The sequence below is a fragment of the Paractinoplanes polyasparticus genome (assembly GCF_019710575.1).
In the GTDB taxonomy this organism is placed as follows: domain Bacteria; phylum Actinomycetota; class Actinomycetes; order Mycobacteriales; family Micromonosporaceae; genus Actinoplanes; species Actinoplanes polyasparticus.
This window is the reverse complement of the sequence record NZ_JAHWFK010000030.1, coordinates 54,864-224,846: the sequence shown is the minus strand read 5'-3', so window position 1 is coordinate 224,846 and position 169,983 is coordinate 54,864. Positions and strand designations below refer to the sequence as shown.

At 70.4% G+C, this 169,983-nt stretch carries 157 protein-coding genes, 6 tRNA genes and 4 pseudogenes (1 of these 167 cut by a window edge); 75 read left to right on the top strand and 92 right to left on the bottom strand.

What is annotated here, in order from left to right; genetic code table 11:
• Positions 1-159 precede the first annotated feature (159 nt).
• Positions 160-558 (top strand): DUF1801 domain-containing protein, encoded by a 399-nt coding sequence (locus KXC43_RS26980; protein ID WP_308129268.1) that lies wholly within the window; start codon positions 160-162, stop codon positions 556-558.
• Positions 559-569: 11 nt separating this feature from the next.
• On the opposite strand, the gene KXC43_RS26975 is transcribed toward KXC43_RS26980, so the two are convergent.
• From KXC43_RS26975 to KXC43_RS26955, 5 genes are all read right to left on the bottom strand, one after another.
• Positions 570-3,782 carry an NACHT domain-containing protein gene (locus KXC43_RS26975; RefSeq protein ID WP_221378942.1) on the bottom strand — a complete coding sequence of 1,071 codons (3,213 nt, stop codon included), beginning with the start codon at positions 3,780-3,782 and terminating at the stop codon, positions 570-572.
• A 105-nt stretch (positions 3,783-3,887) separates the two neighbouring features.
• Positions 3,888-4,649: an ABC transporter permease gene (locus KXC43_RS26970; RefSeq protein ID WP_221378941.1), complete on the bottom strand. Its 762-nt coding sequence runs from the start codon at positions 4,647-4,649 to the stop codon at positions 3,888-3,890.
• Entirely contained in the window at positions 4,646-5,413 is a 768-nt protein-coding gene (locus tag KXC43_RS26965) for an ABC transporter ATP-binding protein (protein ID WP_221378940.1), read from the bottom strand. The genes KXC43_RS26970 and KXC43_RS26965 overlap by 4 nt, the downstream gene beginning before the upstream one ends.
• Before the next feature lie 21 nt (positions 5,414-5,434).
• Positions 5,435-6,277: a DUF4097 family beta strand repeat-containing protein gene (locus KXC43_RS26960; RefSeq protein ID WP_221378939.1), complete on the bottom strand. Its 843-nt coding sequence runs from the start codon at positions 6,275-6,277 to the stop codon at positions 5,435-5,437.
• 30 nt (positions 6,278-6,307) lie between these two features.
• Positions 6,308-6,817, bottom strand: coding sequence for a YlcI/YnfO family protein (locus KXC43_RS26955; protein ID WP_221378938.1), 510 nt, complete (start codon positions 6,815-6,817; stop codon positions 6,308-6,310).
• A 130-nt stretch (positions 6,818-6,947) separates the two neighbouring features.
• On the opposite strand from KXC43_RS26955, the gene KXC43_RS26950 reads away from it, so the two are divergent.
• Both KXC43_RS26950 and KXC43_RS26945 read left to right on the top strand, forming a co-directional pair.
• A complete protein-coding gene (locus tag KXC43_RS26950; protein ID WP_221378937.1) occupies positions 6,948-7,277 on the top strand; it encodes a YciI family protein in 330 nt (109 codons plus the stop codon).
• Positions 7,278-7,279: 2 nt separating this feature from the next.
• On the top strand, positions 7,280-8,506 hold the full coding sequence (locus KXC43_RS26945) for an RNA polymerase sigma factor (protein WP_221378936.1): 1,227 nt from the start codon (positions 7,280-7,282) through the stop codon (positions 8,504-8,506).
• Between the two features lie 20 nt (positions 8,507-8,526).
• On the opposite strand, the gene KXC43_RS26940 is transcribed toward KXC43_RS26945, so the two are convergent.
• From KXC43_RS26940 to KXC43_RS26930, 3 genes are all read right to left on the bottom strand, one after another.
• Positions 8,527-9,990, bottom strand: coding sequence for a benzaldehyde dehydrogenase (locus tag KXC43_RS26940; protein ID WP_221378935.1), 1,464 nt, complete (start codon positions 9,988-9,990; stop codon positions 8,527-8,529).
• 180 nt (positions 9,991-10,170) lie between these two features.
• Complete coding sequence (gene argG / locus KXC43_RS26935; RefSeq protein ID WP_221378934.1) at positions 10,171-11,583, bottom strand: argininosuccinate synthase; 1,413 nt, start codon at positions 11,581-11,583, stop codon at positions 10,171-10,173.
• Positions 11,584-11,726: 143 nt separating this feature from the next.
• Complete coding sequence (locus KXC43_RS26930; protein WP_221378933.1) at positions 11,727-11,960, bottom strand: TM2 domain-containing protein; 234 nt, start codon at positions 11,958-11,960, stop codon at positions 11,727-11,729.
• A 116-nt stretch (positions 11,961-12,076) separates the two neighbouring features.
• On the opposite strand from KXC43_RS26930, the gene KXC43_RS26925 reads away from it, so the two are divergent.
• A complete protein-coding gene (locus KXC43_RS26925) occupies positions 12,077-13,345 on the top strand; it encodes a sensor histidine kinase (RefSeq protein WP_308129267.1) in 1,269 nt (422 codons plus the stop codon).
• Positions 13,346-13,481: 136 nt separating this feature from the next.
• Here KXC43_RS26925 and KXC43_RS51290 read toward each other — a convergent pair whose 3' ends face one another.
• Together KXC43_RS51290 and KXC43_RS51285 are read right to left on the bottom strand one after the other, a co-directional pair.
• Positions 13,482-14,216 (bottom strand): MFS transporter, encoded by a 735-nt coding sequence (locus KXC43_RS51290; protein WP_255644859.1) that lies wholly within the window; start codon positions 14,214-14,216, stop codon positions 13,482-13,484.
• A complete protein-coding gene (locus tag KXC43_RS51285) occupies positions 14,171-14,656 on the bottom strand; it encodes an MFS transporter (RefSeq protein WP_255644858.1) in 486 nt (161 codons plus the stop codon). The genes KXC43_RS51290 and KXC43_RS51285 overlap by 46 nt, the downstream gene beginning before the upstream one ends.
• Before the next feature lie 58 nt (positions 14,657-14,714).
• Here KXC43_RS51285 and KXC43_RS26915 point away from each other — a divergent pair, with 58 nt between their 5' ends.
• Positions 14,715-15,695 (top strand): ArsR/SmtB family transcription factor, encoded by a 981-nt coding sequence (locus KXC43_RS26915; RefSeq protein WP_221378931.1) that lies wholly within the window; start codon positions 14,715-14,717, stop codon positions 15,693-15,695.
• A gap of 72 nt (positions 15,696-15,767) precedes the next feature.
• On the top strand, positions 15,768-16,100 hold the full coding sequence (locus tag KXC43_RS26910; protein WP_221378930.1) for an immunity protein CdiI family protein: 333 nt from the start codon (positions 15,768-15,770) through the stop codon (positions 16,098-16,100).
• Positions 16,101-16,180: 80 nt separating this feature from the next.
• Here the strand turns inward: KXC43_RS26910 and KXC43_RS26905 are convergent, their stop codons facing one another.
• The 4 genes from KXC43_RS26905 to KXC43_RS26890 are packed head-to-tail and all read right to left on the bottom strand — an operon-like array spanning position 16,181 to position 17,919.
• A complete protein-coding gene (locus KXC43_RS26905) occupies positions 16,181-16,471 on the bottom strand; it encodes a hypothetical protein (protein WP_221378929.1) in 291 nt (96 codons plus the stop codon).
• Between the two features lie 7 nt (positions 16,472-16,478).
• On the bottom strand, positions 16,479-17,225 hold the full coding sequence (locus KXC43_RS26900; protein ID WP_221378928.1) for a hypothetical protein: 747 nt from the start codon (positions 17,223-17,225) through the stop codon (positions 16,479-16,481).
• Positions 17,226-17,227: 2 nt separating this feature from the next.
• On the bottom strand, positions 17,228-17,566 hold the full coding sequence (locus KXC43_RS26895; protein ID WP_221378927.1) for a type VII secretion target: 339 nt from the start codon (positions 17,564-17,566) through the stop codon (positions 17,228-17,230).
• Between the two features lie 32 nt (positions 17,567-17,598).
• Positions 17,599-17,919 carry a hypothetical protein gene (locus KXC43_RS26890; protein WP_221378926.1) on the bottom strand — a complete coding sequence of 107 codons (321 nt, stop codon included), beginning with the start codon at positions 17,917-17,919 and terminating at the stop codon, positions 17,599-17,601.
• Positions 17,920-18,071: 152 nt separating this feature from the next.
• Here KXC43_RS26890 and KXC43_RS26885 point away from each other — a divergent pair, with 152 nt between their 5' ends.
• From KXC43_RS26885 to KXC43_RS26875, 3 genes are read left to right on the top strand one after another with little or no spacing between them, the layout of a single operon-like run.
• A complete protein-coding gene (locus KXC43_RS26885; protein WP_255644857.1) occupies positions 18,072-18,413 on the top strand; it encodes a PadR family transcriptional regulator in 342 nt (113 codons plus the stop codon).
• Positions 18,414-18,454: 41 nt separating this feature from the next.
• Complete coding sequence (locus KXC43_RS26880; RefSeq protein ID WP_221378925.1) at positions 18,455-19,516, top strand: hypothetical protein; 1,062 nt, start codon at positions 18,455-18,457, stop codon at positions 19,514-19,516.
• Positions 19,517-19,523: 7 nt separating this feature from the next.
• Complete coding sequence (locus tag KXC43_RS26875) at positions 19,524-19,691, top strand: hypothetical protein (protein ID WP_221378924.1); 168 nt, start codon at positions 19,524-19,526, stop codon at positions 19,689-19,691.
• Positions 19,692-19,931: 240 nt separating this feature from the next.
• Here the strand turns inward: KXC43_RS26875 and KXC43_RS26870 are convergent, their stop codons facing one another.
• A complete protein-coding gene (locus KXC43_RS26870; protein ID WP_221378923.1) occupies positions 19,932-20,648 on the bottom strand; it encodes a hypothetical protein in 717 nt (238 codons plus the stop codon).
• Positions 20,649-21,196: 548 nt separating this feature from the next.
• Positions 21,197-22,162 (bottom strand): zinc-binding dehydrogenase, encoded by a 966-nt coding sequence (locus tag KXC43_RS26865; RefSeq protein ID WP_308129266.1) that lies wholly within the window; start codon positions 22,160-22,162, stop codon positions 21,197-21,199.
• Positions 22,163-22,317: 155 nt separating this feature from the next.
• Here KXC43_RS26865 and KXC43_RS26860 point away from each other — a divergent pair, with 155 nt between their 5' ends.
• The gene (locus KXC43_RS26860; RefSeq protein WP_221378921.1) at positions 22,318-23,094 is read left to right on the top strand and encodes a helix-turn-helix transcriptional regulator; all 777 of its coding nucleotides are present in this window, start codon (positions 22,318-22,320) and stop codon (positions 23,092-23,094) included.
• 73 nt (positions 23,095-23,167) lie between these two features.
• On the opposite strand, the gene KXC43_RS26855 is transcribed toward KXC43_RS26860, so the two are convergent.
• The 3 genes from KXC43_RS26855 to KXC43_RS52825 form a co-directional block, all read right to left on the bottom strand.
• Entirely contained in the window at positions 23,168-23,989 is an 822-nt protein-coding gene (locus tag KXC43_RS26855; protein WP_221378920.1) for a hypothetical protein, read from the bottom strand.
• A 106-nt stretch (positions 23,990-24,095) separates the two neighbouring features.
• Complete coding sequence (locus KXC43_RS26850; RefSeq protein WP_221378919.1) at positions 24,096-24,791, bottom strand: response regulator; 696 nt, start codon at positions 24,789-24,791, stop codon at positions 24,096-24,098.
• A complete protein-coding gene (locus KXC43_RS52825) occupies positions 24,788-26,002 on the bottom strand; it encodes a sensor histidine kinase (RefSeq protein WP_221378918.1) in 1,215 nt (404 codons plus the stop codon). Before KXC43_RS52825 ends, KXC43_RS26850 begins: the two co-directional genes overlap by 4 nt.
• A gap of 338 nt (positions 26,003-26,340) precedes the next feature.
• On the opposite strand from KXC43_RS52825, the gene KXC43_RS26840 reads away from it, so the two are divergent.
• From KXC43_RS26840 to KXC43_RS26830, 3 genes are all read left to right on the top strand, one after another.
• Positions 26,341-28,542: an MMPL family transporter gene (locus KXC43_RS26840; protein ID WP_221378917.1), complete on the top strand. Its 2,202-nt coding sequence runs from the start codon at positions 26,341-26,343 to the stop codon at positions 28,540-28,542.
• Between the two features lie 16 nt (positions 28,543-28,558).
• Positions 28,559-29,215, top strand: coding sequence for a hypothetical protein (locus KXC43_RS26835; protein WP_221378916.1), 657 nt, complete (start codon positions 28,559-28,561; stop codon positions 29,213-29,215).
• Positions 29,216-29,364: 149 nt separating this feature from the next.
• Complete coding sequence (locus KXC43_RS26830) at positions 29,365-29,982, top strand: TetR/AcrR family transcriptional regulator (RefSeq protein ID WP_221378915.1); 618 nt, start codon at positions 29,365-29,367, stop codon at positions 29,980-29,982.
• A 142-nt stretch (positions 29,983-30,124) separates the two neighbouring features.
• On the opposite strand, the gene KXC43_RS26825 is transcribed toward KXC43_RS26830, so the two are convergent.
• Positions 30,125-32,626 carry an ABC transporter permease gene (locus KXC43_RS26825; protein WP_221378914.1) on the bottom strand — a complete coding sequence of 834 codons (2,502 nt, stop codon included), beginning with the start codon at positions 32,624-32,626 and terminating at the stop codon, positions 30,125-30,127.
• Entirely contained in the window at positions 32,623-33,372 is a 750-nt protein-coding gene (locus KXC43_RS26820) for an ABC transporter ATP-binding protein (protein ID WP_308129265.1), read from the bottom strand. The genes KXC43_RS26825 and KXC43_RS26820 overlap by 4 nt, the downstream gene beginning before the upstream one ends.
• 310 nt (positions 33,373-33,682) lie before the next feature.
• Between KXC43_RS26820 and KXC43_RS26815 the strand changes: the two genes are divergently transcribed.
• The 8 genes and pseudogenes from KXC43_RS26815 to KXC43_RS26785 all read left to right on the top strand — a co-directional run bounded on the left by KXC43_RS26815 (position 33,683) and on the right by KXC43_RS26785 (position 41,954).
• A complete protein-coding gene (locus KXC43_RS26815; RefSeq protein WP_221378912.1) occupies positions 33,683-34,342 on the top strand; it encodes an RraA family protein in 660 nt (219 codons plus the stop codon).
• A gap of 95 nt (positions 34,343-34,437) precedes the next feature.
• A complete protein-coding gene (locus tag KXC43_RS26810) occupies positions 34,438-35,487 on the top strand; it encodes a pyridoxal phosphate-dependent aminotransferase (protein ID WP_221378911.1) in 1,050 nt (349 codons plus the stop codon).
• Positions 35,488-35,572: 85 nt separating this feature from the next.
• Positions 35,573-36,700, top strand: a complete 1,128-nt coding sequence (locus tag KXC43_RS26805) for a DUF3500 domain-containing protein (RefSeq protein ID WP_255644856.1) — start codon at positions 35,573-35,575, stop codon at positions 36,698-36,700.
• Positions 36,701-36,719: 19 nt separating this feature from the next.
• Positions 36,720-37,280 (top strand): annotated as a pseudogene (locus KXC43_RS51275) (gamma-glutamyltransferase); the annotation flags it as partial.
• Between the two features lie 127 nt (positions 37,281-37,407).
• Positions 37,408-38,511 carry a gamma-glutamyltransferase gene (locus KXC43_RS51270; RefSeq protein ID WP_308129264.1) on the top strand — a complete coding sequence of 368 codons (1,104 nt, stop codon included), beginning with the start codon at positions 37,408-37,410 and terminating at the stop codon, positions 38,509-38,511.
• Positions 38,508-39,341: a YoaK family protein gene (locus KXC43_RS26795; protein WP_221378910.1), complete on the top strand. Its 834-nt coding sequence runs from the start codon at positions 38,508-38,510 to the stop codon at positions 39,339-39,341. Before KXC43_RS51270 ends, KXC43_RS26795 begins: the two co-directional genes overlap by 4 nt.
• An 8-nt stretch (positions 39,342-39,349) precedes the next feature.
• The gene (locus KXC43_RS26790) at positions 39,350-40,753 is read left to right on the top strand and encodes an MFS transporter (protein ID WP_221378909.1); all 1,404 of its coding nucleotides are present in this window, start codon (positions 39,350-39,352) and stop codon (positions 40,751-40,753) included.
• Positions 40,740-41,954 carry an FAD-dependent monooxygenase gene (locus KXC43_RS26785; protein WP_221378908.1) on the top strand — a complete coding sequence of 405 codons (1,215 nt, stop codon included), beginning with the start codon at positions 40,740-40,742 and terminating at the stop codon, positions 41,952-41,954. The genes KXC43_RS26790 and KXC43_RS26785 overlap by 14 nt, the downstream gene beginning before the upstream one ends.
• A 628-nt stretch (positions 41,955-42,582) precedes the next feature.
• On the opposite strand, the gene KXC43_RS26780 is transcribed toward KXC43_RS26785, so the two are convergent.
• The 3 genes from KXC43_RS26780 to KXC43_RS26770 form a co-directional block, all read right to left on the bottom strand.
• Positions 42,583-42,654: transfer RNA gene (locus tag KXC43_RS26780), tRNA-Val, on the bottom strand.
• Between the two features lie 22 nt (positions 42,655-42,676).
• Positions 42,677-42,747 (bottom strand) — tRNA-Cys (locus KXC43_RS26775).
• Positions 42,748-42,781: 34 nt separating this feature from the next.
• Positions 42,782-42,854: transfer RNA gene (locus tag KXC43_RS26770), tRNA-Gly, on the bottom strand.
• A gap of 189 nt (positions 42,855-43,043) precedes the next feature.
• Between KXC43_RS26770 and KXC43_RS26765 the strand changes: the two genes are divergently transcribed.
• Together KXC43_RS26765 and KXC43_RS26760 are read left to right on the top strand one after the other, a co-directional pair.
• Positions 43,044-44,225, top strand: a complete 1,182-nt coding sequence (locus KXC43_RS26765; RefSeq protein ID WP_221378907.1) for a GNAT family N-acetyltransferase — start codon at positions 43,044-43,046, stop codon at positions 44,223-44,225.
• Positions 44,226-44,273: 48 nt separating this feature from the next.
• Positions 44,274-44,501: pseudogene (locus KXC43_RS26760) on the top strand (hypothetical protein); the annotation flags it as partial.
• A gap of 80 nt (positions 44,502-44,581) precedes the next feature.
• Here KXC43_RS26760 and KXC43_RS26755 read toward each other — a convergent pair.
• Entirely contained in the window at positions 44,582-46,204 is a 1,623-nt protein-coding gene (locus tag KXC43_RS26755; protein ID WP_221378905.1) for a CocE/NonD family hydrolase, read from the bottom strand.
• A gap of 264 nt (positions 46,205-46,468) precedes the next feature.
• On the opposite strand from KXC43_RS26755, the gene KXC43_RS26750 reads away from it, so the two are divergent.
• Positions 46,469-47,038, top strand: a complete 570-nt coding sequence (locus KXC43_RS26750; protein WP_221378904.1) for a TetR/AcrR family transcriptional regulator — start codon at positions 46,469-46,471, stop codon at positions 47,036-47,038.
• 30 nt (positions 47,039-47,068) lie between these two features.
• On the opposite strand, the gene KXC43_RS26745 is transcribed toward KXC43_RS26750, so the two are convergent.
• From KXC43_RS26745 to KXC43_RS26725, 5 genes are all read right to left on the bottom strand, one after another.
• A complete protein-coding gene (locus tag KXC43_RS26745) occupies positions 47,069-48,781 on the bottom strand; it encodes an ABC transporter ATP-binding protein (protein WP_221378903.1) in 1,713 nt (570 codons plus the stop codon).
• Positions 48,778-50,367, bottom strand: coding sequence for an ABC transporter transmembrane domain-containing protein (locus tag KXC43_RS26740; protein ID WP_221378960.1), 1,590 nt, complete (start codon positions 50,365-50,367; stop codon positions 48,778-48,780). The genes KXC43_RS26745 and KXC43_RS26740 overlap by 4 nt, the downstream gene beginning before the upstream one ends.
• A 172-nt stretch (positions 50,368-50,539) precedes the next feature.
• Entirely contained in the window at positions 50,540-51,268 is a 729-nt protein-coding gene (locus KXC43_RS26735) for an FAD:protein FMN transferase (protein ID WP_221378959.1), read from the bottom strand.
• Between the two features lie 32 nt (positions 51,269-51,300).
• Positions 51,301-51,804: an FMN-binding protein gene (locus tag KXC43_RS26730; protein ID WP_221378902.1), complete on the bottom strand. Its 504-nt coding sequence runs from the start codon at positions 51,802-51,804 to the stop codon at positions 51,301-51,303.
• A gap of 14 nt (positions 51,805-51,818) precedes the next feature.
• Entirely contained in the window at positions 51,819-53,396 is a 1,578-nt protein-coding gene (locus tag KXC43_RS26725) for a ferredoxin reductase family protein (protein WP_221378901.1), read from the bottom strand.
• A gap of 164 nt (positions 53,397-53,560) precedes the next feature.
• Between KXC43_RS26725 and cbiE the strand changes: the two genes are divergently transcribed.
• The 3 genes from cbiE to KXC43_RS26710 all read left to right on the top strand — a co-directional run bounded on the left by cbiE (position 53,561) and on the right by KXC43_RS26710 (position 56,591).
• A complete protein-coding gene (cbiE, locus tag KXC43_RS26720) occupies positions 53,561-54,775 on the top strand; it encodes a precorrin-6y C5,15-methyltransferase (decarboxylating) subunit CbiE (protein ID WP_221378900.1) in 1,215 nt (404 codons plus the stop codon).
• A 114-nt stretch (positions 54,776-54,889) separates the two neighbouring features.
• Complete coding sequence (cobM, locus tag KXC43_RS26715) at positions 54,890-55,645, top strand: precorrin-4 C(11)-methyltransferase (RefSeq protein ID WP_221378899.1); 756 nt, start codon at positions 54,890-54,892, stop codon at positions 55,643-55,645.
• 136 nt (positions 55,646-55,781) lie between these two features.
• Positions 55,782-56,591 (top strand): cobalt-precorrin-6A reductase, encoded by an 810-nt coding sequence (locus KXC43_RS26710; RefSeq protein WP_308129263.1) that lies wholly within the window; start codon positions 55,782-55,784, stop codon positions 56,589-56,591.
• 2 nt (positions 56,592-56,593) lie between these two features.
• Here the strand turns inward: KXC43_RS26710 and KXC43_RS26705 are convergent, their stop codons facing one another.
• Together KXC43_RS26705 and KXC43_RS26700 are read right to left on the bottom strand one after the other, a co-directional pair.
• Positions 56,594-57,994: a glucose-6-phosphate dehydrogenase gene (locus KXC43_RS26705; RefSeq protein ID WP_221378897.1), complete on the bottom strand. Its 1,401-nt coding sequence runs from the start codon at positions 57,992-57,994 to the stop codon at positions 56,594-56,596.
• Positions 57,995-58,023: 29 nt separating this feature from the next.
• On the bottom strand, positions 58,024-58,983 hold the full coding sequence (locus KXC43_RS26700; RefSeq protein WP_221378896.1) for a GlxA family transcriptional regulator: 960 nt from the start codon (positions 58,981-58,983) through the stop codon (positions 58,024-58,026).
• 93 nt (positions 58,984-59,076) lie between these two features.
• Here KXC43_RS26700 and KXC43_RS51265 point away from each other — a divergent pair, with 93 nt between their 5' ends.
• Entirely contained in the window at positions 59,077-59,199 is a 123-nt protein-coding gene (locus tag KXC43_RS51265; RefSeq protein ID WP_255644855.1) for a hypothetical protein, read from the top strand.
• A gap of 75 nt (positions 59,200-59,274) precedes the next feature.
• Here KXC43_RS51265 and KXC43_RS26695 read toward each other — a convergent pair whose 3' ends face one another.
• Positions 59,275-59,982 carry a SemiSWEET transporter gene (locus KXC43_RS26695; RefSeq protein ID WP_221378895.1) on the bottom strand — a complete coding sequence of 236 codons (708 nt, stop codon included), beginning with the start codon at positions 59,980-59,982 and terminating at the stop codon, positions 59,275-59,277.
• A 194-nt stretch (positions 59,983-60,176) separates the two neighbouring features.
• Here KXC43_RS26695 and KXC43_RS26690 point away from each other — a divergent pair, with 194 nt between their 5' ends.
• Positions 60,177-61,391, top strand: a complete 1,215-nt coding sequence (locus KXC43_RS26690; protein WP_221378894.1) for a hypothetical protein — start codon at positions 60,177-60,179, stop codon at positions 61,389-61,391.
• A 149-nt stretch (positions 61,392-61,540) separates the two neighbouring features.
• On the opposite strand, the gene KXC43_RS26685 is transcribed toward KXC43_RS26690, so the two are convergent.
• Positions 61,541-62,599, bottom strand: a complete 1,059-nt coding sequence (locus KXC43_RS26685; RefSeq protein WP_221378893.1) for an aldo/keto reductase — start codon at positions 62,597-62,599, stop codon at positions 61,541-61,543.
• Between the two features lie 93 nt (positions 62,600-62,692).
• Here KXC43_RS26685 and KXC43_RS26680 point away from each other — a divergent pair, with 93 nt between their 5' ends.
• From KXC43_RS26680 to KXC43_RS26670, 3 genes are all read left to right on the top strand, one after another.
• Positions 62,693-63,304, top strand: coding sequence for a TetR-like C-terminal domain-containing protein (locus tag KXC43_RS26680; RefSeq protein WP_221378892.1), 612 nt, complete (start codon positions 62,693-62,695; stop codon positions 63,302-63,304).
• Between the two features lie 111 nt (positions 63,305-63,415).
• Entirely contained in the window at positions 63,416-64,306 is an 891-nt protein-coding gene (locus tag KXC43_RS26675; protein WP_255644892.1) for an aminoglycoside phosphotransferase family protein, read from the top strand.
• 45 nt (positions 64,307-64,351) lie between these two features.
• Positions 64,352-66,160, top strand: coding sequence for a penicillin acylase family protein (locus KXC43_RS26670; RefSeq protein ID WP_221378890.1), 1,809 nt, complete (start codon positions 64,352-64,354; stop codon positions 66,158-66,160).
• A gap of 71 nt (positions 66,161-66,231) precedes the next feature.
• On the opposite strand, the gene KXC43_RS26665 is transcribed toward KXC43_RS26670, so the two are convergent.
• Complete coding sequence (locus tag KXC43_RS26665; protein WP_221378889.1) at positions 66,232-67,524, bottom strand: MFS transporter; 1,293 nt, start codon at positions 67,522-67,524, stop codon at positions 66,232-66,234.
• A gap of 149 nt (positions 67,525-67,673) precedes the next feature.
• On the opposite strand from KXC43_RS26665, the gene KXC43_RS26660 reads away from it, so the two are divergent.
• Entirely contained in the window at positions 67,674-68,123 is a 450-nt protein-coding gene (locus KXC43_RS26660) for a YdeI/OmpD-associated family protein (protein ID WP_221378888.1), read from the top strand.
• Positions 68,124-68,156: 33 nt separating this feature from the next.
• Here KXC43_RS26660 and KXC43_RS26655 read toward each other — a convergent pair whose 3' ends face one another.
• Complete coding sequence (locus KXC43_RS26655) at positions 68,157-68,849, bottom strand: class I SAM-dependent methyltransferase (protein ID WP_221378887.1); 693 nt, start codon at positions 68,847-68,849, stop codon at positions 68,157-68,159.
• Between the two features lie 248 nt (positions 68,850-69,097).
• Positions 69,098-69,982, bottom strand: coding sequence for an AraC family transcriptional regulator (locus KXC43_RS26650; RefSeq protein WP_221378886.1), 885 nt, complete (start codon positions 69,980-69,982; stop codon positions 69,098-69,100).
• Positions 69,983-70,072: 90 nt separating this feature from the next.
• On the opposite strand from KXC43_RS26650, the gene KXC43_RS26645 reads away from it, so the two are divergent.
• Both KXC43_RS26645 and KXC43_RS26640 read left to right on the top strand, forming a co-directional pair.
• A complete protein-coding gene (locus KXC43_RS26645) occupies positions 70,073-71,152 on the top strand; it encodes an aldo/keto reductase (RefSeq protein WP_221378885.1) in 1,080 nt (359 codons plus the stop codon).
• Between the two features lie 21 nt (positions 71,153-71,173).
• Positions 71,174-72,010 (top strand): MBL fold metallo-hydrolase, encoded by an 837-nt coding sequence (locus KXC43_RS26640; RefSeq protein ID WP_221378884.1) that lies wholly within the window; start codon positions 71,174-71,176, stop codon positions 72,008-72,010.
• A gap of 194 nt (positions 72,011-72,204) precedes the next feature.
• Here KXC43_RS26640 and KXC43_RS26635 read toward each other — a convergent pair whose 3' ends face one another.
• Entirely contained in the window at positions 72,205-73,902 is a 1,698-nt protein-coding gene (locus tag KXC43_RS26635; protein WP_221378883.1) for an alpha/beta hydrolase, read from the bottom strand.
• A gap of 71 nt (positions 73,903-73,973) precedes the next feature.
• Between KXC43_RS26635 and KXC43_RS26630 the strand changes: the two genes are divergently transcribed.
• The 6 genes from KXC43_RS26630 (at position 73,974) to KXC43_RS26605 (ending at position 81,885) form a co-directional block, all read left to right on the top strand.
• Positions 73,974-75,899: an alpha-amylase family protein gene (locus KXC43_RS26630; protein ID WP_221378882.1), complete on the top strand. Its 1,926-nt coding sequence runs from the start codon at positions 73,974-73,976 to the stop codon at positions 75,897-75,899.
• Between the two features lie 40 nt (positions 75,900-75,939).
• Positions 75,940-77,727 carry a sensor domain-containing diguanylate cyclase gene (locus KXC43_RS26625; RefSeq protein ID WP_221378881.1) on the top strand — a complete coding sequence of 596 codons (1,788 nt, stop codon included), beginning with the start codon at positions 75,940-75,942 and terminating at the stop codon, positions 77,725-77,727.
• A gap of 37 nt (positions 77,728-77,764) precedes the next feature.
• The gene (locus tag KXC43_RS26620) at positions 77,765-79,492 is read left to right on the top strand and encodes an acyl-CoA dehydrogenase (protein WP_221378880.1); all 1,728 of its coding nucleotides are present in this window, start codon (positions 77,765-77,767) and stop codon (positions 79,490-79,492) included.
• Positions 79,493-79,549: 57 nt separating this feature from the next.
• Positions 79,550-80,518 carry a non-homologous end-joining DNA ligase gene (ligD, locus tag KXC43_RS26615; protein WP_221378879.1) on the top strand — a complete coding sequence of 323 codons (969 nt, stop codon included), beginning with the start codon at positions 79,550-79,552 and terminating at the stop codon, positions 80,516-80,518.
• Between the two features lie 34 nt (positions 80,519-80,552).
• Entirely contained in the window at positions 80,553-81,116 is a 564-nt protein-coding gene (locus KXC43_RS26610; RefSeq protein WP_221378878.1) for a hypothetical protein, read from the top strand.
• Positions 81,117-81,396: 280 nt separating this feature from the next.
• Positions 81,397-81,885 carry a hypothetical protein gene (locus KXC43_RS26605; RefSeq protein WP_221378877.1) on the top strand — a complete coding sequence of 163 codons (489 nt, stop codon included), beginning with the start codon at positions 81,397-81,399 and terminating at the stop codon, positions 81,883-81,885.
• 74 nt (positions 81,886-81,959) lie between these two features.
• Here KXC43_RS26605 and KXC43_RS26600 read toward each other — a convergent pair whose 3' ends face one another.
• The 6 genes from KXC43_RS26600 to KXC43_RS26575 all read right to left on the bottom strand — a co-directional run bounded on the left by KXC43_RS26600 (position 81,960) and on the right by KXC43_RS26575 (position 89,487).
• Positions 81,960-82,421 carry a hypothetical protein gene (locus tag KXC43_RS26600; RefSeq protein ID WP_221378876.1) on the bottom strand — a complete coding sequence of 154 codons (462 nt, stop codon included), beginning with the start codon at positions 82,419-82,421 and terminating at the stop codon, positions 81,960-81,962.
• Positions 82,422-82,748: 327 nt separating this feature from the next.
• Positions 82,749-85,358, bottom strand: a complete 2,610-nt coding sequence (locus KXC43_RS26595; protein ID WP_221378875.1) for an ATP-binding protein — start codon at positions 85,356-85,358, stop codon at positions 82,749-82,751.
• A complete protein-coding gene (locus KXC43_RS26590; RefSeq protein WP_221378874.1) occupies positions 85,349-85,987 on the bottom strand; it encodes a TetR/AcrR family transcriptional regulator in 639 nt (212 codons plus the stop codon). Before KXC43_RS26590 ends, KXC43_RS26595 begins: the two co-directional genes overlap by 10 nt.
• 33 nt (positions 85,988-86,020) lie before the next feature.
• Positions 86,021-87,052: a zinc-binding dehydrogenase gene (locus tag KXC43_RS26585; RefSeq protein WP_221378873.1), complete on the bottom strand. Its 1,032-nt coding sequence runs from the start codon at positions 87,050-87,052 to the stop codon at positions 86,021-86,023.
• A 13-nt stretch (positions 87,053-87,065) separates the two neighbouring features.
• Positions 87,066-88,874 carry a multicopper oxidase family protein gene (locus KXC43_RS26580; protein WP_221378872.1) on the bottom strand — a complete coding sequence of 603 codons (1,809 nt, stop codon included), beginning with the start codon at positions 88,872-88,874 and terminating at the stop codon, positions 87,066-87,068.
• A 58-nt stretch (positions 88,875-88,932) separates the two neighbouring features.
• The gene (locus KXC43_RS26575; protein WP_221378871.1) at positions 88,933-89,487 is read right to left on the bottom strand and encodes an antibiotic biosynthesis monooxygenase; all 555 of its coding nucleotides are present in this window, start codon (positions 89,485-89,487) and stop codon (positions 88,933-88,935) included.
• A gap of 83 nt (positions 89,488-89,570) precedes the next feature.
• On the opposite strand from KXC43_RS26575, the gene KXC43_RS26570 reads away from it, so the two are divergent.
• On the top strand, positions 89,571-90,620 hold the full coding sequence (locus KXC43_RS26570) for a beta propeller repeat protein (protein WP_221378870.1): 1,050 nt from the start codon (positions 89,571-89,573) through the stop codon (positions 90,618-90,620).
• Positions 90,621-90,660: 40 nt separating this feature from the next.
• On the opposite strand, the pseudogene KXC43_RS51260 reads toward KXC43_RS26570, so the two are convergent.
• From KXC43_RS51260 to KXC43_RS26545, 5 genes and pseudogenes are all read right to left on the bottom strand, one after another.
• Positions 90,661-90,915 (bottom strand): annotated as a pseudogene (locus tag KXC43_RS51260) (tetratricopeptide repeat protein); the annotation flags it as partial.
• A gap of 17 nt (positions 90,916-90,932) precedes the next feature.
• A pseudogene (locus KXC43_RS53250) lies at positions 90,933-91,289 on the bottom strand (tetratricopeptide repeat protein); the annotation flags it as partial.
• A 102-nt stretch (positions 91,290-91,391) separates the two neighbouring features.
• Entirely contained in the window at positions 91,392-92,381 is a 990-nt protein-coding gene (locus KXC43_RS26555) for a toll/interleukin-1 receptor domain-containing protein (RefSeq protein WP_221378867.1), read from the bottom strand.
• Positions 92,382-92,487: 106 nt separating this feature from the next.
• Positions 92,488-93,279: an ABC transporter permease gene (locus tag KXC43_RS51255; RefSeq protein WP_308129262.1), complete on the bottom strand. Its 792-nt coding sequence runs from the start codon at positions 93,277-93,279 to the stop codon at positions 92,488-92,490.
• A 99-nt stretch (positions 93,280-93,378) separates the two neighbouring features.
• Entirely contained in the window at positions 93,379-94,359 is a 981-nt protein-coding gene (locus tag KXC43_RS26545) for an ABC transporter substrate-binding protein (RefSeq protein WP_221378958.1), read from the bottom strand.
• Positions 94,360-94,646: 287 nt separating this feature from the next.
• Here KXC43_RS26545 and KXC43_RS26540 point away from each other — a divergent pair, with 287 nt between their 5' ends.
• Complete coding sequence (locus KXC43_RS26540; RefSeq protein ID WP_221378957.1) at positions 94,647-95,579, top strand: LLM class F420-dependent oxidoreductase; 933 nt, start codon at positions 94,647-94,649, stop codon at positions 95,577-95,579.
• On the opposite strand, the gene KXC43_RS26535 is transcribed toward KXC43_RS26540, so the two are convergent.
• Both KXC43_RS26535 and KXC43_RS26530 read right to left on the bottom strand, forming a co-directional pair.
• On the bottom strand, positions 95,564-96,199 hold the full coding sequence (locus KXC43_RS26535; RefSeq protein ID WP_221378865.1) for a response regulator transcription factor: 636 nt from the start codon (positions 96,197-96,199) through the stop codon (positions 95,564-95,566). The genes KXC43_RS26540 and KXC43_RS26535 overlap by 16 nt on opposite strands.
• On the bottom strand, positions 96,151-97,446 hold the full coding sequence (locus KXC43_RS26530) for a sensor histidine kinase (RefSeq protein ID WP_221378864.1): 1,296 nt from the start codon (positions 97,444-97,446) through the stop codon (positions 96,151-96,153). Before KXC43_RS26530 ends, KXC43_RS26535 begins: the two co-directional genes overlap by 49 nt.
• A gap of 102 nt (positions 97,447-97,548) precedes the next feature.
• Between KXC43_RS26530 and KXC43_RS26525 the strand changes: the two genes are divergently transcribed.
• The gene (locus KXC43_RS26525; protein WP_221378863.1) at positions 97,549-98,550 is read left to right on the top strand and encodes a fatty acid desaturase family protein; all 1,002 of its coding nucleotides are present in this window, start codon (positions 97,549-97,551) and stop codon (positions 98,548-98,550) included.
• Here the strand turns inward: KXC43_RS26525 and KXC43_RS26520 are convergent.
• Entirely contained in the window at positions 98,547-100,286 is a 1,740-nt protein-coding gene (locus KXC43_RS26520) for a pyruvate dehydrogenase (protein WP_221378862.1), read from the bottom strand. The genes KXC43_RS26525 and KXC43_RS26520 overlap by 4 nt on opposite strands.
• 69 nt (positions 100,287-100,355) lie before the next feature.
• Here KXC43_RS26520 and KXC43_RS26515 point away from each other — a divergent pair, with 69 nt between their 5' ends.
• The gene (locus KXC43_RS26515) at positions 100,356-101,141 is read left to right on the top strand and encodes an SDR family NAD(P)-dependent oxidoreductase (RefSeq protein WP_221378861.1); all 786 of its coding nucleotides are present in this window, start codon (positions 100,356-100,358) and stop codon (positions 101,139-101,141) included.
• Here KXC43_RS26515 and KXC43_RS26510 read toward each other — a convergent pair.
• Positions 101,125-101,946 carry an alpha/beta fold hydrolase gene (locus KXC43_RS26510; protein ID WP_221378860.1) on the bottom strand — a complete coding sequence of 274 codons (822 nt, stop codon included), beginning with the start codon at positions 101,944-101,946 and terminating at the stop codon, positions 101,125-101,127. The two genes, KXC43_RS26515 and KXC43_RS26510, sit on opposite strands and share 17 nt — an antisense overlap.
• A gap of 27 nt (positions 101,947-101,973) precedes the next feature.
• Between KXC43_RS26510 and KXC43_RS26505 the strand changes: the two genes are divergently transcribed.
• Both KXC43_RS26505 and KXC43_RS53245 read left to right on the top strand, forming a co-directional pair.
• Positions 101,974-102,669 carry a TetR/AcrR family transcriptional regulator gene (locus KXC43_RS26505; RefSeq protein WP_221378859.1) on the top strand — a complete coding sequence of 232 codons (696 nt, stop codon included), beginning with the start codon at positions 101,974-101,976 and terminating at the stop codon, positions 102,667-102,669.
• On the top strand, positions 102,591-102,887 hold the full coding sequence (locus tag KXC43_RS53245) for an SbtR family transcriptional regulator (protein WP_369076959.1): 297 nt from the start codon (positions 102,591-102,593) through the stop codon (positions 102,885-102,887). Before KXC43_RS26505 ends, KXC43_RS53245 begins: the two co-directional genes overlap by 79 nt.
• A 61-nt stretch (positions 102,888-102,948) precedes the next feature.
• Here the strand turns inward: KXC43_RS53245 and KXC43_RS26495 are convergent, their stop codons facing one another.
• From KXC43_RS26495 to KXC43_RS26475, 5 genes are all read right to left on the bottom strand, one after another.
• The gene (locus KXC43_RS26495; RefSeq protein ID WP_255644853.1) at positions 102,949-103,389 is read right to left on the bottom strand and encodes a DUF6069 family protein; all 441 of its coding nucleotides are present in this window, start codon (positions 103,387-103,389) and stop codon (positions 102,949-102,951) included.
• Positions 103,382-103,837 carry an SRPBCC family protein gene (locus KXC43_RS26490; protein ID WP_221378858.1) on the bottom strand — a complete coding sequence of 152 codons (456 nt, stop codon included), beginning with the start codon at positions 103,835-103,837 and terminating at the stop codon, positions 103,382-103,384. The genes KXC43_RS26495 and KXC43_RS26490 overlap by 8 nt, the downstream gene beginning before the upstream one ends.
• Positions 103,834-104,199: an ArsR/SmtB family transcription factor gene (locus tag KXC43_RS26485; RefSeq protein WP_221378857.1), complete on the bottom strand. Its 366-nt coding sequence runs from the start codon at positions 104,197-104,199 to the stop codon at positions 103,834-103,836. Before KXC43_RS26485 ends, KXC43_RS26490 begins: the two co-directional genes overlap by 4 nt.
• A gap of 42 nt (positions 104,200-104,241) precedes the next feature.
• Positions 104,242-104,315: transfer RNA gene (locus KXC43_RS26480), tRNA-Arg, on the bottom strand.
• Between the two features lie 4 nt (positions 104,316-104,319).
• A tRNA-Met gene (locus KXC43_RS26475) sits at positions 104,320-104,391 on the bottom strand.
• A gap of 22 nt (positions 104,392-104,413) precedes the next feature.
• Here KXC43_RS26475 and KXC43_RS26470 point away from each other — a divergent pair.
• Positions 104,414-104,800, top strand: a complete 387-nt coding sequence (locus tag KXC43_RS26470) for a VOC family protein (RefSeq protein ID WP_221378856.1) — start codon at positions 104,414-104,416, stop codon at positions 104,798-104,800.
• 165 nt (positions 104,801-104,965) lie between these two features.
• Here the strand turns inward: KXC43_RS26470 and KXC43_RS26465 are convergent.
• The 4 genes from KXC43_RS26465 to KXC43_RS26450 form a co-directional block, all read right to left on the bottom strand.
• Positions 104,966-105,038 (bottom strand) — tRNA-Trp (locus KXC43_RS26465).
• 398 nt (positions 105,039-105,436) lie between these two features.
• Positions 105,437-106,174, bottom strand: coding sequence for a DUF6745 domain-containing protein (locus KXC43_RS26460; protein ID WP_221378855.1), 738 nt, complete (start codon positions 106,172-106,174; stop codon positions 105,437-105,439).
• Positions 106,175-106,339: 165 nt separating this feature from the next.
• Complete coding sequence (locus tag KXC43_RS26455) at positions 106,340-107,344, bottom strand: TAXI family TRAP transporter solute-binding subunit (protein WP_221378854.1); 1,005 nt, start codon at positions 107,342-107,344, stop codon at positions 106,340-106,342.
• A gap of 1 nt (position 107,345) precedes the next feature.
• The gene (locus KXC43_RS26450; RefSeq protein WP_255644851.1) at positions 107,346-109,544 is read right to left on the bottom strand and encodes a TRAP transporter permease; all 2,199 of its coding nucleotides are present in this window, start codon (positions 109,542-109,544) and stop codon (positions 107,346-107,348) included.
• Between the two features lie 153 nt (positions 109,545-109,697).
• Here KXC43_RS26450 and KXC43_RS26445 point away from each other — a divergent pair, with 153 nt between their 5' ends.
• The 3 genes from KXC43_RS26445 to KXC43_RS26435 are packed head-to-tail and all read left to right on the top strand — an operon-like array spanning position 109,698 to position 113,665.
• The gene (locus KXC43_RS26445) at positions 109,698-110,348 is read left to right on the top strand and encodes a dioxygenase family protein (RefSeq protein WP_221378853.1); all 651 of its coding nucleotides are present in this window, start codon (positions 109,698-109,700) and stop codon (positions 110,346-110,348) included.
• Positions 110,349-110,362: 14 nt separating this feature from the next.
• Positions 110,363-112,039 (top strand): AMP-binding protein, encoded by a 1,677-nt coding sequence (locus KXC43_RS26440; RefSeq protein ID WP_221378852.1) that lies wholly within the window; start codon positions 110,363-110,365, stop codon positions 112,037-112,039.
• Positions 112,040-112,048: 9 nt separating this feature from the next.
• Positions 112,049-113,665 (top strand): glycosyltransferase family 39 protein, encoded by a 1,617-nt coding sequence (locus KXC43_RS26435; protein WP_221378851.1) that lies wholly within the window; start codon positions 112,049-112,051, stop codon positions 113,663-113,665.
• A gap of 62 nt (positions 113,666-113,727) precedes the next feature.
• Here the strand turns inward: KXC43_RS26435 and KXC43_RS26430 are convergent, their stop codons facing one another.
• Positions 113,728-115,332, bottom strand: a complete 1,605-nt coding sequence (locus KXC43_RS26430; RefSeq protein ID WP_221378850.1) for an AMP-binding protein — start codon at positions 115,330-115,332, stop codon at positions 113,728-113,730.
• 52 nt (positions 115,333-115,384) lie between these two features.
• Here KXC43_RS26430 and KXC43_RS26425 point away from each other — a divergent pair, with 52 nt between their 5' ends.
• From KXC43_RS26425 to KXC43_RS26410, 4 genes are all read left to right on the top strand, one after another.
• Entirely contained in the window at positions 115,385-116,395 is a 1,011-nt protein-coding gene (locus KXC43_RS26425) for a zinc-dependent alcohol dehydrogenase (RefSeq protein WP_221378955.1), read from the top strand.
• A gap of 110 nt (positions 116,396-116,505) precedes the next feature.
• The gene (locus KXC43_RS26420; protein ID WP_221378849.1) at positions 116,506-118,146 is read left to right on the top strand and encodes a GMC oxidoreductase; all 1,641 of its coding nucleotides are present in this window, start codon (positions 116,506-116,508) and stop codon (positions 118,144-118,146) included.
• Positions 118,147-118,221: 75 nt separating this feature from the next.
• Entirely contained in the window at positions 118,222-118,725 is a 504-nt protein-coding gene (locus tag KXC43_RS26415; protein WP_221378848.1) for a pyridoxamine 5'-phosphate oxidase family protein, read from the top strand.
• A 341-nt stretch (positions 118,726-119,066) separates the two neighbouring features.
• Positions 119,067-120,089 (top strand): GNAT family N-acetyltransferase, encoded by a 1,023-nt coding sequence (locus KXC43_RS26410; RefSeq protein ID WP_221378847.1) that lies wholly within the window; start codon positions 119,067-119,069, stop codon positions 120,087-120,089.
• Between the two features lie 477 nt (positions 120,090-120,566).
• Here KXC43_RS26410 and KXC43_RS26405 read toward each other — a convergent pair whose 3' ends face one another.
• The gene (locus KXC43_RS26405; RefSeq protein ID WP_221378846.1) at positions 120,567-121,706 is read right to left on the bottom strand and encodes a glycoside hydrolase family 12 protein; all 1,140 of its coding nucleotides are present in this window, start codon (positions 121,704-121,706) and stop codon (positions 120,567-120,569) included.
• A 268-nt stretch (positions 121,707-121,974) separates the two neighbouring features.
• Between KXC43_RS26405 and KXC43_RS26400 the strand changes: the two genes are divergently transcribed.
• The gene (locus KXC43_RS26400) at positions 121,975-122,319 is read left to right on the top strand and encodes a histone-like nucleoid-structuring protein Lsr2 (RefSeq protein ID WP_221378845.1); all 345 of its coding nucleotides are present in this window, start codon (positions 121,975-121,977) and stop codon (positions 122,317-122,319) included.
• Between the two features lie 67 nt (positions 122,320-122,386).
• Positions 122,387-123,127: an SDR family NAD(P)-dependent oxidoreductase gene (locus tag KXC43_RS26395; protein WP_221378844.1), complete on the top strand. Its 741-nt coding sequence runs from the start codon at positions 122,387-122,389 to the stop codon at positions 123,125-123,127.
• Positions 123,128-123,285: 158 nt separating this feature from the next.
• Here KXC43_RS26395 and KXC43_RS26390 read toward each other — a convergent pair whose 3' ends face one another.
• Positions 123,286-124,329, bottom strand: coding sequence for an NAD(P)-dependent alcohol dehydrogenase (locus tag KXC43_RS26390; protein ID WP_221378843.1), 1,044 nt, complete (start codon positions 124,327-124,329; stop codon positions 123,286-123,288).
• 94 nt (positions 124,330-124,423) lie between these two features.
• Between KXC43_RS26390 and KXC43_RS26385 the strand changes: the two genes are divergently transcribed.
• The gene (locus KXC43_RS26385; protein WP_221378842.1) at positions 124,424-125,002 is read left to right on the top strand and encodes a TetR/AcrR family transcriptional regulator; all 579 of its coding nucleotides are present in this window, start codon (positions 124,424-124,426) and stop codon (positions 125,000-125,002) included.
• 3 nt (positions 125,003-125,005) lie between these two features.
• Here KXC43_RS26385 and KXC43_RS26380 read toward each other — a convergent pair whose 3' ends face one another.
• Genes KXC43_RS26380 through KXC43_RS26370 form a run of 3 tightly spaced genes read right to left on the bottom strand, consistent with a single transcriptional unit; the run spans position 125,006 to position 128,495 of the window.
• A complete protein-coding gene (locus KXC43_RS26380) occupies positions 125,006-127,075 on the bottom strand; it encodes a xanthine dehydrogenase family protein molybdopterin-binding subunit (protein WP_221378841.1) in 2,070 nt (689 codons plus the stop codon).
• A complete protein-coding gene (locus tag KXC43_RS52415; protein WP_221378840.1) occupies positions 127,072-128,034 on the bottom strand; it encodes an FAD binding domain-containing protein in 963 nt (320 codons plus the stop codon). Before KXC43_RS52415 ends, KXC43_RS26380 begins: the two co-directional genes overlap by 4 nt.
• Positions 128,031-128,495 carry a 2Fe-2S iron-sulfur cluster-binding protein gene (locus KXC43_RS26370; protein ID WP_221378839.1) on the bottom strand — a complete coding sequence of 155 codons (465 nt, stop codon included), beginning with the start codon at positions 128,493-128,495 and terminating at the stop codon, positions 128,031-128,033. The genes KXC43_RS52415 and KXC43_RS26370 overlap by 4 nt, the downstream gene beginning before the upstream one ends.
• A gap of 59 nt (positions 128,496-128,554) precedes the next feature.
• Between KXC43_RS26370 and KXC43_RS26365 the strand changes: the two genes are divergently transcribed.
• Together KXC43_RS26365 and KXC43_RS26360 are read left to right on the top strand one after the other, a co-directional pair.
• Positions 128,555-129,634 carry an NAD-dependent epimerase/dehydratase family protein gene (locus tag KXC43_RS26365; RefSeq protein ID WP_221378838.1) on the top strand — a complete coding sequence of 360 codons (1,080 nt, stop codon included), beginning with the start codon at positions 128,555-128,557 and terminating at the stop codon, positions 129,632-129,634.
• A gap of 9 nt (positions 129,635-129,643) precedes the next feature.
• Complete coding sequence (locus KXC43_RS26360) at positions 129,644-130,819, top strand: cysteine desulfurase-like protein (protein ID WP_221378837.1); 1,176 nt, start codon at positions 129,644-129,646, stop codon at positions 130,817-130,819.
• Positions 130,820-130,839: 20 nt separating this feature from the next.
• On the opposite strand, the gene KXC43_RS26355 is transcribed toward KXC43_RS26360, so the two are convergent.
• Complete coding sequence (locus tag KXC43_RS26355) at positions 130,840-133,881, bottom strand: putative bifunctional diguanylate cyclase/phosphodiesterase (protein WP_221378836.1); 3,042 nt, start codon at positions 133,879-133,881, stop codon at positions 130,840-130,842.
• Positions 133,882-133,962: 81 nt separating this feature from the next.
• Here KXC43_RS26355 and KXC43_RS26350 point away from each other — a divergent pair, with 81 nt between their 5' ends.
• Positions 133,963-134,598 carry a class I SAM-dependent methyltransferase gene (locus KXC43_RS26350; RefSeq protein ID WP_221378835.1) on the top strand — a complete coding sequence of 212 codons (636 nt, stop codon included), beginning with the start codon at positions 133,963-133,965 and terminating at the stop codon, positions 134,596-134,598.
• A 2-nt stretch (positions 134,599-134,600) separates the two neighbouring features.
• On the opposite strand, the gene KXC43_RS26345 is transcribed toward KXC43_RS26350, so the two are convergent.
• Complete coding sequence (locus tag KXC43_RS26345; protein ID WP_221378834.1) at positions 134,601-135,326, bottom strand: HAD family hydrolase; 726 nt, start codon at positions 135,324-135,326, stop codon at positions 134,601-134,603.
• Position 135,327: 1 nt separating this feature from the next.
• Positions 135,328-136,083, bottom strand: coding sequence for an ROK family protein (locus KXC43_RS26340; protein ID WP_221378833.1), 756 nt, complete (start codon positions 136,081-136,083; stop codon positions 135,328-135,330).
• Between the two features lie 63 nt (positions 136,084-136,146).
• Between KXC43_RS26340 and KXC43_RS26335 the strand changes: the two genes are divergently transcribed.
• Positions 136,147-136,947, top strand: a complete 801-nt coding sequence (locus tag KXC43_RS26335) for a TrmH family RNA methyltransferase (protein WP_221378832.1) — start codon at positions 136,147-136,149, stop codon at positions 136,945-136,947.
• A gap of 81 nt (positions 136,948-137,028) precedes the next feature.
• Here KXC43_RS26335 and KXC43_RS26330 read toward each other — a convergent pair whose 3' ends face one another.
• The 9 genes from KXC43_RS26330 to KXC43_RS26290 all read right to left on the bottom strand — a co-directional run bounded on the left by KXC43_RS26330 (position 137,029) and on the right by KXC43_RS26290 (position 145,317).
• The gene (locus tag KXC43_RS26330; protein ID WP_255644882.1) at positions 137,029-137,913 is read right to left on the bottom strand and encodes a DNA-3-methyladenine glycosylase family protein; all 885 of its coding nucleotides are present in this window, start codon (positions 137,911-137,913) and stop codon (positions 137,029-137,031) included.
• 286 nt (positions 137,914-138,199) lie between these two features.
• Entirely contained in the window at positions 138,200-139,432 is a 1,233-nt protein-coding gene (locus KXC43_RS26325) for a Pecanex-like protein 1 (protein ID WP_221378830.1), read from the bottom strand.
• Between the two features lie 41 nt (positions 139,433-139,473).
• Complete coding sequence (locus tag KXC43_RS26320; RefSeq protein ID WP_308129261.1) at positions 139,474-140,226, bottom strand: DUF4142 domain-containing protein; 753 nt, start codon at positions 140,224-140,226, stop codon at positions 139,474-139,476.
• Between the two features lie 87 nt (positions 140,227-140,313).
• On the bottom strand, positions 140,314-141,018 hold the full coding sequence (locus KXC43_RS26315) for a COG4315 family predicted lipoprotein (RefSeq protein WP_221378828.1): 705 nt from the start codon (positions 141,016-141,018) through the stop codon (positions 140,314-140,316).
• Positions 141,019-141,227: 209 nt separating this feature from the next.
• A complete protein-coding gene (locus KXC43_RS26310; protein WP_221378827.1) occupies positions 141,228-142,007 on the bottom strand; it encodes an anti-sigma factor family protein in 780 nt (259 codons plus the stop codon).
• The gene (locus tag KXC43_RS26305; protein ID WP_221378826.1) at positions 142,004-142,687 is read right to left on the bottom strand and encodes a sigma-70 family RNA polymerase sigma factor; all 684 of its coding nucleotides are present in this window, start codon (positions 142,685-142,687) and stop codon (positions 142,004-142,006) included. The genes KXC43_RS26310 and KXC43_RS26305 overlap by 4 nt, the downstream gene beginning before the upstream one ends.
• A 905-nt stretch (positions 142,688-143,592) precedes the next feature.
• The gene (locus KXC43_RS26300; RefSeq protein WP_221378825.1) at positions 143,593-144,237 is read right to left on the bottom strand and encodes a class I SAM-dependent methyltransferase; all 645 of its coding nucleotides are present in this window, start codon (positions 144,235-144,237) and stop codon (positions 143,593-143,595) included.
• Positions 144,238-144,247: 10 nt separating this feature from the next.
• Positions 144,248-144,526, bottom strand: coding sequence for a hypothetical protein (locus KXC43_RS26295; RefSeq protein ID WP_221378824.1), 279 nt, complete (start codon positions 144,524-144,526; stop codon positions 144,248-144,250).
• Between the two features lie 185 nt (positions 144,527-144,711).
• On the bottom strand, positions 144,712-145,317 hold the full coding sequence (locus KXC43_RS26290) for a class I SAM-dependent methyltransferase (RefSeq protein WP_221378823.1): 606 nt from the start codon (positions 145,315-145,317) through the stop codon (positions 144,712-144,714).
• Between the two features lie 64 nt (positions 145,318-145,381).
• Here KXC43_RS26290 and KXC43_RS26285 point away from each other — a divergent pair, with 64 nt between their 5' ends.
• Positions 145,382-146,167, top strand: a complete 786-nt coding sequence (locus KXC43_RS26285; RefSeq protein ID WP_308129260.1) for a TetR/AcrR family transcriptional regulator — start codon at positions 145,382-145,384, stop codon at positions 146,165-146,167.
• 121 nt (positions 146,168-146,288) lie between these two features.
• On the opposite strand, the gene KXC43_RS26280 is transcribed toward KXC43_RS26285, so the two are convergent.
• The 4 genes from KXC43_RS26280 to KXC43_RS26265 are packed head-to-tail and all read right to left on the bottom strand — an operon-like array spanning position 146,289 to position 152,689.
• Complete coding sequence (locus KXC43_RS26280) at positions 146,289-147,269, bottom strand: hypothetical protein (protein ID WP_221378821.1); 981 nt, start codon at positions 147,267-147,269, stop codon at positions 146,289-146,291.
• Positions 147,266-149,752, bottom strand: a complete 2,487-nt coding sequence (locus KXC43_RS26275) for an AAA family ATPase (protein WP_221378820.1) — start codon at positions 149,750-149,752, stop codon at positions 147,266-147,268. The genes KXC43_RS26280 and KXC43_RS26275 overlap by 4 nt, the downstream gene beginning before the upstream one ends.
• Positions 149,749-150,930: an exonuclease SbcCD subunit D gene (locus KXC43_RS26270; RefSeq protein ID WP_221378819.1), complete on the bottom strand. Its 1,182-nt coding sequence runs from the start codon at positions 150,928-150,930 to the stop codon at positions 149,749-149,751. The genes KXC43_RS26275 and KXC43_RS26270 overlap by 4 nt, the downstream gene beginning before the upstream one ends.
• 10 nt (positions 150,931-150,940) lie before the next feature.
• The gene (locus tag KXC43_RS26265) at positions 150,941-152,689 is read right to left on the bottom strand and encodes an ATP-binding protein (protein WP_221378818.1); all 1,749 of its coding nucleotides are present in this window, start codon (positions 152,687-152,689) and stop codon (positions 150,941-150,943) included.
• Between the two features lie 194 nt (positions 152,690-152,883).
• Between KXC43_RS26265 and KXC43_RS26260 the strand changes: the two genes are divergently transcribed.
• On the top strand, positions 152,884-153,483 hold the full coding sequence (locus KXC43_RS26260; protein ID WP_221378817.1) for an RNA polymerase sigma factor: 600 nt from the start codon (positions 152,884-152,886) through the stop codon (positions 153,481-153,483).
• Entirely contained in the window at positions 153,476-154,447 is a 972-nt protein-coding gene (locus KXC43_RS26255) for a CU044_5270 family protein (RefSeq protein WP_221378816.1), read from the top strand. The genes KXC43_RS26260 and KXC43_RS26255 overlap by 8 nt, the downstream gene beginning before the upstream one ends.
• Here KXC43_RS26255 and KXC43_RS26250 read toward each other — a convergent pair.
• Positions 154,435-155,211, bottom strand: a complete 777-nt coding sequence (locus KXC43_RS26250; protein ID WP_438870916.1) for a pyrimidine reductase family protein — start codon at positions 155,209-155,211, stop codon at positions 154,435-154,437. The two genes, KXC43_RS26255 and KXC43_RS26250, sit on opposite strands and share 13 nt — an antisense overlap.
• Positions 155,212-155,480: 269 nt before the next feature.
• Here KXC43_RS26250 and KXC43_RS26245 point away from each other — a divergent pair, with 269 nt between their 5' ends.
• Positions 155,481-156,188 (top strand): ACT domain-containing protein, encoded by a 708-nt coding sequence (locus tag KXC43_RS26245; RefSeq protein WP_221378814.1) that lies wholly within the window; start codon positions 155,481-155,483, stop codon positions 156,186-156,188.
• Positions 156,189-156,293: 105 nt separating this feature from the next.
• Positions 156,294-157,337 (top strand): GNAT family N-acetyltransferase, encoded by a 1,044-nt coding sequence (locus KXC43_RS26240; RefSeq protein WP_221378813.1) that lies wholly within the window; start codon positions 156,294-156,296, stop codon positions 157,335-157,337.
• Between the two features lie 52 nt (positions 157,338-157,389).
• On the opposite strand, the gene bsaP is transcribed toward KXC43_RS26240, so the two are convergent.
• Both bsaP and bioB read right to left on the bottom strand, forming a co-directional pair.
• Entirely contained in the window at positions 157,390-157,566 is a 177-nt protein-coding gene (bsaP, locus tag KXC43_RS53580) for a biotin synthase auxiliary protein BsaP (RefSeq protein WP_438870915.1), read from the bottom strand.
• Positions 157,566-158,561, bottom strand: a complete 996-nt coding sequence (gene bioB / locus KXC43_RS26235) for a biotin synthase BioB (protein WP_221378812.1) — start codon at positions 158,559-158,561, stop codon at positions 157,566-157,568. Before bioB ends, bsaP begins: the two co-directional genes overlap by 1 nt.
• A 132-nt stretch (positions 158,562-158,693) precedes the next feature.
• Between bioB and KXC43_RS26230 the strand changes: the two genes are divergently transcribed.
• Together KXC43_RS26230 and bioD are read left to right on the top strand one after the other, a co-directional pair.
• Positions 158,694-159,863 (top strand): 8-amino-7-oxononanoate synthase, encoded by a 1,170-nt coding sequence (locus KXC43_RS26230; protein WP_221378811.1) that lies wholly within the window; start codon positions 158,694-158,696, stop codon positions 159,861-159,863.
• A 797-nt stretch (positions 159,864-160,660) separates the two neighbouring features.
• Positions 160,661-161,437, top strand: coding sequence for a dethiobiotin synthase (gene bioD, locus KXC43_RS26225; protein WP_221378954.1), 777 nt, complete (start codon positions 160,661-160,663; stop codon positions 161,435-161,437).
• A gap of 34 nt (positions 161,438-161,471) precedes the next feature.
• Here the strand turns inward: bioD and KXC43_RS26220 are convergent, their stop codons facing one another.
• Complete coding sequence (locus KXC43_RS26220) at positions 161,472-162,362, bottom strand: helix-turn-helix domain-containing protein (protein ID WP_221378810.1); 891 nt, start codon at positions 162,360-162,362, stop codon at positions 161,472-161,474.
• Positions 162,363-162,398: 36 nt separating this feature from the next.
• Complete coding sequence (locus KXC43_RS26215; RefSeq protein ID WP_308129259.1) at positions 162,399-162,548, bottom strand: hypothetical protein; 150 nt, start codon at positions 162,546-162,548, stop codon at positions 162,399-162,401.
• A 507-nt stretch (positions 162,549-163,055) separates the two neighbouring features.
• Between KXC43_RS26215 and KXC43_RS26210 the strand changes: the two genes are divergently transcribed.
• Positions 163,056-163,211, top strand: a complete 156-nt coding sequence (locus tag KXC43_RS26210) for a hypothetical protein (protein ID WP_221378809.1) — start codon at positions 163,056-163,058, stop codon at positions 163,209-163,211.
• Positions 163,212-163,238: 27 nt separating this feature from the next.
• On the opposite strand, the gene KXC43_RS26205 is transcribed toward KXC43_RS26210, so the two are convergent.
• Both KXC43_RS26205 and KXC43_RS26200 read right to left on the bottom strand, forming a co-directional pair.
• The gene (locus KXC43_RS26205; RefSeq protein WP_221378808.1) at positions 163,239-165,464 is read right to left on the bottom strand and encodes a glycoside hydrolase family 65 protein; all 2,226 of its coding nucleotides are present in this window, start codon (positions 165,462-165,464) and stop codon (positions 163,239-163,241) included.
• Complete coding sequence (locus KXC43_RS26200) at positions 165,457-166,293, bottom strand: PfkB family carbohydrate kinase (protein WP_221378807.1); 837 nt, start codon at positions 166,291-166,293, stop codon at positions 165,457-165,459. The genes KXC43_RS26205 and KXC43_RS26200 overlap by 8 nt, the downstream gene beginning before the upstream one ends.
• Positions 166,294-166,446: 153 nt before the next feature.
• Here KXC43_RS26200 and KXC43_RS26195 point away from each other — a divergent pair, with 153 nt between their 5' ends.
• The 5 genes from KXC43_RS26195 (at position 166,447) to KXC43_RS26175 (ending at position 169,305) form a co-directional block, all read left to right on the top strand.
• Positions 166,447-167,025, top strand: coding sequence for a GAF domain-containing protein (locus KXC43_RS26195; RefSeq protein WP_221378806.1), 579 nt, complete (start codon positions 166,447-166,449; stop codon positions 167,023-167,025).
• 34 nt (positions 167,026-167,059) lie between these two features.
• Positions 167,060-167,968 (top strand): diacylglycerol/lipid kinase family protein, encoded by a 909-nt coding sequence (locus KXC43_RS26190; RefSeq protein ID WP_221378805.1) that lies wholly within the window; start codon positions 167,060-167,062, stop codon positions 167,966-167,968.
• Between the two features lie 244 nt (positions 167,969-168,212).
• Positions 168,213-168,581 carry an MFS transporter gene (locus KXC43_RS26185; RefSeq protein WP_221378804.1) on the top strand — a complete coding sequence of 123 codons (369 nt, stop codon included), beginning with the start codon at positions 168,213-168,215 and terminating at the stop codon, positions 168,579-168,581.
• Positions 168,572-168,946 carry an MFS transporter gene (locus KXC43_RS26180; RefSeq protein WP_221378803.1) on the top strand — a complete coding sequence of 125 codons (375 nt, stop codon included), beginning with the start codon at positions 168,572-168,574 and terminating at the stop codon, positions 168,944-168,946. Before KXC43_RS26185 ends, KXC43_RS26180 begins: the two co-directional genes overlap by 10 nt.
• A 134-nt stretch (positions 168,947-169,080) precedes the next feature.
• Entirely contained in the window at positions 169,081-169,305 is a 225-nt protein-coding gene (locus KXC43_RS26175) for a hypothetical protein (protein WP_221378802.1), read from the top strand.
• 13 nt (positions 169,306-169,318) lie between these two features.
• On the opposite strand, the gene KXC43_RS26170 is transcribed toward KXC43_RS26175, so the two are convergent.
• Positions 169,319-169,983, bottom strand: partial view of a glycosyltransferase family 2 protein gene (locus tag KXC43_RS26170; protein ID WP_221378801.1) — the 3' portion only. Its footprint extends 4 nt past the window's final position; 665 of the gene's 669 nt are visible here — the last part of the coding sequence; its start codon lies beyond the right edge, outside the window; it ends in the stop codon at positions 169,319-169,321.

Sequence of the window (169,983 nt, the reverse complement as noted above, 5' to 3'; positions counted from 1 at the left end):
ACGTCGCCCGCGAGATCTACCAACTCATCACCTCAGAGCACCCAAAACCCGCCACTTGAAATCCATAGGAGCATCCCGGGGCAGTCTTTATTTTATTCGAGCCAACTGGGAGCGGATCGGGTTATCCACAGCGGGGCGCGGCTGTGCGAGGCTGCGGTTGTGGACGACGACGTCACCAAGTTTCTGGACAGTGTCGCCGATGAGCAGCGGCAGCGGGACGCTCGACTGCTTGTCGCGCTGATGGGCGAGGTCACCGGGGAACCGGCGGCGATGTGGGGCAGCAGCATCATCGGCTTCGGGTCGCGGCACTACAAATACGAGTCGGGGCGCGAGGGGGACGTGGCTGCGATCGGGTTCTCGCCCCGCAAGGCGCAGACCGTTCTGTACCTGACGGGCTATCTCGAGGCGTACGCGGATCTGCTCGAACGCCTCGGGCCGCACACCCACGGCAAGGGCTGCCTCTATCTCAAACGGGTCGACCAGGCCGACCAGCCGGCGCTGCGCGAGATCATCGCCCGCTCCTTCGCCACCGCGAACAGTCTGCGGCAAGGCGAGTAGGCCCGGACGGGTCAGCGGAAGACCGACAGACGTACGGCCAGCACGGGATCGAGCTGTTCGAGGGCGGCAACCCGGCGACCGCCGTCGAGGGCGTCCAACTGCCGTATCAGATCGCGGATCTTGTTGTCTCCGGCATCGATGGCGTTGAGGACGGCGTGGAAGGCCCGGACGAGCAGGTCGTCGTCGAGGGTTTCCAGGTGGTCACTGAGCAGCATCCAGAGCGGCGCGACCGAGGAGCCCACCGCCATCACGGCCGGGGTCAGCAGGGAACGCAGAGCCAGCTCAGCGCCGCGGGGTGACGCCACCCGGCCGTGCGCGACCAGGATGCGGGTGACCTCCACGACCCGGTCGGGCGGCAGGCGCTCGGCGTCGGATCGGACCGCCTGCATCAGCAGGGTGACCGCGGGCGTGATTCCGGAGCCGACGGCGATGATCGCTGACGTCACCCGCTCGTAGCGGGCAGCCAGCGCGGCCGGCTCCTCCTCGAAGGCGGAGGCCAGCCACAGCTCGACCAGGCTGCGGGCGAGCGATTCGTCGGCGCCGTCGTCCAGCCGGACCCAGGTCGTCAGCGACTCCGGCAACTGGTCGATCAACGGCTCCAGCGCGTGCAGGAACGTGTCATCGCTGAGGCTGTTGCTCAGGTGCATCGACTTGAGCGCCGGCGGCAGCTGGAAGCGCGCTCGCCAGACCGGCGCGGGCTCGCTGCCGGGCGGGAATTCGTTGACCCAGCCGGCGTCCAGGGGCTCCGGTCGGGTGCCCGTTCGGTAGGTCAGCTCGACGTCGCGGCGGCCGCGGCGCCACACCCGGGTGACCGCCACGGCCTCCATGGCGTCCATGTACATGTCGCTGGGCACAGCCGCCCGCCACTGCAGAGCCGAGCCCCGCAGCCAGTAGGCCGGATCGTCGGTCCGGGTGAACAGGTCGGACGCGTAAAGCGAACCGCCCGCAGCCAGGGTCAGCAGAAGCAGATTGAACGAGTACGTGGACATCCAGTGGTCGGCGCGCTTGTCGACCGGGCGATAAGGGCTTTCGGCGTACGTCGGACGCGTCACCGCCTGACTCGTGCGCCCGGTCAGCCAGGTCCGCAACCGATCGCGATCGGGGCCGTCGAGCAGGTCGGCGATGAAGGGCAGCACCGTCGCCCGAGCGGTCAGTGCGGTGAACCCGAGCAACGAGCGCAGCAGGTCGTCGTCGCCGGCCGGGCCCAGGCGCAGCGCCAGCGTGCTCGCCGCCTCGCGCGCCTCCGTGTCGCGGACGGCCTGCACAATGAACCGGGCCACGAGGTATTCGCCGAACGTGGCGTGCAAGAACTCGTACGTCTGCAGGGTCTGATCGTCGCGGACGGCTTGGGCCCGCTGAATGAAGAAGAAACGCCCCACCATCTCCTGTCCCGCCGTGAGCGGGGTGCGGAAGGCCTCGGTACGCCCCGGACGCGACGGGCTGAGGCCGAGGCCGGCCAGATCGTCGTCCAGCTCCCGTTCCGTCACCCACAGCCGTAGCCGGTGGAACATGGCGAAGGCGACTACCGACAGCCGCAGCAACTCCTGCTCGACCAGAGCCGGGATCGCCGAGTCGGGCTGTCCGGCGTGCACCCGCCGCACCTCCCGCGCGGCGAACGAGGCGAGCAGACGTTCGTAGAGCTGCCCGCCGTCCAGGCTTCCACTGTGGAGCACGTTGCCGGCGGAGTGGTAGAGCGCAAGCATGAGAAGCAGCAACGGCTGTTCGGCGAGGTGGTGCAGCCGGCGCAGCACGGTCAGGGAGAGCGGGTCCGGCGCGGGGTTGGTCTCGTTCCACACCTCGAGCCAGCGTTCGATCTGCGCGTCGTCGAAAGGCTCCAGCCGTACGGCGAGGGCGCCGGCGGGCAGGCGGGCGCGATCGGCCACGGCGACACGGCTGGTGACCACCACCGCGACCGGCCGGCCGAGCGCAGCCTCGCGCTGCTGGAACAGTGCTACCCGCTGCAGATAATCGGACTGGTGCAGCCCGGTGGCCTGGAGCAACTCGTCGAAGCCGTCGAGCAGCACGACCGGCAGCGCACCCTCGGCATCCCGGGACAGCTCGGCCCACGACACCGTCTCGCCGATCGTGGCGCGCAGGGCCAGCTCGATCTGGTCCTGGATCTCCGCCTCGGCCGGGACGTCGCGCAGAGCCACCCGGCTGACGAAGAAGTCGCCGGCGGGCAGGCGCGCGGCGAGGATGCGGGTCAGCGACGACTTGCCCGCGCCCGGCTGGCCGAGCAGCAGCATCGGCGCCTCGGTCGCCTGCGGGGTGGTCAGGTACGAAGCGAGGAACGCGGCCAGGTCGGCGCGCGGGGCGGCGCCGGTCCACCAGTGGTCGTCGGCCGGGCGGGCGCCCGGTCCCGCCGCCCGCACGCGGAAGATCGGGTCGAGGTACGCGGCACCCAGCGCGGGCAGCAGCAGTTCGCCGTTGTCGCCGCCGAGAACGGGACGGTCGAGCTGGGCGCGGTAGGCCCGGGCCAGGGCGGCACGGTGGCGACTCGGATCGCGTCCCGAGGCAACCTGCAGCAGCACGGATTCGAGGCGTTCGAGGCCGCGGGTGGTGGCACGGGCCTCGAGGCGGCCGGCCCAGAGGGCGAACTCGGGAATCTCTTCGGCCAACCGGCGGTGGGCCTCGTCGTACCTGGTGGCGGCTCGGGCCGGAAGGGGCTGGTTGAGCAGGGCGGCCCGGGACCGATCGCTCGCAGTGTCCCAGACGGCGAGGCCGGTGAGGTGGGCCCACATCCGGTCGGCCGACTCCGCGAACCAGGAGTCGAGCCGGCGCAGAAGCTTCTCGCACGGCTCGTCGGGGGCGGGCAGCGGGATCGAGCTCGAGAGCAGGCGTTCGACCAGGGAGCCGTCGGCCGTGGTGAGGAGCAGCAACTGCTCTTCGCGGCCGAACCGCGGGTCGTCGAGCGCGGCCTCGGCCAGACACTCGTCGAGCGCCTCGAAGAACGCGGTGACGACCAGGACGGCGTGCGCGGCTTGTAGCCGACGGCTGCGATCGTGGCGACCCAGCCCTCGTACGGAATCATTGATCCGGACCGTGACCAGCTGCCCCAGCCGGACCACCTCGGTCTTGGCGTCGAACAAGCTGATCGCGAGATCGCTGCCGCCCGCCGTCGCCACGCTGAGCGCCCCGCCGAGCAGATTGTCGACGGCCTTGGCCAGCGGCCCCGTCCCGCCGAGGATCCGAACGGCATCGGCGTACGAGAGGCGCTGCGGCATCACACCATCATCGCTCAGCGTGTCATCGACGCGCGGCTGCCGGCCGCCTCCGTCGGCTGACGGATTCGACCGGAAGCCCGCACCACGTCATCGACGTGGCGCGACTCAGGCGATCTTGCGACGGTAGGCCGCCATCGCGAAGAGGTACGCCACCAGCAGGATGCCGGCGCACCAGCCGAGGGCGATCCAGATGTCGTTGCCGACCGGTTGCTGGTCCCACAGGGCGCGGATCGAGTTGACGATCGAGGTGACCGGCTGGTTCTCGGCGAAGGCCCGCACCGGGCCGGGCATCGTCTCGGTGGGGACGAAGGCCGAGCTGATGAAGGGCAGGAAGACGATCGGGTACGAGAAGGCGGCAGCACCGTCCGATGTGGACGCTGAGAGACCGGAGATCACCGCGACCCAGGTCAGCGCAAGGGTGAACATGGCCAGGATTCCGGCCACGGCGAGCCAGGCGAGGATTCCGGCCGAGGTGCGGAAGCCGATGGCCAGGCCGACCAGAATGATGACGACGACCGAGATCGCGTTGGACACGAGCGACGTCAGCACGTGGCCCCACAGCACGGACGACCGGGAGATCGGCATGGAGTGGAAGCGTTCGAAGATGCCGCCCTGCAGGTCGTTGAAGAGGCGGAAGGCGGTGTACGAGATGCCGCTGGCGATGGCGATGAGCAGCACACCGGGCATCAGGTAGTTGGTGTAGTTGTCCGTGCCGGTCTGTATCGCCCCGCCGAACACGTATCTGAACAACAGCAGGAACGCTATGGGCATGATCGTGACCGTGATGATCGTGTCGACGCTGCGGGTCACGTGTCGTACGGAACGCCCGAGCATCACGCCGGTGTCGTTGAGGACGTGGGTTGTCATCGCTGCTTCTCCTTGCCGACGATCGCCAGGAAGATCTCTTCGAGGGTGGGCTGCCGTTCGACGTACTCGACCTTGGCCGGCGGCAGCAGCTGCCTGAGCTCGGCCAGCGTGCCGGAGACGATGATCGTGCCCTGGTGCAGGATCGAGATCCGATCGGCCAGCTTCTCGGCCTCGTCCAGATACTGGGTCGTGAGGAAGACCGTCGTCCCGCCGCCGGCGAGCTTCTGGATCTCCTGCCAGACCTCGATGCGCGCCTCGGGGTCGAGCCCGGTGGTCGGCTCGTCGAGGAAGATGACCGGCGGGTCGCCGATCAGGCTCATGGCGATGTCGAGGCGGCGGCGCATGCCTCCGGAATAGGTGGCCACCCGGCGCCCGCCGGCATCGGTCAGGCTGAAGCGTTCGAGCAGGTCGTCCGCGACCCCGGCCGGATTCTTCACCCGTCGCAGCTTCGCGATCATGATGAGGTTCTCGCGACCCGAGAGGATCTCGTCAACCGCGGCGAACTGCCCGGTCAGGCTGATCGACTCGCGCACCGCGGCCGGCGCCGACGCCACGTCGAAGCCGTTGACGGTGGCGGTGCCGCTGTCGGACTTGAGCAGGGTGGCCAGGATCCGCACGATCGTCGTCTTGCCGGCGCCGTTGGAGCCGAGCAGGGCGAAGATGCTGCCGCCGGCCACCGTGAAGTCGACGCCCTTGAGCACGTGCAGGTCCTGGTAGGACTTCGTCAGTCCGGCGACTTGGATCGCCGGGTTCCGCGTTTCCATTCGGGGGAATCCCTCTCCGTCTCAGGAACGGTGGATGGTGATGTCGCCGTACGAGGTGCGACCGCGGACCTCGACGGTCTCGGCCGCGCCCTCGGGCTTGGTGGTGTTGTCGAGCTGGTTGCGTACGTGCCCGAAGCTGGTGTTGAGCTCGAGCCAGGCCGCGGTGCCCTCGGCGATGCCGACGTCGAGGTCGCCCATGGCGGTGCCCAGCACGACCGAGCCGCGGACCACCTCGCCGACGTGGATGGCCCCGTTGGCGGTCTTCGCGTCGACGCCGGCGCCGGCCCGCTCGATGTGGATGTCGCCGTTGGCCGCCCGCACCCGGAGGTCGCCCTCGACCGCGTCGATGGTGGTCTCGCCGTTGGAGTTCTTCACCACCGCGGTGCCCGCGACCTCGCCGATCTGCACCCTGCCGGAGCCGGTGGAGATGTCGGCGGATCCGGTGACGCGACCGGCGGTGACCCGGCCGGCCGACGTGCTCATGCGCAGCGGGCCGGTGTGCTCGGCGCTGACGTCGCCGGCCGCGCTCTTGAGCCGGCACTCCCCCAGCCGTCCGGAGCAGCGGAGGTCGCCCGCCGCCGTCTGGGCTGTCACGCGGGAGCCGGCCGGCAGCTCGATGGTGACGTCGACCGACCGGGTCTTGCGGGAGAAGTCGAAGAGGCGCTTGGGGCCGATGACCCTCAGCGTGCCGTCGGTGAAGTCGACGCGGACCTGGCCGGCGGCTTCCACGTCGGACTCGTCGGATTCCTCGCTCGGGCGAACCTCGACGGCAGTGTCCGTGCGCTCGCTCGCGGCGATCCGCACGTTGCCGACGCTCAGCTCGACAACGACGGAGATCGATGCGGGAGTGTCGAAAATGGGCATGGTTGTCCCCTCTTTTTGGGTCAGGGTGGGTTAGCGGACCCAGCCGGTGAAGCTCTGCACGCTTTTCTTGCGGGTGGGGGTCTCGGCCGGGGGCTCGGAGTCGGAGCGCTGAAGCCCAGCCGCGGCCGCCCGCACCAGCCAGGCGTTGACCGACCGGCCCTCCTTGGCCGCCGCCTCTTCGATGGCCGCCTTGAGCTGCTCCGGCATGCGGACGTTGATGCGGGTGGCCGGCCCGTCCTCGGCGATCACCGGATCGGCCTCGGGGGCGGCGGCGGGCGCCGCAGGAGCAGCCTCGGTGGAAGGCACCGTCACGACGAAGTTCGGGTCGCGGCCGCGCAGCCGCAGTTCGACCGAGCCCGGCGCCAGGTCCCGGGTGATCTCGTCGGCGGCTGCCGACAGCGCGTCGAGCAGCGTCATCCGGATCGCCGACTCGAGCGAGCCGGTGAGGCGTTCGACCAGCGCCCGCGATTCCTCACCACCGGCTTCGGCCAGCGTGGCGAACTCGCGGCCGAGGCTGCTCACATAGGTCGTCAAGTCCATGGCATCACTATGGCACCGTCGTGGCACCACCGCAAGACATTTTGGCACCACGATGGCACCGCGGCGATTCTGTCGGATCGGGGCGGCGTCGTTCGTAGTACACACATCAGTGAGACGACAGGAGAGAGCCATGCAGTATCTGGTTTCCGTGATCGACGACAAGTCCGGCTCCGCCACCGAGGACGAGATGACCGCCATCGACGCGTTCAACGCCGACGTCCAGGCGGCGGGTCACTGGGTCTTCGCCGGCGGCCTCAACGCGCCCAGCACGGCCACCGTGATCGACAACCGCGGCGCCGAGACGCTGTTCACCGACGGGCCGTTCCTGGAGTCGAAGGAGTACATCGCCGGCTTCTGGATCTTCGAGGCGCCCGACCTCGACGTGGCGCTCAAGCTCGCCGCCGGCGGATCGAAGGCCTGCAACCGCCGGGTCGAGGTCCGGCCGTTCTTCGGGGAATGAGCGTGACCGATGCGCACGAAGCGGCGACCCGGGCCCACCACCAGGAGTGGGCCCGGGTGGTCGCCGCCCTGACCAGGCGCTTCGGCGACCTCGACATCGCCGAGGAGGCGGCGGCCGAGGCGTTCGCGACCGCGGTCGAACGGTGGCCGGCCGACGGCGTGCCCCCGAACCCGGGCGCTTGGCTCACCACCACCGCCAACCGCAAGGCCATCGACCGGATCCGGCGCGAGAGCAAACGCGACGACAAGCAGCGGGAGGCGCAGATGTTGCGCGACGACGACCCGCCCCAGCCACCCGGCGCCATCGAGGACGACCGGCTGCGGCTGATCTTCACCTGCTGCCACCCGGCGCTCGCCCTGGAGGCCCGGGTGGCGCTGACGCTGCGCCTGGTCGGCGGCCTGACCGTGGCCGAGATCGCCCGCGCCTTCCTGGTGCGGGAGACGGCCATGGAACAGCGGATCACCCGGGCCAAGGCCAAGATCAAGGCGAACCGCGTCCCCTACCGGGTGCCCTCGGCCGAGGATCTGCCGGTGCGCGTGTCCGGCGTGCTGGCCGCGCTCTTCCTCGTTTTCAACGAGGGCTACCTGGCGACCGGGTCCGGCACTGATCCCGTACGCCGGGAATTGACCGCCGAGGCGATCCGGCTGACCCGCCTGATCCGGGCCCTGATGCCCCGCGACGGCGAGGTGACCGGGCTGCTGGCGCTGATGCTGCTCACCGAGGCCCGCCGCACCGCCCGGATCTCGGCCGACGGCGAACTGGTCACGCTGGGCGAGCAGGACCGCGGCGCGTGGGACACGGCGCTGATCGCCGAGGGCCACCATCTGGTCCGCGAACGCCTGGCCACCGGCGAACGGCCCGGCCGCTACCAGATCCTGGCCGCGATCAACGCCGTGCACACCGATGCCCGCGACGTCCGCGACACCGACTGGTCGCAGGTGGTCGCCCTCTACGACCAACTGGCGCGGATCGACCCCTCACCGATCGTCGTCCTCAACCGGGCCATCGCGGTCGCCGAACTGGACGGCCCCGACGTGGCCCTGGCCGCGATCGACCGCCTCGACCACAAGCTGGCCGGGTACCACGCCTTCCACGCGACCCGGGCCGACCTGCTGCGCCGCCTCGGGCGCAGCGGCCAGTCGCGCGCGGCCTACGACAGGGCCATCGAGCTGGCCGGAAACACCGCCGAGACCGCCTACCTGACCCGCCGCCGCGACCAGCTCGGGTAGACGCCCACACCGGCGGCGTTTCAGAACGGGTAGGTCGCCGGTTCGCCGCGCACGGTGATCCAGCGGGTCTCGGTGAAGGCGTCGATGTTGGCCGCGGCGCCGCCGAAGCGGGCGCCCGTACCGGAGGCGCCGACGCCGCCGAACGGGGCGTTGGCCTCGTCGTTGACGGTCTGGTCGTTGATGTGCACGATGCCGGTCGGGATCCGGTCGGCGACGGCGAGACCGCGCATCACATCGCGGGTGACGATGCCGAGCGACAGGCCGTACTCGCTCGCACCGGCCAGTTCCACCGCCTCATCCACCGTCGAGACGCGGGTGACCGGGGCGACCGGGCCGAACACCTCTTCGGCGAAGGCGGGCGCGGTCAGCGGCGCGTCGGCCAGCACGGTCGGGCGGTAGAACAGTTCCTCGTACGTTCCGCCCGCAGCGATCTTGGCGCCCTGACCGGCCGTGGCCGTGACCATGCCGTGGATCTTGTCGCGCTGGCCGGCGTCGATGATCGGGCCCAGGGCGACCTGGTCGGTGGCCGGGTTGCCGACGGGCAGGTGCGCCGCCTTGTCGGCCAGCCGTTCCACGAAGTCGTCGTAGACCCGGGCGGCGACCAGATGCCGGCCGGTGGTCATGCAGATCTGCCCCTGGTGGAAGAAGGATCCCCAGGCGGCCAGGTTGACCGCGGCGTCCACGTCGGCGTCGTCGAGCACCAGCAGGGCCGAGTTGCCGCCGAGTTCCAGGTGGGCCCGCTTGAGATGCTTCCCGGCGAGTTCGCCGATGCGGCGGCCGACCGGGGTCGACCCGGTGAACGAGATGACCCGGACGTGGGGGTCGGTCACCATCGCCTCGCCCACGTCGGCGCCGCCGGGCAGCATGTGCAGCAGGCCGGCGGGCAGGCCGGCCTCCTCGAAGATCCGGGCCATCAGGGTGCCGCCGGTGACCGCGGTGCGCGGGTCCGGCTTGAGGATCACCGCGTTGCCCAGGGCGAGGGCGGGCGCGACCGAGCGGATGCCCAGAATGATCGGCACGTTGAACGGCGCGATGACGCCGACCACGCCGGCCGGCACGCGGCGAACCATCGAGAGCCGCGGTTGCTCGGAGGGCAGCAGCTCACCGATGGCCCGGCTGGGCAGGCTCGCCGCCTCGTAGCATTCCTCGGCTGCGACGTGCAGAGCGAACCCGGCCATGCCGGGGACAGCGCCGACCTCGCGCACGTTCCAGTCGGAGATCTCGGCAGCGTGCTCCTGCCAGAGACTGCCGGCCTTGCGCAACACTGCCGCCCGGGCCGGATGCGGCAGCGCGGCCCACTCCTTCTGAGCCTCGGCGGCGTGGACCGCGGCATCGGCGACGTCCTGCGGGTCGGCCCGTCCCATCCGGCCGAGCGTCGCTCCCGTGGCCGGTTCGACGACGGGATAGTCGCCGCCCCCGCCAGGCACCCAGGAGCCGTTCTTGAAGATCTTCCCCTGCCAGTCGACGCTGTCGAGCAGTCCCACAGCGCACCTCCCCTTGTCAGAATCGAGCCGAGGGTTCCCGTGCCTGTTCTTTATCCCCGAGATCGTTGATCTGCACCAGCGGGCCGAGCAAACCGGCCCGCCTCTCGGATCGAGGCGGGCCGGTGTGTCGGATCCGTGTGGGACCGGTGTGGGACCGGTGTGGGACCGGTGTGGGACCGGTCAGTCGGTGCCGGATTCCATGGCAGCCTGGTCGAGCAGGTCGTCCTCGACGGGGACTGAGCCGCGCGAGGCGATCTCTTCGGCGCCGCCGGCGGGCAGCGCGCCGACCAGGCCCTGCGGGCTGCCGACCATGCCGAGCCGGGCGTACTGCTCGAGCTTGGCCCGGCTGTCGGCGATGTCGAGGTTGCGCATTGTCAGCTGGCCGATCCGGTCGGCCGGGGCGAACGCCGGCGTCTCGGTGCGCTCCATCGACAGTTTGTCGGGGTGGTAGCTGAACGCGGGGCCGGTGGTGTTGAGCACCGAGTAGTCGTCGCCGCGGCGCAGCCGGAGCGTGACCTCGCCGGTGACCGCGTTGCCGACCCACCGCTGCAGGGACTCGCGCAGCATCAGCGCCTGCGGGTCGAGCCACCGGCCCTCGTACATGAGCCGGCCCAGCTTGCGGCCGTCGTTGTGGTAGCTGGTGACCGTGTCCTCGTTGTGGATCGCGTTGACCAGCCGCTCGTACGCGATGTGCAGCAGCGCCATGCCGGGCGCCTCGTAGATGCCGCGGCTCTTGGCCTCGATGATCCGGTTCTCGATCTGGTCGGACATGCCCAGGCCGTGCCGGCCGCCGATCGCGTTGACCTCGAGCACCAGGTCGACCGCGGAGCCGAACTCCTTGCCGTTGACCGTCACCGGGCGGCCCTCGACGAAGCCGACGGTCACGTCTTCGGTGGCGATCGCCACCGCGGGATCCCAGAAACGGACGCCCATGATCGGGTCGACCAGCTCGATGCCCGCGTCGAGGTGTTCCAGCGACTTGGCCTCGTGGGTGGCGCCCCAGATGTTGGCGTCGGTCGAGTACGCCTTCTCGGTCGAGTCGCGGTAGGGCAGATCGTGAGCGAGCAGCCACTCGCTCATCTCTTTGCGGCCGCCGAGCTCGGTGACGAAATCCTTGTCGAGCCACGGCTTGTAGATGCGCAGCGACGGGTTGGCCAGCAGACCGTACCGGTAGAAGCGCTCGATGTCGTTGCCCTTGAATGTCGAGCCGTCGCCCCAGATCTGCACCTGGTCTTCGAGCATGGCCCGCACGAGCAGCGTGCCGGTGACGGCCCGCCCCAGCGGCGTGGTGTTGAAGTAGGTGCGCCCGCCCGAGCGGATGTGGAACGCGCCGCAGGCCAGGGCGGCCAGCCCCTCTTCGACGAGGGCCGAGCGGCAGTCGACGAGGCGGGCCAGCTCGGCGCCGTAGGCGATGGCGCGATCGGGCACGGACGTCACATCGGGCTCGTCGTACTGGCCGATCTCGGCCGTGTATGCGCAGGGCACAGCACCCTTCTCACGCATCCACGCAACCGCCACCGACGTGTCGAGGCCACCGGAGAACGCGATGCCGACCCGCTCACCGACCGGAAGAGAAGACAGAACCTTGGTCACATGAGGATTATGCACCATCCCGCATTTTCATGCGAGCCGACACTCCCGGGCGCCGGTCACCCGATCAGTAGTTGCCCGGTGGAAGAACGACGCCGGCCCGGGCCCGCATGTCGTCATGCGAGCCCGGGCCGGCCAAACTGTGGTCAGCGTGCGAGCGGAAGGCCCTGCTTGTCGGAGAACTTGCCGATCGCGATCATGATGAAGTCGATCAGCGCCCAGACGCCGAACCCGCCGATGGTGATCAGCATGAGGACGCCGGTGCCGATCTTCCCCACGTAGAAGCGGTGCACACCGAGCGCACCGAGGAAAAAGCTGAGCAGCAGCGCGACAATCCAGGACTTCTGGCCGGTCGCAGCAGCAGTGGTGGTGGCAGTCATATCGAATTCCGTTCCTAGATCAGCATGAAAAGCCGCCGCACCATAGCGAACGCCGATGTCCGCACACAACACTCGACAGGACGCGCAACCGCGCGATGAGTCCGCTGGGAGCAGTCGTGGGCATCGAGGCCGAGTTACGGGCAGAATTCGACAGCTGGGACCGCAAGGAGGCGGCGGCCCTGCGCGCCGTGCCGTACATCCTCCTGGGGGCCTGCACCGCCGTCACGTTGCTACTGCCACTCTGGACGGAGTCGCCGCACCTGCCGGCAACGCTCGGGCTCTCCCTCGCGGCCGCGGTGTGGCTGCTGTGGCTCGGAAACACCCGGCTGACAGCCCTGTACTACGCGGTGCTCATGCTGCTGGCCGCCGCCCTGGTCACGCTCGCCCCCTGGTACGGCCTGTTCGCCTTCGTCGGCTACCCCCAGGCGTTCCAGTACCTGAAAGGCCGCTGGCGCTACGCCGGCGCGGCCGCCACCTCCATGATCATGGCGGTGTCCTACCTGGGTGGAATCGACACCCTCACCGGGGGCTTCTGGTGGGCGTGGCTCGCCATCAGCCTGATCAGCACGGTGCTGGCCGGCGGTTCCTCGTACCTCATCGAGATGGCCGACCAGCGCAATCTGCGGCAGAAACGGGCGCTCACCGAGTTGCACGAGGCGAACGCGAAGATCGAAGCCGCCCTGGAGGAGAACGCCGGCCTGCACGCCCAGCTGCTGATCCAGGCCCGCGAGGCCGGGGTGCTCGACGAGCGGCAACGGATGGCCCGCGAGATCCACGACACCCTGGCGCAGGGCCTGACCGGAATCGTCACCCAGCTACAGGCCGCGCAGCAGGCGATGGACGATCCCTCGACGCTCGACCGCCGCGTGAACAACGCGATCAACCTGGCCCGCGAAAGCCTCACCGAGGCCCGCCGGACGGTCCATGCCATGGGCCCGGAGATACTCGCCGAAGCCCAACTGCCCGACGCCATCGGCGACGTGGCCCGGCGCTGGTCAGAGGTCTACGACATAGAGGCGGTGCTGACCGTCACCGGCGACCCGCGGCCGATGCGCCCCGACCTCGAGGTGACCCTCCTCCGGGTTGCCCAGGAAGCGCTGGCCAACGTGGCCAAGCACGCGCGCGCCGGCCGAGTTGGCCTGACCCTGTCCTACATGGACGAAACGGTGAACCTGGACGTCCGGGACGACGGGACAGGTTTCGACCCCGGCGCCGATCGCCCCCGAAACACCGCTGACGGTGGTTTCGGCCTGACCGGCATGCGACAGCGACTGCAACGCCTGGCAGGCCACCTGACCATCGAGTCCCAGCCCGGCGCCGGCACGGCGCTCTCAGCCTCCATACCCGCGATTCCCACCTCAGATCGCCGGTGTGCACGACCTTGACGTCCACCTCGGTGTCGAGAAGGACGCTCGCCTGTCTTCCTGCCGTGGTGTTCGCCTTCGGAGCGTCCGTGCGCTACCGGGCCATCGCCCGCCGACAACGTCCCGGGCCGGTGCGACTGCAGTCAGCATCCCACCGCTAACGTCCAACTGTTTGGCTGGACAGGCGTAGACCCGGACCAAGCACAGCCGTCACGATCAGGGACGCGATCGCCATCACGGTGATCGCCGCGCCGGCTGTCAGAAACTCCGCGATCAGGCCGGCTGCCACTGCGCCGACTGCTTGCATCGCCATCATGCCGGCCGAGGCCAGTCCCAGCGCTTGTCCGCGCACGTCGTCGCCGGTCAGGGCGATCAATCGCTCCTGCAGCAGCAGCGATGCGGCGTATCCAACTGATGCCACCGCGACGGCGACGGCTGCTATCGGCAGAGGCAGCGGTATGACGAACAGCAGGTACGGCGCTGCGAGCAGGTACCGGAGTGGGCGGACAGAGCGAGTGCGGGAGGCCGGCGCGAGGAACCGTCCAGCGGCGACGTCGCCGCAGAGCATCCCGGCCGCGGCGGCCACGAAAAGCACCGCCGCCCGGTCTCGCGCGTACGGCACGAACAGCGCCTCGCAACCCACTACCAGGCCGTTGGGCACCCACATGGCCAGGTAAACGGCACGGCGGGACGGGTCTTTCAGCAGGTTCCGGTTGACGCGCCAGGTCGTTACGACCGACGCCGGCCCGGAAGCTCGAGCGGGCCGGGCCCGTAGACCTAACCGCACGATGAGCGCTGCTGCGAACATGAGTGCCGCGCCGGTCACCAGAGCACCGCGCGGCGAGATCAGCACGACAAGGACACCGCCGGCCGCGAACCCAGCGATCTGCATGACCCGACCGCCATGTTCAGCATCGACCGGCCGAGAAGGTACCCCTGCGGTGACAAGATCTCGGTGACCAGAGCGAACCGGGCGCCGCCGCTGATCGAGGCGGGCAGGCTGAGCGCGAACACGATGACGAACATCGCCGCGAGCGGCATGCCGGGTATGGCCAGGATGAGCCCGGCCATGCCCGCGATGGTGGCCATCGTCGTGAGGGCGGCTCGCGGCGGCACCCGATCAGCGATTGACAGCAAGGTGTTCGCGCCGATCAGCTGAGCGATCGAGGGCCCGAACATAGCCAGCGCGGACAGCAGCGGCGACTCGGTGCGGGCATACACCAGCGTGCCCAGCGACAGCGAGGTCAGCGTCGAAGCGGCCACCTGCGCGCAGGAAGCAACGAATAACGGTGTGAACTCCGCGGTACGGAAAAGCTGACGATAGCTGCGCATGGGCGCAGTCTGCGTAGCCGTCACCATCGATCGGTAAAGTTTCGCAGGGAGGCGAAACGTGGGGGTCTGGCTCGTAGATGTCGACGTGCTGGCGCGCAGCCGCTTCCGGATATCGCCCCTGGCCGAGACCGTCGCGACACTCGCCGTCCTGCACGGGCAGCCGAACCGTCCCGGGCAGCTTCCGCGGCCGACGTCCTTACGGGCCGCGTTCCGCCGCCGTGTCGCAGCCGACCCGGTCGCTGCCGCGTTCCTGGCCGGCGCCTTGCTGCCGTTCTGGGTCGCGGACTTCCTCTGCACGCCGCCCGACCGCGACGGCATGACCTTCGAGCAGGAGCTTCGCCGCATCAGCACTGCGCCAGCCGCTGCACTTCGCGCCGACCTGGCCGACGGCGACCCCGTACTCGATGGGACGGACCTGCCGGCACGGATAGCCGATCTGCTGCGCTGGGTGTGGAGCGCGGCCGTCGAGCCGGACTGGCAGCGACGGCGGCGCGCCTTCGAGGCCGACGTCGTCGCCCGCACCCGCCGACTGAGCACCGGCGGCTGGGCCAACGCGATCAACGATCTGCGTCCCAATCTGCGGTGGCTCGGGGACGGCCGGCTGCAGATCAACACCCGCGAATACCCGCCGCGCGACCTGACCGGAGCCGAGTTGGTCTTCATCCCCACCACCGGCGGTGGTTGGTCGGGGTGGGATCGCCCTCACCGCTATTCGCTCGTCTACCCCTGCACAGCGCTGCTGGCGCAAGACCCTGCACCGGCGCCGGACAGTCTGCGACGGCTCATCGGGACGACCCGGGCAACGCTCCTGTACCTGCTCGACGGCCCGATGAGCCCGACGCACCTGGTCGCTGTCACCGGATTCACGCTGGGCGCAGTCGGCAACCACCTGAAACTACTCATGCAGGCCGGGCTGATCAGCCGGCGACGGGCCGGGCGATCAGTCCTCTACTACCGCACCGAGCTGGGAGAGCTGATGACCGCCGGTTCCAACGGCACCGGAGGAAGATCCGGCCGCAAACCGCCGAACAGGATGTAAGAGCGATCTCTCCTGCGCGAGGCCCTGGTCTGATCCGACATGGGGCGATCGCGGCCCTGCCATCATCGCTACATGGACGAGCCATACCAACCATCCGCTCTACGCGTTATGGCCGAGCATGGCGGCGACGGGGTATGGGATGACGACTCGGATCATTACGGGCCGGTCGAGCTGGGCGCCCTGGGCGTGAGTGCGGGACTCGTCCAGCGGCTGCGGGTGTGGAACGGGCAGTACCAAGCAACCGCCTTGAGCGATTTCAAGTTTCCCAGCCCGGAGGACGAGCGGCGCTGGATCGACGAGGGGCTACAACTCGCCTATGAACTCCAGAACGCGCTGCCCGACATTGATATCCGCTACTCCCATGATGACGACGGCAGGCCGGTTCGCGAAAGGCGCGGCCCGTAGCCTGCGGGCGGGCGCGCGTCGCTCGGAGTTGGACCGCTGGATCGTTCCTTGATCCGATCGGCCAACTGCTTTTTCGAGCCTCAGGGAGCGGGGCGGTCGTCCAGCTGCGCTTCGAACTCATCCAGCTTGGCCGCGAAGTCGGAGGCTTCCCTGTCACGCTCGTCGTTGCTGAGGGTGTCGTACCACTGGGTGAAGCCTTCCAGTTCGGGCTCGAGTGCTTCGGCGTACGAGCCGAAGCTGAGGCCTTCCGCCAGGCTGATATTGCCTGCCAGGACTTGGCCCGCCAGTTCTCGTACGATTTCGCTGTCGCTGGCTTGCGCAAGATGCCGCAGGATTCCGTCGGTGATTTCGCGTTCTGCGTTCTCTCTCATGGTCTTCCTACGACGACGTGAGGTTGGCTGGATGCTGGTAGGCCGCGGGCAGCGGATATCGGGACACCGCGCCCGTGTCGGCAGACAGGGATTGAATCTCACCGGCGAGCAAGTTGATGACGTTGTACGCAGTGGAGATGACCAGCTTCGCCTTGGCGCCAAGCTCGTAGATCTTGTAGGCCTCGTAGGCGGCGACGGAGTAGCCGGCTACCGCACCGACGCCGGTCTCGATGGCAGCGGTTCCAGCGGAAGCGGCGATGACGCCGATCATGGCGGCGTCACCGATGTCCTTGAGGATGCCGGAGAAGGCTTCGGCAACGCGGTATGCGCCTTCGGCTGCCTTCAGGTACGAGTCCGCCAGGGCGGTCAGGCTCTCCTTCTGTGAGCTCAGGGTGGAGCCCAGATTCATGAAGTAGATGTACGCGGATTCTCCCGCATTGCCGTCCCACTGCGGGTCCAGATCGAGGTTGCCACTCGTGACATTGATTCCGATGTCCTGAATGGCATCCCCGAGATTGGCGATGGCGCCGGCCGCCTGCCAGATGGTCTCCCAGTCACCGCCGAACACCTTGGCCGCCTCACCCACGACGTCGTAGCCGGCGGCCTGCTTGATGAACTCGTTGATGATGTGGGTCGGGCTGAACCAGTCGAAGACGGTGCCCGGGTTCGAGAACGGCTGACCCCAGATGGATTCGCTGCGCTCCGCCGGTGCGGTCAGGTGGACGGTGGGGTCTCTCGAGTCGGTGAAACCCATGGTCAGCTGACCCCGGGGATCGGGCGTTGCACGGCCGGGTAGCTCTGGTCCAGACGCTGAGCTGAGTCTTCGTCGGTACGCTCGTAGTGTTTGGCCGTTTCGAAGAGGGCTTTGTGGGATGCGTCCAAGAGGCTGACCATCTGGTCCAACATCGCCCCGAGTTCCCGCCGAACTCCGGTGTGGGCGTACCCGATGGGGTTGAAGAGGCCACCTTCGATCCCCATGGCGACCTCGGGCACCTGAGCTGAGAAGTAGTCCTTGCAGTCCTGCGCGTCGTCGCGGGCGCGACTGAGCATGAAGCCGTAGTTGCGGACCGCTTCCGGTTCGACGTTCAGACTCATTGGTGAACCTCCTCCGCAGTGGCGGGCAAGCTTTATACGAGTCCGGCGCGAATGCCGAAGATCAGCAGATCGCCGAGAACGATCAGCACGGCTCCGATACCAACTCGTCGGGCCGACCGCTTGGGATCTTTGGCAGCGATGCCGAGGACGGTCACCACGACGCCGGCCACGATGAACGGAGCGGCGACGAAGATCGGCAACGCAGGGAAGTCGGGTTCCCCGACCTTGCTGGCCAGCCCTGAGAACATCAGCAGGGGCGCAACACCACAGAAGATCAGGAAGACGCCGATGTATCGGCGCAGTTCCCCCGACGGGTCGTCGCTCAGCCTGTCGTGTCTCTTCGGGGCCGACATGTCGTGGACAGTAGCGAATGGATGCGCAGGTCGTCGTCCCTGCATCAGGTGGAACGAACTCTGGCCCACCTTGCCGACCGTATTCGCCCCACAGTCGCCAACGCATCGATGCCGGCTTCACCTATAGAACGATCAACTGTATATTGACGGCCATGGCAAGCATGCGGCGACCGAGCGTTCTGATCCTGTCGGCGCTCGCTCCGGCCCCGCTGCATGGGTATGCGGTGATCAAGGAAGTGGCGCGGCTGTCGGACAACAAGACCCGCCTCGCCGCCGGCACGTTGTATGCCGCACTCGACCGGCTCAACGACGAGGGCCTGGTCGAGGTCGACCGTGAGGAGACTGTCGACGGCAGGCTCCGCCGCTACTACCGGCTGACCGATCCGGGCATCGCCGCACTGGCCGCCGAGGCCGAGCAGATGCGCCGCGACGCACAGATGGTCACCCAACGATTGAGCGGAGCCCGCCCCGCCGGTGCTCCCCGCACTGCCTGAATCGACCCCCGGTGCCATCGCCGACCCCGGAAGGGATCAACATGCCCGACGACACCCGCACCATGCGTCTGGCCCGCAGGTATCGGCGGTGGCTGTTGGCCTACCCCCGAACGTATCGACACGAGCGCGGTCCGGAGATCCTCGCGACGCTGCTCGACGCCGCTGATCCCGGCCGATCGCGGCCGGCCGCGCGCGAGGCCGCGCTGCTGCTGCGGTACGGCCTCGGCCGACGTCTCGCGGAATTCGGGCGCAGGGCGTTCGTGATCGCGGCATTGGCGGCCGTGCTCGGTGGGCTGAGCGGGATCGCGCTCGGCTCGTGGCTGGCCTGGCAGGACGTAGACCCGATGGCACCCGACAAGACCACAGCAATAGGACTCGCGCCCACGGTCCTGCCGGTCCCCTTCGACGACAGGGTCGACCAGTTCGGGCGGCACACCTTCTGGAACCCGTACAGCAAGAACACTTTGCTCGGCGGAACCGGCGTACGTGTCGGCCGGACCAGTGTGACCGGCATGATGCCCCCGCAAACCGGCGCGGAGCAGGTCGCCGCCGCCGTCACCCGGCAGATGCGCGCACACGGCTGGCAGGACGTGCAAACCACAGTCCGCCGCAATGGTCCGCAGGCTGCGCCCGCCGAGTTCGCCGAGGTGACCGGCACGCGCACCGGCTATCTCGCCGCAGTGCAAATCACCCACAACCCGTCCGGCCTGAATCTCGACCTGATGCGGGCCGAGCCGCCCGGCCACCTGCGCGACACCATCCTCGGCGGCCTGGCCGGCGCTCTGCTCGGCGCCCTGTTCGGGCTCTACACTTCGAAGCGCATGCGCCGCTACGGGCCTGGCAGGCAGCGGGCGTACTCAAGACTCTGCGTTGCCACGCTGCTGATGCTCGCCCCGGCCTGCCTGGGCAACATTCCCACCTCGACCGGCTCCCTGCTGGCCAACACCGACCGCAACGGCGCCGGTCCCTCGGTGTACTGGGGCGGTTTCGTGTTCTTAGGGGCCGAGCCGCTCGCCATCCTGTCGCTGATCCCTATCCTCGCGATCGTCGTCTGCTGCGTCTGGCCACAGCGGGCATCCGTCCGCACGCCCACCACAGCCTGAGCGCAAGGTGGCCGCCGTCGATGGAGCGCACCAGCTCAATGACCACGACGTGCTCCGCGCGGTCCACCCCAAGCAGGTCGACATGGCGACGGGCGTCGGCGAAGGCGCCGACTCCCCTGAGACGGCCAGCACGTCGTCAGCGATCGTGTCGAGCTTCGCCCGAAGCAGCCGTTGAGGATCAACGCACGGTCGTGAGCAAACCAGGTGCTGCCGTCACCGTACGTCACTATGGCGAATTGGCTTGCCGAGCGCCGCCGTCAACCAGTCAACGCCTGGCCGCGAGCCCGCGCGCCTTGTCCGCGGCATGACAGTTCACTCGAACCGCATGCGCGAAACCTCCGCAATACCCTATATAGGTTCAATCTCCAGCGGTATTTGAATATCGCACTTTAAAAACCCAATGACTCTCAGGGGATTAATTTTCGCGGAGCGTTGACACCTTCCAGGCCCTGGACGGGCCTTGGGCAGCCACGTCGTTGAGAACGCGAGCTTTTTCAAGCAGGTCAACGACCTTGCTCATCTCGGTCACCCAGCCGAACAAGGCGATCGCGTGCTTCAGCAATTCGAGCATGGCGATCGCGGCGGCGCCGGCGATCAGATCTGTGAAGTATCCAGGCTCGACAGCGACCGCGAAGCGTTCGTGTTCGGCGTCCAGTCCTTGACTGTGCCAGGCCGCTGCTGCATACGGCGCGTCGTTGATGACTTGGGCCATGGTCATCTCCGCACCGGGGCTCGCGTATACGTAGGTCGTCTGCGGCTCCGCCAGGACGTCGGGAACCGTGATGCCGCGTTCCTGGACCTGGGTGATCACAGAGTCGATACCGGTACTGACCGCCTCCATCTCGACACCGGGATTCAGCGGGATGGATTCGGCAGCGTCGCGAAACATGCGGACGGCGATACCGAGGCCTGGGCCAGTGGTGGTGTTCATCTGCTCGAAGCGGGCTGCGAGAACCACCAAGGCACGCAGGGCCGGCATTGCCTCCGTGGGCTGGTGCACGTCGATCAAGACCGTGATGCTTTTGAAGAACGCGACGGCTTGGCCGAACAGGTTGAACGCGAATTTCGATGCCTGGTGGTGTTCGAAGTCTTCGCTGACCCCGGCAGATGATCCGCCCTTTTGTAACGACATCGTCCACGCTGCCGACTACAGGGCGAGCGTTACCGGCCACCAGCAGACCTTCCAAGACCACCCGATGTGTCGTAAGCGTTCGGGGCCCACCGACAGCGGCCCCATGAGTGCGTCTGAACTTCACCGCCCCCCGCACGCGACACCTGAGCCTGCAGCGCCGCGGTGGATGTCGCGTCCGGCTGAAGGTTGCGAATGATCATGGCGCCGACAAGCAGCTCGCAAGGTAGATCCGGACGGTTTGGGCGTGATGCGTTCGGAACTACCTTGCGGAATACTCGATCCTTGGTTTGCGCCGGACCCGAGTCGCTGGCTCTTTGCCGGAACGTGCTGTGCTAATCGCCGCGTGTCGGATCGGCTGACGGATTCCGTTGACTGGCCGCCCGGGAACTGCTCGACGGTTCTGTGACGCCCGAACACGACGTGGCGGAACCTCGGCAGCGCGAGAACGACGTCCTGCGGCCGGCCACCCTCATTTCGGCGCGACCGCGACGGTCCTTTCCTGATCGCTCGCGACCGGAATTGATCGCGACCGGAATTGAAAGGAGCGGTCAGGGGACGAGGGCTACGAAGCCGAGGCCCGTCGTACGCTCCGCCAGGTCGAGGGCGCCCGCCGGGTCGTCCAGACCGACCGTGAGCAGCTCGATCGCGGAGAGGTCCAGCGCCCCGGAACGGACCAGGTTCCACACCGTGGTCACCGTTTCGTCGTCGCTCATCCAGGAGCCGCGCAGGGTGAGCCTGCGGTGCATCAGGTCGCCGTACGGGACGGTGAGGTCCTGGCGTACGCCCCCGATGAGCACAAGGGTGCCGCGCCCCCGCAAGCTGTCGTAGGCGGCCATGGTCGCGTCCGCCGTCGGCGTGGCACCAAGGGCGTCCAGAGCCACATCCACCGGGCCGATTCCTGCCGCGTCCGTCGCGCGGTCGCCGGTCAGCCGGTGGGTGCGCACGCGGGGGCCGAGCTCGGCCAGCCGCTCGAGCGCGTCGGTGTTGCGGCCCACCGCCGTCACCGTCGCCGCGCCTTCCGCCAGCGCCACCAGTACCGCCGCCCCGCCCAACTGGCCCGTCGCACCGATCACCGCGACATCGCGGCCGGCCAGCGGGCCCGCCGCATGCAGGCCCGCGGCGGCGATGCAGAGCCACGGCAGGAACGCCAGGCGGGCCGGGTCCGGATAATTCTCCGCACCGGGCAGCTTGACCATCGTCTCCTTGGCGCACAGCGCGCGCTCGGCGAAGACGCCATCATGCCAAACCGTACGCATGCGATCCGTGCGCTCGTTGCCGGTGCCAGAACCGCCCAGGCCGACCCAGCCCACCAGGATTTCGTCGCCGCCACCCGCGTCGAGCAGCGCCGTGTCCAGCACGATGTCGCCTGGGGCGACGTGGAACACGTCGGGCGCGACGTCGGTCACCCGGGCGATGCAGGAGGGACCCAAGGTGAGTGGCACGGGCAGGCCGCCGCGATTCCCCTTCACCACCGTTTTCGTATACGCCGGGAGATGCGCGGCGAGCACCTCCACGAGCACGCCACCGCCCTGCAGCGTCGGAGAGGAAACCTCAGAGAGGCGTACGTCATCGTCTGGTGAAGTAACGGTCCAAGCTCGCATAAGACAAGCTTCGCGCGACGGTAAGGTGGTATCCAGAATCGCTTTATTCTGGTACTGGGGGTTCTACCGTGAGCGTCGAACTGGGCACGTTCCTGCGCAGCCGCCGAGAGCGGATAACCCCAGCCGACACGGGCCTGCCGGTCACCGGGCGCCGCCGCACGCCCGGGCTGCGCCGCGAGGAACTGGCCCTGCTGGCCGGCATCAGCGCCACCTGGCTCACCTATCTCGAGCAGGGCCGCGACGTACGCCCCTCGGGCCAGGTGCTCGACGCTCTGGCCCGGGCATTGCGCCTGACCGCCGCCGAACAGGAGCACCTGCGCCGTCTCGCCGGTGGGGACGCGACCCCCGAGAGGGACACCCCCGAGGAGGCCGCGCCCGAGATCGCGGGCGTCCCGGCACTGCTCGGCGACAATCCCGCGTACGTCACCGGCATCTGTTACGACGTGCTCGCGATCAACGACGCCGCGGCGGAGCTGTTCGGTGGCATCGAGCCGGGTGGCAACGTCGTGCACTGGATGTTCACCGAGCGCACCGCTCGTGAGGTCCTGATCGACTGGGAGCGGGAGGCGCGCAGCATCCTGGCCCGGCTACGGGCGATCGCCGGACGCCATCCCGACCACCCACGCGTGACCCGGCTCGTGGCCGAGCTGAGCGAGGCCAGCCCCGAGGTACGCGAGTGGTGGCCGCAGTACGACATCCAGTTCAGCCACGCCGGCCGCAAGCGTTTCCGGCACCCCCGGCTAGGCGTGATCACCGTGCCGCACGCCGCATTCCACGTCGCCGAGCGACCCGAGCAGACACTGGTGGTCTACCACCTGCCGGGCACGGCATCTCGCGTTCCCTGAGCCGAACGACGCACTCTGTTCGGCATGACAGTGTGCCCGCCGGGCGTCATCACGGCGAGCGGCATCGTCCGAGTCAGTTGTCTGAGGCGGCTTCGTAGTCGTAGCCGTCCGTAGGCGCCAGGGTCAGGAGCCGGTCGAGGACGGGTTCGGTGTTGGTGCCCCACATCTTCGAGACCACCCAGGTCTTACCGTTGTCGTGCAGGGGTGTGTCGATGAACCATCGGCCGAGCCGCTTGCGGGATCCGGGGTAGGCGCTCATGAAGGCTTCCGCCAGCGCCTCGCCGGCCAGCGTTCCGTCGACCGACAGAAACCGGGACCGAGGAACGACCGTCGCAAGGTCCGCGGCAGATACACCGGCTTGGTGCAGTGCCGTGATCATCGCCAGCACTGCCCGCCGCTTGCGGAGGGGCTCGCTGCGTCCGGCCGGCGTGATGATCTCGTACGGAGTCCAGTCCCTGTTGTCGGAGCCGGCTGCCCGGGCCTGGGTTTGCCGGCGCCGTAGCTGAACGGTGAGCTGACTCGCCTCCGGCAGCGGGATGACCTGTTGCACATCGAGCAACAAGCGGTTGTCGACCTTGTACGGGGTCAGCCGGACGCATCGCACGTCGAGGCCATAGACGTCGTTGAGCCACAGCACTGTCGTGGTGATCTCTCTATCGAAGCCGGCAGCGACGAGCACCACCCGAACTTCCCTTCTCGGGACCGCTTCTTCACCGCCGACGTCTTCGAGGAATTCGGCGAGACGGCCTCGGGCTTCTTCGACCGCGTCCGGTTCCACCTTTGCGAGGAAGAGTTCGTAGTGTTCGACGAGGTCGTCGAAGGTCATGACCGAGACCATCGCCGCGTATCGCAACGCCTGCAGTTCGAGGTGGCCGCCATCGGTGGTGCGCTTCAACTCGATGACCACGATGTGACCCGCGCGGTCCACCCCCAGTAGGTCGATACGCCGTCGGGCGTCGGCGAAGGCTCCGAACTGTGATGGTCTGGGCGCTTGGTCTGGGTCAGCCGCTCGGACGGGGATGCCTCTCCTGGACCGGACCGCGAATGCCGGCCTGGTAGGCGATGACGACGAGTTGGGCGCGGTCGCGGGCGTCGAGTTTTGTCATGGCGTGGTTGACGTGGGTCTTGACGGTCAGCGGGCTGAGGGTGAGGCGCTCGGCGATCTCGGTGTTCGACAGCCCGGTGGCCACCAAGGCGACGATTTCGCGTTCGCGTTCGGTCAGGTTGTCGAGAAGGCTGGGTGTGGACGGCATGCGGTGGTCGTCGACCGCCAGGTAACGGGCGATGAGCCCGCGGGTGGCGGTGGGCGAGAGCAGGGCTTCGCCGCGGGCGATGGTGCGGATGGCGTCGATCAGGGCGTCCGGGCGGACGCTTTTGCCGAGGAATCCGCTGGCGCCGGCGCGTAGCGCTTCGAAGACGTACTCGTCGACTTCGAAGGTGGTCAGGATCAGCACTTTGACGCCGGCGAGCTCGGGGTCGGAGGAGATCCAGCGGGTGGCGGCGAGACCGTCGAGTTCCGGCATCCGGATGTCCATGAGGATGACGTCGGCACGGGCTTGACGGGCGATTCGCACGGCTTCGGTGCCGGTTGCGGCTTCGCCGACGACTGTCAGGTCGGGGGCGTTGTCGACCATCAGGCGGAGGCCGCCGCGGACGATGTCCTGGTCGTCGGCCAGCACCACTCGGACGGGGGTCATGCCGTGACTCCGGTGAGGGTGGGCAGCTCGGCGGTGACGCGGAAGCCGCCGTCGGGACGGGGGCCGGCGGAGAACCGGCCACCGAGTGCGGCGGCTCGTTCCTGCATGCCGATGAGGCCGTGCCCGGTCGTGCTGTCGGCGGCGGCTGGTCCGGCGCCGGAAGCCGACGGTCCGTCGTCGTCCACCGTCAATGTGAGGGTGCCTGGCCGGAAGTCGAGGCGGATCGATGCGGTGGTGCTCACGGCGTGCTTGGCGGTGTTGGTGAGGGATTCCTGGATGAGCCGGTAGGCGGTGAGGTCGACGGCGTCGGGGAGGGGCCTGGATGTGCCGGTGACCTCGCAGACGACCTGTAGCCCGGTCGCGGTGAAGGAGCCGATCAGTTCGTCGAGCCGGCTGAGCCGTCCGGCGGGTTCGACCGTTTCCTGGTCGCCGGGCTGGCGCAGCAGGCCGACGGTCAGTTTGAGCTCGGCGAGCGCGGCTTCGCTGGCGTTCTGGATGTGTTCCAAGGATTGACGTGCCTGCGTCAGATCGTGCCTGTCCAGCAGGAGGGTCATGGCGCCGGCTTGAACGTTGATGAGCGCGACCTGTTGGCCGACCGCGTCGTGCAACTCGCGCGCGATGCGCAACCGTTCCGCTTGGACGCGCTGGCGTGCCTCGTTCTCTCGGCCCAGGACCGCGCGACGGGTCCGCTCCTCGAGCATGGCTCGCCGCGCCCGGTTGGCCCGGATGGCCTGCCCGAGCGCGGCGGTGGCGACGACCCAGGGCAGCACCTCGACGTCGTTCAACTCGATCCTGTCGTACGCGGTGGCCACCAAGCTGCCGGCCACCAGCAGGACGACGCTCACGGTGATTGTCGCGACGGTGACCACGAGTTTGTCGCTGCGCAGGGAGAACAGGAACATCGCGACGACGAGGGCGGTGCGGGCGGGTGAGTCGGCGGCCCCGGACGGCATCGCGGCGACCACGCCCGCAGTCGCAATGGCGGGGATGAGCCAGGCCGGCCATCGCAGGGCGGGGATGACGACGAAGCCGGCCGTGACGACGACGGCGGTGATCAACGCGGTGGGCGTGAACATGGACCGGTCCGGCTCGGTGGTGATCATGACGGTGAGGAGAAGGAGGACACCGGCACCGGCCACCCGGGTGGCCGTGGGATGCGCGGCGGCCAGCCCGCGCAGCCGGTCAGCCACCTGTTCCCAGTAGGCGATCACGCGATGTCTGCCGGCCTCCGCAAGGCCTCTGGCCTGCTTGTCAGCTCCCACATGGCGACCCTAGCCAGCCCGTGCTCGCCGGAACAAACGATCTACTGCGCTCGCAGTAGGGCGCCGTCCGGAGCCACTGCGATAGCGGCGAGTGAGGTCACTGCCGCAGGCCGATGCCGGGGGCGGGCTCCGAGCGAACCATTCAGGGGTCCGTTTTTCCGGTGAGCCGGCGCGGCGAACGACCTTCTGGCCGTGCGCGCCGACATGCGCCGGCGTCGTATCCGCCACCCGTCCGCTGTCGATGCGGACAGGTGGCTCGAAAAATCCCTGAACAGGAGAAATGTCTCATGGCCTCGTTCCTTTACCGGTTGGGTCGGTTCGGCTTCCGCCGCCGGTGGTGGGTCGCCGTTGCCTGGCTGGTGGTCCTGGCCGCGACGCTGGTCGGTGCAGCCGTACTGTCCGAGCCGACGCAGGGTTCGTTCAGCATTCCCGGTACGCAGTCGCAGAAGGCGATCGATCTGCTCGCCGAGCGGTTCCCGCAGGCGTCGGCCGGCGGCGCCACCGCCCGCGTGGTGTTCGCCGCCCCCGACGGGCGAACCTTGCGCGAGCCGACGTACCGGGAGGCCGTCGAGTCCGCGATCGCCGAGTTGGAGCGGGCGCCGCAGGTTGCGTCGGTGGACGACCCGTTCCGGTCCGGCGCCGTGAACAAGCCGGGCACGATCGGGTTTGCCGAGGTCACCTACCAGGTTCCGGGCGACGACGTGTCCAAGGCCGCGCATGCCGCGCTCACGAGCGTCATCGACCGGGCTCGGGCCGGCGGGCTGACCGTCGAGGCCGGGGGTGACGCGGTGGCCGCCGAGGAGGAGCAAGGCTTCGGCGAGATCATCGGCGTGGTGGTCGCGGCGGTGGTGCTGGTGATCACGTTCGGATCGCTGATTGCGGCGGGGCTGCCGCTGCTGACCGCGATCCTCGGCATTGCCATCGGCCTCGGTGTGATCTCCGCGGTCTCCGGCTTTGTCGACCTGTCCTCCGAGACCCCGACCCTGGCGCTGATGCTCGGTCTGGCTGTCGCGATCGACTACGCGCTGTTCATCGTGTCCCGGTACCGGCACGAACTGGCCGCGGGCCGGGAACCACAGGAGGCGGCCGGCCGGGCCGTCGGTACTGCCGGCTCGGCGGTCGTGTTCGCCGGTCTCACCGTGATCATCGCCCTGGCCGCGCTGTCGGTTGTCGGCATCCCGTTCCTGACGCAGATGGGCCTGGCCGCAGCGTTCACCGTTGCTGTGTCCGTCGTGATCGCGCTGACGCTGCTGCCGGCCATGCTCGGCTTCGCCGGCCGGCGTATCGGCGGCGGACGCAAACGCGCGCTGCACAGCCGCAACGGCCACGACGGCCGCGCCACCTTCGGCGTACGGTGGGCGCGGTTGATCGCCCGTCGGCCGGTGGCGGTGCTGGTGCTCGCGATCGTCGGTCTCGGTGTGGTGGCCCTGCCCACGCTGGACATGCGGCTGGGGTTGTCGGATGACAGCACAGCGGCGAAGGACACCACTCAGGGCAAGGCGTACGGGCTACTTTCGAAGGCGTTCGGCCCGGGATTCAACGGACCGCTGATCGTCGTCGTCGACGCGCGAAGCGGTGCTGCGCCACAGGCGGCCAAGCAGGTGGCAACGCGGATCCGCGGCCTCGACGACGTCAGCGCCGTAACGGATCCGGTGTCGAACCGGGCCGGCGACACCGCGATTCTCACCGTGATCCCCGACAGCGGACCCAGCACTGAGGCGACCAAGGGTTTGGTCCAGGCGATCCGCGATCAGGACGGCGTGGCGCCGGGCGCCACCATCGCCGTCACCGGCTTCACCGCCATCAACATCGACATCTCGGCCAAGCTCGGTGACGCGCTCATCCCGTACCTTGCGGTGGTGGTCGGCTTGGCCTTCGTCCTGCTCATGCTGGTGTTCCGGTCCGTTCTGGTGCCCGTGAAGGCAACCGCCGGGTTCCTGCTCAGCATCGCGGCCACCTTCGGCGCGGTGGTGGCGGTCTTCCAGAAGGGTTGGTTCGCCGGCGCGCTGGGGGTCGATCGGGTGGGACCGATCACCAGCTTCCTGCCGATCGTCCTGATCGGCATCGTGTTCGGCCTCGCCATGGACTACCAGGTATTCCTGGTCACCCGCATGCGGGAGGAGTACGTGCACGGCGTGGCACCCCGTGAGGCGGTGATCTCCGGGTTCGGCCACGGCGCCCGGGTCGTCACCGCCGCCGCGATCATCATGATCAGCGTCTTCTCGGGGTTCATTCTCGCTCCGGACGCCATCATCAAGTCGATCGGGTTCGCCCTCGGTGTGGCGGTGCTCTTCGACGCGCTGATCATTCGCATGACCGTCGTGCCGGCGGCCATGATCCTGTTGGGCAAATTGGCCTGGTGGCTGCCGCGCTGGCTCGACAGGCTCCTGCCGGACGTGGACGTCGAGGGCGAGAAGCTGCGCCACCAGCTCGACGACGCGGCCGGATCCGACCGGTCCGCCCCCGTACCCGTGCGGGAACTCGTCTGAGCATCCCCTCGCCGGAGTGCCGCCGATCGGGGACGGCGGCACTCCGGCTTTCCTGATGAAAGACGTCGCGGTGGGCGTGCACCTGATCGCAGCCCTGGCTATGATACGTCTCTCTCATATGAGAGATACTTATGGACTCAGTGCAGCTGCTGACCCGATCCGGAGGAACACCTTGCTGTCCGAGACCCACCCCAACGCGTTGTGGCTGGCCGGCCTGTATCGAGGCGGCGCGGAGATCACGGCCGATCAGAGCCTCAGTGAAGACGAACGGCTCCAGCGCCAGCGCCAGCACATCGGCGAGGTGATGAAGCGGATGTCACCGGACTTCGTGATCCACACGGGCGGCGTGCGTCTGGCAGCGACCGGAGGATTGGATTTCCTGCGCCGCTACACCAAACGGCGCGCCGGTCTCGCCGACGCCAACGTCGAACCCGTCGGGTTCGACCAGATTCTCGCCGACGACCATTACGGCATCGTCCACGGCACGTTCCGGACGTCGCGTGGTGACTGGACCTGGACCCGTGTCGGTATGGGCGCGTGGCGCTTCCGGGACGGCGTGGCCGTCGAGCACTGGGAGCTCTCCGACGGGCCGACGTGGGACGAGTTCTTCCTCGCCGGCGACCCGGCGGCCTTCACGGGGTCGGCGGAGGAGTTCTGGACCCACGGCGCCTGACTGTCACGAGTTCACCGGGCGGCCGCTCGCCCAGGCAGGGTGCACTCGGAGCGCGGCCGCATCGTGCCTCGTGCGGACCGAGCGGTCGGACCCGCCGCGAGTCGAGGCGCTACCCTTTGCCTGCACTTTCTATGAGGCGGAGGAGGCCCGTGTCCGATCTGCAGCCCGCACTGGGCGGGGAGCGCAAGTTTCGCAGCGACACCCGCCGCAATCGTCGGCGGCTGCTCGAGGCCGTCGGTGAGCTCGCCCGTGAGGCGCCCGACGAGCTCACCATGCCGGCGATCGCTTCCCGTGCTGAGATCGGTCCTGCCACGGCATACCGTTACTTCTCCTCGATGGAGGAGGTGCTCGCCGCGTATGTGCTCAGCGTCGTCGAGGAGCTCAGGGCTTTCACCGCGACGTCGACCGCGCAGGGACGACCGCTCTTCGATGCCGTCGTGGACAAGTGGGCGGACCTTCTGGTGGCGCACGGCCCGGCGCTGGTCCAGCTTCGTTCCCGGCGGGGTTACCTGGAGCGTCTCCATGCCGGCAACGAGATCATCGTGGTCACGCGGGACGCTTGGGCCGAGCCTGTCCGCGGGCTGCTCCACGACTTGGGGCTGCCGGAGGAGATGCTCGAGTACGCGCTGTTCCTCGGCAACATGATCTTCGATCCGCGCGAGGTTCTCGACCTCCTGCAGGAGGGCGACCTGACCCGCCGGCAGGTCATCAGCCGGCTGACCGAGGCCTACGGCGGCGCGTTGCGTGGGTGGGCCCGGGCGGGCTGACCGCTGCCTCCGGAAACGTTCGCCGACGCCGTACGGCGCCGAGGCCGCGAGACGTAATTCTCACTTTATCTTCCACTCTCATGTGCTGAGGCCCGCGTCCGGGTGGTGGCCGTGGCGTACGGGCCACCACCCGAGACGGACATCAGGGTCGGTGGCGCAGGACCGCTCGTGCGGGAAGGGTGACCGCGAGCAGGGCCAGGCCGACGGCGGCCAGCGCGAACAAGCCGTACGTCAGCGGCGGGACGTAAGGCGCTTGGCCGGTCGTCCCCTGCATCATCGGGATCAGCGTCAGTGCGGCGATCCCGGAGCCGAGGATGATGCCCGCGACGGATACGAGCAGACTTTCCCAGCGGAGCATCGCGAGGACCTGGCGCCGGGTGGAGCCGACCAGGCGCAGCGTGTGCAGCTCGCGACGGCGGCCCAGGACCATCATGACCAGTGTGTTGACCGCGGCGATGGCGGCGAAGCCGCCGAGGAGCGCGGCCATGGTGTTGTTCGTCCAGGCGCCCAGCCTCGCCTCGTCGATCTGCGCGGTGGCGTAGCCGGCGGCGTCGGTGACCTCTCCCAGGGTGGCGAGCGACTCCGCCGAACCACCCCGGACCAGCAGCACACTGTCGAAGCTGGAGGTGACGTGCCCGGCCAGCGTCGACCGGTCCATGGTCATCGTGGACAGTCCGAGGCCGCGGCCGTACACCGCGATGATCTGAGGACTGGCTTCGGTTCCGTCCGGCAGGAAGAGCGGGAGCCGGTCGCCGACGTTCCGGTCCGCGGCGGTGGCCAGGGTGATGTCGATGGCGATCTGATCGCTGCCGAGCCGGTCGAGGCTGCCCTGCCGGACGTCCAGATCCTGCACCCGGGCGAGCTGGGCGCTGGAGCCGGTGACGCCCTGAACCGTCGCGCCCTGCAGCGACTTGAATTCACCGGTCCCGATCGGCACGAGCACCTGGGTGTTCACCATGGCGACCGCGGCTGTGACGCCGGGCATGCGGATGGCATCGGTGGCCGCGTTCGCCGGGAGTCCCGCCGGGTCCGTGATGACGTGGTCCGCCGTGACGCCCGCGCGACGCTGTTCGTCGGCTGCGTTGATCTCGCTGGTGTGCATGAACACGAGGGTTGAGGCGAACGCCATGGCAAGAACGATGGGCGTGATGGCCGAAGCGAGGCGGCGTGCGTTGGTACGCGAGTTGGCGACCGCGAGTCCGGCGGCCGGGCCGGCACCGCGCAAGGGCAGGCCGAAGAGGCTTGCGCCCAGTCGCGCCACGGTCGGGCCCAGCAGAGCCATGGCGAACATGAACAGCATCACGACCCCGAGCGCGGCGCCGGCCGCGTCGCTCCCGGCGGAGCGAGCCGAGACACCGGCGAGCACGATCCCGCCGGCGAGAGCGGCGAGGCCGACTGCGGTACGGATCCGGCCGGGTCGTAGCCGTTCCGCCGACGCTTCCGCGAGCGCCTGCCCAGGCTTCATCCGCGCCGGCCCGCGCCCGGCCGTCCAACCGGCGGCCAGAGCCGTCAGCAGCCCAACGGCGACCGCGGCGAGCAACGGCAACGCCGAGACGTGCAGTTGTACCGCCGCGGGTATGGCGCCGCGGTCCTGCAACTGCCCGAACCACCAGTGGGCGAGCCCGAGACCGGGAAGGAGGCCGGCAATCCCGGCGAGCGGCGCGATCAGCAGAGCCTCGGCGGCGACGGCGCGGCGAATCTGCCGGGGGGTGGCCCCGATGGCGCGCAGCAGCGCGAACTCTCGGGCCCGTTGGGACACCGACAAGGCCACCGTTGCCGCGGCGGTGAAGATGGCCACGATGGTGGCGATGCCGCCGAACGAGCCGCCGATGCCGAAGAGCATGTCTTTGGCGTACCCGAGTCCGGGATCCTCGACGGCGCCGCGGTCGTCGCCCGCATGCACCAGCACTCCGGTGCCGGCCAGGACCTCGGTCACCGAGCGGGCAAGCTCAGCGGCATCGGTGCCCGGCGTCGCCAGCACCGCGATGGCGTCGGCTTTGCCCGGATGACCGCCGAGGGTGGCGGCCTGGGTGTCGGCGAACCAGGCAACTGCCTCCCCAGCGCCTGCGGCACCGGCGATGTCGGCGATCCCGGACACCCGGAATTGTTGCCGTCCGGCGGCTGTCTCGAGCTGAACGGATTCACCGGAGGCGGCCCGCACGGCGTGAGCGGCACCGCGGCTGAGCACGACCTCACCGGCGCCAGGCGCGGCGCCGGTAGCCAAGGTCGTGCTGGTGAAACGGTGCGAGCCCCACCCGTGCCCAGTGAGCACGCCGCCGGGCACGGACCTTCCGGCCGTGCGTACGGGAAAGGTGTAGTCGGCGACCGCCATGGCCGCGCCCGTTGCGGTTTCGGCCTTCGCGGTGAGGGCGGCATCCAGCCGCGCCGTGTCCGGCAGCGGCACCGCTTCCCTCTCCAGGTCCTCGCCGCTGCCGGTGACGACGTACTCGTACTGGTCCGCGGCCACGATGACAGGTGCGCCCGCGTAGCGCTGCGGCGGCACCGACGCGCGCAGGCTGGTCTCGAGAAGAACGCCACAGGCGGAGACGATCAGCGCGGACATCAGCAGGGCGAGGAAGGTTCCGGCGAACGACACCGGCTTGAACCGGACGACGGCACGCGCGAGTCCGTTGGGACGCATCATGACGCCGCGCTCGCCATCGCACTCGAGCGGATGCTGGAACTCAGGGCGGTCATCCGTACTGCGATCTGTTCCGCCGAACCACGCTCCAGGTGGCTCGCGAAAGCGCCGTTCACGAGGAACAACACACGGTCCGCCCACGACGCGGCGACCGGGTCGTGGGTGACCATGACGACGGTGGCGCCGATGTCGTCCACCGCGTGCCGGAGCAGGCCCAGCACCTCGGCGGCGGTGCCGGTGTCCAGGGCGCCGGTGGGCTCGTCCGCGAAAATCACGTCCGGGCCGGTGATCAGGGCGCGAGCCACGGCCACCCGCTGTTGCTGGCCGCCGGACAGCTCGGCGGGCCGGCGCCCTGCCTTGTCGGCCAGCCCGACCTGGGCGAGCACCTCGGCCGCCCGGCGGTGGTCCTGACGCTGCCCGGCCAGCCGCATGGGCAACAGGACATTTTGTTCCGCGGTGAGCGACGGCAACAGATTGAACGCCTGGAACACGAAGCCCAGCCGGCTGCGGCGAAGCTCGGTCAGCTCGTTCTCGTTCATGCCGGTGATCTCCGTGCCGCCGAGTCGCACGGAACCCTCCGACGGCCGGTCCAACCCCGCCGCACATTGCAGAAAGGTGGACTTGCCGGACCCCGAGGGGCCCATGACCGCCGTGAAGGAGCCGCGCGGCAGGGCCAGGTCGATTCCCGCGAGAGCGTGCACCGTGGTCGCGCCGCGGCCATAGCGCCGCCGGACTCCGCGCAACTCCACCGCGAGACCGGAATCAGCGGCCGGAGCGACTGGAGCGGCCGGAGTCGCGGCCGTGCTTCGCCGCTTCTTTCTGCGTAGCTTCATTGCCGCCCTTTCATGGCACTTCTTGCGTACGGGAGGCAGGTTGCCGGATCGGGAGCGTGCCTCGCATCGTCCCTGGGGAGCGGCTGGACTACTGCGTCCGCAGTAGGCGAAGCACACGCCCGGACGGTCGCGCCGGGCCCACCGTCCCGGACCGTTGTGGTCGACGACTCCGTACGTTATGGTCGCCTCATATGAGACAGATCTCTTACTTTAGGTGGCAGCCATCGTGTTTATCGTCGCGGCGACGGACAGCGTGGTCATCGCTCCGGAATGGGACCGGGCGGCAGCGGAGGAGATACGCCGGCTGGGCGAGGTGCCGGCGGCAAACGTCGGCGACGCCTTGCAGCGGATGACCGTCATGGACGGCGGTATCCGGCTCCTCACCGAGCGCGCCGCGCTGCTCGGGACCGCGCTGACCGTGGACGTGCGGTCGGGCGACAACCTCGCCATCCATCGGGCCCTCGACGAGGCCCGGCCGGGTGACGTCCTGGTCGTCAACGGTCACGGCGACATGACCCGGGCGCTCATCGGCGACCTCATCGGCGAGATCATGGTGAACGCCGGGGTTGTCGGCGCCGTGATCGACGGGGCCGTTCGCGACGTCCGGGCGCTGTCCGAGATGGGCCTGGCCGTGTATGCGCGGGCGGTCACCCCCGCCGGGCCCTTCAAGGACGGTCCCGGCCTCATCGGAGTTCCGGTCGCGGTCGGCGGCATGGTCGTGGCGGCAGGTGACGTGCTCGTCGGTGACGCCGACGGCGTGGTCGTCGTTCCACGGGACCGCGTGCCGGACGTCGTAGCCGCCGTCGACGGGATAGGCGGGAAGGAGGAGGCGCTCCGGCAGCGCATCCTCGCCGCACGCGGCGACCGTACGCAGGCAGCCCGATGACTCGCGTGCGGCCGGCCAGGCGGATCGAGGATCTGCGTCGCTGCTCGCGACGCCCGGCCCTCGCCCCGGCACCGCCGGGGTCGGTTTCGCTGGCGATGGGGGAGCCGGACCACGCCACGCCGCTTCCGGTCGTCGAGGCCGCCATGGCGGCCTTGCGCAAGGGCGAGACCCACTATGCCGACCAGCAGGGTCTGCGGATACTGCGCGCGGAGCTCGCGTCCCGGTTGCCGGCCGGTCCGGGCCGGAGCTGGACCGCGGACGACGTCCTGGTCACCCATGGCGCCACGGCTGCGCTGACGGCCGTCGTGCTCGCGATGATCGGTCCTGGTGATCGCGTGGTGATCCCGGAGCCCGCCTATTCGCTGTATGCCGACCTCGTCGTTCTCGCCGGAGGGACCGTGGATTTCGTCCCGCTGGCACCCGACCTGCACTGGGATCTCGACGCGCTGGCCCGGGCGCTGCCCGGCGCCGCGATGATGCTCTTCTCGAATCCGTCGAACCCCACCGGGATCGTGCACAGCAGGCAAGAGCTCGAAGTGCTCGGCGCGCTCCTCGAGGGCACCGACGTGCTGGTCGTCAGCGACGAGGCGTACCACCGGCTGGTCTATCCGGGGCATGTGCTGACCTCGGCCCTGCAAGTCCAGTCGTTGTCGGACCGCACCGTGTACGTGCAGACGTTCTCCAAGACGTACGCGATGACCGGCTGGCGGGTGGGGTATCTGGCGGGTCCGCGCGAGGTCGTCGACGCGGCGGCGCAGACGCACCGAACCAGCAACGGCTCGGTGAACACGGCGGTCCAGTACGCGGCCCTCGCTGCTCTCGACCTACCGGACGGTGTCGTCGACGACATGGCCGACACGTACCGGCGACGCCGCGAGATCGTGATGGCGTACCTGTCCGGCGTTCCCGGCCTGCACCTGACCCCGCCGGAAGGGGCGTTCTACGGGTTCCTCCGCTATGACGCCGACCGGCCCTCCGAGGTGATCGCCCGAGAACTCGCCGAGCGGCAGGTGATGGTCCGGGCGGGAGCGGAGTACGGACCCTCCGGTGAGAGGCACGTCCGGATCTCGTTCGCGGCCTCGGCCGACGACCTGCGGACCGGGCTGGAGCGCATCGTCGCTCACCTCGGCGACCCGGGAACGTAGGCCGATGCCGTTCAGCACGCATATTAAATGATAGACCAGTCTCATATGAGAGTTAACGTATTCACCTGGACCGAGGAGGTCACCATTGACACGGCACCACGGGCCGGGAAGCGCCGGCGAGGTCGCGACCCGGATGGCCGGGGCGGCCCAGGACTGGCTGTACTCCCTGGACGCGGATCAGCTCCTGGCTGCCGTCGGACCGCCACCCGGCATCGGCGGCGTCGCCGGGGCCGAACGCACCCACTGGTACTACACACCCACCGACCATGGCGGCCTTACCTTCCACCGGCAACGCCCCGCCCAGCACCGGCTGGTGATGCGGCTGCTGGCGAGCGGGCTGTCCGAAGCCGGCTACACCACCGTCGCCACCGTGCTCGGCCTGGAGAACGTGCTGGACCGCGTCGAGGGCTTCTCGGTGAACTGGAGCCGGGAACGCACCCGCGACCCCGGCCTGTACTACCTGCGCGTCTTCGGTGAGCCGGGCGGGGCGCAGCCGTGGGGATGGCGGTTCGGCGGCCATCACGTCTCGCTCAACTACCTCGTGATGGACGGTCGCGTCGTCGCCACCACGCCAAGTTTCCTCGGCGCCGATCCGGCCGCGTCACCGTTTCTCGGTGGCGCGTCGCTGAGACCACTGGGCGCCGCGGAGGACCTTGCCCGCGAGCTGGTCCGCTCCCTGCATCCCGAGCTCGCTGCTCGCGCCGTGCTACTGCCACGCGCCCCGAACGACATCGTGTCAGGCAACAGCGCCGCGATCGACGACCGGATCCTGAAGCGCCGCGAACTCTGGCGTCCCGGCCACCACATCCCCGACCGTCCCGAGGAACCGGCCACCGGGCTCGACGGAACGGACCGGCAGACCCTGTCCCTCGCCCCGCCGCCCAAGGGCGTGCCGGGCGCCGAATTCGACGCCGCGCAACGCGAACTGCTGCGCGCACTGCTCGCCACCTACCTCGACCGCGTCCCGGACGGTATCTCCCCGTCGCCCCGCTACGCCGACCCGGCCGCGCTGGACGCCGTGCATCTCGCCTGGGCCGGCTCCACCACCGCGGGCGAGCCGCACTACTACCGCCTGCACGGCCCGCGGCTGCTGGTCGAGTGGACCAACGTCCACCGCGGCGGCAACCACGCCCACGCTGTGTGGCGCGACCCCGAGACCGACTTCGGCGGCGACGTCCTGGCTGCCCACCACGCCGCCCACCACGCGCGATGAGGAAACGGACGTGACTGCCATGGCTGGGCAAGAGCCCCACACGACACGCCCCACGCTGCGGGGGTCCTTCGGCATGTGCGCATCTACCCACTGGCTGGCCTCCGCGACGGCCCAGTCCGTGCTGGAGCGCGGCGGCAACGCGTTCGATGCGGCGACGGCCGGCGCGTTCGTGCTGCATGTCGCCGAACCCCATCTCAACGGGCCGGGCGGAGATCTCGTCGCCATCCTCGCGACCGCGGCCGGAACGTCGCCGGTCGTGCTGGCGGGCCAGGGGCACGCTCCGCGCGGGGCCACGATCGAACACTTCCGGGCCGAAGGCTTGGACCACGTGCCCGGCGCGGGTGCCCTGGCCGCTGCCGTTCCCGGAGCCGTCGACTCCTGGCTCTGGCTGCTCGCCGAGTTCGGCACGTGGGAGCTGGCCGACGTGCTGGCATACGCGATCCACTACGCGGAGGAGGGTGTGCCAGTCGTACCCCAGTTGGCACGCGTCCTGGCCACGGTCGAGGACCTGTTCCGCTTGCACTGGCCGACGTCGTACGCGCTGTGGATGCCCGGAGGACGAGTCCCGCAACCACACACGACTCTGACCAACTCGGTCTACGGCTGGACGCTGCGCCGATTGAGCAGCTCCGGTGCCGGCCAGACCAGGACCGCCCGGATCACGTCCGCCCGGCGCGCCTGGCGAACCGGGTTTCGTGGCGTCCGCAGTGGCGAAGTTCGCAGCCACGCCGCATCGGCACTCCTCGGGCACCGACCACGCCGGCGTGATCACTGCCGCCGACTTCGCCGACTTCTCGCCCTCGGTCGAGCCCACCGTCACCGCAGACTTTCGGGGAACCACGGTGGCGAAGGCGGGCTTGTGGTCCCAGGGCCCCGTACTGCTTCAGGCGCTCACCATCCTCGACCACTTCGACGACCGGCAGATCGATCCGTCGACCACCCTCGGAATCCACACGATCACCGAGGCGCTGAAGCTGGCCCTGGCCGACCGGGAAGCGTTCTATGGGCATCGGGATCCGGCGGATAGGCGGACGGTGCTGCGCCGTCTGCTGTCTCCCCCGTACAGCGAGGAACGGGCCGGCCTCATCGGCCCGCTCGCCTCCACCGCGTTCCGGCCCGGTGACATCGGCGTCACACCGTACCCACCACCGCTGGTCACCAGGCAGCTCGCCGGTCAGGCCGACGGCGTGGGCGAGCCCACCGTGCAGCAGACCGGAGAGACCCGGGGCGACACCTGCCACATCGACGTCGTCGACCGCTGGGGAAACATCATCTCGGCCACACCGTCGGGCGGATGGCTCCAGTCCTCACCGGCCGTGCCGGACCTGGGTTTCGCCCTGGGCACACGGCTGCAGATGACGTGGTTGGACCCGGCCGCCCCGTCGCGCCTGGAACCGGGGCGGCGGCCCCGGACGACCTTGTCTCCGACCCTGTTGCTGCGCCACGGCAAGCCGGTGGCGGCGCTCGGCACCCCGGGAGGCGACCAACAGGACCAATGGCAACTGATCTATCTGGTACGCACGCTGGCCCTCGGATTCGATCCGCAGGAGGCGATCGACGCCCCCACGTTCCACACCACCGCGGTGCCGAGCTCCTTCTGGCCGCGGGCCTGGACGCCCGCCGGACTGGTGGTCGAGGAACGAACGGACGGGGCGATCATCGACGAGCTGCGCGAACGCGGCCACGCCGTCACCGTCTCCGGGGCATGGAGTCAGGGCCGGTTGTCAGTCGTCACCCGGAACCCGGACACCGGTGTACTCCAGGCGGCTGCGAATTCGCGCGGTGCCCAGGGTTACGCGGCGGGGCGATGAGCGGCGTCGCAGCCGGTTCCTGTACCGGCAGCCGGTTGCGGCGACGGTTCGGCACGCCGCCGGCTCTGATGCTCGCCCTCACCTTCGCGACCGGAATCGTCGATGCCGTCGGATACCTGCACCTGGACAAGGTGTTCGCCGGCAACATGACGGGCAACGTGGTCATCCTCGGCATGGCAGCCAGTGGCCGGACGGATCTGCCCGTACTCGGCCCGCTGCTGGCCTTGGCGTTCTTTCTCGTCGGCGCTGCTACTGGCGGGCGGGTCCTGCGCGCCGCCCTCCCGAACTGGAACCGCCGGTGCACGGGCCTGCTGGGCGGCGTCGGACTGGTCCTGGCCGCAACAGCTCTCGGCCTGGCTCTGATCGGGGTGGGAACTCTCGCCGCCCGCGCGGCGATGGCGTCGGCACTCGCCCTGGCGATGGGAATGCAGGCGGCGACGGCCCGCCACCTGGCCGTGAGGGATGTCTCCACCGTGGTCGTCACCTCCACGCTGACCAGCCTCGCGGCCGACTCCCGGCTGGGAGCGGCCCGCGGTCAGCCGGCGCTGCGTCGAGCCTCCGCGGTCGTGCTCATTGCCGTCGGCGCGATCACCGGTGCGGCACTGTGCCAGATGTACGAGAGCGTCGCGGTGGCGGTCGCCGCGCTCGTCGTGCTGGCAGTGACCGGCCTGGGCCACGCGGCCGCTCGCTGCGCCGGCCATGCGGCCGCAGCCACGACCGGATCGACCTCCGTCTCACCCCACGACGGCTACACGACTCCGCCCACCGACCCGACCCGACCGCCGCGGGCCTCGGCGCCCCAACCGCGTTCAGCCCTGGAAGGAAGGTAGGGACGTCCATGGCCGCACCTGCGAGTCCTGCGCTTCGCCTCGGAACACCCAGCATCGGCGCCATCAGTGTCCTGGCCGGCGCCACCGGAACCCTGGAATCGGTGGTGTCACCGACTCTCCCGCTGTTGCAGCGCGAACTTTCGCTCGATCCCGCCCAAGGCGCACTGCTGAGCATCGCGATGCTCATCACCGGCGCTCTGACCGCGCCGATCGCCGGTGTCCTCGGTGACCGCCACGGTGGCAAACGGGTTCTGATCTGGCTGATGGCCGTGGTCTCGGCCGGAGGCCTGGTGTCCGCGCTGGCGCCGAACCTGCCGGTGCTGCTGGCCGGGCAGGTGTTGGAGGGCGCCATGGTGGGCGCGATGCCGCTGTCCTTCATCCTGGTCCGCAAGCTGTGCCCGGAAGACAAGTCACCAGTGGCCATCGGCGTGATCAGCGGATTCTTCGTCGGCGGCGGGATGCTCGGGACGTTGGTCGCGGGACCCATCGCCGAAGGCCTGTCACGGCACTGGATGTTCGCGTTACCGACGTTCGCGATCATCTTGGCGTCCCTGCTGGTGTACAAGCTGGTTCCGGACGATGAGCCGAGCCGGAACGACGCCAAGATCGACTGGCCGGGCGTCGTCCTCCTGAGCGGTATCGTGCTGACGTTCATGGCGGGGCTCGCAGCGGCGCCGGACATGGGCTCACAGCCGCTCCTGCTCATCGGCATAGTGGGGTGCTTGGCCGCCTTCGTCACGGGTTGGATAGTCGTCGAGCGTCGTGCCGCCTCGCCGATGTTCGACCTGCGCATGCTGGCGAAGCCCGCGGTCTGGCGGTCCTACGCGATCACGTTCGCCGTCTGCATCGGCGCCGCGTTGTCCATCTTCCTCGTTCCGCAGCTGTTCGCGGTGTCCGGCGACGGATACGGCTTCGACGCCGGCCCCACCGACATCGGGCGGTATCTGCTGCCCGCGGCAGCGATGGCGGCGATCAGTGGGCCGCTGAGCGGTCTCGGAGTGCGTCGTTTCGGCTCGACCGCAGTGGTCGCCGCCGGCGTGGTCATCATGACGACCTCGTTGGTCGGCATGGCGTTCTTCCACACCGAGATCTGGCATCTCGTCGTCGGCAAGGCGCTGATCAGCCTGGCCAACGGAGCCTGCATCACAGCGCTGGTCATCAAGACCGCCACCGCGGTCGACCAGGGCACCACCGGCACCGCGACGAGCCTGGTGCTGGTCATCCGGGTACTCGGCTTCGCGACGGGCGCACAGCTCGGCGGCGCCGTTCTCACCGCGGGGACCCCCGACGGATCGGACATCCCGGCCGAGTCCGCCTACGTCACCGCTTTGGTCATCGCGGCGGTCGTCACGACGCTGTCCCTGCTTGCCGTCCGCAATATGAACAAAGGAGCCACAAATGAGTCGCGCTGACTCGACGCCTCGTGTCCGTGTCCCGTCCGGGCGCAGGGTTCTGATATCGGGCGCCAGTGTTGCGGGCCCCGCCCTCGCCTTCTGGCTGAACCGGTACGGATACGCGGTCACGGTGGTGGAGAAGGCGAGCACGATCCGTAGCGGCGGGTACCCCATCGACGTTCGTGGCACGGCGCTCGAGGTGGTCCAGCGGATGGGCATCCTTCCGCGTCTACGAGAGGCGCACATCGACCTGCGCCAGTTGACCTTCCTCGACGAGGACGGCAGCGAGGTCGTGTCTCTCCACCCGCATGCCGTCACCGGCGGTTTCGAGGGACAAGACCTGGAGGTACGGCGCGGGGACCTCACCGACGTGCTCTTCGCCGCGGTGCGTGACGATGTGGAGTTCCTGTTCGACGACTCCATCGACACCCTCGACCAGTCCGGCCCCGAGGTCGACGTCACGTTTCGCCGAGGCGGCCCGCGGGCGTTCGACATGGTGCTCGGCGCAGACGGCGTGCACTCGCGGACCCGGGAGCTGATTCTCGGCCCCGAACAGGGATTCCACCGCTACCTGGGTTACTGCTTCGCTGTCTTCAGCATGCGAAACACGTTCCAGCTTTCCCGAGAAACGGTCATGTGGAACAGCCCGGGCCGGGCCGCGGCGCTGTACGCCACCGGAGACGACGATGACGTGCACGCCTTCCTGAACTTCGCACAGCCGGACCTGCCGTACGACGTCTTCTCGAACCCACAGGCCCAACGCGACTTGATCGCTTCGGTCTTCGCCGGCGCGGGATGGGAGGTCCCCGGAATGCTGGCCGCCATGCGCGACGCCAACGACGTCTTCTTCGACGCGGTCAGCCAGATCCACCTGCCCCGGTGGTCCAGCGGCCGGGTCGCGCTGGTGGGCGATGCCGCGTACGCGCCGTCGTTCCTCACCGGACAGGGCACCAGCCTTGCGCTGGTCGGCGCGTACATGCTCGCCGGTTCGCTGGCCGACCGGGACCACGCCGCCGGCTTCGACGCCTACGAACGCGACACGCGTGAGTTCGTGAGCGTGAATCAAGGGCTGGCCGGAAAGGGCAGCGCCACCCTCTTCCCGACCACGGCCCTGGAATTGGAGCAGCGCAACAACCGGCTACGAAACCTCGGCTCCATACCTCGATCGGGGGGCCGACCGGCCCATTCGGCCCTCGCCCTGCCTGAATTCCGGCCCTGAGCTGCGGTGTCCGCCAACCTCAGCCGGCACCGGGCTGAGTCCCGGACCCGCCGGCTCTGCTCTCAACATGTTCTGACCTGGTGCGCACGCCTGGGGGTCGGCGGGCGCGGGAGTGCACTCACCGGCTCGCACTTAATTGTGTCGTTGCATCGATCGGGTGTGGGCTGTGCGCAAGCCTCGACGACGGCGCGGCCCAGCCCTCGGGGCGTGGTCGTGGTGTGTGGGCACCGGGCGACCAAGCGGAATGCCGAACGGGCCGGTCCGCGTCTGGCGGATGTCGCTCGCCAGCCTGGGGTCGCCATCGACACCGCGTCGGCCGTGCTGACGGGTAAGCCGGTGGTTGCGGACGTACACGAGGCCGCGGGCCGGCCGCGGTGGAGAATCTCGGCTACTTTCGCGGCTTCCACCCGGCAACGACCAAGCCGCCGGGCCCACACGGCCAACCGACGGTAGTCACCCAGTTAGTCACCCGACGCGATACCAGCTCGAAACTCCGGTTCGCACGCCGGCACCGGACCGCGCAGCGTGACCATCGCACCGTGGGGTTTCAGGGGGCTCGGCCCCCTGAGCAGACATGACGAGAGGCCGCGGTTCGCGCTTTCCGCGAACACACGGCCCCTGCATCTCGTGGGCGATACTGGGATCGAACCAGTGACCTCTTCCGTGTCAAGGAAGCGCGCTCCCGCTGCGCCAATCGCCCTCAGGACTTGCAACCTCTTGCGAGGTGGAGACGGGATTTGAACCCGTGTAGACGGCTTTGCAGGCCGTTGCCTCGCCTCTCGGCCACTCCACCGAGCCGGCCCAGCACGACTGTGAAGGCCTCTCCGAGCGGACGACGGGATTCGAACCCGCGACCCTCACCTTGGCAAGGTGATGCGCTACCAGCTGCGCTACGTCCGCATGTCGTTCGACCTGACCGGCGTTCCGGCTTGCCTGGCGACGGAAGAAACATTAGCCGGTCACCTGGCGCCTTGCCAAACCGGGGTCCCCCGGCGCGTCGCGCAGTCGGGTTCACCTGGGCGTTCCGGGTTATCCACAGGTTGGAAATCGGGCGGGCGGCCACGAGCCTCCGCGGTGTTGGATGAGTCCATGGAGTTCCGAGAGATCAGCGCGGCTGAGCGTACGGCGACGATGTTTCCCCTCCAGTCCTACGCGTTCATGCCCTCGCCCTGGCCGGCGGACGATGAGGCTGCCTACGAGCGGCGCATGGCGTACTTCCAAACTGCTATCAACCTGATCGCCGAAGAGGGTGGCGAGACGCTGGCCTGCGCGGCCTCGTTGCGGATGCGGCAGAACGTGCGTGGGCGGGTGCTCGACATGGCGGGGGTGGCGTCGGTGGCGTCGCATCCTTCCGCGCGGCGGCGTGGGCTCGTGCGGGGTGTGCTCGAGCGGCTGCTGCGCCGGGCCCGTGACGAGGGGGCCGTGGTCAGCGCGCTTTATCCGTTCCGGCCGAGCTTCTATGCCCGGTTCGGCTACGTCGGCACTCCGCGCCACCGCATTGCGACGTTTGCGCCCGACGGGCTGTCGCACCTGACGCGGGCCGAGTTGCCGGGTGAGGTCGAGCTGTTGTCCATGCGTGACGGCTTCGCTGCCTGGCAGGCTCTCCAGCAGCGTCTGCTGGGCGAGCGGCACGGGTTCGCGGTGTACGACGAGACTCGCACCGCCGGATTCCGGGAGGACAAGCGCTGGGTTGCGGTCGCCCGCTCCGGCGGCGAGGTGGTCGGCGTGGTGGACTACCGCATTGGTGCGTACGGCGGTGATCTGTACGCTTCCGACCTGCTGACCACCGGGCCGATGGGGCGGGCGCTGCTGCTCCAGTTCTTCGGGCGTCACGTCGACCAGGTGGCGCGCGTGCACGTCCGGGTCAGCAGCGACGAGGTGCCCGAGCTGTGGGGCACCGACTTCACCGTCACCACCGAGGCCAAGGTCGACCAGCCCCGGCACGGCGGCGCGATGGTGCGCGTTCTCGACATGCCGGCCCTGACCGGCACGGCCGCCGGCGACGGCGACATCACCGTCGAGATCGCTGACGACCCGCTGGTAAGCGGCCTGTGGCGGCTGACCGGGGAGGGTGGCCGGCTCACCGTGTCCAAGGGCGCGGCCGCCCCGGCGGCGACTCTCACGGTGGGCGGCTTCAGCGCTCTGCTGTACGGCGTACTCGATCCCGTCGAGGTTGTGATCCGCGGGCTGGGTCAGGTCGACGGCGCCGCGGTGACCACACTCAGCGGCATGTTCCCGCGCCAGATGCCCTACATCTGCGCCGACTTCTGAGCGTTCGGGGGGCACACGAGGTAGTGGCGGGCGGGTGATAATCACGGGATGAAGGGCTCGATCCTGTCGTACAAGTCCGAGGATTCCGTGCTGAGCATCTACTCCAAAGGATCCGTGCTGTCGATCGGGTCCGTCGGGTCGTCGCTCTCCATCGGGTCGGTCGGATCCAATCTGTCGATCCTGTCGATCGGGTCGTGGCTGTCGATCGGGTCGATCATGTCGGCCGTCTCGATCGGCTCGGTCATGGCCTGGCGGTCCCGCTGGGGAATCCTGTCGGCGCCGCCCGAAGACCTCAAGCGCGTGCAAGCCAACCTCCGGAAGCGCAAGCGCTGAGTCGTCCCGCCCTTGAAGGGCGGTCAGCGGGTGGGTAGGTCGAGGTACGAGCCGCCTCCGATGGTGATGCTCCGACCCGGGTCGTTGGAGTCGTAGTAGAGCGGGTCCACCGTGTCGACGACCAGGGTCAGCGCGTGGCCGGCGGGGACGTCGTAGGCGGCCGCCGAGAGGGCCACGTCCACGTCGCCCGCGCCGGTCCACGTGACCGGGGCGTGGGTGATCAGCCGGGCGGTGCCCAGGGTGTCCAGGTCGTAGAGGTAGGCGACCAGGGAACCCGCGGCGGGGCTTCCGGCCAGATTCAGGTGTACGCGGGGAATTCCCCGGATCTTGAGCGGTGTGCCGGGACGGGCGGCGGCCCAGACGCCGGCCCGGGTGCGGCTGACCGTGGGGAGCCAGACCGACGGGCGCTGGTTGGTGAAGGCGGCCACCCCGTTGGTCAGCAGCACCACGCCGCCGTTGGCGGTGGTGTCCAGGTCGGTGAACACGTTCTTGGTCCAGCCCGTGGTGGGCGCCCCGCCCAGCAGGCCGGTGCCGTCCAGGGTGCGGATGCGGCCGAGTCCGTAACGGGTGGTCGAGGCGCTCAGGGCCGACCAGTCGGCGTACGACTCCGTGCCGGCGTTGTCGGGGCGGATCAGCACGGGCGGGCGGGCCTCAGCGGGGCTGCCGGCCAGGTACTGGTCGAACCAGTCCCGTACGCCGGACCAGACGTCGTTCTCGAAGCCGAAGATGCCGCCCAGCTCGGCGATCGCGTGGTCGCCGGGGCGGAGCTCCAGCCGCTTGGGGCCGGTGAGCCCGCGATAGAAGTCGACCACCTGGTTGGGCGGGAAGAACGAGTCGCCCCAGGCGTTCGCGATCAGCACGGCCGGGCCGTTCGCGTTGATCTGGGGCAGGTACGTGGCGGGCGAGCGCACACGCGCCCACGCCATCACGTCGGCCACGTCGCGGTTGGCCTTGAAGTCGGCCAGCTTGCCGCTGAGTTCGGGGCCGGAGTTGCCGAGCAGGGCGGCCGCCAGTTCGAGCAGGCCGGCCGACTGGCGGTGACGGGTCCGGTCGCTGTAGAGCGAATACACCAGGTCGGTCCAGCCGCTCATCATGGCCACGACGCGGATCCGCTTGTCGAACGCCGCGCCGAGAAGGCTGAGACCGGCGCCGTACGAGATCCCGGCCGCCCCGATGCGGGCCGGATCGGCGGCCGTGCCGGCCAGCGTCCAGTCGATCACCTTGGACAGGTCTGCCATGTCCTTCGGCCCGGCCGTGTCGATCTCACCGCCGGAGGCCCACCAACCGCGCGGCGTGTACGAGACGACGACGTAGCCGCCCTCGGCCAGCTTCCGGGCCTGCGCCAGATACTCGAGGTCGTTGAGCCCCCAACTCGCCGGCAGAATGACGGCGGGATAGCGCCCGGCGGCGGCCGGAGCGATGACGTTGGCCTTGAGCACCACGCCCGCCCCAGCGATGTCCACGAATGTGAACCCGGTTGTGGCGACGGCCGCACGAGATGCTTCGGAGGCAGCCGCGAGACGAGACGTCTCGTACTGGGCGGGCCGCGATGAGAGGGATCCGGCGGCTGGGGTGGGTACGGCGCCGGAGAGGACGAGGCCGGCGGTCAGAGCGACGCTGAGCAGGATCTTGCGGCGGTGCTCCATGCGCACTCCTCGGGCAGAGCAAGGACGACGAGCCCGAGCCGGCGGACGCGGTGGCACGTCCGTGCGGTTCGGGGTCGCGTATGGGAGGGGCTGGAGCGCTCCGGTTTCGGCAGCGTAGGAGCCGGTTCCGAGAAATTGAACTTCATGACATTATCGCTACCAGCCAGTAACGTAGGTCACTTCGAGGCGTGAATACGCAGGCCACGGCATCGCGCTCAGCTACGGCCGGGCAAGGCAAGGCCGTGCGGCGGAGGGAGGCGGGCCATGCTGTACGGGGTGCAGGCGCCGCGCCGACGGGACGCGCAGCGCAACCGGGAAGCGATCGTGCTGGCCGCTTGCGACCTGATGACCAGCGGCCGCGACGCCGTGGGCATGCCGGAGATCGCCCGCAAGGCCGGAGTTGGGCAGGCCACCCTCTACCGGCACTTCCCCGACCGGTACGCCATGACCGCAGCCGTCATCGCCCACCAGGTCGAACGCCTCGAAGCTTGCGTGGCCGCCGCCGGACAGCAGCCCGCCGCCTTCCGCCCGATGCTCGACGCCGTACTGCGCGCGCAGGTGACGATGCGCCCGCTGGTGCACCTGGCCCGTCGCCTGGAACCGGCGGTGCAGGGCCGCTACCTGCGCCGGATCGTCGCCCTGCTGGCCGAGCCGTTGCGACGGGCTCAGGAGCACGGCCACGTACGCCGCGACCTGGAACCCGGCGACCTGATCCTGATCTTCACCATGGTCGAGGGTGTGCTGGAAGGAACCCTCGACGGCGAGCTCAACGCCCAGGCCGCCGCCGGCCGCACGATCGACCTCGCCTTGGACGGCGTGTTCCGCACGAGGTGAGAATCACCGGAAGGGGACCGGCCGGCGCCGTCATGAGTTCTGGTTGCTGTGCCAGGAGTGCCACAGGGCGGCGTACGGGCCTTCCGCTGCTACCAGTTCGTCGTGGGTGCCGACCTCGATGATGCGGCCGTCCTCCATGACCACCACGCGGTCGGCGTCGTGGGCTGTCTGCAGGCGGTGGGCGATGGCGATGACCGTGCGTTCGTGCAGGACCGCGGCCAGGGCGCGTTCGGCGGTGCGGGCCGCGGTGGGGTCGAGCAGGGCCGTGGCCTCGTCGAGGATGACCGTGTGGGGGTCGGCCAGCACGACCCGGGCCAGGGCCAGCTGTTGGGCCTGGGCGCCGTCGGGGGGCTGCTCGCCGAGGTCGCGGTCGAGGTCGTCGGCCCAGTCGGCGCCGACCATTTTCAGGGCGCGGCGCAGGTCGTCGTCGGGGGCGGCGATCATCAGGTTGTCGCGCAGGGACTCGCGGAAGACGTGGTGTTCCTGCGTCACCAGGACGACCTGGCGGCGCAGCACGTCCGGTGGCAGGTCGGCGACCGGCACGCCGCCCACCGTGAGCGAGCCCGAGCCGGGGCGGTCGACGCCGGCGATCAGGCGGCCCAGTGTCGACTTGCCGGCGCCGGAGAGGCCGACGATCGCCAGCCGCTCCCCCGGGCGCACGGTCAGGTTCACGTCGTGCAGCACGTCGGGGCCCTGGTCGTACGCGTACCGGACGCCGGTTATCTCGATGCGGTCGTCGGTCGGCAGGGTCGTCGCCGACGGGGGCGCGGCCGGGACCGCGGCCAGGCCCTCGATGCGGGCGAACGACGCGCTGCTGCTCTGCAACGACTCGATCCAGATCAGGATCATGTCGAGCGGGCCGACCAGCTGCCGCAGGTAGAGCACCGCGGCGCTCACCGTGCCCAGGGTGACGCGGCCCTCGAAGAACAGCCAGCCGCCGAGCAACAGCACCAGCACGCTCGGCACCGCGTACGAGATCTCGACCGACGGGAAGAAGACGCTGCGCAGTCGCAAGGTGCCCAGGCGGGTACGCCGGGTCTCGGCGATCACCTCGCGGCCGACCTCGAGGCGGCGGCCGGACAGGTCGAAGGCCTCGATCGTGCGGGCGCCCGCGGTGGTCGCGGCCAGTTCGTCGGCGAGCCGGGAGTTGGCCTCGCCCTCGGTCAGGTAGGCCGAGCGGGCCCGGCGCAGGTACCACCGCGTCGAGAACCAGATGCCGGACAGGCCGAGCACACCGACGATGCCGAGCAGCGGGTCGAGCACCAGCACGGCGATGATGATGAAGACGATCTGGACGACGCCGATGAAGATGTTGGGCAGGATGTCGCGCAGCGTGTTGGCCACCGCGTCGACGTCGGTGGTGCCGCGGGCGGCCAGGTCGCCGGCCGGCACCCGTTCGATCACCGCCGCGGGCAGGGCGAGCGCGCGGCGCAGGAAGTTCTCGCGGATGCGGGCGGCGGTGCGCTCGCCGAAGCGGTAGGCGATCGACAGCGACTGCCGGGACAGCAGCGTCTGCACGACCGCGCAGGCCAGCACGCCGGCCGCCAGCTTGTCGACCGCCTCGGCCCCGCCGCCGGTGGCGACCTCGTCGATGATCCGGCCGAGCAGCCACGGCCCGCCCAGGGCGGCCAGCGCGGCCAGGCCGTTGAGCGTCATCATCACGGCGACCGAGCGGCGGTCGGCCTTGACCAGGCGCAGCGCGGCCCGGCCGACTTGGCGCTGGTCGGCGACGGGGAGATTCACGCGCCCTCCTCGGAGTCGAAGGCGCGAGTCACCAGGTCGCGGTAGCCCGGCGTGGCGGCCAGCAGCGAGCGGTGGGTGCCGGACGCGGCGACCCGGCCGTCGACCAGATAGTGCACCACGTCGGCCCGGTCGAGCAGCACCGGCGACGTAGTGGCGACCACCGTGCCGCGGCCGCGGCGGGTCTCGCTGAGCCGCTCGGCGATGGCCGCCTCGGTGTGGGCGTCGACGGCCGAGGTGGGCTCGGCCGCCAGCAGCAGTTCGGGGTCGGCGTGCACGGCCCGGGCCAGCCGCACCCGCTGGCGCTGGCCGCCCGAGATGTTGCGGCCGGACCACTCGATCGGACGGTCGAGTCCGGAGGCGACGTCGTGGGCGACGGCGGCCGTGATCGCGGCACGGACGCGGTCGTCGTCGGGGTCGTCGCGGCCGGCGATCACGTCGCGCAGGTCGCCCGCGAACAGGGCCGCGTCGGGCTCGGCGACCAGGATGCGGGCGCGGACCTCGGACTGGGCGATGCCGGCGAGCGGGCGGCCGCCCCAGGTGGCGTCGGTCGGCCCGTACGCGCCGAGCCGGTCGATCACCGCGGCGGCGTCGGACGGGCGGGCCCCGGCCAGCGCGGTCAGCCGCCCGGGCTCGACGGTGACCCCGGACGCCGGGTCGTGCAGCGGGGCCGGGCCGTCGGGAGCGGGCGCGCCGGACGGGTCGTCGGCGGGCAGCCGCAGGAAATCGACCACGCGCCGGGCCGAGACCAGGCCCCGGGTGACGTCGAACGAGCAGAAGATCAGCACGTTGACCGGGATGACCAGCATGGCCGTGTAGCCGTAGACCGCCACCAGCTCGCCCACCGTGAGCTCGCCGGACGCGGCCAGCCGGGCGGCCAGCCAGACGACCACGGCCAGGAACACGACCGGCAGCCCGTCACCGAGGGCGCCGATCCAGCTGAACGGCCCGCCGACCTGGTAGCCCTGGTCGCGCAGCCGCGCGGACTCCCGGTCGTACCGCTCGAGGTGGGTCTGCTTGCCGCCCAGTCCGTTGAGGATGCGCAGGCCGCCGAGCACGTCGACGAGGCGGGTGTTGAGTTCGCCCTGCTGCTCGCGGTAGCCCAGGCCGGCCCGCTGGCCGCGCTGCAGCAGCGGTCCGACGAAAAGCGCGAGCACGGGCACACCGACCAGCACGACGACAGCGAGCATGTAGGACGTGCGGAAGAGCACCACGGCCACCACGGAGATCGCCAGGGCCGAGGCGACGCCGACGCCGCCGACGTTCATGGCCCGGCCGATCGTCCACACGTCGGAGATGCCGATGGTCACGACCTCGCCCGCGGTGATGCGGCGCGGCAGCGCCGATCCGAGCCGGGTCGCATGACCCATCACCAGTTCGGCCGTCTGCAGGGCGGCCGCCATGCGCATCTTGGTCATGCTGCGGTGCCGCATGATGCCGAGACCCGCGCTGGCCGCGCCGACGACCAGCACGGCCGCGGCCCAGCCGATCAGCGCGCCCGGCTCACGCGCCGCGAGGCCGTGGTCGATGGCCCGGGAAAGCAACCAGGGCGCGGACGCCAGGCTGAGAAACCACAGCGACCCGAACATCGCGCCGAGAGCCACCCGGCCCTTGTTGCTGACACCCAACCACCAGAGAAATCTTGCCGGTCCCCGTATGTCCACGCCGTCATGCTGCCTCAAGACGGTCGATGAACGCCGCCCAGTTTCACCCGGTTGTGGATAACAGCACGTCCATCCCGAGGGACGCGCGGGACAGCCGTCAGACAGCGGCCGGCAGGTTGGCCGAGCTGAACGCCCGGCCGTCGTCGGTCACCACGGCCGAGTCGTAACCGTCGGCCGCCCGCTTCGCGAGCCAGGCGATGCCGGACTCCCCCATCGCCAGCGCCGCCGTGGCGTAGGCATCGGCGACCGACAGATCCGGCCCCACCACCGTCACCGACCGCAGCCCCTGCGCCGGGCGGCCCGTACGCGGGTTGAAGATGTGATCGCCGCGCTCGTACGTCCCCGAGGTCGCCACCGCCCCGTCGTGCAGCGCGAGCACCCAACTGACCTTGTCGGCCTCCCACGGATGCCGGATGCCGACCCGCCAGGGCCCGCCGTCGGGGTGGTTGCCGCGCATGCGGATGTCGCCGCCGGCGTTGATGTAGTGGTCGTGCGACCCGGCGGCCAGCAGCCGGGCCGCGGCCACCTCGACCGACCAGCCCTTCACGTAGCCCGACGGGTCGAGCGGCCCCGATGCGTACGCGTCGAAGTAACCGTCCGTATCGCGCCAGAGATCAGCACACGCGTCCAGGACGTGCCGCAGATCGGCCGAGGCGTCCTCCAGCCGCAGTTCGCCGCGGCCGAACCGGGACACCTCGCTATCCGCCTTGTACGTGCTGAACCGGGCATCCACTTCGTGCAACCAGTCGCACACGCTCGTGATGAGCCCGCGCAGCTCAAAATCGGGCCGGTCCTCGCCCAACTCGATGCTGACCGTCGTACCCATCACATGCTCGACATGGCGCACAGAGCGTGACCCTACGCCTTTGCCGCGTCCAGCGCCGCCTGGAGTGACTTGACGTAGGACTCGCTGGTGTAGGTGGCGCCCGAGACGGCCGAGACGTCCGCATTCTGCGCCTGCAGCGTGGACTCCTTGAGCGCGGCGATGGCGGGCGGGTTGATCGTGGCGCTGTCGTTCGCGGTCGGGAAGGTCGCGGCCGCGTCGGTGATCTCGCCGCCCTCGACCTTGATGGTGACCTGGATCTTCCCGTACGGGTTGGCCGCCGCGTCGCCCTTGAAGACGCCGTCCTTGAGGCCGCTCTTGGGCTTGGCGGCCTCCTTCTGCTTCGCCGGCGCCTTCTCCTTGGAGCCGGAGGCGGCCGGCTTCTTGGATGACGGCTTGGGCGCCGGCGTGCCTTCGGCCAGGTTGCCGACCGGCGCGGCCACGACGGGGGCCTCGGGCGGCGTCACGCTCAGTCGCACCCCGATGATCAGGGCGGCGCCGGTGAGGGTGCCTACGGCGGCTGCGGTACTGCGTCGCATCGGGAGACTCCTAATCAGAACTCGAACGGGTCGAGGTGCAGCTGGCTGTCCGGGACATCGAGGTCACGCAGCGTGCCGACAGCGGCCTCCACCAGCCCGGGCGGGCCGCACAGGTAGACGTCGCGCCGGCTCACGTCCGGCACCAGGCCGAGCAGGCCGTCCGGGGTGAACAGCCGGCGCGGACCGGGGTCGTTGCGCCCGCCGACGATGTAGCGGACCCAGGCGTCGCGCTGCTCGGCGAGCTCCTCGAGCTCACCGCGGAAGACCAGCTCGTCGGGGCGGCTGGCCCGGTAGATCACGATCGTGTCCGGCGGCATGTCCTCGAGCAGGGCGCGGATCGGCGCGATGCCGCTGCCGCCGGCGATCAGGAGCGCACGACGGCGCGTACGCCGCTGGGCCGTGAACACCCCGAACGGGCCCTCGGCCCAGACCGGCGTGCCCGGCTTCATGGCGCCCAGGCGCGAGGTGTGGCCGCCGACCGCGGTCACGGTGAGCCGCAGCCACTGCGAGTTGGGCGCGGCCGACAGCGAGAACGGGTGCGACTGCCACCAGCCGTTGCGGGTCAGGAACCGCCAGCGCATGAACTGACCGGCCTGGGCGGGCAGCTTCTCGAGCTTCTTGCCGTCGATGTAGATCGAGAACGTGTTGCCGCCCTCGGAGACGACCTCGGCCACCTCGAACTTGTGCCGCAGGTTGAGCCAGAGCGGCTCGACCAGGCGGCCCCAGACCAGGGCCGAGATCACCAGGGCGGTCAGGGCGGGCCAGAAGATCGACGCGAACGGGCCGCTGAGGTTGGCCCCGGTGGCGACCTGGTGGCCGTAGCCGAGCAGCAGGACCAGGTAGCCCGTGAGGTGGATCAGGTGCCACAGCTCGTACGGAAGCTTGGCCCGGGCCCCGCGGATCGAGATCAGGCTGATGACCACCAGGATGATGGTGGCGGCCGTGGCGCTCAGCATCTCGGGCAGCGTCGTGATGATCGTCCAGCCCTGCTCGACGACGCCGGTCTCGGCCGTGAGCGCGTAGCCGTACACGATGAAGACGACGTGGGCGAGCACGAAGACGGTCAGTGAGGTGCCGAGCCAGCGGTGCCAGCGCAGCAGGTCCCGCGCGCCCACCCACTCCTCGAGCCAGCTGACGCGGCTCATCATCAGCAACTGGACGAAGAGCAGGTAGCCGCCGATCAGGCCGGTGATGCGGCCGGCCGCGAGCATCAGGCTGGCGGTGTCGCTGATCTCGCCGGACTGCGTCTCGAACAGCCACAGGGCGACGCTGGTGGCCAGGCCCGCGAAGAACAGCAGGACGGTCAGCAGGCGGTTGCCCGAGATGGCCTCGGCCGGCGGGCGGTCGTCCGGAATGGGGGGTTGCGCCGGGCCGGACGCCTTCCAGCCGGTCGGGTCGGTCTGCGACTCGATCAGGATGTCACTGCGACGGTACGGGTCGTCCCGGTTCGGGTCCTCGGGCCAGGGCTCCTGAGCCGCCCAGCGGTCGTCCTCGTCGGGCATGGCCCGCAGGTCGGCGAAGAACTGCGAATCGTCGTCCGGTTCGTAGCGCTGATCCTGGAACGTCTGGAACGTCGGCGGTCCCTGCGCCATGTTCGTCACCCGTTCAGCGGTCGGTCTGGGCGTCTGCCACCCCCTGCGGCCGACGTGACGACCCGGTCTCGGGGAGCCGTCTGGCTGTTGTACGCACCCGGCGCGGCCTTCGCTCAAACGGATGCGGAAATTCTCGGCCCCGCGCGGTTCGATAGGTTCGGCGCATGAGCGCCGACCACCCCCACCTGGTCACGGTGGTCGGCATCGGCGCCGGCGGCTGGTCAGAGCTTTCTCGTACGGGCCATGACACCCTCCGGTCGACCGGTGTGATCATGGGTAGCAGCAGGCAGCTCGCGTTGCTACCGCCCTCGGTCCCGGCGCAGCGGGTGCTGCTGCCATCGCCGCTGCTCCCCACTCTGGGCGAGCTGGTCGAGGAGCACGCCGCCGCGGGCCTGGCCGTGCTGGCCAGCGGCGACCCGATGTTCCACGGCATCGGGGTCACGCTGGTGCGACTGCTCGGGCCCGATCGCGTACGGGTGATCGCGCACCCGTCCTCGGCCGCGCTCGCGGCCGCCCGGATGGGCTGGCCGCTCGCCACGACCGAGGTGCTGAGCCTGGTGACCGCCGACCCGGCCACCGTGCGGCGGGCGCTCAACCCGGGCCGGCGGCTGCTCGTGCTGTCACGCGACGCCTCGACGCCCGCGACAGTGGCCGGCCTGGTCGCAGCGGCCGGCTTCGGATCGGCCACGATCACCGTGCTGTCGCAGCTGGGCGGCCCTTCGGAGCAGGTAGTCACGGGCACGGCCGGTTCCTGGGAGCACGCCCCCGGCGATCCGCTCAACGTGATCGCGATCGACTGCGGCCCCGACGGCCCGGCGACCTCGGTGGTGCCCGGCCTCGCTGACTCGGCCTACGAGACGGACGGGCAGCTCACGAAGCGCGAGGTCCGCGCGGTGACGCTGTCGGTGCTGGCCCCGGTGCCCGGTGCGTTGCTGTGGGACGTCGGCGCCGGCTCCGGCAGCATCGGCATCGAGTGGATGCGCACCCACCCGTCGTGCCGCGCCATCGCCATCGAGTCGTCCGCGCCCCGGGCCGCAACAATCGCGACGAACGCCGCAATGCTGGGCGTACCCGCCCTCCAACTCATCACCGGCCGAGCCCCCGAAGCCCTCGACGGCCTCCCCACCCCCGACGCCATCTTCATCGGCGGCGGCCTGACCCGCGACGGCGTGCTCGACGCCTGCCTGACCGCCCTGCGCCCCGGCGGCCGCCTGGTCGCCAACGCGGTGACTGTCGAATCCGAGGCCGCCCTGGCCGCGGCCCACGCCGAACTGGGCGGCGAGCTGATCAGACTCTCGGTGAGCCGAGGCTCCCCGGTAGGCAACTTCACGGGTTGGAGAACGATGATGCCCGTAACAATCTGGTCGGTGACCAGGTGAAAGCCGCCAAGACACAGACAGAACCGGTCACGGCCGCACCGCCTGGATCGCAGCCGGCATGCAGCTCCCAGCGCAGCCGGGCCGTGCCGCCGACCGGACGCAGGTGGTGACGCGATGACTGTGCACTTCATCGGGGCCGGCCCAGGGGCCGCCGACCTGATCACCGTGCGGGGGCAGCGGCTGATCGCGGCGGCGCCGGTCTGCTTGTACGCGGGCAGTCTCGTGCCGCCGGAGCTGCTCGAATGGTGCCCGCCGGGCTGCCGCGTGGTCGACACCGCCGACCTGAACCTCGACGAGATCATCGCCGAGCTGGTGGCCGCCCACGAGGCCGGCCACGACGTCGCCCGCCTGCACTCCGGCGACCCGTCGGTCTTCAGCGCGGTGGCCGAACAGATGCGCCGCCTCGACGCCGCCGGAGTCCCCTACGACGTGGTCCCCGGCGTCCCCGCCTTCGCCGCGGCGGCCGCCTCCCTGCATCGCGAGTTCACCGTCCCCGGAGTGGCCCAGACGGTAATCCTCACCCGAACCGCCGAGCGTGCCACCGCCATGCCCCCCGGCGAGGACCTGCCCACCCTGTCAGCGAGCCGAGCCACGATGGTGCTGCACCTGTCTGTGCACCGCATCGAGGCGGTGGCCGCCGAGCTGATCCCCAGCTACGGCGCCGACTGCCCGGTAGCCGTCGTGGCCCGAGCGAGCCGGACCGACGAGCTGATCGTCCGAGGCACGCTGGCCGACATCGCCCCGCTGGTCAAAGAGGCCGGCATCCGCCGCACAGCAATCATCGTCGTCGGCGCCGCCCTCACCGCCTCCCAGTTCCCCGACAGCCACCTCTACTCCACAAACCGCTGCCGCACCGACCCCCATGCCTGACCCAGCCACCAACCACCAGCACGCCGAGGCCGCTGAGCACGCAGCCACTGAACAAGCGCTCACAAAACACGGCAGCGCAGACAACGCAACCGCTGAACGCCCGCTCACAGAACGCGGCAACGCGGGAAGGTCTGCCGTGATCGACCGTCTGAATGCGCTCGCGGCCGATTGGTCGCCGATACCGAGCGATTCGCGGCCGCGCGTGCTGATCCTGGGCGGCACGAGCGGGGCCCGGGCCCTGGCGGGCTCACTGCCGGGATTCGCGGTGATCACGTCGCTGGCCGGCCGGACCTCCTCCCCGCTGTTGCCCGCCGGGGACGTGCGAATCGGCGGGTTCGGTGGCGTCGAAGGGCTGACCGGCTACCTGCGGGCACACCGAATCGACGCGCTGGTGGACGCGACCCACCCCTTCGCGGCCACGATCAGCGCCAACGCGGCACAGGCGGCGAGCCGGGCCGGGGTGCCGTTGGTCGTGCTCCGGCGCCCGGGCTGGGTCGAGCAGCCGGGCGACGCGTGGCATCACGTACGCGACCTCGAAGAAGCAGCCGCCCTGCTCGACGGCCGCCGGGGATCAACGGCTCGGGTATTCCTGACGACCGGACGCCAGGGCATCGCCGCGTTCGCCGACGTCGACGCCTGGTTCCTGGCGCGCTCGGTGGAACCCCCGGAACCGCCCATGCCGCACCGGCTCGAGGTGGTGCTCGACCGCGGTCCCTTCACGCTCGAGGGCGAGCGCCGGCTGCTCGACGAGCACCGCATCGACGTGCTGATCAGCAAGGACAGCGGCGGCCCCGACGCCAAGCTGGTTGCCGCCCGGGAGCGCGGTCTGCCGGTGGTCATGGTGGACCGGCCGCCCGCGGCGGCGACGGCCCACACCGTGGCATCTGTCGCCGAGGCGGTCGAGCAGGTGCACCGCCTGTTCCGCGCCGGCCCGAACGATAGATGAAGTTACTGGCCGAGCAGCCAGCGATGCGGGGCGGCGAGCTTGCGGGCGGCGGTCGGCCCCCACGAACCCTGCGCGTACGGCACGGGCTTCGGCCGGTTGTCGAGCAGCGGCCCGACCGCCTTCCAGGTCGCGCTGAGGCCGTCCGGGCGGGTGAAGAGCGACCGGTCCCCCAGCAGCACGTCGTGGATCAGGCGCGAGTACGGCGGTAGCGGCTCGGCGTCCGGCACCTCCTCGAGCGGCAGCCGCACCGAGCCGCCCTCGACGTCGAGGGCTACCCCGGGCCGCTTCACCAGCAGCGACAGGTCGATCTTGCCGTTGCCGGCGAGGTCGAACGACAGGACGTTGCCCTGCGGGGGCAGGTCCGGCAGGGGCTTCGGCGGCGTCTTGAGCACGAGGCTGACGACCTGCCTGCCGGCGGCCATTCTTTTTCCCGTACGCAGCAGGAAGGGCACACCCCGCCAGCGCGCGTTGTCGATCCAGAGCTTCGCGGCGACGTACGTGTCGGTCGTGGATCCCCGCTTGATGCCCTTGATCGATTTGTAGCCCGTGTACTGCCCCAGCACCACCTCGGCCGGGTCGAGCGGGCGGAACGAGCGGATCACCCGCTCCCGGGCGGACTGCAGGTCGGCCGCCCCGAGGCTGGCCGGCGGCTCCATGGCGACCTCGGCGGCCACCTGGAACAGGTGCGTGACGAGCATGTCGAGCACCGCGCCGGTGGCGTCGTAGAACCCGGCCCGATCATCGACCCCGAGCGTCTCGGGCACGTCGATCTGCACGCTCTCGAGGTGCTCACGGGTCCACAGGGCGGCGAACGCCTCGTTGGCGAACCGGGTCACGTGCAGGTTCTGCGTCGCCTCCTTGCCCAGGAAGTGGTCGATCCGATAGACCTGATCCTCGCCGAAGACCCGGTGCACGAGCCGGTTCAGCGAGCGGAACGACGACGGCGACGTGCCGAACGGCTTCTCGTAGACAGCCCGCGCGCCCTCGGCCAGGCCGTGCTGGCCGAGCGCCTTCGTCGTCTCCTCGAAGGCGACCGGCGGGATGGCCAGGTAGTGCACGAGTTGCGGCGAGCCGCCCAGTTCGGCCCGGGCCGAAGCGATCACGTCGAGCAGGCTGCCGGGATCGTCGGAGCGGAACCCGCCGCCGGCGAAGCGCAGCCGGTCGGCGAACGTCTTCCACGGCCCGTCGCCGGGGGCCGGGCCGAACTCCTCGAGCGCCTTACGCACGTGGTCCCGAAAATCCTCGTGCGAGACGTCGCCGCGGCCGTTGCCGACCAGGAGCCACTGGTCGGGCAGCAGGCCCTCGATCGCGAGCGTGTAGAAGGCCGGCAGCACCATCCGCCGGGCCAGGTCGCCGGTCGCGCCGAACAGCACGAACACCGTGGGGCCGGGAGTCTTCGCCATGACCAGCCTTTGCCCGGCCGATCGGGGGCTCACACCGGCTGTGACGACCGGAACGTCCCGCGGTAGGCCTGGGGCGTCGTCGACAGCCGCTGGGCGAAGTGGTGCCGCAGCGTGGCGGCGCTGCCGAAGCCCGTACGGTCGGCGATCGCGTCGACGCCGAGGCCGGTCTCCTCCAGCAGGTTGCGGGCGAGCAGCATGCGCTGGCTGATGAGCCAGTCGTGCGGGGTGGCGCCCGTTTCGTCGCGGAACTTGCGGGCGAAGGTGCGCGGCGCCATGTGAGCCAGTTCGGCCATGGTGTCGACGGTGTGCGCCTGGTCGAGGGTGGCCAGCACGGCCGTCAGCACGGGCTGGAGCGTCTCGCACTGCACGGACTTGAGCGGCGTCTCGATGTACTGCGCCTGGCCGCCCTCGCGGTGGGGCGGCACGACCATGCGCCGGGCCAGCATCCGGGCCACCTCGGTGCTGTGTTCCTGGCGGATCAGGTGCAGCCCGGCGTCGATGCTGGCGGCGGTGCCGGCGCTCGTCAGGATGCGCCCGTCCTGCACGTAGAGCACGTCGGGGTCGACGATGGCGGCCGGGTAGAGGCGGGCCAGGCGGGCCGTGTGCAGCCAGTGCGTGGTGCAGCGGCGGCCGTCGAGCAGGCCGGCCGCGCCCAGAGCGAACGCGCCCGTGCACACGCTCATCACCCAGGCGCCGCGCTCGTGGGCCCGGCGCAGGGCCTCGAGGACGGGCGCGGGCGGCTCGAAGGCCGGGTTGTCGAAGGGGGCGATCACGACCAGGTCGGCGTCCTCAGCCCGGCTCAGGTCGTGGCGTACGGCGATGTCGAACCCGGCCCGGCTGGGCACCGGCCCGCCGTCGAGGGAGCACACGGCGAAGTCGTAGGCCGGGAGCCCGTCGGCCGTGCGGTCGTAGCCGAACAGCTCGCAGAGCACGCCGAGCTCGAAGACAGCCACCTCGGGCAGGGCGATCACAGCCACGTTACGGAGCATGTGACGGAGCATACGGCGGGTTGGCAGGATTTTGAAGGTGTATGGCATCTCTGCCACTGTCGAGCATCCACGGCCACGACGAAGCTCTATGTCATGGCTATCGCAATCGCAATCTTCTTCCTGGTCATCCTCGCCTTCGCCGTCGCCGGCCGCACTGTGGACTCACGCGACAGCGCCGACTGGAAGCCTTCGGACGGCGGCTTCCGACACCCCTGAAAAGTGGGGGCGGCCCGGCGGCCGCCCCCACTTCCGCTCAGCCCAGAATCGAGACCGGGCGCCGAGGAAGGCCGGTCAGACGCCGGCCATCGCCGGGGTGCGAGTGGTGACGGAGTCGCGCCAGACCGGGCGGATGATCCGCGTGACCGGCACGACCGCACGCTCACGGCGCCGGTGCAGCACGGTGCAGACGATGGCGGCGCTGATCAGGCCCACGCCCGACGAGGCGAAGAGCGCCGGCTGGCCGGTCACGATCCCGTACGTCATCCAGGACGCGCACGCCCCGGCCGCCATCCGCCAGCGCAGCGGCGAGAGGCCCGACAGATCGAGGTGGCGGTCGCGCAGCAGGGCGAGCGGCTGCGGAATCGCTGAGACGAATGAGATACCGGCCAGCAGCGTGCCCAGCACGGAGGCCGCCGCGTGGCCGCTCACGCCGGGCAGAGCGGCCGCACCGAGGCTGATCAGCGCGGCCGCCACGACTGCGCCGGCGCTGGTGGCGGCGACCCGCAGCGCTGCCCGGGAACGCAGCCGGGGCTGGGTGATCAGCAGCGCGGCCATGATCGCCAGCCCGGTCAGGCCGGTCGCCGCGTTCGTCATCACCTGGAGCCACTGACCGGCCAGCAGGCCGTAGCTGATCCACCCGATCGGCATCGCCACCCCGAGCGCGCAGGCCGTGGCGGACAGGCCGCTCGTGCGCCGCTGAACGCACGACTTGTAGACCTGGGGCCAGGAGAGTGACACGGACAGCACGGCGGCGACGAGGCCGAGGGCGTAGGTAAGCATGATCCATTTCTCGGGTCGGGAGCAGGGCAACAGGTGTCCCTTCGCCGGGAAACCGGAGCTCCTGACCGGCTGCCACCGGCCCGCAACCAGGTGCTCCCCGACGGCAACCGCCCGGTCCGGGAGTTTTCGCCGAGGTAAGGCGCAAAGCCGCCAGGGGGTGACATCCGGCGGCGGCCGTTTGGCACAGTGGACGGATGCTCACCGACGTTGATCTGCCGGCGCCCGGACTGCTCTGGACGCGCTGGGCGACGCTCTCCGCGGCGCTGACCGGCATCGGCTACGCCGACGTGTGGTTCGTCGACGAGCGCGGCGCGCACCACGACGACCACGGCGGCAGCTGGGCCCGGCTGGCGCTGGTCGACGGCGCGCGGGCGGTGCTGTTCGGCTACGACCGCGACCACAGCGCCACGGTCGACGCCGACCCGCCGATCGACGTGCTCACCGGCGCGCCCGAGTGGCTGCCCTGGGACGACCTGACCGCGCTGGCCGAGGCCGACCGCCTCGGCTTCGTCGTGTGGCACGCCGAGGGCCGCTGGTCACGCACCCGCTACCGCGACGGTTTGAGCGACGGGCTGACCCACACCGTGGCGCCGGTGCTCAGCACCGAGGCCACCCTGCAGGAGCTGGCCGAGGTCGTCCACGAGTGGGGCCGGCACGAGCTGCGCACCCCGGCCGCCCGCGACGAGGTACGCAGCGCCGGCGAGGACCTACTGACCGCCGCGGTGCGCGGCGAGATCACCGGGTCGTCGTTCGAGCGGCTGCTCGGCCGGCTCACCGAGCCCGCGCTCGACCTGCGGGCGGCGCTGTTCGCCGCCGGCCGGGGCGGCCTCACGGCCGGCACCCGGCCGCCGCGCATCGCGCCGGGTGAGCGCCCGCCGATGCGCCGGGTGCGGCGGCTCAGCCAGGGCGAGCACGACCGCCTGGTCTGGGCGGCCATGCAGGACGCGGCCGAGCTGAACCGCCCCGAGCCGCCCGGCACGGCCGAACTCGAGGCGCTGGCCGCGTGGATGCGCGAGCGCTCACCCCAGCAGGACGGCCGGTGCACGGTGCTCGCCTACGCCGACGCGACCAGCCTGAGCGTGCAGGGCGGCAAGCACCCGCCCGCCGAATCCCCCGACGGGCCCCGCTTCGGCACCTTCCAGCAGATCAGCGCGCTGGTACGCAATCTGCGCCGGGCCGAGTCCGACCCCCGGTACGGGCGGTGGCTGTTCCTGCGCGTGCAGACCACCCCGACCGCGATCCTGGTCGAGCGCCGCTACGACTCGTGGCCCAAGTGGTGGGCCGACGACGGCGTCTCGGGTCCGTGGCGCACCAACCTGCACGAAGAGATGGCAGGCCGGTCCCCCCAGTGGCGCCCGGCCTGGGTCCGCCTGCTCGACCCGGAGGTCGCCTACCGCCCGGCGGGCTAGCTGTCCAGCTGGCGAGCGCGACCCAGCCGATGCCTGTCTGAAACTGTCCTTGCTTGATCCGGACGCAGGACCGACAGCCACGGCGCACTGTTGCTGCAAGGCGCGCCGGCCCGGCTCGACGCCGTGTGCCCACTGGTGAGGTAGCGCCGTCAGCTGGCGCTGCTCTGGACCGGGACGACAGGGGAAGGGTTGAGTCTGGTGAAGGCCTCCTGTCGTTGGTAAGGGAAGTACGGGTACGGCGCGGTGCGGGAGCTTGCGGCGTCGAGTCGTGCAACCTGGTCGGGGGTGAGGGACCAACCAACCGCGCCGATGTTCTGCCGCAGTTGCTCCTCGTTGCGGGCGCCGATGATGACGGTGGCCACGGTGGGTCGTTGCAGCAGCCAGTTCACGGCGATCTGGGGTACCGCTCGGCCGGTTTCGCGGGACAGTTCGTCGAGAACGTCCACGACGCGAAACAGGTGTTCGTCGTCGACCGGAGGGCCGTAGTCGGCGGTGGCGTGCAGGCGGCTCGCGGGCGGCAGCGGCGTGTCGCGGCGGATCTTGCCGGTGAGCCGGCCCCAGCCCAGCGGACTCCACACGACGGCTCCGACGCCCTGGTCGAGGCTGAGTGGCATCAGCTCCCATTCGTAGTCCCGGCCGATCAGGGAGTAGTAGATCTGGTGGGCCACATATCGGGTGCGGTGGTCGCGGTCGGCGATGGCGAGGGATTTCATGAGCTGCCAGCCTGCGAAGTTCGAGGCGCCGACGTAGCGGATCTTGCCCTGGCGTACCAGGTCGTCCAGGGCCGATACGACTTCCTCGATGGGCGTTCCTGCGTCGAAGGCGTGCAGTTGAAACAGGTCGATGTAGTCGGTGCCGAGGCGCCGTAGCGCGGCCTCGACCGACCGGATGAGCCGGGCGCGCGACGTTCCCAGGTCGGCGGGTCCGTCTCCGGTCGGCAGGCCGCTCTTGGTCGACAACAGCACGGTGTCGCGCCGGCCTCTGATCGCCTGGCCCAGCACCTGTTCGGATGCGCCGTCGGAGTAGACGTCGGCGGTATCGAACATGGTGATCCCGGCGTCGAGGCAGATGTCCACAAGCCGTCGCGCCTCTTGTGCGTCGGTGGTGCCCCAGGCGCTGAAGAGAGGCCCCGAGCCGCCGAAGGTGCCGGCTCCGAAGCTCAGAGCGGGCACAGTGAGTCCGGAGGTTCCGAGTCGTCGGTATTCCATGGCGGCATCTCCTCATGCTAACGGTACACGGTTCCCATTAAGGTGTGGCTTAAGCTAGCAGCCTGGACTGCTTAATGGAACTGGAGAACCGTTATGACCGTCGGCACAATCCGGCCCGGCGGACGGACCGCCCGAGTGCGCGCCGCCGTGCTGGGCGCTGCCGCTGACGCGCTGGTCGAGCATGGCTTCGCCCACCTCGACCTTGCCGATGTGGCAAGCCGCGCCGAGGTTGGCAGAACCACGGTCTACCGTCGATGGGGAACAGCCGCCGGCCTCGTCGCCGATCTACTCACGGACATGGCCGAGCAATCGTCGCCGCGCGTCGAAACCGGCTCACTGCTCGAGGATCTGCGCGCCAACGCCCGACTCGTGCAGCGCACCTTGGCCGACCCGCGTCAAGGGCCGTTGTTCCGGGCGGTCATCGTCGCGGCGACCTGCGACCCCCGAGCCGCTGAAGCGCTGCATCGCTTCTACGCCGTCCGCATCGCCGAGTGGGCCCCATGCGTGGAGCAGGCCGTACAACGGGCCGAGCTGCCCGTGGGCATCGACGCCGAGGAAGTCATCCGTGCAGTATCAGCACCGCTCTACTATCGGCTGCTGATCAGCGGGGACTCCGTCGATACGGACGCGGCGGACCGCGCCGCCGAGGCGGCAGTGGCAGCCGCCAAGGCGGGCGCTTACACCGCCGACAGTGATCCAGCCTGACGAAGGGGCATCGCATCTGCCGCAGTCAGCGCTTCGGCGAAGTAGGCGACGGCGTCGCTGCTAAACCGTTGGTGCGGCTCGGCTGGGGCGGGTTAGCGTGCCGCCGTGGCGATGCATGCGGATGAGGTTCGGGCTACCGGTGAGCTGGTGCGGCGGCTGGTGGCGGCCCAATGCCCGCAGTGGGCCGGCCTGCCCGTCACCGAGCTGCCGGGTGAGGTCGAGGGCACCGATCACGTGCTGTTCCGCCTGGGTGACGAGCTGGTCGCGCGGATGCCGAAGATCGGGTGGGCGGTGGGCCAGGCCGAGTCGGACGCGCGGTGGCTGCCTCTGCTTGCGCCACTTCTTCCGGTACGGATACCCGTTCCGGTTTTTGTCGGTGAGCCCGGCGATGGCTATCCGTGGCGTTGGAGCGTCGTGCCCTGGCTGCCGGGGAACACGCCGCCGCGGCTGGGTAGCGACGACGCCGTGCTTGCGCGCGACCTCGCGAGTTTCGTCCACGCCCTGCACGCCGTGGATCCGGTCGGTGGGCCGGTTGCCAAGGCCGGGGGGCGTGGGGCTCCGCTGCGCGACATCGACGCGAGCGTGCGGCGGGGGATGACCCTGCTGTCCGAAGAGGACGGACTCGACCGGCCGGCTGTCGAGGCCGCGTGGGAGAAAGCGCTGGCCGCGCCCGAGTGGCACGGGGCTCCGGTGTGGGTCCACGGCGATCTGCAGCCCGGCAACCTGATCACCGAGGGCGGGCGGCTGACCGCGGTGGTCGACTTCGGCACGCTCGGTGTGGGTGATCCGGCGGTGGATGTGGCTGCGGCGCTGTGGACGTTCACCGGGAGCGCCCGGCGGGAATTTCGGCAGGCTGCCGGCTACGACGACGCGACCTGGCGGCGGGCCTGCGGCTGGGCTCTGGCGTCGCTGAACGGCATCGACTACTACCGGCACACCTTTCCGCGGATGGCCGAACACGGCCGCCGCATGGTCCGGGCGGCGATCACCGAGCTGGGTTGAGGGAACGGGGTCGCCCGGTCGGCGAGGGCCGGGTAAGGATGGGGGATGCGGGTTTTCCGGGACGGGTACGGCGTTCCCCATCTTCGGGCGGACACGGTTGACGAGCTGGCGTTTCTGCAGGGGCGGGTGACGGCGCGCGACCGGCGCGAGCAGATCGATGTCGAGCGGCGGAGGTCCGAGGGGCTGCTCTCCGAGTTGATCGGGCCGGACGGGCTGGGGTGGGACAGGTTCGCCCGGCGGTCCCGGATCGATGACACGGCGCGACGGTGTTTCGCGAACCTTGATCCGCGTACGCGGCAGTGGCTCCGGGCGTACGCCGAAGGGGTGCGGGCCGAGGGGCTGGTGTGGCATCCGTGGTCGTCGCTCGGGGTGTTCCTCGCGCGGCACATCATGTTCGCCAGCTTTCCCAGCAAGATGTGGAACTCGCACGTCGAGCGCACCCTCGGGCCGCAGGCCGTCGCGTGGTTCTCGGCCGAGGCCGCGGCCAGTTCGGGCAGCAACGCCTGGGCCGTGCCGGGGATCGTCGCCGGCGACCCGCACCGGCTGATCGAGCTGCCCGGCGTCTATCAGCAGATCCGGCTGTCGTGCCCGGAGTTCGACGTAGCCGGGCTGACCTTCGCGGGGGTGCCGGGCGTGCAGCATTTCGGGCACGCCGGCGGAGTGGCGTGGGCGGTCACGAACGCGATGGCCGACTATCAGGACCTGTTCGTCGAGGAGCTCCGGCGCACGGTCTCGGGGGTCGAGGCCCGCGGTCCCCAGGGCTGGGAGCCGGCTGAGGCGCATACCGAGACCATTCCCGTACGCGGTGGAGGCAGCGAACTGGTCGAGGTCGTCGAAACCGCCCGCGGGCCGATCGTCGACGGCAGCCTCAGCCTGCGCACGCCCACCCGGGCCGGGTTCGACCTCGGCTTCGGCGCGCTGCTGCCGCTGCTGCACGCGTCCACCGTGGACGATGTCGCGGCCGCCCTCGAACGCTGGGTCGAGCCGGTCAACAGCATCCTCACGGCCGACACCACCGGGCGGGTCCTGCAGCTCACGGTGGGGCGGGTCCCGGTGCGCGACGACCGTAACGGTCGTGTCCCGGTGCCGGCCTGGGACCAGACCTACGCGTGGCAGCCGGGCTATGTGCCAATGACCCGCACCGAGGTCACGGGCATCGCCGTGAACGCCAACGATCGCCGGCCGGACACCGAGGCTTACGGGAACGCCTTCTCCTCGAAGGCGCGCGCCGACCGCATCCGTGAGCTGATCGATGAGGGCGTGCCTTCGCAGCGCATCCACATGGACACTCCGATGCGCGCGGAGAGCGTCGAGGCCGGTCGGCGGGCGGCCTGGCGCTCCGCGGTCGCGCGACGCCTGTACGAGCATCCGGCCCTGAAGCCTCTGATGGAGCCGCCCGGCTTCGACCCGCTCTTCGACAGCTGGACGAACCCGCGCGTCCGCATCGGCTCGGTGCTCGACGGTGTGCTGGCCGGGCTGGGGCTCACGGCGGCCGAGGTGGTCGATCCGGCGACCGTCGAATCGGGGCCCTGGGGCGAGCGGCACCTGCTTGATCCCGTACGGCTGCCGGGGTCGCGAACCGTCATCCCGCGCACCCAACTCTCGGGGGAACGCGACTCGGTGCTCTGCCTCAGCAGCATCCCGGGTGTGACCGACCTGTGCTCGCGCGGCCCCGTCGCCCGCTACGTGTGGGACCTCGCCGACCGGCAGCGCAGCCGCTGGGTCGTGCCGTTCGGCGCCGCGGGCGACCCGGACTCGCCACACTTTCTCGACCAGCTGCCGCTGTGGGCCGTCGGCGAGCTGATTCCGCTGGTCACGGACTGGTCCGCGTTGATCGAGGAGCCGCTGGGCTGAGGCCTGTGAGACTTTGGGCGGAGCAACGGATCCGTGACACGATCTTCAGCTGTCTCGACGGTTGGTACCGGCTACGTCACGGCATCCGACGGCTTGTTGCGGACCAGTACGCCGATGAGGGTCAACAAGGCGACCGCCTGCACGAGCGCCACGGCGGCCACCAGGCTCGTCACCGACTGCTCGTAGAGCAGGCCCGCCGCGGCGCCGCCGGCCAGTGCGCCGGCGCCCTGCACCGCGGCGAAGATCCCGTACGCGGTGGCTCGGCTGTCCCGGGGCACCAACTCGGCGACGAGGGCCTTGACGGTGGAGTCCTGCACTCCGACGGCGGCTCCCCACACCAGGATCCCGGCAACCGGCGCCGGCAGGCCGCCGCCGAAGACCAGCGCGGGAACGCCGGCGATCATCGCCGGCAGCACCACCAGCATCCACGGACCGGCCCGGTCGTACGACATACCCGTCGCCAAGGCCGCGACCGCGCCCGCGGCCATGGCGGCCGCGTACATCAGCGGCACCGCGGCGGTGGCGACCACCCCTGCGCGAACCAGGTGAAAGCCGATCAGCCCGAAGGTGACCAGGCCGGCTGTGCACAACGCCATCGCCACCGCGAACCAGTGGAACCGGGCAGGCAACGACTTCCGTCCGGCCGCCGGCGATGCCTGCGGGGCTGGACCACCAGCAGCAGCGCGGGACGGTTGTGCTCGGCTCCGGATCGCGAACAGCAGCAGCATCGCCACCACTGCCGGCGCGGCGAGCGCCGCCAGCGCCGGCCACAGCAGCCCGGCCGACGATGCGATGATCGCAGCGACGATCAGCGGTCCAGCGAAAGCGCCGACCTGGTCGAGAGCCTTGTGCACGCCCAAGCCGCGGCCCATGCCGACCCGGCTTGCGGCGTCGGCGAGCAGCGCCGACTTGGCCGGGCTGCGGACGGCCTTGCCCAGGCGTTCGGCGAGGATCAGCACGGCGGCGACCGCCAGGCCGGCGCCGCCCAACGCCGGCGTCACCGCCAGCAGCGGTACGCACACCGCGGTCAACCCGTAGCCGAAGATCGTCAGCGTCCAGTACCGGCGTGTCCGATCCGCCAGTGGCCCGGACACCAGCCGCAGTAGGAGAGCCACGGCCTCCCCGGCACCCGTGGTCAGGCCGACAACGACCGCCGACGCGCCCAGCGAGGCCAGCAGCGGCCCATACACGGATCGGGCGCCCTCGTAGACCATGTCCGCGGCCAGACTGACCACACCAAATCCGAGGACCACCCGCCAGGCTCGTTTGCCTGTCCCGGAGGCAGTCGCCGCCCGGCCGGCCGAGGCATCGACTGGTCGTCCGGCTTCGACAGCGTCGTCAACGCGTTCCACACCGGCAGGCATACCGGAATTATCCGCAGCGGTGCCCGGAGGCCGGCCATCGCCCCGCACGTCCGGACCGGACCGGGCCGGTGCCGGGGCGGCCCTCGTTCGCCAGGCCGAGCCCGCGACCGCCGTTGGGTGCTCCTGGCGCCCGCCAGTAGCCTGAGCCCATGAGACTTCGTGCGGAGCTGCAGCGCACGGGCGCCACGACCACCGGTTTCCAGGTGCCCGACGAGTTCGTCGGCGAACTCGGCGGCGGTGGCCGCCCCAGGGTCGTGGTCGTGTTGAACGGCTTCACCTTCCGCTCGTCGATCGCCAAGATGGGCGGCAGCTACTGGCTCGGCGTGAGCGCCGAGCGCCGCGAGGCGGCCGGGGTGAGCGGCGGCGAGACGTACGACGTCGAGCTCGAGCTCGACGCGGCCCCGCGCGAGGTCGAGGTGCCGGACGATCTGCGCGCCGCGCTGGCGGCCGAACCGGCCGCGCGCGACTTCTGGGCGACGCTCTCGTTCTCGAACCAGCGCTATCACGTCGACCAACTCACCGCAGCGAAGACGGCTGAGACCCGGGCCCGGCGCCTGGCCAAGTCGATCGCGCTGCTCAGCGCGGGCAAGGCTCGCTAGCTAGGGCGCGCCCTACCGCCTCCCAGGTAGCTGTCAGGGTCGGCTGACCCAGACCACCGACATCTCGACGTCCGGATGGGCGTGGGGTCGACGGACCTCCCGGATCCCTGTCCAACCCCATGAACGCAGGCTGTCGGCGACTTGCGACTCTCCACGGTTCTCGTTGGTCTTACCGATGATCAGGCGCCCAACCGGTGCCACGACGTGGTCGAGAAGGTGGTGCACAAAGCCTTCACGGCGACGGCGAGGCACGTACTCCAGGCCCGTCCGCACAAAATCGAAGCGCATCGGCGGTTGCCAGCCGTCAGCATTCGCGGTCCAGATACGGTCATGCCGCTGCGGATAGCGGGCACGAGCCCGATCGGCCAGCGACGGTGAGATCTCGACTCCGTAGGGCGTCACAGCCAGGCCGCGTTGATGCGACCAGCGCTCGACCGAGGCCATCAGCAGTCCATTGGCGCATCCGACGTCGAGGAACGTTCCCGGTCGGTCGACGGCCTGCATGATCAAACCGCGCGAGACATCCCACTCCCGCTCTGTGCCCGAGTGTCCGGAGCCCAGCTGGTCAGAGTTGGCCGAGAGGTAGACCGGCTCGATGAGAGCTTGAACCCGCCGATGCCATTCGGACTGGGAGATCTCGCCGCGCTCGTAGGCTTCGTCGATCGGCCTCATGAGGTCATAGCCTCGCTCCTTCGCGAGCTCACGCTCGCGATGGGCATCCGACATGACGATCACCGTACGGTGCCGGCACGACGCTGATGCACCGCCGCAAGCCCGGCACGTCCCTCCACGAGGCGCGCCCGAACCGCGGCAGATCCGGTCACTTCTGGTCGGATGTCAGCAAGGCCGCAAACCTCGATTCCGCCGGTCAAGGTATGAGGCGGTTGCCGGGCCGGACCGCGCGCCTCGTCATTCACCGGGGAACTCTGGTCGTGGTCGTTTGACCTCGATGTCTTCAATGCCGACGGCGCTGCTCACAGGCTGGCGGGCCGGCTGTCGCCGGTTTCGGCGAGGCGGGCGGCGTGCCGGCCCGGTGGGAGGCCGAACAGGCGCCGGTATTCGCGGCTGAACTGGGAAGCACTCTCGTAGCCGACCGCGAACCCGACCGCCGCCACGTCGCCCGGCTCGGCCAGCAGGCGGCTGCGGGCTTCATGCAGGCGGATCAGTTTCTGGAACTGCAGCGGCGTCATCGTCGTGACGGTGCGGAAGTGGCGGTGCAGGGACGTCACGCTCATGCCCGCCACGCGGGCCACGTCCTCGACGCGGAACAGGTCGGCGTGGTGCTCGCGGATCCAGTGGATGGCCCGCCCGATCTGGGCCACGTTGGGGTCGCCGAGGCCGATCTGGCGGACCGTGCCGCCCTGCGGGCTGGTCAGCAGCCGCCAGACGACCTCACGCTCCAGGCCGGCCCAGAGCACCCGCTGGTCGTCGGGGCGGTCGAGCAGGCGCAGCAGCCGCAGCACCGCGTCGAGCAGCTCCTCGCCGGCCGTGCTGACCGCGAAGCCGGGCGCCGGCTCGCGACGGGTTGCCGACGGCGCCTCCAACATCAGCTCCGCGACCAGCGGTGGCCGCAGGTGCAGGCCGAACACCAGGTACGGCTCGGCCGGCGTGGCCCGGGAGACGTGGGCGATCACCGGCAGCTCGACCGAGGAGACGACGAACTGGCCCGCCCCGTAAGAGAAAGCACGCTCGCCGACCGCGGCGTTTTTCGCGCCCTGCGCGACCAGGGCGAAGACCGGTGCGGACTGGCTCGGCATCGGCTCGGTGGGGTGGTCGCTGCGGTGCAGCACGAGGCCGGCCGGTGCCGGGCGACCGGCGTGGCGGTCCACCAGCTCCCGGATCCGGGCCAGCGCGCTCATGCCGCCATCCTGCCGACTTTGGCAGGATCAGGCAACGCGCTGGCAGCATCGATCTACCCGGTGCCCGGGCCGGAGGTGTGGACTCGGGGCATGCCACTCGACAGTTTCGTCACACTGGGCCGCTCCGGCCTGCGGATCAGCCCGTACACGCTGGGTGCGATGACCTTCGGTGAGGACCACGGCTGGGGAGCCCCGGTCGCCGAGTCCGAGGCGATGATCTCCGAGTACCTGGAACGTGGCGGCAATTCGATCGACACCGCCAACATCTACACCAACGGACACTCCGAGAAGATCATCGGTGACTTCCTGGCCGCACGGCCCGGGCTGCGGGACCGCATCGTCCTCGGCTCGAAGTTCTTCGGCAACCTGTTCCCCGGCGACCCGAACGGCGGCGGCGCCGGGCGCAAGGCCGTGGTCGCCCAGGCCGAGGAGTCGCTGCGCCGGCTGGGCACCGACTACCTGGACATCTACTGGTTGCACAACTGGGACCGCGGGGTCCCGATCGACGAGACGCTGCGCGCTCTCGACGACCTGGTCACGGCCGGCAAGATCCGGTACGTGGGGTTGTCCGACCTGCCCGCTTGGAAGGCGGCCGAGGCGCAGGTCGTCGCGCACTTCCGTGGGTGGACGCCGGCGATCGGGATGCAGCTCGAGTACTCGCTGCTGGAACGCACCAGCGAGGGCGAACTGATCCCGATGGCGGCCGAGCACGGGTTGGGCGTGCTGCCGTGGAGCCCGCTCAAGAGCGGCTGGCTCTCCGGGAAGTTCGCCCGCGGCACCGACACCGTCGACACGCGGCGCGGCGGCCTGATCGGTGGTCCCGGGGAACAGGACTGGCGGGTCATCGACGTCCTGCACGAGGTCGCTGCGGAGGCGGCGGTGACTCCCGCCGCCGCGGCGCTCGCCTGGGTCGCGGGCCGCCCCGGCGTGACCTCCGTGCTGATCGGGGCGCGGCGCCTGGACCAGCTCAAGGCCAATCTCGACGCGGTCGACGTGGAGCTGCCTCCGGAGCTGAGGGCCCGGCTCGACGCGGTCTCCGAGCCGGCCCTGAACTTCCCGGCCGTCAACAACCGCGACCTCGCGCCGGCCCTCGCCTTCGCCGGCGCGACAGTCGACGGTCGGCGTACCACCGTGCCGCTGCGGCGCGACGCCGGCAACGTTCGCTACTGACCCCCGATCAGGAAGAAGACCATGCAGCACGCCGTTCACCACATGCGCAGGCCGGGCCTGACCCGGGACCTGCCGTTCGGCCCGGAGGACCTGTTCTGGGTCGTCAACACGGCCACCCTGATCTACGGGGAACGCGACGCCGTGCTCGTCGACACCTACGCCACCGTGGATCAGAACCGTGCACTGGTGGACTGGGTGCGGTCCTTCGAGCGCCGGCTCACGCACGTCTTCATCACCCACCCGCACGGCGACCACCAATTCGGCGTCGGGCAGATCACCGAGGCATTCCCCGGCGTACGGGCAGTGGCCACCAAGGAGACAGCAGCCGGATCGGTGGGACAGGCCGGACCGGAGTCGCTCGAATCGTTTTGGGACCGGCTGTTCCCCGGTCAGATCCCGCGGCCGCTGCCGACTCCCGAACCGCTGGACGGCACCAGCATCAACCTGGAGGGCCACGAACTCCGGGCGATCGAGACCGGTTTCACCGACACCGCCGGTTCCGCCGTCCTCTGGGTGGCCGACCTCCGGCTGCTGGTCGCCGGGGACGTCGCGTACAACGACACTCACCAGTACATGGCGGAGACCACCACGGCGACCCGGGCCGAATGGGCGGCGACCGCCGACGGGCTGCGCGGGCTGAACCCGGCCGCGGTGGTCGCCGGCCACAAGAACCCGGACCGAAGTGATGATCCGGCCATCCTCGCCGAGACCGCGGCGTACCTGCGCGACTTCAACGCCCTCGACGCCACCACCGACACGGCCGAGGAGTTGTACGGCGCGATGCTCGAACGGTATCCGCGGCGGGCCAACCCCGGCTCGCTCTGGGGTGGCGCGAAGCGGGCGAAGCAGCGTTCCTGAACGCGGTTCAGCCGACGCATGCTCAGACGGCCGCCCGCCGCCCTTCGGTGGCGGGCGGTGCCGCGCTCGCTGGCGTCATTGAGGACACCGAGCAGGTCGGCCATGTGCAGTGCACTCAATTCGGCAGAAGCGGATAGCTGATCGCGGCCTCGGCGCGCTATCGGAGAGTAGTCGGCGGTTGACGGGTCGGTGCGTCAGTTGTCGAGCAGGGTTCGTAGGCGCAGGGTGTCGCCGACTGTCCAGCCCGGCGGGGGCGCCAGGGCGGCCCAGCCGTCGACCGCTCCGGACTTGTAGACGTGGCCGTGGCCGATCGGGGCCTTGTTGGCGAAGAGCAGGTCGACAGTGGTCTGCCAGAACGTGATGACCGGGTACCAGTGCATGTCGGGGGTGACGTCGGGGCCACGCTGGTTGTTCAGCCACTCGGGCTTGTGCCAGAGGAGGCTGGGGCTCCACCAGACGACCGGGTCCGAGGAGTTTTGCATGTAGACGACCTTGCGGGGCAGGCCGGCCAGGTCTCGGAGCTCGTGGGACTCGGAGGAGAACTCGACGGGCAGCTGGGGGTAGGTGGGGTCCCAGACCGGAGAACCGGGGGCGCGGGCGGCGGTCAGCTCGCGGTGGATCGGGTTGGCGAACATGGGGCCCTCGAGCAGGATGCCGTCGGCTCCGTTGACCATGGCGTCGGCGGTGCCGAAGGTCTTCTCGGTGCCGTACGTGCCCAGGCTCTCGCCGAAGATGAGGAGCTTGGGGCGGTCGGTGGCCGGCATCGCGGCCCAGCGCTGGCGGACGGCGCCGATCAGGGCCGAGGCCGCGTCGACGACCTTGGTGCGGTCGACCGCGAACGAGATCCAGCTCGGCAGGTAGCTGTACTGCATCGACACCAGGGCCGTGTTGCCGCCGTACATGTATTCGAGGGAGCTCGGCACGTCGTTGTCGACCCAGCCGGTGCCGGTGGGGGTGAAGACGGCGACGACCGCGCGGTCCCAGGCGTGGGTGCGGTCCATCTCCCGGACGACGAGGGCCGCTCTCTCCTCGACCGTGTCGGCCGAGGACAGGCCGGCGTAGATGCGCACCGGGTCGAGCGCGGTGCGGTCGCTGAACGCGCTGAGCTGGTCGGCTCCGGGTGCCTTGGTCACGAAGTTGCGGCCCTGGCGGCCCAGCGAGTCCCAGCTGATCAGCGAGCTCCGGCTGCCCGAGCGCAGGGCGGAGGCTGGTTGCACGACCCCGTTTCCGGTGCCGCTGTCGGTGAGCGCGGCCGAGCGGTCGGCGCTGGTGAACAGGTTGCTGACCAGGATGCCGTCGAACGCGGTGTAGCTGAGCAGGGTCACCACCACGAAGCCGGCGCAGTAGGCGGCCGATTCGGGGACCAGGCGGCCGAAGAGCCGGGCGAATCCGTGCGCGGCCAGCCGCAGGCAGCGGGCCAGCAACAGCAGCGCGCCGAAGGTGATCAGGCTGATTCCCACCGTACGGATGAGGTCGTACTCCTGCTGGGGCGGCATGCCGAGGCGTACGCGCAGGTCGCGCTGCCACCGCACGCCGAGCCACAGGAAGAGCAGGATCAGGGGCGGGACCAGCACGAACAGCACCCGCCAGGCGATCCGCTCGACCCGGCGCGACGGCCACCAGCGCAGGCGGACCACCGCCCCGATGGCTGTTCCCCCGGCGTACCCGAAGGAAGCAGTGAGCCCGGCCACGACCCCTTGCAGAAACCAGGGCCTCGGCAGCAGGGACGGCGTGTAGGTGAGGCAGTAGAAGATCGCGCAGAGGCCCATGCCGGTGATGCTCAGCCCGCAGCGGACGAGCCGGCGGCGAGGTACGACGGTCGGCGCCGTGGCCGACGAGATGACCCTGCGCTGCACGGGAATCAGGGGCGCCGGTATCACCACTCTGCGCATCGGCTCCCCCGCCCCTTGCCGCCGCCGTCGATATGCGTGACCCGCGCGCCACCGAAGGTTACGTTGACCCGATGGCAGGATCTTCCGTTCGCACCCGGGCCGCAAGCGCGTTCGAGGCCCTGCTTCCATCTTTGACCCCCGGCGCCACCGAGCGGCTGGGCCGCTCGGAGGCACTTGCGTTCCTTGCCCGATTGGCCACCTCGCTCCTCGACATCTACGAGCCGCTGGAGGTTGTCTACGGCAAAGTCGAGTTGAACGACCTGGTTGAGGTGCTCTTGGAGGCGGCCGGCGATCGTCCGGTCGCTCTGCGTGACCTCGATCGGCGGCGGGAGATCGACCCGCGCTGGTATCAACGGGCGCGGCAGGTCGGGTACGTCTGTTATGCCGACCGATTCGCCGGGTCGCTTCGTGCGGTGGCCGACAACTTGGACTATCTGGACGAGCTGGGTGTTACCTACCTGCACCTGATGCCGCTGCTCGAGCCGCGGCCCGGCGAGAACGACGGCGGCTACGCGGTGCGCGACTACCGGGCGGTCGATCCGCGGCTGGGCACGATGGACGACCTGAGCGAACTGGCCGGCCGGTTGCGCGAGCGCAGCATGAGCCTCTGCGTCGACCTGGTGCTCAACCACACGGCCAAGGAGCACCCGTGGGCGGAGTCCTGGCGGGCGGGCGACCCGGCGTACGCGGACTTCTACATGTCCTTTCCCGACCGCGAGATGCCCGACGCGTACGAGCGCACGATCGTCCCCGTCTTTCCGGACCGCGCCCCGGGCTCGTTCACGGAATTCGACGGCAAGTGGGTCTGGACCACGTTCTGGAGCTACCAGTGGGATCTCAACTGGGCCAGTCCGAACGTGTTCCGGGCGATGCTCGAGACGATCCTGTGGCTGGCCAACCGGGGCGTAGACGTCTTCCGCCTCGACGCCGTGCCGTTCCTCTGGAAGCGGCTCGGCACGACCTGCCTCAACGAGCCCGAGGTGCACCGGATCGTGCAGGCGCTGCACGCGCTGGTCCGGGTGGCCGCGCCCGGGGTGATCTTCAAGGCCGAGGCGATCGTGGCGCCCGACGACCTGGTGCCCTATCTCGGCGGGCACGACCGCTACCGGCCGGAGTGCGAGCTGGCCTACCACAACCAGCTCATGGTCATGCTCTGGAGCAGCCTGGCCACCAGGGACGCGCGGCTGATGGCCCAGTCGCTGGCCCGGATGAAGCCGATCCCGGCCGAGGCGAGCTGGGTGAGCTACGTGCGCGGGCACGACGACATCGGGTGGGCGGTCAGCGCGGAGGACGCGGCGGCGGTCGGCTGGGACTGGTGGAACCACCGCAATTTTCTCAACGCGTTCTTCTCGGGCCGCTTCGACGGCTCGTACGCCCAAGGGGCTCTTTTCCAGCAGAATCCGGTCACCGGGGACGCCCGGATCTCAGGTTCGGCCGCCTCGCTGTGCGGGATCACGGCCGACCCGGCGAGCTGGCCCGACGGCGTACGGCGTCTGCTCCTGCTGCATGCCGTCGCTTTCGCGTACGGCGGGATCCCGCTGATCTACATGGGCGACGAACTCGCGATGCGCAACGACCTGTCGTACCGCGACGACCCCGCGCTCGCCGGCGACAACCGCTGGATGCACCGGCCCCACATGGACTGGACAGCAGCCGGTCGCCGGCACGATCCGGCGACGCTGGAGGGCCAGGTCTTCGCCGGGCTGCGGGAGCTGGTCGCCGCCCGCAAGGACCTGCTGGCCCTGCGCGGCGGCGGCGAGACGGCCGTCGTCGGCGTCGACAACGGGCACGTCTTCGCCTGGCGCCGGCGGCACCCACGGAGCGGGACGTTCATCGGGCTGGCCAACTTCAGCGAACAGGAGCAGACGGTCGAGGCGGCCGCGATCGGGCACTACGGCTGGCTGGAGACCGCCCTGAGCAGCGACGGTCCTCTCGTCGTACGCGAAGGACGGGCGCACCTGCCCGGGCTCGGGTTCGTCTGGCTGATCGAGCGGTGATTTCCGTTCAGTAGCGTGCCGCGCTGCCGATCAAGAGGTCATGCGGCTGCGCAACTGGATCGCCGTAGTGGTCGGCGTGGTGCTGCTGGCTGCTGCGGGCACCATCGGCTTCCTGGTCAACCGGTCGGCGCTCAAGGCGGCCGACGACGTTCACCTGGCCGACTCCCGGGCTCTGGCCGTGAACAACAGCACCCTCGTGGGCCGGTTGCAGCTGCTGTCGGCCGGCGAGATCGGCGACTTCCTCGGCGAGAACTCCCTGCACCTCGGCCGGGGCAACGCCCTCGACCGCGAGCTGCTGCGCACCTTCGCCGCCAAGAGCAACACCTTCCGGTACGGGGCCCTGCTGGTCGACCTGGACGGCAACGTCCTCAACAGCTCGCGCGCCACGGGCGTGCCCGCAGCCGGCCACACCGGCTGGAAACCGCTGTTCGCGATGCTCCGGAGCGGCGCCCGGGCCGGCTTCTCATCGATCATGGGGGTCGACGGCACGTACCTCGAGGCGGTCGGCGTCCCGGTGGTGGTCGGCGGCGCCCCGGCGGCCGTGCTGGTCGGCCTCAACAACGTGGCCACGACCGACCTCCAGCAGTACACCGTGACGCTCAGCTCGGACGTGCACCAGACCGCGGTCGTCGACAGCACCGGCACCATCGCCGCCACCAACCGGGCGAAGCAGCTGGGCGCTCAGATCGACCCGGCCATCCGCAACGCCCTGGCCGCCCGGCCCGAGGGCGGGTTCGTCGAGTACACCACCGTCGCCGGCACCGAGATGGTCGCCATCACGGTCGGCGGGCTGCCCGGTGGCTGGTCCTACGTCCGCGCCCAGACCAGGAAGTCGTTCGACGGCGCGGTGCACGCCAAGAGCCAGACGCTCAACATGACCTTGGGCGCCATGCTGCTGATCGGCGTGCTCGCCATGTTCGTGCTCGGTTACCGCACCCAGATCCAGCGCCGCCGGGCCGACGAGCGTTTCCAGGCCCTCTTCCAGCACGCCCCCGACCTGGTGTCGGTGCTCAGCGCCAACGGCACCATCGAGTACTCGAGCCCCAGCGCCGCTGCCGTCCTCGGCTACGGCGAGGGCGTGCTGGTCGGCACCAGCGTCTTCGACCTCGTGCACCCGCAGGACCAGCCGTACATGCGCGACCAGTTCGGCCGGCTGCTGGCCAACCGGGACGAGGTGCTGCGGCTGCAGTGCCGGGTGCGCTCGGCGACCGGCGACTTCCTCTGGTTCGAGTTCACCGCGTCCAACCAGATGCAGAACCCGTCGCTGCACGGCATCGTCATCAACGCCCGCGACATCTCCGAGAACCGGGCCTTCCAGGAGCGGCTCGCCCACGAGGCCCAGCACGACGCGCTCACCGGCCTGCCCAACCGCCGCCGCATGCAGGACGCGCTCGGCGCCTCCCTGCGTGAGCAGCCGGTGGCCGTGCTCTTCGTCGACCTCGACGGGTTCAAGCCGGTCAACGACGCGCACGGGCACGAGGCCGGCGACGACCTGCTGCGGCAGGTCGCAGCGCGGCTGACGGCCTGCGTCCGCGAGCAGGACGTGCTCGCCCGGGTGGGTGGCGACGAGTTCGTCATCCTCATGCCGGGGGTGATCGGGCCGTCCGACAGCGAGGCGATGACCGCCCGCATCCGGGAGGCCGTGTCGGCGCCGTTCGTCGTGGGCGGGACCCAGGTGCGGATCGGGGCCAGCGTCGGCGCGCACCTCGCGGCCGGCTCCACCGATCCGGACGAGGCATTGCGGGCCGCGGACCACGCGATGTACGCGGTCAAGCACTCGCGAACTTATCCACAGGCACGAGCGGGAAGGCACCGTGCGGCAGACTGAAGACTCCTCGTCTTCGAGAAGAACGGCGGTGCCGGCGGTGTCCTCCAAGATCCTTTCGCGACGTGATCTCGACTTCCTGCTGTACGAGTGGCTCGACGTCGAGGCGCTCACGGCCCGGGAAAGGTTCGCCGAGCACTCCCGCGAGACGTTCGACGCCTTCCTCGACGTCTCGGCCCAGATCGCCGAGCGTGACTTCGCACCCCACAACCGGCGCTCCGACCTCGAAGAGCCGACCTTCGACGGCGTACGGGTCTCGCTGATCCCCGAGGTGGCGGCGGCGCTCAAGGTCTTCAACGAGACCGGGCTGCTCAGCGCCACGATGGACTCGTCCGTGGGTGGGCTGCAGATGCCCCACGTCGTCGCGCGGGCCTGCTTCGCCTGGTTCCAGGCGGCGAACATCGCGACCTCGTCCTACTCCCTGCTCACGGCCGGCAATGCGAACCTCCTGCTGACGCACGGGACGGCGGACCAGATCGATCGCTTCGTGCGGCCGATGCTCGACGGCCGCTTCACCGGCACGATGTGTCTTTCCGAGCCTCAGGCCGGCTCCTCGCTGAGCGATGTCACGACGCGCGCCGTCCTCTCTCCTGATGGGACATATCGGCTGAGCGGCGCCAAGATGTGGATCTCGGGCGGCGACCACGAGCTCAGCGAGACGATCGTGCACCTCGTGCTCGCCCGGGTCGCGGGCGCGCCGGCCGGGGTCAAGGGGCTGTCGCTGTTCATCGTGCCCAAGCACCACGTCGAAGCCGACGGCACGGTCGGCGAACGCAACGGGGTGTCGCTGTCCGGGCTCAACCACAAGATGGGCTACCGCGGCACGACCAACGCCGTGCTCTCGTTCGACGACGCCACCGGCTACCTGGTCGGCGCAGAGGGCAAGGGCCTGGCCTACATGTTCCAGATGATGAACGAGGCCCGGATCGGGGTCGGCGCGGGCGCGGTGGCTCTGGGCTACACCGGGTATCTGCACGCGCTCGACTACGCGCGCGAGCGCACCCAGGGCCGCCCGGTGGCCGACAAGGACCCGCTGGCCCCGCCCGTGCCGATCGTGCGGCACCCCGACGTGCGGCGCATGCTGCTCGCCTCCAAGTCGTACGTCGAGGGCGGCCTGGCGCTGATCCTGTTCGCGGCCAAGCTGCTCGACGAGCCCTCCGACGAGAACGACCTGCTGCTCGACGTGCTGACCCCGATCGTCAAGGCGTGGCCGTCCCAGTGGTGCCGCCTGGCCAACGACCACGCCATCCAGGTGCACGGCGGCTACGGCTACACGCGCGAATATCCCGTCGAGCAGTTCTACCGCGACAACCGGCTCAACTCGATCCACGAGGGCACCGACGGCATCCAGGGGCTCGACCTGCTGGGCCGCAAGGTGGTCATGCGCGGCGGGGCCGGGCTCCAGCTGCTGATCGGGCGCATCGTGACCACGGCCGTGGCGGCGCCGGCCGAGCTGGGCCGGCCGGTCATCGCGCTGTGCGACCGGCTGGCCGCGACCACCCGCAAACTGTGGGCCGGCGGCGACCCGACCGCCGCCCTGGCCAACTCCACGGCGTACCTGGAAGCGACCGGCCACCTGGTGATCGCCTGGCTCTGGTTGTCGCAGCTGGCGGCGGCCGAGGGCAAGGAGGGCCCCTTCTACGAGGGCAAGCGCCTGGCCGCCCGCTACTTCCTCACCCACGAGCTGCCCCGCATCGTCCCGCTGCTCGACCTGCTCGACTCGGGCGACACCCTGTTGGCCGACATGGACGACACCTGCCTGGGCTGACGCCGGGTTCGTGGCCGGGGCCCGCCCCGGCCACGAATCAGAGGCTATGTTGATCGCATGGCCTCTTCGAGCAAGAGCCCCGCGACCGAGGTGGAGGTCGGCGACCTCACCGTGCGTGTGTCGAACCCCGACCGCGTCTACTTTCCGGACCTCGGCCTGACCAAGCTCGACCTGGTCCACTACTACCTGTCGGTCGGTGACGGCATCGTGCGCGCGCTGCGCGAGCGCCCGTGCATGCTGCACCGCTTCCCCGACGGCCTGGCCGGCGAAAAGGTGCACCAGAAGCGGGTTCCGCACGGCGCCCCGCCCTGGCTCGAGACGGTGCGGGTGACGTTCCCGCGCTACAACCGCCACGCCGACGAACTGTGCGTGACCAAGGCGGCCGACGTCATCTGGGCCGTCCAGATGTCGACGGTCGAGTTCCACCCGTGGAACTCCCGCCGCGCCGACACCGAAAAACCCGACGAGTGGCGCATCGACCTCGACCCGATGCCCGACTGCCCCTACGACCGGGTCCGCCGGGTGGCCGCGGTCGCCCACGAGGTGCTCGACGACCTGGGCATCACCGGCTACCCCAAGACCTCGGGCGGCCGCGGCCTGCACATCTACGTGCGCATCGAGCCGTCCTGGGGCTTCTCCGACGTACGCCGGGCCGCCCTGGCCTTCGCCCGCGAGGTGGAAAGGCGGGCCCCCGACGACGTGACCACCACGTGGTGGCGCAAGGACCGCGACCCCGAGAAGCTGTTCGTCGACTACAACCAGAACGCCCGGGACCACACGATCGCCAGCGCCTACTCGGTACGAGGCGTCCCCACCGCAACCGTCTCCACCCCGGTCACGTGGGCCGAGATCCCCGACGCCGACCCCCGCGACTTCACGATCCGGACGGTCCCGGCCCGCTTCGCCGAGCTGGGCGACCTGCACGCCACCATCGACGACAACCATCACTCCCTGGCCACCCTGCTCGAGTGGGCCGACCGCGACGAGAAGTCCGGCCTCGAGGGCCCCGCCGACGCCGACGCCTGACTCACCCTTGCCGGTGCTAGTCACAATCGGCGCCGTGTCGTTCCTGCACCGGACAGCACCGTTCCTCTGGTTCGTCGTGGCCATCTGCGTGATCGGACTGGCCTCCGAAGTGGTCGGCATCATCCAGCAAGTCCCCGTCCAGCGCGGGATCGACGCGCACACGGTGCGTCTCACCGGCAGGTTCACGGAACTCGACAAGCGCGGCAAGTTCCACGACGACAAACACTTCGTCTCGTACGTCTATCAGGACGGCTCCTTCGACACGCCGCTACGCGGACTCCCCGGCAACCCCGACATCGGCGCGCTGGTGTGCATAGAGATCGACGCGACGAAGCCCGAGAACATGCGCCCCTGCGACACGCGGGGCGGCCTCGGCGACAGCCTGTCCGGCCTCATTTGGGGCGCCGGCTTCCTCACGCCCGCCGTGCTGGGTTTGTGGGCCCGCCACGAGTTCGCCTGGGGCTTCGACTGGCGTGGCGAGTATCGACGGCCCGTACGCCCGCCTCCTGCAACCTTGCGCCGCAAACCGACCCGCCGGGATCGGAAGAGGGCCCGCAAGGCCCAGCAGGAAGCGGACGAGGAGTTCTACGACATTTAGCGGGAAGTGCGATCCTGCAACCGGCGACCAACAGCCGAAGCCGCGACAGCGGGCGTTCAGCCATGGGAAGTCACCGCTGGTAACTGCAAGGTCGGCGATGATTCGGCCGTCGTCTCGTCGGTGCAACGTCCATACGCCGCCGCTGTAACTCACGACGACAAGGCTAGCGACGGCGAGTTCTTCTCATGAACCTCTACGATCTCGCCATAGAAGTGCCCGGCCCCACGGCGTCTCCGCGCGGCGTGTCATCCGGCCGCCGGGCATACATGCAGAGGGTGGGATGAGCGATCTCTACATCCGGGTGATCCCTACGGATCCGCAGTGGCAGCCGACTGTCGAGGCGGCTGCCCGCGCAGCAGAATACGTCGCCGAGCTGTTCGTCGGGCCGGGCGACCACGTCGAGTCGGTCGAGCCGGTGTTCCACGAGCGCGTCACGTTGATCGACGGTGGCGAGTACATGGAGGACATCTTCTGCTCTCGGTGTAAAGCCTCGATCGGGGTGGACTGGTTCTGGGATCTGCTGATCTCGAGGAACGGCGGGCGAGGGGCCGGTGAACCCACCATCGACGACTTGGGCGTGACGGTTCCGTGCTGCTCAGCAGCGCTTACGTTGCCCGAGTTGCGGTTCGAAGGTCCGGTGGGATTCGCGCGGTTCGAGGTAAGCGCGATGAACTGGACCCGGCAGGTCCGGGATCTCAGCGACGCTGAGCTTGCTGCCGTTGGCGACATCTTGCGACACCCGGTGACGCAGATTCACGCCCACTACTGAGCGAGGGTTCGAGAAAGTCAAGATAGGCGTCGCCCAAGTGCACTAATCTGCCGCGCTCCGGGCACCCGACCGACTCACTCCCTGTGGGCAGTTTCCAACCAGGTCAGCGCGTCGAGCGCAGCCCGCACCTCAGGAAGCGGGGTACGGCACACAGTGCCCGGCAGGGCCGGCACGACCGTGTTGCCAGCGGCGTCGGTCAGCGCAAGCAACACCGGCATGACGAAGTCAGCCGTGCACACCGGCTCGCCGTCCTGCTCCTGCGGCGGCAGGTGGAGCGCCCGGACGAGGTCGTCGAACGGCCCGGTGGAGCGCTGCGCGGTAACCCACGCGAAGCCGGACGAAGGCGAGGCTGCGGACTGGTGAACGGCCAGCCGGAAGGTGCATCGGACGGCCGAGACCGGCCGGAAGTCCGTGGGCAACGGATCTGCGGAGGGTCGCTCGGCCACCGTCGGACAGGAACCGGCCGACTGGGTGAGGTAGGGCGCACGCCCGGAGCCGCTTGAGCAGGCTGCCCCTGCGACGATGGCCACGAACACCAAGCCGATCCGTCGGACACTCATGCTCATGAGACCGCACGGCAGCGCCTCCGGTTCCCGCAGACACCGAGCTGACCGACCGACACCCTGTCCCGACCGGCGAGCCGCTGCCCGCTTGCTCACAAGGGACATGGTCAGATTCCGCTTCTGCCGCGATCGCCCATCACGGCGCGTCACCGGCCCGCCCGCACTGAACATCCGGACATGCCGCGTAGCGTGCGCGCTGGCCTTGACTCAGCCTCGCCATCTCGCGGGGCAACACCGCGGCCGGCGCCGGCCCCCTCCTCCGGGAGCAGACCACCGGCGAAACGGCAGAGCGCAGTGTGCCTACTCGTGAAGGCCGGGATGGTCCCTGAGCTGCCGCCGGGAGGTCAGGCCGAGCTTGCGGAAGATGCTGCGCAGGTGGGCGTCGACGGTGCGTTTGCTGATGAACAGCTTGCCGGCGATCTCGAGGGAGGTGGCGCCCCCGGCGACCAGGCGGGCGACGGCCGTCTCCTGCATGGAGAGTTGTTCGTGCGGGCTCTGCGTCCGGGGTTGCACCCGTTCGCCGGTGGCGCGCAGTTCGTTGGCGGCGCGGCGTGCGAACCCGTCGGCTCCGGCCCGGGACAGCAGGTCGTACGCGGTCTGCAGTTGCCGGCGACCGTCGCGGCGGCGGCCTTCGCGGCGCAGCCATTCGCCGTACAGCAGGTGGGCTCGGCCCAGGTAGGTGGCCAGGCGGCCCTCGGCCAGCAACTCGACGGCCTCCTGGTAGTGCTTCTCCTCCCGGGTGACCAGACCCCGTGCATACGCGGCGATCCCCCGGCCGGCCGCGGCGCCGGCGGCCTCGGCGTGCTCGGTCAGCGACGCCAGCGCCTCGGTCGCGGCGGCGTGATCGTGGGTGCGGACGGCCGCCTCGACCAGCTCCGGCAGGACGGCGCCGGTGAGGAACAGGTTGTTCTCGGTGGCCCGGCGGGCTGCGGCCAGCGCGGCGGGATAGTCGGCGAGTCCGTTGTACAAGGTGGCGGCGGTCGCATGCAGGTTCGTCACCTGCGGGGTGGCGAGCCGCGCGAACTCGGCGTCGTGGCCGCGATGGGCGGCCAGGTGCAGGCGGTGATAGATAAGCGGTGGGGCGCCGGACGCGTCGGCGACCGCGGCTTCCTCGGCGGCGGCGGCGATCGCCCGGCCGAGGTCACCGCTCACGACGGCGTCGACGGCCGTCTGTCCCAGGCCCAGCTGCAGCAGACGGGGTGAACCGGATTCCCGGCCGGCCTTCACCAGCCACGCCGCGATGGTCGCGTGGGTCTCCAGGTCCCACAGTTCGACCGCCACCATCGCCGCCAGCGCCGGCCGCTGTTCCCACAGCGGGTCACCGCCTTGGTGCAGCGCGGTGCGCAGCATCGGGGTCGCGGCGTGAGATCCGTCGGTGACCAGCGTGCGCAGACCGGTCAGCAGGTCGGGCTCGGACGACACCGGCGCCGCGGCCAGCACCTCGCGCAGCACGCCACCGCCCCGGCCGACGACCAGGCTCATCTCGAGAGCCTCCAGGTAGCAGTCGCGGGCCTGGTCCGGATGGGTTGCCGACAGCCGCCGCGCGGCCTGCGCCATCAGCACGGGCCCGGAGCCGTCGTTCGGCCGGACGAAGGCCACCCGGCCCAGCACCAGGTCGGCCCGCGCGTGCTGCACCTCGTTCAGCGGGACGGTCTGCAGCAGCTTGACGGCGACGTCGGTGGCGCCCGCCTCGAAGTGGGCCTCCGCGGCGGCCAGCGTCCGCTCGGCCCGGTGCTCGATGTTCAGCGACAGCGCCGCCGCGCGTTCGAGGAAGGCTGCGGCAGCCGCGACGCCGCCGCGCGACTGAGCCCGCGACGCGCATCTCTCCAGGTCGGCGGCGAGGTCGTCGTCGGGGCCGGCGGCAGCCTGCGCGCGGTGCCAGGCCCGCCGGTCGGGCGCCATGACCGGATCGGTGACCGCGGCCAGGGCGCCGTGCGCCGCCCGGCGCTGACCGGCCGGGGCGGCCCGATAGACCGCCGAGCGGGCCAGCGGATGGCAGAACCGGGTGCGGGGGCCGAAATCGGCGAGGCCGGTCGCCGACGCCTCGGCTCCGGCGATGCCCAGGTCGAGGTCCAGGTGGCGGGCGGCCGCCCAGAGCAACCCGGAGTCGCCGGTCGGGTCGGCGCTCGCGACGGTCAGCAGCAACCGGGCCGGGGCGGACAGGCCCGCGAGCCGGGCGCGGAACCCGTGCTCGATCCGGTCCGGCACCGGCGCCGCGCCGGGCGGCTCGAATCCCCCGGCGCGGGGCAGTTCGAGCAGGGCCAGGGGGTTGCCGTCCGCCTCGGCGACCAGCCGGTCCCGCACCTGGTCGTCCAGCGGGAACGGGCTGCGCGCGGTCAGCAGGGCCTTCGCCTGCTCGTCGGTCAGGCCCCCGACGGTCAGCACCGGCAGGCCGGCCGGGACGCCTGCGCCGGGGCCGGGGCGGACGGCAACCAGCATGGCGATCGGGTCGGCCACGAGACGGCGGGCCAGGAAGGGCAGGACCGCCGACGACGCGGCGTCCAGCCACTGAGCGTCGTCGATCAGGCAGAGCAGCGGCTGCGTACGGGCGGCCGCAGTCATCAGCCCCAGCGCCGCGAGGCCGATGTGGAACGGCTCGGGGGCGCCCTCGGCCATGCCGAACGCCACGCGCAGGGCGTCGCGGTGGCGGTCCGGCAGCTCGTCGAGGTGACCGAGCATCGGCAGGCACAGCTGGTGCAGACCGGCGTACGGAAGCTCCTTCTCGAACTCCGACCCGGACAGCTCGATCGTGCGGAACCCCGGGGCGCCGCGAACCGCGTACTCGAGCAGCGTGCTCTTGCCGATGCCGGCCTCACCCCGGAGGACCAGCGCGCCGCCGTGGCCGCGGCCGGCCGCGCTGATCAGCTCGTCGAGGCGGTGCCGCTCCCGGCTGCGGCCGATCATCGCCATGCGGACGCGGTCAGCCGGGCCAGCCCGGTGATCATGCGCTCTTCGAGGTCGGGCGGCCCGGGCAGTCGATGGCTGACCGAGCGCTGGTGGGCCAGCCCGTGCAGCCCGAGCCACAAGGCCACGGCGTCGCCGTCCGGATCGACGCTCGCGGAGACCCCGGCCGCGGCGCACTCGGCGAGCACCCCGCCCAGCAGCTCCAGGCTGGCCTGGCCCAGGGTGGTCAGGTCGGTCGAGGTCAGCGTGCTTCCGTTCGGCGTGGGGATCCAGATGCCGCCGAACATCGTGCGGTAGCGCTGGGGGCGCGACCGCGCGAACTCGAGGTACGCGTGGCAGACGGCCAGCAGCCGGTCGCGCGGCGCGTCGCCGGCGGCGGCCACCGCGGCGACAAGGGCCTCGTTGAGCTCGGCGAACGCACCGCGCACGACGGCCAGCATGATGGCCGGCTGGTCCGGGAACTGCCGGTAGATCGACGGGGCCGCGATGCCGGCCCGCCGGGCGATCGAGCGCAGCGTCAGCGCCCGCTCGTCGCCGGTCTCGTCGAGCAGGGCCGACGCCGCCCCGATGATCTCTTCGCGCAGGCGGGCGCCCTCGCCGCGGCGGTTACGGGTCCGGCCCTCGTTTACGGTCACGCACGTAACCTTACACGCGAGAGCTTACGAGTGTTACCTTCCGTCGCGCGTGAGGATCACCTTGCCCGCCACCGTGCGCGACTCCGCCAGCGCGAGCGCCTCGGCCGCCCGGTCCAGCGGGAACGTGGCGGCGATCTGCGGGGTGATCACGCCCTGGGCGAGCAGCGCGAACACGGCGGAGAGGTCGTCGCTGAGCCGCCGTTGGAACGTCGCCCTCTGCCGTTCGCCGGCCCAGAAGTTGTAGAAGCGCGCGCTCTTGGTGTTGGGCGACAGGTGCCACATCCACAGCTGGGAGAACAGATTCAGGTACGCCAGGTTGGCCGAGCCCGGGTCGTCCTTGGCCGAGGCGATGCCGTACGAGACCAGCGTGCCGCCCTTGGCGACCAGGTGCCACGACTGCTTCAGCCCGTCGCCGCCGACGTGGTCGAACACCGCGTCCACGCCGTCCGGCGCCAGCGCCCGGATCCGGTCGATCATCGCTGGGTCACGGTAGTCGACCGGGGTGGCGCCGAGCGCCCTGACCATGTCGTGGTGTTGCGCCGAAGCGGTGCCGACGGCCCGGATACCGGCGTGCCGGGCCAGCTGGACGAGCGTGGACCCGACGCCGCCGTTGGCGCCGAGCACCACGATCATCTGCCCCGCCCGCAGCTTGGCCACCCGGAACAGCATCTGCTGGGCGGTGACGCCGTTGACGACGACGGTGGCGGCCGCGGCGGCGTCCACCGCGTCCGGCACCGGAACCAGGATTGCCGCGTCGACCAGCATGTGGCTGGCCCAGCCGCCGACCTTGGTGACCACGGCGAACCGGCGCCCGACGAGTGCGGGATCCACCTTCGCCCCGGCCGCGGTCACCGTGCCGACCGCGTCGTAGCCGGGCACGAACGGGAACGGCGGCTGACCGTAGTACTTGCCCAGCCGCATCTGCTGCTCGGCGAAGGAGACACCGGTGGCGTCGACTCGCAGCACAACCTGCTCGGGGCCGGGCGCCGGCAACTCGCGGGTACGAATCTGCAGCCCGCTCGGCTCGACGATGCCGGGCAGGACGATCTCGGTCGTTTCGATCACGAAGCTGTTCCCTCTACTCAGGTGCGTGTTCGGACGTGTACGGCGTGGTGACCCCCCGGTAAGCGAGGTGCAGGATCATGCCGTTGGCGCCGTGCTGGAAGTTGTGGCAGTGGTCCATCCAGATGCCGGGGTTGTCCGCGACGAACTCGAGCTCGTAGACCTCGCCACGGCCGACGTTGAGCGTGTCGGTCCACCAGGGGCTGCCGGTGGCGGCCGTGCCGTTGCGCGAGACGACCCGGACGCGGTGACCGTGCAGGTGGAAGGGATGGTTGATGATGCTGCGGCTGGCGATCCGCACCCGTACGCGGTCACCGGTCGCCACCTCCAGCGAGGGCACCGCGGGATACAGGCGGCCGTTGATCAGGCTGCTGACGTACGACAGGCTGCCCTGGCTGAACCCGAACCCGTCGTCCAGCCGCAGGTCGAACGTGCGGGTGGGCTCGCCGAGCCGGGGCGCGGAGCCGGATCCGTACGTCAAGGGGTCGAACTGCCCGCCGCCGCCGGCCGAGACCCGCTGCCCCGCACCGAATGTGAGGGCCACATCCGGGCTACCGGCCAGGGCGACGGTCACCGCGCCGGCCGGCATCGTGAAAGCGAGGTCGTAGCGGCCACCCGCGGCCAGCAACATCCCGGTTCCCGGCACGAGGTCGGTCGCGCCCTCGATCGGGTTGCCGTCGATCGCCGCCACCCGGAACGGGGCGCCGGCGACCTGCAGCTCCTGGGGCTCCTCGGAGCTGTTGATCATGCGGACCAGGACGTTCCGACCCGCCGGAGCATCCTGCCGGGCGGGCCGGTCGTCACGGTCGAAGGCGGTCACGTCACCGCCGGAACCCGGCCAGGCGTGCGCGAAGACCGTGCGCTCGAGACCGTCGCGCGGGGCCGCGTCCTCGACGATCAGCGCCCCGAACAGGCCCCGCTTGACGTTGAGCAGTCCGTCGCGGTGGGTGTGGTACCAGAACGTGCCGGCTCGCGTCGGGACGAACCGGTAGACGTGGCGACCACCGGGCGGCACAGCGTCCTGGGTCACGCCGGGCACGCCGTCCTCGGCGTTCGGCACGTCGACACCGTGCCAGTGCACGGTCACGCCCTCGTCCACGTTCGTGTTGACCAGCGTCACCTCGATCAACTGGCCCTTCCGGACCCGGATCTCCGGACCGGGCGACGTGCCGTTGAAGGTCAGCCCGTCCACTGTGCTGCCGGACGCGAGCCGGATCTGGGCCTTGGCGGCCACGAGCGTCGTGCGTACGGCCGGAGTCTGACCCTTGGGGCCGGTGAGCTGATCCACGGCGAACTGCCCGGCGCCGCCGTGCTGATGGTCATCGGCAGCGGCGTTGGCCTGCCCGGCCACGACCAGCGTGGCCGCCGGCACGAGCAGGAACGCGGCCACCATCCAGGGCAGCCGGGCCAGCCGCGACGCCGACGCCCGCCACCGCGCGACCGCGACCGAAAGGCCACCGATCATGGTCAGCGCCAGCAGCGACCCGGCGAGCACCAGCGCGGTGTCGCCCGGCGCGAACGGCGCCAGCAACCACCAGACCGACAGCGCCGAACCGGCCGCGCTGACGTGGGCGGCCGTCCTGCTCGGCCGCCACACGGCCCACACAGCGGGCAGCAGGGCCAGCGGAACCTGGACGTAAATCCGCGAATCGGCCAGCAGCAGCCCACCGGAAAGCAGCAACAGACTGGCGACGACAAGGCGCGCCCCGGCCAGGCCGGCGAGAACCACGAGCCAGCGGCGTGACGCCTTGACGCCGGCGATCGGCGCCGCGATCAGCAGCAGTACGGCCAGCGTGAGATCGGTGAAGAGGAGAATCGCTTGCACCCGACCACGGTGGGCCCACGGCACACGGCCTCGCGTCGGCAGTAGGTGCCTATACCGCTCAGCGGCGCAGCCAGGGCTGAAGCATCCGGGTGACCTGGGGGAGCACCAGGTAGGTCATGATCGGGGTCAGGCAGAGGGTGCTGACCAGGGTGCGCAGCACGGCGTTGAGGTCGGCGATCAGATGGTTGAGGGTGAACGCGGCCAGCAGGCTGACCGGGAAGAAGCCGAGCCAGATGGTCACGGCCTGCTTCCAGCGGGGTGGGGCCTTCGGGGCGGCGGCCTCGCTGACCTCGCGCGCCCGCGGTGGGTCGAACCAGCCCTCGATCCCAGTGCGTTTTTCCGTACGGGTGTGCTCGACGAAACCCTCGGCCGACGACAGCCACCACCGGCGCTGGGGTGATTCCTCCCAGTTGCGCAGGGCGTGCTCGTCGGCGAAGCGGTAGAGCATGTGCCACTCGTGCGAGCCCTTGTCCGGCCGCACCCAGCCGGTGCCCAGGAAGCCCGGGAAGTCCTCGGCCAGCGTCGTGCCGGCGTTCACCCAGGCGGTCATCTCGGCCTGCCGGGACGGGTCGGCTCGCCGGGTGATGGCGACGGTGACAGCGGGAGACTCCATGTCTCACATTGTGGTATCTCGAGGTTTCCGGCGCTGCTCGGTGAAGGTTTCGGTGCCGTAGCCCACACGGTATGTTCCGCCTCATGACCTTGCAGCGAAAGTTGTCGATGGCCGCGGCGGGTGTCGTCGCGGCCCTGATCCTGCCCGCAGTCCCGGCTCAGGCCGGCGGCGGTTCCCTGACCTGGCAGCTCACCCCGACCGGCACCGAGGCCCGGTTCCGCGGCCTGGCGCCGGTCAGCGCGAAGGTGGCCTGGGTGGCCGGTTCGGCCGGCACGATCCTGCGGACGGTCGACGGCGGCCGCCACTGGTCGCCGGTCGGTCCGCCCGCCGCGGCCGGGCTCGAGTTCCGCGACATCGAGGCGTTCGACGCCCGGAACGCCGTCGCCCTGACGATCGGCAACGGCGCCGACTCCCGGGTTTACACCACCTCGAACGGCGGCCGCACCTGGAGCGAGTCGTTCCGCAACGAGGATCCCGTCGCCTTCTACGACTGTCTGACGTTTCTCGACCGCCGGCACGGCCTGGCCCTGTCCGACCCGGTCGACGGCAAGTTCCGCATCCTCGCTACCCGCGACGGCGGCCGCTCCTGGCAGGTTCAGCCCACCGCCGGCATGCCCGCCGCGCTGACCGGCGAGTTCGCCTTCGCGGCCAGCGGCACATGCCTCGTCTCGGCCGGCGGCAAGGCGATGTTCGCAACCGGCGGCGGCGCCGAGTCCCGCGTCTTCACCTCCCGCGACGGCGGCCGTTCCTGGTCAGTGACGGCCACCCCGGTCCCGAGCGGTCCGAGCGCCGGCATCTACAGCCTGGCCGTACGCCGTGACGGCGCCGCCATCGCCGTCGGCGGCGACTACGCGGCCCCCACGGCCGCCCCCGACGGCGCGGCCTACCTGCGCGGCCGCACCTGGACCGTCGCCCGCACCGTCCCCGGCGAATACCGCTCCGGCTCAGCCTGGCTCGGCCACGGCAACACAGCCCTGGCCGTCGGCCCCACCGGCAGCAACATCTCGTACGACGCCGGCCGCACCTGGAAGCGTTTCGACACCGGCAGCTTCGACGCCGTCGAATGCGTCCCCGGCGCCTGCTGGTCCTCCGGCGAGAAGGGCCGCGTCGCCAAGCTGACCTACAAACACTGACGTCGTGGCGGTGTGCCGGCGTGAATCGCGATGTTCCCGCTCACTCCGACCGAGGCTCGTCCGGGCGTAGCAGAGCGTCGGCATCGTCGACGCGTCCGGCGGCACGGTAGGCGCCGGCGAGGTTGTCGCGTGTCAGCCGAGTGTGCGGGTGTTCCGGACCGAGCACCCGCTCCCGGTCGTCGAGGACGCGGGTGTACAGATCAATGGCCTCCGCCAGTCGGCCAACCATCCGGTAGGCGAACGCAAGGCTGTGGCGAGCGGTGAGAGTGTGCGGGTGGTCGACGCCCAGGGCTCGCTCGAGTGCGCGAGGGTGCCGGTGAGCAGTGCGATGCTCTCGTCCAACCGACCCATCGCCTGGTAGGTGTCGGCGAGGTTGAGGCGCGCGGAGAAGGTGTTCGGGTGGTCCGGGCCGAGCACCCGCTCACGGTCCGCGAGAGTGCGTGTCACCAACGCGATTGCCTCGTCCAACCGGCCCATCTCCCGGTATGCGGAGGCGAGGTTCAGGCGCGCGGTGAGAGTGTCCGGGTGCACTGGCCCGAGCACCCTCTCGTAGTCAGCAAGGGTCCCGGTGGACAGGGCGAGAGCCGCGTTCAGCCGGCCGACGGCCCGATAGGCGCGGGCCAGGTCGCGGCTTGAGCGAAGAGTCTCCGGATGATCAGGACCGAGCACCTGCTCGTGTGCGAGAACAATGTCCGGCCCGATGGAGACACTGACGCTGGATCACCCAGCCCGCTCGCTGTTTCAGGGGTTTGCGCCGAAACCTCGCCATGATCAGTCGTGTTCGTCCGGGTAAGAACGTTCAGCAGGATGGAGTCGGCTCCCACCGGGGCGAGTACCGCCAGCCGGTCCAGCAGGTGCCGCGCTTGTATACCGTCCGAAGCCTCGGAGAGGTCGTCGAGAGCGAGCAGCACCGCTTCGACCAGACCGTGCGGATACGGGTCGCCGGCGGTACGGGGCAGTAGCTTCGCGGTGGGCGTGGCGTCGATCGCCCAAATGTATTTGCGGTAGGTCGGGTATCGGCGGCCGGGGCCGATGTCGTCGCAGCCACCGCAGCGCGGCGCGGGTTGCCTCCGTCGGATCGTCACCGAGCTGTCGCAACCGGGCCGCGTCCGCCAACTCGTCCAGGGCGGTAATTATGCCCTGCTCGCTACCGGCGTTGGCCCATACGATCACCGGCCAACCGTGTTGCATGCGCAAGCGCGCGTACGCCGCGGCCAGTTGGGTCTTGCCGACGCCGCGCTGTCCGGCCAGCGCCGCCACGACCGTCGTGCCACCACCAGCGGCCGATGTCACCAGGGCATCGAGCAGACCCGGCCTGTGCTGCCAGGCGATCGCCTGCCCGGGCAGATCCCCGGCCAGCAGCATCGGTCCTGGATCGGTACGGCCCTCGACGGCCGTGCCGAGGTGCTGCAATTTGTCTATGAGGCGCTGATCAGGTAACCGACGGTCGCGGGCATCAAAGTAGTTGATCGTGCTCAGCGCGAACCAGACTTCACCGGACAACAGCACCGGGAAGATCGCCTTGCCTCTGTCCCGCGCCCGCGCCAACTCGTTGGCTACGTTCATCGAGGCTTCAGCGGCCGGGCTCATCACGATCACCATGGCGGCGCAGTCGTCGACCCGGTCGCGGACTTCATGCTCCCACCGGTCGCCGATCTCGAGGTTCCGGTCGTCCTTCCAGATCGACAGTCCGGCGCGAGTAAGAGTGTCGGCCAGCCGGTTCACATAGCCCACGTCGGATCGGCTGTAGCTGACGAACACATGACCCGCCACCGGCTACTTCACCGTCCCGTCGCTGTCGATCCCTACTCGACACTTCAGCACGCGGAAATACGGACGGCCAATCAGACGGTCCGGGCCGGACGGGTCAGGCGGTGGTGCCGCGCACCCACGGGAGGGCAAGGCGTTCGATCAGCACCAGGACGTAGTACAGGATGATGCTGACGATGGCCATCAGGGTGAGGGCGGCGAAGGCCGTTGCCGTGTCGCCCTGGCCGGCGGTCTGGACGATGATCGTGCCCAGGCCCTCGTCGACGCCGCCGGACTGCATTTCGCCGACGGCCACGCCGATCACGGCCAGCGGCATGGCCAGTTTGAGGCCCACGAAGATCTGGGGCAACGCGGCCGGCACGCGGACGCGCAGAAACGTCTGGGTGCGGGTCGCGGAAAGCGATCGGGCCAGTTCGGCCAGGTCGGCCGGGGTGCTGGCCAGGCCGGTCGCGGTGGAGAGCACGATCGGGAAGAAGCAGAGCAGGAACGCCATGGCGAGGACGGGCTTGGTGCCGAAGCCGAACCACGCGATCATCAGCGGCGCGATGGCTACTTTGGGTACGGCGTTGAGCGCCACCAGCAGGGGGCCGAAGGCACGCTCGAACGGCTTCCAGGCGGCGATGGCCGTGCCCAGCGCGACGCCGATGATCACCGACAGGCCGAAGCCGATCAGGGTCACCCGGACCGTGTCCCACGTCGTCTGCAGGAGCAGTTCGGGGTACGTGCGGAAGCCCTCGTAGACGTCGACCGGGGACGGCAGGATGATCGGCTGGATGTCGAAGATCTCGACGACCGCCCACCACGCCACGACGGTGACGACGATGCCGAGCACCGGCCAGGCCACCACGGCGGGTGACCATCGCCGCTCGGGGCGGGTGGGACGGGTCACGGCAGCCTCCGTCGGGGACGTCAGCGTGTCTTGCACCGGGGGTGCTCCTCAAGCATGTGGGGTGCGCCGGAAGCCCGGCACACCCCGCGCAGACAAAGGTCAGGCCTTGGGCGTCAGGTCGAAGTTGATGACCTGCTCCGGCTTGAGGCCGGGCTCGATCTGACCGGAACCCTGCAGGATCGCGATGCTCCGCGCGACACGCTCGGCGTCGAGGGCGCCGACCGGGATGCCGGCGGCGGCCGACTTGACGTACGGGCCCATCAGCGTGAGCTCGGCCGCGACGCCCTCGGGCTTGGCCGTCTTGACGTACTTCAGCGTGATCTGGCCGGCTTCCTCCGGGTTCGCGATGGAGTCGGCGAGACCCTTGAGCAGCGCCTCCGAGAACTTCTTGACCTTCTCGGGGTTGTCCGTCGCGTACTTGGTCGACGTGATCAGCACGTTGCCGTAGAGGTCCTGCAGGTAGTCGCTGTAGGGCAGCACGACAGCCTTCTTGCCCTTGGCCACCGTCTCGACGGTGGGCTTGCCGACCACGAACTGGCCGATGCCCTGCGTGCGGCCGGAGGCGAGCAGACCGATCAGCTCCTGCGCCTGGCCGTTCTGGAACTTGACCTTGTTGGGGTCGATGTTGGCCAGCTTGGCGTAGGTCGGGAACAGCGTGCGCACGACCGAGCCGGGGGCGTCGGTCAGCGTCTTGTTCTCGAGGTCCTTGGGCGAGTTGATGCCGTTGCCCTCGAGCGCGATGATCGCGGCCATGGTGCGCTGCTGGACGGCCGCCACGGCGGTGAAGCCGGTCGTCTTGTCCTTGCCGCCGGCGGCGAGCAGGCCACCGGTGAGGTCGATCGGCGTGAACTGGGCCTGACCGGACACGATGGACTTGATGTTCTCGCCCGAGCCCTTGCCCGGGTTGATCGTGACGTCGAAGCCCGCGTCCTTGAAGTAGCCCTTGTCGAGCGCGACGTACGCGTACGAGTCGCGGCCGAAGGTGCCGAACGAGGTCAGGTAAGTGATCTTTTCGAGCGAGGCGCCGCTGCCACCGTCGCCGTCAGCCGAGTCGTCGCTGCACCCGGCGGCTGCGCTCATGGAGAGGGCGAGCGCGCCGGCGACAACGGAACGTACGAGGGTCCTTCTGTGCACCGTAGATCCTTCCCGACCTGGTGCGGTCGAATGGGGGAACCGGCAGCCCGGCAATTGGCCCACCGGGGCCGTGAGTGGTCGAACGTGGGGCAGTGGTGTCCCGACGGGGATCGTAGGGCAAACTGGCACATGCATCGATGACAGGTTCGTCTCAAAAACCGAAGTAGACGGATCACACACGATCGATCAGGATGGGTCGGGTATGCGCCCAGCTCGGTTTATGAGGGACGATGATGCGCGTTTGTCTGTTCGTCGAACCGCACCGGGGTGCGACGTACGACACTCAATTGAACTTCGCCCGTCACACTGAGGACGCCGGTTTCGAAGGTCTGCTCCGAGCCGACCACTACCGTGCGTTGACTCCCGAGCCGGGCCTGCCCGGGCCCACCGACGCGTGGATCACGCTGGCCGGACTCGCCCGCGAGACCCGTACGCTGCGGATCGGCACCCTGGTCAATTCGGCTACGTTCCGTATGCCCGGTCCACTGTCGATCATGGTGGCGCAGGTCGACCGGATGAGCGGCGGCCGGGTCGAGCTGGGCATGGGCGCCGGCTGGGTCGAGCGCGAGCACACGGCGTACGGCATCCCCTTCCCCGCGGTCGGCGAGCGCTTCGACCGGCTCGAGGAACAGCTCGAGATCCTGACGGGACTTTGGGGCACGCCCGAGGGCCGGAGTTACTCGTTCGACGGCAAGCACTACCACCTGGTGGACGCTCCGGCGCTGCCCCGCCCGGTGCAGCGTCCGCATCCGCCGATCATCGTCGGGGGCAAGGGCCCGCGGCGTACGCCGGATCTGGCGGCCCGCTACGCCGACGAATACAACATGCCGTTCAAGACCGTGGCCGAGACCACCGCCGCCTTCGATCGCGTCCGGGCCGCCGCCGCGGCGATCGGCCGGTCGAAGCCGCTCACCCTGTCGGCCGGCATCGTGGTCGCGATCGGCCGCACCGGCGCCGAGGCCGCGCGCCGCGCCGCTCCCCTGCACGTCAAGAGCGTGCTGCCGCCGGAGGACCCGGTGGAGGGCTCCCCCGCCCAACTGGTGCAGCGCATCGGCGAGATGCAGGCGATCGGCGCGACCCGCGTGCACCTGCGGCTGATCGACATGGACGACGTCGACCACCTCGAGCTGATCGCGAGCGACGTGCTGCCTCAGCTGTCCAGGTAGGCCAGCACCGCGAGCACGCGGCGGTTGTCGTCCTCGGACACCGGCAGGCCGAGCTTGGTGAAGATGTTGTTGATGTGCTTGCTGACGGCCTTCTCGGTGATGAAGAGCTTGGCCGCGATGGCGGCGTTGGAACGGCCCGCGGCCATCTCGCCGAGCACCTCGCGCTCGCGGGGCGTGAGCACGTCGAGCGGCCGGCTGCGGTCGAGCAGCCGGGCCACCACCTCGGGGTCCATCATCGTGCCGCCGCCGGCCACCTGCCGCACCGCGTCGACGAACTGCGCGACGTCGCCGACCCTGTCCTTCAGCAGGTAGCCGACCCCGCCGCGGCGGTCGGAGAGCAACTCGCGGGCGTACAGCGGCTCGACGTGCTGGCTGAGCACGAGGATCGGCAGGCCCGGCATCTGCCGGCGGGCCGCGATGGCCGCCTGCAGACCCTCGTCGGTGAAGGTGGGTGGCAGGCGCACGTCGAGGACGGCCACGTCGGGCTTGCACTCGAGCAGGGTCGGCAGCACGTCGGGCCCGCGGCCGACGACCGCCACCACCTCGAACTCGAACGCCTCGAGGATCCGGGTCAGTCCGTCCCGGAGGAGAGCATGGTCCTCGGCGATGACGACGCGCACGGCAGCTCCATGGTCACGATGGTCGGCCCGGCCGGTGGGCTGGACACGGACATCGTGCCATCGAAGGCGGCGAGGCGGCGTTCCATTCCCGCCAGGCCGGTGCCGCGCATCGGGTCGGCGCCGCCGTGGCCGTCGTCCCCGACCTCCAGACGCAACAGGTCACCGGTGCGGTGCATGCTGACGTAAGCAACGTTGGCGCCGCTGTGCCGCTGGACATTGGTCAGAGCTTCGGCGACCGCGAAATAGGCGGCCGACTCAACCGGGGTCTCCAGCCGGCCGGTCACGTCGGAATCCACAGTGGTGGGAACGGCCATGGTCAGCGCGAGCGCCCGCACAGCGCCGTCGAGGCCGCGCTCGGCCAGCACGGGCGGGTGGATCCCGCGTACGAGATGACGCAGTTCGACGAGGGCGGTGGAACTGTTCTCGCGCGCCTCGGCGAGCAGTTTGCGGGCGGTCTCGGGGTCACGCTCGACCAGCTCCTCGGCCAGGCCGATGGCCATGCCGAGCGACACCAGGCGGGCCTGGGCGCCGTCGTGCAGGTCGCGTTCGATGCGGCGCAGCTCGGCGGCCTGGGCGTCGACCGCGTCGGACCGCGTGACGGTGAGCTGGGTGACCCGCAGCCGCAGTTCGGCGGCCCGGGTGGGCGCCAGGAAGACCCGGGCGAACAGCGCGTCGAAACGGCGCAGGTGTGGCGCGACCACGAGGCCGAGCAGGAGGAACACCGCGCCCTGGGGCAGCGAGAGGAAGCCCTCGCTGACGCTGTCGATCGGCCAGTTGACGCCGTAGCCGGACCACTCGCCGCCCAGATACATCCAGAGCGGCAGGAGCACGATGCCCTCGACCCCGTACGCCGGCAGCGCCAGTGTGAGGACGCCCAGCATCAGCCCGCCGACTGCTCCCGGCAGCAGCCACGCGAAGTCCCGCCAGGTCGCCGGGTCGGTGATGATGTGCTTGTAGCGGCCCCAGCCGACCGGTGCCAGGCCGGCCGGTGTGGGCCGGTAGGGCCGCGCGATCGCCACGCCGTGCCACCCCGCGACCCGCCGCGCCGCGTTCGCTCGCAGGCGGATCAGCGCGGTCACCGCGGGCAGCAGGAACAGGCCGATCCCGAGCACCGGGGTGAGCACCAGTGACACCAGGAAGAGCACGAAGAGCGGGAAGTTCAGCACGGCCAGGACGATGCCGAGCAGTCCGGCCGCCACCGCCCGGAGCCCGTCTCGAAGCCAGTCTCTTGTCTCCACGCCTCTCATCGTGGCCCACCGGGGCACTCAACTCAGTAGTGCTAGCCCCACCAAAGGTTGGGGGGATGCCACTCCTGACCTTGAGGGCGTCCGCACGGTCTGCTTGAGGGCATGACGACAATGGCAGAGCGGCCGCGGGCGACGGCCGGAAGCGACTTCGCGGAACTGGGCCGGCGGATCAACGCAGCCGGGCTGCTACGCCGCCGGCCGGCGTACTACGTGGCCCGGTTGAGCCTGGTCGGCGGGGCGCTGACTCTGGGCTGGGCCGCGTTCTTCGCCATCGGCGCCTCCTGGTGGACGCTGGCCGTGGCCGCCTTCCTGGCGGTGGTGTTCGCCCAGACCGCGCTGGTCGCTCACGACCTCGCGCACCGGCAGGTGTTCCGCACCAACAAGCCGAGCGCGCGGGCCGGGCTGATCGCGGGCAACCTGGCCATCGGCATGTCCTACGGCTACTGGATGGACAAGCACACCAAGCACCACGCCAACCCCAACCACGACGACCTCGACCCGGACGTCGGCCCCGGGGTGCTGGTGTGGTCGCGCGAGGCGGCGGCCGGCAAGGGTTTCCTCACGCGTTATCAGGCGTACTTCTTCTTCCCGCTGCTGACTCTGCTCGGGATCTCGCTCAAGCGCGACAGCATCCGGTGGATCTCGCAGAAGCAGAAGCCGCTGGAGGCCGCGCTGCTCGGCCTGCATCTCATCGCGTACCTCGCGGCCCTGGTCACGGTGCTGAGCCCGCTGCAGGCGATCGCCTTCCTCGTCGTCCACCAGGCGATCTTCGGGGTGTACCTGGGCCTGACGTTCGCCCCCAACCACAAGGGCATGCCGCACCCCACCGGTGACGAGGACTTCCTGCGCAAGCAGGTGCTGACCTCGCGCAACGTCCGGGGCGGCCGGTTCGTCGACGCGGCCCTGGGCGGTCTCAACTACCAGATCGAGCACCACCTGTTCCCGGCCATGCCGACGCCCAACCTGCGCAAGGCGCAGCCGATCGTGCAGCGGTACTGCGCGGAGATCGGCGTCTCGTACGAGATGACCAGCCTGACCGATTCGTACCGTCAGGCCCTGAGCCACCTGCACGACGTGGGCGCCGACCTCCGCAAGACCGCCTAGCGGGGCAGGTTACGCAGGTTCGTGCGGGCCAGGTGCAGCATCTGGCCGACGCCGCCGGAGAGCACCGACTTTCCGGCGGCGAGCGCGAATCCGGCCGCCTCCTCCTTGGTGATGTGCGGCGGGATCTCCAGCGCGTCCGGGTCGGTCACCACGTCGAGCAGGGCCGGACCGTCGTGGTCGAGCACCGACCGGAGCGCGCCGCGAACCTCGTCCGGCTTCTCCACCCGTACCGAGAAAAGCCCGGCCGCCCGGGCGATGGCCGCGAAATCGACGTGGTCGTGGTCGGTCTCGTACGGCGGGTCGCCCGCCACCAGCATCTCGAGGCGCACCATGCCGAGGCTGGAGTTGTTGAAGACCACCACCTTGACCGGCAGATTGTGCAGCTTGGCGGTGAGCAACTCGCCCAGCAGCATGGCCAGTCCGCCGTCGCCCGACATCGAGATCGCCTGCCGGCTCGGGTCGAGCTTCGCGGCGCCGAGCGCGTGCGGCAGCGCGTTGGCCATCGTGCCGTGGACGAACGAGCCGAGCAGCCGGCGCCGGCCGTTGGGCGTGATGTAGCGAGCCGCCCAACTGGTGCACATGCCGGTGTCGGCGGTGAAGACGGCGTCGTCCGCCGCCTCCTCGTCGAGGATCGAGGCCACGTACTCGGGGTGGATCGGCACCAGGTGCTCGACGTCCCGGGTGTACGCGTCGACGACCCGGTCCAGCTCGCGGACGTGCTTGGTGAGCATGCGGTTGAGGAACTTGTGGTCCTTGCGCTCGAGCTTCGGCATCAGCCTGGTGATGGTGGCGCCGACGTCGCCGGCCACGCCCAGTTCGAGCGCCGTGCGGCGGCCCAGGCGCGACGGATCGATGTCGATCTGGATCGTGTTCTTCTGGGGCAGGAACTGCCGGTACGGGAAGTCGGTGCCGAGCAGCAGGAGCAGGTCGGCCTCGTGGGTCGCCTCGTAACAGGCGCCGTAGCCGAGCAGGCCCGACATGCCCACGTCGTACGGGTTGTCGTACTGCAGCACGTCCTTGCCCCGCAGCGTGTGCCCCACCGGCGCGCCCAGCCACTCGGCCAGTTGCAGCACCTGCTCGCGGGCGTCGGCGCAGCCGATCCCACCGAAGATCGCCACGGTCTTCGCCGCGTTGATCCGTTCGGCCAGGTCCTCGAGCACGTAGTCGGACGGCGCGCCCAGCACCGGCCCGGCCACCGCGTGCCCGGCGCCGGTCTCGTTGGTGGCCTCGGCCGCGAGCACGTCGCCCGGCATCACCAGCACGGCCGCGCCCCGCTTGCCGACCGCCTGCTGAATGCCCATCCGCGCCATCCGCGGCATCTGCTCGGCCGACGAGACCATCTCGGTCCAGTGGCTGGCCTGCCCGAACAACTGCTTGGGATCGGTCTCCTGGAAGAAGCCGGAGCCGATCTCGGTCGAGACGATGTGCGAGGCGATCGCCAGTACCGGCGCGGCCGACCGGTGCGCGTCGAACACGCCCTGGATCAGGTGGGTGTTGCCCGGCCCGCAACTGCCCGCGCAGACCGCCAGCTTGCCGGTGAGCTGGGCTTCCGCGGCGGCCGCGAACGCCGCGGCCTCCTCGTTGTGCACGTGGACCCATTCGATGGCGTCGTTACGCCGGATCGCGTCGGTCAGCGCGTTGAGGCTGTCTCCGACCAGACCGTAGATCCTCTCCACGCCGGCCTGAATCAGCACTTCGACCAACTGGTCAGCGACTGTCTTTCCCTTACCGAACACCCCGGCCTCCCGCCTTCGTGCGAATGTGCGTGCAGTACCCGAGCTCGAGAGCGCGCGAACGGAGAAAAAATGGATCTGCGTCTCACTGACAGGGTGGCCGTGATCACAGGTGGTAACGCCGGAATCGGTGAGGCGATCGCCCGCGGGCTGGCCGCCGAGGGCGTCCACCTGGCCCTCGTGGCCCGCTCGGCCGACCGGTTGCGGGCCGTGGCGGAGTCGATTTCCGGCGTACGAGTGCTCACCGTTCCCGCCGACCTCACGCAGCCCGACAGTGCGGCCGTGGTGGCGGCCGCAGTTCAGCAGGAGTTCGGCGGGGCCGACATTCTCATCGACAACGCCGGCACCGGCAGCGACGAGAAGATCCTGACCGCCCCCGATTCCCGGTGGCAGTTCTACTGGGAGCTGCACGTCATGGCGGCCGTGCGCCTGGCTCGCGAGATCGCGCCGCAGATGAAGGCCCGCGGCGGCGGCGTGATCCTGCACAACGCCTCGATCTGCGCCACCCAGCCGCTGGGCTACGAGCCGATCTACAACACCACCAAGGCGGCGCTCGTCATGTTCTCCAAGTGCCTGGCCAACGAGTTGATCGGGGACAACATCCGGGTCAACGCGGTGAACCCCGGCCTGGTCATGACCGGGGACTGGATCAAAACCGCGAAGGCGCTGACCGCGGACACCGAACAGACGTGGGAGCAGTACCTGGCCAAGATCGCCGAGGACAACGCGCCGATCGGACGGTTCGCCACCCCGGCCGAGGTGGCCGATTTCTTCGTCTTCCTCTGTTCCGAGCGCGCGGCCTACTCGGTGGGATCGACCTATTACGTGGACGGGGGCTGGCTCAAAGTGACGACCTGAGCCACGGGATCAGGATGGGCAGGACGGTGGCGGCCTGCATGGCGACCATGTGGTCGGCCCTCGGGACCGTTCGCACTTCCCAACCGTCCTTCTGCAGGGCTTCACGGTTTTCGAGCAGTGGCTCGGCCAGGGCGACATAAGCGTTGTCCCAGGCCGGGCCGTACTGGATGTTGTCCTCCGCACCGGCGAAGGCGAGCCGGGGGATGTCGAGGTGGACGGCCCGCTCGTCGAAGTCCTGGAGCGACTCGTAGAGCGTCACGAACTGGCGGGTCTGGTCGGGCGTCTGGGTGAAGGCCACCGAGTCCCAATCGCCGGCCACGGGCTCGCCGGTGGGCGGGAGCGGCGGGTCGAGCGCCATGCGATGGGCCGAACGGGTGACGGCGAGCATCGCCTCGTAGGGGCCGCCGAGCGGCGGGTAGCCGCCCATGGCCAGGGCGGTGAGGCGGTCGGTACGGATGGCCAGCTGCAGCCCGGAAAGAGCGAGCCAGGAATAGCCGTAGTAGGCGAAACGATCCGCGCCGGCCAGGGCCTGCAGGTCGGCGGCGACCGCGTCGGCGCTCAGGGTCAGCGGCGCCGGGTGCTGGTTGCGGTGACCCTCGTAGTCGGCGGTGATCACTCGGAAACCGGCGTCGGCCAGGCCGGTGGCCAGGGCGTGGCCGTTGTCGGGGTCGGCGCCCCAGGCCCGCATCGCGTCGGCCTGTTCGCCCTCGATGATCGCCGTGCTGACGGGGAGGAAGATGGCGGGACCACTGCCCTGGACCCGGACGTCGAGGGTGGATCCGTCGTGCAAAGTCACGGTCGGCATGCAAAACACTATACACTGTCAGGAGTTATGGACGACCACCTGAAGCGGCTCTGGCGGCACCGCGGGGCGACCCTGCCCACACCCCGCCGCGGCCCGAAGCAGCAACTGGACCTCGATGAGATCCTCGCCGCGGCGATCACCCTGGCCGACGCGTCCGGACTCGAGGCGGTGTCGACGCGGGCCGTGGCCGCGCGCTTCGGCAAGACGGCGATGGCCCTCTATCCGTACGTGGGAACCAAGGAGAACCTGCTCGCGCTGATGCAGGACCAGGCCTCGGCCATGCCCGCTGGGCCCGCACCGCAGGATCACCTGGCGGACGCGCTGACGGGCTGGGCGACGGCGCTGTACGAGGTCTACCTGGCGCATCCGTGGCTCACCGAGCGGCCGTGGTCCCAGGCCAGTCAGGGCCCGAACGAGCAGGACTGGATGGAAGCGCTGCTGGCGATCTTCGAGCGCTTCGCGGTGCCGCCCGGCTCACGCCCGCCGGCCGTGACGATGCTGTACGCGACGGTGCGCGCGACCGCCCAGACGGCGGCCGCCTACTCCCGCCTGACCCCGGCCGACCTCGAAACCTGGCGCGCCCGGGCGGCGGCGATGCCCGATTCGTATCCGCTGTCGGCCGCCCTCACGCCGATCACGCCGCACTGGCGGGATGCTCCGCGCGCGGGCCTGCTCGCCGCCGTCGCCCTGCTCACCGCCGGCTTGGAGGCCGCCCCCGGTTAGCGGCCGCTCTTCGCCTTGGCAACGTCAGAGGCCGGATCGCCGCGATCGAGGACATGCTCCGCGCCGGGCACGCGACGGGAGAGCTGCGAACCGACGTCACCGCCGAGGACGTCGCCGCCAACCTGATCGGCATCTTCACGGTCGCGCCCCTGCCCGGGCACGCCGCCCGGGCTGATCGCCTGCTGGGCGTCCTGATGCACGGCCTCCGCCCGGCGTAGCGGATCGGCCGCGTCGCGAGCCGACGCGGCCGATGATCTGAGGGGGACGAAGCGGCGCTCGTCAGACGCCCGATCGCAAGGCCTCCGAACCTTGCCCGGTCGGGGATGGCGACGCGTTCGCATTCTTGATCAGCTGGATGGCCAGGATGCTGATCGGGATCAGCGTCAGGTGGCACAGGGCCAGCGCGATCGTGCTGGTGCGGTCGAGGTCGGCCGGCAGGGTCATCACCACGATCGTGCCGGCGGCCAGCACCGGAGCGACGATCGAGGCGAGCCGGGTGACCCACGAGCCGAGGCGGGTGAGCAGCGCGACTACGACCAGGCCGATCAGCAGCGGTACGGCGCTGAAGCCGGCCACGGTGACGGCGTCGACCTCGTTGGTGTCGCCGTTCGCCGTGAAGACGAAGCTGCCGCCGGCGGCCCGGCCCACCGCGTAGACGATCAGGTTGACGACAACAGCGGCGACGCCGGCCGCCGCGATGATGGCCGGTCGGCTACGCATTCGGATTCTCGCGCTTGAGGAAGGCCTCGATGCGGGCGAAGGCGCCCTGCCAGACCTCGTTGACAAAGAAGTCGCGGATCTCCGGGACCGGGAAGCCGCTCTGCACGACGGTCACGAGGGTGCCGTCGCCCTTCTCCTCGAAGGTGACCTCGACGCGCGTGGTCATCTCGAGGCCGTCCGGGCCCGAGCCGGTCGACTCGGTGACCAGGCGGCGCGGCCGGTCGATCTCGAGGAACGTCTGCGTCTCGCGGAACAGCGTGTCGCGATCCGGCCCCCAGACAGCGGTCTGCTTGCCGCCCACCCGCAGGTCGACCTCGATCTCGACGATGCCGGGCTCCTCGTCGAGGATGCTGAACCAGATCTTTTGTTTCTCGGCGTCGGTGTAGGCGTCGAACACCTCCTCCGGCGTGGCCGGCAGTTCCCGCGTGATCCGCATGTCGAGCGTCATGTCCCCTGCTCTTTCTCTCGTCGTTCGGTGGGGGCTGCGCCCCGGCGCAGCGTGAAGTAGGCGTCGAGGCCGTCGAGACGCCGGGCCCAGAGCCGTTGGTAGAAGCTGATCCATGCCATGGCGTCGTCGAGCGGCGCCGGCGCGAGGCGGCACTGCCGGCTGCGGCCGACCTTCTCGGTGACTACCAGGCCGGCGTCCTCAAGAACTTGGACGTGTTTCTTCATCCCGGTCAGGGTCATGCCGGTCGGTTCGGCGAGCTCACCGATCGTCGCCGGCCCCTCGCCCAGCCGCACCAGGATGCCGCGCCTCGTCGCGTCCGACAGCGAGGCGAACACCCGATCCAATTCCTGTTGCTGAACCACGTGGTTCACTGTACGAAACTGAACCGAAAAGTTCAATGTCGGTGCCCCCGGGGAGAGTCGAACTCCCGGCCTCCGGATTCGTAATCCGGCGCGCTGTCCAGCTGCGCTACGGGGGCGTCGTGTCGTCGAGTGGTCTCGAACCACCGGCCTCCGCCTTATGAGGGCGGCGCTCTACCGCTGAGCTACGACGACGGGATCGCTCTAGGCTTGTGAAATGCAGACGCGGACCAGGAACATGTGGTGGGGCATGGCCGTCGAGGCGCCGGACCCGGCGAAGCTGGCCCGGTTCTACTCCGACCTGATCGGTTGGCCCGTGGTGCATGAGGAACCGGGCACCACCGTCCTCGCCACCAACCCCGACGGGTCGAACTACATCGTGTTCCAGCAGGCAACCGACTACGTGCGGCCGGTCTGGCCGCCGGCCGAGGGCAGTCAGCGCCCGATGATGCATTTCGACTTCCAGGTCGGTGATCTGGATTCCGCCGTGGCCGAGGCGGAAGGGCTGGGCGCCGAACTGGCCGCCGACCAACCCCAGGCCCACGTCCGGGTCCTGCTCGACCCGGCCGGTCACCCTTTCTGCCTCGTACGCGATGACGACTGACCGGTCAGGCCGAGAAGCACGATGACGGATCGACCGGAGCGGCGGCCACGCGTTGTCGGGGTAGCGCAAATATGCCCCGACAGCCAGCCCGGCGGTCGCCTTACCCGCCGCAGCCGGCCCGCGACGCGCCGCCGCTCCGGTCTCGGAAATGACAATTGACAAGCACACGGGCGGCAGGATTCGAACCCGCACCTGACGGCTTTGGAGGCCGGCGCTCTCCCGGTTGAGCTACGCCCATACGTTGATGTTCGCGCCCCGGCGAGCAGGCGTTCGCAGAACTACCGGCGGCCGGATCGGCGCATTCGCCGGCGCGTCTCCGCGGCACTCACACAGAGGTCGGCGCACATGGTTTTGGGCCATCGCATCTTCGATCTCCTTTCGTGTGGCGCTCTCGCGGACACCCCGAACATTAGGGCGCGTCATTGCCGGCAGCAATCCATTTACCGGCCGTTGACTTGAAGCGCGGTTGAGGGTGAAGACTCTCCGTTGTGGAGATCGGGGTCATTCTGCCGTCGGTGGCGGTGCAGCAGCGGGAACAGCTCAGCCTGCCGGCGGCGGCCCGCCACGCCGAGGATCTGGGCCCTGCTCACCCGACCCTGAGCCGGCCCGGCCACGGGGGCCGGGCCGGCAACGGCGCTACGTCGGTGTCACCGACCAGCCGTCGGCGTATTCGATGTGGACGGGGCGGATCTCCTCGTGCCAGGCGTGGGGCACGGGTTCGATCCGCAGGATCACCGGGCGGTCGACGAGCACACATCGGTGTTCGCCGGGCCACCACCAACCGGCCGACCGCGTGAGCGCCGACCACTCGGCGAACTCGCGCTCGTGTCGCAGGTGAGGCTGCACGGTCCGCCGGATGGCGTCGACGTGGGCGACCCAGGAAGCGTCCTGCTGGCCGTACCAGCCGACCGGCACCGCCCCGACCGACTGACCCAGGGCGGCCCGTACGGGAAGGTAGATCCCGGCCAGGCTTCGGAACAGCGCATTCCGTACGCCCTGGGTGAGCATCTCGTGGAACGGCAACCCGGAGTCGAGGGCCTGGCCGGGCGGCAGCGCGGGCCACGCCTCACCCTTGCGGCGCTTCATCGGCGTACGGTCCGGGGGTGGCTCGGTGAAGTCGGCCTCCAGGGCCGACCGCAGGTGGGAGAGCCCGGCCGCGACGTCGCCGGCCAGCGGAAATCTTCCGGGTGGCCGCCGATCGCCCAGCCACGACCGCAGATCGTCGTGGGTGGGCAGGCCTTCGAGGTACGGGATGGCCGCGCGCGGCGACGCGACCCGGACGAACTGCGGCCGCGGACGGCCGTGCCGGGCGTACAGCGAGGCGATTATTTCTTCCGAGGTGGTGTGGTCGGCGGGCTTGGTGGAGATCCCCACGTCAAGCCATTCGCGGCGAGTTTCCGTCGCCCGATCCCACAGCTCTTGACGGAGCGCGGCCTGTCGCCGCGCGGGCGCGATCAAAGCGCGAGGGCGCACGCGCCCTTCCGAGAGAAGGTCATCATGAGGTCAGCTTCTCTCGGAAGGGCGCGTCATGTCCAGCGGTTATTTTGGTGCGCCGAGGTCGTCGAGGGCCTTGGCCGAGCCGCGGTGCAGCGGCACCGGGTCGGTCTTGCGGGCCTGGTCGAGCGAGATCTCCTTGGCCGCGGCGTTGGCCTGTTCGAGCTGCGGCTTGCGGTCGAACAGCGTCTTGGTCAGCACGCAGGCGACGTTGGCGTCCAGGTCGTCCTTCACCAGCAGCACGTTCGGCACGACGATGGTCGGGGTGTCGGCGGACAGTTTGTAGGTCGCGGCCGGGATGGTGCCGGTCTCGTACACCGGGTTGATTTTCTGGAGTTCCGGGAGCAGCGGCGTGATGTCGAGGAACTCGACCTGACCGCCCGACGTGGTGAACAGATCGGTGACGCCGGGCGTGGGCAGGCCGCCCGACCAGAAGAAGGCGTCGATCGAGCCGTCCTTCATGCCGTCGACGGTCTTGGTGAGGTCGAGCTTCTGGGCGCTGATGTCTTTCGCGGGGTCGAGGCCGGCCGCCGTGAGCAGGCGGTTGGCGATGACCTCGGTACCGGACTTGGGAGAACCGGTCGAGATGCGCTTGCCCTTCATGCCCGCGACGTCCTTGATGCCGGCGGCCTTGCGCACGATGACCTGGGTGTAATTGGTGTGGATCCGGGCCAGGGCGGCGATCGGCTGCTTGCTGTCGAAGCTGCCGGTGCCGTTGATCGCGTCGGCCGCGGTGTCGGCCAGCGAGAACGCGACGGCGTAGCTGCCGCCGACGAGCTGCTGGATGTTCTGCACGGAGGCGCCTGTCTCGGAGGCGGTCGCCTTGACGTTGCCGCCGACGGCGCTGATCTGTTCGGCGTACGCGTTGCCGAGCGCGAAGTAGACGCCGATGGCGTTGCCGGTGGCGATGCCGACCCGGGCTTCGTTGGCGACGGTGCAGGTCACCTCCCCGCCGGCGTCGGTCGAGGCGGCGTCCTGCCGTCCGCCGCAAGCCGTCAGCGCCCCGGTGAGGGCGAGAGCAAGTCCGGCGGCCATTGCCATGCGTCTCATATCAACCCCGTTCTTCGGTGTGCGTGGTGTCGCGGCCGGCCTCGCTCCGGTTTGGAGCGGACGGCGTCTTTGCGGTTGGCGTGCTGTCATGGTCGGCGTCACTCCCATGTGGAGCGTCCGATGTCTCGATGCCGAGGCTGGTCTCGCTTCGGTCGTCCGACGGCGCGGTCAAGGCGGACGACGCCGCCGGTGCCGGCGGCTGTTCCGCAGGGGCAGGGGGACGGCGGCGGGCGTCGACGGCGGTCCAGCCGATGGCCACGGTGAGCAGGGCGAGGCCGAGGCCGATGGTCAACGGTTCCAGGTAGAGCAGGAGCAGGCCGGCCACCCCGGCCAGCACCCGGCTCGGGACGCCGGCGCGGCCGATGCCGAGAACCCAGCCGCCGGTGGCGACAGCCAGCGCGGCCACCCCGACGATCGCGGCCGCGGTGGCCCAGACGATGTCGAGGAACGGGCCGCGAGCCAGCAGGTAGGACCCGGCCGGGGTGAGCACGAACGCGATGGGGGCAAGGAACGCCGGCAGCGCGTACTTGAGGGCCTGCCACATCGTCGGGATCGTGCGCCCGCCGGTGATCGCGCTCGCTCCGACGGCGGCCAGGGCTGTGGGCGGGGTGACCTCGGAGAGCACGGAGTAGTAGAAGACGAACATGGCCGCGGCGGGCGCCGGGACGCCGAGGGCCAGCAGGGCCGGGCCGATGATGACCCAGCCGATGATGAAGCTGGCCGTGACCGGCACCGCGAGCCCGAGGATCGCCAGCGCCACCGCGGCCAGGACTACGGTCAGCGCCAGCACCGCGGTCGGGTTCGAGGTGACGGCCTGGGCGCCGCGCACCAGCAGCGAAGCCAGCTGGGCGCCCAGCCCGGTCTTGGTGGTGGTGGCCGTGATGATGCCGGCGGCGGCGCAGACCGCGACCACCGGCAGCACGCTGCGGACGCCGGCGCTGAGCGCGCTGAACACGCGCTGCGGGGTCAGCCACGAGCGCCGGTCGAGGAACGAGAGCGCGAAGGCCAGCAGCGTGGCGTAGACGACGGCCCGGGTGGCGCTCTGGCCCAGCGCCAGCAGCACGACGATCAGGATCAGCGACGAGAAGTGGTAGCCGAACCGGCCCAGCAGCCGCAGCGTGCTCACCGGCGGCGCGTCGAGCCCGCGCACCCGGAAACGGCGGACGTCGATCTCGACCGCGAGCAGGATGCCGAGGTAGTAGAGGACCGTCGGGATCATCGCCCAGCCGAGGACGGTCAGGTACGAGACGTCGAGGTATTCGGCGACGATGAACGCGGCCGCGCCCAGGGTGGGCGGCGAGAGGATCGCGCCGACACCGGCTGCGGCCAGCATGCCGCCCGCCTGTTCGGCCGGGTAGCCGGCGCGGCGCAGCATGGGCCAGGTGACGGCGCCGACGCTGACCGCGGTGGCCGTGCCCGAGCCCGAGACGGTGCCCAGCAGGAAGCCGGCGGCGACGGCCGTACGCCCGGCGGCGCTGCGTGATTTGCGGAAGGCCGCCACCGACAGGTCGACGAAGAAGCGGCTCGCGCCGGAGAGTTCGAGCACGGCGCCGTAGATGGTGAACAGCACGATGTACGTGGCGGCGACGTCCAGCGGCGTGCCGTAGAACCCGCTGCCCGAGTTGTAGAGCGCGTCGACGATCTGGGAGAAGTCGAGCCCGGCGTGCGCGATCGACCAGCTCTGCGGCAGGAGGCCGCCGTAGTACCCGTACGCGAGGAAGGCGAGACAGACAACCGGGAGCACCCACCCGGTGGTGCGCCGGCAGGCCTCGACGATCAGGATCAGCAGCACCGCCCCGAAGGCGATGTCGGCCGGTTCGAGCAGGCCCTGGCGATCGAGGAAGCCGTCGTAGCCGCCGCCGAGCGGGCTGAGCGGGTAAAGACAGACGACCAGCGTGGCGGCGGCGAGGATCCAGTCGAGCACCGTCGGCCGGTCCCGGCTCTCGTTCTTGAAGAGCCGCGACCGGTACGCGAGGAAGACGAGCGGGAGCGTGCCGGCCAGGAAGATGATCAGGTAGAACTGGCTGCCCCGGGCGAGCGGGCGGAACACCTGCCAGAGCACGAGCAGGGCTACCGCGAAAGCGACGACCGCGACGGCCAGCCCGATGCGGCCCTTGAGCTCGCGGGCGGGCAGTTCCTCGTCGTCGTAGTGCAGCGCTTCCAGCGTTGCCGGGCGGCCAAGGGATCGATCATCGCCCATGGCACGGACAGTACTAGGTCGCGTCGCGCTTCGTAACCGCACGACTCTGTAACGAACCGGACGCCTCCGCAACCGGGCTGCACCCGCCTGATCACCCGGTCCGCACCCGGCGGACGGCGTAATGGACCCCTGACCGTCGTCGGAGGGGGCCGTATGACCGTGCAGGTGGAAGTGCCGCAGCAGCAGCGCGTCGAGGGGCTCGCCCGCGACTTCGCGCTGATGCGCCGGCGTCGCATGATGAGCCTCGACCACGGGGTCACCGTGGCCGCCCTGGCCGAGGGGCACTCCGACGCGCTCTCCCGTTCGGGAATCGTGCGCCGGGACCTGCGCCGCAGCTTCGGCAAGGCCACCGGGGTGGCCCGCGGCGTCCCGCTGACCGTGCGCCTGCGCCTGGTCAGCGCGAACTCCGGCCGCCCGCTGGCCGGGCACGCGCTCTACCTCTGGCACGCCGACCGTGACGGCGCGTACTCGCTGCACTCCCCCGGCCTGGCCGAGCGGAACTACCTGCGCGGCATCCAGGTCACCGACGAGGGCGGCTGGGTCACCTTCTCGACGATCTTCCCCGGCGCGCACGACGGCCGGTGGCCTCACCTGCATGTCGAGAACCTCGCCGGGCCGGTCGTCCAGGTGGCGCTGCCGGGCGACGCCTGCGCGACGGCATACGGCGCGCCCGGATACGAGCAGAGCGCGACCCACCTCGCGCTGGCCACGCCGGTGACCGAGGACGGCGGCGAGCTGACCATGGCCACCGTCACGGGCGATCTTGCCCGCGGCCTCGCGGCGACCAGGACCATTAGCATCTGAGCCAGGAGGCTCAGATGACCGAGGGCACAGAGGCGTTCCGGGCTGCGCGCGACTTGCTGCTGGCGCACAGCGACGACTACGACGAGGCCGTCCGCCGGTTCCGATGGCCCGCGCTGACGGAGTTCAACTGGGCCCTCGACTGGTTCGACGTGATCGCCGCGGGCAACGACGCGCCCGCGCTCTGGATCGTCGAGGAGGACGGTTCCGAGCAGCGGTTCTCGTTCGCCGAGATGTCCCGGCGGTCCGGCCAGGTCGCGACCTGGTTGCGCGCCCGCGGCGTACGCCGGGGTGACCGCGTCGTGGTGATGCTGGGCAACCAGGCGGAGCTGTGGGACACCATCCTCGCCGCCATGAAGCTCGGCGCCGTGCTGATCCCGGCGACACCGCTGCTCGGCCCGGCCGACTCCGCCGAGCGGGTAGCCCGCGGTGGCGCCCAGCACGTGATCGCCACGTCCGACGCCGCCGGCAAGTTCGCCTCGGTGGCCACGGAGGTCACCCGGATCACGGTCGGCGACCCGGTCACCGGTTGGCATTCCCTGTCTGACGCCTATTCCGAGGATGCCGGTTTCGAGCCGGACGAGCCGACGCGGGCCGACGACACGCTGCTGCTCTACTTCACGTCGGGCACCACAGCGCGCCCGAAGCTGGTCGAGCACACCCACACCTCGTACCCGGTCGGGCATCTCTCGACCATGTACTGGATCGGCCTGCGGCCCGGTGACGTGCACCTCAACATCTCGTCGCCGGGGTGGGCCAAGCACGCCTGGAGCAACGTCTTCGCCCCCTGGAACGCGCAGGCCTGCGTGTTCATCTACAACTACACGCGCTTCGACCCGGCCCGTCTGATGGCCGAGATGCAGCGCTGCGGGGTGACCAGCTTCTGCGCGCCACCGACCGTGTGGCGGATGCTCATCCAGTCCGACCTCTCCGCCCTGGCCACGCCGCCGCGGATAGCGGTGGGCGCCGGCGAGCCGCTCAACCCCGAGGTCATCGATCGGGTGAACAAGGCCTGGGGCGTGACGATCCGCGACGGTTTCGGCCAGACCGAGACGACCGTGCAGATCGCCAACACGCCCGGTCAGCCGGTCAAGCCGGGTTCGATGGGCCGGCCGGTGCCGGGCTACCGGATCGCGCTGATCGACCCGAACACCGGCGAACCGGCCACGGAGGGCGAGATCTGCGTGGCGCTCGACCCGCGGCCGACCGGCCTGATGGTCGGCTACCACGGCGACGACGAGCTGACCGCCGAGCGGATGGCCGGCGGTTACTACCACACCGGCGACGTCGCTTCCCGCGACGAGGACGGGTACATCACGTACGTGGGCCGCATCGACGACGTGTTCAAGGCCTCCGACTACCGGATCTCCCCGTTCGAACTCGAGAGCGTGCTGATCGAGCACGAGGCGGTGGTCGAGGCGGCGGTGGTGCCCTCCCCCGACCCGCTGCGCCTGGCGGTGCCCAAGGCCTACGTCGTGCTCGCCGATGGTTGGCCGGCCGACGCCGCCACTGCCGGGACCCTCTTCGCGTACGCCCGGGAACACATGCCGCCGTACGCGAGGATCCGCCGCCTCGAGTTCGCCGAGCTGCCCAAGACGATCTCCGGCAAGATCCGCCGGGTCGAGCTGCGCGCGGCCGAGGTCGAGAAGCACGCCGACCCGTCCGCCGCGCCGCCGGGAGAATTCGCCGGATAGATTGGCGCGATGCTCCGACGGCGTCTGCTCTATCCGCTCGCTGTGGTGCTGCTGCTGGGACAGATGGCGTTCGCCATGGTCACCACGGCCGTGCAGCAGTCGCCGACCATCGACGAGCCGGTCTACGTGGCGACCGCCGAGGTCTACCGCCAGCAGCACAGCCTGGTCTACAACCCGGAGCACCCGCCGCTGGCCAAGTTGGCGATGGCGGCCGGGCTGGCCTTCGTCGACCCGAAGCTGGACGCGCCCTTCCGGGTGAATCAGAGCTACCTCGGGCGGCACGTTCTCTACGAAGCGGGCAACAACCCGTTCGAGCTGATGCTGGCCGCGCGCCTGCCGATCGTCCTGCTGACGTTGTTGTTCGGCCTGGTCGTGCTGTTCTTCGCCCGCGATCTGGCCGGCCCGTCGGCCGGTCTGCTGGCCCTGGCCCTGTACGCCTTCTCGCCCGACCTCATCGCGCACGGGGCCCTGGCCACGCTGGATGTGCCCGCGGCCGGCTTCGTGCTGGTGACCATCTGGATGCTGTGGCGGGCCCGTTCCCGGCCCGGTCTCTATCTGCCGCTCGCGGGGGTGGCGCTGGGCGCGGCCCTGGCGACCCGGATGAACACCCTGGCCGTCGTTCCGGTGGCGCTGCTGCTGGCCCTGCTGGCGCCGGCCGTTGCCAAGCGAGCGCCGCTGGCCGGCCTCCGCTCCCGCGAGACGTGGCGCCAGCTCGGGCTGCGCGTGCTGGGCGCGATCGGTGTCGGGTTGATCGCCGTGGCCGTGGTCTGGCTGGTCTACCTGGCCGTCGACCCGCGGTTGCGCTGGACCACCCCGGCCACCCTGCCGCATCCCGGCGGGCTCAAGGGCCTGGCCGTCGACCTGTTGCCGTTCCCCCAGGCCTACCGCGACGGCGTGCTGATCCAGTTCGTGTTCGAATCGCGCACGTTCAACGGCTTCCTGCTGGGCGAGGCCTACCGCGGGGCGCTCTGGTACTACCTGCCGGTCGCGTTGGTGATCAAAACGCCGCTCGGCATGATGCTGCTCTGGCTGGCCGGCGTCGTCACCCTGCTGATCAAGAAGTGGATCGCCGCGCTCTATCTGCTGCTGCCGGCCGGCGTGCTGATGCTGGTGGCGATGACCGGCTCCCGCGACTACGGCACCCGCTACGTCATCTTCATGCCGATGCTGCTGGCCGTCGCGGCCGGCGCGGTCGTCCTGATCCGCCGGCGCTGGAGCTGGATCCCGGCGACGGCGCTGGTCGCCTTCGTCGGGGTGAGCTCGCTGCTGACCTTCCCGTATTACCTGCCCTACTCGAACGAGGCCTTCGGCGGCACCTCCAACACGCACAACAACCTGCACGACTCCAACGTCGACTGGGGGCAGGACCTCCCCCGGCTGGCCGAGCGCCTGCGGACGAAATACCCCGGCGAGCCGGTCTGGCTGGTCTACAAGGGGTCGGGCGTGCCCAGCTATTACGGCATCGAGAGCCGCAACCCGCTGACCGTGCCGGTCGACCAGGTGCGCGGCCTGCTGGTGGTCTCCGACTCCCGAGTGGCGCTGGCCCGCAACCAGCTGAAGCGGCTGCTCGACACCAGCACCCCGATCGACCAGGTCGGCTACTCGATCACCATCTATCGCCGCTGACGGGCCACCAGACGACGGAGGCCGCCGGTCACCGGCTCGATGTACCGCCGCGTGCTGCCCGGTCAGGCGTTCCTGATGGCAGCGGCGTCCTCGAGGCCCAGGATGCCGACTGCCCGCTCGCGCATTTCGACCTTGCGCACCTTGCCGGTCACCGTCATCGGGAAGCCGTCGACCACGTGCACGTAGCGCGGCACCTTGTAGTGGGTGAGCCTGCCGCCACAGAACTGCTGGACGGCCTCGGCGGTCAGCGGCGTCGCTCCGGGGCGCATGACGACCCAGGCCATCAGCTCTTCCCCGTACTTCGCGTCCGGGACGCCGATCACCTGCACATCGGCGATGTCCGGGTGGGTGTACAGGAACTCCTCGACCTCGCGGGGGTACACGTTCTCGCCGCCGCGGATCACCAGATCCTTGATCCGGCCGACGATGTTGACGTAGCCCTCGTCGTCCATCGTGGCCAGGTCGCCGGTGTGCATCCAGCGGGCCGCGTCGATCGCCTCGGCCGTCGCCTCCGCCTGGTTCCAGTAGCCGAGCATCACCGAGTAGCCGCGGGTGCACAGCTCGCCCGGCTCGCCGTGGGGCACCGGACGACCCGAATCCGGGTCGACGACCTCGGATTCCAGGTGCGGCATGACCCGGCCGACGGTCTCGGTGCGCCGGGCCAGGGTGTCGTCGGGCCGGGTCATGGTCGACACCGGGGACGTCTCGGTCATGCCGTAACAGATCGCGACCTCGCTCATGTTCATCTCGGCCACCACCCGCTTCATCACCTCGACCGGGCAGGGCGAGCCGGCCATGATGCCGGTGCGCAGCGTCGACAGGTCGTAGTCGCCGAAGTCGGGCCGGCCCAGCTCCGCAATGAACATGGTCGGGACGCCGTACAGCGAGGTGCAACGTTCGGCCGCCACGGCAGCCAGCGTGGCCGCCGGGTCGAAGCCGGGCGCGGGCAGCACGATGCAGGCGCCGTGCGAGGTGGCAGCCAGGTTGCCCATCACCATGCCGAAGCAGTGGTAGAGCGGCACCGGCAGGCAGATCCTGTCCCGCTCGGTGTAGTTGACCAGCTCGCCCACGAAGTAGCCGTTGTTGAGGATGTTGTGGTGCGAGAGCGTCGCGCCCTTCGGAAAGCCGGTGGTCCCGGACGTGTACTGGATGTTGATCGGGTCGTCGAACGCCAGGGCGCTCATGTCGGGAGGTTCCCCGTCGATGAACAACCCGTCGAACTCCGGCGAGCCGAGATAGACGACCTCGCCGAAGCCGATCTCGCTGACCATGGCCCGGTAGTCGCTCGTCTTGAACGATTCCGCGCTGATCAGCAGGCGCAGGCCCGACTGCTCGGCGACGTAGCGCAATTCGTGCGTGCGATAGGCCGGATTGACGTTCACCAGGATCGCGCCGACCTTGGCCGTCGCGTACTGGGTGATCACCCACTCGGCGCAGTTCGGGGCCCAGATGCCGACCCGGTCGCCCCGCTCGACGCCGCGGGCGAGCAGGCCACGCGCCAGCCGGTTCACGTCGGCGTCGAGCTCGGCGTACGTCCAGCGGCGCCCGGCGGCCACGTCGACCAGCGCCTCGCGCTCGCCGAAGCGCGCGACCGTGCGTTCCAAGTTGGCGCCGATCGTCTCGCCGAGCAGCGGCTGCTCGGACACACCCGAGGCATAGGACAGCATTCCCGCAGCATGAACCCTGCGGCGGCACTGGGTCTAGGGTCGGGGCGTGACCATGCAGCGGGTGATCGTTTCGGATGGCGGGGTTTCGGTGGTCGCGGCGGAAGTGCCGCAGCCGGGGCCGGGTGAAGTGCTGGTGCGGACGGCGGTGGCGGGTGTCTGCGGCTCGGACACGCATGCGCTGGCCGGGTTGCATCCGTTCATCGAGCTGCCGTACGCGCCGGGGCACGAGGTGTGCGGCACGGTCGAGGCGGTCGGGCCGGCGGTGACAGCGGCCGTGGTCGGGCAGCGCGTCACGCTCGAGCCCTTCCTGCCCTGCTGGGAGTGCAAGCAGTGCCTCGCCGGGCGGCAGAACATCTGTGAGCGGCTGCGGTTCTTCGGCTGCGCCCACGACCAGGGCGGCATGGCCGAGCTGTTCACGGTCGACCAACGGCGGCTGCACGTCATCCCGGACGCGCTCGACTGGGCGACGGCCGCCTTCATCGAGCCGTTGGGGACGCCGGTGCACGCCATCGGGCTGGCTGAGGGCGTACGGGACAAGGCCGTGGCCATTCTGGGCGCCGGCACCATCGGGATTCTGATGGCACAGGTCGCGCGGGCCTACGGCGCCAAGCGCATCGTCATGACCGCCCGGTCGGCCGCCTCCCGCGAACGGGCGCTGGCGTTCGGGGCCGACGCCGCGGTCGACGCGACCGCACCCGACGCCGTCGCGCTGGTGCGGGAGGCGCTGGGCGAGAGCGCCGACGTGGTGTTCGACTGCGTGGCCGAGCAGTCGACGACCGACCAGGCCCTCGCGCTGGTGATGAAGGGCGGCACGGTCGTCGTGGTCGGTGTGCCGCCGGCCGACGTGAGCATCCCGCTGCCGCTGGTCCAGGACGCCCAGCTCCGGATCCAGGGCAGCGCCACGTACCTGCCCGGCGACTTCACCGAGGCCATGCGGCTGCTCGAGTCGGGCCAGGTGGACGTATCGGCCATGGTCACCGCCGTGCACCCGCTGGCCGATGCCGCCGCTGCCTTCGCGGATGCTGCCTCCGGTCGCCATCTCAAGGTGCTCCTCTCGGCGTGAGTTGGAGGCGACTTTAGGCCGCGCGGACGGGCAGCCCGGAGTTATCCACAATTCGGCGTCGTCCACAGGCAGTCCTGTCGGTTACCGATCGGTAATGCGATGGTGGAGCCATGGCGGATTACGACGTGGTGATCGTGGGCAGCGGCTTCGGCGGCAGCGTGAGCGCGCTCCGTCTGGCCGAGAAGGGCTACCGCGTCGGCGTGCTCGAGGCGGGCCGTCGCTTCACCCGCGACACCCTGCCCAAGACGTCGTGGGACCTGCGCAACTTCCTGTGGGCGCCGCGGCTGGGCCTGCGTGGCATCCAGCGCATCACCCTGCTCAAAGACCTGGTGGTGCTGTCGGCAGCCGGGGTCGGCGGCGGCTCCCTCGTCTATGCGAACACGCTCTACCGCCCGCCCGCGACGTTCTTCGCCGACCGCCACTGGGCCGGCATCACCGACTGGGCCGAGGAGCTGACGCCGTTCTACGACCAGGCGTCGCGCATGCTCGGCGTGACCGAGCAGCCCACGCTGACCCCGTCCGACCTGGTGATCCGCCAGGTCGCCGACGAGATGGGGGCGGGCGCGAGCTTCCGGCGTACGCCGGTGGGGGTGTTCTTCGGCGAGGCCGGCCGCACGGTGCCCGATCCGTTCTTCGGTGGCGCCGGCCCGGCCCGGACGGGCTGCACCGAGTGCGGAAACTGCATGATCGGCTGCAAGATCGGCGCCAAGAACACCCTCGACGTCAACTACCTGCACCTGGCCGAGCGGGCCGGGGCGGTCGTGCACCCGTCCACCGAGGTCTCGTCGTTGCGGCCCGGCCCGTCGGGCTGGGTCGTCTCGTCGTCGGGCGGCGACTTCACGGCGCGCGAGGTGATTCTGGCGGCGGGGGCGCTCGGCACCCAGCGGTTGCTGCACACGATGCGGGACACCGGGGTGCTGCCCGCCCTGTCGCCGCGGCTGGGCGCGCTGACCCGCACGAACTCGGAGGCGCTGCTCGGCGCGCAGACGACGTCGGTGCCGAAGCAGCCGTATTCGCAGGGTGTGGCGATCACGTCGTCCTTCCACCCCGACGAGACCACACACATCGAGCCGGTGCGGTACGGCCCCGGCAGCAACGCGATGGGTCTGCTCTCGACGGTGCTGGTCGACGGCGGCGGGCGGGTGCCGCGGCCGGTGCGCTTCCTCGGTTCGGCCCTGCGTCATCCGTACGTGCTGGCCCGCTCCTTGTCGGTGCGGCGCTGGAGCGAACGCACGATCATCGTGCTGGTCATGCAGACGGCCGACAACTCGCTGACAGTAAGCCGCACCCGGCGCGGCCGCCTGACCACCAGCCCCGGGCACGGCGCGCCGAACCCGAGCTGGATCCCCGTCGGCCACGACGCCGTCCGGCGCATCGCCACCCACATCGGCGGCTTCCCCGGCGGGGGAGTTGGCGACGTCTTCAACGTGCCGATGACGGCCCACATCCTCGGGGGCGCCACCATCGGCGCCAGCCCGTCAGCCGGCGTGATCGACCCCTACCACCGCGTCTTCGGCTACGAGGGCCTGCACGTGATCGACGGCTCCGCGGTCCCCGCCAACCTGGGCGTCAACCCGTCCCTGACCATCACGGCGCTGGCCGAGCGGGCGGTCGCGCTGTGGCCCAACAAGGGCGAACCCGACCAGCGTCCCGCTCCCGGCCAGCGCTATCGCCGCCTCACGCCGACCGCTCCGCACTCCCCTGCCGTCCCGGCCCACGCCCCCGCAGCCTTACGGTTCGGACCGGCTTGACCCCGCTTCCTTTCGTCGCCGCCCGCGCGCGAGCACCGGGTCGCACGAGTGCCGGCTCGGCCATAGGCTGGCGGCATGGTGACACCCGATGAGCCGAACCCTGAGCTGCTCGGGCACGCGCGGGAACTCTTGAACGCCAACCACTATCTGACGCTGGCAACGGTGTCGGGCGGCGGACAGCCATGGATCACACCGGTCTACTTCTCGTGGGCCGGGGAGTGGGAGTTTCTCTGGGTGTCCGCACTCGACACCGAGCACTCGCGCAACCTCGCGGAGCGCCCGGCCGTCGCCCTGACCGTCTTCGACTCCACCGTGCCCGCCTATCACGGGCAGGCTGTGTACGCCGTGGGTGAGGGGCGTGCAGTGCCGTCCGATGAGCTCGACGACCGGTTGGCGCACTATCCGGGGCCGGCGGGGCGCGGGGGCAGGGTGTTCGCGCGCGAGGAACTGACCGGCGATTCGCCCTGGCGGCTCTATCAGGCCGCCGCCACCGAATTGTGGGTGCTGTGCCCGGGCGAGCCGCGGCGCGCCTGCACCCTCCACAACATCAGCAAGGACCATCGCGCCCGAGTGCTGTAGACCCGCGACAGGGCACGCCTGGCGATGGAACGGACACGACGACGCGGCCGGCTGATCGTTGCCTGGCCTTGGGGCGCACTCGCTGTCCACACGCACCACCCTGCCGCACGGCGCAGCCAGGTCGCTGCCCGCACGCACCACCCCTGCCGCATGGCGTAGACACGTCGCTGGCCGCACGCGCCACCGTGCCGCACGGAGCAGCCAAGTCGCTGCCCGCACGCACCACCCGACGCACGGAGCAGCCAGGTCGCTGTCCGTTGAGGCGATCATTGAATGGCCGGCGGGCTAGACGAGGGCGAATCTCGATGGTGCAGCCCGGTCGCGGTTGCCATGATGCGACCGTGATCGACGACTTGCTGCTGAACCACGCGCGGCGGCTCTGGGCTGAGTTGGCCGGGGCGCCTGTTGAGTTCAGGGCGGATGGCGTTGACGTCGCTGTGTCGCCCTCGTCCCGCCTTTGCCCGCCGGGATGGGTGGGCATCGTTGCGCTGGCGGGCGGAGTGATCGCTACCGCGTCGGATGAGAGTGGCGCGGAGATCGTGCGGCGGGAACTTGGCGGTCGAGCTGCGGCGGACGTGACGGAACCGGGTTTCGTACGGGACCGGCTGCCGGTCGATGACATGCTCGGACCGGCGACACTCGCCTACTGCAACGCGGAAGGCTTCCAGCCGAGAGAGGCGCCGCGGATGTGGGCGCACCACAGGACGGCTCCGTTCAGCGGGACGACTCCGCCCGAGACGACGGTCGGGTCGGACAGGACGGCCAGGTCCAACAGGACGGCCAGGTTCAACAGGACGGTTCCGCCCGACACGACGGCGCCGTCCGACAGAACGACTGTCTCTGACCCGACGGCTTCGCCCGACACGACGGCCCGGTCCGACACGACGGCCCTGTCTGACACGGCGGCCCTGTCTGACACGGCGGCCGGGACCAACACGACGGCGGCATCCAGCGGGACCGCTGTCGGCGGAACCGCTGGGTTCGGCAGGGTTGAGCAGGTCGACAGGACCGAGTTGGCGTCGCTGGTTGGGCGGGCCAGTGCCGAAGACGCTGGTGAGGCGGGGCTCGACGAGATCACGTCGGCGGCGTTCGTGGTTCGCTCGGCGGGCGAGATCGTGGCCGCTGCCGGATACGAGGTCTGGCCGCAGGGCACCGCGCACCTCAGCGTGCTTACGGTGTCGGAGTACCGCGGCCTGGGACTCGCGCGGGTTGTCGCGTCGGCGGCCGTTGCTGACGCCTTGCTGGTGGGACTTCTTCCGCAGTGGCGGGCTCGGCCGGATGCCTCCCGCCGGGTGGCCCGGGCGCTGGGATTCCGGGAGATGGGCGTGCAACTCAGCATTCGCCTCCGAACCGGGCCGGCCTGAAGACCCGCCGACTCGAAACGCGGACCGGCCTTGGGACCCCGCACCTGCCTCAGAAACCGCCACCGCCTGACGACCTACGCCGGGCTCGGTCTGATGCCGGCTCGACCTCATGCCGGCTCCAACTCATGCCAGCTCGACTCAAAGGTGGCTCGAACTCGTGTCAGCTCGACCCGAAGGTGGCTCGAACTCATGCCAGCTCGACCCGAAGGTGGCTCGAACTCATGCCAGCTCGACCCGAAGGTGGCTCGAACTGAAGGCGGCTCGACCACAAAGTGGCTCGAACCAACGCGGCGCTACCCCAGGGTGGCCCGACCTCATGGTGACTCGAGCTCACGGCGGCCTCGGAACTCGCGCCGTGAGCAATGGGCTCAGAGAACGCGGGAGGCAATCATGGAGATCAACTTCTGGAATGGACGAACCGCCCCGGCACCGGAGAATCGGCGACGAGGCGGCTCGGGTTCGGGGTGACTGTGGGCGTCAGGCGGTGGTGCAGGCGGAACCGTTCAGGGTGAACGCCGTTGGTGCTGCGGAGTTGCCTGTGTGGGTGGCCTGGAAACCGAACGATGTGCTGCCGTTGGGTGGGACGGCGCCGTTCCAGGAGATGTTGCGGGCCGTGACCGCTCCACTCGAACCGGTCAATGCCGCGTTCCAGGAACTCGTGATGGTCTGGCCTGCGGGCAGTGTGAAGCCGAGCGCCCAGCCGTTCAGGGCCGTCGATCCGGTATTCGCCACGGTCACATTGGCGGTGTAGCCGGTATTCCACGTGTTGGTGGCGTAGGTGATGCGGCAACCGCCGGCCGCCGGGGGCGGAGTTGTCGGCGGAGGCGTTGTCGGCGGGGGCGTCGACGGGTTGCCTCCGCCGCCGTTGACCGCTGCCGAGAAATTGGTCACGGCGAGACCGGCGCCGCCGACCCACGGCTCGAATCCGGCCTGAATACTTGTCAAATACCAACTACTGGTGATCGCTCCGCGATTCTGCGTGTCGCGGATGAAGTCGAGGACGCTGAAGCTCCAGCTCGTGATCGGGGACGGCGCGACGTACGAAATCACTGCGTTGGAGCCGTTGCTGCCCCGCCACACCTCCCAGGTGCGCCCGCCGATCGTTGCATTGCCGACCACCGAGCCGATCGGCTGGATCGAGCCCTGGCGGTTGAACCAGATCATGATCTCTTGCGCGTTGACGCCGTCGGTGCGCGGCGACGGGTCGAGCCAGATGTCGAACGACGCGTTGTAGGTCGCCCCGGAGACGTACTGGTAGCTGACGCTGCTGGTGGCGGAGGAGATGTCGCCGACCCGGATGGGCAGGTTGGTGCCGGGCGAGCACCGGGTGTAGTGGCAGCCGAAATAGACCGCCGGGTACGAGACCGGGGCGCCGCTCGTGTTGCCGACGCCCTGCTGGCTGGTGATCGAGAAGCCGGTGCCCGTGACGTCGATGCACTGCTGGGCCGTGGTGCCCCAGCGGTTGTTCATCACGATGTAGCGGCCGCCGATCGTGGTCTGGCCGTACTGCTCACAGATCTCGACGTCGGCCGAGGCCGGGCCGGCGGTGGCCAGTGTGGTGAGGGCGGCGGTCGCCAGCAGTCCGGCGGCCAGTGCGGCGCGGAGAAGACGTCTCATTCGGAGCTCCTAGAGAGGGGATCCCGTGGGGACGGGCACGGTGGGAGCGCTCCCACGTCACGTTACAGGACATTCACGAGCATGAAAAGAGGCGTCGCCGGCCCACCTCGACGGGGTGTAACACCGGGCAGAATTGCGACATGCGGAAGGGGGCAATTTGCACTGAGAACTGTCGCGAGACAGAATGCAACCGTATCGACATTCACGGCGAAGCGCGCATGAGCATTGTCGTGGTTCAAATGACATCGCTGTAGGAGCGGGGCACACCATGGCCAAGCAGGTAATAACCCTTCTGACCGACGACCTCGACGGCGGCGAGGCGGACCGCACCGTCGAGTTCGGACTCGACGGTGTGAACTACACGATCGACCTCTCCGAGAAGAACGCCGGCAAGCTGCGCAAGGCGCTCGACCCGTTTCTGAATGCGGCCACGCGGGTGGGCCGCACCCCTGTCGCGTCGCCGACCCGCCGTGCGGCGCCGGCGAGCACCGGGCGCGCCAGCCGCGACCAGAACCAGGCGATTCGTGAGTGGGCGAACAAGAACGGCTACGAGGTCTCGGAGCGCGGCCGCATCCCGAGCCACATCGTGGAGGCGTACCACAGCAAGCGATAGTTCATCGGCAAGAATGAGCGGCGTCGTCGATCCCCGGCGGCGCCGCTTTCGTGGATGGGGAGAAAGCATGCCGGTCGTCATCGTGACAGGCGCGTCGAGCGGAATCGGTCGCAGCACCGCGGAACGGCTCGCCCGCAACGGCACGACGGTGGTGCTCGCCGCGCGCCGCGCCGACAAACTCGAAGCACTCGCCGCGCAATTGCCCGGCGCCGTTGTGGTCCCCACCGACGTACGCGATCCGGCCGCTATCGCCAATCTCGTGGAACGGGCGAAAGCGGTCACGGGCCGCATCGACGGTCTCGTCAACAACGCGGGCATCGGCGGCGCGGCGTCGATCCTGGCCGACGACGAGGCGGTCGAGGGCATGGTGCGGGTCAACCTGCTGGCCCCCATCCGCCTGATGCGCGCCGTCGTGCCGATCATGCGAGCCCAGCAGGCGGGCGCCATCGTCAACATCGGCTCGGTGGCCGGCGAGGTCGGCATCAGCGGCACCTATTCGGCGACCAAGTTCGCCCTGCGGGGCATGACCGATTCCGTACGCCGGGAGCTGGCCGGGACCGGAATCGGCGTCACCCTCGTCGAGCCCGGCTACATCGCCACTGCCGGCAACAAACACCGCAGCAACCTGCCCGGCCCCGAGATCGTCGCCGCAGCAGTCGAGAAGGCCCTGCGCCGCCCCCGCCGCCGCATCGTCGTCCCCGTGAAGTACCGGGCCGCCATCGTCGCCGCCCATCTGTTCCCCGCCCTCGCAGACCGCATCTACGCCGGCAAGGCAGCAGGCAAATCTGAGCTGAAGGGAAGGCTCTAGTCGTCCCGCCGCTGTCCACAGTTGCGGACTGTCCACAGGCAGGTGCCGGCAGACCACCGAATCGCGCGAAATTCCGCGATAATGGCCAGCGGGGGCTCCCCCAGTGGAGGGTGGGCTCCGGTGTGGGCGACGATCTTGGCGGGGCGGCGGGACGTGTCTCAGCCCAGGTCGGAGAGGTCGAGCACGAAGCGGTAGCGGACGTCGCCCTTCCCGAGGCGGGTCAGCGCCTCCTCGACCCGCGATGAGGGCAGCAGCTCGATGTCGGCGGTGATGCCGCGCTCGGCGCAGAAGGTCAGCAGCTCGGCCGTGTGCCTGGTTCCGCCCGTACCGGAGGAACTGAGGCTCTTGCGGCCGAAGGTCAGGTTCATGATGTTCAGCGGGATCTCGCGCGGGTAGCCGAGCACGCTCAGTGTGCCGTCCAGGGTGAGCAGGCCCAGCAGCGACGCGACGTCGTGCGGTCCGGAGATCGTGTCGAGGATCAGGTCGAACCGGCCGAACGCCTGCTTCAGCTGCTCGTCGTCGGTGGTGACGATCAGCCCGGACGCTCCGAGCGCCCGCGCGTCGGCCGCCTTGTCCGGCGTACGGCTGAGAACCGTGACCTCCGCCCCCAGAGCGACCGCCAGCTTGACCCCGAGGTGGCCGAGCCCGCCGAGGCCGGCCACGGCGACCCGGCTGCCCGCCCCGATGCCCGCCGCGCGCAGCGGCTCCCACATGGTGATGCCGGCGCACATCAGCGGCGCGGCAGCCGCCGGGTCGAGGCCGTCGTGCAGGCGGTAGGCGAACTTCTCGCGCAGCACGTATTCGCGGCTGTAGCCACCCTTGGTCACCGTGCCGTCGACACGGTCGGTGCCGCCGTAGGTGACGGTCGCGCCCTGGTAGCAGAAGTTTTCCTGTCCGACCTGGCACATGGGGCACTCGCCGCACGAGTCGACGATCGTCCCGACGGCGACCCGGTCACCCACGGCGAAGCCGTTCACGGCCGGGCCGGCGGCGGTGACGGTGCCGGTGAACTCGTGGCCGGGGACGAGGCCGTCGGTGGCCTTGCCGATCAAGCCGTGAATCGCGTGCAGGTCGCTGTGGCAGACCCCGCAGTAGTCGACGCGCACGGCGAGGTCGTCGTCGCGCAGGTCGCGCCGCTCGATCGTGGCCCGCTGGAGCGTGGTCGTGCTGCCGGTGATCTGCCATCCGGTCGTGGTGCGCATGGTTCCTCCCAGACAAACTATTCGGTCTGTTTCCGACCGTAAGCCGGTCGGCCCGGAAAAGCAAACCAACTCGTCTGTTTGTTAAGCTGCGGTCATGCCACCCCAACCGACCACCGCGCGCGGCGCCGCCACCAGCCGGCGCATCCTCGACGCGGCCGCCGTGGAATTCGCCGAGCGTGGCATCGCGGGCGCCCGCATCGACCGCATCACCGCCGCCGCGCAGACCAACAAGGCCCAGGTGTACGGCTATTTCGGCAGCAAGGACGGCCTGTTCGACGCCGTCGTGGCCGACCGGGCCGACCGGCTCACGAACGCCATCACGTTCGACCCGGCCGACATGGCGGGCTTCGCCGTCGCGATGTACGACGAAACGCTGCGCCACCCCGAGCTGGTCCGCCTGGCGACCTGGCTGCGCCTCGAGCGACACCCCGCGGGCCGGTTGACGCCCGGATCCGGCGACGAGCCCAAGTTCCGGGCCATCGCCGCCGCCCAGGCAGCCGGGCGGGTCCGGGCGGGCGAGCCGTCCGAGATCTTCGCTCTGGTGCTGGCCATGGCGTTCGCCTGGTCCCCGGCCAGCAGCTTCTACGCCGCCACGCCCGAGGAGCCCGCCGCCGACCACGAACGCCGCCGCGCTCTGCTGCGCGAGAGCGTCGAGCGTGCAACAGCGCCGTAGCCGTCAGAGGTGCGGGAGGATCTTGTCGAGACGGGCCGGCAGGTCGCGGACGCGCACACCCGTCGCGTGCCAGATCGCGTTCAGGATGGCGGCCGGCGAGCCGACGATGCCGATCTCGCCGATGCCCTTGCTGCCCATCGGGTTGAGCTGGTCGTCCTGCTCGTCGAGCCACTCGGCCTCGATCGACTCGATGTCGGCGTGGACCGGGATGTGATACTCGGCCAGGTCGTGGTTGACCCAGGTGCCCTGGGCCGGGTCGAGCACCGACTCCTCGTGCAGAGCCATGCCCATCCCCATGATCATGCCGCCCAGGAACTGGCTGCGAGCCGTGCGGGGGTTCAGGATGCGGCCGGCCGCGTACATGCCGAACAGGCGTGAGACCCGCACCTCGCCGGTCATGGCGTCGACACGTACCTCGGCGAAGTGGGCGCCGAAGGCGTGCTTGCCGTCCTTCTCCTGCTGCTTGATCAGCTCACTGGAATCGAAGGTCGCCTCCTCGCGGCCGGATTCCCGGAGCGAACGGCAGGCTCCCGTGACGGCCCAGCCCCATGACGCGCTGCCCGACGAGCCGCCGGCCACGGAAGCACGAGGCAGCGTGCTGTCACCGATGCGCATCCGAACCTGCGAGACGGGCACCTCCAGCGCGTCCGCCGCGATCTGCGTGAGGATGGTTCGGGCGCCCGTCCCCAGATCGGTCGCCGCGATCGACACCTCGTAGGAGTCGCCCGAGAGCCGCCGCACCCGCGCCGTCGACGGCTGGGCCATGGTGGGATAGGTCGCCCCGGCCACACCCGTGCCGATCCACCAGTCGCCCTCGCGCCGCTGCTTGGGGCGGGGGTCGCGGTCGTGCCACCCGAACCGCTCGGCGCCCCGGCGGAGGCATTCGACGTAGTGCCGGCTGCTGAACGGCGTTCCCGACTCCGGCTCGACCGAGGGCTCGTTGCGCACGCGTAGCTCGATCGGGTCGAGATCGAGGACCACCGCCAGTTCGTCCATCGCGCACTCGAGCGCCACCATGCCCGGCGCCTCACCGGGCGCGCGCATCCATCGCGGCGTCGGCATGTCGAGGCGGACCAGCCGATGGCCGGTGCGGCGGTTGGCTGCCGCGTACATGTGCCGGGTCGACACCGCGGTCTGCTCCGCGAATTCGAACAGCCGCGACGACTGTTCGACCACATCATGATCAATCGCGGTCAGGTGACCGTCGGCGGTGGCGGCCAGGCGCACCCGCTGGATCGTCGGCGTGCGGTGCCCGACCATGCTGAACAGGGCCTGGCGAGGCAATGCCAGCCGTACCGGACGGCCGGTGACCTTGGCCGCCATCGCCGCCAGCACCGCGTTGGGCCGGGCCGTGCCCTTGGACCCGAAGCCACCGCCCACGTGTTCGGTGATGACGTGAACGCGATCGGCGGGAAGGCCGAAAAGCCCGCCGATCGAGGCCGCCACCCCCGGCGGGTGCTGGTTGGAGTCGTAGAGGACCAGGTCGTCGTCCGCCCACAACGCGGTGGTCGCGTGCGGTTCCATCGGGCTGTTGTGCAGGGGCGGGGTGCGATAGGTGACGTCGACCGTGACCGGCGCCCCGGCCAGCGCGGCTTCGACATCGCCCGACGCCGTGTCACTGGGGAAGTTCGGGTTGACCTTCTCGGGCGTGTAGAGCTCCGGGTGGTCGGTCCGCAGGACGCTGTCGTGCGGCTCCTGTTCGATGTCGAGCTGCAGCGTGGCCGCGGCCCGGCGGGCCGCTTCGAGCGTGCGGGCGACCACCAGCGCCAGCGCCTGGCCGCGATAGCTGATCCGATCGGACTGGAACACCGCGAGTTCAGGGTCGTCAGCCTCGGCCAGGCGGGGCGCGTTGCCGTGCCAGAGCACGGCGAGCACATCGTCCGCCTCGACCAGCGGGTCGACGGTCACATCGGTCAGAGTGCCGCGGGCGACGGGCGACTGCGCCACCCAGGCGTACGCGAGATCGTCGCCCACCGGGTACTCGGCGGCGTAACGGGCGGCGCCGCGCACCTTGTCCGGCCCCTCGACGCGGCCGATCGGCTGCCCGACGGCCCGTTCGGCGGTGGTCGTCATGACAGACCCTCCAGCACTGAGACGACGAGGTTGCGGGTTAGGGCGACTTTGAAGGCGTTGTCGCGCAGTGGGCGGGCGGCGGTCAGTTCGGCGTCGGCCGCGTCCAGGAACGACTCCCGCGTGGCGGGCCGGCCGCGCAGGGCTTCTTCGGCCGTGTACGCCCGCCAGGGCTTGTGCGCCACGGCGCCGAACGCGAGGCGTACATCGGTCACGGCGCCCGCGTCGACCTGGATCGCGGCGGCGACGGAGCCCACTGCGAAGGCGTACGAGGCCCGGTCGCGCACCTTGCGATAGGCGGACCGGGCGGCGAAGCCCAGCGGCGGCAGATCCACCGCGGTGATCAGCTCGCCGTGCTCGAGGACGGTGTCGCGCTCCGGGGTGTCGCCGGGCAGCCGGTGCAGCTCGGTGACCGGCACGGTCCGCTCCCCGGCCGGGCCGCTGATCTGCACGACGGCGTCCAGCGCGGCCAGCGCGACGGCCATGTCGGACGGGTGGGTGGCGACGCACGCCTCGGAGGCGCCGAGGATGGCCAGGTTGCGGTGGTCGCCCTCGCGGGCCGGGCAGCCGGAGCCGGGCTCGTGCTTGTTGCACGGCATCGTGGCGTCCATGAAATAGCGGCAGCGGGTGCGCTGCAGAAGGTTGCCGGCGGTGGTGGCCATGTTGCGCAACTGGCCCGACGCGCCGGCCAGCAGGGCCTGGCTGAGCACCGGCCAGTCGCGGCGCACCCGGGAGTCGGCGGCGAGGTCGCTGTTGCGCACACCGGCGCCGATCCGCAGCCCGCCACCGGGCAGGTCGGCGACCTCGTCCAGCCCGAGGCGGGTCACGTCGACCAGCACGTCGGGGGTGGCCACGCCGAGTTTCATGAGGTCGACCAGATTGGTTCCGCCGGCCAGGAACGTGGCGCCCGGCTCGAGACCGTGGGCGACGTCGGTGGCCGTACGGTAGGTGAAGGTCTTCACCGGGCAGCCGCCTCACGGATCGCCGGGATCATGTTCGGGTAGGCGCCGCAGCGGCAGAGGTTGCCGCTCATCCGCTCCCGGATCTCGGCGTCGGTCAACTCCGCGTCGCCGACCGCGCTGGGCCAGCCCTTCGAGACTTCGTCGAGCATCCCGACCGCCGAACAGATCTGCCCCGGTGTGCAGTAGCCGCATTGGAAGCCGTCGTGCTCGAGGAACTTGTCCTGCACCGGGTGATCGACGCCCTCGATCGTCGTCACGGAGGAGTCCTGCAGGGTGATCGCGAGGATGAGGCAGCTGTTCACCCGGCGCCCGTCGAGCAGCACCGTGCACGCGCCGCACTGCCCGTGGTCGCAACCCTTCTTGGCGCCGGTCAGGCCGAGGTGCTCGCGCAACGCGTCGAGCAGGGTGGTGCGCGGGTCCAGCTCGACGCTGCGCCGGGTTCCGTTGACGACGAGGTCCATGGCGGGCTCGTACCCGGCCCGAAGTGATTCAACCGCCCGGCCCCGGGTAGCGGTTACCCATGCGAGTCGTGATCGTGGGAGCCACCGGGAACGCCGGAACCGCCCTGCTGCGCCGTCTGGGCGCCGAGCCGGACGTGTCCCTCGTCGGGGTGGCGCGCCGGCTGCCGTCCCGCACCGGCGTCTACGCCAAGGTGGCCTGGCACTCGGTCGACATCGGCGTCGACGGCGCGCAGGACCAGCTGGCCGGGATCTTCGCCGGGGCCGACGCCGTGGTGCACCTGGCCTGGCAGATCCAGCCCAGCCACGACCAGCGGGTGCTCTATCGCACCAACGTGCTCGGCAGTCGCGCGGTGGCCAAGGCGGTGCTGCGGGCCGGCGTTCCCGCGCTGGTGTACGCCTCGTCGGTCGGCGCCTATTCGGCGGGTCCGAAGAACGCTTTCGTACGGGAGAACTGGCCGCGCGCCGGGGTGCTGCGGTCTTCCTACAGCCGGCACAAGGCGCTCGTCGAGTGGATGCTCGACCAGATCGAGGCCGACCACCCGCAGCTGCGCGTCGTCCGGCTGCGCCCCGGCCTGATCTTCCAGCGCGCGGTCGGCACCGAGATCGCGCGCTACTTCGCCGGGCCGCTGCTGCCGGCACGACTGTTGCGGCCGCAGTGGCTGCCGCTGGTGCCGTCGCATCCGGGGCTGCGGATGCAGGCGGTGCACGCCGACGACGTGGCCGACGCCTACGCCCGGGCCGTGCTGTCCGACGCCCATGGCGCGTTCAACATCGCCGCCGGTCCCGTGCTGGATCCCGAGGTCGCGGCCCGCACGTTCCACGGCGTACAGGTGCCGGTGCCGGGTTTCGCCCTGAAGGGCGCGGCCGCGGCGAGCTGGTGGCTGCGGCTGCAACCGGTCGACGCGGGCTGGGTCGAGCTGGGCCTGAAGGCGCCGCTGATGTCGTGCGACCGCGCCGCGACCGAGCTCGGCTGGCACCCGCGCCACGACGCCGTGTCGGCCCTGAAGGAGCTGGTCGCCGGCATGGCCGACCGGGCCCACGACGACGGCGGGCCGCCGCTCTCGGGCGATCCGGCGCTGCCGGGCCGGCTGGGCGGCCTGCTGAAGGGCCGTCTGCCGGGAACCGGCAATCCCTATTAGGTTCGACTCATGATCTTCGACGTCGCCCGCATCCGGTCGGACTATCCCGCTCTCGCCGAGGGCTTCCTGCACTTCGACGGGGCCGGCGGCACGCAGCCGGCCGGGCCGGTGATCGAGGCGATCGCGCGGGCGATGCGGACCGCCGTGTCCAACCGGGGAACCGCGCACGAGCCCGCCCGCCGCTCCGGGGAGTTCGTCGCCGCCGCCCGCGCGGCGGTGGCCGACCTGGTCGGCGGCGATCCCGCGGGGGTGGTGTTCGGGCCGAGCGCCACCGCGCTGACCTACCTGGTGTCCCGCACGCTGGCCCAGGGCTGGGCGCCGGGCGACGAGGTGGTGCTGTCGCGACTCGACCACGACGCGAACGTACGCCCATGGGTGCAGACCGGCGCGACCGTGCGCTGGGCCGAGCTCGACCCGGCCACCGGGGAACTGCCGGTGGAGCAGTACCGCGAGCTGATCGGGCCGCGCACCAGGCTGGTGGCGGTCACCGCGGCCAGCAACGCCACCGGAACGGTCCCGGACGTCCGGTCGATCGCCGGTCTGGCCCACGCGGCGGGCGCCCAGGTGTACGTCGACGGCGTGCACGCCACGGCCCACCGCCCGACCGATGTGGCGGCGCTCGGCGCGGACTTCTACGTGACCAGCGCCTACAAGTGGTCGGGCCCGCACTACGCCGCCGTGGTGGCCGACCCGGCGGTGTGGGAGCCACTGCACCCGAAGAAGCTGATCCCCTCACCGGCCGGGGCGCCCGACCGCTTCGAGTACGGGACGTTGAGCTTCGAACTGCTGGCCGGCATCACCGCGGCCGTCGACTTCCTGGCCGGCCTGAGCGGCGCCGAGGGCGACCGGCGCAGCCGCGTGCTGGCGGGCATGGCCGCCGCCGAGGAGCACGAACTCGGGCTGCTCGACCGCCTGCTGGCCGGGCTGACCGCCGACGACCGGGTGACGATCTGCCCGGCCGGCGCCCAGCGGTGCCCCACGGTCTCGTTCCGGCTGGCCGGCGAGGCGCCCGCCGACACCGCCCGCCGCCTCGGTGAGCAGGGCATCTGCGTCTCGCACGGCGACTACTACGCGGTCGAGTACTTCGAGGCGGCCGGGCTGCGGGCCACCGGCGGCGCGGTGCGGGCCAGCATCTATCACTACAACACCGCCGACGAGATCGACCGCCTCCTGGAAGCGCTCTAGCTCCTGTTTCGGTATGGGAGCTAGGCGACCAGGGGCAGGCGGTCGGTGATCTGGCTCAGGGCCTCGGTGCCGTCGACCGGGCTCGAGTACAGGTAGCCCTGGCCCAGCGGGCAGCCCAGCCGGGCCAGCAGGTCGCGGTGGGCCGGGTCCTCGATGCCCTCGGCGATCACCGTCAGGCCCAGGGCGCGGGCCAGATTGATCAGGCCGGCCACCAGCGCGAGCTGGTGCGGGTCGTCGACCACGCCGTCGACGAACGCCTTGTCGAGCTTCACGACGTCGACCGGGCGCCGGCGCACATTGCCCAGGGCCGAGGAGCTCGCCGCAAGGTCGTCGATCGCCACCCGTACGCCGAGCTCCCGCAGCACGGCCAGGTCGGCCCACATCGCCTCGTGGTCGCCGTCGAGCACGCTCTCGGTGAGCTCCAGCATCAACGCCTGAGCGGGCACACCGGCGTACGCCAATGCCTGCTTCACCAGGTCGACGAAGGTGCCGTCGCGGAACTGCCGCACCGACACGTTCACGCTCACGAACGGCTGACGGGTCCGGGGCAGGATCCGCCGCCACTGCGCGACCGTGTGCAGAGCCTGGTCGAGCACCCAGCGGCCCATCGGCACGACCAGGCCGCTCTCCTCGGCGACCTCCAGGAACTCGGCCGGCGCGATCAGCCCGCGGGTCGGGTGGTGCCAGCGGACCAGGGCCTCGAAACCCACCGGCTCGTCCGTGCCGAGGTCGATGATCGGCTGGTAGGCCAGCAGGAAGTGCCCCTCGTGCACGGCGTGGTCCAGCGCCGAGCGCAGCTCCAGCCGCTCGACCATCGCGCTGTGCAGATGACCCTGGTAGCGCCGCCACTGGTTCTTGCCGGCGCCCTTGGCCACGTAGAGGGCCAGATCGGCCTGGCGCAGCAGCTCGTCCGGGGTGTCGGCCTCGGGCGTCGTGGTGATGCCGATGCTGGCCACCGCGGTCAGCTCCGAGCCGTCGTCCATCCGGATCGGTTCGGCCAGCGCGGCCAGGATCCGTTGCGCGGTCTCCTCGACCGCGCCCGGGTCCTGCACGTTCTCGACCAGCGCGGCGAACTCGTCGCCGCCGAGGCGGGCCGCGGTGTCGTCGGCCCGCAGAGCGCCGGCGATCCGGTCGGCCACGCCGATCAGCAACTGGTCGCCGGCGGCGTGGCCGAGCGTGTCGTTGACCTTCTTGAAGTCGTCCAGGTCGATGAAGAGGACGCCCACCACTGAGCCGTCGCGGGCGCTGCGCTGCAACGCGTGGCCGAGCCGGTCGTGGAACAGCACGCGGTTGGCGAGGCCGGTCATCGCGTCGTGGAACACGCGGTGGGTCAGTTCCGCCTCGAGCCGGCGGCGCTCGGTGACGTCGCGCAGGGTGAGCACGAGCCCGCCCACGGTCGGCTCGCGGCGCAGATCCTGGCCGTGCATCTCGAGCACGACGTCGGCCCGGGCGCGCAAGTCCAGACCTTCCTGGAGCCCGTCGCCGGTGCGCAGGGCGGCGAGCACCTCGGTCAGGCGCGAACGCTCGGACCGGTGGATGATCGCGGTCATCGGACTACCGGTGGGGTCGTCGCCCAGCACGGCGCCGGCAGCCGGGCTCGCGTACCGGATCCGGTCGTCCTCGTCGACGATGAGGATCATGTCGGAGGTCTTCTGCACGAGCGTCCGGAAGTAGGTCTCGCTGTTGCGGCGGATCACCTCCTGGCTGAGGCCGATGCGCTCGAGGGCGAGGGCGGCCTGGGTGGCCAGCACCTCGATCGCCCGCAGCAGCCCGGCCAGCGCCGGCGTGGGCGCGCCGACATGCAGCACCCCGACGAGCGGGTCGCCGGTCGGCCGGTCGGTCAGCACCATCGGACAGCGCAGCGACATCGCGAAGTGGTGCAGCCGGGTCGAGACGGCCCAGTCGACGTCGCGGGTCGGCACCAGGCGCGCGGCCGTTCCGGTCGACCGGTCCACCGCGGCCTGCGCGACCGCCTCCGGCGAGAGCAGGCCGGGCTGAGCGATGGTGACGGCCAGGACGACAGCGTGCGGTGTGTCGGGCGGCAGCAGGTGGGCCACGGCCGTGCGTACGGCGTCGGAGACCTGGTCGGTGTCGGCGGCCGAGACGAGGGCGGCCGAGGCCTCGCGCAGCGCTCGTTCCCGGGCCAGCGCCTGCCGGTGACCGGTCATGATCCCGGCCATCCGCGCCAGGACGAGCAGGAACGTGATCGCGCTGAGGGCGGCGACCACCTTGAGGTCGGTCTTCTCGTCGCGCAGCATGCTCACCACGAGCACGACCGGCGCCGTCATCGACGCGAACCCGAGCAGGGCGAGACGGCCACGGCCCAGCGCCGGGGCGGGCAGGCCGGCCGACTCGTCCAACTCGGCCATGGACGGGTGCAGCGCGGCCAGACCGGCCGCGGTGTAGAGCGCGAACCGGCAGAGGGCGACCACCGGCACCTCGAACAGCGACAACTCGTACCCGATGTCAGCCAGCAGCAGAAGGAGCACGCCGCCGCCGAGCAGCCGGGCCGGGAACACCGGCCGGTCGCTGATCAGCAGCCGGACGAGCATCCCGAGCAGCAACAGGTCGCCCAGCGGGAACACCACCGTCATCCACGGGTCGCCGCCGGTGCGCTGCAGGTCCGGCCCGATCAGGAAGGTCCAGGCCAGCAGCGCGACCCCGGCGGTGACCGTGAGGGCGTCCAGCATGGCGGCGCGGTCGTGCGTTCCTCCCGTACGGCGTCGCAGCAGCACGAACAACATGGCGGCGAGCACCGGATAGCCCGCGCTGACCAGGACCGCTCCCGCCGTGACCAGCCCCGGGACGTGCGCGGTGAGCGACTCCGGGGCCCGGTAGAGGGCCGTGCCGACCGAGGCGACAACGATCGCGGTCGCCAGCAGCCGCCACGGCAGGCGGCGCGCGGGCCGGTTCCACCGCACGCCCAGCCCGATCACGGCGACGGCCGTGGCGCCGGCGATCAGGCGCAGCACAGACTGCGTCCCGGCCGGCGACGCCACGAAGAGCACGGCGAGCACCGCCATCCAGCCGCCGAAGAGAGCGGCCACCCAGCGTGGGGGCATGCGTGGTCCTTTTTCCGAAGGGAAGTGGCGGTCTCATCGGCTCCCCGCGGCGCGAGTTGAGCAACCGGGCACAATCGGTGAGTGCTCCTCGAGTTCATCCGCGGCAACACGACCGCCGCCCCCGTCCCGTTCGTGCCCGAGATCACCCTCTACCAGGCCGACGAGCCCATCGCGCTGTGGGAGAAGACCGAGGAGGCGGGCCCGGCCCAGCCGCCCCCGTTCTGGGCCTTCGCCTGGGCCGGCGGCCAGGCCCTGGCGCGTCACGTGCTCGACCACCCCGACCTGGTCGCGGGCCGCTCGGTGCTCGACCTGGCTACCGGCTCGGGTCTGGTCGCCGTGGCCGCGGCCCGGGCCGGCGCGACCCCCGTCACGGCCAACGACATCGACCCGTACTCGCTGGCTGCCGCCTCGGCGAACGCGATCGCCAACGACGTCCCGGTCCGGCTGCTCGAGGCCGACATCCTCGACGGCGACGACCCGTACGGCGTGATCCTGGCCGGCGACGTCTTCTACAGCCGCGAGATGGCGGCCCGGGTGCTGCCCTTCCTGCGCCGCGCAGCCGGTCGGGGCTCGCTCGTGCTGGTCGGCGACCCCGGCCGCGCCTATCTGCCGAGCGAAGGGCTGGTCGAGCGGGCCACCTACGACATCCCGGTCCCGGTCAGCCTGGAAAGCGTCGACACCCGGCGTACGAAGGTCTGGCAGTTGACCGCGAGATAGCGTCAGAGGCACTTCTCGAGGAGCGTGCGCAGGCCGAACCCGTCCTCGATCGTGTCGTCCGGCGGCGGGCCGGTCGGTTCCTCCGCCGTACGCGGGGAAGGCATGAGAATCGCCCGGGCGACCCCGGCCCGGCGGGCGCAGACGATGTCGCGCCGCGGGGTGTCGCCGACGAACCAGCAGTCCTGCGGGGGCAGGGCCAGCTCGTCGGTGGCGTTCCAGATCATCTGCGGATTGGGTTTCCGGACGCCGGCCTCGTCGCTGTAGATCTGGACGGCGAAGAAGTGGCCGATGCCGGCCTTGTCGAGGAAGTCGCGGTGGGCCGCACCGGACAGCGTGTTCGACACCACGGCCAGCGCGACACCGGCGTCGGCCGCCGCCTCCAGCGCCGAGGGGATCCCGGGCCGCAGTGCCCAGTTGTCCCGCCAGGCCCATTCGTAGCTCAGCTTGCGCACCGCCCCGCGCACCGGCACCCGAGCCGCCGGGGGCCACCCGGGCAGGATGAACCGCTCCCACACCTCGCCCTGGGCCAGCTCGTCCGGCCAGTCCTCGTCGCGCCAGGCGGCGTAGGCGGACGCGCCCGCGGTGAGCGAGCGCTGGATCTCGCCCGGCGTCAGCACCCCGTTGACCAGGTTGAAGATGCGCAGCACGAGACCGGGCGGGGCCGTGCGCCGCGGTGGCGCGTCGGCCAGCACGCCGCCGAAGTCGAGCAGGATCGCCGCGGGCCGCATGTCAGCGGGTGGTGCCCAGGGTCCAGGCGCGCACACCGCCGACGATGCCCGCCGTGTTCGGCACCACGACCACATCGTCGCCCATGCGGGCGAGCTGCGTGGCCGTGATGAGCCGGGAGTTGCCGCCGCCGAGATACAGCCTGTCCCACAGGAACACCGGTCGCAGCCCCTCGACGACGTTGCGCACCCGGCGCGACCAGAGGGCGTCGCCGAGGCGGCGGCGCTCGTGCTCGCCGATGTACGTGTCGTACGACATGCCCCACCGCACCGGCGCCTGCGACATCTCGAGGTGCGGGGCCAGCGCGCCGCCGTCGAACAGGGCGCAGCCCAGCCCCGTGCCCAGCGTCAGCACGAGTTCGCAGCCGGTGCCGGCCACCACGCCGGCCCCGTGCACCTCGGCGTCGTTGAGCACGAGCGTGGGCCGGCCGAACGCGTCCTCCAGGGCCGTCCGCGCGTCGAAGCCGAACCACGCCTCCTGCAGCTCGGGATCGATCCTAGTGCGCGGGCCGCTGCGGGTGATGTAGTGCGGGGTCGCCACGACGACACCGTGCCGCAGCATGCCGGGCATGCCCACGGTGACCCGGTCGTGCGCGGGCAACCGCTCGCCGAGCTGCGTCAACGTCTTGACGAAGAGATCGGGTGGCAGGGGGTACGGGGTGGGAACGCGCAGCGGCTGGGCCCGCATGGTCCCCGCCTCGTCGAGCACGGAACCCTTGATGCCGCCGCCGCCGCAGTCGATCGTCAGGGTGAAAGCCACGCCGCCAGTTTGCATGGAGTACACCTCCTCGCACAGCAATTGTGACCCGGTATCGTCGCTGCGGTGTCCAGGGCCGTCCGGGTGAGCACCCGCAACGCGAGTTTCCAGCAGTGGCAGTCGCTGCTGACCAACCGCAACAAGCGCCACCGAGCCGGTGAGTTCCTGGTCCATGGCGTACGACCGATCTCGCTCGCCGTCGACCACGGCTGGGAGATTCGCGACCTGATCTATCCCGACCGCCAGTCGCTGTCGGCCTGGGCGCGCGGCATCCTGGAGCGCAGCGGCGCCCGCCCGGTGGCCATGTCGCCCGAGCTTGTCGCCGAGCTCGCCGACAAGGAATCGGCCGAGCTCATCGCCGTGGTCGGCCTGACCGAGGCCCCGGCGCTGCCCACCACCGACGACCCGCATCTGCTGGTCGTCGTGTTCGACCGGCCCAGCACCCCCGGCAACATCGGCACGCTGATCCGCTCGGCCGACGCGTTCGGCGCGGCCGCGGTGGTCGTCACCGGACACGCCGCCGACCCGTACGACCCCCGGTCGGTCCGGGCCAGCACGGGCTCGATCTTCGCGCTGCCGGTGATCCAGGCCGACGGTCCCGACGACGTCCTGCCCTGGGCCGCGCGGACGGGCGTGCAACTGGTCGGCACCGACGAACACGGCGCGGTCGACGTGGCCGATCACGACCTGACCGGCCCGACCGCGCTGCTGATCGGCAACGAGGCGGCCGGCCTGAGCGCGGCTTGGAAGGCCGCGGCCGACATCCTGGTCCGCATCCCCATCACCGGCGCGGCCAGCTCGCTGAACGCGGCTACCGCGGCCACGGTCGTGCTCTACGAGACCAACCGCCAGCGCGCGCGAGGCTGACAGCGCGCTGCTCCCCCCACCGCCTCGGGAGCGCGCTGCTCCCACCGCCTCGGAAGCGCGCTGCTCTCGGAAGCGGGCTCCTCAGAAGCGGGCGAACGAGCGGATCGGCATGCGGGGGCCGAACTTGGGTGCGCCGATGCCGCCGTGGGCCAGCAGGTCGCAGACGCGGGCACGATGGCCGCGGAACGGCTCGAGCAGCTCCAGCATCCGCGCGTCGGTGCCGCGGGCCTCGCCGGCCAGCGCCCACGCGACCGTGTTGGGAATGTGGAAGTCGCCCACGCTGACGGCGTCGGCATCGCCGTACGCGACCCGGACCACCTCGGCGGCGGTCCACACGCCGATGCCGGGCAGGGCCATCAGACGCCGCGTGGCCTCGGCGGAATCAGCGCAGTCCTCGAGCCGGGCCGCGACCGCGGCGACGCGTTGCAGAGCCTGCGTGCGTCGCTGTTCCATGCCGTACGGATGGAAGACCCAGTACGGCGTGGCCGCGATCACGGCCGGGTCGGGCGGCAGCATCAGCTCCCGCGGGCCGGGCGCCGGCTCGCTGAGCTTCTGGCAGATCAGCCGGTACGCCCGGTGGGCCTCTTTGCCGGTGACCTTCTGCTCGAGCACCGCGCGCAGGACACTGCGGAAGACCAGGCCGGTGGACGGCATCCGGATGCCCTCGAAGGTGCGGGCCAGTCGCTTGATCAGCGGGTGACCGGCGGCCAGGTCGAGGAAGCCGGTGAGATCGTCACGCAGACCGGCGATGGCGTCGGCACGGTCGAGAATCCACTGCTCGCCGGGCCCGTAGCCGGTTGCCACCAGCTCTCTGCCGTCGCGGGCGAGATGCAGTGTGGCGGGGCCTTCCGGCGTACGGGCGGTGAGCCACAACTCGTCACCGGTGAACACGCCGCACGGGTCGTGCCGGGGCACCAGCAGCGAGCGGACCGAGGCGCCGAAGTGGTAGCGCTCCGGCGTCGTCATCCTGCGGGTCACCGGGCACACTGTGCCACCTCACCGGCCGATTGCCCACTCACGGTGCGTGAACAGGCCGATGGCCCTGACCGCGCTCCCGGTCAGGGCCATCGGAGGGGACGTCCGGACACCCGAGTTGGTCCGGAACGTCCGAGGAGCTGCCACTGTTGTCGTCCGTCAGGGGGAAGGGCGACCGCCCGGAGAGCGATGGGGGGTCCCTTCCGGGAACGGGGCCATGTCGGTGACCCCGTCCCGTCCGGGTTCGCCTCCGGGTATCAGCGGCGAGGCTCCTGGATCAGCGGCGTCCGCCGCGGACGGTGATGCGAACCGTGTCGAAGGCCGGCGTCTGGTTGGCGCGGACCATCATCGGGATGCGGTGCGAGCCGTCACCGGCCCACGAGGCGCACTGCGCGGTGCCGGCGTTCGGCAGACCCGGGACCTGGATGTTGACCGAGTCGGGGGTCGCGCCACCGCGGCTGTCCTCGGTCGCCACGAAGAACGCGGGGACCGGGTCGGACGCCGGGGCCTCGTTGGTGTTGGCCAGCATCCGGCACGCGGTGTGGAAGTGACCGCGGACCAGGCCGTTGGCCAGGACCGAGCTCTCCACGTAGTAGCCACCCTGGCCGGCCGCGAGGAACCGGTCACGGATCAGGTTGCGGGTGCTGACGGTCAGCGTGAACGGGGTGTTCGGGTTGACCACGCGCGGAGCCCGGGTGATCAGCAGCGTCGGGTTGGCGTTGGCCTCACCGACCTCACCGAACTCGGTCGAGACGCAGCGGCTGCCTTCCTGGAAGCCGTTGTGCGGGGTCAGGTCGCTGGTGTCACAGCTGTTGGTCAGCACGCCCAGCCCGGCGCCCGGAGGCGGGGTGGTCTGCTCCTCGGACGGCTCGGGGTCGGGCTGGTTCTCGCCGCCGTTGCCCTGCTCGCCGTTGCCCTGGCCTTCTTCGCCCTGGCCCTGCTCGCCGTTGCCCTGGCCCTCTTCGCCCTGGCCCTGCTCGCCGTTGCCCTGGCCCTCTTCGCCCTGGCCCTGCTCGCCGTTGCCCTGCTCGCCGCCGTTGTTGCCCTCTTCGCCGTTACCCTCGCCGGCGCCGGCGCTCGGGTCGGTGCTCGGGTCCTCGACCGGGTCGGCCGCCGGGGCGGTGGTCGCGGCCTCGGTCGGCGGGGTGGTCTGGTTGCCACCGTTGTTGCCGACGTTGTTCATCACCCACGTGCGGCAGCGCGTCCGCAGCGTCTGGGTCGACACCGTCTCACCGGCGCCGTCGTCCGGGTGCTGGGTCACCTTGCCGTTGTTGGTGGTGTAGGTGCCCTTGCGCGTCTCAGTCGAGAGCTTGGCGCGCTGAGGAGCCTGGATGTCGTCGCACGCCGCCAGCGCCTTGCGCTGAGTGCGGTCGGTGCTCGCGTTGGAGACCTGGGTGACGGTCACGATGCCGCCGAAGGCCACCAGCGTGGCAGCCACCGCGATGATGCGGCGCTTACCGGTGAACCAGTTGTTGCTCCTGGATGCGCGCCGGTACTTGGACCTTCGCATGGGGTGACACCTTTCTCTTACGCGAGGGGACGTGGCTGGGGCTACCGCGCCCGGAAAATGCGCATTGACGTGATGACGCCGGCCACGAGCGCGGCGGCGAGAACAAGCAGGATCACGGTGGTGCTGACGCCCGGAATGCCACCGTTGCTGCTGGCAGCCGCGAGCATCTGCCCGTCCACCGGAACCGGACCGCTGCCGGGGTTCGCGGGGGCGGGAGCTGTGGGGAGCGATCCGTAGTCGACGATGTTGCTCGACTCCAGCAGCGTCATGTGCGTCATGACGAACTGGTTCGTCTCCTGGGCCAGTTTGCGCACCGAGTCGTTGCGCGTCGTGGCCCGAATGGTGGCGATGGCCGGGAAGATCTTGCCGTGCGCGGCCCGCAGACGGTCGATGAAGATCTGGTCGAACGTCGTGGAGTTCGCGTCCCGCATCTCCTGCAGCCAGAACTGCTGGTCGCTGTTCGGCTTGGCCGGCAGGTCGATGTTGAGCTTCTTGGCCGTCGTGCGGTCCAGGTTGTCAAGGACCACGTGCTGCTCGGCGATCGACTTGCCGATCTTCACGATCCGCGGGTCGTTCGACTTCTCCTGGGCCATGTTGCCGGCCGGGATCTCCCAGAGACCGGCCAGCCGCACCTTGATAACGAAGTCCTTGTCCGCGTCACTGACCGCACCGAAGCCCTTGTTGGGCAGGCCGTTCGACGACGGGACCGGGATCGGTCCACTGTCGCCGGGAGCAGCCTGCGCGGGGGCGACGGGCGCGACGAGCAACGTCAGAACCGCCGCGGAAATGCCCACCAACCAACGCGTCGAGCGGCGCGTAAAGCGAGCGGTAAGCATTTTCTCTCAACCTCCGGATCAGCGAATTCTTAAAGGACTTTTAAGTCAGTAGCTGTAGTCACTGCCCGTGCCGCCGGCGTCACCGGATTCGGCATCGGAATCGCCTTCGGAATCCTTGGCGGGCGGGGCGACCGGCTTGGACACCTTGGGCAGACAGGTCAGGTTCTTGGCGCCGTCGGGCTGAATGACGAACCAGGTGCCGCTGACGTTCTGGCCCTTCCAGTTGCCGGGCTTCTTGTCACCGATGTAGCGGTAGAGCGGCCATCCCTTGAGCGTCAGCTGCTTGCTGCCGTCGGCCCGGGTCACCGTGCCGACGAGCTCGGAGTCGACACCCTTGAGGGTCGGCTTGCCGTCGTTGGTCATGGCGGGCGGCCAGATCTCGGCGCATTTGCCGACGCAGTTCGTCTTGGCCGGGTTGTTGCCGTCCTTGTCGAAGCGGTAGAGCACGAAGCCCTCGTCGTCCACGACAACCTTGCCCATCCGGGCCACCTTGGTGCCGGTCAGCTTGGAAGTCACCTCTTCCGCGCTGAGCTCGGGAGCGGCGTCGGCGGCGGCCGGCGGGGCCGTGGCCTCGGGGTCGGACGGAGCGCCGGTAGCGGCCGGGTCAGCCGGGTCAGCAGTCGCGCCGGCCGTGGCGGCAACGTTGTCCGAGGCGGGCTCGGCGGCGTTGCCGTAGTCGGCTGAGTTGTATCCCTGCGGGGCGCAGCCGGTCACTGCGAACGCCGCGGCGATTGCGGCGCCGACGACCATCAACTTTCGCTTCTCCGGTAGCACTTGCCCTCCAAGGTGTTTCTTCAACTGGCGTTTCCGGGCTGTAGTACGAGGGCCGGGTCGCGGCGGTTGAAGAAAGTTCCCATCAATTTCCGAGTTTTTCCCGGCGGGCCACCGGACCTGCTTCTCTAAGACAAAACAAAGGATCCCGGCCGATCGGCCGGGATCCTTTATCAGTACAGGGACGGTTACGGAACGCGAACCAGTGTCTCGCCGGCGCCGGTGGCGGTCACCTCTTGCACCTGGATGTGCGCGATGTTGTCGCGCGGGGTCGAGGTGATCGCCTGAAGCAGCAGCGGCTCCGGGTTGGCGGCGGTGCCCCAGCCCCGGTCGCCGACCTTCCACGAGACCAGCGGCTCGCTCGTGCCGTCGGTGTGCACGGCGACCAGCCGGCAGACCTTGGGCCCGGTGATGTTGGAGATGGCGAACTGGATCTGCGTGCCCCAGTCCTTCTTCTCCAGGCCCACCGTGGCCGCCACGCCCGTACGCGGGTCGGTGCCGGTCAGCGACTCACCGGCCAGCGCAGTGCCGCCGAGGCCCGTTCCACCGCCCGTGACGGGCAGCGGGTCGAGCTGGGTGCTGTCGCGCTGAGCCGTGTTCGTCGACGCCGGGTCGGCCTTGTCGCCGAGCACCGAGCCGCCGACGAAGAACGCGCCGATCGACAGCATCGCGAAGATCACCACGGCCGCGGCCAGCGAGTAGAGCCGCCGGCTGTTGGCCCGGTGGCGCTCGCGGGAGGCCTCGCCGATCACCTTCTGGAGCATGAAGCCGTCGCGCCGGGTCTCCTCGGCGGCGATCACCGCGTTGGCGTCGACGTCGGCCAGCAGATCGGCCACCTCGACGAACGACTCGAGCTCGTACGCGCACCTCGGGCACTCGATCAGATGGTCCTCGAACTGCGTGGCGTCGCGTTCGTCGAGCACGCCCAAGGCGTACGACGCAACATCGAAGTGGTCTTCCTGGGTCATTCGGTCACCCCCCGCTGCTGCAACGCCGTCCGCAACGCACGCAGAGCGTAATACACCCGTGACTTGGCGGTGCCCAACGGAAGGTTGAGCTTCTCCGCCGCCTCCGGCACCGTGCGGCCCCGGAAGTACGTCTCGATGAGGATCTCGCGGTGCGACTGGCTGAGCTCGCGCAGTGCGTCGGAGACCGTCATCGACTGCAGAACGCGGTCGGTTTCATCGGACTGGCTGGGGAAGCTCTCGAGCTCGCGGTCGTAGGTCTCGGCCGGCCGGGCGCTCGCGCTGCGGTGGTCGTCGATCGCGATACGCCGCGCGACGGTCACCAGCCAGGGCCGCAGTGACTGCTGCCCCTGAGCGCCGAGCCGGTGCGCATTGCGCCAGGCCCGGAGCAACGTCTCCTGCACGATGTCTTCCGCGCGCTGCCGGTCACCGCCGGTCAGTCGCAGCACGAACATCAGGAGCGGTCCCGCATGCTCTTCATAGAGCATCTTGACCAGAGTGTCCTCGTGAGTCGCCCCCGCCGGGGTCGCGGCCTCATGCCGCGGCGCCTGCCGGGGGATCACCGAACCACCATCGCCCGCACTACGGCCTCCGTCGAGTGACTGCCACCGTCCACCGGGATGCTGCTGTGTCATCAGGCGCACCCCACCTGGCGCCAGCCGATGTTCGGCCACCGCATGCATCGATACCTCCACCCGGCGTTTTCCCCGTCGCCTGAGATACGGCTGGGGACAGCCCTCGGGATCAACGCGGACGGGAAAATTTCGGGGAGCGGTCTCAAACGATCCTCCGCGGTCGTGTGTGGGGGGGTCACGAGGCGCATCGGCAGCGATTCAAATTCATCGATCTGCACCGATATGACTGCCAGGGCAGCCGAATAATACTCAGCCACACGCGCCCCATGAAATACGCAGCTGAGCAGGACTGACGCACTGGGGGTGCGGCGTTACCGGAAAGTAGGCAAGCCCGGACGCAGCGTCCCCGTCCCACCAGGTGGGAGCGCTCCCAGTAGGATCCGGCCATGCGTCTTGCCCGTTCGGAGGATGTCTGACCGTCATCCGGCCTCTTCGCGTGATCCGCGTCCCAACCGCCCGGAAAAGAGCCATCTGTCGGATCTGGCGCACTACTCAGGCAGTTTCCAATAGCGGCGCCCCGCCGCCTCCGCCACTCACGGCCCGTCACGGTCCAACTTCAGACGGCAATCACTGCACCCGGCCTCTAGTGGCGCGCCGCCGCCTCCGCCCGCTCACGGGCGCCACGATCCAACTCCAGAAGGCATCCCTGCGCCCGGCCCCGCCGCGCCTCGCAACTCCACGTGCGGGACCTTGCGGCGTCCGGGCCCACCGCGTCCTGCCCTGCCATGCTTGCCGCGCCCGGGCCTACCCGGCCTGCCGTGCCTTCCATGCGGAGTTCCGCGCTGAGCGCTAACTGCTGCGCCGGCTCATCGTGCGACGGCGGCCGGCCGCCCGGATCACCCGGACGTCGGCCCCGGCACGTGCACGACCGCCTATCGGTAGGCACTCAGTCAGCGCAGAAGGGCGCGGCACCCCGGCCGAGCGTTGATTCCGCGCTCTGGTCGGCCGCGGCCTCAGGCTTTGCGGAGCAGCAGGTAACCCTGCGGACATCCCTCGGTCCCCTCCGGCGGGCGGCCGCCCTGGAACGTCACCTCAAAGCCGGCACCGGCGGCGAGATCCAACATCTGCTGGGTGGACAACCAGTACGAGTCGAACTCCACCCCGAGACCAGCCGACCGCCCGGCGCGCCGATGCTGCCCGCCACCGTCCTTGAACGCGGTCACCAGGTAGCCGCCCGGCCGGAGGACCCGCGCGAGCTCGGCGAACGCGACCGTGCGGTCCGGCGGCGCCAGAAAGATCAGCGAGTACCAGCAGACCACTCCGGCCAGCGAGGCGGTCGACAGCGGCAAGGCGCGCAGGTCAGCCACCTCGAACGAGAACGCCGGGTGATCACGACGGGCGACCTCGACCATGCCGGGCGAGAGGTCGACGCCGCGGGGAGAGAGGCCGCGCGAGGCCAGATACGGTTCGAGCCGACCGGTCCCGCACCCGATGTCGCCCACTTCGGCGCCCAGCCCCGCGGCCAGGGTCAGCTCGCTGAACAGGTCGAGCACCGCGCGCTCGATCGGCATCGACTCCAGCAGACCGGTCAGGCGTTCCGCGTACCAGTCGGCGAGCACGTCGTGCGCTCGGCGCAGTTCTTCGGTCGAGGCGTCCACGGTCGGCAGGCTATCGGCTGACCCTGATCGCGGTGGTGGCAAGGGTGGTGAAGCGCATGGCGAAGCTGCCGCCAAGAGCGTCGACGGCGGCGCTGGTAGCCGAGCTGAGCGCCGCCACCTCATCGGGCGGCAGCGTCGTGAGCAGGCCCTGAGCAGGCAGTTGATCGAGCCACTCAGCTCGCGTGTAGACCCGCTCCCACTCGAACGACCACCGCTCGAACTCGGCAAAAGCGCCGGTCGCCCGGATGGCGTCGTCCGCTTTGTCCAGGAAGACCGTATAGCCCTGCACAGCCGTGACCGGCCCACTCGCAACCGGCCCGCTCCCGACCTGCGCAGTCACAACCTGCCCGGCCGCAACTGGCCCGCCCGCAGCCTGCCCAGCCGTAGCCTGCCCAGCCGCAACTGGCCCGCCCGCAGCCTGCCCAGCCGCAGCCTGCCCCTCCCCTAACTGCCCAGCCGCAGCCTGCCCCTCCCCTAACTGCCCAGCCGCAGCTTGCCCGGCCGCGACTTGGGTGCTCGGGGCGGCCGGACCGGGGGCCCGGGGCTCGCCGCCGGAGTCGTCCCGTTGCCGGCCGACGCCCGGTAGGCGGCGGCCAGCCTGCTGCCGGGCAGCAAGCGCTCGTAGATGTCGGCGAACGCCGCGGTCGCCGCGGGTGAGGGCTGGCCCGCGTTCCAGAACAGCGCCAACCGCCCGCCCGGCCGTAGCACCGACGCCGCCTTGGCCGCGCCGGCTACCGGGTCGACCCAGTGCCATGTCTGGCCCGCGACCACGGCGTCGAAGGTGCGGCCGCGGGGATCCCACTGCTCGAACGTCGCCACCTCGACCTCGAAGCCGCCGTCGCGGGCGAAGGCGGCCATCCGCGGGTCCGGTTCGACGCCGGTGACGTGGGAGCCGGTCGCGCGGAGCTGGCGGGCGACGATGCCGGTACCGATGCCCACGTCGAGGACTCGGGGGGCAGCCAGCCGGGCGATCAGCTCGCCGGGATAGCTGGGGCGGGTGCGGTCGTAGCGCGGAGCGTCCACGCCGAACGACTCCGCCGCACGGCGGTCGCGGAAGGCCTCGGCCTCTGAAGTGGGCATGCGCCCACTCTAGTGGGCATGCGCCCACTGGTCGATGTGCGAGGCTGAGAAGGTGCCGACCGGAGTGGCGCTGCGCGACGTACGCCAGCAACTGTTCGATGCGGCCCAGCGCGTCCTGCTGTCGGACGGGCCGAGCGCTCTGACCAGCCGCGCGGTCACCACCGAGGCCGGCTGCGCCAAAGGTGTGCTGCACCGGCATTTCGCCGACTTCGACGACTTCCTCGCCGAGCTGGTGCGCCGCCGCATCGCGGGATTCGAGGCGTGGGGCGCCACCATGTGCGAGACGGCCGGTTCGGGCCCGGTCGACGAGAACATCGCCGACGCGCTGACCTTCGTGTTCGATCCGGTGGGCCGGGGACTCGTCGCGCTCATCCTGTCGCGCGACGATCTACGCGCCCGTCTGCGAAACACGAGTCGGCGAACAGAGGCCCACCAGGGCGAAGCAACACGAAGTAGGGACCTGCGAGATCCGGGCTTGCCAACCGCAGCCTTGCCGGCTGGAAATCAGCCACCTGGAAGCCTCCGAGGCGCGGGCCAGCCCCCTGAAGGCCAACGAGCTGCGCGCCTGCCAACTCGAGGCCGGCCAGGTGGGGTCCTGCGCACTGCGGGCCTGCCGCTGCTGGATGAGGCGAGCGCAGTTCTCGCCACCTACTTGACCGCCGAGCAGGCCCAGCACCGGGTGCCCGCGGACGCCGACATCGACGCCTTGGCGCTCACCCTGGTCGGCGCGGCACACCTGGCATTCGCCAGCGGCTGGGCAGCAGCCCGAGCCGACGCGGAAACGATCAGCCAAGCCGGCGGAGACGAACCGCCGCCCATCCGCCGCCTGGTGGCGTCGATCCTGCGCTGACTCCGGGCTCGGCACGCGAACCGCGCCGAGGGCAGGAACCAGTTGACGTGTGACCGCGCGGTGTCCAGGGTCAGCGCGCAGAGCAGCACCCGCGAACCGCCCAACAGACCACGCACAGGAACTAGTTGACGCGCGACCGCGCGGTGGCCAGGGTCAGCGCGCGGTGCAGCACCCGGGAATCGCCCAGCAGGCCGCGCAGCCGCCGCTCGAGTCCGGCGATCGGCACGAGGTTCTGCGGCGCCCGCGGATCCTTGTAGGCCGATGACGCGAAGCGCGGCAGCGTCGCGCCCGAGATGTCGGCCAGCTCGATCGCCTCCTCGGGTGGGAGATCGGGCGAGCACTCGATCCGCACGATGCCCGACCACGGCGCCCCGGACCCGCCGGGCAGGCGCAGATACCAGGACCAGCCGCCCCACACCGTGCCCAGATGGAAGACCGGCGTGCGCTGGCCGGGCTTCAACGACGTCACCACCGTGGTCAGCGCGGCCGGCAGGTACTGCTTCTGCTGCGTCTTGACGTAGCCGATCGTGCGCGGCAGCTGCCGCCGGTTGCGCAGGGGCCCGTCGACCACGAGCAGGTCGCGGCCGTCGGAGCTCGTGTCGCGGGCCGTGGCCGAGATGTCGATCTCGAGCGCGGTCAGCGGGCCCTGCACGGCGGCGGGCAGCTTGCTGGCCTCCCCGGCGCCGTGGATGCGGTGCACCTCGTAGCGCACCGAACCGGCCTGCACGTCCCCGGCCGACGGGCTCGCCGTGAACAACCCCCGGCCGACCCGCGCGCCCACCAGCTCGGCTGCGCCCCGGGCCAGGTCGCATCGGACCACCCCGGCGGCGTACGAGGCGGCCAGCCCGGCGTACGACGTGCCGTCCTCTTCCGCCGTCCACAGCCCCGCGTCGTTGCGCCGCACGCCGTCGACCAGGAAGACCACGTCGGGGCAGCGCACCGACGACGAGACGTCGATCGGCGCCCACTCGGCCGCCGGCACCTCGACATCGGTGTCGACCTGGGCGCTGCTGGCCGAGGCCGGGCCGTCCCCGCTCTCGGAGCCGCCCTCGAACGACGAGCCGTAGGACGGGTCCCACGCGTCCACGAACATCCTGGTCAAAGGCCCACCCTCGCCACGTGCGCTGTCCGCGCGTCCTTGTGCACCTCGAACCGCACCGGCACCCGCTCGGCCAGCGCGTTGACATGGGTGACCACGCCGACCATGCGGTCACCCCGCGCGGCCAGGTTCTCCAAGGTCGCCGCGACCACGTCCAGCGTGGCCGCGTCGAGCGTGCCGAAGCCCTCGTCGAGCACGATCGACTCGAGGCTGGCGGCCGTGGTCGACATGCCGGCCAGCTGCTCCGAGAGGGCCAGCGCCAGGGCCAGCGAGGCCTGGAAGGTCTCGCCGCCCGAGAGCGTGCGCACCCCGCGCCGCAGCCCGGCGTCGTGGTGGTCGATCACGAAGAACTCGCCCTTGTCGTGGATCAGGTCGTACTGGCCGCCGGTCAGCTCGCGCAGGATCCGCGACGCGCCGTCGACGAGCAGGTCGAGCGCCTCCTCCAGCAGCCAGCGCTCGAAGTTGTTGGCCCGCAGGTGCCCGGCCAGCGACTTGGCCACCCGCATCTCGCGTTGCAGCGTCATCCGTTGCTCGGCGAGCTCGTGGGCCTGCGCGCGGCGGTCGACCAGCCGTTGCAGGGCCGCCTCGGAGCGTTCGGCGGTGATCGCGGCCGCGCGGATGAGCGAGGACTCGTCGGAGGCCGGCACGGCCACGCCGGCCGCTGTGAAGAGAGCCGCGATCTCTTGCAGCGCGGCAACGGTGGTGCGGTGGGCCGAGGCGACCGTGCCCTCGGCCTCGTCGCGGGCGGCGGCGCGCTCGGCGGCCAGGCCGACGGCCCACTCGACGAGCAGGGCCCAGGCGCCGGCCAGGTCGTCGCGGTCGGCCGGCGGCGGCGAGAAGCGCGCGACCTGGTCGCGTACGGTGTCGAACTCACGCCAGGCCGAGCGCTGCCTGTCCTCGGCGGCGATCACCGCGGCTTGGGCCTGCCGGTTGGCTGAGCGTGCCGTCCGCACGGCCGCGCCCGCCTGGTCGAGCTGCTTCTGGAACCGGTCGATCTCGGCGAGCTGCCGGCGCAACGCCTCGACGCCGGGCGACTCGGCCACCGCGGCCCGCGCCTCGGCCAGCCGCGTCAGGTGGTGTTCGTGCTGGGCTCGCTTGCGTTCGAGGTTGCTCTCGAGCTTGCGGGCGACCGCGTCCCGCTGCTGCCACGCCTTCTCGGCGATCTCGGCCGCCGCCCGCGCGGCCTTGCCACTGGTCTCGGCGGCCCGAACGGCGGATTCCTCGGGCACCGGCGGCACGGTGGTCACAGTCTGCTCGCACACCGGGCAGTGATCGCCGGCGGTCAGATGCGCGCGCAGGGCGGCCGCCCGGTCGATCCGCTGCGCCTCGGTGTAGTCGAGGCGGGCCTGCTCGAGCAGCTGGGTGGCGCCCAAGTGGGCGCTGTGGGCAATCTCGGCCGAGGCCGCGGCGTCCTTGTGCTCCACTTCGGCCACGGACACCTCGCCCGCGAACCAGTCGGCCTGCCCGACCAGTTTCTCGAGCTCGGCGTGCCGGTCGAGCATGAGGCTGAGCGACCCGGCGTCACCGGCCGCGGCGAGCTCCCCACGGAGCTTCTCTTCCTTTTCCTCCGCTGCGCGGACCTCGTCCGCGGTCTGAGCGGCGGTCGCCCTCGCGGCGGCGGTCACGCCGGCGGTTTCCACGCTTCCCGCGGGCGTACGCACTGAGGAGAGCAGCCGCACCTCGGCATCCAGCGCGTCCCGCGCCGAAGCGGCTTGCGCCTCGGCCGCCCGCTTGGCCCGCAGCCCGGGAACGGCCGCCTCGACGGCGACGGTCAGTTCCCGCATGCGGGCGACGTGCTGCTCGGCCGCCCCGACGGCCTCGTCGGTGGCGTCGGCCAGGGCGGCCAGGTTCTGGTCGACCACGGCCAGCTTGCCCTCGGCCGTCTGTGCCCGGCCACTGGCCCGGGTCTGCACCTCTTCGTAGACGTGCAGGCCGAGCAGGTTGACCAGAATTTGCTGACGGGTGGCCGGCTTGGCGTGCAGGAAGTCGGCGAACTGGCCCTGGGGCAGGACGACGCAGCTGGTGAACTGCTCGAACGGCAGCCCGACGGCGTCGAGCACGGCCTGGTCCATCTCGGCCGGGGTGCCCGCCAGCACCTCGCCCAGGTCCTCGAGGTCCATGCCGGTGTCGAGCTTCGACACGTCGAAGCCGGGCGGCATGAGCTGAAGGCCGGCGCCGGCGGTCTTGACGTTGCCGCGGCCGTCACGCCGGACGACGCGGGTGGCCACGTAGCGGTCGCCGGCCGATTCGAAGACGAGCCGCACCCGCGCCTCGGTGGCCGAGGGGGCGAGCGCGTTGCCGATGCCGCGGCTGCCGCCCCACCGCGGGACGGTGCCGTACAGCGCGAACGTGATGGCGTCGAGAACCGTCGACTTGCCCGAGCCGGTCGGCCCGACCAGCGCGAAGTAGTCGGCGTCGGTGAAGTCGACACTCGTCTCGTCCCGGAAGACGGTGAACCCCGCCATATCCAGCCGAATCGGCCTCATGACCCCGCTCCGCTTCGCTCCGAGCCAGAGCTCACGGTGCTCACCTCGTCGTACAGCTCGTCGAAGAGTTCGCGGACGCCGTCGTCGGCGTTGTCGCGACTGTCCAGGTAGTCGCCGAAGAGTTCCCGCGGCGACCGACCGGCCCGCTGTGCCATGCGCTCCCCCGCCCGGTCGGGCATCATCTCGGGGTCGATCCGCACCTCGAGGGCGTTGGGCAGCAGCTCCTGCACGTCCTCGCGGAGGCCGACCCGCGGCTTCTCGCGTACGAGGACACGGAGCCAGGCGTCCGGAAGGTTCACCGTCGCCAGTTGTTCGAGGGTGCCGCGGACCGTACGCAGCGCGATCGCCCCGGTGATCGGCACGTCGCGCACCCGGGCCGCCTTGTCGACCGCCACGTCGACGATCGCCACCGAGGAGATGTTCTCCTCCTCGCCGAAGTCGACCGCGAGCGGGCTGCCGCTGTAGCGGGTCGGGCAGGGCGAGATCACCTGCTGGGCCCGGTGCAGATGACCCAGCGCTACGTAGTGGGCGTTGCGCGGGAAGACCGTGGCCGGCACGGCGTACCCCATGATCGTGTGTGCCTCGCGCTCGCCGCCGCCGGCCGAGGCGCCGACGATCGTCAGGTGGGCGGTGAGCAGGTTGATCACGCCGGGCTGGTCGAACTTGTCGCTGAGCCGCTCGATCAGCCGCGCGATGTGGTCGGCGTAGGTCTGGCTGGCCTCGGCCGCGGTCAGCTCGTACATCTCGGCGGCCCGGATCGCGTACCGCTGGGAGAGGAACGGCAGGGTGACGAGCTGCCACTTCTCGCCGCCGGCGGTCTCGCCGGTGATCAGCAACTCATCGGCCTTGTCGCGCACGGCGCCGCGCAGCACGATGCCGGCCGCCTCGGCCCACGGGCGCAGCGCGTCGAGCGCGGGCCCGTTGTCGTGGTTGCCGCCGATCGCAACCACCTGCGCGCCGGTGTTGCGCAGCGCGGTCAGCGCCCGGGTGACCACCTTGGTCGCGTCGGCCGTCGGCGCAGCGGTGTCGTAGAGGTCACCGGCGATGATCACCAGGTCGGGCCGCTCGGCCCGGGCGATCTCGACCACCTGGGCCAGCACGCGAATGTGCTCGTCGTGCCGGCCGCGGCCCTTGAGGACCTTGCCGACGTGCCAGTCGGACGTGTGCAGGATGCGCATCGGGAGAACCTTAGAACGGGATGTCGTCGTCGGACGAACCGCCGCGGCTGCCTACGACGGCGAACGGATCGGCGCCCTGGACGATCGACTTCATCGTCTCGGCGGGCGGTGGGCCGGACTCGGACTTGCGGGTGGCCCAGGCCGGGAACGGGAACTCGACGCAGAGCGGGACCGGGATGTCGGGCTGGTTGACGAACATCGTGCCGGGGCGGGCCAGCAGGGCGCGCTGCCGCATGGCCGGGGGCAGGAAGCCGTATTCGGGCCGGGCCGCCTCGGCCGGGTCGAGCCGGCCGACCACGCGGATCGCCGAGTTGGTCACGATGCGCCGCTCGACCTCGCTGGCGGTCTGCTGGGCGCCGATCAGGATGACCCCGAGCGACCGCCCCCGCTCGGCGATGTCGAGCAGCACCTCCTTGATCGGGGAGCTGCCCTCGCGCGGGGCGTACTTGTTCAGCTCGTCGAGCACGACGAACAGCAGCGGGCGGCCGGTGCCGGCCTTCTCCTTCTCCTCGAACTCGGTCTTGAGCGTCACACCGACCACGAACCGCTGGGCCCGGTCGGGCAGGTTGTGCAGGTCGACCACCGTGACCTGGGCCGACTCGGCCGTCTTGATCTGGTGGGGGCGGCGCTGGGCGAGGTCGCCGCGGATAAGCCGGGCCAGGTCGCGTTTGCTGCCGATGAGGCGGCGGGCGAACGCGTTGACCGTGCCCATGTTGACCGCGGAGCCGGCCCAGGTCGACCTCGTCTCGTCGTCGGTGAGCTGCTCGACGATGTGGTCGACCAGATCGCCGTACGAGCCGATCCGCTTGCCGTCGATGCTGATGCCGCCCTCGGCGGGCACGGCGTAGCGGTTGAGGTGGGCGGTCACCGAGTGGACGACCATCGTGTACTGCTGGCGCTCGTCGTCGGCGTCGGCGAACACGTAGGGCAGCAGGCGCAGCGAGCAGAATTCCTCGAGCGTCCAGTAGAACGAGTCGACGCCGGTGAGCCGGCTGCTCACGTCGGGCGCGCCGGACGAGTCGCCCGCTCGGGGCGGGGCATAGACCCGTACGTCGGAAAAGGGCGTCGCCGGCAGCTCGAGCAGCTTGTAGTTGGCCCGGGTGGCCTCGTCGAGCTTCGTGTTGGGGTGGTCGAGGAAGAGCAGGTCCTCACCCTTGACGTTGAAGATCAGCGCACGGGCGTTGGCGCCGTCGGCCCCGAGCTGGCCGGAGCGGAACACCGAGTAGAGCAGGAACGTCGCGAAGCTGGTCTTGGTGGCGACCCCGGAGATGCCGGAGATCGACACGTGCGCGCCGCGGGTGCCGTCGAGGAAGTCGGCGTTGAGGTAGACGGGCACGCCGTCGCGGCCGGTGCCCATCGGGATGCGCCTGTCCATCCGGTCGAAGTGCAGCGCGGCGTCGCGGGCCTCGCCGGTCGCCCGGTGCACGACCGCACCGGGCGAGGGCGGGACGTACAGCTCGGGGTCGACCCGGGTGGTGGTGATCTCGGCCGCCTCCTGCACCACGGCCGGCAGTGTGCCCTCGGCGATGGCGAAGACGTCGGAGTCGAACTGGGCGCCCTCGTGGCGCGCCCGCACCTGGGTGACCACGCCGGCGATCGTCACCGGTTCGCGGTCCGGCAGGTCACGCTTGGTCACCACGACGTCGTCGAGTTGCAAGTAGCTGCCTTCGGACACAGCCGTCCAGAACTGGAGCGGCGTGGCATCGGCAGTTCCCAGCACCCGCCCGACGGGGGAAATTTCGTCAGACACGCCGATCATGTTGCACCAGGGGTACGACAGAACTCGCATCCGCCAGGGGTTGGCACGAGTTGTCCACAACTTCTAGTGCTCATACACAGAGTTATCCACAAGATCTTGGTTCGATGGTGGAGGCGCGCCCATCAATGAACCGATGTGAGCCGATCGGCCAATAGCGGGGTGACAGCGATTCCACCGGACGCGAGAGGCACCGCATGAGACCCACGGCCACCCGGGCCGAGCTCACCGACGGCGACCTGATCAGGCTTTCGACCACCGAGCCGGAGAGCTTCGGCCCGATCTTCGACCGGCACGCCGCCACCATCCACCGCTACCTGGCCCGGCGCGTGGGGCGCACACTCGCCGACGATCTCACCGCCGAGACCTTCCTCACGGCCTTCAAGAGCCGGTCCGCGTACGACCTGAGCCGGCCCGACGCCCTCCCCTGGCTCTACGGCATAGCGGCCAACCTGCTGCGCGGCCATCAGCGCACCGAGATCCGGCAATACCGCGCGCTCGCCCGCACCGGGCTCGACCCCGCGCTGGCCGGCCCCGAGGACACGGTGCCGGCCCAGGTCACCGCGGCCGAGCACGTCAAGGCCCTGGCCGGCGTCCTCGCCCGCCTCAACGTGGGCGAACGCGAGGTGCTGACGCTGGTCAGCCAGGCCCAGCTCAGCTATCCCGAGGTGGCTCGCGCCCTGGACATCCCGGTCGGCACCGTCCGCTCCCGCCTGCACAGCGCCCGCAAGCGCCTCCGAGCCGCCCTGCACGGCTTCCCCGAACTCGACCTCACGAACGGGAACGACCATGAATGACCTGGACCTGATGGAGAAATTCCGCAGCGACGTGCCACCGCCCACGGCAGCCGTGCTCACGGGCGCCCGGGCGCGCATGTTCCGCGCCGAACCGCGGAAAGCCAGGAAGCGGTGGGTGTGGAGCCTGATCCCCGCCACCGCCGTCGGCGTGGTCACGGCCGCCGTCGCCTTCACCGTCGTGGGCGTGAACCCGGAGCAGCCGGAGCAGCGGGAGCAACAGTCCTCGACCGAGGCCGCCCAGGTGCTGCGTCTGGCCGCGGCCGAGGCCCGCCGCGAACCGGTCCAACCGGCTCGTCCCGACCAGTTCGTCTACGTCGAGTCGCTGGTGGCCTGGGGCGGCGCCGAGGCCTCGGCGAGCGGCGACATGAAGGACGCGAAATACATCCCGCCGGTCGAGAAGAACCGCCGCATCTGGCTGTCCGCCGACGGCACCCGCGACGGCCTGCTGCGCGAGCGGGCGACGGACCCGAAGGATGCCACCGATCCCACCCACTCGGTCCACGAGAACGTGCCGCTCCCCGCCCAGGGCACACCGATCCCGGCCTACCTGCGGAATCTGCCGACCGACGCGAAGGGCATGCGCGAGTGGCTGTACGCCGGCGCCGAGACCGGGAAGGAGGGCGGCAACCCGCCCGACGTGACGGCGTTCGTCAAGGTCGGCGACACCCTGCGCGAACAGTACGTGCCGCCCGCCTCGGCCGCGGCCATGTTCGAGGCGGCCGCCACCATCCCCGGCACCACCGTGGTCAAACAGGTCGACCTGGCCGGGCGGCGCGGCGTCGCGGTCTCCAAGGTGCACCACGCCACCCGGCACGACCTGATCTTCGACGCGACCAGCTACCGGTTCCTCGGCGAGCGGGAAGTCGCGCAGAACGACGCGGCGCCCTTCCCGGCCGGGGCCGTGATCGGGTGGACCGCGCAGCTGAAGGTGGCGGTTGTCGACCGGGCCGGTCAGCTGCCCTGACGGGCGTACCGCAGGAAGAGCATGTTCTCGAGCGTGAGCACGTGACGCAGGGACATCGGCCGCGGCTCGGCGGCGGCTCCGGACGAGATGCGACCGGGGCCGCCGCCGACCAGCAGCGGTGAGACCGTCAGGCACAGCTCGTCGACCAGATCCGCGTCGAGCAGGGTGCCGAACAGGTGCGGGCCGCCCTCGCAGAGCAGCTGGGTCGCGCCGCGCGCGTTCAGCTCCCGGACCGCAGCGGCGCAATCCACTGTGTCGTCACCGACGGCGATCACGTCGGCGATGTCGGCCAGGGCGGAGGGGTCGGCCCGGGTCGTCGTCACGACGATCGGGCGGACCGGCGCGTCCGAGAAGATCAGCTGGTCCGGGTCGAGATTCAGGGACCCCGAGACGATCACCATGAGCGGGAACTCGGGCAGGCCGTGCGCGATCCGCCACTGCCGGGCGGCGGGGGTCAGCCGTAGCGCGTCGTAGTTCTCGGCCCGTACGGTGCCGGAGGCGACGATCAGGGCGTCGCAGACCATCCGCAGCGAGTCGAAGATCTCTTTGTCGCCGGGCCCGTGCAGCCCGCCGGACAGCCCGCCGACCGTTACGGCCCCGTCGGCGCTGGCGATGAAGTTGACGCGCAGCGTCGGCGACGGGTTGCGCGGATACAGCTCGACCAGTTCGCCGGCCGACGACGGCCATGCGGGGAAGCTGGTCACGGGCCCGGCGGCCCGGTCACCGGCGGGGTCGGCTTGCTCGCGCGATGCTGGCAGTCGCACCACGAACCGCCGCGGCAGTCGTCGTGCCGTCGCTCCTGGCAGGCCTTGCAGATCACCCGTCGACCCTACCGCCCGTCGTGCCCCGGTCAGGTGACATGAACGGTACGAACGGCGGGTACAAATGCCCGGTGACCTGGTGTGACCCTCGGCATAGCCGAATCACATGATGTGCCGGACACGGCGCCGCAACCGGGGCGAAACGCCGAATTGGCAGGCTGTACGCCTCAGGGGACAGCCTCGCTGTGCCCCTCACAGGCGGGAGGAGTTGCATGTTGCTGCGGGTCCGAGTCACTCTGCCCGATCGCCCCGGCGCCCTCGGTCAGGTGGCTCGCACGCTGGGCGTCGCCGGGGCCGACATCGTGCAGGTGGTCGTGCTGGAACGCCTGGGCGGCCGCGCCGTCGACGATTTCACCGTCGTGTGGCCGGGCGCCTCCCGCGTCGAACGGCTGCTGGCCGGTCTCGCCGCCATCCCCGGCGTGCAGGTGGACGGCGTCTGGAAGGCGATCGGCGCCCCCGTCTCCGGCGGCCACGACGCCGAGCTGCTGGCCCAGGTGGCTGCCAACCCGGCCGACGGCCTGGCCACGCTGGTCGACGCCGTGCCCGGGCTGCTCGCCGCCGACTGGGCAGCCGCCGCGACCGTGCCGGCCGACTGGGCCGCGCGGGCCGACGCTCCCCGCACGCTGCCCTCCGATCCGACCGTGGCCTACGCGAGCTGGCGTGCCCCCGGCCCCCTGCAGCTGCCCGAGATCACCCCGCTGCGGGCCCGGCCGCTGACCGGCGCCGACGGCACCCGTTTCGCGATCGCCCCGTTCGGCCGGGCCGGCCTGGTGCTGGTGGTCGCCCGCTCCGACGCCGACGACCTGCCCGCGGCCGCCTTCCACGTCACCGAGGTCGACCGGGTGGCACAGCTGATCCGCGCGGCCGCCGTGATCCTCGGCGACCGGCTCGACGCGGTCGCCGTGCCGTCCGCGCTGTGACTCGACTCTCGCGGAAATCCCAGCTCAAGCAATGTCCGGTTAACAGCGGCGGAGGAGAATTGGGGACGGTAAAGCTGACGTGACTCGCCGAAAGGGGTGCCCTCCATGGCGCTGTGGCGGATCCGGGCAACGGTTGACGACCGACCGGGATACCTCTCCGTTCTGACCGCAAGCCTCGCCCTGCGGTCGGTGAACATCCTCGCCGTCCAGGTGCACACGACCGAGGCCGGCGCCGTCGACGACTTCCTCGTCGACGCGCCCGAAACGATGACCGAGTCCGAGCTGCTGGCCTCGGTGGCCAAGGGCCGCGGCCGCGACGCGTTCGTGGCCCGGGCCGAGGCGCAGGGCCTGGTCGACCAGCCGACCCGGGCCCTCGCGCTGGCCGGCCGGCTGGTCCACGAGTCCGACACGCTGGCCGAGGCGCTGGTCGCCCTGCTCGACGCGACCGAGGTGCGCTGGCGGCCCGATCCGCTGCTCGCGCGCCCCGGCTACGAGGCCACGCGGATGATCCTGGCCGACCCGGCCGGCGGCTCGTTCGAGGTGCTGCGCGCGGCCCCGGCGTTCACCCCGGCCGAATACGCGCGGGCGCAAGCCCTGGTCGAGCTGTCCGGCGCGATGCTGCGCCGGCAGGAAGGGCAGACAACGCTGCTGCTGCCCGACGGCGCCGAGCTCACGCTGCGCGCCGCCACGATCGACGACCTCGACGCCGTACGCGATCTGCACGCCCGCAGTTCGGCCGCCTCGCTGCAGCGGCGCTACCTGAGCGGTGCGCCCACCGACGCGCGGCTGGTCCAGCTGCTCGAGCCGCCGGGCCACGGACGCACCCTGCTGGCCCTGGCCGGCGACCGCGTGGTGGCCATGGGCAATCTGCTCGCCGAGGGCGACCTGGGCGAGGTCGCCATGCTGGTCGACGACGACTGGCAGCGCCGCGGCATCGGCACCGCCCTGTTGCGGCGCCTCTACGCGTACGCCGAGCAGGGCAATTTCGCCGCCCTCATCGCGCACACCGCGGCCGACAACGTGGCCATGCTGCGCACGCTGCGCCGCCTCGGCGGCGGGGCGGCCGACCGTGACGGCACGCTGGTCAGCGTGACCCTGCCGATCGCGGGCCACCGCGCGGGCAAAGAGACTCCTGCCGCCTTCGGGTGACGGGTGAGAGAGGTGGCGGCGGTCTCCGGGCCGCCGCCGCCAAGGGTTCTTTCTAAGCCGTACGCGTGCCGTGCTCGACGCAGGTGGCTTTCCAACCCGTCGGCACGACCTGCACCTTCATGCGCCGGCGACAGTCCGGGCAGAAGCGCGGCGGCTCGAGCGCCCGGGCTTCGGCGCACGCGCTGTGCGCGCCTTCCGCGGCCGGTTCGCCGCATCGGTCACAGAACATCAGATGGTCGCCGAGAGCGCCTTGACCGGCATCTTCAGGTCTTGCAGCAGCTCGAGGTCGGCCGTGGCCGGGCGGCCCAGCGTCGTCAGGTAGTTGCCCACGATCACCGCGTTGATGCCGCCCAGCAGCCCGTCGCGGGTGCCCAGGTCACCCAGGGTGATCTCGCGGCCGCCCGCGAAGCGCAGGATCGTGCGCGGCATGGCGAGCCGGAACGCGGCGATGGCGCGCAGCGCGTCCTTGCCCTCGACCACCGGCTGATCGCCCAGCGGCGTACCCGGCCGGGGGTTGAGGAAGTTCATCGGCACCTCGTGCGGGTCGAGCTGGGCCAGCTGGGCCGCGAACTCGGCCCGCTGCGCCAACGACTCGCCCAGGCCCAGGATGCCGCCGCAGCAGACCTCCATGCCCGACTCGCGCACCATCTTGAGCGTGCTCCAGCGCTCTTCCCAGGTGTGGGTGGTCACCACGTTGGGGAAGTGCGACTGACAGGTCTCGAGGTTGTGGTTGTAGCGGTGCACGCCCATCTCGACCAGGTCGTCGACCTGTTCCTGGCTGAGCATGCCGAGGCTGGCCGCGACCTGGATGTCGACCTCGGCCCGGATCGCCTTGACGCCCTCGCGCATCTGGTCCATCAGGCGCTGGTCGGGCCCGCGCACGGCGGCCACGATGCAGAACTCGGTCGCCCCGGTCGCCGCGGTCTGCTTAGCCGCCTCGACCAGCGAGGGGATGTCGAGCCAGACCGAGCGCACCGGCGACGCGAACAGGCCCGACTGGGAGCAGAAGTGGCAGTCCTCGGGGCAGCCGCCGGTCTTCAGCGAGACGATGCCCTCGACCTCGACCTCGGGGCCGCACCACTTCATGCGCACGTCGTGGGCGAGCTGGAGCAGCGCGGGAAGATCGTCGTCCGGCGACCGCAGCACCTCGAGGATCTGCGCCTCGTCGAGGCCGATACCGTCGTTGAGCACCTGGGCTGTGGCCCGGTCGAGGATCTCTGACATGCCCGTACCGTAACAAGCTTCGAGCCGTTCGAGGGCGGTGGGCGGGGGGAGCTTCCGCGGCGGCGAAGCTGTCGGTGGTGGGTGGTAGTTTCCCAGTCTCGCGATCGCCCGGAAGGGTGTTGGAGGGTTGTCTTGGCGGGCTGGTTGGAGGCTCTGGAAGGCCTGGCCGCAAGCCGGTCCAAGGCGGGGCTGACGCGTCGGCTGCGGCCCCGGCCGGCCGGCGACTCCGTCGTCGATCTGGCCGGCAACGACTATCTCGGCCTGGCCACCCATCCCGCGGTGATCGGGGCCGCGGCGAAAACCCTTGCGGCGTACGGCCTGGGCGCCACCGGTTCGCGCCTGGTGCGCGGATCGGCGCTGGTCCACGCGGAACTCGAGGCGGAACTGGTCTCCTGGCTCGGGTCGGCGTCGGCGCTCGTCTTCTCGTCGGGCTACCTGGCCAACCTGGCCGCTGTGCGCAGCCTCACCAGCGTGTGCGACCTGATCGTCTCCGACGCCTACAACCACGCCTCCCTGATCGACGGCTGCAAGATCTCCGGCGTACGCACGGTGGTCGCCCCGCACAACTCGCCGGCCGCCGTGGCCCAGATCCTCGACACCCACCGCCCCGACCGTGCCCTGGTCGTCACCGAGTCGGTGTTCTCCGTCGACGGCGACCTGGCCCCGTTGGCATCCCTCCACGAGGTGACGAACGCCCGCGGCGCCCTGCTCCTGGTCGACGACGCCCACGCGCTGGGCCTGCTCGGCCCGTCCGGCGCCGGCGGCGTGGCCGCAGCCGGCCTGTCCGGCCTGGACGACGTGATCGTCACCGCCACCCTGTCGAAATCACTGGGCGCCGCCGGCGGCGTGGTCGCCGGCCCCGCCGCATTCCGCCGCCACCTGATCGACACCGGCCGCACCTTCATCTACGACACCGCGCTCCCACCGGCCGTCGCCGCCGGCGTCCACGAGGCGTTGCGCATCGCCCGCGCCGCCGACGACCGCCGAGCCCTGCTGCGGGCCCGCGCCGAACTGACGGTCGCCCGCCTCAGCGCCGCCGGCCTGAAAGTCTGCCTGCCCGCCCCGGGCGCCGGCTTGGAGGTTCCCGTTCCCCCTGCCGGCGTGCTGTCGGTGCTGGCTCCCGGCCCGGAGGCGGCCTTGGCCTGGGCCGACGACTGCCGCGACCGCGGCGTGGCGGTGGGTTGCTTCCGCCCGCCGTCCACCCCCGACGGCAGCTCCCGCCTGCGCCTGACCATCAACGCGGGAATCTCCGAGCCCGACTTCGCCCACGCCCTGGATGTCATCGTGGAGTGCGCCCCGTGACCCGCCCCACCCGCCGAGAAGCGGCCTCCCCCGACCTCCACGAGATCCTGGCTCGTCTCCCCCGGGCAACAGCCGTCTTCAGGGCCGGATCCGGATCCTTCACGCCCACCGCTCCCGACGCCGAGACGATCCTCACCCCGATCGGCTTGGATTCGCTGCCGACACCGGCCGAGCCCGCACTCCTGCCCGCCGAGCCCGCCCTCGGCGACGCCGGCGCCCAGAGCAGCCGCCCCGCCCACGGCAATGCCGGCGCCCACTCCGCCCAGCGCTCCGGCGGCGAGCTCGACACCGACCCACCCCACCGCGCCCTCGCCGCAGCTGAGGGTGGCGACGCTTCCAACCCGCCACGTCCCTTGGCCGTGTCCAGCGCTGCCCCGGCCACAGTCGCGCCCGCACCCAACGACCCCACAGCCGCCACCATTGCCGCAATCGAATCGGCCGCTGTCACCGCCACGGGCGACGCCACCGCTCGCGCCGACGGTCCCGCCGCCACAGCGCCCCCTGTCGAGCCCGAGCAGATCCCTCCGGTCGAGGCTCCGCCGGGTGTCGCGCCGGCCTCGCCGACGCCGCTCGCGCCGGCCACTCCGACACCCGAGCATCCCCAGCCGGATTCGCCGGTGCCTGTTTCTCCGGCGCCCGGCCACCCGGTGCCGGATTCGCCGGTGCCTGTTTCTCCCGCCCCCGGCCACCCGGTGCCGGAAGCGCCGAGGCCGGTCTCGCCCGCTCCCGGCGGCACGGGCCTGGGGCTCGACGATCTGCCGAGTGCCGAGTCGATCAGCGCGGAGGTCTCAGCCGAGCTGTCCGCGCAGGCCCAACCGGCCCCGCGGCGCCCCGAGGCCGGCGAGTGGCGCGGGATCGTCGTGGTGACGGGCACCGACACCGAGGTCGGCAAGACCATCGTCACCGCTGCCGTGGCCGCCGCGGCCCAGGCGGCGGGCCTTCGCGTCGCGGTCGTCAAGCCCGGTCAGACCGGCATCGCCACCGGCGAACCGACCGACATCGAGGTCATCACCCGCCTGGCCGCGCCCGACACCACACGCACGCTCGCCGAATACCCCGACCCGCTGGCGCCGTTGACCGCCGCCACCGTGGCCTCCCTGCCGCCGCTCGAGCTCTACGAGGTGGTCGACGCCATCCGGGCCGAGGCCGACAAGCACGACCTGGTTCTGGTCGAAGGGGCCGGCGGCCTGCTGGTCCCGATGGGCGTCCGCCCCTCGGGCGAATCGTGGACGGTCGCCGACCTGGCCACCACCCTGGGCGTCAGCACGATCGTGGTGGCCCGGGCCGGCTTGGGCACCCTCAACCACACCGCGCTCACCTTGGAGGCCCTGGCCCGCCGAGGCGTGCCGGCCGGCGTCGTCATCGGCGCCTGGCCCCACGACCCCGAGCTGGTCCACTGGGCCAACCTGAGCGAGCTGGTCCCCCACCTGATCGGCGCCCTTCCGTCGGGCGCGGGCGACATGGACCCCGGCGTCTTCCGCCGCTCAGCCCCGGGCTGGCTGACTCCCTCGCTGTACGGCGTTCTCGACAACTGGCGTGTCTGGGCCGAAGAGTTCGGCGAGGGCCACCACTGACCGCCCTCCGCTCGGTCGAATCAGCGCCCGATGCTCATCGGGGGTGCCTCTGCCGGTCTTGGAGGAGCCGGAAGTAGTTCTCCTCATACTCGTCGAGCAGCGGCACTACATCTGTCGACTGCTTCTCCAGCGCATCGAAGATCCGGCGGTAGCTTTCCACGTCTTTCTGACTCCGCGAGATCAGTCCCGTGTTGTACAGGTCGACGATCACCAAATCGTCGTCGTACAGAAAGAACCCGTGCAGCAGCGGGACTTGGATCAGCGCTTCGTCCGGGATCACCGTCACGCGCAAGTTCTCGGTCTGTGTGACCACTTCTCGCAAGTGGGCGATCTGAGCCATCATCTCGAGCGGAGGGAAGAGCCTGCGTTTCAGAGTGGCCTCGCCGAGGACGAATTGGAACGTCTTCGACGGGTCTCCCAGCACCTCTTGTCTGCTCACGCGCGCCGTCACGGCGGCCAGCAGACCCGACTCAGTGAGATCAGAAGCCGTCATGGGGGCGATGCGACGCATGGTTTGCAGAACTAGTTTCGCGTAACCGCTCGTCTGCAAAGGTCCCGGGATCAACGCCGGCTCGAACGCCCGAATCGACGTCGCAGCGAATTCCCAGTCCTGCAAAGTCTTCTGCTGGGCGGCGAGGCCGACCGAGGCCGGGCGCCAGTCAGTCATCCGGTCCTGTGACCGTTCAGCACGGTCCATGAGGTCCCGAGTCAGGCTCTCATCCGCCCCCAGAGCACGCGCGATGGCGCCCACATCTTCCGGATCGAGGAGGCCCTTGCCGCGTTCGATGCGCGAGATCTTGGGTTGGCTCATGCCCACCATCGCAGCGAGCCGGGCACCCGTCAGCCGCTTCGCGCGGCGCATCCGCGACAGAACGACGCCTACCGGCTCGGCGTCGCCACGAGGGGCGCCAGATGTCGCAGCCATTCCAGCACCCCCGCTCTAACGTGGCCGTTGGTGAGTTCAGGAAAGATTACGGGCTGCCTCAAGCAGCAGGTCCACCGGAATTCTGACCAGCGCCTCACCGGCCGGTACGTTGACGCCGGCGTCTTCGGTTGACAGCGAGTAACCCTGTACCACGATGGTGCCCTCGGCTCCGGATGCCGCGTACACCGTGGGACAATTGCCACTTGTGCACCGATTTGCTACAGCCGTCAAAGCCCCAAGAGACGACTCTCCGTGCGACTGGAGAGTGCTGCCGTCGGCCTGCGGGAATTCACTATTCACCGGTAACCACCGTATTCATTCGAGAGACTTAGCCAGAAGAGGTTATCCAGAGCGACCGACGGCGATCGCGCCGGGGTCCCTGAGTCTTGCTACCTAGCATTCTGCATGGTACCAAGCAGCCACGTGGCACCGAGGCTAGATCGAGGCAACCAGTTGACCCGCCAGAAGCACCGCTTCGGAACCGTGCCGCCGAAGTCCGAATCCAGATCCTTTACCACAGATTGAATTCCTGTGGCTAATTCACGCGTCGTGAATAACACTCAGGGTAGTCATCTAGACACTCTGGTGGTTAACATGATCCGTAGATCAGTACAGTCCAGAACTCGCACGTCGGAGCGACTATCCGTTACTCCGCATCACCCACAGCGGCCGCGTGGAACGCGAGTTCTACTCATGGTGATCGCTGCCCTGGTTGTCAGCGGGCTTGCGGGCCTCTTGTCGGACGCCGCGGGGAACAATGTTCCGACGTCCGTTCTGACCGCGGGTGGGGCGTTCGGCGCAGCCCTCGGATTGTTCGTCGCCATGGCGCACTACGCCGACATCGAGTAATCCCCCGCGTATTGCCAACGAACCTCGCTACTGTTCGCCTCGGCCTTCAGCCGAAATGGTATGGCGGCGGGGCGGGCGTGGTGACGGCGGCGCTGGGATGTCTTCCATCGGGTCCACCGGGAACGTTCGCTCCTCGCCCGCGATCAGCTGGATCTCTTTGCCCTCGTGGCGGAACGTGACGTCGCCGTCGGTGGTGTAGGTGACCGAGTCGCGCGTGACTGTGACGCACATGGAAGCGCCCCGCCAGTGCAGGTGGAAGGCCAGCCGCTTCAGGCCTGGGGGCAGGCGCGGGCCGAAGGCGAGCTCGCCGCCGTTGTCGCGTAGGCCGCCGAAGCCCATGACCAGCGCTATCCAGGCTCCGGCGCAGGCCGCGATGTGCAGGCCGTCGCCGCCGGACTCGCCACCGCCGCGCAGGTCGAGCAGGGCCGCCTCGGCCAGGTAGTCGTGGGCCAGGCGCAGATGTCCCAGTTCGGCGGCCAGCACCGCCTGGATCGGGGCCGACAGGGACGAATCCCGGACGGTCCGGGCCTCGTAGTAGGCGAAGTTGCGGCGCTTCTCGTCGAGTGTGAACGCGTCCGGGCGCACCATCATGGCCAGCACCAGGTCGGCCTGCTTGACCACCTGCTTGCGGTACAGGTTGAGGTAGTGGTGGCTCAGCATCAGCGGGTAGTCGTGGTCGGTGAAGTCCCACTCGGGCAGCCGGGTGAAGCCGGCCGCCTGCTCGTGCACCTCGCGGCCCTCGGCGTACGGAATGCTCAGGCAGTCGGCCAGGCGGGGCTCGATCCCGGCCGCGCGCAGATTCTGCTGGGCCATCAGGTTGGTGTAGATGTTGTCGTCCATCAGCGCCGTGTACTCGTCGGGGCCGGTCACGCCCGCGATGTGGGCCACGCCCTGGTCGTCGAAGTAGGCCACCGACGTCCACAGCTTCGCTGTCTCGGTCAGCAGTTCCTGGCCGGCCTCGCGCATGAACTCGTCGTCGCCGGTGGCCGCGTGGTAGCGCAGCACGGCGTCGGCGATGTCCGCGTTGACGTGCAGGGCCGCGGTGCCCGCGGGCCAGTAGCCGGAGCACTCCGGTCCGCCGATGGTGCGCCAGGGAAAGGCCGCGCCGTCGAGGCCCAGTTCACGGGCGCGGTCGCGGGCGTGGCCGAGCGTGTTGTGCCGCCACTTCAGCGCAGGACCGACGCAGCCGGGATGGATGTAGGTCAGCGTCCTCAGCACGTACGCCTCGGTGTCCCAGAGCGTGTGGCCGTCGTACCCGTTGCCGGTCAGTCCCTTGGCCGGGATCGGATGCGGGCCGGCCTGCGCGCCCGCCTGCAACACGTGGAACAGTCCGAAGCGGACCGCCTGCTGGATGTCCGGGTCGCCGTCCACTTCGACATCCGCCCCCGCCCAGAAGTCGTCGAGGTAGGCGCGCTGCTCGGCCGCCAGTGTGTCGAAGCCGTCCCGGGCGGCGGCGTCGCGGTCGGCCACCACCTGGTCGTCGGCCGGCCAGTGGTAGGACAGGAACTTCTCGAAGGTGATCTCGCCGCGGCCGGTGGCGGTCCAGCGGATCAGCTCGGGTGCGGACGAGACGTTGCCGTCGGCGCCGGTGTGGGTGACCGCGGCCGCCACCGAGAGTTGGCTGCGGCGGGTGCGGCACACGAGCTTGTCGTCGTCGTGCGCAACCGGCTCGAACGGGTCCGACAGGACTGCGCTGGCCCGCGGGTCGTCCTCGCGCGGCGACGGCAAGTCCTCGTCGACGACCAGGTCGGATTCGACGCGCAGCTCCGCCTCGGCCCGCACCGAGTAGCGCAGGGCCGCAACCGACGGCCGTACGAAGGAAACCAGCCTTTCCGTACGCAGCGACACCGCCACCCCGCCCGGCGAGACCCACTCGACCTCGCGGGTGAGCGTGCCCGCCCGCAGGTCGAGCACCCGCTCGTGCCGGCGTACCTCGCCCGTACGCAGGTCGAACCTCTCCCCGTCGACGAAGAGCGAGATCCGCTTGCCGTTGGGCCCGTTCACGATGGTCTGCGTGCGTTCCGGGAACCCGTACCCCTCTTCGGGATAGTGCAGGTCGCGCTCCTCGAACAGCGAGTTGAGGAACGTGCCCGGCATGCCACCGAGGTGCGGTTCCTCCAGGTTTCCGCGCAGCCCCACATGCCCGTTGGCCAGCGCGAAGATCGACTCTCCCTGGAGCAGCGCGCCGTCCTGTTCGTCGGGCGTGCCGACCTCCCGGACGAGCCACGGCTCGGCCGGCGCGATCTCAGACATCGCGCAGCTCCGGACGTCCGCTCACGTGCGTGACGGTGGCGGCCGAGGCGGCCGTCGCCCGTTGCGCGGCCTCTTCGTACGAGGCCCCGGCCAGCAACGCCGCGGTCAGGGCGGCGACGAACGCGTCCCCGCCGCCGGTGGTGTCGACCACCTCGGCATCGTCCAGGGGGATCGTGACCCGTCCGCCCCGCCACACGAACAGGTTGCCGTCCTTGCGAGCCAGGGCCAGCAGCTTCGGCCCGTGGTCGAGCACGTCCTCGTCGAGGCCGGCGGCTTCCGTCTCGTCGGCGCGCACCACATCGGCGTACGCGAGAAGGCTCTTGTCCTTGATCTCGCCGTCGAGCACGACCAGCTTGCCGGCCTCGTGACCGATCCGGGCCGCGGCCAGCGTCGCCGCCTCGGGCTGCTGCAACTGCACGAGTACGGCGTCCGCCCCCTCGATGACCGGCCGGGCGCGCAACACGTCGTCCTCGCCGAGCAGCACCGGCGGCGGCAGGTGTTCCACGTAGCGGTAGCGGCCGCCGGGCTCGAGGATCTCCACGATCAGGCCGGTCAGCGCGCCCGGGCGGCGAACCACCGAACGTACGTCGATGCCGTCCCGCCGGGCCTGGGCCAGCAGCACGTCGCCGATCATGTCGTCGCCCGCCACGGCGATCAGGGACGGCCGCACGCCGAGCTGAGCCAGCGCCACCGCCTGATTGGCGCCTTTGCCGCCGAGCTGCTCGTGGCGGCTGCCCGCGGCGCCCGAACGGCCCGGCTCCGGTAGTTGATCAACGGTGAGGACGAGGTCACGGGCCAGTTGCCCGACGACGGCGGCGGTAGGTGTCACGAGTCAGCTTGTACCCAGCGACTGACACTTTGTGCGACATTCACGCCTGAGGCTTGGCTGTGAGTGCAATTCGGCCATCCAGAGCATTGCCGGACACCGACGACGTTCCTAGGCTCCTTGCACCATTGTCGAATGTGAGGGGGATCACCGGCCATGACCAACAGCAGTCCCGTGTCGTCGAACGCGTACGAGTATCTGGACAACGTCGGTCCGGAGGAACAGGCGCGGCTCGAGGCCGTCCGCCGGTACCGGTTGGTCGATCAGCCGGTCGAGGACGCGTACGACCGGATCGCGTTCGTCGCCGGCGCCATCTTCAACACTCCGATCGCGACGGTCTCGCTCGTGGAGCAGGACAGGGTGTGGCTCGCCGCCTGTCAGGGCCTGGCCGGCGTGCGCGAGGTGGGCAAGGAGCCCGGGCTGTGCGCCTCGGTGATCGCCCAGGACGACGTCTATGTGATCAACAACGCGGCGGTCGACCCGCGCACGCTCGAACACCCGCTCGTCCGGGGCGAGCTGGGCCTGCGCTTCTATGCGGCGGCGCCGATCCGCACCCACGACGGTTACCGGCTGGGCACCGTCAACGTGATCGACAACAAGCCCCGCGAGGCCACCGCCCGCCAGCTCCAGGCCCTGGAACACCTGGCTTCGATGGTCTCCGACGAGCTCGAGCTGCGCCTCATGGTGATCCGCAGCGCGGCCGCCGAGCAGCGCATGCGGGAAACGGTGAGCTGATTACCGTTCCGGCGATTCGGGTAGTGCGCAGCACATGCGAACCCCCCGCAGAATCGCTGTTGTCGCGCACCAGAAGAAGACGTTGGGCGGCGGCCTGGACGAATTGCGCCGCCGCCTGACCGACGCCGGGATCGACGACCTCGCCTGGTACGAGGTGCCGAAGAGCAAGAAGGCGCCCAAGGCAGTTCTCGCCGCGCTCAAGGACAAGCCGGACAGGCTGCTCGTCTGGGGCGGCGACGGCATGGTGCAGCGGTCGATCGACGTGGTCGCCCGCTCGGGCAAAAAGGTGCCGGTGGGGATCATCCCGGCCGGCACGGGCAACCTGCTGGCCACCAACCTGGGCATCCCGGCCGACCTCGAGGAATCGGTGGAGATCGCCCTGCACGGCGACGACCGGGCCATCGACCTGGGCAAGCTCGACGGCGAATACTTCGGCGTGATGGCCGGCATCGGCTTCGACGGCGCGATGATCAACGACGCCGACCGGAACCTCAAGGACCGACTGGGCAAGCTCGCGTACGTGTGGGCGGGCCTGCGCCACGTCAACGGCGAACCGGCCAAGGCGACCATCGAGATCGACGGCACGAAATGGTTCGAGGACGAGGCGAGCTGCGTCCTGATCGGCAACGTCAGCAAGATCACCGGCGGCATCAAGGCCTTCGACGACGCCAAGCCGGACGACGGCTGGCTCGACGTCGGCGTGGCCACAGCGCAAGGCGCGATGCAGTGGGCGCGGGCGCTGGGCACGATGGCGGTCGGCCGCAGCGACAGCTCCCCGTTCGTCCGCACCACCCGGGCCCGCCGCATCGACGTGCACCTGGAGTCGAAGATGGAGTACGAGCTGGACGGCGGCGCCCGCACCAAGACCAAGTCGTTCTCGGCCAAGGTCGCGCCGGGCGCGGTGAAGATCTGCGTGCCGCGCGAACCGTCCACCGTGTCCTGACCGTCCGTGGAGAGCCCGGCTGAGCCGGGCTTCGTCGAGGAAGACCCCGACCGTTCACCGACCTGGCGGCTCTGCCCGAGCCCTGGCAGGACGCGTTCTTCCTGGCCACGGAACGGCCGCGCCTCTCCCCCAGCCAGGCGATCGAGCTGCGCCACCGCTTCCAGGCTCTCGTCGACGAGTACGCAGCCCAGGCGCCCGACGATGCGGCCCGGGTCACCGTTCAGTGGCAGGTCCTCCCAACGTCATGAGACCGCTGCCCGGGCTGCTGGCGGCCGAGACGGTGTCGCTGACCGGCAGCCACATCGCCACCGTCGCGGTGCCGTGGCTGGTGCTGGTCACCACCGGCTCGGCGACCCGGGTCGGGGTGGTCGCCCTGGCCCAGACGTTGCCGTTCGTCCTGGCCGGCGTGCTGGGCGGGGCGCTGGGCGACCGCACCGGCCCCCGCCGCGTCGCCATCGCCGCCGACGTGGCCGGCGCGGTCGCCGTCGGCCTCGTCCCGCTGCTGCACCTGCTCGGCCAGCTGACGTTCGGCCGCCTGGTGGCCGCGGTGGCGATCTCGGGCGATCAGGCCGAAGGCGGCCGGCCCGGCGCCGGTCTCGCGAGGTGTGGCTGATCCTGGCGGTCGCGTTCGGCGCCGGCCTGGCCATCGCCGCGGTCAACCCGATCCTGATGGCGGTCGGCTACGAACGCATCCCGGCTCACCTGCGCGGTCGCGTCCTCGGGGTGATCGGCGCCCTCTCGTTCGCCGGCCTTCCGCTGGGCGGCCTGCTCGGCGGTCTGGCCGTCGACAGCATCAGCCTGCGCACAGCGCTGCTGATTGCCGCCTTCCTCTACCTGGCGGTGACCCTTGCCCCGTTTCCCGCCCTACGCCGGCTGTCCGCGGCGATCGATCCGCCGACAGCCACCGGCCCCAGCCCGTCGAGCGACGACCGGCCGAGGGCCGAACCACAGGCGGACGAGCCGACGACGGTCGGATAAGCGACAGGAGACTTCGTTCCCCCGAGCGCGCGGCGCGCCGTTTACAACCGCATATCCCCTGGATTGCGACGCCGGGCCGACCGCACACTGGCGATCACCATCCGGCACCGCTACGTCTCTCCAGGGGGTACGCCATGACGTTCCACCCGAGTACCGCAGTGAGCGTCGCCATCATGCTGATCGTGGCCGCCGCCGTCGTCGCCGGCTACCACTTCGGGCGACGTCCGTCTGGTCGAGGCTCCGCCCCGGCCGCCCGGTCCGCGCGCCACAAGACCTGGGTTCCCGCTGCCGGGTTCCTGACCGTCCTCGTCCTCGTCCTCGCCGCCCTGTTCACGGCCGCGTTCAACGCGGCCACCTGAGCCACGAGGAAAACTAGAGCGAGAACCGGTCGACGATCGCGAACCGCAACAACGACCGGTAGACCCGCGCCGCGTCGCTCAGCGAGCCGAAATGCGACGAGGCGTTGCCGTCCAGATACGTCGTCGCGATCTCCACCTGCTCGATCCGGTGGCCCGCCCGCACCGCGGCCAGCAGCACGTTCATCTCGTACTCGAACCGCTCGCCGGGCACCTCGCCCAGCCACTGGAGCATCGAGCCCGGATACCCGCGCAACCCGGTCTGGGTGTCCCGCACCCACCGCCCGGTGGCGGCCCGGAACAGCTCGCGCGTGACGGCGTTGCCCAGCCGGGACCGGGGCGGCATCCTCCGCACCCGTCGCACGCCCAGCACCACGTGATCGTCCGCAGCCACCCGCGCCGCGACCCGCATGACGTCCTCGGCGCTGTGCTGCCCGTCGCCGTCCGCGCACACGACCGGCTCCCCGGGGTGTTCCGCTGCGATGTGGGCGAAGCCGGTGCGCAGCGCCGCCCCCTTGCCCCGGTTCACCGAGTGCCGCAACACCGTGCATCCCGGCTGGTCGACCGGCGTCGAGCTGCCGTCGTCGACCAGGACTATCGGGCACGAAGGGTCAGCGGCACGCACGTCGGACACCAGACGGGACAACCCGTCGCCCGGCTGATAAACCGGCACAAGCAGAA

Coding starts and splice junctions, on each gene's coding strand:
- KXC43_RS26270 (WP_221378819.1), bottom strand. CDS start 150,930: ATGCGCATCCTGCACACGTCCGACTGGCACGTCGGCAAGGTCCTCAAG.
- KXC43_RS26240 (WP_221378813.1), top strand. CDS start 156,294: ATGGCGCTGTGGCGGATCCGGGCAACGGTTGACGACCGACCGGGATAC.
- KXC43_RS26950 (WP_221378937.1), top strand. CDS start 6,948: ATGCAGTATCTGGTTTCCGTGATCGACGACAAGTCCGGCTCCGCCACC.
- KXC43_RS26290 (WP_221378823.1), bottom strand. CDS start 145,317: ATGCCCACTTCAGAGGCCGAGGCCTTCCGCGACCGCCGTGCGGCGGAG.
- KXC43_RS26625 (WP_221378881.1), top strand. CDS start 75,940: ATGCGGCTGCGCAACTGGATCGCCGTAGTGGTCGGCGTGGTGCTGCTG.
- KXC43_RS51265 (WP_255644855.1), top strand. CDS start 59,077: ATGGCTATCGCAATCGCAATCTTCTTCCTGGTCATCCTCGCCTTCGCC.
- KXC43_RS26965 (WP_221378940.1), bottom strand. CDS start 5,413: ATGGAAACGCGGAACCCGGCGATCCAAGTCGCCGGACTGACGAAGTCC.
- KXC43_RS26255 (WP_221378816.1), top strand. CDS start 153,476: ATGAATGACCTGGACCTGATGGAGAAATTCCGCAGCGACGTGCCACCG.
- KXC43_RS26665 (WP_221378889.1), bottom strand. CDS start 67,524: ATGCCTGCCGGTGTGGAACGCGTTGACGACGCTGTCGAAGCCGGACGA.
- KXC43_RS26330 (WP_255644882.1), bottom strand. CDS start 137,913: ATGACGACGCCGGAGCGCTACCACTTCGGCGCCTCGGTCCGCTCGCTG.
- KXC43_RS26750 (WP_221378904.1), top strand. CDS start 46,469: ATGCTGTACGGGGTGCAGGCGCCGCGCCGACGGGACGCGCAGCGCAAC.
- KXC43_RS26975 (WP_221378942.1), bottom strand. CDS start 3,782: ATGCCGCAGCGCCTCTCGTACGCCGATGCCGTTCGGATCCTCGGCGGG.
- KXC43_RS26595 (WP_221378875.1), bottom strand. CDS start 85,358: ATGGCGATGATCGGCCGCAGCCGGGAGCGGCACCGCCTCGACGAGCTG.
- KXC43_RS26245 (WP_221378814.1), top strand. CDS start 155,481: ATGTTGCTGCGGGTCCGAGTCACTCTGCCCGATCGCCCCGGCGCCCTC.
- KXC43_RS26305 (WP_221378826.1), bottom strand. CDS start 142,687: ATGCATGCGGTGGCCGAACATCGGCTGGCGCCAGGTGGGGTGCGCCTG.
- KXC43_RS26690 (WP_221378894.1), top strand. CDS start 60,177: ATGCTCACCGACGTTGATCTGCCGGCGCCCGGACTGCTCTGGACGCGC.
- KXC43_RS26545 (WP_221378958.1), bottom strand. CDS start 94,359: ATGAGCGCAGCCGCCGGGTGCAGCGACGACTCGGCTGACGGCGACGGT.
- KXC43_RS26345 (WP_221378834.1), bottom strand. CDS start 135,326: ATGCGGCCCGCGGCGATCCTGCTCGACTTCGGCGGCGTGCTGGCCGAC.
- KXC43_RS26400 (WP_221378845.1), top strand. CDS start 121,975: ATGGCCAAGCAGGTAATAACCCTTCTGACCGACGACCTCGACGGCGGC.
- KXC43_RS26970 (WP_221378941.1), bottom strand. CDS start 4,649: ATGACAACCCACGTCCTCAACGACACCGGCGTGATGCTCGGGCGTTCC.
- KXC43_RS26960 (WP_221378939.1), bottom strand. CDS start 6,277: ATGCCCATTTTCGACACTCCCGCATCGATCTCCGTCGTTGTCGAGCTG.
- KXC43_RS26265 (WP_221378818.1), bottom strand. CDS start 152,689: ATGATCGGCGTGTCTGACGAAATTTCCCCCGTCGGGCGGGTGCTGGGA.
- KXC43_RS26655 (WP_221378887.1), bottom strand. CDS start 68,849: ATGTCGGATGCCCATCGCGAGCGTGAGCTCGCGAAGGAGCGAGGCTAT.
- KXC43_RS26640 (WP_221378884.1), top strand. CDS start 71,174: ATGCAGCACGCCGTTCACCACATGCGCAGGCCGGGCCTGACCCGGGAC.
- KXC43_RS26390 (WP_221378843.1), bottom strand. CDS start 124,329: ATGCGCACCACGACCGGATGGCAGATCACCGGCAGCACGACCACGCTC.
- KXC43_RS26795 (WP_221378910.1), top strand. CDS start 38,508: ATGAGCGGCGTCGCAGCCGGTTCCTGTACCGGCAGCCGGTTGCGGCGA.
- KXC43_RS26315 (WP_221378828.1), bottom strand. CDS start 141,018: ATGGTCGTCGGCGCCGCAATCGCCGCGGCGTTCGCAGTGACCGGCTGC.
- KXC43_RS26425 (WP_221378955.1), top strand. CDS start 115,385: ATGCAGCGGGTGATCGTTTCGGATGGCGGGGTTTCGGTGGTCGCGGCG.
- KXC43_RS26705 (WP_221378897.1), bottom strand. CDS start 57,994: ATGGCGAAGACTCCCGGCCCCACGGTGTTCGTGCTGTTCGGCGCGACC.
- KXC43_RS26575 (WP_221378871.1), bottom strand. CDS start 89,487: ATGGAGTCTCCCGCTGTCACCGTCGCCATCACCCGGCGAGCCGACCCG.
- KXC43_RS26765 (WP_221378907.1), top strand. CDS start 43,044: ATGGAGTTCCGAGAGATCAGCGCGGCTGAGCGTACGGCGACGATGTTT.
- KXC43_RS26650 (WP_221378886.1), bottom strand. CDS start 69,982: ATGAGCGCGCTGGCCCGGATCCGGGAGCTGGTGGACCGCCACGCCGGT.
- KXC43_RS26450 (WP_255644851.1), bottom strand. CDS start 109,544: ATGGGCGATGATCGATCCCTTGGCCGCCCGGCAACGCTGGAAGCGCTG.
- KXC43_RS26430 (WP_221378850.1), bottom strand. CDS start 115,332: ATGCTGTCCTATGCCTCGGGTGTGTCCGAGCAGCCGCTGCTCGGCGAG.
- KXC43_RS26455 (WP_221378854.1), bottom strand. CDS start 107,344: ATGAGACGCATGGCAATGGCCGCCGGACTTGCTCTCGCCCTCACCGGG.
- KXC43_RS26880 (WP_221378925.1), top strand. CDS start 18,455: ATGCCCGACGACACCCGCACCATGCGTCTGGCCCGCAGGTATCGGCGG.
- KXC43_RS26440 (WP_221378852.1), top strand. CDS start 110,363: ATGACCGAGGGCACAGAGGCGTTCCGGGCTGCGCGCGACTTGCTGCTG.
- KXC43_RS26730 (WP_221378902.1), bottom strand. CDS start 51,804: ATGCGACGCAGTACCGCAGCCGCCGTAGGCACCCTCACCGGCGCCGCC.
- KXC43_RS26825 (WP_221378914.1), bottom strand. CDS start 32,626: ATGATGCGTCCCAACGGACTCGCGCGTGCCGTCGTCCGGTTCAAGCCG.
- bioB (WP_221378812.1), bottom strand. CDS start 158,561: ATGTCAGAGATCCTCGACCGGGCCACAGCCCAGGTGCTCAACGACGGT.
- KXC43_RS26685 (WP_221378893.1), bottom strand. CDS start 62,599: ATGGAATACCGACGACTCGGAACCTCCGGACTCACTGTGCCCGCTCTG.
- KXC43_RS26525 (WP_221378863.1), top strand. CDS start 97,549: ATGACGACAATGGCAGAGCGGCCGCGGGCGACGGCCGGAAGCGACTTC.
- KXC43_RS26755 (WP_221378905.1), bottom strand. CDS start 46,204: ATGGAGCACCGCCGCAAGATCCTGCTCAGCGTCGCTCTGACCGCCGGC.
- KXC43_RS26275 (WP_221378820.1), bottom strand. CDS start 149,752: ATGAGGCCGATTCGGCTGGATATGGCGGGGTTCACCGTCTTCCGGGAC.
- KXC43_RS26645 (WP_221378885.1), top strand. CDS start 70,073: ATGCCACTCGACAGTTTCGTCACACTGGGCCGCTCCGGCCTGCGGATC.
- KXC43_RS26955 (WP_221378938.1), bottom strand. CDS start 6,817: ATGGACTTGACGACCTATGTGAGCAGCCTCGGCCGCGAGTTCGCCACG.
- KXC43_RS26405 (WP_221378846.1), bottom strand. CDS start 121,706: ATGAGACGTCTTCTCCGCGCCGCACTGGCCGCCGGACTGCTGGCGACC.
- KXC43_RS26870 (WP_221378923.1), bottom strand. CDS start 20,648: ATGTCGTTACAAAAGGGCGGATCATCTGCCGGGGTCAGCGAAGACTTC.
- KXC43_RS26885 (WP_255644857.1), top strand. CDS start 18,072: ATGGCAAGCATGCGGCGACCGAGCGTTCTGATCCTGTCGGCGCTCGCT.
- KXC43_RS26930 (WP_221378933.1), bottom strand. CDS start 11,960: ATGACTGCCACCACCACTGCTGCTGCGACCGGCCAGAAGTCCTGGATT.
- KXC43_RS26900 (WP_221378928.1), bottom strand. CDS start 17,225: ATGGGTTTCACCGACTCGAGAGACCCCACCGTCCACCTGACCGCACCG.
- KXC43_RS26660 (WP_221378888.1), top strand. CDS start 67,674: ATGAGACTTCGTGCGGAGCTGCAGCGCACGGGCGCCACGACCACCGGT.
- KXC43_RS26365 (WP_221378838.1), top strand. CDS start 128,555: ATGCGAGTCGTGATCGTGGGAGCCACCGGGAACGCCGGAACCGCCCTG.
- KXC43_RS26370 (WP_221378839.1), bottom strand. CDS start 128,495: ATGGACCTCGTCGTCAACGGAACCCGGCGCAGCGTCGAGCTGGACCCG.
- KXC43_RS51290 (WP_255644859.1), bottom strand. CDS start 14,216: ATGCAGATCGCTGGGTTCGCGGCCGGCGGTGTCCTTGTCGTGCTGATC.
- KXC43_RS26195 (WP_221378806.1), top strand. CDS start 166,447: ATGACCAACAGCAGTCCCGTGTCGTCGAACGCGTACGAGTATCTGGAC.
- KXC43_RS26840 (WP_221378917.1), top strand. CDS start 26,341: ATGGCCTCGTTCCTTTACCGGTTGGGTCGGTTCGGCTTCCGCCGCCGG.
- KXC43_RS26190 (WP_221378805.1), top strand. CDS start 167,060: ATGCGAACCCCCCGCAGAATCGCTGTTGTCGCGCACCAGAAGAAGACG.
- KXC43_RS51285 (WP_255644858.1), bottom strand. CDS start 14,656: ATGCGCAGCTATCGTCAGCTTTTCCGTACCGCGGAGTTCACACCGTTA.
- KXC43_RS26490 (WP_221378858.1), bottom strand. CDS start 103,837: ATGACGCTCGACATGCGGATCACGCGGGAACTGCCGGCCACGCCGGAG.
- KXC43_RS26895 (WP_221378927.1), bottom strand. CDS start 17,566: ATGAGTCTGAACGTCGAACCGGAAGCGGTCCGCAACTACGGCTTCATG.
- KXC43_RS26735 (WP_221378959.1), bottom strand. CDS start 51,268: ATGGGTACGACGGTCAGCATCGAGTTGGGCGAGGACCGGCCCGATTTT.
- KXC43_RS26395 (WP_221378844.1), top strand. CDS start 122,387: ATGCCGGTCGTCATCGTGACAGGCGCGTCGAGCGGAATCGGTCGCAGC.
- KXC43_RS26505 (WP_221378859.1), top strand. CDS start 101,974: ATGGACGACCACCTGAAGCGGCTCTGGCGGCACCGCGGGGCGACCCTG.
- KXC43_RS26325 (WP_221378830.1), bottom strand. CDS start 139,432: ATGCGAAGGTCCAAGTACCGGCGCGCATCCAGGAGCAACAACTGGTTC.
- KXC43_RS26790 (WP_221378909.1), top strand. CDS start 39,350: ATGGCCGCACCTGCGAGTCCTGCGCTTCGCCTCGGAACACCCAGCATC.
- KXC43_RS26220 (WP_221378810.1), bottom strand. CDS start 162,362: ATGGCTGCGACATCTGGCGCCCCTCGTGGCGACGCCGAGCCGGTAGGC.
- KXC43_RS26785 (WP_221378908.1), top strand. CDS start 40,740: ATGAGTCGCGCTGACTCGACGCCTCGTGTCCGTGTCCCGTCCGGGCGC.
- KXC43_RS26740 (WP_221378960.1), bottom strand. CDS start 50,367: ATGTTCGGGTCGCTGTGGTTTCTCAGCCTGGCGTCCGCGCCCTGGTTG.
- bsaP (WP_438870915.1), bottom strand. CDS start 157,566: ATGTTCTGTGACCGATGCGGCGAACCGGCCGCGGAAGGCGCGCACAGC.
- KXC43_RS26890 (WP_221378926.1), bottom strand. CDS start 17,919: ATGTCGGCCCCGAAGAGACACGACAGGCTGAGCGACGACCCGTCGGGG.
- KXC43_RS26630 (WP_221378882.1), top strand. CDS start 73,974: ATGGCAGGATCTTCCGTTCGCACCCGGGCCGCAAGCGCGTTCGAGGCC.
- KXC43_RS26635 (WP_221378883.1), bottom strand. CDS start 73,902: ATGCGCAGAGTGGTGATACCGGCGCCCCTGATTCCCGTGCAGCGCAGG.
- KXC43_RS26385 (WP_221378842.1), top strand. CDS start 124,424: ATGCCACCCCAACCGACCACCGCGCGCGGCGCCGCCACCAGCCGGCGC.
- KXC43_RS26905 (WP_221378929.1), bottom strand. CDS start 16,471: ATGAGAGAGAACGCAGAACGCGAAATCACCGACGGAATCCTGCGGCAT.
- KXC43_RS26700 (WP_221378896.1), bottom strand. CDS start 58,983: ATGCTCCGTAACGTGGCTGTGATCGCCCTGCCCGAGGTGGCTGTCTTC.
- KXC43_RS26435 (WP_221378851.1), top strand. CDS start 112,049: ATGCTCCGACGGCGTCTGCTCTATCCGCTCGCTGTGGTGCTGCTGCTG.
- KXC43_RS26360 (WP_221378837.1), top strand. CDS start 129,644: ATGATCTTCGACGTCGCCCGCATCCGGTCGGACTATCCCGCTCTCGCC.
- ligD (WP_221378879.1), top strand. CDS start 79,550: ATGGCCTCTTCGAGCAAGAGCCCCGCGACCGAGGTGGAGGTCGGCGAC.
- KXC43_RS26415 (WP_221378848.1), top strand. CDS start 118,222: ATGGTGACACCCGATGAGCCGAACCCTGAGCTGCTCGGGCACGCGCGG.
- KXC43_RS26725 (WP_221378901.1), bottom strand. CDS start 53,396: ATGGCGCAGGGACCGCCGACGTTCCAGACGTTCCAGGATCAGCGCTAC.
- KXC43_RS26515 (WP_221378861.1), top strand. CDS start 100,356: ATGGATCTGCGTCTCACTGACAGGGTGGCCGTGATCACAGGTGGTAAC.
- KXC43_RS26495 (WP_255644853.1), bottom strand. CDS start 103,389: ATGCGTAGCCGACCGGCCATCATCGCGGCGGCCGGCGTCGCCGCTGTT.
- KXC43_RS26260 (WP_221378817.1), top strand. CDS start 152,884: ATGAGACCCACGGCCACCCGGGCCGAGCTCACCGACGGCGACCTGATC.
- KXC43_RS26380 (WP_221378841.1), bottom strand. CDS start 127,075: ATGACGACCACCGCCGAACGGGCCGTCGGGCAGCCGATCGGCCGCGTC.
- KXC43_RS26670 (WP_221378890.1), top strand. CDS start 64,352: ATGCGGGTTTTCCGGGACGGGTACGGCGTTCCCCATCTTCGGGCGGAC.
- KXC43_RS26185 (WP_221378804.1), top strand. CDS start 168,213: ATGAGACCGCTGCCCGGGCTGCTGGCGGCCGAGACGGTGTCGCTGACC.
- KXC43_RS26605 (WP_221378877.1), top strand. CDS start 81,397: ATGAGCGATCTCTACATCCGGGTGATCCCTACGGATCCGCAGTGGCAG.
- KXC43_RS26470 (WP_221378856.1), top strand. CDS start 104,414: ATGCAGACGCGGACCAGGAACATGTGGTGGGGCATGGCCGTCGAGGCG.
- KXC43_RS26205 (WP_221378808.1), bottom strand. CDS start 165,464: ATGTCTGAGATCGCGCCGGCCGAGCCGTGGCTCGTCCGGGAGGTCGGC.
- cbiE (WP_221378900.1), top strand. CDS start 53,561: ATGAGCGCCGACCACCCCCACCTGGTCACGGTGGTCGGCATCGGCGCC.
- KXC43_RS26570 (WP_221378870.1), top strand. CDS start 89,571: ATGACCTTGCAGCGAAAGTTGTCGATGGCCGCGGCGGGTGTCGTCGCG.
- KXC43_RS26355 (WP_221378836.1), bottom strand. CDS start 133,881: ATGCCCCCACGCTGGGTGGCCGCTCTCTTCGGCGGCTGGATGGCGGTG.
- KXC43_RS26540 (WP_221378957.1), top strand. CDS start 94,647: ATGCGCGTTTGTCTGTTCGTCGAACCGCACCGGGGTGCGACGTACGAC.
- KXC43_RS26175 (WP_221378802.1), top strand. CDS start 169,081: ATGACGTTCCACCCGAGTACCGCAGTGAGCGTCGCCATCATGCTGATC.
- KXC43_RS26510 (WP_221378860.1), bottom strand. CDS start 101,946: ATGCCGACCGTGACTTTGCACGACGGATCCACCCTCGACGTCCGGGTC.
- KXC43_RS26810 (WP_221378911.1), top strand. CDS start 34,438: ATGGGGGAGCCGGACCACGCCACGCCGCTTCCGGTCGTCGAGGCCGCC.
- KXC43_RS26530 (WP_221378864.1), bottom strand. CDS start 97,446: ATGAGAGGCGTGGAGACAAGAGACTGGCTTCGAGACGGGCTCCGGGCG.
- KXC43_RS26680 (WP_221378892.1), top strand. CDS start 62,693: ATGACCGTCGGCACAATCCGGCCCGGCGGACGGACCGCCCGAGTGCGC.
- KXC43_RS26675 (WP_255644892.1), top strand. CDS start 63,416: ATGCATGCGGATGAGGTTCGGGCTACCGGTGAGCTGGTGCGGCGGCTG.
- KXC43_RS26850 (WP_221378919.1), bottom strand. CDS start 24,791: ATGACCCCCGTCCGAGTGGTGCTGGCCGACGACCAGGACATCGTCCGC.
- cobM (WP_221378899.1), top strand. CDS start 54,890: ATGACTGTGCACTTCATCGGGGCCGGCCCAGGGGCCGCCGACCTGATC.
- KXC43_RS26695 (WP_221378895.1), bottom strand. CDS start 59,982: ATGCTTACCTACGCCCTCGGCCTCGTCGCCGCCGTGCTGTCCGTGTCA.
- KXC43_RS26310 (WP_221378827.1), bottom strand. CDS start 142,007: ATGACCCAGGAAGACCACTTCGATGTTGCGTCGTACGCCTTGGGCGTG.
- KXC43_RS26445 (WP_221378853.1), top strand. CDS start 109,698: ATGACCGTGCAGGTGGAAGTGCCGCAGCAGCAGCGCGTCGAGGGGCTC.
- KXC43_RS26210 (WP_221378809.1), top strand. CDS start 163,056: ATGGTGATCGCTGCCCTGGTTGTCAGCGGGCTTGCGGGCCTCTTGTCG.
- KXC43_RS26420 (WP_221378849.1), top strand. CDS start 116,506: ATGGCGGATTACGACGTGGTGATCGTGGGCAGCGGCTTCGGCGGCAGC.
- KXC43_RS26910 (WP_221378930.1), top strand. CDS start 15,768: ATGGACGAGCCATACCAACCATCCGCTCTACGCGTTATGGCCGAGCAT.